We start from the raw sequence: 230,686 nt of genomic DNA, 5'->3' as shown, positions 1-230,686 counted from the left end.
TTGATTATCAATATTGTTATTTAACATAACAACCCTCCTTGCAATTCACTTTATTATAAGTAAATTTATGAATTTATACAAATTGAACTAATTGAACTAAAAACGTTAAAATAGTTTACTTATTCTTAGGTGTATGTTATTCTCTTGTTACATTATCTTTTCGAAAGAAGGCGTACTTATGAAAATGAGGAAACTAGGTTTACAAGGTTTAGAAGTGGCGGAAATGGGATTAGGTTGTATGGGAATGTCTGAATTTTATGGTCAAACAGATGAGATAGAGGCGATAAAAACAATTCATCGCGCTTTTGAACTTGGAATAACAATGTTCGATACAGCGGATATTTATGGATATGATGAAGATGGAATGGGAACAAATGAAAAGCTAGTAGGGAAAGCGTTACAGGGATTTCGGCATGATGTGAAAATTGCAACGAAGTTCGGAGCGCTGCGAAATGCCACAAAAGCATTAGGGTATAACGGATCACCTCAATATGTGAAGGAAGCATGCGAAGCAAGTTTAAGAAGATTAGGAACAGACTACATCGACTTATATTATTTACATCGCGTTGATCCGAATACACCAATTGAAGAAACTGTAGGTGCAATGGCAGAGTTAGTGCAAGAAGGAAAAGTACGTTATATCGGGCTGTCTGAAGTAACAGGTGAGCAATTAAAAAGAGCTCATGCAATTCATCCAATTTCAGCTGTTCAAACAGAATATTCTCTTTGGTCACGCGATCCAGAGAAAGATATTTTACAAATTTGTCGTGAATTAGGCGTTGGATTTGTTCCATATAGTCCACTTGGCCGCGGATTTTTAACGGGAAATTTAACAAGTCGTGATCAATTAACACCTAATGATTGGAGATACTATAATCCGCGTTTTTCAGAAGAAGCATTTACTTCGAATATGAAAATTGTTGAAGGGATTAAACAGCTTGCGATAGAGAAAGAATGTACAGCTGCACAATTAGCGCTTGCTTGGGTCGTTGCACAAGGTGAAGGAATCATACCAATTCCAGGTACAAAGCGAGTGAAGTATTTGGAGCAAAACGTAGCAGCTCTTGAAATAACTTTAACAAAGAAAGAGTTAGCGTATTTAAATATGATTGCACCTATTGGAGATACGTTTGGTAATCGATATTAAGATTAATAATCATATAAAAAATCAATTGAAAAGGTAAAGGATGGGATTATGTGCATACAGAAAGCAATCATTTGATAAATGAATCATTTGCTAGAACGTTAATGAAATCATTACTAGGAGAACGCGGACATATTCCAATTAAAGATGCAATTACAGATATAGATTGGGAACTATCAGGAAAACAAGTAGAAAACATTCCGTATTCCATCTACCAACTTGTAATGCATATGAAATATTGGCAAGATTTCCTTTTACGTGGTTTACATGGAGAAAAATTACAACTGCCAGCGGACATAAAAGAGAGTTGGCCAGTTGAAAATATGGCGGAAAATCAAGAAGAATGGGCGGAGATTATAAAAGGATTTCTAGCGGGAATTGATATTGCTTGTACAATTGCTCAAACTACAAATCTTGATGAGCCTTTAGCACAGTATCCAGATGTAACGCGAGCCGATACGTTACGTAATATTGCTTCACATAATAGTTATCATTTAGGAGAGATTGTATTGCTTCGTCGTTTATTTGAGGCATGGCCTCCACTTGGTGGAGGTTATCCAGTTTAATAAAATAACTTCTCATATTAAGTTATAGTTAAAGGAAATGGATTATGATTGTTAGCGTAGAATGAAAACAAGAGGCTTCTTCATGTTGAAAGAAGTCTCTTGTTTTTTCAACTATTTCCTCTAGTGTTTATTATATGCAAAACTCCATCATCTCAAAGTCATGAAAAAAGGTTTATAAGAGCACATCCAATAGACAGTGGGATAGAGCGGTAATATTGTTCAATGTTCTATTCTATCCTAAAACAATAAGTTCTCTATTCGCATGTGTAATTACTTCATGCCCAGTTTTTGTCACGACAATATCATCTTCAATTCTGCAGCCGCCCCAATTTGGGATATAAATACCTGGCTCTACAGTGACAACCATTCCTTCTTTCAGTGTGTCTGTACTGTCTTTTGATAATCGAAGAGGTTCATGAAGTTCTAACCCTAGTCCATGGCCTGTCGAATGACCGAAATATTCATCGTATCCATGCTCAGTAATGTAATTTCTTGTAATGTCATCGATTGTTTTTGCTGATTCACCTGGACGAATTGCTTCGGTGCCTCGTTTTAAAGCTTCAAGTATTATGTTGTATATTTTTACGAATTCTTCGGAACAGCTACCGATTGCAACAGTACGTGTTAAATCAGAGCAATACCCGTTATAAAGTGCACCAAAATCTAATGTAACAATGTCCCCGTCTTCAATGATTTTACTTGTGGCTACTCCGTGTGGAAGAGAAGAGCGAGTACCGGACGCTATGATAATGTCAAATGATGAAGAGGAAGCACCTTGTTTTCGCATGAAAAATTCTAATTCATCTCTTACATCGCGTTCGGATACGCCAGGTTTTAGGAAAGTTGTAATATGCTCAAAAGCATCATCTGCGATGCGAGCGGCAATCCTAATCATTTCGATTTCGAAGTCTTCTTTTATAGTACGAATTGTCTCAATTATTTCATTTACATGAACCAATTCGATATTTGTATATTTTTTTAACGCTGTGTATTGTTTCAGCGTCATATTATTTTCTTCTATGCCTAGTTTTTTAATTTGTAATCTGTCTACTTGGGCTGCAATTTCTTGTTCGATGTTTCCTTTATGCATCATAATTTCTGCTTCGTGTATTTGTGCTTTCGCTTGATCTGTATAACGGAAATCTGTAATAAATACGGCATTTGTAGGAGAGATTAAGACAACTCCAGCAGTACCTGTAAATCCAGTAGCGTACCTACGGTTTTCTTTTTTTGTAATAAGTAATCCGTCTATTCCAAATTGATGTAGCTGTTCTTGAATTTTTTTTATTCTTGAATTCATTTTAATTCCTCCCTTTCATCTCCTTATTCTAAAGCAAGAATAATGCCAACATTTTGCATAAGGAGAAAAATTGTTTATTCAGCATGGATTGGGAGTAAAGATCTGCTGTGAAAAGAGTTTCGTTATATCCCTGTCAAATAATATAGACACACGAGATGAATTTGTGTCTATATTATTTGACAGAAAAATGATTGTGTAAAAAAGGAAAGAGATGATTACCCGATTGTAATCATCTCTTTCCTTTAAGCTTTTAATTTCATCACTGTGTCTGTATCCGGTGTTACATATATTGTTTGCTGATTATCGTATGTCACAAATCCAAGCTTTGCTCCGCTCGGCTTTTTCACATGACGAATTTTTGTATAATCGACTGGAACTGAACTCGATTCTTTTGCTTTACTAAAGTAGGCAGCAAGCTTTGCTGCTTCAATTAATGTCTCTTCGCTTGGCTCTAATGAACGAATGACTACGTGTGATCCTGGAATGTCTTTCGTATGAAGCCAAATTTCATCCCGGCGTGCAAGTTTATTTGTTAAATAATCATTTTGTTTGTTATTTTTCCCGACTAAAATCTCTGTTCCGTCACTTGCGATATATTTGTCTAATATAGGTTTCGTAGGTTTCTTCTTTACATTTTTTGCCTTGCGATTTCGCATATATCCTTCTTCAGCTAGTTCTTCGCGAATTTCTTCAATATCTTTAGAAGAAGCAGCTTCCATTTGTTGGAGCAAACTGTCAAAGTAAAAGATTTCTTCGTTTGTTTTTTCGATTTGTTCTTCAACGATTGCGATAGAATTTTTTGCTTTTTGATATTTTTGGAAATAACGCTGTGCATTTTCTGATGGTGTGCGTAGCGGATCTAAAGTAATTTTTACAGTGCCGCTATATTCATCATAGTAATTGATAACTTCAATTTCTTTGTCGCCTTTTTTCATGGCGTACATATTAGCTGTAAGCAATTCACCAAATAGTTGATATTTATCTGCTTTGCCCGCGTCTTCTAACGTTTTTTGTAATTTAATTACTTTCTTTACATTTTTCGCTTTTTCATTTTGCATAAACCGTTCTAAATCATGGGCCTGTTGCTTTACACGGTCACGCTCCGCTTTTCCAAAGAAGAATCGATCTAGTAATTCACTTATAGATGAGAATGTCTTTTCTTCACCTTTTAAGTGTGAAAGTGGGAATAAATAAAAGAATTCTTTCCCATTTGCTACAATCATCGAAGGCGTATACTGATGTTGTAAGAGCGGTTTTTGCAATGTGAAAAATGCTTCAGATAATGCATGCTCATTCACCATGCCAGCCTTTGCAACTACTTCTTTTGCAAATAATGGAGAGATTCCTGTAAAAGCTCCTACGAGTTGTTTATCCATATTTCCTGATAAAAAGTCGAGCGGCCTGATAAATTCTTCTTGCGTTTCAATTTGCAAGGGATTGATTTTCTGTTGTGTTGGCGGTGCAATATATTCAGACCCGGCATATACAGTGCGGTGCCGGTTTACCGCTAAAGAAACGTGTTTTAAGCTGTCCAAAATTATATTTGTTTTGGAGTCTACCAAAATGATATTGCTATGACGTCCCATGATTTCAATGATTAATGTTTTGAATGATTCATCACCAATTTCATTGCGGCTACGAATTTTAATTTGAACCATTCGTTCTAAATCAATTTGTTCAATCTTTTCAATGAATCCACCTTCTAAATGTTTGCGAAGAAGCATACAAAACATTGGCGGTAATGCCGGGGAGTCATAATTTTGTGCCGTTAGATGCATCCGTGCATATGTTGGGTGAGCGGAAAGAAGTAATTTTTGATTTTTTCCGTTTGCCCGAATATGTAATAAAATTTCATATTTTGATGGTTGATATATTTTTGAAATTCTTCCTGTTTGAAGAGAGTTTGCAATTTCATGTGTGATTGCTCTTGTAAATAATCCATCGAATGCCACGTTGAACACTCCTTTCTCACTAAAAGTTAATTATAGCATTTTTTCGGACGAGGCTGAATAAGCTTTCATTAGAGCATGTCTGCAATCAGGAGGTAGGTGGCGAGATGAATTGGTATGAACTGCGTGCACATGAAGTAGAAGAGCGAACGAATACAAATGTAAAAACAGGATTAACGGAGCAAGAAGTGGACATTCGGCTGAAAAAACTTGGCCCAAACGAGTTACAAGAAGCAAAACGGCCTTCTGCATTTGTTGTGTTCTTGGCGCAATTTAAAGATTTTATGGTACTTGTTTTATTTGGTGCAACGATTATTTCTGCTTTTTTAGGGGAATATGTGGACGCAATTGCGATTGTGGCAATTGTTATTATCAATGGTATTCTCGGTTTTTTTCAAGAGAGAAAAGCAGAAAAATCACTGGAAGCATTAAAAGAGCTGGCCGCCCCACAAGTAACTGTACTTCGGAATGGGAAATGGATGAAAATTCCTTCGAAAGGCCTTGTACTTGGAGATGTTATTAAATTTTCAAGCGGGGATCGTATCGGTGCAGATATACGGCTCGTTGAAGCTTCAAGTCTATATATTGAAGAATCAGCGTTAACAGGAGAATCAGTGCCGGTCCAAAAGAAAATTGATGTTCTGCATGGTGTTGATGTTTCAATTGGTGACCAAACAAATATGGCATTCATGGGAACGATGATTACGAGAGGATCCGGTATTGGAGTTGTTATTGGAACAGGAATGAATACAGCAATGGGACAAATTGCAAATATGCTGCAAAATGCACAGCAAAATGAAACACCGCTGCAGAGAAGACTTGAGCAGCTTGGAAAAATTTTAATTATTGTTGCATTAATTTTAACGGCGCTCGTTGTATTGGTTGGTGTTTATCAAGGGAATGAAACATATCATATGTTTTTAGCAGGTGTTTCACTTGCTGTTGCTGCGATTCCTGAAGGATTGCCAGCCATTGTGACAGTAGCACTCTCACTTGGTGTTCAACGGATGATTAAGAAAAAAGCAATTGTAAGAAAGCTGCCTGCAGTTGAAACATTAGGGTGCGCATCTGTTATTTGTTCAGACAAAACAGGGACAATGACGCAAAATAAAATGATGGTCACACATGTATGGTCGAGTGGCGAAACGTGGAATGTAACGGGGCAAGGCTATGAACCAAAAGGCGAATTTATGAAAAGTGATAAGAAAATAAATCCGACAGCGGCTCGCTCTTTATATCAGCTACTTACATTTGGGTGCCTATGTAACAACGCAAATATTGTGAGAAAGAAAAAATCATATGTATTAGATGGTGATCCGACAGAAGGTGCACTCGTTGTAGCAGCGATGAAGGCTGGTATTTCAAGAGAAGGGATAAAGGATCAATTTGAGGTTATTCACGAGTTTCCGTTTGATTCAACGCGGAAAATGATGAGTGTCATTGTTCGTGATAAGGCAGGAAAAAGATTTGTAGTAACAAAGGGAGCGCCTGACGTTTTATTACAAATGAGCCAAACCATTTTATGGGGAAATAAACAGCAGCCATTAACAGAATTGTATCGAAATGAAGTGCAAACGGCAATTCATCATTTAGGAAGTCAAGCACTTCGTACAATTGCAATTGCTTTTAAGCCATTAAAAACAACAGAGCAATTGCAAAGTGAACGAGAAGCAGAACAAGATTTAATGTTTATTGGATTGCAAGGAATGATTGATCCGCCAAGACCGGAAGTAAAACAAGCAGTGCAAGAGTGTAAAGAGGCGGGAATTAAAACAATTATGATTACAGGAGACCATAAAGTAACAGCGATGGCAATTGCAGAGCAACTTGGGATTTTACCACCTGGTGGCCGCGTTGTGGAAGGAATCGAACTTGCAAACATGTCGATTGAAGAGTTAGAAGGTATTGTAGATGAAACTTATGTTTTTGCACGTGTTTCTCCAGAACATAAATTAAAAATTGTGAAGGCGCTGCAAAATAAAGATCATATTGTGGCAATGACCGGCGACGGCGTGAATGATGCGCCTGCTATAAAAGCAGCTGATATTGGTGTGGCGATGGGAGTTACAGGGACGGATGTTGCAAAAGAAGCATCATCTCTTGTGTTATTAGATGACAATTTTGCTACCATAAAAGCGGCAATTAAAGAAGGAAGAAATATTTACGAAAACATTCGTAAGTTTATTCGTTATTTATTAGCGTCTAATGTTGGCGAAATTTTAGTTATGCTATTTGCAATGATATTAGCATTGCCATTGCCGCTCGTACCCATTCAAATCTTATGGGTGAATTTAGTAACAGATGGTTTGCCAGCGATGGCGCTCGGACTTGATGCTGCAGAGGGTGATGTGATGCGAAGAAAACCACGTCATCCAAAAGAAGGGGTATTTGCGAGAGGGCTTGCATGGAAAATTGTAAGCCGAGGCTTTTTAATCGGTGCGATGACACTCTTAGCATTTATCATTGCATACAATCAACATCCAAATGAATTAAAGTATGCGCAAACAGTTGCCTTTGCAACACTTGTGTTAGCTCAGCTTATTCATGTGTTTGATTGCCGTAGTGAGCATTCTGTCTTTCACCGTAATCCATTTGGAAATATATACTTAGTAGGAGCAGTTATTATCTCGATTTTACTCATGCTAGTAGTGATATATTATCCGCCGTTGCAACCGATTTTTAGTACGATGCCAATTCAAGCGAGAGATTGGCTCTTAATTGTTGGGCTTTCTTCTATTCCAACATTTTTATTAGTAGGGTCTTTACTAACTGGGAAGTCCGAAAAGAAGAAAACAATTGTATATAAAAGAGGGATAAACTTGAAATAGTAAATGACATAAAAGTGTGCTATAATCTGAAAAGGTAGTAGAGTAGAGTCTCTATTACCTTTTTCATTGAGTAAGATCATGGCTTGGATGTGATAAAATGATTTCGAGTATGACAGGTTTTGGACGCGCAAAAGTAGAAAGTGATGCGTTTCAAATTACAGTAGAAATGAAGTCGGTCAACCATCGTTTTTTAGAGATGAATATTCGTCTTCCAAAGCAAATGATGGTGTTCGAGGATAAAATCCGCAAATTAATTGCAGAACAAGTGGGCCGCGGACGTATTGAAGTATCGATTATTGTTGAAGGGGAAGGACTCGTTGAACGGAAATTACGCGTGGATTGGTCCCTTTTAGAGCAATATAAGCTCATTATGGAAGAAGCGAAGGGGAAATTTCAATTACAGGATTCGATTACATTACAGCAGCTTATTGCTATGCCGGAAGTGACAGCAATTGAAGAAGTTGAAAATGTAAATGAAGCGTTTGAACATAATTTGTATGAAGCAGTTCACCGCGCTGCTAGTATGTTGAAAACGATGCGTGATGGTGAAGGAGAACGACTGCATAAGGATTTGGAGCATCGTTTACAAGGGATTTACACGTGTGTGCGTTCCATTGTTCCGTATGCACCGTCAGTTATTCAAAAATATCGTGAGCGCTTAGAAAACCGATTGAAAGAATTACATAATCAAGAATTAGAAGAACAACGATTACTTACAGAGATAGCGGTGTTTGCAGACCGCTGTGATATTCATGAAGAATTAGTTCGTTTGCAAAGTCATTTAGAACAATTTCAAGAGGCGCTGCAAAGTAAAGAACCAGTTGGAAGGAAATTGGATTTTATCGTGCAAGAAATGCATCGTGAAATTAATACAATTGGTTCAAAAGCAAATGACTTAACAATTTCGAAATATGTTGTTGAAATGAAAAATAACCTTGAAAAAATTCGTGAACAAGTACAAAATATTGAGTAGCTGTCAAATGTATACAAAGTTATACGAGAGAGAGAAATCGGATAGACTTACTAGGAGGCGCAAATTATGGCCATGCGGTTTTTAAATATTGGATATGGAAATATCGTATCTGCACATCGAATTATTTCCATTGTAAGTCCGGAATCAGCACCGATTAAAAGGTTAGTCCAGGAAGCTCGCGAACAAAATGTGCTACTTGATGCTACCTATGGTCGAAAAACACGAGCTGTAATTGTTATGGATGATGGACATATTGTATTAAGCCCGATACAACCGGAAACAATTGCACATCGGTTAAACAATAAAGAAGATTTAAGTGACGAAGGGTAGGTTTAATATATATATGAGAAGTAGAAGAGGGTTGCTCATTGTTCTTTCAGGGCCTTCTGGTGTTGGAAAAGGAACGGTTCGAAAGGAATTGTTCGGTCAAGAAGATACAAATTTACAATATTCTATTTCTGTAACAACGCGTAAACCGCGTGAAGGAGAAGTAGACGGTGTTGATTATTTCTTTAAAACGAGAGAAGAGTTTGAAGAGATGATTCAAAATAATAAACTGCTTGAATGGGCGGAGTTTGTTGGAAACTATTACGGAACACCAATTGATTATGTTGAGCAAACATTACAACAAGGGAAAGATGTTTTCTTAGAAATCGAAGTGCAAGGTGCAATTCAAGTAAAGAAAGCTTTTCCAGAAGGAGTATTTGTCTTTTTAGCTCCTCCAAGTTTATCGGAACTAAAAAACCGAATTGTGGGCCGTGGTACCGAAACAGAAGAGGTAATTCAAAATCGTTTAACAGTAGCAAAAGAAGAAATCGAAATGATGGATGCTTATGACTACGTAGTAGAAAACGATGAAGTAGAACTTGCTTGCGAACGTATTAATGCAATTGTGATAGGTGAACATTGTCGCCGTGAGCGAGTAGCAAAATATTATAAAGAGATGACGGAGGAAATATAATATGTTAAACCCATCTATTGATTCATTGTTACAAAAAATCGATTCTAAATATACGCTAGTAACAGTAGCGGCAAAGCGCGCTCGTGAAATGCAAGAGCATGACGATTGTGGTGTTGAGCAACCGGTATCTCATAAATTTGTAGGGAAAGCATTAGAAGAAATTAATGCACAATTATTAAACTACGAACCAAGTGAAGATAACAACCATAAGTAAAGCTTTCTTTTCGACAAATAGAGGCATAGATACTATACTTTTCTATGTAACAGTAACAACCTATTTACAAGTAGGTTGTTATTTTTTTACGATGTAGATAAAGTGAAACTTTAATCAGTGGGGGGCTTCATCCCTCGCTGATTATCAGCCCTCACCAATCGGGCGCATGCCAGCAGTTTATCTCCCACCTAACTTCTTAAGAAAAGCGGAAGTGGCTCGTTCAGAATGTGAGGGGGAGTATTACTGCCCGCAAATAGCGGGATAAATTAAAAAACGACATAAAAGCTTTCTTTTAGGTGGACGAGAGCAGCTGACCATGCATAGAAGCGGGTCAGGGCCTACTTCGCCACATACGAAGTTCAGACAGAGGAAGAAAGCAAGTGCGGACTTCTTATTTCTGTAAAGTAGCATTGGATATGTCGAAAGATCAAAAAGGATTTATATAGGATAAAGGGAAGCGACAGCTTCTATTTGTATGTAATGAGTATGAATGGTTTGAAGTTCGAAAAAGACTCAGTGTCATGAAAGAAAGAGGACGAGACGTATGCTAAAAGGAAAAAAAATACTTTTATGTGTCACAGGAGGCATTGCTGTATTTAAAGCAGCTGCGCTAACAAGTAAATTAACACAGGCAGGTGTGCTAGTAAAAGTAATAATGAGCGAGTCGGCAATGAAGTTTGTTACACCGCTTACATTTCAAGCACTTTCTCGCCATGATGTATACACAGATACATTTGATGAAAAAGATTCAGCGGTCATTGCTCATATTGATTTAGCAGACTGGGCTGATATTGTACTTGTTGCACCGGCGACAGCAAATATCATTGGTAAATTTGTAAATGGTCTTGCAGATGATATGATTTCAACGACACTTCTTGCAGCAACAGCTCCAGTGTGGATTGCACCTGCAATGAATGTTCATATGTACGAAAATCCAGTTGTCCAAAAAAATATGCAAACGCTAAAACAGTTAGGATATACATTTATTGAGCCTGGAGAAGGCTTTTTAGCTTGTGGATATGTTGCCAAAGGCCGGTTAGAAGAACCAGAAAACATTGTAGCAATGTTAGAAAAGCATTTTTCAGAAGAGAAGCCGCTGCAAGGCAAACGAATATTGGTGACGGCGGGACCGACACGTGAAAAAATTGACCCAGTTCGTTTTATGACGAATTTTTCTTCAGGGAAAATGGGATATGCACTTGCGGAAGTTGCGGCAAATCTTGGTGCGGAAGTCATTCTTATTTCTGGTCCGACGGCGCTAGCACCGCCTTCAAATGTAACGACAATACAAGTGGAATCAGCACAAGATATGTTAGAAGCAGTTTTACATCATTATGCCAATATGGATGTTGTAATCAAAACAGCGGCAGTAGCGGATTACCGTCCAAAGGTTGTATACGATGAGAAGATGAAAAAGAAAAGCGGCGATACAGTTATTGAATTAGAAAGAACGACAGATATTTTGAAAGCATTAGGTGAGAAAAAGGAACATCAATTACTCATTGGCTTTGCGGCAGAAACAACAAACGTTGAAGAGTATGCAATGAAAAAATTACGCGAAAAAAATGCTGACATGATTGTTGCGAATGATGTAAAAGCAGAAGGAGCAGGATTTGGTACGGACACAAATATTGTGACAATGTATAAACGAAATGGCTCCGTGGTTGAATTGCCACTACTAACAAAGCAGGAAGTAGCGCGAGAAATTTTACTACATGTTGAAAAAATGCTGGAAGAGGATCCAGCATGAAATTTGCAAGTGTAATTGTCGATGTTCCAGCAAGGCAAACGGATAGGCCATTCGATTATATTATTCCTAAACGTTGGGAAGATTTTGTTCAAACGGGTATGCGAGTTGTTGTTCCTTTTGGACCGCGAAAATTACAAGGATTTGTCATTGGGATAAAGGATACAGTAGATGTAGATGTAAATAAGTTGAAAACATTACATGAATTATTAGATGTAACACCTGTATTAAATGAGGAATTACTACAGCTTGGAAATTGGCTTACAGAAGAAACACTTTGTTTTACAATTTCAGCGTTCCAAGTTATGTTGCCAACAGCAATTAAAGCGACATATAAAAAACAGCTACGTCTTCATCGGCCCGAAGACGTAGCGATCAATGTGAAGCAGCTCTTTCAAGGAAAAGAAAGTATCGATTGGAATGTACTTGATGAATGGCCGCAGTTGTATCGTGCAGTGCAAACAGAAATTGCAAAAGGGACTGTTGAAGTTGTTTATGAAGTAAAAGATAAGGCGCAAAAGAAAAAACAAAAAATGATTCAACCTGTTTTGCCTTTTGAAGAATTAGAGGAAACGGCTTTTCATCTAAAGAGTAAAAAGCAGCAGGATGTATTGTATTATTTCATGGAACACTATCAGCCTGTACCGTTAAAAATAGTAATGGAAGAATTGCAAATGACGGATGCTCCCATTAAATCACTTGTGAAAAAAGGTTTGTTAGCTGAAAAATATGTGGAAGTATATCGAAATCCTTATGATGATGATGCTTTCGAACGCACAAAGCCATTCCCGCTTACAGAAGAGCAACGACAAGTAATTGCACCAATCTTAACCACCATTACTGAAGAGCAGCATGAGACGTTTTTACTGTACGGTGTCACAGGGAGCGGAAAAACAGAAGTTTATTTACAGTCAATTGAAGAAGTACTTAGCAGAGGAAAAGAAGCCATAGTACTTGTGCCTGAAATTTCGTTAACGCCGCAAATGGTGGATCGTTTTAAAGGGCGTTTTGGCTCGCAAGTGGCAGTTCTTCATAGTGCATTGTCTGTTGGTGAAAAATATGATGAATGGCGTAAGATTTTACGGAAAGAAGTCAAAGTAGTTGTAGGGGCGCGTTCAGCAATTTTTGCACCATTTGAGAATTTAGGAATTATAATTATTGATGAAGAACATGAATCGAGTTACAAACAGGAGGATAATCCACGCTACCATGCACGTTCTGTTGCGATTCGGCGGGGAGAATATCACAATTGTCCTGTTGTGTTAGGAAGTGCTACGCCTACACTAGAATCGTTTGCTCGCTCTCAAAAAGGTGTATATAAACTGCTTACAATGGCGAAGCGGATGAATGAAAAGGATTTGCCTGCAGTTGAGATTATTGATATGAGAGAAGAGCTTCGTGATGGTAATCGTTCTATGTTTTCTCAGCTTCTTCATGAGAAGATAGCGGATCGATTAGAGAAAAAAGAACAAATGGTGCTTTTTTTAAATCGAAGAGGGCATTCGACATTTGTTATGTGTCGTGATTGCGGATATGTCGTACAATGTCCACACTGTGATATTTCGCTTACATATCACAGAATGAATAACCGTTTGAAATGTCATTACTGTAGTTATGAGGAACATTTACCGAATGCTTGTCCTGCTTGTAATAGCTCCCATATCCGCTTCTTTGGGACGGGGACACAAAAGGTTGAAGAAGAAATTACAAAATTGTTTCCAGAAGCACGCGTTATTCGAATGGATGTGGATACGACAAGTCGTAAAGGGATGCATGAAAAGCTCCTGAAGTCATTTGGGGCAGGAGAAGCTGATATTTTACTTGGGACGCAAATGATTGCGAAAGGTCTTGATTTTCCAAATGTGACGCTTGTAGGTGTATTAACAGCAGATACAATGTTGCATTTGCCGGATTTCCGGGCAAGTGAAAAAACATATCAGCTTTTAACGCAAGTAAGTGGCCGAGCTGGACGTCACGAGCTTCCAGGAGAAGTAGTCATTCAAACGTATACACCTGAACATTATAGTATAGAATTAGCAAAAAAGCAGAAGTATGATTTGTTTTTTGAGCGTGAGATGTATATGAGGAAAATGCGGCAATATCCACCATATTATTATGTTACGTTAGTTACAGTATCTCACCCGGAATTATTAAAGGCAGTGCAGGTAACAGAAAAAATTGTTGATTTTTTACGACAACATTGCTCACAGCAAACGATGATCTTAGGTCCAGTTGCTTCGGCAATTCCTCGTATAAAAGATAGATATCGATACCAATGCATGATAAAATACAAACGGGAACCAAACTTAAAGTACGTGCTTAAAATGGTAAATGAACATTATCAGGCAGAAATGCAAAAAGACTTGCAAATCTCAATTGATTTTAATCCAACTATGTTGATGTAGTAGAGCTGAATTTAGAGGCAAATGGATAAAATAAAGTGGAACATTTACACGTAGGGAGACTAATCATCAGTGGGGGCCTCATTGATGGGAGTTTCACTTTATTTCAATCTGATTTTATGTTGAAAAGGAGAGCAGTATGGCAACATTAGAGATAGTAAAACATCCAAATGAAGTATTAGAAACGCCGTGTGAACGTGTAATAAATTTTGATAAAAAGTTAGTAAAGCTTTTAAAAGATATGCACGAAACAATGTTAATTGCGGATGGTGTTGGATTAGCAGCACCGCAAGTTGGTGTAAGTCTGCAAGTTGCTGTTGTGGACATTGATGATGATAACGGGAAAATTGAATTAATTAATCCTGTTATTTTAGAACAACGTGGTGAACAAGTGGGTCCCGAAGGCTGCTTAAGTTTTCCGGGGCTTTTTGGTGATGTAACACGTGCTGAGTATATTAAAGTACGTGCCCAAAATCGCCGCGGGAAAGTATTTTTATTAGAAGCAGACGGCTTTTTGGCCCGTGCAATCCAACATGAAATCGATCATTTACATGGTGTGTTATTTACATCTAAAGTAACGCGATATTATGAGGAAAATGAATTAGAAGAGATGTAAAAGGAGAGTTTTTTAAATGGTGAAAGTTGTATTTATGGGAACACCGGACTTTTCAGTGCCGGTGCTTCGTCGTCTTATTGAAGATGGATATGATGTGATTGGTGTCGTGACGCAGCCAGATCGTCCAGTAGGTAGAAAAAAGGTGTTAACTCCAACACCTGTTAAAGTTGAAGCAGAAAAACATGGTATTCCGGTGTTACAACCGTTAAAAATTCGTGAAAAAGAGGAATATGAACAGGTGTTGGCATTAGAGCCGGATTTGATTGTGACAGCTGCATTTGGACAAATTGTACCAAATGAAATTTTAGAAGCACCGAAATATGGATGTATTAATGTTCATGCTTCATTACTTCCAGAACTTCGCGGCGGTGCACCTATTCATTATTCTATTATGCAAGGAAAAGAAAAAACAGGCATTACGATTATGTATATGGTTGAAAAGTTAGATGCTGGTGATATTTTAACGCAAGTAGAAGTAGAAATTACAGAATGTGAAACAACCGGCTCGTTATTTGATAAATTAAGCGTGGCTGGAGCTCATTTATTATCCCAAACAGTTCCGCTGTTAATACAAGGAAAATTAGAACCAATTAAACAAAATGAGCAAGAGGCGACATTTGCTTATAATATTAAACGTGAGCAAGAAAAGATTGACTGGACGAAAACAGGAGAAGAGATTTACAATCACATTCGTGGTTTAAATCCGTGGCCAGTTGCTTATACGACGTTAGCAGGACAAGTTGTAAAAGTATGGTGGGGAGAAAAAGTTCCTGTAACAGAGAAAGCTGAAGCGGGAACAGTTGTTGCAATTGAAGAAAATGGTTTCGTTGTGGCAACAGGAAATGAAACAGCAATTAAAATTACTGAGTTGCAACCATCTGGTAAAAAACGCATGGATTGTTCACAATTTTTACGTGGAACAAAACCTGAAATAGGTACGAAGTTAGGAGAAGACGCATGAAACAAAACGTTCGTGAATTAGCTCTTGACGGTTTAATGCAAGTAGAAAAAAGCGGCGCATATAGCAATTTGCTTTTAAACAACCTTATTGAAAAAAATAGTATTGATAAAAAAGATGTTGGATTGTTAACTGAAATTGTATACGGAACAATTCAACGATGTGATACACTTGATTATTATTTACAGCCGTTTTTAAGAAAAAAGATTGAACTGTGGGTAAAAGTATTGCTTCGCCTCTCTTTATATCAAATGTTGTACTTAGATCGTGTTCCGGAGCGGGCGGCTATTCATGAAGCAGTTGAAATTGCGAAGCGTCGTGGACATAAAGGAATCGCCGGACTTGTGAATGGAGTACTTCGTTCGATTCAGCGTGAAGGTGTTCCATCGCTAGATGAGATTAAAAATCCGGAAAAGCGTCTTGCTATTGCAACAAGTCATCCAGAATGGCTTGTAAAAGAATGGATAAAAGCATATGGAATTGAAACGGCAAGGCAAATGTGTGAAGTAAACTTACTCCCACCAGTTCCGACAGCCAGGGTTAACATAGCAAAAGGGTCTGTAGAAGCTGCACTCAAAATGTTAGAAATAGAAGGAATTCAGGCAAAGCATGGCGATTTATCGGAAGACGCAATTCAAATTGAAAAAGGGAATGTAGCTCATACAGAAGCATTTCAAGAAGGAATGTTATCTATTCAAGATGAAAGTTCAATGCTTGTAGCTCGTGCGCTTGATCCAGAGGCAGGAGATATAGTTCTGGATAGTTGCGCTGCCCCTGGTGGGAAAACGACGCATATCGCAGAACGTTTGGGAGGAACGGGAAAAGTTATTTCTCTTGATCTACACCCACATAAAGTGCGTTTAATTCAGCAGCAAGCAAAGCGCCTTGAACTAGAAAATGTAGAAGCGAAAGCTCTTGATGCACGGAAAGTGCAAGAGCATTTTGAACAAGAGAGCTTTGATAAAGTATTAGTAGATGCGCCGTGTTCTGGATTTGGGGTAATTCGCCGTAAACCAGATATTAAAATGGGGAAACAAAAAGAAGATAGTGAAAGACTTGCCAATATTCAACTATCTATTTTAGAAAAGGTGGCTCCTTTGTTGAAAAAGGGAGGACGTCTTGTTTATAGTACGTGTACAATTGAGAAAGTAGAAAATGAACAAGTAATAGAGCAGTTTTTACAATCACATTCTGAATTTGAATGGGATGTAACAATGAAAGACCGATTGCCAAAAGCTGTACATCCTTATGTAGTAAAAGGTGGAGTGCAAATTTTGCCGCATTATTTTGCAACAGATGGATTTTATATTGCTTGTTTAAGAAAGAAGGTGTAGCATCATGGAAACTACTGTGAAAAAACAAATAAAAGAATTGAAAGAAAAAAAGCCATCCATTTATTCCTTGCAGCTTCATGATATGGAACAATGGTTAAAAGAACAAGGGGAACCTAAATTCCGTGCCGGTCAAGTTTTTGATTGGCTATACAAAAAAAGAGTAACGACTTTTGAGGATATGTCAAACCTTTCTAAAGGATTGCGTGAAAAATTGTCGAATTCCTTTGATATTACAACTTTAAAAACATTAGTAAAACAAACGTCTTCAGATGGTACAATTAAATTTTTATTTCAACTGCATGATGGTTATTCTATTGAAACAGTATTAATGCGCCATGAATACGGAAATTCAATTTGTGTGACAACACAAGTCGGCTGCCGAATTGGCTGTACGTTTTGTGCATCAACACTTGGGGGTCTAAAACGTAATTTAGAAGCTGGTGAGATTGTTGCACAAGTTGTCGAAGTACAACGTGAGTTAGATGCTACAGACGAGCGTGTCAGCTCTCTTGTTGTGATGGGAATCGGAGAACCATTTGATAATTATGATAGTTTAATGGCGTTTTTACGCATCGTGAATCATGAAAAAGGACTTCACATTGGAGCGCGTCATATGACGGTATCAACAAGTGGAATTATTCCGAAAATTTATAAGTTTGCTGAAGAAAATATACAAATTAACTTTGCGGTTTCTTTACATGCCCCAAATACAGAGCTGCGCTCAAAATTAATGCCAATTAACCGTGCGTACAAGTTACCAGATTTAATGGAAGCTATCAAATACTACATTGAAAAAACAGGACGCCGCGTTACATTTGAATATGGCTTATTTGGAGGGGAAAACGACCAAGTCGAACATGCTGAAGAGTTAGCTCAGCTGTTAAAAGGTGTAAAATGTCATGTTAACTTAATTCCAGTCAACTATGTACCAGAACGCGATTATGTGAGAACGCCGCGTGAACAAATTTTCTTGTTTGAAAAAACATTAAAAGATCGTGGTGTTAACGTAACAATTCGTCGCGAACAAGGTCATGATATTGATGCAGCCTGCGGTCAATTGCGTGCAAAGGAGCGCAAAGAAGAGACGAGGTGAGATGATGAAAACCGTGTTTCTATCAGATAAAGGAAAAGTTCGTCAACATAATGAAGATAGTGCAGGAGTATTTTGTAATTTAGATGGAGATATTTTAGCGGTTGTAGCAGATGGAATGGGAGGTCATCGAGCAGGCGATGTTGCTAGCTCGATGGCGATCCAATTGTTCCATGACTACTGGAAACAAACGTATAATATGGATACTCCTAAAAAAGCAGAACAGTGGTTACATAATCATGCACAAATTATTAATGAACGAGTATACAAATATTCTGGAGAACATCCAGAGTGTAGTGGAATGGGAACAACAATCGTTGCTGCTATATGTACGGATACTTTTGTGACGATTGGTCACATAGGAGATAGTCGCTGTTATATGTTATCAGATGATTATATGTCACTTGTTACAGAAGATCATTCCCTCGTAAATGAACTCGTTCGGCATGGGGAAATCTCCAAAGAAGATGCTGAGTATCATCCAAGAAAAAATGTTTTACTTAGAGCGCTTGGAACGGAAGAAACCGTTATATTAGATGTGAAAACCTTAGTATTAGAAGAGGGAGACCAGTTGTTACTCTGTTCAGATGGATTATCTAATAAAATTGCAATGAGTAATATGCAAGAAATTTTACAGTCTGCTGAGCCTTTGCAAACAAAAAGTCAACAGCTTGTGCAGCTTGCAAATGATTTTGGAGGAGAAGACAATATTACTCTTGTCATTATTGATTATGCGGACTTGGCGAACGAAAGTAGGTGAATGACAACGTGATGATTGGAAGACGCCTAAATGACCGTTACAAGCTACTTAAAATGATTGGCGGCGGGGGAATGGCCAATGTATATTTGGCGCATGATGATATACTCGATCGCGATGTAGCTGTAAAAATGTTGCGGCTTGATTATTCAAATAATGAGGAATTTATTAAGCGTTTCCATCGAGAAGCACAGTCGGTTACAACGTTATCGCACCCTAATATTGTGAATATGTATGATGTTGGAGAAGAAGATGGAATCTATTATCTTGTTATGGAATATGTACCAGGTCAAACGTTAAAACAATACATACAACAGCGAGGCATTCTTCCTGTAGAAGAAGCGATTGATATTATGGAACAATTAACTGCAGCAATGGCTCATGCGCATCATTTTGAAATTGTCCACCGTGATATTAAGCCTCACAATATTTTAATTCGAGATGATGGTGTTGTAAAGGTTACAGATTTTGGAATTGCAACCGCGACAAGTGCAACCACTATAACACATACAAATTCTGTTCTTGGTTCTGTTCATTATTTATCTCCTGAACAGGCAAGAGGTGGTGTTGCAAATAAGCAATCCGACATTTATTCTCTTGGAATTGTAATGTTTGAACTATTAACTGGAAGGCCGCCATTTTCCGGAGAATCTGCTGTTTCAATTGCACTTAAACACTTACAAAATGAAACACCATCTCCCAAAAGGTGGAATCCTGATATTCCGCAAAGTGTAGAAAACATTATTTTAAAAGCAACAGCGAAAGATCCGTTTCATCGTTATCAGTCTGTAAATGCAATGAAACGTGACATTGAAACGGCGTTATATCCAGAGCGAATAAATGAACAACCTTTTCGTATACCAGAAGATATGGAAGCCACAAAAGCAATTCCTATTATTCAGCAGGAACAGTTAATAAATACAAATACTGAAGAAACAATTATTTTACCTGGAAAGTTAAAAGAAGAAAAGCAGCAGGACAAACCAGAAGAAGAACAAAAAAAGAAAAAGAACAATCGTTGGCTTAAAATTTTGTTGACGACATTCCTATTTTTAGTTGTTTGTGGAATATTGGCAGTGACGGTGATTCCGGGTTTCTTTATTCCAAAGGAAGTCAAAGTGCCAGATGTGTCTGGAATGACATATGAAAAAGCAGTGAATACACTTAAAGGATTCGATTTGACGTCACCTCAAGTTATATATACAAATGAAGTGGAAGAAGGTAAGGTTATTAAAACAAGTCCAGCGGCAGGACGAGTTGTACGAGAAGGTACAAAAATTACGATTTTCAAATCAGGTGGAAAGCAAAAGAAAAAAATGCCTAATTTGATAGGGAAAGATTATGAAAAGATTAAGGATGAATTGACTCCATATAAAGGGGTTGTTCCTGATTATATTGAAAGTGAAAAGCCGCAAGGTGAAATTGTGTTACAAAGTCCAGAAGCAGGACAATCTATTATAGAAGAAGAGCAAGAGGTAAAAGTGTGGATTAGTAAAGGGCCAAAACAAATCCAACTCGTTGATTTTTCTGGTTGGGCAGAAAATAGCGTAAATAGCTATTTAAATGAAAAAAAACTTGTTCCGGAAATAAAGAGAGAATATTCCGATACAGTGGATAAAGGGCTTGTTATTTCACAATCACCAAAGCCAGATACGAATTTAAAAGAAGGGGCAAAAGTAACGATTACTGTCTCTGAAGGACAGAAAGAAAAACCAACAAAAATTGTAAAAATTGACAATGTTCCAATTCAGTATCAAGGGCCAGTAACTGGAGAAAAAACGCCGCAAAAGATTGAAATATATAAAGAAGATATGCAAAACACTATGGATAAACCGTTTGAAACGAGAACAATAACGGAGTCAACGACAGTCTCTCTTGAGTTTATTATTCAAGAAGGAAAAAAAGGGCGTTACAAAATTGTTCGTGATGGAACGACCTTAATTGAAAAAGAAGTTTTGTACCCGACGCAATAAAGTGAAACTCCTATTAAAAATAATTATAAATGGTGAGTTGAGCGAATCTCGTTCTAAATTGTATTATGAATAGCTATTTTTATGTCTTTTAGAACAAGGTAAAAAAAGGAGAGAATGTATGCCAGAAGGGAAAATTATAAAAGCTTTAAGTGGGTTCTACTATGTGCAGCATGAAGAAGGGATAACACAGTGCCGAGGACGTGGTGTATTTCGTAAACATAAGATTACACCGCTTGTTGGTGATCAAGTTGTATTTCAAGCTGAGAATCCGAGTGAAGGATATGTTCTAGAAATATTAGAACGAAAAAATGAGCTTGTGCGTCCACCGATTGCGAATATCGATCAAGCACTTCTTGTGTTTTCAGCTGTAGAGCCAGAATTCAATCCATTACTATTAGATCGGTTTTTAGTTTTAATTGAGTTTCATAATATTAAGCCAATTATTTGTATTAGTAAAATGGATTTAGTGGATGTGAAAACACGTGAAAAGATTGAAGCATATGCAAAGGATTACAGGGGAATTGGATATGATGTTATATTCACTTCAACGACAACATCAGAAAGTATAGAAGTGTTAAAGCCATTTTTAGAAGGATGCGTTTCCGTTGTAGCTGGGCAATCTGGTGTAGGGAAATCTTCGCTTTTAAATGTATTACGTCCAGATTTGGCGCTAAAAACGAGTGGGATTTCAGCTCATTTAGGGCGAGGTAAGCATACGACAAGACATGTAGAGTTAATTGAAGTAGGGAGTGGGCTTGTTGCGGATACACCTGGATTTAGTTCACTCGATTTCATCGATATAGAAGTAGAAGATCTCACATATTGTTTTCCAGAGTTGAAAGAACAGAGTCAATACTGTAAATTTAGAGGTTGTACACATCTTTCTGAACCGAAGTGTGCGGTGAAAGAAGCGGTAGAAGAAGGGAATATTACAAACTATCGTTATGAGCACTATGTGCAATTTATTGAAGAAATTAGAGAGAGAAAGCCGAGGTATTAATTATGATTAAAATTGCACCATCGATTTTATCAGCAGATTTTTCAAGATTGGGAGAAGAAATTAAAGATGTAGAAAAAGGCGGAGCAGATTATATACATGTCGATGTAATGGACGGACATTTTGTTCCCAACATTACAATTGGACCGTTAATTGTGGAAGCTATTCGCCCGATTACTTCTTTACCATTAGATGTTCATCTTATGATTGAAAATCCGGATCAGTATATTGAGGCTTTTGCTAAAGCAGGTGCGGACATTATTACGGTACATGTAGAAGCTTGCCCGCATTTACATCGGACGATTCAATTAATTAAATCACAAGGCATTAAAGCAGGTGTTGTTTTAAATCCACATACACCAGTTTCCATGATTGAACACGTATTAGAAGATATCGATATGGTTCTGCTTATGACTGTAAATCCAGGATTTGGTGGACAAAAATTCATTCATTCTGTATTGCCAAAAGTTAAACAAGTTGCTGATATGATTCGTGAACGTAATTTGGAAGTAGAGATTGAAATTGATGGCGGCGTGAATGTAGAAACAGCAAAACTATGTGTAGAAGCAGGAGCGAATGTTCTTGTTGCTGGATCTGCCGTATATAATGAAAAAGATCGCGGAGCAGCAATTGCTGCGATTCGCGGATAAGAATAAAGCGGTAGATAGTAATTTATTTAAAAGAAAAGGTAATCTAGCTATTAGCAGATTGCCTTTTTTCTATAGGAGGAGAGAGAACATGATTATTCATATTTTAGCTGGAGGTCCAGTAGAGTGCTGGGCAGATTTTTCTAAATATGAGAGTGAAGACGTTGTATGGGCAGCTGTTGATCGCGGAGTATACCATTTGTTGCAGTTTGGAATTATGCCAAAAGTAGCGTTTGGTGATTATGATTCTGTTACAAAAGAGGAACTAGAGTGGATGCAAAAGCAGAAACATGATTTGCATATTGTACCGAAAGAAAAGGATCAAACTGATTTAGAGATTGCGATTAACTGGGCCTTAGAGCAAGAACCAGAACAAATTCGTATTTTTGGTGCAACAGGTGGAAGGTTGGATCATAGTTTAGCAAACATTCAAATGTTAATAAAAGGTTTGCAATCCAATACCAATATAAGCATTGTAGATTATAAAAATGAAATTTCAGTTAGAGAATCGGGTACATATATAATTGAAAAAAATCCATCATTTCCTTATATATCTTTTGTTCCAGTGACAGAAATAGTAACGGGAATTACACTTCGAGGCTTTAAATATCTTCTTACTGATAAAACGATAAAATGGGGATCGACACTTTGTATTAGTAATGAACTCGTTGCGGAAAAAGGTACTTTTTCATTTACTTCTGGCATATTAATGGTGATAAGAAGCACTGATTGAAGAAATGCTTTTGTTGCGACGTCTATAGTAAACAAGTGGAGTAATGGGGATTAGGAGGGAAACCATGAGATTTTATACAATTAAGTTACCGAAATTTCTTGGTGGAATTGTTCGCGCGGTATTGAATACCTTTAAAAAAGGATAAAAAGCACCTATTACCGGTGCTTTTTTCATGAGCATAATAAAAAAAGAGCCAACGGGCTCTCTTTTTTATTATTAAACACGTTCGATTTTGCCAGATTTTAATGCTCTAGCAGAAACGTAAACACGTTGAACTTTACCGTCAATGCGTACGCGAACTTTTTGAAGGTTAGCGCCCCATTTACGTTTTGTAGCGTTCATTGCGTGAGAACGAGAGTTACCAGAACGAGCTTTTCTTCCAGTAATAGCACAAACACGAGCCATCTATATTTCCCTCCCTTATCTACCGTAACCTACGTAATTTTCAATGTTAGTCTTTTATGCGATGCTAAAAACACTACTATAATTTAACACAACTAAAAAGAGAATGCAACACTGTATAAAAAAGAAATCAAGAAAAATTACTTGACACTATATGTAAGAAATCAAAAGCTGAAATCAAGAAAAATCACTTGACATATTGTAGTGGTATATGTTGTATAATAACAATGGACTATTTTGCTCACCATAAAAAAGTGCTATTTTATTATATAAATGTGAGAGCGAAAAGAAAGAACGATGGAATTTTCTTTGAAAAGATTATATGATAGTAAATAGAGTAGTCTAGCTCACTTTCACCATTTCAGAAGGGGGAAACGAGATGTCAATTGAAATTAAGACAAAGTACGGTCAAATTGATATTAGTACAGATGTAATTGCAACAATTGCTGGAGGCGCTGCAGTAGACTGTTACGGCATCGTCGGTATGGCTTCTAAAAACCAATTAAAAGATGGGTTAACAGAAATTTTACGAAAAGAAAACTTCACTAGAGGCGTTATTGTTCGTAAAGACGAAGATGAAGTACATATTGATATGTATATTATCGTTAGCTATGGTACAAAAATTTCAGAGGTAGCACATAACGTCCAAACGAAAGTGAAATATACACTAGATCAAACGGTAGGACTAGCAGTAGATTCTGTAAACATCTACGTACAAGGAGTTAAAGTTATAAACTTGTAAAGTGCATTAAGGAGGAAGAACTGTGTCAATTCAAAAAATTGATGGAAAACGTTTGTCACAAATGATCATACAAGGAGCAAATAATTTAACAAACAATGTTCAACTTGTTGATGCTTTAAACGTTTTTCCAGTTCCAGATGGCGATACCGGTACAAATATGAACTTATCGATGACTTCAGGTGCGCGCGAGGTGAAAGGAAATCTTTCACAACACGCTGGTAAAGTCGGAGTAAGTTTAGCCAAAGGATTATTAATGGGAGCGCGTGGTAACTCAGGTGTTATTTTATCTCAGTTGTTCCGTGGCTTTTCGAAATCCATTGAACAAAAAGAAGAATTAACAACAACTGATTTTGCCGATGCGTTAGAAGCGGGTGTAGAAACGGCATATAAAGCAGTTATGAAGCCGATTGAAGGAACAATTTTAACTGTTGCAAGGGAAACGAGTAAACATGCAGTCACAGTTGCGAAAAAACAGCGCGACTTCGTTTTGTTTATGGAAGAAGTTGTGAAAGAAGCGAATGCATCATTAAATCGTACACCTGATTTATTACCTGTATTAAAACAAGTTGGTGTTGTAGATAGCGGTGGGAAAGGTCTTGTTGTTGTATATGAAGGATTTCTAGCAGACTTAAAAGGTGAAACAATCGCCTCTAATGAGCCAACACAACCATCTATGAATGAAATGGTACGTGCAGAGCATCACCGTAGTGTACAAAGCCAATTAAGTACAGAGGATATTAAATACGGTTACTGCACAGAATTTATGGTTAAGTTAGACGAAGAGAAAATGCAAGAACATAATTTCTCTGAGCAAAAATTCCGTGAAGAGATTAGTGTGTATGGTGATTCATTGCTTGTTGTATCTGATGATGAAATCGTAAAAGTTCATATTCATGCAGAGCATCCCGGAGATGCGATGAATTATGGACAACGTTATGGAAGTTTAATCAAGATTAAAGTAGAGAATATGCGTGAACAACATACTGCTTTATTAGATGAGCCTGCGGCGATGCATGTAGAAGTAAAACGACCTGCAGAAAAACAGCCTTATGGAATTGTAACAGTGGCAATGGGTTCTGGTATTAAAGAATTGTTTGAAAGCATCGGTGCGACGGTTGTTATTGAAGGCGGTCAAACGATGAATCCAAGTACAGAAGATATTGTAAAAGCGATTGAAGAAGCGAATGCAGAAAAAGTTATTATATTACCGAACAATGGTAATATTGTAATGGCTGCAGAGCAAGCGGCTTCTGTAGTGGATCAAGAAGTAATTGTTGTTCGATCAAAAACAGTTCCTCAAGGTATGGCAGCTATGCTTGCATTCAATCCAGCAGGAACTCTTGAAGAAAACGAAGCGCAAATGAACGAAGCGCTTGCTCATGTAAAAACAGGCCAAATCACGTATGCGGTTCGTGATACAGAAATTGATGGTGTAACAATTAATAAAGATGACTTCATGTGCATTGCGGATGGGAAAATTGTATCAACAGATGCAGAAAAAATTTCAGCTGCGAAAAAATTGTTAGAAAATATGCTTGATGAAGATGCGGAAATTTTAACAATTCTACAAGGTGAAGATGCATCGGAAGAAGAAGTGGATGCATTAGTAACATTTGTAGAAGAAAAATTTGAAGATGTAGAAGTGGAAGTTCATAATGGAAACCAACCCCTATATTCATTCATTTTTTCTGTTGAATAAAGTGAACACTTTATTATGAAGTTTTATTTCTGGTTAAAATGTGATTACTCTATAATGAGATGAACTAATATAAATGATGAGAGGGCCTTGCTAGCAAAAGTAGTGAGGCTCTCTTTTTTTGGGGTAATAAAGTAAAACTTCCATCAGTAGGGTTTTCTTCATCCCTGGCATAGAAACGGTTCGTCTTTTTCACATGCAAAGTTTAAAGCAAAAAGAGAAAGCGAGTATAGATTTATAGTAGAACTTACGTGTCGGAAAATTCAAATGAATACATATAAGATTAGGAAAGCTGAAATGACTACTATGCTTTCTTGATGCTATGGTAGAATAGGAGAGGTAGCGATTGTGTATTCAACGTGAAAACGGAAATACGTAATCCATTGTTGAGATATAACCTACAAGTAAAGAAGATCTGTGTTATATATGAAGGGTTAGGAATAAGATTTGACGGGGCGTGAAGATCTTGAATGAAGTGGTGCAAATTCCAATTACGGATGTGAAAGGGATTGGAGAAGAAACAGCTGTATTACTAAATGAGATGGGGATTTTTACGGTTTCTGATTTACTAGAGCATTTTCCGTATCGTTATGAAGACTATGCGATGAAAGATTTGGCTGAAGTTAAACATGAAGAACGAGTAACTGTAGAAGGGAAAGTACATAGCGCACCTCTTTTACAATATTATGGAAAAAAGAAATCTCGTCTTACTGTACGTGTTCTCGTGGGTCGTTATTTAATTACAGCTGTATGCTTTAACAGACCCTACTATAAGCAGAAATTAAATATTGATGAAACGGTAACGATATCTGGGAAATGGGATCAACATCGTCAAATGATTTCGGTATCTGAACTTCACTTTGGGCCGGTTGTTCGTCAGCAAGAAGTGGAACCGGTATATTCAGTTAAAGGGAAATTGACGGTAAAACAAATGCGTCGTTTTATTGCGGGGGCGTTTAAAGAGTATGGTTCTTATGTGAAAGAAGTATTGCCAGAAGGATTGTTGTCGCGTTACAAGTTATTATCCCGTTATGAAGCACTGCATGCCTTGCATTTTCCTAGTGGACAAGAAGATATGAAACAGGCGCGTCGCCGCTTCGTATATGAAGAATTTTTCTTGTTCCAATTGAAGATGCAAGCACTTCGGAAAATGGAGCGGGAAAGTTCGAAGGGAATAAAAAAAGATATATCTCTTGAACAATTAGAAGAGTTTATAAGTAATCTTCCTTTTCCGTTAACAAATGCGCAGCAGCGTGTTGTTACAGAAATTATGAAAGATTTGCAGTCCCCATATCGAATGAATCGTTTACTACAAGGTGATGTAGGTTCTGGGAAAACGGTAGTGGCTGCAATTGCTTTGTATGCTGCGAAATTAGCTGGATATCAAGGGGCATTAATGGTACCGACAGAAATTTTAGCGGAGCAGCACTATCAATCTTTAGTATCTACATTTTCTCATTTTAATATGAATATTGAATTATTAACAAGTTCTGTAAAGGGAGCGCGTCGTCGCGAGATACTAGCAAGGCTAGAACAAGGGGAAATTGATATTCTCGTTGGAACACATGCTTTAATTCAAAATGAAGTCATATTTCACAGGCTTGGGCTTGTAATTACGGATGAACAACATCGCTTTGGTGTAGCGCAGCGTCGTGTGTTAAGGGAAAAAGGAGAAAATCCAGATGTTTTATTTATGACAGCAACACCAATTCCTCGTACATTAGCAATTACTGCGTTTGGTGAAATGGATGTATCCATTATTGATGAGATGCCGGCAGGTCGTAAAGTCATTGAAACGTACTGGGCGAAACATGATATGTTTGAACGTGTTCTTGGATTTGTAGAGAAAGAAGTGAAAAAAGGACGACAAGCATATGTAATTTGTCCATTAATTGAAGAATCAGAGAAACTGGATGTGCAAAACGCAATTGATTTGCATAGTATGCTAACTCATCATTATCAAGGTAAATTTCAAGTTGGTCTGATGCATGGTCGTCTTTCTTCTCAGGAGAAAGATGAAGTAATGCATCAATTTAGTGAAAATAAAGTGCAAATTCTCATTTCAACAACGGTTGTAGAAGTTGGTGTGAACGTACCGAATGCAACAACGATGGTTATTTATGATGCAGAACGTTTTGGTTTATCACAACTTCATCAACTTCGTGGTCGTGTGGGACGTGGAAGTGAACAATCTTATTGTATTTTAATTGCTGATCCGAAATCGGAAACAGGAAAAGAACGCATGCGTATTATGACAGAGACAAATGATGGATTTGTTCTATCAGAAAAAGATTTGGAATTACGTGGTCCTGGAGATTTCTTTGGGAGCAAGCAAAGTGGTTTACCTGAATTTAAATTAGCTGATATGGTACATGATTATCGAGCATTGGAAACAGCAAGGCAAGATGCTGCGTTACTTGTTGAATCGACTGCTTTTTGGCAAAGCGAACAGTATGAAATGCTGCGAAGATATTTAGAGAAATCAGGTGTTTTTCAAGGAGAAAAACTGGATTAAAGCGCAAGAAGTAAAAAAATGTTGCATTCTGTATTTAATGCTTATATACTACTATTAGTACCTAGTCATAAAATGGATGGTGCGGAATGAAAAAGAGAAGAAAAAAAGAAAGACAAGAGTTGTTACAACAAACAATAGAAGCAAATCCGTTTATTACGGATGAAGAATTAGCTGAACAATTTCAAGTGAGTATTCAAACAATTCGTCTTGATCGAATGGAACTTTCGATTCCGGAATTACGAGAACGAATAAAACATGTGGCAACGAAACAACATGAAGAAGATGTAAAATCTTTACCGCTTGATGAAGTGGTAGGAGAAATTATTGATATAGAATTAGATAGACATGCGATTTCTATTTTTGAAGTGAAAGTAGAACATGTCTTTAAACGTAATCAAATTGCTCGTGGACATCATTTATTTGCGCAAGCAAACTCATTAGCTGTTGCGGTTATTGATGAAGAATTAGCTTTAACTGCGAAGTCTACCATTCGATATATTCGTCCTGTAAAATTAGGAGAGCGTGTTGTTGCAAAAGCGCGTGTTGAAGATGTAGAGAATGATAAAGGACGGACGGTTGTCAAAGTGCAAAGTTTTGTTGGAGATGAACTTGTTTTTGCTGGCACTTTTGAAATGTATCGATCTAGTAACTATAGTGAGGAAGGTAACAACCTATGAGAATCGCAATTGATGCAATGGGCGGCGATCATGCTCCGAAATCTGTCGTACTCGGAGCAATGAAAGCAATTAAGCAATATTCAGATTTACATATTATTTTAGTCGGAAAAGAAGATGAAATTCGCAAATATTTAACAAGCGAAGAGCGTATTACAGTGCTGCACACAGATGAAGTAATTGAAGGGACAGATGAGCCGGTGCGAGCAGTACGCCGGAAAAAACAAGCTTCTATGGTACTTGCTGCGCAGCAAGTAAAAGAAGGTGCAGCTGATGCTTGTATTTCAGCTGGGAATACAGGGGCTCTTATGGCAGCTGGATTATTTGTAATAGGACGTATAGAAGGGATAGAGCGCCCTGCTCTTTCTCCTACGATGCCAACAGTAGATGGAAAAGGCTTTGTTATGCTGGATGTTGGTGCAAATGTCGATGCGAAAGCAATTCATTTGTATCAATATGCTGTAATGGGATCTGTATATGCAGAGAAAGTAAGAGGAATTTCTAATCCTCGTGTAGGGCTTTTGAATGTTGGAACTGAGGATGGAAAAGGAAACGAGCTTTCTAAACAAGTCTTTGCAATGCTAAAAGATGCACCACTTAACTTTGTTGGAAATGTAGAATCACGAGATTTGTTACAAGGTGTAGCGGATGTAGTTGTTTGTGACGGATTTACTGGAAATGTGGCTCTTAAAACGTTAGAGGGAACTGCAATATCTTTATTCTCGATGCTGAAAGAGCAATTAATGAGTTCATTTACAAGCAAACTAGCGGCAGCGGTATTAAAACCAAAATTAATGGTATTAAAAGATAAAATGGATTATTCAGAGTATGGAGGAGCAGCTTTATTTGGATTGAAAGCTCCTGTCATCAAAGCACATGGTTCTTCAAATGATCAATCAATTTTGAGCGCGATTCGTCAAACACGGGAAATGGTAGCGAAGGAAGTTATTCCTACTATTAAGAGTGTAATGGAGGAAGAACCGCTTCAATAATGAGGAGGGTTTGAAATGGGAAAACTGGCATTTCTTTTTCCAGGACAAGGTTCACAAGCAGTTGGAATGGGAAGACAATTAGCAGAAAGTTATGAAGAGGCTACAAAAGTATTTCGTCAGGCTGATGAAATTTTAAAGGATTCTCTTTCATCGCTTATTTTTGAAGGACCTCAAGAAGCATTGACGTTAACGACCAATGCACAACCAGCATTGGTAACGACAAGTATTGCAATTTTAAAGGTATTGGAGCAGTACGATATTACACCTGATTATGTTGCAGGACATAGTTTAGGTGAGTATAGTGCACTAGTAGCAGCAGGTGCTCTATCATTTGAAGATGGTGTATATGCTGTTAGAAAACGTGGTGAATACATGGAAGAGGCTGTGCCAAATGGCGAAGGTGCCATGGCAGCTATTTTGGGAGCAGATCCTGATATGTTAAAGCAGGTAACTGAGGAAGTGACGAATGAAGGTTATCCTGTTCAAATTGCGAATATGAATAGCACAAAGCAAATTGTAATTTCTGGTACAAAGCAAGGTGTAGAATTGGCTTCAGAAAAAGCGAAAGAAAACGGCGCAAAGCGTGCGGTTCCGCTACGAGTTAGCGGTCCGTTTCATTCATCACTTATGAAACCGGCGGCTGAGAGGTTTCGAGACGTGCTAAATGAAATTGAGATTGAAGATGCAAAAATTCCGGTAATTGCAAATGTAACAGCAGATTGTACTTCGCGTAAAGAAGACATTCAAGAAAAATTAATTGAACAACTCTATTCCCCTGTACTATGGTACCCATCAATTGAACGTATGGTAGAACTAGGTGTAGATACATTTATTGAAATTGGACCTGGAAAAGTCTTAGCTGGTCTTATGAAATCAATTGCTCCGTCTGCGAAAGTATATGCGATATACGATGAGGAGACAATGAAAGATACCATTTCGAAACTGAGAGGAGAAGGCTAATGTTATTAAAAGACAAAGTTGCGTTAGTAACGGGAGCATCTCGCGGAATTGGCCGTGCAATTGCATTAGATTTAGCAAAACAAGGTGCAAAAGTAGTTGTAAACTACGCAGGAAACGAATTGAAAGCAAATGAAGTTGTTGATGAGATTAAAAATTTAGGTTCAGAAGCAATTGCAGTAAAAGCAAATGTTGCAAGTGGCGAAGAAGTCGCTGACATGGTAAAACAAACTGTAGATACATTTGGTCAAATCGACATTCTTGTAAATAACGCTGGCATTACGAAAGATAATTTGTTAATGCGTATGAAAGAGGAAGAATGGGATGCGGTTATTAATACAAATTTAAAAGGTGTCTTTTTATGTACAAAGGCTGTATCTCGTTATATGATGCGCCAACGTCATGGACGCATTATTAATATCGCTTCTGTTGTCGGTGTTACTGGAAATCCAGGACAAGCAAACTACGTTGCAGCAAAAGCTGGTGTAATTGGATTAACAAAGACTTCAGCAAAAGAGTTAGCAAGTCGTAATATTACAGTGAATGCGATTGCTCCTGGATTTATCGTAACAGATATGACAGGTGTATTAGCGGAAGATGTGAAGAACGAAATGCTAAAATTAATTCCAATTGCAAAATTTGGAGAAGCTGAAGATATTTCAAATGCAGTTGCCTTTTTAGCATCAGATGCAAGTCGTTATATTACTGGACAAACACTTCATGTTGATGGCGGCATGGTGATGTAAGCAAGAAACTATAGAAATAGGTTGATTTCATTTCGTTTTTCTGTACAATATTAAATATGATGTCTTGAGGAGAGCGAATGAATTAAAAACAGTAATGGTTTGTCTATACTTTTTAAAGGAGGTGAATGAATATGGCAGACGTTTTAGAGCGTGTAACGAAAATCATCGTAGATCGTCTAGGAGTAGACGAAACAGAGGTAACACCAGCTGCGAACTTTAAAGAAGATTTAGGTGCTGATTCCTTAGATGTAGTAGAACTTGTGATGCAATTAGAAGATGAGTTTGAAATGGAAATTTCTGATGAGGAAGCAGAAAAGATTGCTACTGTTGGCGATGCTGTGACTTACATAGAGAGTCATCTATAATGCTTGATAAAGTCCCGTTTATATACGGGGCTTTCTCAGCATATATACCTGGAGGGACCTATGCCGTACAGAAAGTATAGAGATAAGAAGCATGAAACTAAATATCGAGAGGCTTTTAAAAAGTTTCAAGAGAAAATAGGGATTACATTTACAAATGAAAAGTTGTTGATTCAAGCATTTACGCATTCATCGTATGTGAATGAGCATCGCAAAAAGCCACATGAAGATAACGAGCGTCTTGAATTTCTTGGAGATGCGGTATTAGAACTGACAGTTTCGCAATACTTGTTTCAAAAATATCCGACAATGAGTGAGGGCGAATTAACAAAACTTCGCGCTGCTATTGTATGTGAACCTTCTCTCGTTCGTTTTGCAAATGAGCTATCATTTGGAAATCTTGTCCTTTTAGGAAAGGGAGAGGAAATGACAGGTGGGCGTGAACGTCCAGCATTATTAGCGGATGTCTTTGAAGCGTTTGTTGGCGCACTTTACCTCGACCAAGGTTTGGAAAAGGTATGGGGATTTTTAAAAACAGTTGTTTATCCAAAAATAAATGAAGGTGCTTTTTCTCATGTGATGGATTTTAAAAGTCAACTACAAGAGTTAATTCAGCGTGATGGTAGCGGGAACATAGAATATCAAATTCTACAAGAAAAAGGACCGGCTCATAATCGAGAATTTGTATCGCGCGTTACATTAAACGGCGAATCATTAGGTCTTGGAAGTGGGAAGTCTAAGAAAGAGGCAGAACAACATGCTGCCCAAGAAGCGTTGGAAAAATTAAAAGAGCACTTATAGCGAATCCCCCTTATACTTAGGGGGATTCCTTGTGCATAAAGGGGGAAGGCCTTTCGTGTTTTTAAAACGATTAGAAATAGTAGGATTTAAATCCTTTGCAGAACGTGTGTCGATCGACTTTGTGCCAGGTGTAACGTCTGTCGTAGGACCAAACGGAAGTGGGAAAAGTAATATTACAGATGCAATACGTTGGGTGCTTGGTGAACAATCTGTAAAATCGCTTCGTGGTGCGAAAATGGAAGACATTATTTTTTCAGGCAGTGATACACGTAAAGCATTAAATATTGCTGAAGTCACATTAACATTAAATAATGAGGATCAGCGTCTACCAATTGAATATAACGAAGTAAGTGTAACGAGACGAGTATATCGTTCAGGAGACAGTGATTTTCTTATTAATAAACAGTCTTGTCGCTTAAAAGATATCGTTGATTTATTCATGGACTCAGGTATGGGGCGTGAAGCGTTTTCGATTATTAGTCAAGGTAAAGTGGAAGAAATTTTAAGCAGCAAAGCAGAAGATCGCCGCAGTGTTTTTGAAGAAGCGGCTGGTGTGTTGAAATATAAAATTCGCAAGAAGAAAGCGGAAGGAAAATTAGCGGAGACGCAAGAAAATTTAAATCGTGTAGAAGATATTATTCATGAATTAAGTGCACAAATTGAGCCTCTTGAAAGACAAGCTTCTATCGCAAAAGATTATCTTGAGAAAAAAGATGAACTAGAAAAAGTTGAAGCGGCATTAATTGTGTATGAAATTGAAGAATTACATGAAAAATGGGAAGCGCTTCGTCAGCAATTTAAGCATAACAAAGATGAAGAAGTGAATGTTTCGACGCATCTTCAAAAGAATGAAGCGGATTTAGAAGAGATACGCGGAAATGTACAAGCTATTGATGAGTCTATTCAATCTTTACAAGAAGTTCTTCTTCTTTCTAGTAAAGAACTTGAAAAATTAGAAGGGCAACGTGAACTGTTGAAAGAAAGAAAGCACAACGCAACAACACATTGTGCGCAGTTAGAAGCATCCATCCATGAATTAACAGAAAAAGTTTCTGTATATGAAGGAAGTGTCCTGCAAGGAACAGAAGAATTGATGAAATTAGCAAGTCATGTGAAAGAGTTAGAGCAGAAACTGCATGATAGCGAACAATTGTTGTCTACATATGAACGAAATTTAGATGGAAAAATCGAACATTTAAAAGGGGATTATATTGAACTTTTAAATCAGCAAGCAAGCTATCGAAATGAACTTTCTATGTTAGAGGAACAATTTAAACAGCGAGATTTCAAAAATCAGCGCCTTGACGAAGAAAATGAAAAATATGTACAGATGCGGATAGGTATTGCGCAGAAAAAATCAACCTTCGTTGAAAAATATGAACATATAAAAGAACAAGTCACAAATCTGTTGTCAAGCATGCAACAAACGGAAACTGCGCTTGGAAAATGTAAAGAACAATATAGTGAAAATGAAACCAAGTTGTATCAAGCATATCAGTATGTTCAGCAAGCTCGTTCTCGTAAAGAAATGCTTGAAGAAATGCAAGAAGATTATTCAGGGTTTTATCAAGGTGTTCGTGAAGTGTTAAAAGCCCGCGACAGCCAGTTACATGGTATTGAAGGTGCAGTTGCAGAGCTTCTTACTGTACCGAAAAAATATGAAGTAGCGATGGAAATCGCACTTGGGGCAGCAATGCAACATGTGGTTGTACAAACAGAAGAACATGCACGCAGAGCTATTGCATTCTTAAAGCAAAACCGCCATGGTCGTGCGACATTTTTACCACAAAGTGTCATAAAGGGCAGAGCGCTTAATATAGAGCAACTTCGCATGATAAGCCAGAATCCGGCATTTATAGGGATAGCTGCAGAGCTTGTACAGTACGATAATAAATATGAAAAAGTAATTACAAATTTATTAGGTACAGTAATAGTTGCTCATGATTTAAAAGGTGCAAATGAATTAGCGAAGCAACTGCAGTATCGTTATCGGATTGTTACATTAGAAGGGGATCTTGTGAATCCTGGTGGTTCAATGACAGGTGGTGCGGTGAAGCAAACAAATTCTTCTTTATTAGGACGTCAACGGGAATTGGAAGAGTGGAATGAAAAGTTGACAGATATGGAAGGAAAGACTGAGAAGCTAGAGAACTTTGTTAAAGCACTAAAACAAGAAATACAAGAAAAAGAAGTAAAGTTGAAGGAACTGCGACAAAACATTGATGAAAAGCGTGTAGACGAACAAAAGTACAAAGAAGAAATAAATCAGTTAGAGTTAGAAGAACATCGCATTAATGAGCGCTTATCTATTTATGATTTAGAGCTAGAAGGATTTTTGCAAGATCAAGCGAAGATACAAGGGCGAAAAACTGAGCTAGAAGAAACGCTTACTGAGCTGCAAGGAAAAATTACGGAACTCGATATGACGATTACAGAGTTAACAAAACAAAAGAACGAGCAGCATTCCTCGAAGGAAAAGGTTCAGAAAGAGATTACCGAGCTAAAAGTACAAGGGGCTGAAAAGCATCAACGATTATCAAACCAAAAAGAAACAGTAGAACGCTTAACAAAAGAACGAGATGAAACGAAAAAGAATCTTATAAAGACAAAAGAAGACTTATCATTCTTAAAACAAGAAATGACATCGAATTCTAGTGGCGAAGAGCAAATTACAAGTATGATTGAAAAGAAAACGCATGATAGAAATCAAACTGTGGAATTAATTAGCTCACGCCGTGAACAACGTCTTGGTTTACAAGGGCGGTTAGAACATCTAGAGTTAGAAGTGAAAGAAGCGAAACGTCAATATAAATACTTGCTAGATGTATTAAAAGATCAAGAAGTGAAAATAAATCGTTTGGACGTGGAGTTAGAAAATCGCTTGCAACACTTACGGGAAACATATACTATTTCTTTTGAATCGGCGAAACAAAAATATACGATGACAATGTCTAGCGAGGAAGCTCGTAAAAAAGTGAAATTAATTAAACTATCCATTGAAGAACTCGGCACAGTAAATATAGGTGCTATTGATGAGTTTGAGCGCGTATCTGAGCGTCATACGTTCTTGTTAGAGCAACGTGATGATTTACAAGAGGCAAAAACAACAATGCATCAAGTAATTGACGAGATGGATGAAGAAATGAAAAAGCGTTTTTCTTATACGTTTCAAGCAATTCGTACAGAATTCCAGCTAGTATTTAGTGAATTATTTGGCGGTGGGCGTGCAGACTTGGTTATGACTAACCCGAAAGATTTATTAAATACAGGGATTGATATTGTTGCGCAACCACCAGGGAAAAAGTTGCAAAACTTAGGTCTTCTTTCTGGAGGAGAACGAGCATTGACGGCTATTGCGTTGTTATTTGGTATTTTAAAAGTTCGTCCTGTACCGTTTTGTGTGCTAGATGAAGTTGAAGCTGCGTTAGATGAAGCGAACGTTGCTCGGTTTGCGCAGTATTTGAGAAGATTTAGTAATGAAACGCAGTTTATCGTTATTACGCACCGAAAAGGTACGATGGAAGAATCTGATGTATTATATGGTGTGACGATGCAAGAGTCTGGTGTGTCCAAGCTTGTTTCCGTGCGTTTAGATGATGGGGAAGAGCTTGTTACGAGCAAATAGAAAGGATGGGAAAGAATGAGTTTTTTTAAAAAATTAAAAGAAAAAATTTCGAAGCAAACAGATACGGTAACAGAGAAGTTTAAACAAGGTTTAGAGAAAACGAGAAACTCTTTTTCAGAAAAAGTAAATGATTTAGTATATCGTTATCGTAAAGTTGATGAAGAGTTCTTCGAAGAGTTAGAGGAAATTTTAATTGGTGCTGATGTGGGTGTATCCACAGTAATGGAGTTAATTGACCAATTAAGAGATGAAGTGAAACGTCGTAATATTCAAGATCCAAAAGAAGTGCAGGATGTTATTTCTGAAAAATTAATTGAGATTTATAAAGGTAACGGTAATTTTAATAATGAATTAAATATCCAAGATAACGCATTGACAGTTATTTTATTTGTTGGGGTAAACGGTGTTGGAAAAACAACAACGATTGGAAAAATGGCACATAAATTTAAAGCGGACGGGAAATCTGTATTATTAGCAGCTGGCGACACATTCCGTGCTGGTGCAATTGAGCAGTTAGAAGTGTGGGGAGAACGTGTTGATGTAGAGGTAATTAAACAAGGATCAGGTTCTGACCCAGCGGCTGTTATGTACGATGCAATTCAGGCTGCAAAATCGCGAAAAGTTGATGTTTTGTTATGTGATACGGCAGGTCGTTTGCAAAATAAAGTCAACTTGATGAAAGAGCTAGAGAAAGTAAAACGTGTAATCGAACGTGAAGTTCCTGGAGCTCCTCATGAAGTATTACTTGTCATTGATGCAACAACAGGTCAAAATGGTTTAAGCCAAGCGAAGACATTCCGCGAGGCGACAAATGTAACGGGAATTGTCTTAACGAAATTGGACGGAACTGCCAAAGGTGGAATTGTATTAGCAATTCGTAATGAAATGGATGTACCGGTGAAATTTGTTGGTCTAGGAGAACAAATGGATGACTTGCAAGCATTTGATCCAGAACAATATGTATATGGATTATTTGGGGACCTTGTAGAAAAGGAAGCAGAGTAAAGTGAAACTTCCAACAGTGGGGGCTTACTGTCCGTTAATATGGGATAAAGTTAAGGTTTAATTCGTGATAGTTTATATATAAATAAATATAAGTTGAAAACTAACACAAAAATCATTTTCGTTTTAAGTGTGCGAAAGCATCCGAATCATAGGAGCGGTGTTTACCGCTTCTTCTTTTTGGATTTAAATTAAGATGTTAAGAAAAAAACTTGACACACATTTCCTCTCCATGTAAACTAATTCATGTAAAGGTAATTCACTTAACAAAGGGTGATTCAACATGCTCGAAAAAACAACGCGAATGAATTATTTATTTGATTTTTATCAATCGTTGTTAACGCCAAAACAAAGAAGTTATATGTCACTTTACTATCTTGATGATCTATCGCTTGGTGAAATTGCCGAAGAATTTGAAGTAAGTCGCCAAGCAGTGTATGATAACATTAAACGGACAGAAGCGATGCTTGAAGAATATGAAGAAAAGTTATTATTACTTCAAAAGTTTCAAGAAAGGCAGCAACTTGTTGCAAAGTTAAAGCAGCTAATCAGCGAAGAAGAGCATGTAGATGAACAAGTTAAACAAGTTGTTGAAGCTATCGAAAATTTAGATTAGGAGGGCGGCAATATGGCATTTGAAGGATTAGCCGACCGACTTCAACAGACAATGCAAAAAATTCGCGGCAAAGGGAAAGTATCCGAAGCCGACGTAAAAGAAATGATGAGAGAAGTTCGTCTTGCACTTTTAGAAGCAGACGTTAACTTTAAAGTAGTAAAAGATTTTGTAAAGCGTGTGTCTGAACGTGCTGTCGGACAAGATGTAATGAAAAGTTTAACACCTGGACAGCAAGTTATTAAAGTAGTACAGGAAGAACTTACAGAATTAATGGGTGGGGAACAGAGTAAAATTGCTGTCTCTAACCGTCCGCCAACTGTTATTATGATGGTAGGCTTGCAAGGTGCGGGGAAAACGACGACAACAGGGAAGCTTGCGAATTTACTTCGTAAAAAGCATAATCGGAAACCAATGCTTGTTGCAGCTGATATTTATCGTCCAGCGGCAATTAAGCAGCTTGAAACACTCGGTAAGCAATTGGATATGCCGGTTTTCTCATTAGGAGACAAAGTAAGTCCTGTTGAAATCGCAAAACAAGCAATTGCAAAAGCGAAAGAAGATCACCATGATTATGTTCTTATCGATACAGCAGGTCGTCTGCATATTGATGAAGAGCTTATGGATGAATTAGCACAAGTTAAAGAAGTAGCGAAACCGGATGAAATTTTCCTTGTTGTTGATGCAATGACAGGACAAGATGCGGTTAACGTTGCGCAAAGTTTCCATGAACAGCTTGGTTTAACAGGTGTGGTATTAACGAAATTAGATGGTGATACGCGCGGAGGTGCAGCACTATCTATTAAAGCTGTTACAAACACACCAATTAAATTTGCTGGTATGGGTGAGAAATTAGATGCACTAGAGGCATTCCATCCAGAACGCATGGCATCGCGTATTCTAGGTATGGGTGATGTTCTAACGTTAATTGAAAAGGCGCAGGCGACAGTTGATGAAGAAAAAGCAAGAGAACTTGAGCAAAAAATGCGCACACTTTCCTTTACGTTGGATGATTTTCTAGAGCAACTAGGACAAGTGCGTCAATTAGGACCACTTGATGAGCTACTAAATATGCTTCCTGGTGCTGGGAAAATTAAAGGATTAAAAAATGTCCAAGTTGATGAAAAGCAAATTGGACACATTGAAGCGATAATTCGCTCAATGACGAAATTAGAGCGTGAGCAACCGGAAATGATTAACGCTAGTCGTAAGAAACGTATTGCTAAAGGTAGCGGTACAACTGTACAAGAGATCAATCGTCTTTTGAAGCAATTTGAAGATATGAAAAAGATGATGAAAACGATGTCTGGTATGCAAAAAGGTAAGAAAAAAGGACTAGGTGGTTTGAAGTTTCCATTTATGTAAGGAAAAAAAGATGGCTCTGTTAAGAAATTATACTTTACAAAGGGTCACTCTTTTTGCTAATATTATTATCTGTGTGAAATATATTCGGAGGTGCTTTATAAATGGCAGTTAAAATTCGTTTAAAACGTATGGGAGCTAAAAAATCTCCTTTCTATCGTGTAGTTGTTGCAGATTCTCGTTCTCCTCGTGACGGACGTTTCATCGAGGAAATCGGAACTTATAACCCAGTTGCTCAGCCAGCTGAAGTTAAAATCAACGAAGAAGCAGCATTAAAATGGTTAGGAAACGGTGCGAAACCATCTGATACAGTTCGCAACCTTTTCTCTAAGCAAGGCATCATGGAGAAATTCCATTTAGCTAAACAAGGTAAGTAATTGAAGCAATGGCTATGTCAGGGTTAATCGAAACAATTGTTAAACCCCTTGTGGATCATCCTGAAGATGTAAAGGTTACACAGGAACTGTACAACGGAGAGATGAAGTATCGATTAACCGTACATCCTGAGGATGTGGGTAAAGTCATTGGGAAACAAGGGCGAGTTGCAAAAGCAATTCGAACGATCTTATATGCAGCGGGACATCATCAAAATGAAAAAGTTACGCTGGAAATTCAATAAGTACAAAAAGGGCGAGGATCTGTTCCTCACCCTTTTTTAACATTTTAAGATATATCGCATCTTCAGCAAAGAGAATGGAGATGCTAATGACATATAACGAACAGGGGTGACGTGCTGTTTATGACGAAATGGTTTAATGTAGGGAAAATTGTAAATACTCACGGTGTTAGAGGAGAAATACGTGTAGTTTCACGTACAGATTTTCCGGAAGAGCGTTATAAAGTAGGAAACACATTATACATATGGCAAGAGAAAGCTACTGCGCCATTATCTGTAAAGATTACTTCTCATCGTCAGCATAAGTCTTTTGATTTATTGACATTCGAAGGCTATAACAATGTAAATGAAGTAGAACAATTGAAAGGTTCTTTATTAAAAGTCCCAGAGGACCAGCTTGGAGAATTGGCTGAAGGGGAGTATTATTATCACGAAATTATTGGTTGTACCGTTGTAACGGAAGACGGAGAGACAATTGGTACAATTAAAGAAATTCTTTCTCCTGGCGCAAATGACGTTTGGGTCATCAAACAACCAAAAGGTCAAGATGTTTTAATCCCATATATTGAGGAAGTTGTCTTACAAGTAAACATTAACGAACAGCTTGTAATCATTCACGTGATGGAAGGATTACTGTAATGAAAATTGATATTTTGACATTGTTTCCAGAAATGTTTACAGGTGTCTTTGGTTCTTCTATATTAAAAAAAGCACAAGAAAAAGAAGCAGTGCAGCTAAGAGTTGTTAATTTTCGTGATTATTCAACTAATAAGCATAATAGTGTGGATGATTACCCATACGGCGGAGGAGCTGGAATGGTATTAACACCACAGCCTATTTTTGATGCTGTAGAAGAGTTAACGAAGGAAACGGAGCGTAAACCACGCGTTGTGTTAATGTGTCCGCAAGGAGAACGTTTTACACAAAAGAAAGCTGAAGAATTAGCTGAAGAAGAACATATAATTTTCATTTGTGGCCATTATGAGGGGTATGATGAGCGTGTACGTGAACATCTTGTAACCGATGAAATTTCAATAGGTGATTATGTATTAACAGGCGGAGAATTGGCATCTATGGTTATTACAGATAGTGTTGTCCGCTTATTACCTGATGTTTTAGGAAATCAACAATCACAAATAGAAGATTCGTTTAGTACAGGCTTACTAGAACATCCACATTATACAAGACCAGCGGATTTTCGTGGAATGAAAGTACCAGATATACTTCTGTCCGGAAATCATAAATATATTGAAGAATGGCGCCATAAAGAATCATTGCGCCGTACCTTCATGCGCCGCCCTGATTTATTAGGGGAACGTAGTTTATCTAAACAAGAGGAAAAATGGTTAACAGAATTTAAAGAAGAGAAGTAAAAAAATGCTATTGCAACAAACTGAGCAATATGCTATTATAACACTTGTGCTACTTATAGAGAGTAGCCGTTAACAACGGTGTTCCGCTGTAATTTACGATATGACTTTGCATGAGCATCTGTTTGGAAGGAGAGAATTGAATATGCAACAATTAATCGCAGAAATTACAAAAAGCCAATTAAAAGCTGATTTACCTTCATTCCGTCCTGGTGATACTTTACGTGTACACGTAAAAGTAGTAGAGGGTACTCGTGAGAGAATTCAGATTTTTGAAGGTGTTGTAATTAAACGTCGTGGTGGCGGAATTAGCGAAACATTCACAGTTCGTAAGATTTCTTACGGTGTAGGTGTTGAACGTACATTCCCAGTTCACACGCCAAGAATCGCGAAAATCGAAGTACTTCGCCGTGGTAAAGTACGTCGTGCTAAGTTATACTACTTACGCAACCTTCGCGGTAAAAAAGCACGTATTAAAGAAATTCGATAAGACATGTATGGGAGCTTGTATTTGCAAGCTCCCTTTTTCCAATCTAGCTGTGTCTTTACTTACATACTAACAGCTTACATAATCGTGGAGGGGAATCGCATGACAAAACAAAAAAGTACGCTTTGGGAATGGACAAAAGCTATTTTGATTGCTGTTGTCTTAGCTTGGATTATTAGACAGTTTTTCTTTGCGCCAATTCTTGTAGATGGTGTATCTATGTCACCGACTCTTCATGATCGTGATCGTATGATTGTCAATAAAATAGGTTATCACATTGGAGATCCAAAACGCTTTGATATCATTGTGTTTCAAGCGACAGAAGATAAAGATTACATTAAACGTATCATTGGTTTGCCAGGTGATCAGATAGAATATCGAAACGATACACTCTATATTAATGGAAAACCGTATGAGGAGCCGTATTTAGATAAACAGAAAAAGCAGCTTGCTGATGGTCCGTTAACATATGATTTTAAGCTTGAAGAAATTACAGGGAAGACAACAGTTCCAAAAGGAGAGCTATTTGTATTAGGAGATAATCGCCGTTTTAGTAAGGATAGTCGTACGATTGGAACGATTTCAATAGACCAAGTAATTGGAAAAGCTAATATATTGTATTGGCCGTTCAAAGATGCGCAAATTGTAAAATGAATGTAGAAAAGAAGGTGTAAGTATGGTAATTCAATGGTTTCCTGGTCATATGGCCAAAGCAAGGCGCCAAGTAACAGAGAAATTAAAATTAATCGATGTGGTAATTGAACTTGTTGATGCAAGGTTGCCATTATCATCACGAAATCCAATGATTGATGAAATTATTACGCATAAGCCAAGACTTGTTGTTTTAAATAAAGCGGATATGGCAGATGATCGTGTAACAAAAGAATGGATTGCTTATTTTGGAGAAAAAGGCCATAAAGCAATTTCTATCAATGCTCAGGCAGGACAAGGTATGAAAGAAATTACAGCAGCTTGTAAAGATCTTGTTAAAGAAAAATTTGATAAAATGATTGCAAAAGGTATTAAACCAAGAGCGATTCGCGCTTTAATTGTCGGCATTCCAAATGTTGGGAAATCGACATTAATTAATAAATTAGCGAAGAAAAATATTGCGAAAACGGGCGATCGACCAGGTGTAACGACAGCGCAGCAATGGATTAAAGTTGGGAAAGAAATGGAACTATTAGATACGCCTGGTATTTTATGGCCGAAGTTTGAGGATGAAATGGTTGGACTTCGTCTCGCGACAACTGGAGCGATTAAAGATTCTATCTTAAATTTGCAAGATGTGGCTGTGTATGCACTTCGCTTTATGGAGAAACAGTATCCAGAACGTTTGGAAGAGCGTTATAAGTTAAATGAGATTCCAGAAGATATTGTAGAGTTATTTGATGCGATTGGGAAAAATAGAGGCTGTTTAATGGGTGGAGGACTTGTTGATTATGATAAAACGTCAGAACTTGTTCTTCGTGAGCTTCGCGGTGGTAAACTTGGGAAAATGACATTTGAAACACCAGAAGAAATAGCAGAAGAAGCATAGAGAGACACTTCTATTTAGTTCGTTTCATTCGATGAATTTTTTTGCCTGGCGTCTTTCATTTTTTCAGATGCAAAGATAAGGCATGTTATTGTTAAATGGGAGAGAAGAGGCACGCTATTGCGCGCCTTTTCTTACTTGTAGGAGGAACTACGTATGTCTAAAAAACAAACAATTCAAGAAATCGAAACTTTATTGCAGGAAATTGAACGAGAAGACGACGAGCGTTTTAGTATGTTATTAGAAGATGAACGAAAAGGCGTGCAGAGACTTATTTTAAAATGGAAAAAGCAGCAAGAGGATAAAGAAAAAGAAAGACGAAAATTCACTGAGATGTCAATATATGAGAATGCACTTCGTCAAAAGGGAATTGAATCTATTGTTGGTATTGATGAAGTCGGAAGAGGGCCATTAGCAGGACCTGTTGTTGCGGCTGCTGTAGTGCTTCCAGAAGAATTCTATATGCCTGGTTTGAATGATTCAAAAAAACTGAGTGAGGCAAAGCGTGAGCAGTTTTATGATGGAATTAAAGAGCAGGCGTTAGCAATTGGGATTGGAATTATTCCATCTCACGTTATTGATGAGATAAATATTTATCAAGCAACGAAACAAGCGATGTTAGAGGCTGTAAGCAATTTATCATGTGAACCAGAACATTTGCTAATTGATGCAATGGAACTTCCGATTTCTACTCCGCAAACGTCTATTATTAAGGGAGATGCGAAAAGTATTTCGATTTCAGCTGCATCTATCATCGCGAAAGTCACGAGAGATCGCATGATGAAGGAACTTGGAAAACGGTATCCCCAGTATGGATTTGAGCAACATATGGGTTATGGAACAAAACAACATTTACAAGCGATTGAAATTTATGGTGTGTTAGATGAACATCGAAAAACATTTGCTCCAATTAAAGATATGATTGAACAATAAGTTGTGAATTCGCAACTTATTTTTTTATTTTTGTATATTAACATTATTATTTTTAAAAAAGAATAAAGCGATTTCAGTTTTCAGACACTTTATTGTAGACAGCATCGCAATCATTTTATACAATGACAATGTAGTGTTTAAAAACATTAAAAAACTTTTCGAGAAAAACAGGAAAATAGGGGAGGATGGGACCATGAATATCCACGAGTATCAGGGTAAAGAAGTCCTTAGAAACTATGGGGTAAGCGTTCCGAACGGGAAGGTTGCCTTTACAGTAGAAGAAGCTGTAGAAGCAGCGAAAGAATTAGGAACAAGCGTATGTGTAGTAAAAGCGCAAATTCATGCTGGCGGACGCGGCAAAGCTGGCGGTGTAAAAGTAGCAAAGAACTTAGATGAAGTTCGTACATATGCAGAAGAAATTCTAGGGAAAACACTTGTAACCCATCAAACGGGTCCTGAAGGTAAAGAAGTAAAGCGCTTACTTATCGAAGAAGGATGCGACATTAAAAAAGAGTATTATGTTGGTCTTGTATTAGATCGAGCGACTTCTCAGGTTGTGTTAATGGCGTCTGAAGAAGGCGGAACAGAAATTGAGGAAGTAGCAGAGAAAACACCAGAAAAAATCTTTAAAGAATATATTGATCCTGCTGTAGGCCTACAAGGCTTCCAAGCGCGTCGTATTGCGTTTAATATCAATATTCCAAATGAGCTTGTTGGACAAGCTGTAAAGTTTATGATGGGCTTATATCGTGCGTTTATTGAAAAAGACTGTTCTATCGCAGAAATTAACCCGCTTGTTACAACAGGTGACGGAAAAGTAATGGCGTTAGATGCGAAATTAAACTTTGATTCTAATGCTTTATATCGCCATAAAGATATTTTAGAGCTTCGTGATCTTGATGAAGAAGATCCGAAAGAAGTAGAAGCTTCTAAATATGACTTGAACTATATTTCATTAGACGGAAATATTGGTTGTATGGTAAATGGTGCAGGACTTGCAATGGCAACGATGGATATTATTAAACATTATAACGGTGATCCAGCTAACTTCTTAGATGTTGGTGGCGGTGCTACAGCTGAAAAAGTTACTGAAGCCTTCAAAATTATTCTTTCTGACAAAAATGTAAAAGGTATTTTCGTTAACATTTTTGGCGGTATTATGAAATGTGATGTAATTGCAGAAGGTGTTATCGAAGCGACAAAACAAGTAGGTCTTGAATTACCGCTTGTTGTTCGTTTAGAAGGTACAAATGTAGAGCTAGGAAAGAAAATTTTAAATGAATCTGGCTTAAATATTGTTGCAGCAGAATCTATGGCAGACGGTGCACAAAAAATTGTTTCACTAGTAGGCTAATAGAAAGCGGGGGAGAAAAAATGAGCGTATTAGTTAATAAAGATACAAAAGTTATTGTACAAGGTATTACAGGTTCTCAAGGTTTATTTCATACAAAACAAATGATTGAATACGGTACGAAAATTGTCGGTGGTGTAACGCCTGGTAAAGGTGGTACTGAAATCGAAGGTGTACCAGTATTTAATACAGTAGAAGACGCTGTAAAAGCGACAGGTGCAAATGCTTCTGTTGTATACGTTCCACCTGCTTTTGCTGCGGATGCAATTATGGAAGCTGTTGATGCAGAACTTGATCTAGTAGTCTGTATTACAGAAGGTATCCCTGTATTAGATATGGTAAATGTTAAGAAATATATGGATGGCAAAAAGACACGTCTTCTTGGACCGAACTGTCCAGGTGTTATTACGCCAGATGAGTGTAAGATTGGTATTATGCCAGGATACATTCATAAAAAAGGTCATGTTGGTATCGTATCTCGTTCAGGTACGTTAACTTATGAAGCTGTACATCAATTAACACAAGAAGGAATCGGTCAATCAACTGCAGTTGGTATCGGCGGAGACCCTGTTAATGGTACAAACTTCATCGATGCTTTAAAAGCATTCAATGAAGACGAAGAGACACATGCTGTTATTATGATTGGTGAAATCGGTGGAACGGCAGAAGAAGAAGCTGCTGAATGGGTAAAAGTAAACATGACAAAACCTGTTGTTGGCTTTATTGGTGGCCAAACAGCACCTCCTGGAAAACGTATGGGCCATGCTGGTGCGATTATTTCTGGTGGTAAAGGTACAGCTGCTGAAAAGATTAAAACAATGGAAGCATGCGGTATTAAAGTTGCTGAAACACCAGCTGTTATGGGCGAAACTTTAATTTCTGTTTTAAAAGAAAAAGGCTTATTTGAAACTTGTAAAAATTATTAATTATTAAGAAAGACACCTTCTGTAAAAGAGGGTGTCTTTTATCCCTTTTGTAGTTAACATAATATTAATTATGGGTAAGGAGAATGAGTATGAAACGTGAAAGATTATTACATCTTCACTACTTCTTGGCAGATCAGTGGAAAGTACTGAGACGCTTATTGGCTATTGATCCTCAGTTAACAGAAATTTATTCCTTTCAAGCTCCTCAAATTGAAAAACACCTTGGGTTATCTATCCAAAAAGCTGCTACACTTGTTTCTTACCTGCAAAAAACAACGCCTTCTTTCTACATTCAACAATTACAAGATGAACACGTTTTTTACATGACGATATGGGATGACGATTATCCGAGTTTATTACGAGAAATCCCTGATCCACCATATGTTTTATATGGAAAGGGGAAGAAAGATTTATTGCAATGGTCAAAAAAATTAGCTGTTGTTGGAACGCGAAATCCGTCTTTATACGGAAAAGGAAGCATACAATCTATTTTACAACCGCTTATGAATAATCAATGGCTAATCGTGAGTGGTCTAGCAAATGGAATTGATACAATTGCGCATGAAATTGCAGTAGAACACTCCTTTGCGACAATTGCAGTATTAGGACATGGTTTACAATATATGTATCCAAAGAGAAATCAAGGTTTTCATGAGAAATGGAAAGATCAAGTTTTGCTTGTAACGGAGTATCCTCCGCATTATGCGCCACAAAAATGGTATTTTCCGAGACGAAACCGTATTATAAGTGGACTTTGCCAAGGTGTTCTCGTAGTAGAGGCGAAAGCGCGGAGTGGTTCTCTTATAACAGCGGATTGCGCCTTAGAGCAAAATAGAGAGGTGTTTGCCATGCCGGGGCCTAATTATATTGAGAGTGCGGTTGGAACGAATCAGCTCATCCAACAAGGAGCAAAATTAGTTCAATATGCCGAAGATGTGATACAAGAACTTTCAAATTATAAAATGAATCCATTTTAATTTATTGACATATAGATTACTTCTATACAGAAAAAAAGGAGTATGCACCCGTTTTCTTCTTTTGTTTTCACTTCGCGTGTGGCAGAAAAAGGCCCCAATCGCTTCTATGCACGGCCGGATGCTCTCGCCTGTCTAAAAAGAAAGGGCTTTAAGTCGTTTTTAAACTTGAATTTATATAGTATATTTCATGTTTTTTATTAAACAATTATTGACAAATAGTAGATAGTCACTGTATGTTATATTCATTGTTGATTGACAAAAGCGAGAGAAATCAATAATATTAGTCAATAATCCGTCCAAAAAGTTTTAGAAACTTTGAGGAAGGAGCTTTTGTGTGAATAAAGATGAAGACTTGAATCCACCTCTTAAGGAGGCACTAGCATGTCAGATTACCTTGTAATCGTGGAGTCGCCTTCTAAGGCGAAAACCATTGAAAAATATTTAGGAAAAAAATACAAAGTAGTCGCGTCAATGGGCCATGTTCGCGATTTACCTAAAAGCCAAACGGGGATAGATGTGAAAAATAATTTTACCCCGAAGTATATTACCATTCGTGGTAAAGGGCCTGTTTTAAAAGATTTGAAAACAGCGGCAAAAAAAGTAAAAAAAGTGTATCTTGCAGCCGATCCAGATCGCGAAGGAGAAGCGATTGCTTGGCATTTAGCAAATACGCTGAACGTAGATGTGGAGTCGGATTGCCGAGTTGTATTTAATGAAATTACCAAAGATGCTATTAAAGAATCTTTTAAACATCCTCGTGCAATTAATATGGATTTAGTGGATGCACAGCAAGCAAGACGCGTACTTGATAGACTTGTTGGTTATAATATTAGTCCTTTATTATGGAAGAAAGTAAAAAAAGGATTAAGTGCAGGTCGTGTGCAGTCTGTTGCAGTTCGCTTAATTATAGAACGCGAAAAAGAAATTCAAGCGTTTATACCAGAAGAATTCTGGACAATTAAAACTGAATTTGTAAAAGGGAAAGAGACGTTTGAAGCGGCCTTTTATGGAATAAACGGGGAAAAAGTTGAATTAACAAATGAACAACAAGTAAATGAAATCATTGAAAAAATGCGAGAAAACGCGTTTTCAGTTGAAAATGTAACGAAAAAAGAGCGTAAACGTAATTCGGCATTACCGTTTACGACATCTTCTCTGCAACAAGAAGCTGCAAGAAAGTTAAATATGCGAGCAAAGAAAACGATGATGCTTGCACAGCAGCTTTATGAAGGTATTGATATTGGAAAGCAAGGAACAGTTGGATTAATTACTTATATGAGAACGGATTCAACGAGAATTTCAGAAACGGCACAGCAAGAAGCACGTTCTTATATTGAAGAAGCATTTGGTGCAGACTACATAGGAGCACAAAAAAAGAAAGAATCGAAAAAAGCAAAAGCACAAGATGCGCATGAAGCAATTCGTCCGTCATCTGTTTTGCGTAAGCCTGATGAACTAAAAAGTTACTTGAGCCGTGACCAATATCGTTTATATAAACTGATTTGGGAGCGATTTGTTGCAAGTCAAATGGCATCAGCTATAATGGATACCGTTACAGCTACACTGATAAACAATTCTGTTCAATTTCGTGCACATGGATCTGTTGTGAAGTTCCCAGGATTTATGAAGGTATACGTGGAATCGAAAGATGACGGGACAGAAGAGAAGGATAAAATGTTACCACATCTAGATATAGGAGAAACGGTCTTCTCTAAAGATGTCGAACCGAAACAGCACTTCACACAGCCGCCACCGCGTTATACAGAGGCACGTTTAGTAAAAACATTAGAGGAACTTGGAATTGGTAGGCCGTCTACATATGTACCGACGCTAGAAACAATTCAAAAACGTGGGTATGTAGGATTAGACAATAAGCGATTTGTTCCGACTGAACTTGGCGAAATTGTAACCGAACTTATTTTAGAGTTTTTCCCTGAAATTATTAACATTGAGTTTACAGCTAATATGGAGAAAAATCTTGATGAAGTGGAAGAGGGAAACGCAAATTGGGTACAAATTGTCGATGATTTCTACCAAGAGTTTGAGCCGCGTTTGGAAAAAGCGGAGAAAGAAATGCGCGAAGTAGAAATTAAAGATGAACCTGCTGGGGAAGACTGTGAACTGTGTGGTCACCCAATGGTCTTCAAAATGGGTAAATTCGGAAAGTTCATGGCTTGTTCTAATTTCCCAGATTGCCGAAATACAAAACCGATTGTAAAAGAAATCGGTGTTACATGTCCAAAATGTAATGAAGGACAAATTATTGAACGACGAAGCAACAAAAAGAAACGTCTTTTTTACGGCTGTGGTACATACCCAGAGTGTGACTTTGTTTCTTGGGATAAACCGATTGGTCGAAAATGTCCAAAGTGCGAAGGTATGCTTGTTGAGAAGAAGTTGAAAAAGGGCGTTCAAGTACAGTGTATTTCTTGTGATTATGAAGAAGAACAACAAATGTGAGCCTACCAGCTCACATTTTTTTCGGGAAATGCAAAAAGAAAGGTGAGATACATGACAACACAAGTAGTAAACGTAATTGGCGCAGGTCTTGCGGGAAGTGAAGCAGCTTATCAAATTGCAAAGCGCGGGGTTCAAGTAAGGCTATATGAAATGCGACCAGTAAAACAAACACCAGCTCATCATACAGATAAATTTGCCGAGCTTGTATGCAGTAACTCGCTTCGTGCAAATACATTAACAAACGCGGTCGGCGTAATTAAAGAAGAAATGCGCCGTATGGATTCTGTTATTATTCGCGCGGCAGACGAATGTTCTGTGCCAGCAGGCGGTGCGCTAGCTGTAGACCGTCATGAATTTGCGTCCAAGGTAACGGAATATGTGAAAAATCACCCGAACGTGACGGTAATGAATGAAGAAATTACAGAAATTCCAGAAGGACCTACTGTAATTGCGACGGGCCCTCTTACTTCAGCAAATCTAGCGGCGCAACTGAAAGAGCTAACAGGTGAGGATTATTTTTACTTCTATGATGCGGCAGCGCCAATTTTAGAAAAAGATAGCATTGATATGGAGAAAGTATATTTAAAATCCCGTTATGACAAGGGGGAAGCGGCATATTTAAACTGTCCGATGACAGAGGAAGAATTTAATCGTTTTTACGATGCGTTAATTGCCGCAGAAACAGTGCCATTAAAAGAATTTGAGAAGGAAATTTTCTTTGAAGGGTGTATGCCGGTAGAAGTCATGGCAAGCCGTGGTAGACAAACGTTATTATTTGGACCGATGAAACCAGTCGGATTAGAAGATCCGAAAACAGGGAAAACACCGTATGCTGTTGTTCAATTGCGTCAAGACGATGCAGCAGGAACGTTGTACAATATTGTTGGCTTCCAAACACACTTGAAGTGGGGACCACAAAAAGAAGTGTTACAATTGATTCCTGGATTAGAAAATGCAGAAATCGTACGTTATGGTGTGATGCATCGTAATACATTTATTAATTCACCGAAATTACTTCGTCCAACGTACCAATATAAAAATCGCGATGATTTATTCTTTGCAGGACAAATGACTGGGGTAGAGGGATACGTAGAATCAGCTGCTTCGGGCTTATTAGCAGGTGTAAATGCAGCGCGGCTTGTGAAAGGTGAAGAACCGATTGTTTTACCAGCAGTAACAGCAATGGGGAGCATGGCGAATTATATTACAACGACGAATGTGAAAAACTTCCAACCGATGAACGCGAATTTTGGGCTATTTGCACCGCTAGAAAAGAAAATAAAAAAGAAGCAAGAACGTAATGAAGCATATGCGAATCGTGCATTAGAAACAATTCGAAATTTTGTAAATATTTAGTCAAATTTCTTGCAAAGGCTACTAAATTGTGATACGATTTAGTAGCCTTTATTGAGGTGAAGAGAATGAATGAAGATGTGAATAAAATGTTACAATTATTCGTCGGATATTTACAAATTGAAAGAAATTATTCAAAATATACAATTGCAAGTTATCAAAATGATGTAGAACATTTTATACAATTTATGAAGCGGGAAGGTATTTTGACTTTTGAGGATGTTACGTATACTGATGTTCGTTTATATTTAACAACTTTGCATACTGAAAAGTTAGCAAGGAAGTCTGTATCGCGAAAAATCTCGAGTTTGCGTAGTTTGTATCGCTTCTTGATGCGTGAAGGATATCGGGAAGATAATCCATTTGCACTTGCCGCGCTTCCGAAAAAAGAATGGTCAATTCCAAAATTTTTGTACGATGAAGAGTTAGAAAAGTTATTTGAAGTTTCGGATACTTCTGAACCACTAGGGCAAAGAGATCAAGCTCTATTGGAACTTATGTATGCGACAGGTATTCGTGTAAGCGAATTCGTGAATATGCAGCTTGCGGATATTGACTTTTCAACAGGTACGATTTTGGTGACAGGGAAAGGAAAGAAACAACGTTATGTTCCCTTCGGTAGTTATGCACAAGATGCTTTACTAACTTACATAGAAAACGGGAGGAAACAATTGGAGAAAAAATCGCAAGAACACTCTCAAATGGTGTTTTTAAATGCGAAAGGTACGCCGCTAACTGATCGAGGTGTTCGATATATTTTAAATGAACTAATAAAAAGAACATCCCTTACAATGCATATAAGTCCGCATATGTTAAGACATACATTTGCAACCCATATGTTAAATGAAGGGGCAGATTTAAGAGCTATACAAGAATTATTAGGACATGAAAATTTATCGGCGACACAAATTTATACGCACGTCTCAAAAGAAAGATTACGCTCGGTTTACATGATGCACCATCCTCGCGCATAAATTGCTTTTAAAAGTTATAAAGTGAAACTACTACCAGTGAAGGAGAATCTTCTTCTTTCTCACTAATAGTTAGTTGTACCAATCGAGCGCTTGCGGGTAGTTAACTCCCAAGTATCTTTTTTGATTTATCAGAATTTTGAAGTTGGAGTCTAAGTGCCTGTTAGCAGCAGGATAAAAACAAATAAAGGAGTTTTTTTATGGGAAACTTCCATGCTACAACGATATTTGCGATTCACCATAATGGAGAATGTGCAATGGCTGGTGACGGGCAAGTTACGCTTGGAAATGCTGTTGTTATGAAGCATACAGCTCGTAAAGTTCGAAAATTATTTCATGGTAAAGTGTTAGCTGGTTTTGCGGGTTCTGTTGCAGATGCTTTTACACTATTTGAGATGTTCGAAGGAAAGCTTGAGGAATACAATGGCAATTTACAACGAGCTGCGGTAGAAATGGCAAAGCAGTGGCGGGGAGATAAGATGCTTCGCCAATTAGAGGCAATGTTAATTGTTATGGATAAAAATACGCTGTTGCTTGTTTCAGGAACTGGTGAAGTGATTGAACCTGATGATGGCATTTTAGCAATTGGTTCTGGTGGGCATTACGCACTTGCGGCAGGACGCGCTTTAAAACAACATGCAGGTTCCCATTTTACAGCAAGAGAAATTGCGAAGGCGAGTTTAGAAATCGCTAGCAATATTTGTGTATATACAAACGAAAATATTATTGTGGAAGAACTGTAGAACTGTAGAACTGTAGAACTGTAGAACTGTAGAACTGTAGAACTGTAGAACTGTAGAACTGTAAGGGAGGCATTTTATATGCATTTACATTTTACTCCGCGACAAATTGTAGAAAAATTAGATCAATATATTATTGGTCAAAAAGATGCGAAAAAAGCAGTGGCAGTGGCACTTAGAAATCGTTATCGCCGCAGTAAATTGGCAGAAGGACTTCGCGATGAAATTGCACCCAAAAACATTTTAATGATTGGACCGACAGGGGTCGGAAAAACAGAGGTAGCGCGTCGTATTGCAAAGCTTGTTGGTGCTCCCTTTATTAAAGTAGAGGCAACAAAGTTTACGGAAGTAGGCTATGTTGGTCGTGATGTTGAATCTATGGTTCGTGATCTTGTGGAAACGTCTGTTCGGATTGTAAAAGAAGAAAAAATGATTCATGTTAAAGACAAAGCGGAAGAGCAAGCTAATCAACGAATTGTAGAAATTTTAGTACCGCATAAACAAAAAGAATCAGGGTTTAAAAATCCGTTAGAAATGTTATTTGGCGGATATCAGAACCAAAACACCGCTCCGACATCGGAAAAGCAGGATGAGAGAGAAGTGGAGCAAAAACGAAAAGAAGTAGAAAAGCAACTCGCTTCTGGTTTACTCGAAGATGAAATGATTACAATTGAAGTGACAGAACAGCAATCATCTATGTTCGATATGTTTCAAGGTACAGGAATGGAACAGATGGGCATGAATTTTCAAGATGCACTTGGAAGTTTTATGCCGAAAAAAACGAAAAAACGTAAACTTTCTGTAAAAGAAGCAAGAAAAGTCTTGACAAACGAAGAGGCACAGCGCTTAATTGATATGGATGAAGTTACACAAGAAGCCGTTTATCGTGCTGAACAACTTGGGATTATTTTTATTGATGAGATTGACAAAATTGCTGGTAAACAATCGAATAGCGTTGATGTATCACGTGAAGGCGTGCAGCGAGACATCTTACCCATTGTGGAAGGATCGACTGTTGTGACGAAATATGGACCGATAAGAACGGATTATGTTTTATTCATTGCAGCAGGCGCTTTTCATATGTCAAAGCCGTCAGATTTAATTCCAGAATTGCAAGGAAGATTCCCGATTCGCGTAGAGTTGACGAAATTGACAGCGGACGATTTTGTGAAAATCCTTGTTGAGCCAGATAATGCTTTAGCAAAACAATATATAGCATTATTGGAAACTGAAGGTATAGAAATTGAATTTTCTGACGAAGCTATTCGTAAGATTGCCGAGATTGCCTATCAAGTCAATCAAGACACAGATAATATTGGAGCAAGAAGGCTCCATACCATTATGGAAAAACTTCTTGAAGATTTATCGTTTGAAGCATCTGAAATTACGTTAGAAAAGGTAACGATAACACCTCAGTATGTAGAGGAAAAATTAGCGACGATTGCTAAAAATAAAGATGTGAGCCAGTTTATTTTGTAATAGTATCATCAGGTGACTCGCCCTAGTTTCCAAGTGATTAAAACTATGTGAATAATGTGTAGGAGGAAATTTAGAAATGGAATTATTAGCAAAAACAAGAAAATTAAATGCGTTATTACAGAGCGCAGCAGGAAAACCAGTAAACTTTAGAGAAATGGCTGACACAATGTGTGAAGTAATCGAGGCGAACGTGTTTATTGTAAGTCGTCGTGGGAAATTATTGGGATATGCAATTCACCAACAAATTGAAAACGAACGCATGAAACAAATGCTTGCTGAGCGTCAGTTCCCAGAAGAATATACAAAGAACTTATTCAATGTAACTGAAACATCTCCAAACTTAGAAGTAAACAGTGAGTATACAGCGTTCCCTGTAGAAAACAGAGAGCTATTTGGTCAAGGTTTAACAACTATCGTGCCAATCGTTGGTGGTGGTGAGCGTCTAGGTACATTAGTATTAGCGCGTCTTGGTCAAGAATTTTTAGATGATGATTTAATTCTTGCTGAATATAGTTCTACTGTAGTAGGTATGGAGATTCTACGTGAAAAAGCAGAGGAAATTGAAGAAGAAGCACGTAGTAAAGCCGTTGTACAAATGGCGATTAGCTCATTATCATACAGTGAACTAGAAGCAATTGAACATATTTTTGAAGAGTTAAATGGAACAGAAGGTTTACTTGTTGCAAGTAAAATTGCTGATCGTGTAGGTATTACACGTTCTGTAATTGTAAACGCACTTCGTAAGTTAGAAAGTGCTGGTGTAATTGAATCTCGTTCTTTAGGTATGAAAGGAACTTACATCAAAGTATTAAATGACAAGTTTTTACATGAGCTTGCGAAATTAAAAACAAACTAATTTTTATAAATGAAGAACTCTTCTGTATGTTGCAGAAGGGTTCTTTTTTGTTGGTAACAGAAAAGAAGAGTTTGTTATTGGAAGTTTCACTGTATCATTAAATAGCTTAAAAATAGTAAGGAATGGTAATACTATATATAAGTTAAATAACAACATAAAACCCCTTTTTTAGGAGAGATTGTGTATAGAAGCGGTCAAGGCCCTTTCCTGCCACATGCGAGATTTAAACAAAAGGGAGCATGTAAGTATAGATCATGTTGTATTCTGCATAGCAGCCACTTATAAGTCGAAAAATGAAAATGGATTTATAGATAAAGAGTGTGCACATCATTTAGTAATTAAAAATAGAGAAACGAAAAAGAAAGTTTGACAATGTATGTATTTTCGACTTGATTGTGATATTTTGTTGTGATATAGTTGTCAGTGGTGTCAGTACAAAGTACACACGTTCATTGATTTAAGTGTTGGTGCTACGCTTGTAGTTTCGCTTAAAGATGAAGTGAACGGAGGATATCAAAAACCATTTAGGAGGAACTAAATTATGTCAGTAATTTCTATGAAGCAATTGCTTGAAGCTGGTGTTCACTTCGGACATCAAACTCGTCGTTGGAACCCAAAAATGAAACGTTACATTTTCACAGAGCGTAACGGTATCTACATCATCGACTTACAAAAAACTGTGAAAAAAGTTGAAGAAGCATTCAACGTAATGAGAGACATCGCTGCTAACGGCGGTAACGTATTATTCGTAGGTACAAAAAAACAAGCACAAGATGCTATTAAAGAAGAAGCAACTCGCGCTGGTATGTACTTTGTTAACCAACGTTGGTTAGGTGGTACGTTAACAAACTTCCAAACAATTCAAAAGCGTATTAAACGCCTTAAAGACATCGAAAGAATGCAAGAAGATGGCACTTTCGAAGTACTTCCTAAGAAAGAAGTTGTACAACTTAAGAAAGAATTAGAGCGTCTTGAAAAATTCTTAGGCGGCATTAAAGATATGAAAGGTCTTCCAGATGCATTATTCGTAGTAGACCCTCGTAAAGAGCGTATCGCTGTTGCTGAAGCACGCAAATTAAACATTCCAATCATCGGTATCGTTGATACAAACTGTGATCCAGATGAAATCGATCATGTAATCCCAGCAAACGATGATGCTATTCGTGCTGTAAAACTTCTTACATCTAAAATGGCAGACGCGATCCTTGAAGCAAAACAAGGTGAAGAAACTGTTACTGCGTAACAAATTTAGAAAGGTGATAAGGGGGTAGGCCTTTTATCACCTTTTTTAAGGTATATACATATTCTAGGAGGATGAAAAGCATGGCAATTACTGCACAAATGGTAAAAGAACTTCGTGAAAAAACTGGCGCAGGTATGATGGACTGCAAAAAAGCGTTAACAGAAACTAACGGTGACATGGAGAAAGCAATTGACTTCCTACGTGAGAAAGGTATTGCGAAAGCTGCGAAAAAAGCAGACCGCATTGCTGCTGAAGGTTTAACTTACATCGAAACAAACGGTAACGACGCTGTAATCTTAGAATTAAACTCTGAAACTGATTTCGTTGCGAAAAACGAAGGTTTTCAAACATTAATTAAAGAATTAGCTGCTCACTTATTAGCTAGCAAACCTGCTAACGTTGAAGAAGCTATGGCTCAAACAATTGCAAACGGCAAAACAGTAGAAGAGCACATCAACGAAGCAATCGCTAAAATTGGTGAAAAACTTACACTTCGTCGTTTCGAAATCGTATCAAAAACTGATGCAGATGCATTCGGTGCTTACCTACACATGGGTGGACGCATTGGTGCATTAACAGTTCTTGAAGGTTCTACAGATGAAGCAGCTGCTAAAGATGTAGCAATGCACATTGCAGCAGTTAATCCTAAATACATCGACCGCGATGCTGTAACAGCTGAAGAAGTTGAGCATGAGCGTCAAGTATTAACACAACAAGCTTTAAACGAAGGCAAGCCAGAAAAAATCGTTGCAAAAATGGTTGAAGGTCGTCTTGGCAAATTCTTCGAAGAGATTTGCTTACTTGACCAAGCATTCGTTAAAAACCCTGATATGAAAGTTCGTCAGTTCGTTGAGTCTAAAGGCGGAACATTAAAAGGATTAGTTCGCTACGCTGTTGGTGAAGGAATCGAAAAACGCGAAGACAACTTTGCTGAAGAAGTAATGAACCAAGTAAAAGGTAACAACTAATAAAGATTGGGGAACACATTGTGTTCCCTTTTTTAAAATAAAGATGCAAGTACTGGAGGTTCATTATGAGTAAGCCAAAATATAATCGTGTTGTATTAAAGCTAAGCGGTGAAGCTTTAGCTGGAGATAAAGGGTTTGGAATTAACCCATCTGTTATTAAATCTGTTGCACAGCAAGTAAAAGAAATTGCTGAGCTTGATGTAGAAGTTGCAGTCGTTGTTGGTGGCGGTAACATTTGGCGTGGAAAAATCGGGAGCGAGATGGGAATGGACCGTGCAACAGCTGACTATATGGGCATGTTAGCAACAGTAATGAATTCTTTAGCTCTTCAAGATAGCTTGGAGAATTTAGGAGTTCAAACACGTGTGCAAACTTCTATTGAAATGCGCCAAGTAGCAGAGCCTTACATTCGTCGTAAAGCAAATCGTCACTTAGAGAAGAAGCGTGTTGTAATTTTTGCAGCAGGTACAGGTAACCCTTACTTCTCCACTGATACCACAGCGGCATTACGCGCAGCTGAGATTGAGGCAGATGTTATTTTAATGGCCAAAAATAATGTAGATGGCGTATATAGTGCAGATCCAACTGTTGATGAAACAGCGACAAAGTATGAGACACTTACATATTTAGATGTCTTAAAAGAAGGTTTAGGTGTAATGGATTCTACAGCTTCTTCTTTATGTATGGACAATGATATTCCACTAATTGTATTCTCAATTATGGAAGAAGGAAATATTAAGCGTGCCGTTCTCGGCGAAAATATTGGAACAATTGTAAGGGGGAAATAAAATGGCACAACAAGTAGTGAATAATGCAAAAGAAAAAATGGAAAAAGCAGTTGCGGCATATTCTCGTGAACTTTCAACAGTTCGTGCAGGTCGTGCAAGCGCTTCTGTATTAGATAAAGTACAAGTAGATTACTACGGTGCACCGACGCCGGTTGTACAATTAGCAAATATCACAGTGCCAGAGGCACGTTTACTAGTTATTCAACCGTATGATAAGACATCTATCGGTGATATTGAGAAGGCGATTTTAAAAGCTGATTTAGGGTTAAATCCTTCTAATGATGGTACTGTTATTCGTATCGCATTCCCTGCGCTAACAGAAGAACGTCGTCGTGAACTTGTTAAAGTTGTGAAGAAATATTCTGAAGATGCAAAAGTAGCTGTTCGTAACGTACGCCGCGATGCAAATGATGATTTAAAAAAACTTGAGAAGAACGGCGACATTACAGAAGATGACTTAAGAGGATATACAGAAGATATCCAAAAAGAAACAGATAAGTATATCGTAAAAGTTGACGAAGTTACAAAAAACAAAGAAAAAGAAATTATGGAAGTGTAATCGCGAAACTTTCGCAAATATGACCCTCTTCTTAAGGGGGTCTTTTTACACTTTTAGGCATATGTCTGCTCGTTGGAGGGTTTGAATGATGTTTAGAAAACTTCCTTTTTTTAAAGGCAATAAGATTGCGTCGTTTGATCATCTCGTAGAAGAAGCAAAAAAAGGAGAAATTCCAGCACATATTGCAATCATTATGGATGGCAATGGAAGATGGGCGAAAAGGAGAGCGATGCCTCGTATTGCAGGTCATCATGAAGGGATGCAAGTCGTAAAGAAAATTACGAAGTTTGCCAGTAAGCTCGGTGTCAAAGTGTTGACTCTTTATGCCTTCTCTACAGAGAACTGGAAAAGACCAAAATTAGAAGTGGATTATTTAATGAAACTTCCTGAAGAGTTTCTAGGTACATTTTTACCAGAGCTTGTTGAAGAAAATGTACAAGTACGTGTGATAGGACAAAAGGATCGCCTGCCAACTCATACGCGAAGAGCGATGGAAAAAGCAATTGAAGATACAAAAGATAACACGGGGTTAATTTTAAATTTTGCGTTAAACTATGGAAGTCGTGATGAAATTGTGACTGCTGTACAAAATATGGTGAAGGATAGTGAGGAAGGAAAACTTCATTCTGAAGACATAACAGAAGAAACGATTTCTTCGTATTTAATGACAAGAACATTGCCTGATCCTGATTTGCTAATCCGAACAAGTGGTGAGCTTCGTATAAGTAATTTTATGTTGTGGCAAATTGCTTATACAGAGTTTTGTTTTACTGATGTATTTTGGCCAGATTTTACAGAAGAACATTTATTACAGTCTATTACTGACTTCCAAAATAGAGGCCGCAGATTTGGAGGCGTGTAGAAAGAGAGGGTTTGGTAGTGAAACAGAGAATAATTACTGGAGTGATTGCTGCCGCGCTATTCATCCCCATCGTATTTTACGGTGGCGTGCCTTTTGCAATTTTAGTGTATGCATTAGCTTCTGTTGGATTATATGAATTAATTCGAATGAATAAACTTACGATTATTTCTGTACCAACAATTTTAGCAGCATTATTGTTATGGGTTAGTTTAGTTCCAAGTAATGTATCTGACGTATTTGAAACAATAGGTTTATCAAAAGGAGAAATTACATTTGTAATTGTCCTATTACTTTTATCATATACGGTCCTTTCTAAGAATACATTTACTTTTGACAATGCTGCATTTTTATTAATGGCAACAACGTATGTTGCAATGGGTTTCTTTTATTTAAATGAAACGCGTATTGCTGGAATTCAATTTGTGTTTTATGCACTATTTGTTGTATGGGCAACAGATTCAGGAGCATATTTCATCGGAAAAGCGATGGGAAAAAGAAAACTATGGCCTGAAATTAGTCCAAATAAAACGATTGAAGGATCTCTTGGCGGTATTGTATGCGGTATTGTAGTAGCTGTTGTGTACAATATATTTTTTCCAGTCGAGGAAAATATCGTTGTGCTAATTGGAGTAACAATTGCAATTTCTGTATTTGGACAAATTGGAGACTTAGTAGAGTCAGCGTTTAAGCGTCATTACGGTGTGAAAGATTCGGGGACAATTTTGCCAGGACATGGCGGTATACTCGATCGCACTGATAGTTGGCTATTTGTATTACCGCTATTACATTTCTTACATTTCATTTAATGAATGGACGAGGAGTAGAAGTAATGAAAACCATTAGTTTATTAGGTGCAAGCGGCTCAATTGGAACGCAAACATTAGATGTATTGCGCACGCACCAAGACCAATTCCGTCTCGTTGCTTTTTCTGTTGGAAGAAATATTGAGTTTGCTCAGCAGATGATTCAAGAATTTTCTCCTGAGATTGTTTCTGTACAAGAAAAAGAAGATGCTTTGAAATTACAAACGGTTTGTGGAAATACGAAAGTTGTATATGGAGAGGAAGGGTTGCTTGCAGTTGCACTTCATCCAGATGCAGAAATAGTTGTAAACGCAGTTGTTGGGAGTGTCGGATTATTACCGACATTGCGAGCGATTGAAGCGAAAAAAACGATTGCAATTGCAAATAAAGAAACATTAGTAACAGCAGGACATTTAGTTATGGAAGCTGCAAAGAAACATAACGTACCTTTGCTTCCGGTAGATAGTGAACATTCTGCTATTTTCCAATGTTTGAATGGGGAAAATGAGAAGCGCATTTCTAGATTGATTTTAACGGCATCAGGTGGAAGTTTTCGAGATAAAACGAGGGATGAGCTTAAACATGTAACAGTGGAAGATGCACTTCGTCATCCAAACTGGTCTATGGGTTCGAAAATTACTATTGATTCTGCTACAATGATGAATAAGGGATTAGAGGTTATTGAAGCGCATTGGCTTTTTAATATTCCTTATGAGCAAATCGATGTTGTATTACATAAAGAAAGTATCATTCACTCTATGGTTGAGTTTGAAGATCGCAGTGTAATGGCGCAGCTTGGTACACCTGATATGCGTGTTCCAATTCAATATGCACTTACTTACCCTGATCGTTTTTCACTTCCAAACGCTAAACAGCTGAATTTATGGGAAATTGGGACGTTACATTTTGAAACGATGGATATGGAGCGTTTCCGCTGTCTTCAATTTGCATATGAAGCTGGAAAAATAGGGGGAAGTATGCCAACTGTGATGAATGCAGCTAATGAGGCTGCTGTAGAAGCTTTTCTGCAAAAGAAAATCAGTTTCTTAACAGTGGAAGAACTCATTGAAAAAGCAATGCACCATCACAATGTCATTGCGCGTCCAAGCTTAGAAGAAATTCAGGAAATTGATGCTGCCACAAGACGGTTTGTGATGGAACAAATTTAGCAAAGGTGGTTATGAGAATTGAATACAGCGATTGCCTTTATTTTAATTTTCGGTGCACTTGTATTTTTCCATGAACTTGGACATTTGTACTTTGCCAAACGTGCTGGCATTTTGTGTCGTGAATTTGCCATCGGTTTTGGTCCGAAATTGTACTCATTTGAAAAAAATGAAACAGTTTATACAATTCGTTTACTTCCGCTTGGCGGCTATGTACGAATGGCTGGAGAGGATCCAGAAACAGTTGAACTAAAACCTGGGACAAAAGTGGGTCTTGTTCTAAATGAAAAAGAAGAGGTTACGAAAATTGTTTTGGATAATCGTGAAAAATATCCAAATGTTCGTGTCGTTGAAGTAGAACAAGCTGACTTGGAACATAAGCTGACCATATCTGGCTATGAAGAGTACGAAGAAGAGTTACAAACATTTCGAGTACATGAGAAAGCTCACTGCATTTCCGCAGGAGAAGAGACACAAATTGCTCCGTTTAACCGACAATTTGGTTCGAAAACACTAGGGCAACGAGCGCTTGCTATTTTTGCTGGTCCTGCTATGAACTTTGTACTTGCCTTTGTTATCTTTGTTATCATTGGTTTTGTACAAGGGATTCCAGTAGATAAGTCGATGATTGGAAAAGTAGTATCTGGCAGCGTGGCAGAGAAAGCAGGCTTACATGAAGATGATATTATTACGTCAATTAATAATAAGCCGACAAATAGTTGGAAAGATGTTACGAGTATTGTCCGTGAAAATCCAGGAAAAGAAATTACAATGGGTGTAACACGTGATAGTAAAAAAGTAACAATTCAAGTTACTCCAGCTGCTGAAAAAGAGGGCGAGGTTACAGTTGGTAGACTCGGTGTACAATCGCCTGTTGAAAAATCAGTATTAGGTTCAATCAAATTGGGTTTTGAAGAAACATACAGATGGACAAAGCTCATATTTGTCTCACTTATTCAGCTCGTTACAGGACATTTTTCTATTAATGATTTATCTGGTCCAGTAGGAATTTATAATTTAACAGACCAAGTTGTAGAGTATGGCACGATTCGTGTCATGAGCTTAGCAGCTGTTTTAAGTATAAATCTTGGTTTATTTAACTTATTACCTGTTCCTGCACTTGATGGCGGACGTCTTTTCTTCTTCTTAATTGAAGCGCTTCGCGGGAAGCCGATTGACCGTCAAAAAGAAGGAATGGTTCACTTTATTGGTTTTGCTTTATTAATGTTACTGATGTTAGTTGTAACATGGAATGATATACGGAAGTTTTTCTTATAAAAGAGGTGCTATAGAATGAAACAAAGTATGATATTTAGTCCTACACTGCGTGAAGTGCCAGCTGATGCGGAAATAAAAAGTCATCAGCTTCTATTGCGCGCAGGATTTATGCGTCAAAACGCTTCAGGCATATATAGTTTTTTACCGCTTGGTCTGAAAGTGCTGCATAAAGTAGAACGTATTGTTCGTGAAGAAATGGAGAAAGCTGGTGCTGTAGAATTGCTAATGCCAGCTCTTCAAGCAGCTGAATTATGGCAAGAATCTGGACGCTGGTACTCATATGGTTCAGAATTAATGCGTATGAATGATCGTAATAATCGTGAGTTTGCTTTAGGAGCAACGCATGAAGAGGTGATTACGGATCTTGTCCGCGACGAAATTAAGTCATATAAGAAGTTACCTTTGACACTTTATCAAATTCAAACAAAATTCCGCGATGAGCAAAGACCTCGTTTTGGTTTGTTGCGCGGAAGAGAATTTTTAATGAAGGATGCATATTCTTTCCACGCAACGCAAGAGAGTTTAGATGAAGTATATAACCGTCTGTTCCAAGCGTACTCTAATATTTTCACACGTTGCGGCTTAAATTTCCGTGCTGTTATCGCAGATTCTGGAGCGATGGGCGGAAAAGATACACATGAATTTATGGTATTATCAGATGTAGGAGAAGATACAATTGCATATTCTGATACATCTGACTATGCTGCAAATATTGAGATGGCACCTGTTCTTTCTACTTATGAGAAGAGTGAGAAGCAAGAAAAGTCGCTTGAAAAAGTAGCTACGCCAAATCAAAAAGCAATTGAAGAAGTATGTGCGTTCTTAAATATTGAAGCAACAAATTGTATTAAGTCTATGGTCTTTAAAGTAGACGAGAAGTTTATTGTTGCTCTTGTTCGCGGAGATCATGAAGTAAACGATATTAAGTTGAAAAATTTATACGGTGCTTCTGTTGTTGAACTTGCAACACATGAAGAAGTAAAAGAATTGTTAAACTGTGAAGTAGGTTCTTTAGGCCCAATTGGCACAGCAGAAGTGGAAATCATTGCTGATCATGCAGTGCAAGCTATCGTAAATGGATGCTGCGGAGCAAATGAAGAAGGATTTCATTATGTGAATGTTAATCCAGAACGTGACTTTAAAGTAAGCCAATATACAGATTTACGTTTTATCCAAGAAGGGGACCTTTCTCCAGACGGCGAGGGAACAATTCGTTTTGCTCGTGGTATTGAAGTGGGACATGTATTTAAGCTTGGCACTCGTTATAGTGAATCAATGAATGCAACGTTCTTAGATGAAAACGGTAAAACACAGCCAATCATTATGGGCTGCTACGGAATTGGTGTATCTCGTACAGTTGCGGCTATTGCTGAGCAATTTAATGATGAGAATGGTTTAGTATGGCCAAAAGCAGTTGCACCATTCCATGTACACGTGATTCCAGTAAATATGAAATCAGATGCACAGCGTGAAGTGGGCGAAAATATATACAGTTCGTTAAAAGAGCACGGATATGAAGTGTTATTAGATGATCGTGCAGAGCGTGCCGGTGTAAAATTTGCTGATGCAGATCTATTTGGTCTTCCAGTCCGAGTAACAGTTGGTAAAAAAGCAGATGAAGGTATTGTTGAAGTAAAAGTACGTGCAACAAATGAATCTGCAGAAGTGAAAGTCGAAGAACTTCACACATACATTGCAAATATTTTAAAATAAGAAGAGGTACCTCGTGATGAGGTACCTTCTCTTTCTTTGTGGAACGTTTCAATTTATAATAGCAGATGGAAGGAGGTTGCTTATGTCATTAACAAACGAACAACAAGAGCGATTTCAAATTTTGCTTGAGCAGTTACAAATGCCTGAAGACCTTATCAATCAATATTTACAAGGTGGTGGCATTCAAAGGTTAGTTGTTGATAAAGCAAATAAGAGTTGGCATTTTGATTTACAAGTACCACGTATTTTACCAACAGAATTATATGAATTGCTTGAAACACAGCTTAAGCAGTCATTTTCTCATATTGCAAAAACATCATTTTCACTAGAAACAGAGAATAAGCAATTTACGGAAGAAGAGGTCAAGGCGTATTGGCCGCTCTGTACAGATCGAATTACTTTCTCACCTATGTTTGCATATTTAAAAAAGCAACTTCCGCATGTAAACGGAGTGAAGTTGTTACTTGATGTGAATAATGATTTAGAATCTACTGCGCTAAAGAAAAATCTTGCGAAGCCAGTCGGAGATCAATATGAAGTTTTTGGATTTCCTCGTTTTCAGCTAGAAACAAATATAAAACAAAATGAAGAGGAAGTTCAGAAGTTTCGTGAACAAACACAGCAAGAGGATCGTCAGCGCGTTATACAAGCCATGGAAGAAATGGCCAAGAAACAAGCGGAAGAAAGTGATGTTGTACACGAAGGGCCGATTGTACTTGGTTATCTTATTAAGCCTGATGAGGAGATTACACCACTTCGTGAAATTCAAGATGAAGAAAGAAGAAAAACTGTTCAAGGTTATGTCTTCCATGTGGAAACAAAAGAACTTCGTAGTGGACGTACATTATTGACATTAAAAATAACGGATTACACCGATTCCATTATGATTAAAATGTTTTCACGCGATAAAGAGGATATTCCGCTCTTACAATCATTGAAAAAAGGAATGTGGGTGAAAGCACGCGGATCCGTTCAAAATGACACGTTCGTTCGAGACTTGGTTATGATTGCAAATGATATTAATGAAATAACAGGCCCGTCCCGAAAAGATAAAGCACCAGAAGGAGAAAAAAGGGTAGAGCTTCATATGCATACACCGATGAGCCAAATGGATGCTGTAACTTCTGTATCTACACTTGTGAGCCAAGCGGCAAAATGGGGACATGAAGCGGTAGCAGTAACAGATCATGCTGTTGCACAGGCTTTTCCTGAAGCGTATTCTGCAGGAAAAAAAGCAGGAATTAAAGTGATTTTTGGCGTAGAAGCAAACCTTGTGAATGACGGTGTGCCAATTGCTTATAATGAGGAGCATCGATTACTTGCAGACGAAACATATGTTGTATTTGACGTTGAGACAACTGGATTATCAGCTGTATATGATACAGTTATCGAGCTTGCTGCAGTAAAAGTAAAAGGTGGAGAAATTATCGATCGTTTTGAATCGTTTGCAAATCCACATCAGCCATTATCAGCAACAATCATTGAATTAACAGGTATTACAGATGATATGCTAACGGATGCCCCAGAGGTAGAAGAAGTATTTAAAAAGTTTGAACATTGGATGGGTAATCATACACTTGTCGCCCATAATGCAAGCTTTGATATGGGATTTTTAAACGTTGGATTTAAGAAAAGCGGATTAGAAAAAACGAAAAATCCAGTTATTGATACGTTAGAATTGGCTCGTTTTTTATTTCCAGAGATGAAAAACCATCGTTTAAATACGTTATGTAAAAAGCTTGATATCGAATTAACACAACATCACCGTGCGATTTATGATACAGAAGCAACAGGCTATTTGCTTGTGAAAATGCTCAAGAATGTGATTGAAAAAGGCTATGAATATCATGATCAGTTAAATGACAGTATGGGACAAGGAGATGCGTATAAACGTGGACGTCCAAGTCATGTGACACTTCTTGCAACGTCAGATGAAGGATTGAAAAATTTATATAAACTTGTTTCTTACGCGCATCTTCAATATTTTTATCGTGTCCCGCGTATTCCGCGTTCTTTATTAAAGAAGTATCGCGAAGGTATTTTAGTTGGTACGGCTTGCGATAAAGGTGAAGTATTTGAAGCGATGATGCAAAAGGCACCAGAAGAAGTGGAGGAAATTGCTCAGTTTTATGATTACATTGAGGTAATGCCTCCAGAAGTGTTACGACATTTGGTAGAGCTTGAGCTTGTTCGTGATGAAGGTCAATTAAAAACAATTATTTCTAACTTAGTAAAGTTAGGTGAAACGTTAGATAAGCCTGTTGTAGGAACTGGAAATGTTCATTATTTAAATCCAGAAGATGCAATGTATAGAAAAATTTTAGTGAGTTCGCAAGGCGGAGCGAATCCATTGAATCGTCATTCATTGCCGCCTGTGTATTTCCGAACAACAGATGAAATGTTAGAATGCTTCTCTTTCCTAGGTGAAGAGAAAGCAAAAGAAATTGTTGTAACAAATACACAAAAAGTCGCATCGATGATTGGGGAAGTAAAGCCTGTAAAAGATGATCTTTACACGCCAAAAATTGAAGGTGCAGATGATGAAACGCGGGATATGAGTTACGTAATGGCTCGGAGTATTTACGGAGATGAACTTCCAGAAATTGTAGAAGCCCGCTTGGAAAAAGAATTGAAAAGTATTATTGGACATGGATTTGCTGTTATTTACTTGATTTCTCATAAACTTGTAAAAAAATCACTTATCGATGGCTATCTTGTTGGTTCACGTGGTTCAGTTGGTTCATCATTTGTTGCGACAATGATGGAAATTACAGAGGTAAACCCTTTACCGCCGCATTATGTTTGTCCAAATTGTAAGCAATCGCAGTTCTTTAATGATGGCTCGGTCGGTTCTGGATTTGATTTACCTGATAAAGATTGTCCAAGTTGTGGAACTGCATATAAAAAAGATGGTCATGATATTCCGTTCGAAACGTTTCTTGGTTTTAAAGGAGATAAAGTTCCGGATATTGATTTGAACTTCTCAGGAGAATACCAACCACGTGCCCATAACTATACGAAAGTACTGTTCGGTGAAGATAATGTATATCGTGCTGGAACAATAGGTACTGTTGCCGAAAAGACTGCGTATGGATATGTGAAAGGCTATGCTTCAGACCATAATTTAACGATACGAGGGGCAGAGGTAGATCGTCTTGTATCAGGATGTACTGGTGTTAAGAGAACGACAGGGCAACATCCAGGTGGTATTATCGTAGTGCCGGATTACATGGATGTCTTTGATTTTACACCGATTCAATATCCAGCAGATTCTTTAGAGGCAGAATGGCGAACGACACATTTTGATTTCCATTCTATTCATGATAACTTATTAAAACTTGATATACTTGGACACGATGATCCGACAGTGATTCGTATGCTTCAAGATTTAAGTGGAGTTGATCCGAAGACGATTCCAACAGATGATCCAGAAGTAATGAAAATTTTCTCAGGTACAGAATCACTTGGCGTAACAGAAGAACAAATTAACTGTAAAACAGGTACACTTGGTATCCCGGAATTTGGTACAAAATTCGTTCGCCAAATGTTAGAGGAAACGAAGCCGACGACATTCTCAGAGCTTGTCCAAATTTCTGGACTATCTCACGGTACAGATGTATGGCTTGGAAATGCAAATGAACTCATTTATGATGGCACATGTACACTGAGTGAAGTAATCGGTTGTCGTGATGACATTATGGTGTATTTAATTTACCAAGGTTTAGAACCATCTTTAGCGTTTAAAATTATGGAATCTGTACGTAAAGGGAAAGGTGTACCTCTAGAGTGGGAAGAGGAGATGCGTAATAATAATGTGCCGGGATGGTATATTGATTCATGTAAAAAGATTAAGTATATGTTCCCAAAGGCGCATGCAGCAGCATATGTACTCATGGCAGTGCGCATTGCCTATTTTAAAGTGCATTTTGCGCTTTTATTCTACGCAGCATACTTTACTGTTCGTGCCGATGATTTTGATGTAGATGCGATGGTAAAAGGCTCAGCAACTATTCGTACTAAAATTGATGAAATTACGCAAAAGGGATTAGATGCTTCGCCAAAAGAAAAAAGTTTACTAACAGTATTAGAAATGACACTCGAAATGTGTGAACGTGGTTATTCATTCCAAAAAGTTGATTTATATCGCTCTAGTGCAACAGATTTCATTATTGATGGGAATACATTGATTCCACCGTTTAATGCAATACCTGGTCTTGGTACAAATGCTGCATTAAACATTGTAGCAGCACGTGAAAATGGCGAGTTTTTATCAAAAGAAGATTTACAACAGCGCAGTAAGATTTCCAAAACAATTATTGAGTATTTAGATAGCCAGGGCTGTCTAGGAGATCTACCAGATCAAAACCAGTTATCGTTGTTCTAATAGGCAGGAAAAGTCTTTGCAAAACAATGGTTACTATGCTATACTTGATAGCGAGATAACCATGTCGTGTATATTTTGTGGAAAAAAGAGTGGGGAAACCCACTCTTTCGTTTTACTATCTACGTTTCTGCGTCTAAAATTTACGTAGACGTTTCTGTCGTATATACATATTTTGTTACAAGTTTTACTTCTTAAATTTGGTAATACTAAGACAGATATTCCCTGCTTATTAGCAGGGGCTTTTGTTAGCTAACGAGAAAGAATATACAAACTGCATTGGTTAAAAGTACGCAGGATGAAGTCTTTCAACTGTTACATGGCGGCAGAAAGGAGGCTGTTTATGGATAAGAAAGTTACAGAAGCTGTTGAAGCACTTGCGCAGCCAATTGTCGAAGAGCTTGGTCTTGAGCTTGTAGATGTAGAGTATGTGAAAGAAGGAAAAGATTGGTTTTTACGCGTAGCCATTGACTCTGATACAGGAGTAGATATTGAGGAATGTGGTGCGGTAAGTGAGCGGTTAAGTGAAGCTTTAGATAAAGAGGATCCAATTCCTCATCTTTACTTTTTAGATGTATCCTCTCCAGGAGCGGAGCGTCCATTAAAGAAAGAAAAAGATTTCCACCAAGCAGTAGACAAACAAGTCGCAATTAAAACATACGAGCCAATTGATGGTGAGAAAATGTTTGAAGGCAAACTACTTGCATATGATGGAACAACAATCACATTACTATTAACAATTAAAACACGTAAAAAAGAAATCCAAATTCCAATGGATAAAGTTGCCAATGCGCGACTTGCAGTTACGTTTTAGTAAGAAGGGGGATCTTCATGAGCACTGAGTTGTTAGATGCTTTGCTCGTATTAGAACAAGAAAAAGGTATTAGCAAAGATATTATTATTGATGCTATTGAAGCAGCTTTAATTTCTGCTTACAAACGAAATTTCAACCAAGCGCAAAATGTTCGCGTTAGCTTCAATCCTGAAGTTGGTACTATTCAAGTATTAGCACGTAAGGATGTAGTGGAAAGTGTATTTGACCCACGTCTTGAAATTTCTGTTGAAAAGGCAAGACATATTAATCCAAACTACCAAGAGGGCGATGTATTAGAGATTGAAGTAACGCCAAAAGATTTCGGCCGTATTGCAGCGCAAACAGCAAAACAAGTTGTAACGCAGCGAGTACGTGAAGCTGAACGTGGCGTGATTTATTCTGAGTTCAGCGACCGTGAAGAAGACATTATGGTTGGTATTGTACAACGCCAAGATGCTCGCTTTATTTATGTAAGTTTAGGGAAAGTAGAAGCACTTTTACCAGTAAGCGAGCAAATGCCAAATGAACAGTACAAACCTCATGATCGCATCCGTGTTTTCATTACAAAAGTAGAGAAAACAACAAAAGGACCGCAAATTTATGTATCACGTACGCATCCAGGTCTTTTAAAGCGTTTGTTTGAAATTGAAGTACCAGAAATTTATGATGGAACTGTAGAAATTCGTTCTGTAGCACGTGAAGCAGGAGATCGCTCAAAAATCTCTGTCTACTCTGAAAATGTAGATGTAGATCCAGTAGGTTCTTGTGTAGGACCGAAAGGACAACGTGTACAACGCATCGTAGATGAACTAAAGGGTGAAAAGATTGATATTGTTCGTTGGTCAGATGATCCTGTTGAATATGTAGCAAATGCACTGAGTCCATCACAAGTTGTAAAAGTGCTTGTAAACGAAGAAGAAAAAGCAACTACTGTAATTGTTCCAGATCATCAGCTTTCCTTAGCAATTGGTAAACGTGGACAAAATGCGCGACTTGCAGCAAAATTAACAAATTGGAAAATTGATATTAAAAGCGAGTCTGATGCGAAACAACTAGGACTTTTAACAGAAGAAGATATGATGATCGCATTCGATTCTGCTGAAGATGAAATCGAATAGAGGTGATGAACATGAGCAATCGAAAAGTTCCGTTACGAAAATGTGTGGTAACACAAGAGATGAAATCAAAACGCGAGCTCATTCGCATTGTTCGTTCCAAAGAGGGAGTCGTGTCAATTGATTTAACAGGTAAACAATCAGGACGCGGTGCATATTTGTCAAAAGATAAAGAATGCATTTCTCAAGCGAAAAAGAAAAATGTTTTGGAACATCACCTAAAAGCGAAAATTGATGACTCTCTTTATGAAGAGCTAATCGAGCTTGTTGAGAAGGAGTCGAAGTAAGTGTCCAATTGGAAATCGTTTTTAGGGCTGGCTAATCGGGCCCGAAAGATTATATCGGGTGAAGAACTTGTTTTAAAAGAAGTTCGAAGTGGTAAAGCAAAGCTCGTATTGCTTTCTGAAGATGCGTCAGCAAATACAACAAAGCGCATTACGGACAAAACAACGTTCTACAACGTACCAATGAGAAAGGTCGAAAATCGACAAGAATTAGGGCATGCGATTGGGAGAGAAGAACGAGTCGTTGTAGCGGTGTTAGATGACGGCTTTGCTAAGAAGCTGCTTAGCATGCTCGATACAACTTACCGGGGGTGAAGGTATGAGTAAAATTCGAGTATATGAATATGCAAAAAAACGCAATATCTCAAGTAAGGATATTATTACAAAACTAAAAGAAATGAATATAGAGGTTTCTAATCATATGGCGATGTTAGATGATGAAGTAGTAAACAAGTTAGATAATCAATATAATGATGGAACAGAAAAACCTTCTGTTGCAGATGAGTTTGAAGTAGAGGAAAAAGTTGTTCGCAGCAAAAAGAACAGCAATAAGAATAAGAAAAAAGGCAAAGGAAATCAAGACAAACGTCAAGAAAACTTTGCTGGAAGACAACAAACGCAAGTAGTAGAAACACCAGACAAAATTACTTTCTCTGGCACGCTTTCAGTAAGTGAACTTGCGAAAAAATTAGGCAAAGAGCCGTCTGAAATTATTAAAAAGCTCTTTATGCTTGGAATCATGGCAACAATTAACCAAGATTTAGATAAAGATACAATTGAGCTAATTGCTAGTGATTACGGTATTGAAGTGGAAGAAGAAGTAATTGTTAGTGAAACAGAATTTGAAACGTTTATGGACGAGCAAGACGATGAAGAAAACTTAAAAGAACGTCCAGCTGTCGTTACAATTATGGGACACGTTGACCATGGTAAAACAACATTACTTGACTCTATTCGTAATTCAAAAGTAACTGCTGGTGAAGCGGGCGGAATTACGCAGCATATCGGTGCATACCAAGTCGAAGTAAATGACAAAAAAATTACATTCCTAGATACACCAGGTCACGCAGCATTTACAACAATGCGTGCACGCGGTGCGCAAGTTACGGATATTACAATTCTAGTTGTAGCAGCTGATGACGGTGTTATGCCACAAACAGTTGAAGCAATTAACCATGCGAAAGCAGCTGGAGTACCAATTATCGTTGCTGTGAATAAAATGGATAAACCATCAGCAAATCCAGACCGTGTAATGCAAGAGTTAACTGAGTACGAATTAGTTCCAGAAGCTTGGGGCGGCGATACAATTTTCGTACCAATCGCAGCTATTAAAGGTGAAGGAATTGACAACTTGTTAGAAATGATTCTTCTTGTAAGTGAAGTAGAAGAATATAAGGCAAATCCAAATCGCTATGCAACTGGTACAGTAATCGAAGCACAGCTTGATAAAGGTAAAGGAACAATTGCGACATTACTTGTTCAAAACGGTACACTTCGAGTAGGAGACCCAATCGTTGTTGGTACATCATTCGGCCGTGTTCGAGCGATGGTAAACGATATTGGTCGTCGTGTAAAAGTTGCTGGTCCATCTACTCCTGTTGAGATTACAGGTTTAAATGAAGTACCACAAGCAGGAGACCGCTTCATGGCATTTGCCGATGAGAAGAAAGCGCGTCAAATCGGTGAAGAACGTGCACAACAAGCATTGCTTGCACAGCGCGGTGAAAAATCTAAATTAAGCCTTGAAGATTTATTCCAACAAATTAAAGAAGGCGATGTAAAAGAAATTAACTTGATTGTGAAAGCAGACGTACAAGGTTCTGTGGAAGCAATGGCAGCATCACTTCGTAAAATTGATGTTGAAGGCGTAAAAGTAAAAATCATCCATACTGGCGTAGGTGCAATTACAGAATCTGATATTATTTTAGCTTCTGCATCTAATGCAATTGTAATCGGATTTAACGTACGTCCTGATGTCAATGCGAAGCGTACAGCTGAATTAGAAAACGTTGATATTCGTTTACACCGTATTATTTATAAAGTAATTGAAGAGATCGAAGCAGCAATGCAAGGTATGCTAGATCCTGAATTTGTAGAAAAAGTAATCGGTCAAGCGGAAGTTCGTCAAACATTCAAAGTAACGAAAGTTGGAACAATTGCAGGCTGTTATGTAACTGATGGTAAAATCACACGTGATAGCGGCGTACGTATCATTCGTGATGGCGTAGTTATTTTCGAAGGCCAACTTGATACGTTAAAACGTTTCAAAGATGACGTAAAAGAAGTTGCCCAAAACTATGAGTGTGGTATTACAATTGAAAGATATAATGATCTTAAAGAAGGGGACATCATTGAGGCGTACATTATGGAAGAAGTGAAGCGATGATTATCGCTTCACTCTCATTCGAATGTATAGTCTATGATGTGCATTCTTTAAAAGAGAAACGAGCAATTTTACAGCGTGTTTTAACTCGTGTGAAACAGCGCTATAATGTATCTGTTTCAGAAGTTGGGCATCAAGATGTATGGCAACGTACAGAAATTGCGATTGTTTCCGTATCCTCAAATCGTGTTATCTGCGAAAAAGAAATGAATCGTGTACTTGCCTACATTGATTCATTTCCTGAAATTGAACGTACGATAACACAATTGGAATGGTATTGAATGAGGTGATTAGTTATGAAGCTACGTGCAAATCGCGTGGGCGAGCAAATGAAGAAAGAATTAGGCGAAATTATCAGTCGCAAAATTAAAGATCCACGTATCGGTTTTGTGACGGTAACAGATGTGCAAGTAAGTGGGGATTTACAGATTGCCAAAGTATATATTTCTGTTTTAGGAGACGAAGAACAGAAAGAAAATACATTAAAAGGTTTAGCGAAGGCAAAAGGCTTTATTCGTTCCGAAATTGGACAACGTATTCGTCTTCGGAAAACACCTGAAATCTCCTTTGAATTTGATGAGTCGATTGGATACGGTCATCGAATTGATACACTTTTACATGAAATTAATAAAGACGGTAAACGTGAAGAATAATGGATAGACATTTGTCTATCCATTTTTTCAATCTGAAGTAAGTTCGGCGTACAAAAGTATAACGATGAGGTGAATATATGGAAGGTGTAGTATTATTACATAAACCAAAAGGGCTGACATCACATGATTGTGTATTTAAATTAAGAAAAATATTAAGAGAGAAACGTATAGGGCACACAGGGACTTTAGATCCAGATGTGACAGGGGTATTACCAATTTGTGTAGGACGTGCTACGAAAATTGCACAATTTTTAACGAGTGAAACAAAAACGTACGAAGGGGAAGTTACGCTAGGATTTTCAACCACTACAGAAGATGCTTCAGGAGAAGTGGTTGAAAAGCAAGATGTCAATTGTGTTATTACGCGTGAGGAAGTAGAATCTGTATTAGCAGGCTTAACGGGAACAATTGAACAAGTACCACCAATGTATTCAGCTGTAAAAGTAAATGGAAAGAAGCTGTACGAATATGCGAGGGCGGGAATAGAAGTAGAGCGTCCTGTTCGTACAATTACCATTCATGAAATTATTTTACTTGATAACCGTGAATTATTTGAAGGAGAGACAATTTCCTTCCGTTTTCGTGTGACTTGTAGTAAAGGAACATACGTAAGAACATTAGCTGTGATGATTGGGGAAAAACTTGGATTTCCGGCCCATATGTCCGATCTTGTAAGAACAGCATCAGGAGAGTTTAAATTAGAAGATTGCATATCATTTGAAGAGATTGAACAAAACGTGCAAAATGGAACAGTGGAATCTATCTTCATTTCGATTGATGAAGCATTATGTAAGTTTCCAAAAATGATTGTAAGTAGGGAACAAGCAGAAAAAGTGAAGAATGGTATGTTTTTACCGAATAAAGAACAAATAACAGCACCGTTCATTACAGTTTTTGATAAAAATGAACACTGTTTAGCAATATATGAACATCACCCAAAACATCAAGGTATGTTGAAACCGATGAAAGTACTTGTGAATAATCAAGAGTTACAGCTATAATTAATAATTGGAAGGATTATTACAGAAAAAGGTGAATTCAAGCGTGAAACTCATTCATTTAACTCATCCACACGAACAAAATAAAATAGAATTACCATCTACTGTAATGGCATTAGGATTTTTTGATGGTATTCATTTAGGGCATCAACGTGTGATTCGAACAGCAAAAAAAATAGCGGATGAAAGAGGATATAAAAGTGCTGTCATAACATTTCATCCACACCCATCTGTTGTGTTAGGGAAAAAAGAAGCGCATGTTGAGTATATTACACCGTTATCTATTAAAGAAAAAGTAATTGCAGATTTAGGGATTGATATGTTATATGTGGTGAAATTCGATAAATCATTTGCTGGATTACTGCCACAACAGTTTGTAGATGAATATATTATTGGGCTAAATGTAAAGCATGTAGTAGCAGGTTTTGACTATTCATATGGACGTTTAGGAAAAGGGACGATGGAAACTTTACCATTTCATGCAAGAGGGGAGTTTACACAGACCGTGATCGAAAAAGTTGAATTTCAAGAAGAAAAAGTAAGTTCCACGGCATTACGAAAACTGATTCGAAATGGAGAAATGGAACAAATTCCATCTATTTTAGGTAGAGCTTATACAGTAGAAGGAACGGTTGTGCACGGAGATAAACGTGGACGTCAAATTGGCTTTCCAACAGCTAATGTGGCTTTAAGTGATGAATATCTTTTGCCGCCTGTTGGTGTATATGCTGTTAGAATGAACGTGAATGATGAGTGGCATGAAGGTGTATGTAATATCGGATATAAACCTACTTTTAAGGAAAATGAAAAGCAGCTTTCTATTGAAGTGCATCTTTTTGAATTTCAGCGCGATATATATGATGAGTCTGTTGTTGTAGAGTGGCATATACGCATTCGTGAGGAAAAAAGGTTTAACGGAATTGATGAATTAGTTGCACAAATTGCAAAAGATAAGAGAACGGCAGAAGATTATTTTAGCCATACAAATAATATACTTGCTTTTTCTAATGAAAAGTAGTATTCTATCTTATGTACTTTACAATAACCATTGCTTGGCATTACGACTCACCGACGTTTGCTAGGTAACTGGGGATATATTACTTAGGAGGTGAAATAGGATGGCTTTAACACAAGAGCGTAAAAATGAAATCATTGCACAATTTAGAACTCATGAGACTGATACTGGTTCTCCAGAAGTTCAAGTTGCTGTCCTAACGGAGCAAATTAACACTCTAAATGAGCACTTACGTACTCACAAGAAAGATCATCATTCACGTCGCGGTCTTTTAAAGATGGTTGGTAAACGTCGTAACTTACTTACTTACCTTCGTAACAAAGACATCACTCGCTACCGTGAACTAATCACAAAGCTTGGATTACGTCGATAGTCAAAAAAAGCGGGAATATTCCCGCTTTTTTGTTAGGTAAAAATATATCTTCTACTCTTGATAGCCTACTGTATTTTCGGTAATACTAGAGGAAGAATATTGTGATATATTATCCATTTACATAGAAGAATTGAATATTTTAAATTGAGAGGGGCACTTAAATGAGTCAGGAAAAGCAAGTCTTCTCGATAGATTTGGCTGGTCGCCAGCTAACAATTGAAACAGGTCAGCTTGCAAAACAAGCAAACGGAGCAGTTTTAGTAAGATATGGCGACACAGCGGTTCTATCTACAGCAACTGCATCAAAAGAGGCAAAAAGTGTAGATTTCTTCCCACTAACAGTAAACTATGAAGAACGTTTATATGCAGTAGGGAAAATTCCAGGTGGCTTTATTAAACGTGAAGGTCGTCCAAGTGAGAAGGCGATTTTAGCGAGTCGTTTAATCGATCGTCCAATTCGTCCACTTTTTGCTGATGGTTTCCGTAATGAAGTACAAGTTGTCAGCATTGTTATGAGTGTAGACCAAGATTGTTCTTCAGAAATGGCAGCTATGCTTGGTTCTTCATTAGCATTATCGATTTCGGATATTCCATTTGAAGGTCCGATTGCTGGTGCGACAGTTGGTCGTATTGATGGTGAATTTATTATTAATCCAACAGTTGAACAACAAGAGAAGAGTGATATTCACCTTGTTGTTGCTGGAACAAAAGATGCGATTAACATGGTAGAAGCTGGTGCAGACCAAGTGCCTGAAGAGACAATGTTAGAAGCGATTATGTTTGGTCATGAAGAGATTATACGTTTGATCGCATTCCAAGAAGAGATTGTACAAGCAGTTGGAAAAGAAAAAACAGAAGTTCAATTATATGAAGTGAACGCTGAGCTTGATCAAGCTGTACGTGAAATGGCAGAGCAAGATATGCATGCAGCGATTCAAGTGCATGAAAAACATGCGCGTGAAGATGCAATTAATGCAGTGAAAAAACGTGTTATCCAGTACTATGAGGCGCAAGAAGCTGATACTGAAACATTAGGACAAGTAAATGAAATCTTATATAAAATTGTAAAAGAAGAAGTACGTCGTCTTATTACAGTTGAAAAAATCCGCCCAGATGGACGTAAAAGCGATGAAATTCGTCCTTTAGCATCAGAAGTAGGGATTTTATCTCGTACGCATGGTTCTGGTTTGTTTACACGTGGACAAACACAAGCATTAAGTATTTGTACATTAGGTGCATTAGGCGATGTGCAAATTTTAGATGGTCTTGGTGTAGAAGAGTCAAAACGCTTCATGCATCATTATAATTTCCCATCCTTTAGTGTTGGTGAAACAAGACCAATGCGTGGACCAGGACGTCGTGAAATTGGTCACGGTGCATTAGGTGAACGTGCTCTTGAACCTGTTATCCCATCTGAAAAAGATTTTCCATATACAGTTCGTCTTGTATCGGAAGTATTAGAATCAAATGGTTCTACTTCTCAAGCAAGTATTTGCGGTAGCACTTTAGCGATGATGGATGCAGGTGTTCCGCTTAAAGCACCAGTTGCTGGTATTGCAATGGGACTTGTGAAGTCTGGTGAACACTATACAATTTTAACAGACATTCAAGGTATGGAAGATCACTTAGGTGATATGGACTTTAAAGTAGCTGGTACAGCTAAAGGTGTAACAGCACTTCAAATGGATATTAAAATTGAAGGTTTATCTCGTGAAATTTTAGAAGAGGCATTGCAACAAGCTAAGCTTGGTCGCATGCACATCTTAGATCATATGTTATCTGTTATTGCTGAACCTCGTAAAGAGTTATCCAAATATGCTCCAAAGATTGTTACAATGACAATCAATCCGGACAAAATCCGTGATGTGATTGGGCCAAGTGGAAAGCAAATTAACAAGATTATCGAAGAAACAGGCGTGAAAATTGATATTGAACAAGATGGTACAGTCTTTATTTCATCTATTGATCAAGAGATGAACGAAAAAGCGAAGAAAATTATCGAAGATATCGTTCGTGAAGTGCAAGTAGGTGAAATTTACTTAGGAAAAGTAAAACGAATTGAAAAATTTGGTGCTTTCGTTGAATTATTCAGTGGTAAAGACGGTCTTGTTCATATTTCTGAACTAGCACTTGAACGTGTAGGGAAAGTAGAAGATGTTGTGAAAATCGGTGATGAGATTTCAGTAAAAGTTATCGAAATCGATAAACAAGGTCGTGTAAACTTATCTCGAAAAGTATTGCTTAAAGAAGAGCAGGAAAAAGAAGCTGCAAAACAAGAGCAAGAGCAAGAGCAAGAGCAAAAACAAGAGCAAGAATAAGAATAAGAATAAGCAAAAGCTAAGGGATTCCCTTAGCTTTTTTATTATGTAAAAAACCTTGGGATATATCTCAAGGTTTTTTTGTATATAACAGAGTATAGTTTTAATGAGAACGTTTAAATTAACAATGATAAGGAAAGAAACTGTTGACTATTTTAGTTTAACGAGGTGTACATCAAAAGAATAGAAGGGAAATCAGACTAACTATTAGTCAGCGAATGAAAGGTCCTTGACTGATGGGAGTTTTACTTTACTGGAGGTTGCTTTATGAAAATTCGCATTATTTTACTTATAGTTATATTATGGTTCTCCGCTATGCATGTTTCAAATATATCATATGCAAAAGACCGTTTGTATGAGGAAATTGAAGAAAAAGCAAAAGTGTATGCGATTCCAGCGCAAGATGCATGTATTGATAAAGTGTGGAAAGCGACGCCAGGGTATAATGGGAAAGAAGTGGATATACGAACTTCTTATGAGAACATGAAGAAGCGGGGACGTTTTGATGAGAAACAATTGGTATATCGAGAAGTATCACCAAAAGTACATTTAAGAGATCTATCACCTGCACCTATTTATAGGGGGAATCCGAGCAAAAAAATGATTGCACTTACCATTAATGTTGCTTGGGGGAATGAATATCTTTCACGAATGTTAGAAGTACTGCAAAAGCATAATGTGAAAGCAACTTTTTTTCTAGAGGGAAGATGGGTTAAAGAAAATTTACGTTTTGCAAAAATGATCGCAGATGCTGACCAGGAAGTGGGAAATCATTCGTATACGCATCCTGATATGAAAACTTTGTCGGTATCTGCAATTCATGAACAATTACAAAAAACGAATCAAGTTATTGAAGCAGCAACAAATCAAAAAGTGCGTTGGTTTGCACCACCAAGTGGTAGTTTTCGTGACGATGTTGTTCATGCTGCTGCAAAATTGCGCATGGGGACAATTATGTGGACAGTGGATACAATTGATTGGAAGCATCCAGAACCGCACGTATTACTACAGAGAGTGTTAAATAAAGTACATCCCGGTGCCATTATTTTGATGCATCCAACTTCTTCTTCGGCAGAATCGCTTGATGCATTGATTTCAAAGCTAAAAGAAAAAGGATATACTGTAGGCAACGTATCTGCTTTAGTAGATGAAAAGCGTATTGATTAAACACATTTGCATGACATTCGTCTTTAAACTTGTTATGATTATATAATAGAATCTTTTAACAGAAAAATTGTTAATAGGAGGAAGGCTTTTGATCAAAAAATATACGTGTAAAAATGGAGTAAGAATCGTAATGGAACATATTCCAACAGTACGTTCTGTTGCAATTGGAGTATGGATTCATGCGGGATCACGAAATGAAAACGAAAAAAATAATGGGATTTCTCACTTTTTAGAACACATGTTTTTTAAGGGGACGAAAACACGTAGTGCTAGAGAAATTGCAGAATCCTTCGACAGCATTGGCGGGCAAGTTAATGCGTTTACATCAAAGGAATATACATGTTACTATGCGAAAGTGTTAGATGAGCATGCGAAATACGCACTTGATATTTTAGCGGATATGTTCTTTAATTCAACGTTTGTTGAAGAAGAATTGAAAAAAGAAAAAAATGTTGTGTTTGAAGAAATTAAAATGTATGAAGATACGCCAGATGATATTGTACATGATATGTTAACAAAAGCAACGTATGAGACGCACCCGCTCGCATATCCTATTTTAGGAACAGAGCAAACGCTTGAAAAGTTTACAGGCGATACACTTCGTGAATATATGAAGGATCATTATACGCCAGAAAATGTCGTTGTTTCCATTGCTGGTAACATTGATGAATCATTCGTTCAAATCGTTGAACAATATTTTGGAAGTTATGAAGGAACGACAAATCGTGAACAAGTACATAACCCTATATTTCATCCAAATAAAGTAGCACGCAAAAAAGAAACAGAACAAGCTCATTTATGTTTAGGATTTAAAGGATTGCAGATGGGCGATGAAAGTATTTATAATCTGATTGTATTGAATAATATTCTAGGCGGCAGTATGAGTAGTCGTTTGTTCCAAGAAGTGCGTGAGCAACGCGGGTTAGCATACTCTGTATTTTCGTATCATTCTTCTTATGAAGATTCAGGTATGTTAACAATTTACGGAGGAACGGGCAATCAGCAACTAGATATGTTGTACGAAACAATTCAGCAAACACTTGATACATTAAAAAATACAGGTATTACAGAAAAAGAATTACTTAACAGTAAAGAGCAACTAAAAGGAAATCTTATGTTAAGTTTAGAAAGTACAAATAGCCGAATGAGCCGCAATGGTAAAAATGAATTACTTCTAAAAAAACACCGTTCTTTAGATGAAATTATCGAAAGTGTAAACAGTGTTACAAAAGCAGATGTAGACACATTGATTCGTAATATGTTCACAGATGAGTTTTCTGCGGCGCTGATTAGTCCAAATGGAGAGCTTCCAAAAGGGATAAAAAAATAAAGTGAAACTTCCATCAGTGGGGATTTTACTGCCCGTTAGTGCGGGATAAATATCTATAAAAAGCCGTTTCTTCATAATAAGAAACGGCTTTTTAATTTGCATTTATATATCCATTTTAATCTCTCGGCATATAAGTCGCTGCTATGGAGAACTCAACATGGTCGCTACGGGCTTTCTTCTTTTGTGTTAAACCTTGCATCTGACCGTTTCTATGCACGACCAGATGCTCTCGTTCCTTTGAAAAGAAAAGAGGTTATTAACTTTTATATAGGTATTTTTTTCTGAAGTCTAGAATAGGTACTTAATATAAAAGATATCTTCTAATTAAAGTGTTATGTAAGGAGAGGATGGAATGCGATTAAGTGAACTAAGCGGAAAAGAAATTGTTGATCTACAGCGTGCGGAACGAATGGGAGTACTAGGGCATGCCGACTTAGAGATTGACGAGAAAGACGGAAAGATTCAAGCGCTCATTATTCCAGTTGGAAAATGGGGTGGATTTAAACGAGGTCAACAAGAGGTTAGGGTAGAGTGGAGTAGAATTAAAAAAGTGGGGCAAGATATGATCATTTTTGATCTTGCTAATTATTCTGATTTTAATTAAAAGATGACCATTACGGTCGTCTTTTTTATTATGGAAATCTATAGATATAAGTCATTCTTACTTTATTGTTTTCAATCACCTTATACTCGTACATTACATATGATGTGGAGGAAAACGAAAAAGTAGGCACTTTTCTTATATTGAGAGAAAAAGAAGGTGAAGAAAAGAATGTTGACTGATACTCATATCGCTGTCATAGGAGGAGATGCAAGGCAGCTTGAAGTCATTCGTAAGCTAGTTGAGCTTGATGCAAAACTCTCATTAGTAGGCTTTGATCAGTTGGATCATGGGTTTACAGGATCAGCAAAAGAGAGTATGCAAAATCTCGATTTTACTTCTTTAGACGCCATTATTTTGCCGGTAGCTGGAACTGATGCAAACGGAAAGATTGATACAATTTTTTCTAATGCAAAAGTTATGATTACAAAAGAGCAGATTGAAAATACACCAGCACATTTTACGATATATTCAGGTATTAGCAACACTTACTTAGATACAATTGCTTCTTCAACGAATCGAAAACTTGTCAAATTGTTTGATCGTGATGATGTAGCGATTTATAACTCAATACCAACTGTTGAAGGGACTATAATGATGGTTATTCAACATACCGATTATACAATTCATGGGTCTACGGTAATGGTATTAGGTTTTGGGAGAACTGGAATGAGTGTAGCAAGAGCATTTCAGTCACTAGGAGCGAAAGTGAAAGTAGGTGCTCGGCGATCTGAACATATTGCTCGTATTACAGAGATGACATTTACGCCATTTCAAATGCGAGATATAGAGCAAGAAGTACAGGATGTTGACATTGTTATTAATACAATTCCCCATCTTGTTGTAACGGCAAGTGCCATTTCAAAAATGCCTGCTCATACATTAATTATTGATTTAGCCTCTAAACCGGGAGGGACAGACTTCCGCTATGCAGAAAAGCGAGGAATTAAGGCTTTGTTAGCGCCTGGACTTCCAGGGATTGTTGCACCAAAAACAGCAGGACAAATACTTGCAAATGTCCTTTCTAATTTATTAATGGCAGATGTAGACGTAAGAAAGGAGAATAAAAAATGAGTGTAAAAGGTAAACGAATTGGTTTTGGATTAACAGGATCACATTGTACCTATGCAGAAGTCATGCCACACTTAGAAAAACTTGTTGCGGATGGAGCGGAAGTACGCCCTGTTGTATCGTATACATTACAAACGACAAACACAAGATTTGGTGAAGGTGCAGAGTGGATTGAAAAGATAGAAGCTATTACAGGTTATAAAGTAATTGATTCTATTGTGAAGGCAGAGCCGCTTGGTCCGAAAATTCCATTGGATTGTATGGTTATAGCACCATTAACAGGAAATACAATGAGTAAATTTGCGAATGCTATGACAGATTCACCTGTATTAATGGCTGCTAAAGCCACCCTGCGAAATGGTAAACCTGTTGTATTAGCTGTTTCAACGAACGATGCTCTTGGATTAAATGGCGTGAACCTAATTACACCAACAAGGTGACGACAAAGAGGGAACCCTTATTTGTCGCCATCTTGAGGGAGCTTAGGGTAAAGCACAAGTTCGAAATCATCGAGTCTTTGCCACTTTTCCTTCTTGTAAACAGCCTTTTCTAAAACCGACTTTAGGAGGCTGTTTTTCTTTTTCGGATTATCTGTTTTGAAGTATAGATCAAGAACATGCTCTACTTGAGGGATTGTATCTTTCTTCACTTTTTCCTTTTTTATTTCAGTTTTAATTTCCTTCTTTAAGTTTTCCATCGTGGAAGTAATTTCATTGATACGATCAGAAACAACATTCGAACGTTCTAAAAACATATCAACAGTATAAACGCCACGCTCTAATAAGTCGTGTAAATTACTTTTTTGTTTTTGGACATCCACTAATTCTTTTTCAAGTTTTCGTAATGCAATTTCATTCATTTGAATAATTTGCGTTTCTTTCAATTTATCATCTTGCTTATGTTTTTCGAAATCAGCTTTATAATTGATGTACCATTCTTTTAATGCCTCTAACAAACGCTTCTCAATCAACTCTGTATAACTTGATTTATTTTCACAACCACGATGTTTACAATCCATTGTATGTTTTCGATTCTTTGGATACCGTTGTACCATACTGTATCCGCATTTTCCGCATCGAATAATCCCAGCTAGTGGATTCGTTAATCCATGTGTATTATAAGGAATATGATATCTGGTATTTAATTTCTCCTGTACCTTTTCAAATAAGCTTTCTGAGATGATAGGCTCATGTTTTCCATCAGCAATAATCCACTCTGATTTATCTTGCCTTGTATTACTACGTTTTACAGTATCAGGGCGTTTTACTTCTTTTCGTTTTTGCCATGTGACCTTGCCAATATAAATATGATTTTTTAACATATCCAATATACTGTACGGGTTCCAATCATTACCTAACTTGCTTTTGTAGCCAAGCTCATTTAATTTACGCATAATTGCATTTGCACCCATATCTTCATTGGCATACCACTCAAATATCATTCTTACGACAGATGCTTCTTCTGAATTGATTACTAACGTGCGTTCACGTTTATTTAAGCGATGGATATCATATCCGTAAGGTGCATGTGTACCGAGATAATTACCAGCCTCCACACTTGCGACACGTCCTCGTTGCATACGGCGTGTAATAATCTTTAATTCTTTACGTGCCATAAACGCCTCAAATTCGCTGTATTCTTCGTCCCACTCATCATTAAGGTCATAAGTCTTCCTTGGCGTCATAATCTTCGTATTCGAGCGTTTAAACGTCTCTAAAATGATTCCTTGTTCTTTCATGCCACCGCGACCTAAACGGTCCATATCCATACAAAGAACAACATCATACTTGTTATCTTCAATTTCTTCAAGCAGAGCTAACATTTCAGGGCGTTTCACTAAGCTCTCGCCGGAAATAATTTCTTCACGGACAGATAAAACATTTAAGTTCATTTCCTTGGCAATTTTCAGCAGGGTAGTCCGGTGCTTAGCTAACGTTTCACCTTCGCCTCGCGCTTCGGCTTCGAGATCGGCACGGGATTTTCTTAGGTAGATTGCGGTTTTCATGGTTAGACCTCCTTGTTATTAGTTTATTATACGAAAAGTAAATAAATAGAAGAAGTAAAAAGAAAAGCTCCTAAGAAGGAGCTAGGGGATTCTTATCATTTATGGTGCGGACGTTTTTTTATCTTTTCATATTTTAGATATACTTCAGACGAGAAGTTAAACACATAAAATACGTTCTCCTTTGATTCATCATCAAAGGAACATACGGTTCTGTTTTCATCGAGTGTATACTTATGTATAATTTTTCGATTCTGTAAATCTTCATCTGATAGAATAGTGATCACAAATTTAGGTTGATTGAAACTTCTATATTGAAACAAAGTTATAACATAAAAAGCACTCACCAGCAAAGGTATACATATAGTTAACAAGATTTGCTCAATGCTATTCCACTCAATAAGTTTCTTAAATAAAATACTATAAAAAGGAATACTAAAAATGATATGTGAAAAAATAAGCCATTTAATAATACGGAAACGTTTGTTACTTTTGGTACTTTTAATAAAATAAATGATTGGAACCATTAAAAAAAACCATAAAAGACCACTTATTAATTTGAATATTGAAAATTCATTTGGGGTAAGATTAATAAACAAATTAGATATAAAATCAAAAATAAAAATAGATGGCCATATAAATGCAACACAATAAATTAAAATTGTTCCTAGGATAAAATCGAAAATATTTAGAACAGCCCGTGAAACTTTAGTAAAGAAGAGTTTATCAAAATCACTTGTAGTGGTGAGAATAATAAAGTTTTTTAATATTATTCCCACGGCGGATACTATAGTTACGATAGCAGCAACGTTTTTTAATATACCGTCATTTATTAAATTTGAAAGCACTAAGCTTCTCTCCTTTGATAGTTACTATCCCCCACATATCTTTAAAGTCCCATCTTACCCTACTTTCGGTAAAGATTAATTTTTGTAATACCCTTGAGTGGGAGCGTACGTTTTTAGACGTGCAAATCCTTCTGGAACTCCATGAATTTCCGCAACTTCTTGAATAGACAAACGAGTATTTTCATAGGCAGAAACCATTTCATCCGTTAGTAACAACTCCACAGCAAATGTATTTGCCTCAATTTCCAGTCGTTCTATAGAAAAAAAGGTTTGGTTACGTAAGAATGGAGTATTCGCTTTTGGATGAAGCAAAGCGTGTCCTAATTCATGAGCACACACAAAGCGTTGAGTAACTTCATCGATTTTATTATTAATATGAATGAATTTAAATCGTTTATATGTGTTGTAAAAACCAAGAGTATTCCCAAGGTCTTCAAACAACACTATAATATTTTTTCGTCTAGCAATTTCAAATGGGTTTGTTGTTTCATGCTTTTCTGCGATTTTGAGTGCATATTCTTTAATTTCCATTTCTCGCTCCGTTCAATCTTTTTTATACTTGTTTGGAGTGAATTTTTGTTTTGCTAATTGTTTTGCCATGCGCATGGAGTTTTCGAGAGAGATGCGAATCATTTCTTTTGTGTGTTCGTCTATAGGCTCTCCATCAAACATCAATGCGTCCTCACTATTTTCTAATTCCTCAAGTGTTTTTTCTAAATCACGCGCAATATCACGCTCTTCTTTTTTTGTAAGTGAAGATAAGCTTTTGAGCCTTCCTAATAATTCATCTGTAGACACTTCGTATAAATCAGCTAATTTTCCTAAAGTTGTTGTATCTGGATCACGATAGTCACGTTCATAATTTGAAAGGACCGTATTTGTGATGCCTATTTTTTCAGCAACATACTTTTGAGACCAGTTTCGTTTGTCTCTTTCTTTTTTTAATCTATATCCTAGAGTCATAATTTACCCTCCCATCCTTCGATTTAACTTTTCGTTAATTATTTTATCAACATTTCACGTTATGTGAAACTTTATTCACTAAAAGTTGAACAAATCATTGACTTCCACGTAACGTGGAATTATTATTAGTACATAAGGTTCACGTAACGTGGAATGAGGTGGTGTTAAATTGGAAATTAATCAAAAAATACGTGAGTTAAGAATTGCTAAAGGGATTTTGCAAGTTTTTATTGCTAAAGAGCTAAATATTTCTGTATCAGCTTATAACATGAAAGAGACAGGAAAACGTTCGTTTAAAGCGCAAGAATTAAAATGTGTAGCAAAGGCATTAAATGAACAACCATCAATTTTTTTTGAGTGAAAAATCCACGTAAAGTGGAATTGGTGAGCGCAATAGTGCTACATAGAAAAAGAAGGTGAGCAAATGTCAACAATTCAAATGGCCGTACCAACAGATCAGCAGCATACAAATATAAAAAGCACTTCAAGAGGTGACACCATGAGCCAACAGGAGGAATATGCAGCGACTTATGAATTTGGAAAAACGAAAGTCCATGTCGTGGCTCCTGAACCTAAATCACAAAAGGATATTGATAAAATCCTTCAAGCATATTACAAGGCTGGTTGGGCCATCATCAAAGAAATGCAAGTGAAAGAAAATACTGAGGAATAGCTCCTCTCTTTTTACATAAAAAATAGACAAGTTACGTATGTATTAAATTCATTGTAACCATTTGAAAACTAAATAGGGAGGCGAACAAATATGGGAACAAGCATATACTGCAATTCAGCAATAGGGGAATTGTTACAGAATGCTAGAGAATGTTGTGACAATGTCCATCTAAAAACTAAGAAAGGCCTATCTAAGTACCTTGGCATTACACATGAACGATTGACTCGTATTGAATCTGGACTTTCTAAACCAGAATTCGAGCTTGCGATGGATTGGTGCCACGCAACAGGGGCAAAGTTGAATCAACAAGCAATTAAACATATTTATGGTGTTGGTTTACCACCTACAGATCCACGTTTAACTCAAGATGTGAATTTACAATTGATGAACTATATCAAACAAGCTGAGGAAGGCATTACAGCAGCCAAAGAAATTATGAGCTTGCAAGTTACAACAAGATCATGGCAGCTCGATGAAAAGAAGAAACATGAATACGTAGTTCATGCAAAAGAAATCTTCGATACAATCCAAGCTACTCAATGTGTAGTACAAGCTTTGGAACAAGTACATTTTGGCATTATGGAACAAATACAAAGAAGCTGGTTGCAAAAGGCTATGACAGAAAACGTTATTATTCAATCGGTGGATAGCTTAATGACTTTAACAAAAGTGTTGTAAAGGAGGAAGAAAAATGACAGTAGATTATAAGAAACCAAGTTTAAGAGAATATAAGGAATTAATTCGCTATGATGCAAAACTAACTGGTGAAATCAAAATAGCGAAAACATTTGGTGATGATGCAAAATCAGTTGAATTAAAGCAAGTGAAGAAGTTAGTGGGGATTCGAATCAAAATCATCGAAGCATCATTCATTTTAAAACATAAATGGGCAAAAGAAAAAGCTACCGCCTAGGAAACAGTAGCTCTGAAACAATTTGATAAAGCAATTATAGCATTCTATTAATCATTTGGACAAGCACTGTGCTTGTCGTTATGACCAGAAAGGGTTGTTACCCCATCCCCTTACCTTAAAAATGATTCTCCTTTCTGGTTGTAACGATGCGTACAGCATCAAATTTAAATAGAGAAGATGTGTGAATTATGACAACTAAATATGATCGTCTACATGATCTTGTTCTCCCGGGAGATTTTTCGTTTGCGAATAAGCTCCATGATTGTATGATTGCGAGCATTCATAACATGTTTAACGCCAAATCAGTTGAAGAATCAAATCGTTGGGAAGAAGAATTAGATCGATGTGTAAAAGAGTTTAAAATGCTTCGTGATGCGAAAGAAGAACATGAAGAATTCAAAAGTTACCGTGTGGTAATTAAAGGGCTTCAAGCGAATGGAGTTAATGCTTCTTTAGTGAAGAGAAAGAAATAAAAAATCTACCGCTTTGCAGAGCGATAGATAAATAGCTTTCAAAAATTAAGTTAGGGTAATTATACCAAATTAAAGGCTGGATAACAATGGAGGGTGTTGCATGCTTTTAGACAAGAAAATACATAGAGTGTTGCTGAATCCTACGATATTTCAGCAATCGACATCAAAGCAACATCTCATTCATTTAGTACAGCAGTATCTCGCAAAAGGATATAAGAATTATCGCTTATTACGTATAGAAGATGGATTTGCGATATGTAAACAGGAGGATGAATAACATGGCAGTTTATAGACAAGTACAAGTTTCATTTTGGCAGGATGCAAAGGTTATTGAGGAAATGACTCCAGAAGATAAGTTGTTTAATCTGTATCTTCTTACAAATCCACGTACTACACAAATTGGCGTATACCAAATTACGAAAAAGCAAATGGCTTTTGATTTAGGATACTCCATGGAAAGTATTAATTCACTCTTAGATCGTTTTGAAAAGCATCATAAATTAGTTAAGTATAATCCAGAAACACGAGAATTAGCGATTATCAACTGGGGAAAATACAACCTTAATAGAGGTGGTAAACCGATTGAGGATTGTATCCGTAAAGAATTAGATGGAGTATCAGATGTCAGTCTGGTCGGTTTAGTTGCACAAAAAGTTAAAAACGAAAAAATTCGTTCCATTTTCGAAGAATTTCTTGTTGCTAACGATACGTCCGACGATACGTCAACGACAGGTGGGCAAGAAGAAAAAGAAAAAGAAGAAGAAAAAGAACAACAACAAGAAGAACGCGCGAGCGCGGAAGAAGTTGTTGAAGTTAATCCAATTTCTTTTTACGAACAAAACTTCGGATTTATTACACCTTTTATCGCAGAAGGTATTCATGCTTGGATAGATGACCTTAATGCAGAGCTTGTTGTTAAGGCAATGGAAATCGCTTTAGAGAAAAATACTAGAAATATGTCTTACGTAAATACAATTTTACGAGATTGGCACCTTAAAGGTCTAAAGACAGTAGCTGATGTCGAGGCGGCCGATAAAGCATTTCGCGCTAAGAAAACAGCACCAGTGAAGCAACAACCAAATTATCAACAAAAAGGTTTATCTGAATCAACTAAGCAAGTATTGCAACAACAAGAGTCTTGGCAACAAAATGCACCTACCGATGAAGAACTTGCAGCGCTTAATCAACAGAATGGATGGATGATGCAATGAGTAACGAAATCATTCGCAATATAGAAGCCGAACAAAGTGTTTTAGGTAGCATCCTTCTTGAAGGTGATTTAATTAAAGATTGTCAGTTAAGAGAAAAACAATTTTCACATCCAGCACATCAAATTGTTTTTAAAGCTATGAAGGAATTAGATGATGCTGAGAGCCCAATAGATCTTGTATCAATAATTGCTAAATTTGATGAAACCTTTATCCAACAAATTGGCGGTGTAGAGTTTTTTGTTAATTTAACTGAGGTAGTTTCAACAACAAAGAATTTTTCTTATCACGAAGGTCTAGTTATCGAAGCTTGGAAAATGAGGCACGCTCAAGAAGTAGTTGTCAATTTATATAACAATCTTAAAAATGACAAGGATATTAGCGCGATTAGTAACACAATTGATGAGTTGAATGCCATTGAGGAGACAGGATATGCAGGTGAATTTGATTTAAGAGGAACTCTTGTAGAGTTATATCAAAAAATGCAGATTGATGTTGGTGATTTAACAGGTATAAATACTGGTTACAATGACTTGAATAGAATGACCTCTGGATTACAGGAAGGTGATTTAATCATTGTTGGCGGACGTCCATCCATGGGGAAAACCGCATTTGTGTTAAACATCGCGTATAATGCAGCAAGTTCAGATACAGCGACAGGAATATTTTCACTAGAGATGGGAGAAGAACAATTACTTAAGCGTATGATCTCAAGCGCTGGAAACGTTGATGCAACAAAAATGAAGAACCCTAAAAAACTATGTAACATCAAGGACTGGGAAAAGATTAGTCAAGCGATGGGACTAATTAATAACTTGCCGCTAGAAATATATGATAAGCCAAATGTAACAATGCAAGAAATTTATGCAAAGACAAGAAAATTAAAACGTAAATATCCAAATAAAAAGGTATTAATAGCAATCGATTATCTACAACTTATCATGGGTGATCCAAAACATAAAGGAAGCCGTATGCAAGAAATTGGTGAGATTAGCCGCAAGTTGAAATTGATGGCCAGGGAATTAAAAGTTTGTGTAATTGCATTATCACAGTTAAGTCGTGCTGTTGAAAATAGACAAGATAAGCGGCCGTTGTTATCTGATTTACGTGAGACTGGACAAATCGAGCAAGACGCGGATTTGATCGCATTCCTATACCGTGAAGATTATTACGATGCAGAAACAGTTAATAAAAATGTAACTGAAATTATTCTAGCTAAACAGAGAAACGGCCCTGTAGGCGTTGTAGAACTGGCTTCTATTAAAGAGTTTAGTAAGTTTATCAATCTTGAACGTAGATTTGATAACGAATCTAGGCAGGAGGCACAGTGATGCTGTGATGATGAGAAGGGAAAAGGGTGGGACATATGCCAAAGCAGTTAACAATCTTTGATGTCGAACGAGTATCTGAATTTAATATCAAGAGAGCTAAAGTTCAATATTCAAGCTCTCAAGTGCGTTATGTAGATGTAATTGTTCAAGTTCCACGTAGAGTTAAGGCAACTGATGAGTTGAAACAAACAACCACATATGACGAAAAGTACGAACTGTTTGAGGATTATACAATTGGAATTTGGCGATATAAGCGGGCGGAAGATCAGCGCTTTGGTTGGGAGAAAGCTGAAGAATTATGTAAGCAAGCAAGGGATAATAAACAACCGATTCCAATACGGCTTTACTTGTCAGTGGAACAAACATTTATTCCAGAAGATGTTGTGCAGTATTTATGAGATTACACAAAATAAAAAAAGCCGAGATTGCTCCCGACTTACTCCGTTAAAGTAATTATAGCATACGGGAGTGGTTTCGGTGGGGATTATTAAAGAAAATATTGCAGAAATGAAAGCTGAAATAGATTTAAAAGAAAACAAGATTTATGTAGTGAAAGATGGACAAATTCATGAGATAGATCCACCGAATAGCGGACACGGTGAACAATCATTTGTATATAAAAATGGAAAAGTAACTCGCGTTGATGAGCGGAAAACACAGTTACTTTGATACCAAATTTGAATAAAAAACAATAATAAAGGGAGAGAAAAGATATGAATTTAGAAAATAGCATTAAAGATGTGATTAGTAAGAAATTAGAGGATGGTACGGTTGAGAAGTTAATTGAGGAACAGTTAGAAAGAGGTATACAGAACGCATTGGAAAATCTATTCCGTTCATATGGAGATGTTACAAAAATCATTGAAGAAAAAGTGAAATCTGTTATGGTGCCATATCTAGAAAACTATGATTACTCCGAATATATTACCAAACTAGATAGCGTGTTAGTCGATGTTCTAAAAAGTTCAGCATTAGAAAACAAAAAGATAGTAAGTAACTTCAAGGAATTAATTATACCTGTATCAGAGAAATCAATTAAAGTAAGTGACCTATTTGAAAAGTGGAAGGAATACGTTGCTGAAAATGTGGAAACAGATGGATTAGAAATTGATTATGATGACGAACCTACCTATGAGTATGTAGAAGTGAGTTTTGATACGAACAGGGACGATGATAGAAGTTGGAGTTCATTTGAGTATGCTACTTTGGTGTTTGAATGTGAGCATGACGAAGATATGAACTTTGCCATTCGGTTATCGAAATATAACGGAAGAAAAGATGAAGGTTGGGATATTCGATATGATCAAACACCTGATTTGAAATCTTTAAGACACTTGAATAATTTTGAGATTTTATTAATGAATTTGACTCAAAATGGCACAACTTTAATTCTTGATGAAGAATACGGCAATGATGAAGTACAACCAGAAAAACGACCAGAAGCAATGTTTGAGTGAAGATGGCATAGATGCAGAAATGCAAAACTGAACAAAAACGCTATTTGTAAAAAAAAAATAGGGCCTGAGGTGCGCTACAGGTCCTATTAAAAAATATGTAAAACGTTAGGGTTACCTTTATATTACCAAAAATGGTAAATATATTCCATGTTTTGATTGTTGATAAATAAGGTTAGAAGGTATTAATAAATATTCTATAAGGAGAATGGATATGAAACGAATTGAAGCTAATGATTTTAATATCGTATCTTGGCTGATTGAAGAAGTAAAGCGTAAATCTGAATAAAAACTTTATTAGTATGAATCATTAACTTCTTTTATATTCGTGGAAGAGGCATCTAATAGAAGAAAAATCGCTGCTATAATATGCAAAACAATTTCTATGTAAGGAAAGAATGCAACTAGAGCTGTAAGAATGCCTATATAATTAGCATAGGTTTTCATACCTTCTTTTTTTGCTAATAAGATTGTAATGATATGCAAGGTGATTATTACAAGTAGTGGTATCCCGTGTAGGTAAGTAAGTCCCTGAAGCAAATAGCAAGAGATTAATAAAAGATGAGAGATACCTGTAGTCCATTTTAAAGCTTTTACGACTGCTTTCAAAACGAAACCTCCTAAAATAATTTATATACATATATTACCAAATGCATATAAGTTACGATAGATATTTTAACAAATTAACAGATATCACAAATTACTTAACTATTGTTCTGTTACGGGAAGATGTTTAAAGATAGCGGAAATTAACAAAAATTTCATTTTGTAGTACTTTTTCGATTCAAGTTTGAAATTTTTATGAATGTTCTTGATACACTGAAGATAAATAAAGGGGGCATTTTCATGAACAATTTTAGTAACACAATTAAAAAATTGGATAATGTGATTTACAAACCTAATAATTTACTAATCACGGACCTAAAAGAAGAAAAACAAAATTCGGAATATGCAGGAGGAATATTTCGGTTAAATAATAAAACCATACGTTTTAGGCTATCAAAAATTACTCCTAATAAGATTGGACAATTTGTTTCTTTTTGGGAGAAAAATAAAAATATGAAAAATCAGGCATTCTCTTATGAGGCGGCTCCTGACCTGTTAGTTATTACTTGTATTGATGATAATAAGTTAGGACAATTTATTTTTCCGAAAGAGGCTCTTCTAAAAGAAAAAATATTAAAAACTCAAAAGCAAAAAGGAAAGATGGCTATGAGAGTTTATCCTATTTGGGATAAACCTGTTAGTAATCAGGCTAAGAAGAGTCAAATGTGGCAACTTCATTATTTTATTGATTTAAGTGATACTGAAAATCTATTTATAGATAAATTATTAAATTTATATTCATAGGTAAATACATAATAAGAAATTTATCTTTTTTAAATCTGAATGGCTTGTATACGTAAATGTATAGGAAACTCAACAAAATAATCCTTCGAAACAAAAGGAAATAGCATTTTGACAGCTATTTAGTGTAAGTGGTATTCAACATTTGTTATTCTGAATGGTATAATAATGAAAAATTAAATATTTAGTCCTACTGGAAGAACCAGCGGACATCAAACTATAAAGAGCAGCAATCATGCTCTTTGGTTTGGTGTCCGCTTTTTTGTTTGTTATCAAATAGACAAGGAGTTTTTTATATATGGAACAATTAACATTCTTACCGAAAATTGATCGTAAAGCTACACAAGATCGCATAGAAGCAGTTCTTGAAAGTATTCGGATTTATAGACAATTTGGCATGATTAGAAATGAAATGAAAGTGACAGCTTCTTGTGAAGTGAGATATTACGGGCCAACAAATGTGGTGAGTAATCCAGCTGAAGATGTTGCTCTTGAAAATGTAGAATTGAGTAAGCGAGAAGAGAGGTTGCAGCGCCTATCTTTTCAAGTGGATAAGACATTAAGTCGTTTTAGTAAGAATCAACGGGACATAATTGTAAAACGTTACTTGGAAGATGAAGAAATCTTTGATTATATGGTTTATAACGAGATTGGAATGAGTGAACGGACATATAGACGAAATAAATCTAATGCTTTTTATAAACTTGCTTTTGCTCTTAGGTTAGAAGTTTACGAGCAAGAGGAACAGGCAGGTGGTGAGTAATGAACTTTGTTCAGCCTATCCGTGATTCAGAGAAAATACAGCAAATAAAGGATCACCTAAAAGAAAAGAGTGAAAGGAATTATATTCTGTTTGTAATGGGCATTAATACGGGTTTACGTATCAGTGATATTTTGAAACTGAAAGTTGGCGACTTAAAAGGAAGTCATATCTCAATGCGAGAAATGAAAACAGGTAAGCAGAAACGTATTCAAATTACTGCAGCATTAAGAAGAGAGTTGAAATGGTTCATTAAAGAAAGAGAGGACCATGAGTATTTGATTAAAAGCAGACAAGGTAGTAACAGGCCTATTGGGCGCAGCATGGCATATAAGATACTTAGAAATACAGCAGCAGAGTTTGGCTTAGATGAGATTGGTACACATACATTACGGAAGACATTCGGATACCATATGTACATGCAGACAAAGAATATAGCGTTGCTAATGGAGATATTCAATCATTCATCGGAAAGGGTAACGTTAAGATATATAGGTGTAAACCAAGATGCAATGGATAGAGCGATGACTAAGTTTAAGATTTAGTAATTCGCTTTTTATTTATGTAGATGGGCAGGTACAACATAAAAAGTATCGAATAAATACATTCAATAGTATTGTTTGCTTTTGATATGAATATTAGTTAAAGATACGTTAATTACATTCCAGTTAGTAACCAAAAAGGCGATTAAATAACAGAGGAGCAACTTACATGGAAAATATATTAAAAGTATCATCAAAATCAAATCCCAATTCAGTTGCAGGCGCAATTGCAGGCGTAGTAAGAGAAAGTGGTAGTGCAGAAATTCAAGGGATTGGAGCTGGCGCTATAAATCAAGCGATTAAAGCCATTGCTATTGCAAGAGGATTCGTAGCTCCTAGTGGTATTGACTTGGTTCTTATTCCAGCGTTTCAAGAGGTTTCAATCGATAATCAAGAAAAAACAGCAATCAAACTAATTGTAGGTCCTAGAAAATCTAGGTCTTAGAAGAGAGCAACAATATAAGAATATTTGAAAAGACCGATAGAAGTCGGTCTTTTTCTTTTTTTTACTTATAGTTAACCATTTTTATTGTGTTGTGTAACTCAAAATAGAAAGTCTTATAAAGTTACTGATAGCAAGTGGTTCAGCGTTTGGCTTAGTTACACAAAATATAAGATATGGGTAAGTGAAAGGGAGTAGAGTTTTAATTATATTTCATTAAAAAGTTATAAGAATTCCTTGGAGAGTATAGTGTTTTTATAAAAAAGTATCTCCGCAAGAAAGATGTAAAAAATGAAGGGATATGAATATTTTTAGGCGAATGTATAGTTGGATTTTATAAAAAAAGGGGGAATTTAATTGGATTTTAACGGAATTATGGGGAATCTTGTTGCAAGTGCAATTTATACTTTACTATGCTTTCTTGTAGCATGGATTTTTCAAACACGTCAAAAAAAGAATGAAGTAGCTGCTACCATAGTTAATCATACTCAGCATATTCAAATTATTAATTTTCCGCCACAAAAAACTACACATATAAGAACAAGTAGTAATGGAACATCTAGTGAATGGGTGATTCTTCCTATAATAGCTTTCATGCTTTTAACCTACTTATCGTTGGTTTATAAAAGCCAAATAATAAATTTTGGTTATATAACATTCTCCTTCGGTGTTATAATATCAATCTTAATAATTTACGGGGTACAAAAGGTAGTAGAAATATCTGAATTACCTATAAAAGATAAAATAGGATTGTGTTTTCCAGTTGTTTATTGGTGTATTTTCCTTGTTATTAATATTAATTTAGGCTCTCCGATAATAAATGATTCTAATATTAAAAATGTAGAACAGATTATTGTAACTGGAGGATGGAGCGGATTAGGTATTAGATTTTTTAATATTCCCAGTACTGCTAATAAAGAATTTCTGACAATCATTCTTAAGGTTTCTGGACTTGGATTACTCTATATAAGTTGGATATACATGATTAGGTTTCAATTGTCTTTTATATTAAATTGGGTTGTTAATATAAAAAATAGAGGACAAGCTAACAGTTTTATAATGGGGTTTTATAGAAGAACGTTTATTTACAATGTTAATGGATATACTTTTCTAATTATTTGTACATTATTGCTTTCTTTTGTTTTTGTAAATGGATTTATATATTTGATATTACCGAATATGCAGGAATTTAAACCGTGATAGTTTAGAAGAGCTTATACAATGGCAGATTCGTGACCGCTTTTTGACCGCAAATGTGCCGGTTGTTTTGGATTTATCATGTTATATTTGTATTGTGAGAAGTGGCGGAAATAACATGACTCGCAAGGATACTTTTATAATTTAAACGGCCTTTTTGTATTATGGTTAAGTTCTTGATTTCCGATAGCTTCGATGTTGCAGATTGAATAAACATTGAAGTATTGAAGAGCTTTTGCTCTTCTTTCAGTCGCTAACACCGAGATCACATGGTATGTACTAACAGGGAAACGCATATGCAGTGGCGATTGAAAGAGGTGTAAAACCTCCTTAACTAAAAAATATGGAGCACACATGACTTGTCTATTTATTTAAAACTGTTATCCGATTGGGTAGCAGTTTTTTACTTTCTTTGATTGATAGTAAAACTTCATTTACCGTATTTATAGTAGAGCAGCTAATTCATGTTGCTCCTTTTTATTATGCCAAAAAGGATGGTTACAAAATTGTTAAATCAAGTTCTTAATATGGATTGTCTAGAAGGAATGAAAATGATAGAGGATAAATCAATTGATATGATTTTATGTGATTTACCTTATGGAACTACATCTTGTAAATGGGACAGCATCATTCCGTTTGATCTGTTATGGGAACAATATGAAAGGGTTATAAAGGATAATGGCGCGATTGTGTTAACAGCAAGCCAACCGTTCACAACAAAGTTAATTGCTTCTAATATAAAGTTATTTCGTTATGAATGGATATGGAAGAAGGGAAATCATGTAACTGGATTCCCAAATGCAAATAGAATGCCATTAAAGAATCATGAAAATGTATTAGTATTCTATAAAAAGCTACCCAAATATTACCCACAGGATTTAATTTTGTTAGATAGGCCGATCAAAAAGAAAAGAATAGCTAACATTGGGGTATTTGGTAAAAGAAATAATGAATCCTTAAATAAGGTACATGTAAAGAAATATACTAACTATCCAAAGTCAGTTATTGATTTCCCAAGGGAAAGTAAAACATTTCATCCAACTCAGAAGCCAGTAGCATTATTTGAATATCTAATTAAGACTTATACAAAAGAAGGTGAAACGGTATTAGATAATTGTATGGGTAGTTTTACAACTGCTATTGCATGTATTAATACTAATCGAAATTATATCGGCTTTGAGATGGACGAAGAGTATTGGAGATTAGGAAATGAACGTGTTCAAGAGCAATTGAAGGATAAGTGAGAAAGCATCCAATTGTTTGCTTTTTTATTTGTAGAATTTAGTAGGATTTAGTAGTTTTTTGTCGAATGAAATGATTAAGAGTGTGAAAAATATAGGAAATGAGGAATGATATCATGACATGGTTAAGTTTCTTTATCGGATATATTGTAGGTACAATTATTTGTTTAATCATTATGATTCAATTTCTTAAAGCAAAAGAAGTAGACAAACGGGATACAAGATTTTAGATTATTGCCTTATTTTTGAATAAATTAAAGCATCTAATACGTTTGCTTTTTTCACACTTTGAGAAGGACGAGCATATACTGCTTGTACACCGTTTAACTTTTGTTAAAAGGAATCTCGTAATCCCAATTCTTGCCCATACCCAAAGAGGAGCGCTTGCGGAAACAGGTGCTCTTCTTTTTATTATGTGAAAATTACATAGTTATAGAGAAGGAATGGTATAAATGATATGGTTAAGCTTCTTCATTGGCTATGGTGTAGGTACACTTATTTGTTTAATTATTATGATTCAATTCATCAAAGCAAAGGAAGTTAAGGAATTAGATTGATAAGGGGTGATGGTAATGCGTGAGCATAAGTATCAAGTGTTGGATAGTGAGACTACTTCCTTTTATTCTGACACTAAACATTTTGGAATGGATATATCTGCTACTTTCTATTGTGAGAAGTGCCTTGATATTCAACAGCGTGAGAAGCGGATTGATACAGGTGTGAGTGAAGTCAATGATTAGACATTACTTAATCAACACATTAGTCAATTGGCATAAGAGCATCGAAAGATTCCATGTGAATTACTCTTTACAACTCTTGAAAGAACAATTGTAAATGAGTGATGAGGAAGCATTGAAAACTTATCAAGAAGAAGTCGTACCGCTATTATCAGTTGGTTATAACTGGTATGAATATAAACATCCAAAGTTACGTGAATTATTAGGAGAATGGTAAGGAGTGAGAAAAGATGCAATTAACTAAACTTGAGAAAGCAATTGTAATTGGCGCATTCGTTCAAGGACTAGGTGAGGAAGTACTTAAGAACAACACAGATAATCATTTATTAAAACAATTGGATGAAGAACTAGAAAAGATAATTAATAATTCAACGCCAAACCAAATGATAGAAGCTAGTGCAAGTGTGATAGAGAAATTCATTTGTGGTTTATTTGAAGATAAAGAACAATGAACGAATATAAAACCAAACAACAGAAGCGTAAGTTCTATGACAGTGGTGAATGGAAACAACTACGTGAAGAAGTAAAGAAGCGTGATAACTACGAATGCCAAGAGTGTAAACGCAATGGTCGTGTTCGTATTGATATGAATGAATACAGTGAAAGTGCCAAGCGTAAGAAGATACAGTTAGTTGTCCATCATATAAAAGAACTCGAACATCATCCAACACTTGCATTAGATATAGATAATCTAGAAACAATCTGTGTGGATTGTCATAACAAAGAACATGGAAGAACGTTTAAAAAGAAACAGAATAAATGGGAACACGATGAAAAGTGGTAAAACAATTTGAAAGTAATCCCCCCCTTAAAACATTTCACTCTTTTTTCGTCTAAGGGGCACCGGAGGAGGGGGTTAACTGTCAGGTTTTTTTCGAATTTACACGCGTAAGGGGGGTGGGTAGATGGCCGTTAGTATTACAAAGTTGAAAGAACAGTTAATGAACAGTATTGATACTACGGATTTGGTCGAGGTCGAAAAGGTAGAAAGATATATTGATCTAGTTAAAGCATTTAGAAAAATTAATAAAACGATTACTAAGGAAGGTGAGTCCGTAACAATTAAAAACGGATCGCAAGTTTTTGTTAAGGCCCACCCTCTTATCAGTGAGAGGAATAAAATTAACAGTTCTTTAATTGCTTTAGGAAGGGATATAAAGTTTGTTCCTAAAGCGGGTGTTCCTAATTCGGGATATAGTACAAGTGATTTAATATGATTAGGAAAAAGTACGTTGATGAATACATTGAACTTTATCGAAGTGGAAAAGTAAAGTTCAACAAAGAAAGAGAACTGTTAATTGAATATCTAGAAAAATATGTTTTGAACAGAGACGATTTGTATTTTGATGATGAAATGATTGAGAAGTGTATCCGCTTTGGTGAGAAGTGGTACTTCCAATTGCAATCATTTCAGAAATTCTTAATAGCATTCGTCTTTTTATTTTATAAAAAAAATGGACGTGTATTTTATCGTAAATTCTTATGGATGCTTGGGCGTGGTGGTGGTAAAAACGGTTTAATATCTGTCATCATTCACTTTTTAATTAGTGAAATGCATGGTATTCCGGAGTATAACATTTCCGTTGTTGCAAACAGTGAAGAACAGGCGAAAACAAGTCCTGATGAAGTTCATAAATGCGTTAAACGAAACGAAATATTACAGCGAGCATTTAAAACAACATTAACTCAAACTGTTTCTAAAGCTACAGGAAGTGTATTGAAGTTTAGGACATCAAACGGAGATACAAAAGACGGTTTGCGAGATGGCGCTGTTGTATTCGATGAAATACATCAATATGAAAGTAATAAAGATGTTCGCGTCCACATCAGCGGCTTAGGGAAAAAGAAAAATCCACGCGAATTTTACATTGGTACAGATGGATATGTACGGGACGGATTTTTAGATAAGCAAAAAGAAAAAGCGATGAAAGTTTTAAATGGTGAAGCCCGTCCGAATGCTATCTTTCCATTCATTTGTAAATTAAATGATGAAAAAGAAGTCGATGATATCGATAATTGGGAAATGGCGAATCCAATGTTATCTCAGCCGTTAAGTGAGTATGCTGAAGGCTTACTTGAAACGATAAAAGAAGAGTATGAGGATTTAGAGGACGATCCAAGTAACCGAGAAGAGTTCATGACAAAGCGAATGAACTTACCTGTTACAAATTTAGAACGATCTGTTGCAAAATGGTCAGAAATCCTTGCTACAAATCGCCCGTTTCCTGATTTATATGGTCAAGAATGTATTGGAGCGTTAGACTTTGCGAGTATGCGAGACTTTGCTGCATGTGGACTTTTGTTTAGAAAAAATGGCGATTATATTTTTAAAACACATTCATTTGTACGTAAGGAATTTGTTGATATTTACTATGGTTATTCAAAAAAAGCTGGTGAATATAAAAAACAAAAATTCGCACCAATTAAAGAATGGGAAGAACAAGGGCTGCTAACAGTTGTGGATGAACCAACTATTAATCCGCAACACATTGTTGATTGGTTTGTAGAAATGCGGGAGAGTTATGGGCTTAAAAAGATTATAGGAGATAATTTCAGATTAGAAGCTATAAAACCATTATTAATAGCAGAAGGTTTTGAAGTGGAAATCATAAGAAATCCTAAAGCAATTCACAGTTTACTAGCACCACGTATTGAAATGGCCTTTGCGAATAAACAAATTATTTTTGATGATAATCCTCTTATGCGTTGGTATACCCAAAACGTATTGGTTGTTATCAAGGGTGATGGTAATAAAGTGTATGAAAAGAAAGAACCAGTACGTAGAAAAACTGATGGATTCCAATGTTTTGTACATGCTCTTTATAGAGCTGATGAGATACGAGAATCAACAGAGTTCCTAATAGGAGATATTAAATTCTAATAAAGGGGGTGATGACAATTGGATGGATCAGCGATGTATTAAACAAAAATAAAGAAATAGCATTTATGTTTGATGTAGATATGTTCATCGATACAGCGAACAGAGTTCACATGAAGCGACTTGCGATTGATACATGTATATCTTTTTTAGGAAGAACAATTAGTCAATCAGAATTTAGAGTTAAAAATGGTGAAGCATTTGAAAAAAATGAACTTTACTATCGATTAAATGTTAGACCTAATAAAAATATGACAGCAAGTACCTTTTGGGAAAAGTATATTCACAAGCTTATTTATGATAATGAAGCTTTAATTATACAAGCTGATGACGGTGATCTACTTATTGCGGATGACTTTCAACATAATGAATATGCTGTTTTTGAAGATACTTTTACGAATGTTATGGTAAAAGATTATGAATTTAAGAGAAGTTTTAAACAGAGTGAAGTTATCCATTTGAAATATCGAAATGATAAATTATCACCACTTATTGATGGACTTTTCACTGATTATGGCGACTTATTCGGACGGATATTAAATTCTCAAAAGCGTAAAAATCAAGTTCGTGGCACAGTTGATATGGACATGATTGGCGCCAAATCGCAAGAACAGATAGAAAAGTTACAAAAGTTTATAGATGACATGTATCAGGCAATTGGTAAGAAAGATATTGCTATTGTCCCACAACAAAAAGGGATTGAGTACAAAGAAGTTTATAACGGTTCTGCTAATGGTCCTAGTGTGGAAGAAATAAATAAAGTAACAAATGGTTTTTTAAATCAAGTAGCTATGGCAATGGGTATACCTACGGCTTTGATATATGGTGAAATGGCTGATGTAGAAAAACAAACGAAAAATTACATGCTATTTACAGTAAATCCGTTACTCAAGAAACTTTCAGATGAAGTGAACATGAAATTCTTTGAAATGAATGAATATCTTGAGGGGCAAAAGATTGAAATTAAAGCTGTTGCTTATCAAAGTATATTTGATCTTGCAACAAGTATCGATAAACTTATTTCTTCAAGTGCATTTACAGGAAATGAGATTCGATTAGAAGTAGGATATGAAGTTTCTGATGATCCTAACTTAAATACACATCATATCACTAAAAACTATACGAAATTAACAGAATCTGAAGGAGGTGGGAAAGTAAATGACAGTGAAACTTGATATTAAAGGACCAATCATTTCTAGTGATGAAGCTTGGATTTATGAATGGTTTGAAATGGATGCAACAAGCCCAGGTATGGTTGCAAAAGAACTTACTAATGCCAATGGTGAGGATTTAATTGTTTCAATTAATAGTCCGGGTGGTTATGTACATGAAGGATCAGAGATTTATACAGCATTAAAAAATTATTCTGGTCATGTGGAAGTTCAAATTGTTGGTTTAGCTGCAAGCGCGGCTTCTTTCATTGCAATGGCTGGTGATACAGTTCGAATTTCTCCAACAGCACAAATTATGATTCATAACGCTTCTATGTGGAATGGTGGCGATCATAGAGGAATGGAAAAGGCTGCTGAAATGTTGAGAACTACGGATAGAGCCATTGTGAATGCTTATGTCATTAAAAGTGGTAAATCTGAAGAAGAATTGCTAAATATGATGGCAGAAGAAACATGGATGGGAGCGCAACAGGCACTAGAAAATAATTTTGTGGATGAAATCATGTTTATGGAGAATCCAGTTAAAATGACAGCTTCAAGTGCTGTTTCTGCCATGATTCCACAGAAAGTAATCGATGGTTTTAGAAATGGAACACTTAATAAAGGTAAAACTGAAGGGATTACAAAAGAAGATTTAAACACTGCATTATTAGGGCTGAAAAACGAAATTTTGAATGATTTACAAATAAATACAGAATTACAACCAAAGGAGCCAAATCCTAAACCTGTAAAAAACAGTGGGATTAAAGGGCTTCTTTTAAATTTATAAAAATTGGGGGAAACACATAATGGTCATTAAATTTAATAAATCTGAAGCATTTAATAAAGCGAAAGCAAAATTAACAGATGCTTTAACCAATGCAGAAAGCACAGAACAAGAACAAACGGCAGCCTTTGAAAATTTCTTTGATGCAATGCAAACAGATGTGATTAATACAGTTCGTAATCAAGTAAATGATGAAATGTTAGATCGTTCTATTCTTCAACAACGAGGTCAAAACGTATTAACGGCAGCAGAAACAAAATTCTTTAATGCTGTTGTACAAGAAGGAGGATTTAAAGACGGTTCAATTCTTCCAGTAACTACGCAAGAACGTGTATTTGAAGACTTAGTTAAAGAACATCCATTGCTTGATGCTTTAGGACTACAAGATTTAGGGGCAGTTACAAAGTTCATTTATTCTGATGCAACAAAAGCGTATGCATGGGGCGAATTGTTCGGTGAAATTAGAGGACAAGTTAACGCAGCGTTTAGAGAAGAGAAAATTGGTCAACTTAAATTAACTGCATTCGCAGCTATTCCAAACGATATGTTAGAACTTGGGCCAGAGTGGGTTGAACGTTATGTTCGAACTTTATTAGTGGAGTCTTATTCTGTTGGTTTAGAGTTTGGTTTTGTAAATGGTGGCGGATCAGTAGCGCATCAACCTGTAGGTTTAATGAAGGATGTAAATCCGTCAACGGGCGCAGTTACTGATAAAAAATCATCCGGTACATTAACATTTGCTCCTTCTGAACATGGTGAAGTAATTGCTGGGGAGCTTTATGAAGTGGTAAAAGCTTTATCTGTTGATGGAAAAGGAAAATCTCGCAAAGTGTTAAATAAAATTGTGATGGTTGTCAATCCTGTGGATGCTATTGGAGTACAAGCACGAAATACAATTCAAACTGCAAATGGTCAATGGGTGATGGCATTACCTTATAACATTCAAACCGTAGAATCAGAAGAGGTTCCAGTAGGAAAGGCGCTATTTTTTGTACAAGGTCAATACCTTGCAGCAATTGCAGGCGGATACAAACTTAAAAAGTTTGATCAGACATTAGCAATTGAAGATGCAACGCTTTATACAATCAAACAGTTTGCTAATGGTAAACCGAAAGATAATAAAGCGGCTCTTGTATATGATTTAAAGATTTCATTTACACCACCAGCAACTAAATAAGGAATGATGTGAATGAATACAGTAATTTCAAATGAAATATTACAGCAATTCAAAGATAGGATGCACTTAGGTGATGAGGAAGATGATAACCTAAAGCGCATCCTTTCTACGTCTAACAAGGCATTACTTAGGGTTTGTGGTGATTATGATTTAAACGCTAACGAGGAGTTCAAGGAATTAGTCTTTGAACGCTCTCGTTATGTTTATAATGATGCACTTGAGTATTTTGATAATAACTTTTTAAGTCAAATTAATAGTCTTAGTATCGAAAAAGCATTAGAAGAAATTAAAGTGGACGGTGAATGATATGCGTCCTTTTCAATATAAACAGCCATTAAATACAGGAGATTTCAGAAATAAAATTATTATTGAACAGCCTGTAACAATAAAAGATGATCTCGGTCAGGTTATTGAAATAGATTGGAAAGAATTAAAAAAAGCTTGGGCCATGATAAAAACATTAAAAGGATCAGAATATATTGCCGCTTCGTCTTCACAAGTAACACTAATTTATAGGTTCATTATCCCCTATACTTTGGGAATTACAGAAGAGATGCGGATTAATTTAAAGGGGCGTATCTTTGACATTATTGAACCACCGATAAATGATAATGAAGAGAATAAAACATTAACCATCATAGCTATGGAAAAGATGGGGTGAAGTATTATGGTTAGTGTTAATGACTTAGCTAATGAAATCGCTAGACAAGTAGAGCTATATACAAGAGAAGTAGAAGAAAAAGTAGAACAGGCAGCTGATGATGTAACGAAAGAATCTGTAAATAATTTAAAAACAGCAGGTGGCTTTGATGATAAATCTGGTGATTACCGCAAGGGATGGACACGTAAGAAAGTAAATGGTGTATGGGTTGTTTATAACAAAAAACATCAACTTACACATTTACTCGAGCGTGGACATGTAATTGCTGGTGGTACTGGCCGATCGCGGACATTTCCGCATATTGGACCAGAAGAACAGAAAGCCATCTCTGAATTTACAGATCGCGTTGAAAGGGCGATACAGGAATGACATTAGCAGAACTATTAAACATTTTGAAAGCTACAGGTTATCCTGTGGCTTATTCGCATTTCACAACAGCACAAATGCCCCCGTATATTTGTATTCTTGTGGATGGTTCAGCCAATTTAATGGCTGACAATAAGGTTTATCACAAAATAAATGATATCAATATTGAGCTTTACACAATAAAAAAAGATTTGGCCGCAGAAACAAAGCTTGAAAGTGTCTTAGATGAACATGAGATTCCTTATGATTCCCCATTTGAGACATTTATTGAATCAGAGAAATTATTTCAAAAATTTTATGAAGTGAGGTTGATATAAATGAATGAAAACAAAGTAGCTTTTGGTCTGAAAAATGTCCACTATGCACTCTATGAAATTAAAGATGGTGTAGTTACATTCAGTACACCGATTCGATTACCAGGTGCGGTTGAATTAACGTTTGATCCACGAGGGGATTTAATTGAATTCTACGCGGATGACATGCTTTATTATGCTGCAAGTAATAACCAAGGTTATGATGGAACGCTATCCATTGCGACTATTCCGGAACAATTTGCAATCGATACATTAGGGGAGGAATTAGACGAAGAAGATGGTGTATTAAACGAATTAGCTGATGCAAAAGGAAAACCATTTGCATTATTATTTGAATTTGATGGCGATGTACGAGCAACGCGCCACGTTATGTTTAACTGTTCAGCAAGTCGTCCAACACTTGCATCTAAAACGAAAACAAATTCAGCGGAGCCGAATACAAATGAACTTAAATTTGTATCAAGCCCTATTGATATTAATGGAAAACGTATGGTTAAAACGAAAACTACAACTAAATCAAAACAAGAAATTTATGATAATTGGTACAAAAAAGTGTATACAAAAGTACCTGCATTACAAAAAGGAGCGTAATTAGATGGAAAAAACGATTGTAGTAGACGGTAAGCAAGTTCGATTGAAAAGCACAGGTGGAACTCCTAAGCGATATAAAGCGCAATTTGGAAAGGACTACTTTTCAGAACTAATGAAACTATATCCGCTAATGAATGTAGATATGAATGATTTAGATAATATGGATTTCAGTTTATTGGATATGGATGTTTTTTATAACTTTACTTATGTTTTGGCGAAAACAGCAGATCCGACAATTCCAGATCCAATAACTTGGTTAGATACATTTGATGAGTTCCCAATTTATGAAATCATTCCAGAAATTCAAGATATGTTAATGGCTTCTATGCAATCTAAAAAAAAGATGTAAGCAATGAGCAAGGGACTGATGATGGTGAGGGATTTACCACTGAGACATTCCTTGCATTGTGTTATAAATGTAAGCTTACAAGTTCAGATTTAGACGAAATGACAATTGGTATGTGCCTGGATTACATTAGTGAATATATTGAATTGAAGAATCCGCAAAAAGAAAAAGTGAGAAGAGCGAATCAAAAAGATTACGATTCATTCTAAAGATGACTACCTATACAAAATGGTGGTCATTTTTATTTTTTATAAAAAGGTGGTGAATGTGTGGATAAATCAATAAAAGGGATTACGATACAACTTGGTGCAGATACAACTAAATTAGGTAATGCTCTTAAAGATGTTACAAAGCAATCTGTGGCTTTATCTCAAGAACTTAAACAAGTTGAACGAGGATTAAAATTTAATCCTGGAAACACTGAATTACTAGCTCAGAAACAACAATTACTAGCTGAACAAGTAACGGTAACAACTGAAAAGCTAAATAAGCTGAAAGAAGCACAAACACAGATCAATCAGAAGTTCGCGGAAGGCAAGATATCGCCAGAACAATATAGGGCGTTTAACCGTGAAGTAATCGCAACTGAAAATCACCTAAAAAGCTTACAAAACTCTATGAAAGAGATGGAAGCTGAAGAAGGGCGTATAGCTACTTCCACAAAACAACTAGAAACATTATTTCAAGCCACAGGAACAAGTGTAGACAACTTTGCTAGTGTTTTAGGCGGTAGGCTTGTCAATGCAATTAAAAGTGGAACAGCATCATCTAAACAACTTGACGATGCCATTAATAAAATCGGTGTGGAGGCATTAGGAACGAGAACTGACTTAGAAAAAATGAAGCAGATTCTTGCAACTATTGATGATGGTAATTCTGTAGAGAATGTAAGAAAAGAATTATCCAAGTTATCACAAGAAGCAGAACAAACAGGTAAAAAGTTTAAAGAACTTGATATCGATTTAGAAAATATGTTAGGTGCAGCAGTCGCTGGCGGTGGAATTGATAAAGCTATTGAAACAGCATTAGATTCATCAAAATTAAAAACGAAAATCGATATATCTTTTGATGTACCTGAATCATCTAAGAAGTCGATTGAACAAGCCGTAAGAGGTATTGAAGCGTATGGACTTGATGGGGAAGAGGCACTGGAGGGCGTTCGTAGACAATGGGCGTTGAATAAAGATGCTTCTGACGAAACGAATGCAGCTATTATTAAAGGCGCAGCGACTATCGCTTCAAATTATGCTGGTATTGATTTTAACGAGCTGATACAGGAAACAAATGAGATTGGTACAACATTAGGCATAACTAACGAAGAAGCACTAGGTCTAGTTAATCACCTTTTAAAAGTTGGATTCCCTCCCGAACAATTAGATATCATTTCTGAATACGGAGACCAAATGATTCAAGCGGGTTTTTCAGCTGAAGAGGTCCAAGCTATTATGGAAGCTGGCATTGATACTAAAACTTGGAATATTGATAACCTATTGGATAAAAAATTGTCCCTATGAGTGGCGACATTTATAGAAAACTCCTTTAATTCAGTGGAACTCTCAAAAAGAGACAATACTGAGCGAAGCCTTTAATAAAGGAACGTGCAACGACTAGTTGAAAAACGTAGGGTGTAAGCCAATGACATCCGAAATGGGGAGCATCTTATATAAAGATGATGATATAGTCTGGTCTGTATAGTGATATACAGAAGTTCATAAGAGAACTGGTAGGATGTTGCGAATCCTGTTGAACATATCGGGTGTTAAAGAAGGTCGTATCAAAATGGCTGAGTTTGGTCAAGGTGTCGACAAAGCTATGCAAGCAGTTTTAGATAAAACAAATATCTCAGCAGATCAGTTCGAAAAATGGGGTCAGGCCATTGCTGGCGGTGGTGAAAATGGACAAAAAGCGATGCTTGAAGCAACCAAAGCACTTGCTGGTGTTGAAGATGCAACCGTAAGGAATCAACTTGGAACGAAGATGTTCGGTACAATGTGGGAAGACCAAGGGAAGAAAATCATTGATACCATTCTAAAGGCAGAAGGTAAACAAGTTGATTTAAAAAAGGGAGTAGAAGATCTACACGGTTCTACTTCTAAATTAGATGCTTCACCAGCTGTGAAGATGGGAAAGGCGTTTGGAGATTTAAAAATGGCTCTTGAACCTGTATTAGGTGTTATTGCAAATGTAATTAGTAAATTTGCAGAATGGATATCTGAAAATCCTAAATTAGCAGCAACATTAGCTGCTATTGCTACAGTAATTGGTATTATATCTGGGGCCATATTAGCATTAGCACCAATATTTATAACGTTGTCTAGTATAGTCGGTGTGCTTGCTGGTGCATTTGGTGTTGCCACTGGCGTAATGTGGGGGATAGTTGCAATTGTTCCAATTATTATTGCAGCAGTTGTAGCACTGGTTGTTACAATCGTTAAAAACTGGGATTCTATTAAACAAAAGACAATTGATATATGGAATTCAATTATTGAATTTCTTTCTAACTTGTGGAAGGGGATTGTGGATACAGCTTCGGATATTTGGGGTAAAGTCGTAGAAGTCACGATGAATGTTTGGAATGGAATCAAGGATTTCTTTACTGAACTTTGGAATGGCATTGTAGAAATATTTACATCTGCTGTAAATGGAATTCGCGACTTCTTTATTCAAGCATGGACAACCATATCAGAATTCTTTATGAGCATATGGAATGGTATTGTTGAGTTCTTAACACCAATTCTTCAAGGTATAGCTGATTTCTTTTCAATGATTTGGAACGGAATTTCAACTGTTATACAAACTGTTTGGAATTTCATCGCACAGTATTTACAAGCGATTTGGACGGCTATTTTATATTTTGCTACTCCTATTTTTGAAAGTGTAAAACAGTTTATTGTTGATACTTGGAATACAATCAGTTCTACTACAAGTGCAGTATGGCAAGCAATAACAGATTTCTTATCATCGGTTTGGAATGGACTTGTTAGTTTTGTTACACCAATATTTGAATCTATAAAGAATTTCATCCTATCAGCATGGAACACAATTAGTTCAACAACAAGTGCAGTGTGGAATGAAATCATTAGTTTCTTAACTGGATTATGGAATGGGATTGTTTCAACTGCAACAAGCATTTTCAATGGAATTAAAGATGTTGTTGTAAATGTGTGGAATTGGATTAGTAGTACAAGCAGTAGTATTTGGAATGGAATTAGCTCCGTATTATCAAACGTTTGGGGTGGCATTAAATCAACAGCATCATCCACTTGGGAAGGCCTAAAAGAAGCAATTATGGGTCCCGTTCGTTGGGTTACTGGTGCGGTCGAAAGTGCATTCGAGGGAATGAAGTCAGTCGTACTTGGCGTATGGGATGGTGTTAAAAGTGGAATTAAGTCTGCAATAAATGGAATTATTAACATGATTAATGTATTTATTGATGGCTTTAATACACCAGCCAATTTATTAAATAAAATACCTGGTGTAGATGCACCAACTATTCCACATGTTCCGATGTTGGCTACAGGTGGTCATGTTCTTGGAGATGGTCAATTCATAGCGGGTGAAGCTGGCCCAGAGTTATTCACTAAGAAGGGAAACAAGGTATCTGTTACGCCATTATCATCAAGAGAGAAATCGCTTGGTATCACAGGTACAATTAAAGAATTAGTTGCGAATATGAACCGTACTATGGCTAGTAACATACAATCACTAAGTGAAAATGCAATGCCTGTAACGAATGTTTCATATGCAGGAATGCCTGGTATAGATTCAACTCCAAAAGACACGGTTATACAACTTACTGTAGATCAGCCTATTATTGTGGATGGTCGTACAGTGCAGCGAGTTGTACGAAAAGAAACTATTCGTGAGGATAATATAAACTTTCTAAAAAGGGGGCAATAGTAAATGCCAGATACAATAATTTTATTTAAGAATGGACAAACTTGCTCCCTTAAAAAAGATTACAATGTAGAAACTTTAGAATTAACAGTAGATCCACCTCAAAAAGAATCAGACAAGATGAAAATAAAAGGACAGTTTGGTGTTCGTCATTACAATAAAAGCTATACAGAGCGAGGGTGTCAATTAAGGGTTCTTGTGGATACAGGAGATATTGAGGGAGTATATGAAAAAAGAAATGAACTATATGCTTTATTTGGTAGGTTAGAAGATTTTTATATTATATATTCAAGAGAACCAGGAATACGAAGACGTGTTGAGTATGAAAATATGAAAATTAACCGTCCACCTGGTTCTTTATTATTTGAAATTATTGTTGAGTTTTCTATATCTGATGGTTTTGGTGAAAGTATCTTTAGGTCATTAGATGCGAAGGAATGGGATATGAATAAATTCGCTTGGGGCATGGGATTAGAATGGGATGATAAGTACGATTACACATTCAAGGAGAAAATATTTTATTTTAAAAACATCGGTTCCATGGAAATTAACCCAGCCCAACATGATATAACATGGCGTATTAAATGTGATCCACGCTATTTAAAGATTACTAATTTCACTACTAATGACTCATTAACAATTTATAATCCTAGTGCTGTATCACAAGGAATCATTGTTATAAAAGGTCTTCATATAGAAGATGAATATGGTCGTAATTTGGTACGCCATGCTGATGCAGGTGAAATACATCTTGTTTCTGGCATAAACCAAATAAAAATTGAATCGTCTACATTCCATTGGTGTGAAGTAAATACGAGATTCTATTATTTATAGAAAGGAGCGAATGCCATGAGTCTATCAAGAAAATATTATATAAATACTCTTATATCTGCCGATGAACGGAAAGAATTAAATTTAGAAATAGATAACGTATATGTAGAGCTTGTGAACAACAACAAATTTATTACTACAGTTCAACAAGCTCTTTTAAATTTGACAGAAAAAGAAGCTATGGATGTTACCAATTTACAAGCTTCAATAACGAATGGTGATACAAATACTTTAAACGTAGTTAAAAAACTGATCTCTGATTTTTTAGCCGCAAATCCATCAAATTTTGATGAGGTAGTGGCAGCCAGATTAGGCGAAAAGACTTTATATGATTTTAATCAGAAGATAAAAACCAAACTTGATAATACAGATATCTTTCAACAAGTTAAGGTAACTGACAATACAGGTCTTGCTTTATCGGTGACAGATACCAATGAATTAATAGGTAAATCAGGATTTTTTAGATATGCAGCAGGAGCGAAAGGGATGCCAACGGGAAGTACTGACGGAGTTGGTTTTTTTGTTTCTAATAGTAAAACGGACGTTTCAGCTCTTGCAGTAGATAAGACAACGAAACGTTTATTCTTACGTTTAGGAACAGAGTGGAAGTCATTAGCTTTTGAAGGTGCTTATGATGATATTAAACAAGAAGTATTGAATGTGAAAAGTACTCACTCTTCGTTAGATGTAGCAATCAGAGCGATGATTCCGTATAACAGTGTCAATTATTACGGAAACGATAATGCAGCCTTCCAAAAAGCTTTAAATGAATCAGCCGGAAAAACGTTAGATGTGCCAGCAGGAACATACACAATTGGAGATTTAGAAATTCCAAGTAACATTAGCATTCGCGCAGATCCGAATGCTGTTTTTAATTTAAAGGCAGGAAGTACAACGTTCTTTACAAACAAAGATACAGTAAATATCGGCGGATATGATAAAACAAGAAGTATCGTATTTAAAGGTGGCGTATTTGATTTTAAAAAGACAAAAGATGTAAAAGCATTTGTGTTATCTCATTGCCAAGATATAAAAGTAGATACAAAAATTATAAATGGCGGAGAATCACAGGCATACTTTTCTTTGAATGCTGTAAAAGATTCAGAAATAGACATAGAAGCCGTGGATTGTACTGCCACAACATCGACGGGTGCAACAGTAGGTATTTATGTATTCAATGATAAAAACACGCTTATGAACCAAAATACAAAGCCTTATGATATGACACCATGCGACAATGTAACTGTGATTCTTAAATTAAAGAATGTGAAAAAAGGTTTAGTAGAAATTGGTCCCGTTGACAAAGTGATTCATAAGAATATCACTTATAACGTTCAGGGTGAAAATGTATTAGAAGAACTTGGATTGTTCAATAATATGTCTTATTTCAAAACAGAAAAGGTAATTGGTAATGATATTGGTCATGGGTTAGTATTTCAAATATTTAATGATACTTGTGGGGATTTCACAATTGAAGGCGTAAATATTCGCAATGGTAAAAGTAAAGAAACATCGCGTGGCATTTGGTTCAAATCAAAAGAAGGAGATAATGCACCACAATATCAGAATGTCAGAATTTCAAATCCTGTTATTAGATCATTTTCGAAAGGAATTGCAACAGATTATGGTTTTGGTGTTAAAATCAACAATCCAGACATTCAAGAATGCTGGGAAGATGGTGTATGGAATTACTTCACTTTAGACTGGGCCTTAATTGGTGGAATGGTCAAATATAACAATAAAAATGGCTGGGATTCACGTGCTGATGTCCATATAGGAGAATTAGCTATTTCCAGTGGTAATAAAAAAGTATTTAGATCAATCCTTGCAAATGTACAGGCTAGAACCGTACGAGTAGAAAATTTACAAGATAGCATTATTAATAATGTAATCATTAAAGTTGGGGCCTTCTCTCAAGTTGGTTCTAATCACAATAATCAAATCAATGTTTTAGAAGTGGGTTGGTAGTATGAAGCGAGTGGAAAGACCTAAGATTGAACAGTTATCAACGGGTGAACAATTTCATTTAGTTGATATGAAACTTTTTGAGGTGATAGAGGGCAAGAACGAACCGTCCTCTATTCGCTTTGAGGTTCCAGATACTGATAAGAATAAGCGTGTTTATCCGTATGTAGAGGATAGGAATCTACTTATCTTTGAAGGACAGTACTACATTATTCTAGTCAACCAACAAGATGAACTTGGATTTAAGGACTGTGATGCAATTCAAATTGGTGCTGAATTATCTTTACAAACACAAGAAAAAAAGGTAACTGGATATTTCTCTATAGAAGAAGCGTTATCACATACCTTTCAAGGTAGTAACTTCAAATACATCAATCATTGCTCGAAAAAAATACAATTACAGTTCGATAACTTCGGTGGCGAATCTCGAATGAAAATGATCCGTAAAGTACTAGAACGGTTTGATATTGAATGTATTTTCGATAATATGACCGTTATCTTTGCGGATCGCATTGGCAAAACGACAGACAAGCTATATAAGTTTGGTTATAACGTGAATGCCATTAAGAAAACAACAGATGATAGAAATTGTTCTTTCTCTGTTTGGTTATTAGGACATACTCCTTCAGAAGAGGAAGGTGGTGGTCCACAATTTACGTATTATTATGAATCGCCATTGAAATATAAAATGCCGGAACTAATTCGATACAGACAAGCTGAAAACATTGAAGATGACAAAATTAAAGATAAAGAAACAGCGAAGAAACGTTGTGAAGAGGCTGTAAATGATATTCCGGTTGTTTCTATTACTGTGGACCACAAAGAAGCTAATTTCGATGATTCTAATGAACCTAAGGTTGGAGATAAAGCAATCCTTCAACATCATAAGTACAATATGGATTTTGATGTGCGCGTTGTAAAACGTACCCGTTATCCATATGAACAGACACCAAATAATTATGAGTTTAGTAACAAACGAGATGAACTTGTGGACCGTACTGAAGAACAAAAGAAATGGACGGCTGATATTCTTTCTGTAGTAAGAGAATTGGATCAAAGGTTATTAGAGGAATCCAATAACTATACAGACCGTATCAATGCTATGACAGATAAAAAAGCAGAAGAAGCCAAGCAAGAAAGTGAAGCAGCAAAGAAACTTGCGGAGCTTGTGAAAGAAAACCAAAAGAACTTTCAAACTACTATTATTGAGAGTAATACGGAACCAACAACTAATCTTGAACCAGGTAAAACGCTATGGCTGGATACCTCGAAAGGGAAACCAGGGATTCTGAAAAAATGGAACGGTATAACGTGGGATATAATCGTTCCAGACGTTGATGGTGCAATCAAGGCTTCTGAGGAAAAAACAAACAAGGAAATACAACAAATTTTATCTGATATGCAAGACCTAGCTGATAAAGAGTGGCTTGATAGTCAATTAAAAGACAAAGCTGATAAAAGTGGTGTTTATACAAAAGAGGAAAGTGATAAAAAGCTTGAAGGTTTTGTGAGTAAACAAATATACGAAACAGATAAGAATGGAAACATTAAGAAGTTTGATGACATTAGCACTAAGTTTACACAGACAGATACAGCTATCAGTCAAATGGCAACAAAGCAAAGTGTTACTGATTTTGGTAATAATGTATCACAAGTCAGTAAAACAGCTAATGAAGCAAAACAAACAGCAGAAGGAAATACCCGTACTATCTCAGATATAAAAGCAACTGTGGATGAACAAAAAACAACCGTTGGAAATCTGTCTAAAAAAACAACCGAGATTGAAGAAAAGGCTGGGCAAATTACTGAGAAATTAACGAGCGTTGAACAAAAACAAGGTCAATTCGAACAGAAAACAGCTGAATTAACCCGTACAACGGATTCTATTAAACAGAGTGTAGAAAGTATTTCTAAAACACAAACAACGCAAGGTGAACAAATCAAACAGGCGCAATCCACACTTGAGACACAAGCTGAAGCTATCAAAGCAAAAGTGTCTATTACCGAAGTTGGTAACTATGTTAGCAGCATAGGAATGGATAACTTGATCAAAAATTCATTGTTGAGAAAAGATGCAAGCCATTGGACATTGGGAACTAGTGTTACACGAGATACAGTTACGACTTACAATGGTTGTTATAGTATTTTGTCTAATCAAAGTAATTTAGCTGCAGATTCCTGGCGAGGTGCAACAAGTGAAAATGTTCCTGCATCAGAAGGTGAAAATTTTGTTATGTCTGGTTGGTTTATGACTGATGATAAAAGTAAATTTGATAAAGGCGCAATCATTTGTATTAATTTCTATGATGCTACAGGAAAAAGAATATTTTTTCCAGGTTCCAATATCGCTTTAGAAAACAACGTTTGGAAACAATCGTTTTTAACTGCTAAAGCACCAGCAGGAACCGCAGCTGTAAATGCGATGTTCTTTGTATCAAGAAATGGTAAGTTGTGGGCGTCTAAAATGATGTTACAACGTGGAACAAAACCATCTGAGTTTACTGAAAATGCAATGGATGTAGTTGGTAGAGATGAGTTACTCGGACAAATTGCTGAAAAAGTAGCGACTGCCGACTATAACAAGAAAACAGAGCAAATCGACCGGGATATTTCTGCAACAAAAGAAGGAATTAGCCTTGCAGCTAAAAAGACCGAAGTATATACACGGGTAGAATCCGATGGTAAATATGCTACAGGTGCTTATGTGAAAGAAATGGAAGCACGTATCAGTGTTACTGAAAAAGATATTCTAAGTACAGTTAGAGTCGGTAATGTAGTTTCGAGTATTAACCAAACAGCTGAAGCAATTAAAATAGAAGCGAAGCGTATAAATTTAATTGGTGCAGTAACAGCAGAATCAATTGCAGGTAAGTTTTTAGAAGGTATCACTATTAGAGCAAAAGATCCAAACGATGGAAACAACTTTTCAGAGATGTCCAATGGTAAAGTTTTTACACAAGGTTTTGTAACTCCAAGTGAGTCTAACACATGGGCGAAGAAAATTGTTACGGGTTTGGAAAAAGGGCTTTTCTATAGTAGAGGATATAAAGAAGATGGTGGATTAGCAAACTCCGTAGAAATTGGATCATGGGGAATGAAGTTTAACAATGGCAATGATGGTGGATCATATAATGGTAGAATGTTTGTTTTAAATGATGCTGGTCAAAATAAAAATATTACTGCTCAAACATATGACTCAGGTATGGGATGGAGACCAACGATTACACTTAGTAATCCTGAAAAAAGCGAATCTTCATTGTTATCAACGCACGGAATCATTTTCCGGAATTTTAGTAACGGTACAAATTATAAGAATGAGTGGATTGCCGAAAGTGGCGGTTCACATTTAACTATGTATAAGTCAATGTTATGTTGCGATGATGGGTGGGATGGAGATTTTCAAGTTAAAAATGCAAGTGGTTCTGGTCCAAAAGGTATAGCAGCAGCTGCATTCCGAAACTCTTCACAAAGAAAACTAAAAACAGGAATTAAAGATTTACAATTTAGTGCCTTAGACGTTGTTATGCAAGCCGAAATAAAAGAATATTACTATAAATCTGATATGGAAGAACTTTATAAAAGACGTGCAGAACGTAAAGAAGATGATGAACTATTAACTATAAATGATATCAATATTCACTATGGTGTTATAGCTGATGATGCTCCATCGCAATTGACAGATAAAAATCGAACTGGTGTTGATGTATATGGAATGGGCTCCATTAACATGGCTGCATTAAAAGAACATGTAATTGAAGATAAAGAATACAGAACAAAAACGGAAGATAGATTAACTAAAATTGAAGAAATATTAAACAAAATAGAAAAGGTGATTAACAGTGAAAATAACAGCTAGTGCAGAAATGTACGCAAAAGTCGTGGAAGAACAACTAAGTGCGGTTACGCACGACAAAAACATTTATCTGGCTCGCGTAATCGAACTAGAAGCACAAAATCAAAAGTTAATAGAAGAAAATGAGAAGTTGAAACCAAAGTCTGCTAATAAGTAAGGCTTTTTTATTTTTTAAAACAAAATACGGCTTTAGTGTAAAATAATTGGAACACATTCACCATGAAAAGACTTGTCTCATAATATATAGGGATTATATTATTTGAAGTATTTTAAGGGTGTGAATGCATGGAGAACTTAGAAGACTTAAAAAAAGAATTAGAAAATTTAAGATTAGAAAACAAAGAAGTCATGAGGGATATTCGTAATATAGAAACTCGTGTAACCATTAGCGAAAAAGATATCACTACAATCAATAAGCAATTAGAGAAAATTAGCACAAATACAACTTGGATTTTAAGAATCATAGTTAGCTCTATTATCATGGGAATATTAGGATTGTTAATGAAGGGCGTATTGTAAGATATTGATTGTACTTAAAAGAGGGACAAACGTCTCTCTTTTTATTTGAAAGGTGGTGATGACTTGGAACAACCAAAACATGATGAATTCAGAGAACTACTAGTTGGATTAACAAGGGTAGAAACAAAACTTGATTTACTCGGAAACGTGAAAGATATTGCAATTGAGGCGCAACAGTCAGCAAAAAGCGCACATTTGCGTGTAGATAAACTGGACAAGCTTGTATTTTGGATTGGTACAACAGTTATTGGAGCTATTATCACTGGTGGGATAATGGCTCTTTTTAAATTTGCAGGAAAGTAGGAGATATTATGAACAAAGAAAATATTAAAAAGCGTTTGCGCAACTGGAAAACATGGGTTGCGCTTTTTTCATGCCTTGGATTAATGCTACCTGTTTTTGGTGTTAAAGGTTTTGAAGGCGATTTAGAAAAGGTACAGCAAGCTGTTTACTTATTCGGCATTGCTTTAGGTATTTGGTCAGATCATGAAGAAGTTCAAAAAGGAGAGAATAAATAATGACAAAAAATATTATCGATATTTCAAAATACAATGACTCTATTAATTGGGACGTAGCTGCTCAAAATCTTGATTTAGCAATCTGCCGTGTACAATATGGTTCAAATAAAGCTGATTATTTATACAAACAACACGTTGAAAATTTAGAAGAACGAGGCATTCCACACGCTGCTTATGCATATGGCTGCTATGTATCTGTGGAAGATGCAATTGTTGAAGCAAGAGACTTTATGGCTCGTGTTAGTCCTAACGCTAAATTTTTAGTACTAGACGTTGAAGACGACACTCTATCAAGCTGTGGAGGTACTAATCTAGCAAAAGCTTCACAAGCGTTTATAGACACGTTAAAAGCAGAAGGATGGAAAGTAGGTTTCTATGTATCTCATCATATGTACGACTCTTATGGATTACAAAATGTACAAGCTGATTTCTTGTGGATTCCTCGCTATGGAGCAAAGCCTGCATATGCATGCGATATTTGGCAGTATGCTGATAATGCAACTGGTGGGTATGTGGAAGGTATCGGCAACTGTGATGTAAATAAACTTATTGGTGATAAGTCACTAGAATGGTTTATAGGAAATGATTCTCAACTTGCTCCTCCACAAGAGGAAGTTTTAGGGTACCTTACAACGACTGCTGATGTAGCTAATATTCGTAAAGAACCTAATGTAAATGCACCTATTATGCGACAAACTACAAAAGGACAAGGGCATACGTATTATGAGTGGTCATACGATGGATCTCATTTTTGGTACAAAGTAAATTCTGATAATTGGATGAGAGATGATGTTTGTAAAATCAATAAGGACGGAAAAAGTAAAGGTGTCGTGTGGGTTAATGCAACTGATGTTAACCTTAGAAAAGGTGCGAGTACTGGTGATGTTGTTATCAATAAAATTACAAAGCGTTCCGCTTATGACGTTCATTATCGTTACGAAAATTGGATTTATGTAACTGGTGAAGGTGTAGAAGGTTGGATGTATTTTGATGAGCCTTATGTAAATTGGCTTAGATAAGACGAGAGCCGGCTCTTATGAGTCGGCTTTGTTTAGTGTAATTTTATTCTTTATCTTTTATAGATTCCTTTAGTATTTCAAGGGTCTGCTGTAACCATTCTATAGCTGTTAAGTTTAATGCAGGGAAATAAATATAAGTTTTATATGTAATAAATTCCTCTTTTTCACTATCAGTTAAATTACCGTTTAAAAATGAAAGTATATCATTTATAGTATTTTCGATACAGGTTTTATTAACTTCCATTATAAATTCACTAAGAGCTTCCTCAGGTGATTCCATGTCTTGGTGAAATGTTCCTGCAAAAAAATCACCTAATTCTTTATAAGGGCTATATTTACTTTCCATATAAATTCTCTCCTCTACTTTTCTGGATATCCTGTAATAATAAAACTTTCTTGGTTATCTTTTTTTCAAAACAATCACAGCATTTTCCAGTAGGGTGTTGTTATTTTATCTTGTTTAATTAAACGTTGGAATACATAACTACAATAACAAACGAATTAAAGCTAAACTAAAAGACATGAACTCGGTACAATACCGAGCCCATGCCAAAGAAATAGCTTAATATGAATTTCTTCATAGAAACTAATTTTTTTAGTTGTTATCTTTATAAACTTTTTGTGCTTGTCCCCAAACTTCAATTAATTTTCTTAATTCGATTGTTTCTATTTTACATATATTAGGATCGTGGATAGAATATAAATCGACAATTATGGTCTCATCTTTTTTTACTTGAACTGCACATAATATACCTTTAAATTCATTATATTCTTTTAAGTTATTTAATACTTCATCAATCTCTTGCAACCACCATTTAATTGGAATACCTTGTATATCGTTTTCTAAAAATGTTGCCACAATTTCTAGTCCTTTTGGTAATTCTATTTTTAAAGAATCTAGATCTTCATTTTTTGTTATAGTATAGTTATATTTCATTTTTTGGTACCTCACATTCTTCAATACATTGGATAAACAGTTATGATTTTATCATTAATAAGAACCAACCTAATTTCCATTCCTGCTGATGTTCTACCTGAATATAAATTACCATTTATACGTCTTTTATTGTTATAAGCCTCGTGAATTGCTTCTAGTACTTGTGTTCTATCCCAATGTTTTGGAAAAAAGGTAGATGGTGAGCTTTTCGGAACTCCACTAACTTCGATTTCAGCAGTATATACACCAAAACGATTAGGTGTTGATTCAGTACCAGGTTTTATTTTTCCTTCACCCATCATACTTTCATGATGGTATCCACCAGCTTCTCTATATCTATTAAAGTTCCCATGAAAAAGGTGTTCGACAGATTTATTGTTCAAAAAAATAGAATTTGGATGAGACTTATATTTATCGAAGAATAAAAAAGTATCCTTAGCTTCATTAAACATAGGATTATCGAAAGATTTTAAGTTTAGTCCATTAGTATCGGCAAAAGCAAGTCGATTTTCTATGCTTAAATTATCAACCCAATTTGTAACAGTTTGTTGTATACGTGGTACTTTGACGTCCTTTACTCTTGCATATCTGGCTCCTTTTAACACTGTTGCGATTGTACCAATACCTTTATCAAAAAGTGCACCTATTGCGAATTGTGTTGCCCCATAACTGAACCATATTACAGCATCTTCAAAATCACCATTTTTTACATTCTTAATATATGAATCTGAAAGGACATTGTACATGGTTCTAAGGGTATTAAAAGGGTGCGATGCAGCATACACCATATCTTCCCACGTTTCCTTGTCACTCAATGCTTTAAGACCTTCGATTTCGTCTCCAACAGCTCGTCCAGAACCGATTTGCCATCCTTCTTTAAATTGATCTAATGTAGTCTTGTCATTCTTCATGAAATCAGATTGACCAAATTCTTCAACACCTTGACTGGAAAACCATTCTGCTTCACGTTTTGCTATAATTTCTTGAATAGGAGCTGCCCAATCCATATTTAGTTCTTGTGTACTAAATGTCCCTGATGCGAAACTAAAACCTTTCCCGCTTTGAACTTCCGCAAGCCCTCGTGCAATGCTGGCAGCAAGTTGGATTGCTGTATCATAGTTACTACTAGAAGTATAATTAAATCGATGTAGATGGTCTAGTTTTTCCTGTAGTTTTCGCTTCATAGCATCAAACATGTCTACCATAACTTTCATACTTGGAAGGGTACTACTGATTCCTTCAATACCTGCTTTTGTTTGCTCAATCCCTCGAATTTGTTCCTTTATTTCTTCTTCGATGACATCTGTTGTAGCGACTTGTGACTGGAAATCGTTCGGGAAGGCATTATTCTCGCGAATTAATTCTTCACATAAGTAAATAATTCCTTGCGCTAAAGGACGGAATATTAGGTTTTCTTCCTTTGTCCCTACAGTTTTTCCAGCATCAATTATTACTGAATAACTTTGTTTTCCCATTTTAGTTAATCCATTATCCGCTACTGACTGGACCGTTCCATTGTTCATTGCATCTTTCAATATTTATTCAGGAGCCTCTTTAGAATCCCCTAAAAATCTTGCTCCATTATCTTCAGTTGTAGATAGATGATTTGACTTGTCATATGAGGAAGGAAGAAATAACGGCATTTTCATATCCAAAAAAGCTAGTTTTAGACAAGATAGAAGCAAGTTTAGAGGGAATGATAGTATAAACGTAAAATAAAACCGCCTATGAAGGCGGCTTTTCTAATATTTTCATATGTTTCTTTAAGGATGTCTAAGTTACACAGTGTCCATATTTTTTATCTCAGTAAAGAACACCAGCAATAAATTTAAAAATATGATGGAGAAATTCACAAAAGAAACAGTTCACAACGTTTCACCAATTACAATCATTAGAGCTAGTTTTGCCCGCCTTTAGAATATATACAAAAATCCATACTGTTGTATCTTCAATAGCATCAGTTTCAATGTATATACCTTTATTTCAATACCTAGATTGAAGCTGTTACAGCTGCTATTATACTTTGCGAAATAGGTGGTATAGCCCGATTTAAGAACACATCAGGCTTAAAAATTATTAGGAATTTTATTGGCTGTATGCATTTAAATATTGTTTTTTATATGATTCAAAAACCATATAATTTTATCATCACTTTTCATATTTCTCATTCCATATTTTTTTATAAAACCTCTGATGAATTCTATATTATCTACTGATAATACTATGCTAATTTCTTCTTTCAAATCTTTAATGTATTCAGCATTTTCAATATCTTTATATTCCTTAATAAGCGTATCTAATTCTGAATAATCAGCACTTACATTAAAATAACATTCGAGAAAATATCTTAATTTGCTTAATTGTTTTTCATGAATCATTCTAATCTCTCCTTATTTTACGGCAAAGGAAATGATGTTAATATTCTAAATCCTACTTCCGATGAGCTATCCCTTATTAAAACTACTCTTGATTTATTTAAGTTATACATAACCTGTTTTTTATCTTCTAATACACCTTTCCCTATACTATATTTATGCTCAACATCAAAAACTTTTCTTCCACCTTTTTCTTCATTTAGCCATTTAGAAATTTCATCAGCATTCTTTCTTAAATTTTCTTGTACCGCTTTTGTTGCAGTATTTTTATTAGTATAACTTGTTGCATCCACATCTTCTTGTATGGCTCTTTTTATTAAATCTTCATTTGATTTAGAAACATGTTTTTCTAATGTATGCCCACCATTACTTTCCATTACATCTAGAATATCATCTCCTACATTGCGTATTGCATTAGGGTTGGTTGCCCCCTTAGATCCACCAGAAGACGAAGAAGACTGGATTTTTTGAATAGTATCCTTACCATTTTGAATTGTATTATACCAGACAAATCCACCATGGCCAGCAGCAGTAGCTCCAGCTACTGTAAGAACGCCATTAACCGGGACAGCAATTGGGGTTGCTCCCCCAACAGTCACTAATTCCGCTGCTAGAGTTAAAAAATTAGAGCCTCCTATGAGGGTAAGACCAGCAAACATTTCTACAATAGACCACGCCCCAGATAAAACATGTCCCGTAAGCTTTCCAGCTTGATAGCTTGTACTGTTTTCTAATTCATCACTTACAGGTGGTGTTAATCCAAAAACGTTTTCGACAATTGCAATGTCAAAACCTTGAGAAAATCCGGGAATACCTTGTAGAAATTCCAAAGCAGCGGTACCTGTTTTTTGATACCATGGTATATTGGCTTCTTGTTCTTCTAAGGCCATTTCTTCTTCAAGTTCTTTTTCAATTTCAGCTTCACGCGCTTTTTCCTCTGTAATCGTTTGAATAGGCCCCGTCCACTCCATATTCAATCCTTGCGTACTAAATGTTCCTGATGCGGGACTAAAACCTTTTCCGCTTTGAACTTCCGCAAGCCCTCGCGCAATGCTCGCAGCTAGTTGGAGTGCTGTATCATAATTACTACTAGAAGTAGAATTGAATTCACGTAGATGTTCTAGCTTTTCTTGCAGCTTTTGTTTCATCAAATCAAAAATCCCCATCATAGCTTGCATAGCTGGAAGGACATTACTAATTCCTTCCATACCTGCTTTCGTTTGATCAATCCCTCGCATTTGTTCTAGTATTTCTTGTTCGATGACATCTGTTGAAGCTACTTTGGATTGAAAATCGTTTGGGAAGGCATCATTTTGACGAATCAATTCTTCACACAAGTAAATGATTCCTTGTGCTAAAGGGCGGAAGGTTTGTGCAAAGTATGCTTTTGCACTGTCATACGTTTGCCCTTGCAAAACAGCATCGAATACAAAAGCATCAATCGAATTGATGACTTGTTCCATTCCTTGAATCGTTGCAGTGCACATAGCATTCATACTTTGTGTTTGAGATTGCACTTCTCCTAGATACATGTTTAGACTCATGACTTCACCTCCAGTGCTAATTTTTGGCGCTGATGGTAAAGATCATTTTCTAGGTTACTTAGGTTTTGTTTTTCCTTTAGCAATGCTTCTTTTTGGTCTTCCAATTCGTGGGTAAGTTTTCGTTCAATTTGCCCTGCATCTTGACGCAAATTAAGAAAGAATTGTCCTAGTTCTCTATCATTATGCCAAGTTTCTAATATACGGTCAAACAAGCGATAGCTTCGCCCTTTCCATTGATAAAAATCTGCTTCCGCTTGTTCTTGCCTTTGAATCGCGCGTTGATTTTGATATTGTTCTTCAGACAGACTTCTTACTTTTTCGTTCAGTTGACTCATTTGTTTTTGGATATCTTGACTCATTTTTTCACTCCTACTTTTCTATGTTCGTGTAGGTTGCTATATCACTTGAAAATTCTTTGAAGTTCGTTATCCATACGCTCAAAGTCCTGGGCCACAGAATGAATGTTGTTAACAGCTTGTTGAAAAGCACTATAAAATCGTTTTGTTAATTCCAATGCTTGTTGATTCGCTTCTTGTGCTTTGGAGTTGATGGATAACGTTGTACGTGACGATTTGGTTATGGATCTACTTGTGGCACTTTGGATTGTGTCAGCAGCGTTTCCCATTTGCGTCGCGATTTGCTGTGCCGTTTGAAAATTACTTTGGAATTGTCCCATCGCTTGAATCCTTTCCATACTTAATGAAATATGAAAATTATACCATATTAGTATATATTTTTGTATTGACAGAAATAGAGTATCTTTATTTTGAAGATGTTTTTTAAGTCTGAAAGTCAATTTAATTATAAAAATAGTGCATCATTAACTTTTAATATTAATGGAAAACTTATACTGAATTTACACTTCGTTAATATTCTGTTGTTAAAATTTTACATGTAATAACAATAAAGGGGATGATTTTAGTGGAATTGACAGTAATCGATGAACAAAGGATAACAGCGTACTTAGTGCAAGTATCGCAGCCAAATAAAAATTTCTTGTTTCACATTCGGGAAATCGATGACAACATAGATATTAATTTTATTGATGAAAATAATAATTTTTTAACACCTGTTCCTGTTGAACTGTTTCTTAGTAAACTTCTGAGCGAGGAAGGTAAAGTGGATTTTAGAAGGGTATATAGAAATATGTCGGGATTGGTATTATTAGAACCAGTGACACGTGAGGAATCAATTTATGTAAGAGAAATGACAAAAGAAGAGGCTGTTGCATATAGATATTTAGAAGATACTTATTCACGAGACTTAATGAATAAAGAAACAAGCCCTCTCATGTGAGAAGGGCTTTTATTCTTTTGTATTTATTTTTTTTCATCACACTGTTTCATGTATAATAGAAGGAAGTAAAAAAATATATATTGTTATTACCATGTTGGTGTAAACCTAATGCGCCTAATGGCAACAAAAAATATCTATTTTGTGCCATTTGGGCAAGATTCACCGCACAATAAGCCCAATTCTATGGTAGCGCGTATGGAATTACTGCAAGATACAATTGTTGAATCGCTGGAAGGGAAACAACTCCAACCTGTAGTTGTAGAAAAATTCAAGTATATGAATTAACAATCAAAAAACAGACAATTTTTTTCATGAAACCATCATTCTTATCGCAGAATATGATAAAATTAATTCTATTAAGAATGAGAAGGAGTATTTGTTACTCCTTTTTATTCTAAGTATAGAAGGATTGGTACCTAGAAAGGGGCATAGTGATGGAAAAGAAAAAATCTTTTCATGTCGCTGTAGTTGGAGCAACCGGCGCAGTTGGTGAACAAATGTTAAATACTTTAGAGAAACGTAATTTTCCTATTGGAAAGTTATCGTTACTTTCATCTAAACGTTCTGCAGGTAAAACGCTTTTATTTAAAGGAGAAGAAGTAACTGTACAAGAGGCTACTCCTGAAAGTTTTGAAGGAGTGGATATTGCACTCTTCAGTGCGGGTGGATCTGTATCAAAACAATTAGCACCAGAAGCAGCAAAACGCGGTGCAATCGTTGTCGATAATACGAGTGCGTTTCGCATGACAGAAAATGTCCCGCTTGTTGTACCAGAAGTAAACGAAAAAGATTTATTAGAGCATAATGGAATTATTGCAAATCCAAATTGTTCTACCATTCAAATGGTAGTTGCTCTTGAACCAGTTCGTCAAAACTTTGGTTTAAAACGAGTAATCGTTTCCACATATCAAGCTGTATCAGGAGCAGGAGCGGCTGCAATTGAAGAGCTACATGAACAATCACAAGCCATTTTAAACGGTGAAGAAGCAAAAGCAAATGTTTTACCAGTAAAAGGTGATGAAAAGCATTATCAAATTGCATTTAATGCGATTCCGCAAATTGATAAGTTTGAAGATAATGGCTTTACATTTGAAGAAATGAAAATGATTAATGAAACAAAGAAAATTATGCATATGCCAGAACTTGAAGTAGCGGCAACGTGTGTTCGCTTGCCAGTTGTATCAGGTCATTCTGAATCTGTGTATATTGAAGTGGAAAAAGAAGGTGTGACAGTAGAAGAGCTGCGTACCCTGTTAGCGAATGCAGAAGGAGTTGTACTGCAAGATAATCCAGCAGAACAAGTATACCCAATGCCAGCAACTGCAGTTGGTAAAAATGAAGTATTTGTTGGTCGCATTCGTAAAGATCTAAACAATGATAAAGGATTCCATCTTTGGGTCGTATCTGATAACTTATTAAAAGGTGCTGCATGGAACTCTGTTCAAATTGCAGAACGATTAGTGAAATTACAATTAGTGTAAACGGCTAAAAGAAGGTGCAAAAATGAAAATTATTGTCCAAAAATTTGGTGGTACATCTGTACGTGATGAAAATGGTCGAAAACACGCCCTTCACCACATTAAAAGATCGTTGAAAGAAGGCTATAAAATTGTAGTTGTTGTATCTGCGATGGGGCGCAAAGGTGAGCCATACGCGACTGATACATTATTAGGCCTTGTAAATGAAAAACAATCGTTTATTTCAAAACGTGAACAAGATTTATTGTTGTCTTGTGGTGAGCTGATTTCGGCAATTGTGTTTTCCAATATGTTAAATGAAAATGAAATTAAATCGGCAGCATTCAATGGTGCGCAAGCAGGCTTTATTACAAATGATGATTTTACAAACGCTAAAATTATTGAAATGGACTGTGAACGTATCCGAAAAGAGTTAGAAGAAGTAGATGTAATTGTCGTAACAGGATTCCAAGGACAAACAAAAGAAGGCGATACGACAACACTTGGTCGCGGTGGAAGTGATACATCAGCGTCAGCATTAGGTGTTGCGCTTCATGCCGAATATATTGATATCTTTACAGATGTAGAAGGTGTGATGACAGCTGATCCACGTATCGTAAAAGATGCGCGTCATCTTGAAAATGTAACATATAATGAAATCTGTAATATGGCATATCAAGGTGCAAAGGTTGTTCATCCGCGTGCGATTGAAATTGCGATGCATGCTAAAGTACCATTGCGTGTACGTTCTACGTATTCTGACAGCGAGGGAACTTTAATTGCAGCGTATGATGGGGCACGCGACGTACAAGAGCGTCCTGTAACTGGTATTGCTCATTCTTCAAGTGTCACGCAAATTAAAGTGTTGGCCAAGGACGGAGCATACGATCTACAAACAGAAGTGTTCAAAGAAATGGCAAAAGAAAAGATTAGCGTAGATTTAATCAATATTTCTCCTACGGGAGTAGCATACACAGTTAGTGATGATGTTGCAGATCGAGCGGTTGAAGTACTTCATAAACTTGGATATAATCCACTTGTAACAGAGCACTGTGCAAAAGTATCTATTGTTGGAGCTGGTATCGCAGGTGTTCCAGGTGTTACTGCAAAAATTGTGACAGCGTTAGCTGAAAATGGAGTTCAAATATTGCAATCAGCAGATAGTCATACAACAATATGGGTACTTGTAAAAGAAGAGAAACTTGTAGATGCTGTAAATGCACTTCATCGTGCATTTGAGCTTTCAAAAGAAAAGCAACTGGAATTATAAGGAGTGAGACCATGAGAGATTTTGGGACAATTGCAACTGCGATGGTCACACCGTTTGATAAAAATGGGAACATCGATTTTGCAAAGACAACAAAATTGGTAAACTATTTGATTGATAACGGGACAACATCAATTGTTGTAGGAGGAACAACAGGTGAATCTCCTACATTAACATCTGAAGAAAAAGTAGCGTTATATCATCATGTCGTATCTGTTGTCGATAAAAGGGTGCCCGTGATAGCTGGAACTGGTAGCAACAATACACATGCTTCTGTGGAGCTTACGAAAAAAGCGGAAGAAGTAGGCGTAGACGCGATTATGTTAGTTGCACCATATTATAATAAACCGAGTCAGGAAGGTATGTATCAGCACTTTAAAATGATTGCTGAAAGTACAAAACTTCCAATTATGCTATATAACGTTCCAGGTCGATCTATTGTACAGATTTCTGTTGATACAGTTGTTCGTTTATCGCAAATTCCAAACATTGTTGCAATCAAGGATGCGGGCGGCGACGTATTAACGATGACAGAAATCATAGAAAAAACAGATGATGATTTTGCTGTATACAGTGGTGATGACGGATTAACATTGCCAGCGATGGCAATTGGAGCAAAAGGGATTGTATCTGTTGCTTCTCATGTTATTGGTAATGAAATGCAAGACATGATTGTAGCATTCCAAACTGGTGATATGAAAACAGCACAAACGCTTCATCAATTGTTAGTAAGAGTGACAAATGCATTATTTATGGCGCCGAGTCCAACTCCTGTGAAGACGGCATTGCAAATCGTAGGATTAGACGTTGGTTCTGTTCGTTTACCTCTTCTACCATTAACTGAAGCAGAACGAACGCAATTACTTGAAGTTATACAATCTATTCCTCGCTAAAAGGAAAGTGACTTAGTGGTATGTGCTAAGTCACTTTTTGTATTTTATCCCGCAATTCGCAGGCAGTCATATTCCCACCTCAAAATTCGGCGAAAGCACTGTCGAGTTCCAGTGGCTAGAGTGTTCGGTCCTACGAGATAAAAAGCGCTTCTACGTCAGAAGCTCCATCCCCTTCACATTCTGGACGAGCTGCTTTCGCTTTTCTTAAGAAGTTAGGTGGAAGATAAACTGCTGGCATGCGCCTGATTGGTGAGGGCTGATAATTAGTGGGGTCCACTGATTAAAGTTTCACTTTGCTTCTTAAATGAAGTAGTGAAATAAATCCAGTTCATCCTCTTATACATATTCTTCTCTTTTCTTTCTTATAATTTAACTTGTGTTCTATTTCTTATATCAGTTATAATATGGCTAAGTAGCTTAGTACGGGTATGCTTAGCAAAAATGGAAAAACTTTACGGGTTATCGGATTTTGTATGAATTTACATAAAATATTTGATTTATATAATGAAAGAGAGGTGGAACCTGGTTTAAAAACAAAAAACGTGATAAGACCTTCGTTTTAGATGTTGAAAATGATGGTGGAGTTTCCCCTGGTTTCTCTACAATGTTAGTGGGGTCAGTTTTTATACTATTTTTAAACCAGGCAACAACATGAAGAAGAAAGAGATAGATACAGTAAAAGTATTCGCTCTCGGCGGAGTGGGCGAAATTGGAAAGAATATGTACTGCGTAGAAATTGATTCTGAAATTTTTATTGTGGATGCAGGACTTATGTTTCCAGAAGAAGAGATGTTTGGAATAGATATTGTTATTCCTGATATCACATATTTAGTGGGAAATAAAGAGCGCGTAAAAGGACTATTTTTAACGCATGGTCATGAAGATCATATTGGTGGTATTGTTTATGTGCTAAGAAAATTGGATATTCCAGTTTATGGAACTAAATTAACGAATGGTCTTGTGAAAGAAAAATTAGGAGAAGCGGGCATGTTAGGCCGTGTTGATTTAAAAACAATCGATTCTAATGCTACTGTAGAATTCGATACAACAACGGTTTCTTTCTTTAAAACAACACATAGTATTCCAGATGCAGTGGGTGTTTGTTTCCAAACTTCACAAGGTGCAATTGTATATACTGGTGATTTTAAATTTGATCAAACTCCTATTGGGAATAATGGTGCGGATATTGGAAAAATGGCACAAATCGGCAATGAAGGTGTACTTTGCTTACTATCTGATAGTACAAATGCAGAGCGACCTGGATATACAGGATCTGAGAGAGAAGTCGGTGTAGAGATTTCTAAAGTATTTTATAACTCAGAAGGTCGTATTATTGTAGCTTCATTTGCGTCTAATGTTCATCGTATTCAACAAGTTTTCGATGCGGCTTATGAAACTGGTCGTAAGGTAGCGGTAGTTGGCCGAAGTATGGTAAAGGTAGTTGATATTGCATATAATCTTGGCTATTTGAATATTCCAGACGGTATGTTAATTTCACTGCAGGATGTTGATAACTATCCTGAGAAAAAGGTGGCAATTTTAACGACTGGAAGCCAAGGTGAGCCAATGGCTGCCCTTTCTAGAATGGCAAGACAAGCTCATAAACAAATTACAATTCGTAAAGGTGATACAGTCATTATTGCAGCATCCCCAATTCCAGGGAATGAAACATCTGTCTCAAGAACAATTGATTTATTATTTAGAGCAGGTGCGGATGTAGTATATTATGGGGAAAAGAAAGTTCATGTTTCGGGGCACGGTAGTCAAGAAGAATTGAAGTTAATGTTGAATTTAATGAAACCGAAATATTTCTTGCCTGTACATGGTGAATTTCGTATGCAAAAGGCGCACGCCCGTTTAGCTCAAGATGTTGGAATCCAGTCGGATCGTATTTTTATCACAGAAAAAGGTGAAGTAATCTCCTTTATAAATGGTGAAGCGAAACCGGCAGGGAAGGTTCCAGCTGGAAATGTATTGATTGATGGATTAGGCGTTGGTGATGTTGGGAATATTGTGTTACGTGATCGGAAAATGTTATCGCAAGACGGTATTCTGGTCGTTGTTGTGACGCTTGGAAAAGATGAGAAAAAAATTATTTCTGGACCAGAAATAATTTCGCGAGGCTTTGTTTATGTTCGTGAATCTGAAGCATTGATTGAAAAATCAACGGATATCGTACGTACAATTGTAGAACAATCTATTAAAGAATATTCTATTGAATGGTCAACGTTAAAACTAAATATTCGTGAGTTACTTGGACAATTTTTATTTGAAAAAACGAAGAGAAAACCGATGATTTTACCAATTATCATGGAAGTATAAGAGATGGCTGCCTATTTATAGGCAGCTTTTTCTTTTATCCTCTGTCGAATGAAATTTATAACTTAAGAAATAATAGTTGTATACGAGCGAAAGGGGATACGATATGGTAGAACGTGATGAAATAAAAAATGAAGAAAAAAAGACCGAGACAAAAGAAGAAATAAAAGAAGGTTCTGTGCTAGAGAAAATTCAGCAGCTTGGACAGACGAATGTCCCGCAATTAAATGAATCACGTATTCATTGTTTAACAATTGTAGGGCAAATTGAAGGTCATGTGCAATTGCCACCACAAAATAAAACGACGAAATATGAGCATGTTATTCCGCAAATTGTAGCAATTGAACAAAATCCTAAAATTGAAGGATTATTAATTTTGTTAAATACAGTTGGTGGGGATGTGGAAGCTGGGCTTGCGCTTTCTGAAATGATTGCTTCGCTTTCGAAACCGACTGTATCGATTGTTCTTGGCGGAGGACATTCTATTGGTGTGCCGATTGCAGTATCAACAGATTATTCATTCATTGCAGAAACAGCAACAATGACAATTCACCCTATTCGTCTTACAGGTCTTGTAATTGGTGTTCCGCAAACATTTGAGTATTTAGATAAAATGCAAGAGCGTGTCATTCGTTTTGTAACAAAGCATTCCAAAGTAACAGAAGATCGTTTTAAGGAATTAATGTTTGCAAAAGGGAATTTAACACGAGATATTGGTACAAATGTTGTAGGTATGGACGCGGTGAAATATGGTTTAATTGATGATGTTGGAGGGATTGGCCAAGCAATCAAAAAATTAAATGAATTAATTGATGCGAATACATCAGCTGAACAAGGCGGGGCGTTGTTGCAATGATTTTATATACGATTATGCCAGAACAACTTGTGTATCCGATAGATCATACAGAATTTGCGAAACAGAAAATTGTACATGTAGATGGTATTGAGATGGTTGTGGATATGGGAAATGAAAATAATTATTCTGTTGTACGTGTATTAAGTACAAACCCCCAACATTTTTTACAATATGAACCTGGACAGAAAATATCCTTTTCGTAAAAGAAGGATTTTGTTTATGAGCTATGGTATAATATAAAAAACAAGAGGGTGAAGCAGCCGTGTGTATAGGCTGCTTTCTTCAGTTTATTCTGTAAAACCCTGTTTGCGTGGGACTATATTGGTTCTGCGAAAGTTCTATTTTTGAATGAGAATTTGAGGTGAAGAAATGGCAAAACAAAAGCAAAGAGGGACGAAAACAAAAGCAAGACGTACCATAAAGCCAACTTTGTACTACGAAATCGTCGGTTTGACTCTTTTTGCGCTCTCCATCATTACAATTATGCAACTAGGTGTTGTCGGAAAAGCATTCGTGCTATTTTTTCGCTTTTTCTTTGGAGAATGGTACATACTTGGAGTACTTGGAGTTATTGCACTTTCTATAGCGTTTGTTATAAAACGAGAGTGGCCGAATTTAGTAAACAAACGATTGATAGGTTTATATTTAATCGTATTAGCTATATTGATGTTTAGTCACATTACATTAGTCAACCTTTTAACAAAAGATGGAGCAGTACAAAGTACATCTGTTATTGTAACGACAAAAGATTTGTTCTTTCATGAAATGAAAAAAGGAGTCGACTCGGTACATTTAGGCGGAGGAATGTTTGGGGCCATTATGTTTGCGACATGCTACTTTTTATTTGATGAGGTTGGCGCGTACATAATTGGAATGATTCTCATTTTGCTTGGTGTATTATGTATTACAAATAAACATATAGGAGAAGTGCTTGCGCCAATTGGGCGTATACTTAGACGGCAATTTCAAGTGATGCAAGGTGATTATAAAGATTGGCAAACGAAACGGGCTGCTGAAAAAACTGAAAAGAAAAAGACTGCTCGTACGCGAAGTGAACGTCATGAGCCAGAAGCGCCGGAGTTAGTAGAGTATATTGAAGAAGTGGATGTGGCGCCGCCGATTATATCAAACTTTACTGAAAACTATACAACGCCGGATTCAATCAGTGAAGAACCTCCTAAAGCAATTCAAGAAGAGCCTTTGCCGATGCAAGAAGAACAGTCGAAGCGGAATAAAGGTGAAAAAATTGTTGAATCACTTTCCGGAGAGACGACAGCACCGCCAATGCATTTTTCCGATGTTGAAAATAAAGACTATAAGTTGCCGTCTTTAGAGCTATTAAAGTTTCCGAACAATAAGCAAGTGACAAATGAGAATGAAACGATTTATGAAAATGCTCGTAAGTTGGAACGAACATTCCAAAGCTTCGGTGTGAAAGCAAAAGTAACAAAGGTTCATAGAGGACCAGCAGTTACAAAATATGAAGTGTATCCTGATATGGGAGTTAAGGTTAGTAAAATTGTTAGTTTAAGCGACGATTTAGCACTAGCTTTAGCGGCGAAAGATATTCGAATTGAAGCGCCGATCCCAGGGAAATCAGCTGTTGGTATTGAAGTGCCCAATTCAGAAGTTGCCGTGGTTACGCTAAGAGAAGTATTGGATTCGAAAGCAAATAATCATCCGGAAGAAAAGTTATTAATTGGACTTGGACGCGACATTACTGGTGAAGCTGTATTAGCACGTCTAAATAAAATGCCTCACTTACTCGTAGCGGGGGCAACTGGTAGCGGAAAGAGTGTATGTATAAATGGGATTATTACAAGTATTTTAATGCGTGCTAAACCGCATGAAGTGAAACTCATGATGATTGATCCGAAAATGGTAGAATTAAATGTATACAATGGTGTTCCGCATTTATTAACACCTGTTGTGACAGACCCGAAAAAAGCGTCACAGGCATTAAAAAAGGTTGTCAATGAAATGGAACGGCGTTATGAATTGTTTGCACATAGTGGAACGCGGAATATTGAAGGATATAATGAATATATTAAACAGAATAATGAACAATCCGAAGCGAAGCAACCAGAACTTCCGTATATTGTTGTTATTGTGGACGAGTTAGCAGATTTAATGATGGTTGCTTCTTCTGATGTAGAGGATGCGATTATGCGTTTGGCACAAATGGCACGCGCAGCTGGCATTCATTTAATTATCGCAACGCAGCGTCCATCTGTAGATGTAATTACTGGTGTTATTAAAGCGAATATTCCATCGCGAATAGCTTTTGCAGTTTCCTCTCAAACTGACTCAAGAACGATTCTTGATTCAGGTGGAGCAGAGAAATTGTTAGGACGTGGTGATATGCTGTTTGTACCAATTGGTGCTTCTAAGCCAGTTCGTGTACAAGGTGCATTTTTATCAGATGATGAAGTAGAGAAAGTAGTAGAATATGTTGTTGCACAGCAAAAAGCGCAATATCAAGAGGATATGATTCCGCAAGATGTACAAGAAACGAGGCAGGAGGTAGAGGATAATTTATATGATGAAGCTGTGCAGCTCATTGTAGAAATGCAAACTGCCTCAGTCTCTATGTTACAGCGCAGGTTTCGTATCGGATATACACGCGCAGCTCGATTGATTGATGCAATGGAAATGAACGGTGTTGTCGGTCCATATGAAGGAAGCAAGCCTCGTGAAGTGCTAGTAAAAGATATTCAAGAGAAAAGTTCGTGATAAAGTGAAACTTTAATCAGTGGGGCTATTACTACCCACGAATAGTGGGATAAAGAAGCCGACTAGGAAGGATTCTAGTTGGTTTCTTTATTAAATAAAAATGATAGCGCTTACTATCGGTGTGTTTTAATGAGAATACGAATGGTTGTATTTTTTTTTTATTTCAACGTTCGATTTTTTTGTTTGATTGTATTGACAGTAATCATTTCAAGTGGTACGATTACTTCGAAATCAAAATAAACCTCATATAATCTTGGTAATAAGGTCCATAAGTTTCTACCTAGCAACCATAAATTTGCTAGACTATGAGGAAAAAGTGTCAATACAAGGTGTATAGCAACTTTGTTCCTAACTTTTTCATCATATGAGAAATGTAAGGTGCAAAGTTTTTTTTATGGATTAAAGAAAGAAAATTTCATTTAACGAAATTATTAGCACTTATTCGACAAATTGCAACTTTCTTATTTTTATTTAGGGGAATTCATGTTATATTAATTGTGGAAAAAAGAGAAAAGAGGTCTTACATCAGAGGTCGAATAAGTGAAGTGCGAGGGGAGTCTTATGTCAGTAAAGTCCGATAGTCGACACTTGTATTTACGAGTGATTGACCACATTAAAGGAAAGATTAAAAGCGGGGTATATAAAGAGAAGCAAAAGCTACCGTCCGAATTCGATCTAGCAAAAGAGTTGGGCGTTAGTAGAGCGACTTTGCGAGAAGCACTTCGAATTTTAGAAGAAGAAAGCGTTGTCATTCGTCGGCATGGTGTAGGAACGTTTGTAAATGCAAAGCCATTGTTTTCTTCAGGGATTGAACAATTATCTAGTATTACAGATATGATTACTAGTGCAGGCAAAAAGCCAGGTACAGTATTTCTATCATCAGCAGTAGGAAGCTTAACGGAAGAAGAAAAAGAAAAATTTAATAGTGAAGATGGTTTTGAAACACTTATGATTGAACGCGTTCGTACAGCAGATGGGGAACCTGTTGTTTATTGCGTTGATAAGTTACCGAAAGAAGTTCTTCCTGATTTGTCAGAATACAAAGAGGAATCATTACTTACGGTTATACATAGAAATACACATAAACGCATTACATACGCTGTTGCTCATATCGAACCACTTGGTTATCACTCTAAAATATCACCAATTTTAGAATGTGGACCGGAAACAGCATTACTTGTGTTAAAGCAAATGCACTATGATCAAAACGATGAACCGATCTTATATTCTATTAATTATTTTCGAGCAGACAAATTTAGCTTCCATGTATTAAGAAAACGTATGTAGATTGTGCCCATTTTAGGGAGGTGACAGCAAGAAAATAGGGACATGGTTTTGTAAGGAACTAGATACATATTTTAGGAGGGGTTTTTAGTATGAAGAAAAAAGCGGGAATTTTATTATCATTAACGTTAGCAGCAAGCACAATTTTAGGAGCTTGTGGAAACACTGATAAGTCAAGCGAGAAAAAAGAGGGAAAAGACAGCAAAAACTTTAAAGTTGGTATGGTTACAGACGTTGGTGGAGTAGATGATAAATCATTTAACCAATCTGCTTGGGAAGGTTTAAAAAAGTTTGGTAAAGATAACAAATTAAAAGAAAATGAAGGATATCGCTACCTTGAATCTGCTAAGGATGCAGACTATATTCCGAACTTAGCAAAATTTGTAGACACTAACTACAATTTAACATTTGGAATCGGTTATAAAATGCAAGAGGCTATCCAAGAAACAGCAGTAAAAAATCCGAAAAAACAATTTGCACTTGTTGATGCAGTAGTTGATAAGCCGAATGTAACAAGTATTACATTTAAAGACCATGAAGGCTCTTTCCTTGTAGGTGCGGTTGCGGCAATGACAACAAAATCAAATAAAGTAGGATTTATTGGAGGGATTAAAAGTCCTCTAATTGAAAAATTTGAATCTGGTTTCAAGGCTGGTGCGAAATTTGTAAATCCGAATATTGAAGTTGTATCTCAATATGCAGAAGCATTTGATAAACCAGAAAAAGGTTCTGTATTAGCTTCAGCTATGTACGGTGGAGGCGTTGACGTAATTTATCATGCATCTGGTGCAACTGGTAACGGTGTATTTACAGAAGCGAAAAACCGCAAGAAAAAAGGTGAAAATGTTTGGGTAATCGGGGTTGACCGTGACCAAAACCAAGAAGGTATGCCAGAAAATGTAACATTAACTTCAATGGTAAAACGTGTTGACGTTGCAGTAGAAAAAGTTTCACAAAAAGCAAAAGACGGTAAACTTGAAGGCGGTAAAACAGAAGCGTTCGGTTTAGAAGATGATGGTGTTGGAATTGCAAAAACAACTGATAACGTGAAAAAAGTAAATCCAGAAATCTTAACAAAAGTAGAAGAATTGAAAAAGAAAATTGTAAGTGGTGAAATTAAAGTACCTTCTACTCCAAATGAGTACAAAACATTTGAAGCTTCTCTTAAAAAATAATGGTAGATCAATAGCAAAGGTTAGTTCTAAGAACTAACCTTTGCATATATAAAGAACTTTATCCTGTTAGGAGGATTAATATGGAATACGTAATTGAGATGAATAATATTACAAAAGTATTCCCAGGAATTGTGGCGAATGATGATATTACGCTGCAAGTGAAACAGGGAGAAATTCATGCTTTACTTGGAGAAAATGGTGCTGGGAAATCCACACTTATGAATGTTTTGTTTGGGTTGTATCAACCAGAACAAGGTGAAATTAAAATAAAAGGAGAATCTGTAAAAATTACCAATCCTAATGTAGCGAATGATCTTGGAATTGGCATGGTACATCAGCACTTTATGCTAGTACATAATTTTACAGTTACAGAAAATATTATTCTCGGAAATGAACCGAAGAAAAGCGGGAAAATTGCAATTGACGAAGCTGCTAAAGAAATTAAAGCATTATCTGAGCAATACGGATTGTCGGTAGATCCATATGCGAAAATAGAAGATATTTCTGTTGGAATGCAGCAACGTGTAGAAATTTTGAAAACGCTCTACCGCGGAGCGGAAATTTTAATTTTTGACGAACCGACAGCTGTTTTAACGCCGCAGGAGATTCAAGAACTTATTCATATTATGAAAAAGCTTGTGCAAGAAGGGAAATCTATTATTCTTATCACACATAAGTTGAAAGAAATTATGGAAGTATGTGATCGTTGTACAATTATTCGTAAAGGAAAGGGAATTGGAACGGTAGACGTTGCAAATACAGATGAAAACAAGCTTGCAGAATTAATGGTCGGACGTCAAGTGAATTTTAAAACAGAAAAGTCAGACGCCAAACCACGTGAAAATGTACTTGAAATTTCCAATCTTGTTGTGCACGATGCACGTCATTTACCTACCGTAAAAGGACTTGACTTAACTGTTCGTGCAGGAGAAATTGTTGGTATTGCAGGAATCGATGGGAATGGACAAAGTGAATTAATAGAAGCGATTACTGGTTTACGAAAAGTTGAGTCAGGCTCTATTACGTTAAGAGAGAAAGACGTAACAAATTGGCCAGTTAGACGGATTACAGAGGAAGGTGTTGGACACATTCCTGAAGATCGTCATAAGCACGGGCTTGTTCTTGATTTTTCTATCGGAGATAACATGGTACTGCAAACGTACTATAAAAATCCATATTCTAAAAAAGGTATTTTAAATTTTACAAAGGTTTATGAAAAAGCAAAATCGTTAATTCAACAGTTCGATGTTCGTACACCGAGTGAGCATACGCCAGCACGAGCATTATCTGGAGGAAATCAGCAAAAGGCAATTATTGCTCGTGAAGTAGATCGTGATCCGGATTTATTAATTGCTGCGCAGCCAACACGCGGTTTAGATGTTGGGGCCATTGAGTTTATTCATAAAAAATTAATTGAACAGCGTGATAAAGGAAAGGCAGTTCTGTTACTTTCGCTAGAGCTTGACGAAATTATAAATGTAAGCGACCGCGTCGCTGTCATTTATGAAGGGAAAATTGTTGATATTGTAAATGCAAAAGAAACAAATGAGCAACAGCTAGGTCTGTTAATGGCTGGGGGAAAGAAGAAAGAGAAGGTGAACACAAATGGCTAAAAAATTTTTAACGGAGCGAACAATTAACATTTTAGTACCTGTATTATCCGTTATTTTTGGTTTACTTGTTGGAGCCATTGTCATGATTACGAGTGGATACGATCCAATAGTCGGCTATGCCGCATTATGGGATGGTATGGTCGGGAATCCACGTGCAATAGGTGAAACACTCCGTACGATGATTCCGCTTGTTCTTGCTGGTTTATCAGTAGCGTTTGCCTTCCGTACAGGCTTGTTTAATATCGGGGTAGAAGGACAATTGTTAGTAGGGTGGCTTGCTGCTGTTTGGTTCGGTTATGCTGTTTCTTTACCAGCTTTCCTCCATGTTCCGTTATCGATATTATTTGCAGCGCTTGTTGGTGGACTGTGGGGATTTATTCCTGGATATTTAAAAGGGAAGTTTAAGGTAAATGAAGTTATCGTCACAATTATGATGAACTATATCGCGCTTTATGTAACTTATTACATCATTAGGAATTTTCTACATGAAGCAAATGAAAAATCGTATGATATAAAAGCGAGTGCGTCTTTAGCTTCTTCTTGGTTATCCTCTTTAACAGATGGCTCTCGCCTGCACTGGGGAATCGTTGTCGCGATTGTTGTAGCACTTATTATGTGGTTTATATTAGATCGTACAACATTAGGTTACGAGCTCAAATCGGTTGGATTTAATGAGCACGCTTCTAAATATGCTGGAATGAAAGTGTCACGTAATGTTGTATTATCAATGACAATAGCTGGTGCATTTGCTGGAATTGGTGGTGCAATGGAGGGACTTGGAACATTCCAAAGTATGACAGCGATGTCTTCTTTTACAGGAATAGGATTTGATGGTATTGCCGTGGCCCTTCTTGGTGCAAATAATGCATTTGGTATTTTGCTATCAGCACTATTATTTGGCGGATTGAAAAGTGCTGCACCGCAAATGAACTTTGAAGCGAATGTTCCATCTGAACTCATTAATGTTATTATTGCATGTATTATTTTCTTTGTAGCTTGTAGTTACATTTTACGATGGGCACTTTCTCGTTTTAGCAAGGAGGGGAAATAAATGAGTTTCCTAGATATTGTAGCCATTCTTGTCACAGGTACATTATATACCTCAGCACCGCTTATTTTTACAGCACTTGGGGGCGTGTTTAGTGAACGTTCTGGTGTTGTTAACATTGCATTAGAAGGTTTAATGTTGTTTGGTGCATTTATTGGTGTTGTTACAACTCTATTAATGGGAGATACATGGGGAGCGATGACACCGTGGATTGCGCTTATTTTTGCAGCGATTGGCGGAGGATTATTTGCACTTCTTCATGCGGTTGCATCTATTACATTCCGTGCTGATCAAGTTGTCAGCGGAGTAGCGATTAACTTTTTAGCATTAGGGTTATCAGTGTTTGCGATTAAAAAGATTTTTGGAAAAGGTCAAACTGATTTTATCCAATATCGTATTGAAAAAATTGATATTCCGGGCCTTTCTGATATTCCTGTTATTGGAAAAGTGTTTTTCTCTGATGTACCATTAACTTCTTATATTGCAATTATTTTAGCATTCGTAGTTTGGTATGTGATTTATAAAACACCATTTGGTTTACGATTACGTGCTGTTGGGGAACATCCGATGGCAGCTGATACAATGGGTATTAATGTTTATAAAATGCGCTATATCGCAGTTTGTTTATCGGGTATGTTTGCTGGTGTTGGCGGTGCTGTATTTTCAACGTCTATCTCAAATAACTTTTCTGGGGCTACAATTACAGGGCAAGGATTTTTAGCGTTAGCAGCAATGATTTTTGGGAAATGGCATCCAATTGGAGCTCTAGGTGCAGCGTTATTTTTTGGATTTGCACAGTCACTTGGTGTTACAGGTGGTACAATTCCTGTTATAGATCAAATTCCAAGTATCTTTTTAACGATATTACCATATGTATTAACAATTTTTGCACTTGTCGGTTTTGTTGGACGTTCCGAAGCTCCGAAAGCGCTTGGAACACCATATGAAAAAGGAAAACGATAAAAGCTAAAAAGCTCGCACATTAGTGCGAGTTTTTTTACATACAATAACGTTAATACATGAGAAAATTTGCATTTTCTTTTGTGAAAACTGTATATTGAAGAAGAAAATTCCTTTTTAGAGGAGGGTTACAAATGGATCTTATAAAACAAGAAACACATGAATTAGGTGGATTACGTGTACATATGATTCCAACAGAAAAATATAAAACGAATACATTTGTGTTACGGTTAAAGTCACCGTTATGTGAAGAAACAGTAACAGAACGCGCTTTGCTGCCTTATGTATTACAAAGTGCTACAGAAACACACCCGTCTGTCATTCGAATTCGTCAATATTTAGAGGAGTTATATGGTTCGTCATTAGCTGTTGATGTAAGCAAAAAAGGTGAGGATCATGTTATTTCTATCTATATAGACATTGCCAATGAAACATATTTACAAGAAGCACCGCCTCTCTTTGAAAAAGCAATTACTATGCTTGCTGATATTTTATTAAGACCAGCAACAGAAGGAAATGGTTTTTTACAAACGGTTGTAGAAAGTGAAAAACGTGCACTGGTGCAGCGTATTGAATCTACGTTTGATGATAAAATGCGCTATGCAAACGAACGTCTCATCGAAGAAATGTGTAAAGTAGAACCGTACCGTTTAAGTGCAAATGGTCAAAAAGAGCGTGTTTCTAAGATTACAAACGAAACGTTGTATCAATATTATAAAAAAGTATTAAATGAAGATGAAATGGATTTATATATTATAGGTGATATTGAAGAAGGTGCTCTTGAACTTGTGAAACGATACTTTTCTGTTTCTAAACGTGAACCGAAAGAAAGAAGTGTATTGCTTCATAAGAAAAATGAAGAAGAACAAGAGGTTGTAGAAAAACAAGAACTAAAGCAAAGTAAATTAAATATTGGATATCGCACATATATTACGTATCGCGACGAAGATTATTTTGCTTTGCAGTTATTTAATGGTTTGTTTGGTGGTTTTTCGCATTCGAAATTATTTGTGAATGTACGTGAAAAAAACAGCTTGGCATATTATGCTGCCTCTCGTTATGAAAGTCATAAAGGACTTCTGTTCGTAATGTCTGGAATTGAGGGGAAAAATTATGAAAAAGCTGTAACGATTATTAAAGAACAAATGATAGCAATGCAAAATGGTGATTTTACGGATGAGGAAATTGTACAAACAAAAAGTGTGATTAAGAATCAAGTTTTAGAGACAATTGATACGCCGCGCGGTCTTGTAGAACTTTTGTACCATGAAGTGATTGCAAATTATGGCCGTCCTGTAGAAGAATGGTTAACAGAGATTGAACGAGTAACGAAAGAGGAAATCGTCAAAGTAGCTAATAATATTCAGCTAGATACAATTTACTTCTTACATGGGACGGAGGGAGTTTAAGATGGAAAAAATCGTTTATGAACAATTAAAAGAAACGCTGTATTACGAAAAACTGCCCAATGGTCTAGAAGTATACATTCTCCCAAAACAAGGTTTTAATAAAACGTATGCAACATTTACGACAAAGTATGGTTCTATTGATAATACGTTTGTGCCACTTGGAAAAAATGAGATGCTTCGTGTACCAGATGGAATTGCACATTTTCTAGAGCATAAATTGTTTGAAAAAGAGGATCACGATGCGTTCCAATTATTTAGTAAGCAGGGAGCTTCTTCAAACGCATTCACATCGTTTACAAGAACTGCATATTTATTTTCTTGCACATCAAACGTTGAAAAGAATTTAGAAACATTGTTAGATTTCGTGCAAGATCCATACTTTTCTGAACAAACGGTCGAGAAAGAGAAGGGGATTATTGGGCAAGAAATTCAAATGTATCAAGATAATGCCGATTGGCGTTTATATTTTGGATTAATTGACAGTTTATATAGGGAACATCCTGTAAAGATTGATATCGCAGGAACAATTGATTCAATCAGTAAAATTACGAAAGATTTGTTGTATGAGTGTTATCATACATTTTATCACCCAAGTAATATGTTACTATTTGTTGTTGGTTCGATTGATCCAGAGAAAACGATGGATTTAGTGTGTCAAAATCAAGCGAAAAAAAATTATACTGCTCAATCTGAAATAGCTAGGTCTTTTGCTGAAGAACCAGAACAAGTAAATGAGAAAAAAATGGTGATTACAATGCCGGTACAAACACCGAAATGTTTAGTGGGTGTAAAAACGCAAGACTTGAAGCGACAAGGAAAAGACTTGTTAAAGCAAGAAATTGCTTTAACTCTTATGTTAGATTATTTATTTGGAAAAAGTTCTACCCATTATGAAACATTGTATAATGAAGGTTTAATTGATGATACGTTTTCGTACGATTATACAGAAGAAAGCAGTTTTGGTTTTGCGATGATTGGTGGAGATACGAAACATCCAGATGAATTAGCAAAGCGAATAACGGATATTTTACTACAAACGAATTATGATGAGTTATGCGCGGAAACGTTAGAACGTGTGAAAAAGAAGAAAATAGGTGGTTTTTTACGTTCGCTAAATTCCCCAGAATATATTGCAAATCAATTCACACGATATGCATTTAACGGTTCTAGTTTGTTTGACGCATTATCTGTATTGGAAAGTTTATCAATTCAAGATTTACAAACAGTTGTGAAGAACTTTTTAAAAGAAGAACGAGTAAGTATTTGCCAGATACTTCCGAAGAAATAATGAAGTAGAGAGAGGAAAAAGATGAAGAAGTTTGCATTAGTTACCGGGGGAAGTGGGGGAATTGGCTCTGCCATTGTAAGACGGTTAGTAAAAGATGGCTACGCGGTGTATGTTCATTATAATCAAGGTGAAAAGAGAGTTCAGCAATTAGAACAAGAACTTAAAGATATTATTCCCGTTCAGGCTAACTTATCAGAAATAGATGGTGCTTCGCAATTATGGTCGCAAATTCAGCATCCAATTGAGGCGATTGTATATGCGGCTGGGCAGAGTGTTTTTGGATTGACGACAGATGTTACAGATGAACAATTAAATGAGATGGTGGAGTTGCAAGTGAAAAATGTATATAAACTTGTTTCATTTGCACTTCCCTCCATGGTTCGAAATCGAAGTGGGAATATCGTTGTGATTTCTTCCATTTGGGGACAAATAGGTGCTTCATGTGAAGTGTTGTATTCAATGGTGAAGGGAGCGCAAAATTCATACGTAAAAGCATTGGCGAAAGAGGTTGCATTAAGCGGTGTACGGGTGAATGCGATTGCTCCAGGTGCAATTGAAACAGAAATGCTGCGTGTATTTTCGAATGAAGAAAAGCAAGAGATTGCAGAAGAAATTCCGCTTGGCCGATTAGGGATGGCAGAGGAAGTTGCAAATACAGTTGCATTTGTAGTTTCTTCTCAAGCATCTTATATAACAGGTCAAATCATTGGAGTAAATGGGGGCTGGCATTGTTAATCGCTTAAAGTAAGGAGTAGTGTGTTTTACTCATACATAAAAAAGAGCATAGTGGCAAATAGTAAATATGACTCCATTACTTTATAGTGAGGTGCATAACGATGTCAGTATTAGATAACTTTGAACAATGGAAAGGCTTTTTAGGAGAACGTTTAGACCAAGCGCAAGGAAAAGGTTTAGACGGCGGTGCAATTTCTGATATGGCTTATCGTATTGGGGATTATTTAGCAAATGAAGTAGAAGCGCGTAATGACCAAGAAAAATTATTGGCGGAGCTATGGAAAGTTGCAGATGAACAAGAGCAACATACAATTGCAAATTTAATGGTAAAAATGGTCAATCATAAGTAATGAAAAGAGAGGAAGAATCCTCTCTTTTTTTGTCGATTTTGAGAATCATTCAATTAAATCGAGTTTTCGATTGTACATTTCACTTTCCTATTAGGGGAAAATCATATAATATAGTACGTAGGTGTAGAGTAAGCAAGGGGGGGCATCAAATGATTGAATGGTATTTTGAGTATGAAATACATAAAAACCGACCTGGCTTGCTTGGTGATGTTTCTTCGTTAATCGGTATGCTTGGTATTAATATTGTAACAATTAATGGGGTAGACAATGCTAGGCGCGGACTATTATTAATGTGTGAAAATCAAGAACAAATTTCTAGACTTGAATCAATTTTAAATACGATGGATAATATAACTGTAACGAAATATCGTCCACCGAAGCTTCGCGATCGATTAGCAGTTCGTCACGGAAGATATATACAGCGAGATGCGGATGATAAGAAAACATTTCGTTTCGTTCGTGATGAATTAGGTTTACTTGTCGATTTTATGGCGGAACTGATGAAAAAAGATGGCCATAAATTAATTGGAATTCGTGGAATGCCGCGCGTTGGAAAAACTGAATCCATCGTTGCTGCAAGTGTTTGTGCAAATAAACGTTGGCTTTTTGTATCGTCGACTCTTATTAAACAGACGGTACGCAGTCAGTTAATTGAAGATGAATATAATGATAATAATATCTTTATTTTAGATGGAATTGTTTCAACGAAGCGCGCAAATGAACGACACTGGCAGCTTGTTCGCGAAATTATGAGATTGCCAGCAACAAAGGTTGTAGAGCATCCAGATGTATTTGTGAGTCAGTCAGAATATACACTTGATGATTTTGATTACATTATTGAGTTGAGAAATGATTACGATGAAGAAATTCAATACAGTCTAGTAGATGAAATTGAACAAGGAAATCAAAATAATTTTTCTATGTTCGACTTTTAAAGAAATATTGAGGTGTTAGCATTGACAGAATTAGGACAAAAGCTGAAAGAAGCACGAGAATTGAAAGGTTTTTCCATCGATCAGCTGCAGGAAATTACGAAAATTCAAAAACGTTATTTGATTAGTATTGAAGAAGGAAATTATAGTATATTGCCTGGAGATTTTTACGCGCGTGCCTTTATAAAACAATATGCAGAAGCAGTTGGGTTAAATGGAGAGGCACTACTTGAAGAATATCGACACGAAATACCGCAGTCGATTTCTCAGGATGTCCCGCAATTTTCCACAGGACAAAAGGCGCAGGAAACTGTGCAAAAAGCAGCGTCATCACAAATTGCAGACCATATGCCTAAAATTTTAATTACATTGCTTGTTATTGCTGTTGGTGTTGCAATTTGGTTCGTGTTTCAGTTTGTTTTAGGTAAAAATGACGATAGTCAAGTAAAACAAACGAAAAATGCACAAACAGAAGTGGAAAAAGCAGAAAATTCGCCTCTTGATCAAAAGAAAGAAGAGAAAAAACAAGAGAAGAAACAAGAAGTACCTCAACAACCTGGGCAGCAACAAAATCCAGCTCAACAAGAGATTAAAGTTGTTGAAAAGAACGGGAAAGAATCTACATTGGAACTTCGTCATAATAAAGAATTGAAAGTAGAAATAACTGCAAAAGGTACAAGTTATGTAGATATTAAAAACGAAGATGGTAAAGAACTTTATACAGGTACTTTAAATAAGGATCAAACACAACAACAAGATTTATCGCCAGAACATGTTGTGCGTTTAAACATTGGTAGTGCGCCAAATGTTGAAATTAAAATTAACGGTCAACCTGTTGAATTCCCACAAAATACAGAAGAAATGCGTCATCAAATTTTGGTGATTAAAAACTTAGGGGAACAACCTGCACAATAATAGTCATCGTTCCGATGACTTTTTTCAATGCATAAACTGTTTTTGACATGATGGAGGAATAGCTGTGAATTTACCAAATAAAATTACTGTATCAAGAATTTGCTTAATTCCTATATTTTTAATTATTATGCTCGCTCCATTTGATTGGGGAGTGTATACAATTGGAGATGTAGAATTGCCAGTTCAGCACTTAGCTGGAGCGCTTGTTTTTATTATTGCTTCTGCGACAGATTGGATTGATGGCCATTATGCAAGAAAACACAATCTTGTAACGAATCTAGGGAAATTTTTGGATCCTTTGGCGGATAAGTTATTGGTATCTGCGGCATTAATTACGCTTGTAGATTTACATTATGTAGCGACTTGGATGGCTGTTGTTATTATTAGCCGAGAATTTGCCGTTACAGGCTTGCGTCTTGTATTAGCTGGTACAGGAGAAGTGGCTGCTGCGAAAATGCCTGGGAAAATTAAAATGTGGATGCAAGTTATTGCAATTTCTGCCTACTTACTTCACGATGTTCCGTTTAATTTAATTAATGTCCCAATTGCAGATATTTCAATATGGGTTGCACTTATTTTCACGATTATTTCAGGATGGGATTATTTCTGGAAAAATAGAGGAGTATTTGTTGATTCGAAATAACGGCTTATGGGGGAATGGAAGATGAATGCAGAGATTATCGCGGTTGGTACAGAGCTATTGCTTGGACAAATTGCGAATACGAATGCCAAGTTTATATCAGAAAAACTAGCATCCATCGGAATCGATGTATATTATCACACTGTTGTAGGAGATAACAATAATCGCTTACGTCAAGCAATTGAAATTGCTCAAAAACGTGCAGATATATTGATTTTCACAGGTGGTTTAGGGCCAACAAAAGACGATTTAACGAAAGAAACAATTGCTTCCTCCTTACAGGAAGAACTTGTATATGATGAAGTAGCGCTTAATTCCATTGCTGATTATTATAAAAGAACGGGAAGAGAGTTTACTGAAAATAATAAAAAACAAGCTCTTGTTTTAAGGGGAGCAACTGTGTTTGCAAATGATCATGGTATGGCTCCGGGTATGGGATTATGTAAAGATAACAAGGTGTATATTTTACTTCCAGGACCACCTAAAGAAATGAATCCAATGTATACAAGTTATGTAGAGAATTGGCTTCTTCCTTTTACATCTGGTGAGAATCTATATTCTCGTACTCTTCGATTTTTTGGAATTGGAGAATCACAATTAGAGGCAACGATTCAAGATTTAATAGATGCTCAAACGAATCCGACCATTGCTCCTCTTGCTTCTGAAGGAGAAGTAACGCTTCGCTTGACAGCAAAGCACCATGATGCAAAAGAAGCTGAATCTTTAATAAATCATGTAGAAGAATTGATTTTACAAAGAGTAGGGCAATTTTTTTATGGATATAATCAAGATCTTCTTCATAAAAAAGCAATTACTTTGCTTAAACAAAAGTGTTTAACGATTGCATGTGCTGAAAGTTTAACGGGTGGCTTATTTGGTGATCGTATTACTGAAGTTGCCGGTGTATCTTCTCTGTTTAAAGGTGGCGTAATTTGTTATAGCAATGATGTAAAACAACATGTACTAGATGTGCCAGAAAAGACTTTACAAACAGATGGAGCTGTTAGTGAAGATTGTGCCCGTTATCTTGCTGAAAGTGTGAAAAAACTAATGCAAACGAATGTCGGAATTAGCTTCACTGGAGTAGCAGGGCCGGATGCATCTGAAGGAAAAGAACCTGGAACAGTGTTTATTGGCTTAGCAATAGATGAACAACCGACAGTAGTTATTCCCCTTGCATTAAGTGGAAGTCGTCAACAAATTCGTGAACGAACTGTCAAATACGGATTTTATCATCTGTATAAGAAGCTAGAAGAGATATAAATCTCTTCTAGCTTTTGTTATTTTATATAGAAAAATAGAGTTTTTCCTCTACTGGAAAATAAAAAAACGAATAAACGTTCGATTTTTGTTGGCATAATGGGAAGAAAATATGTATAATAAGATTAGCATTTAAGTTAAGGAGGAATTTTTGAATGAGTGATCGTCAAGCGGCATTAGATATGGCGTTAAAACAAATAGAAAAACAATTCGGTAAAGGCTCTATTATGAAACTAGGAGAGCAAGCGGAACGTAAGATTTCAACTATACCAAGTGGTTCATTGGCACTTGATGTAGCCCTTGGAGTTGGCGGTTATCCACGAGGTCGTATTATTGAAATTTATGGACCTGAAAGTTCAGGTAAAACAACGGTTTCCTTACATGCGATTGCAGAGGTACAGCGTCAAGGCGGACAAGCGGCGTTTATTGATGCAGAACATGCAATGGATCCTGTATATGCACAAAAACTAGGTGTTAACATTGATGAATTATTATTATCTCAACCAGATACAGGAGAACAAGGATTAGAAATTGCTGAAGCATTAGTACGAAGCGGTGCAATTGATATTATTGTTATTGACTCGGTAGCGGCACTTGTTCCAAAAGCAGAGATTGAAGGAGAAATGGGTGACTCTCACGTCGGTTTACAAGCACGTTTAATGTCACAAGCTCTTCGTAAATTATCTGGTGCAATTAACAAGTCAAAAACAATCGCAATTTTCATTAACCAAATTCGTGAAAAAGTTGGGGTAATGTTTGGAAATCAACAAATGGTTGCTTAATCTTTATAGATTAAGGAGTTTACTATGGGTTTCCCTTGCTAGTGATAGCAAGTTCAAAAAACCTTGTGAACCTTATTGCCTAAGGGTGTAGCTATATAGCTGCTAACGGTGAAGCCCTCCAAATAATAGGGTAATACCGTGCCAAGCTTCAGACTGATTTGAAGAAGGTGTAGAGACTACCGAAAAGGACTTTTAAAGTTAACTGAGTAGGGTACGGCAGAAGATAGGCTCCTGCTGGAAGTGCAAGGCTCTCTGTAAAGAGATGAAGAGATAGTCCGCGCTATAGAGATGGAAAATCTATAGAATTTTGCCAGAAACAACTCCAGGTGGACGTGCGTTGAAATTCTATTCAACTGTACGTTTAGAAGTACGTCGTGCTGAGCAGTTAAAGCAAGGTAACGATATTGTTGGTAATAAAACAAAAGTGAAGGTAGTAAAAAATAAAGTAGCGCCTCCTTTCCGCGTTGCAGAGGTTGATATTATGTACGGAGAAGGGATCTCGAGAGAAGGCGAAATTTTAGATATGGCTTCTGAACTTGATATCGTTCAAAAGAGCGGAGCTTGGTATTCTTATAATGAAGAACGCTTAGGACAAGGGCGTGAAAATGCGAAGCAATTCTTAAAAGAAAATCCAGAGATTACAGACGAAATAGCATTCTTTATTCGTGAGCATCATGGTATTGGTGAAGAGGGTGCATCTGGAAGCGGAGAAGATATGACTCTTCTTGAAGATTAAAAGACACGGTTTCGTGTCTTTTATTTTTTAGCCTGCTATTTATGAACGGTATTAAACTATTTTAAATGGGTTTGTTTTGTTCAACTAATAATCGGCAAGAGGTAAAGAAACCTCACTAATGGAAGTTTCACTTGACTGTAGGTAAAGAAAGTAAAGGTAGACAATGCTTGACAATGAAAATAGCGGTAGATACAATGATAATGTATATTTTTTCTTATATTATATACGACACACTCTTCTCAAGAAGAGAAGTAACATTCGGAGAGGACGTATACTTTCCGAAATAAGCATATGTCTAGTTTAATTGTGAATTGAAGAAAGTCCCTTAAAAAGGCGGGACGACGGTCATCGCTGTACGTTGTAGGTGCAAACAATGTACATCCATGCAGTCTTTTTTCATTCATAGCAAGAGGAGGTGAAATAATGGGTAATGAATTTTGGATACTCATCTCCATTTTGCTGGCCATCGTCAGTGCAGTTGTTGGGTTTTTTGTTCGAAAGTCCATTGCGGAAGCGAAGATTAACGGTGCGACCAATGAAGCGAAGCGCATTGTAGAAGATGCAAATCGTCAAGCAGAAGCACTGAAAAAGGAAGCCCTATTAGAAGCAAAGGATGAAATTCATACACTTCGTACAGAAGCGGAATTAGAAATTCGTGACCGAAGAAGCGAGTTGCAAAAACAAGAAAATCGTTTAATGCAAAAAGAAGAGAACCTTGATCGAAAAGATGAATCGCTTGAGAAAAGTCAGCAATTATTAGAAAAGAAAGAGGAATCTCTTGTAGCAAGACAACAGCAGATTGAAGATTTGGAAAGCAAAGTGGGAGAGTTAGTACAAAAACAGCAAGATGAATTAGAGCGTATTTCTAACCTAACACGTGAGCAAGCAAGAGCTATTATCTTAGAAAAAGTTGAAAATGAAATTTCGCATGAAATCGCTGTTATGGTAAAAGAAACTGAAGTACGTGCAAAAGAAGAAGCGGATAAGAAAGCGAAAGAGATTTTATCTTTAGCTATGCAAAGATGTGCTGCTGATCACGTTGCTGAAACAACGGTTTCAGTTGTAAATCTTCCAAATGACGAAATGAAGGGTCGTATTATCGGGCGTGAAGGACGAAATATTCGTACGTTAGAAACATTAACGGGTATTGATCTAATTATTGATGATACACCAGAAGCAGTAATATTATCAGGTTTTGACCCAATTCGTCGTGAAACTGCTCGTATTGCTTTGGATAAACTTGTACAAGACGGACGTATTCACCCAGCCCGTATTGAAGAAATGGTTGAAAAATCAAGACGTGAAGTGGATGAGTATATTCGTGAAGTTGGAGAACAAACGACATTTGAAGTAGGTGTACATGGATTACACCCAGACTTAATTAAGATTTTAGGTCGTTTGAAATTTAGAACAAGCTACGGTCAAAACGTCCTAAAACACTCTATGGAGGTTGCTTACTTAGCTGGACTAATGGCAGCAGAACTTGGTGAGGACGAAAAACTGGCTCGTCGTGCTGGTTTATTGCATGACATCGGAAAGGCAATTGACCATGAAGTTGAAGGTAGCCACGTTGAAATTGGCGTCGAGCTTGCGACAAAATATAAAGAGCATCCAGTTGTTATCAATAGTATTGCATCTCATCATGGGGATACAGAACCTACTTCTATTATCGCAGTTCTTGTGGCCGCGGCAGATGCACTGTCAGCAGCAAGACCTGGAGCGCGAAGTGAGACACTTGAAAATTATATTCGTCGTCTTGAGAAGCTTGAAGAGATTTCTGAGTCTTATGATGGTGTTGAGAAATCCTATGCAATTCAAGCTGGACGTGAAGTTCGTATCTTAGTGAAACCAGATACAATTGATGACTTAGAGGCTCATCGTTTAGCACGTGATATTCGAAAACGTATTGAAAATGAACTGGATTATCCAGGACATATTAAAGTTACCGTTATTCGGGAAACTCGTGCAGTTGAATATGCAAAATAAAGTGGTGGTGTTGCACCACTTTATTTTTTTGTGCTGAGAATGGACACAATATAGGAAAGCTTGTAGAATCGGAAATGACTCATGAAATAGGATAATGTGAGCAAATCCGTATTTTCATAAGTGAAGGTTGTAATTTATCCCGCTATTCGTGGGCAGTAATACTCCTACCTTACAATTCGGCGAAAGTAATGTCTAGCTCTAGCGGCTAGAATCTCCGGTCGTTTCGCCTTCTCGGACGAGGCAAAAAGCGCCTCTTTATCGGGGGCTCCAACGTTCTGCGACTCTGAGTGAGCCGCTTCCGCTTTTTTGAAGAAGCTAGGTGGCAGATAAACTGCCGGCATGCGCCCAATTGGTGAGGGATGATTAAAGTTTCACTTAATGAGAATAAACTACGAAGAATGTATAGATGGAAAGGGTAAGAACAATGAGAATTTTATTTGTTGGGGATGTAGTAGGCTCGCCAGGAAGAAAGATGATTCAAGATTACGTGCCTGCGTTAAAGAAAAAATATACACCTACAGTTACGATTATTAACGGAGAAAATGCTGCAGGTGGACGTGGTATTACAGAGAAAATTTATCGTAATTTTTTAGAGTGCGGTGCACAAGCAGTTACACTTGGAAACCATGCATGGGATAACCGTGAAATTTTTGAATTTATTGATGATGCAAAGTACCTTGCAAGACCAGCAAATTTCCCAGAAGGAACGCCAGGAAAAGGACTTATTTTTGTAAATTGTAATGGCGTAGAAGTAGCGGTAATTAATTTACAAGGTCGTACATTTTTACCACCAATTGATTGTCCGTTCCGAAAAGTGGACGAATTGATTAAGATCGCAAAAAAACGTACGAACATTATTTTTATTGACTTTCATGCGGAAACAACGAGTGAAAAGCAAGCGCTAGGATGGTATGTAGATGGACGTGCTACAGCAGTTGTTGGTACGCACACACACGTTCCAACAGCGGATAATCGTATTTTACCAGATGGAACAGCTTATATTACAGATGTTGGGATGACAGGTCCATATGATGGAATTTTAGGAATGGATCGTGAAGCAGTGCTGAAGAAATTTTTAACAAACCTTCCAGTACGATTTGAAGTAACCAATGGAAGAACGCAGTTAAGTGCCGTGTTAATTGATGTAGATCCTAATACAGGGAAAGCTAAAAAAATTGATCGTATTTTAATTAATGATGATCAACCATTTTTTGAATAAAACACAAAAAGTTGGAAAAGAAAATATATTTTAATTTTTTAGAAAAATTACGAATTTTTAGCAGGAATATGAATCATTGCTCGTGAATATAAGTTAAAAGTGAACTCAATCGCTAATATTTTTTAAAGAAACGAGGAGGAAACGAGCAATGGAAATATTAAAAGTTAAAGCAACTTCAGTACCTAACTCTGTAGCTGGTGCACTTGCTGGAGTCATTCGTGAGCGTGGCTCAGCAGAAATGCAAGCAATTGGTGCAGGTGCATTGAATCAAGCCGTAAAGGCAGTAGCAATTGCGAGAGGATTTGTGGCGCCGAGTGGTGTGGATTTGATATGTATCCCAGCTTTCACAGATATTATGATTGATGGTGAAGAACGTACAGCAATTAAATTAATTGTAGAGCCTCGTTAAATTGGATGACCTGTTTGCATTTGCAAACAGGTCATTTTTATCCATCTATTTGTGGACAGTCATAAGGGGCAAGCTTATCGTTAATGGAATGATCATTGCAAGAAGATTTTGGTTGCCAGCTGTAACAATACAATAAAACATAAGAATATTTCAGGAAGAAAGGATGAAGAGCATTGAAAATTTTTGATGCGCACTGTGATGTATTGTGGCAGTTATGGATGGGGAAAGGAAAGCGAACTTTTCAAAATGATTCTTCTTTACATATTACATATGATCAGTTAACACAAAAGGGTGGTAGTATTCAATGTTTTGCAATTTATGTACCGGAAGAAGTTTCGTATGAACAACGATTTGCAGTTGCATTAGAGATGGCAAATATATTTCATGAACAAATTTTGACTCTTCCGAATATAAAATGGATTCGGACAAAAGAAGATATTCTGCAATTGGAAACGAATGATATAGGAGCGCTTTTAACTTTAGAAGGATGCGATGCAATTGGAAAAGAATTAACGAAGCTAAAAACGTTGTATTATCTTGGTGTTCGTTCTGTTGGCCTTACTTGGAACTATGCGAACTTAGTTGCTGATGGAGCGTTAGAGTCTCGAGATGGCGGTTTAACACTGTTTGGCGAAAAAGTAGTGGATGATTTAAATCGCTACAAGATATGGACAGATGTTTCTCATCTGTCAGAGAAAGGGTTTTGGGATGTGATGGAACTTGCCGATTATCCAATTGCATCGCATTCAAATAGTTATGAGTTATGTTCGCATCCAAGAAATGTAACGAATGAACAAATAAGAGCATTAATTCAAAAAAACGGAATGATTGGGATAACATTCGTCCCAATGTTTTTAGCTGCAAACAAGTCTGTTTGTACTGATGATATATTAAGGCACGTAGAGCATGTGTGTATGCTTGGCGGCGAGAGGAATGTAGGATTCGGATCAGATTTTGATGGGATTACGGAAACAGTCGTAAATGTGGAAAGGTATGAGCACTATGACTATGTCATAAATGAACTATTAAAACGCTATAAAGAAGAGCAAGTCAATAATTTCATATATCGTAATTTTATACATCATATTCCATTTTAGAACATGGCTATAAAAGTGTTTGTGGAAAAGTTAGAAAATTTAAAAAATAAGCGATAAAATTATATCAAATTGTTGCATTTTTACTGTTGTAGAGCTAGAATTGTAAACGAATTAAGATTATGAGAAACATTCGCTGAAATCAGAAGAGGTATAATTTGTGTCCATTGTAGTTTCTTGTCTTAAAAAGTGCTAAACTAGTACTGTAAAAAAATACACTACAATGTATGCAGTTAAAGGGGTGTAGGAAATGATTAGTCAACTTTCATGGAAAGTTGGAGGCCAACAAGGTGAAGGAATTGAAAGTACAGGAGAAATCTTCTGTATTGCATTAAACCGACTAGGTTATTATTTATATGGTTATCGCCATTTTTCATCACGAATTAAAGGTGGTCATACAAACAATAAAATTCGCGTAAGTACAACAGAGGTACGTGCGATATCAGATGATTTAGATATTTTAATTGCATTTGATCAAGAAACGATTGATTTTAACTTCCACGAACTACGTCCTGGTGGAATTGTTGTTGCAGATGCAAAATTTAATCCAAGCATTCCTGAAGGAACAGATGTAACTTTATATGCAATTCCATTTACGGATATTGCTTCTGAGCTAGGTACATCTTTAATGAAAAACATGGTTGCAGTTGGAGCGTCTAGTGCGGTATTAGGGCTGGATGAAAAAGTGTATTTAGAAGTTGTAGATGAAATTTTCGGTCGTAAAGGAGAGCAAGTTGTTCAGAAGAACATGGACGCAATTCAGCGCGGCTCTCAATATATGAAAGAATTGCTTGGCGAAAAAGTAAATATGATGCAACTTGAAAAAGCAGATGGAAAAAAACGTATGTTTATGATTGGGAACGATGCAATCGCATTTGGTGCAGTAGCTGGCGGTGCACGTTTTATGTCTGCTTATCCAATTACACCTGCTTCTGAGATTATGGAATACTTAATTAAGAAGCTTCCAAAAGTAGGAGGAACGGTTATTCAAACTGAGGATGAAATCGCTGCTTGTACGATGGCAATTGGTGCAAACTATGCTGGTGTACGTACATTAACAGCTTCAGCAGGTCCTGGTTTATCTCTCATGATGGAAGCGATTGGATTAGCTGGGATTACAGAAACACCTCTTGTAATCATTGATACACAGCGTGGTGGACCAAGTACGGGGTTACCAACAAAACAAGAACAATCTGATTTAATGGCAATGATTTATGGTACGCATGGTGAGATTCCGAAAATCGTTATGGCACCAAGTACTGTTGAAGAGGCATTCTATGATATTGTAGAAGCATTTAACTTAGCTGAAGAATATCAAGTTCCTGTTATCTTTTTAACAGATTTACAACTTTCTTTAGGGAAACAAACAGTAGAACCACTTCAATTAGAAAAAGTTGAAATTCGCCGTGGTAAACTGGATTTACATGCTGAGTTACCAGAGCGTGAAAATAAAGCATACTTCAAACGATATGCAGTAACAGAAGATGGTATTTCCCCACGTGTTGTACCTGGTATGAAAAATGGTATTCATCATGTAACAGGCGTAGAGCACGATGAAACAGGGAAACCATCTGAATCAGCACTGAACCGCAGTGCACAAATGGACAAACGTTTCCGTAAAATGGAGAATATTAAGTTTAAAACCCCAGTATACAAAAATGCCAAAAATGCTGACGCTGATATATTATTAGTAGGCTTTAACTCAACTCGTGGTGCAATTGAAGAAGCGATGGAACGTTTAGAGCAAGAAGGATTAAAAGTAAATCATGCTCATGTTCGCTTAATTCATCCATTCCCAACGGCTGAAATGTTGCCGCTTGTGAAAGAAGCAAAACGTGTTGTCGTTGTAGAAAATAATGCAACTGGACAGCTTGCTAATATTATGAGGATGAATCTTGGCTATGGTGAGAAAATTTCTAGTCTGCTGAAATATGACGGAAACCCATTCTTGCCAAAAGAAATTTACAACGAATGCAAAAAAGGGGCTGTTTTAAATGGCAACATTTAAGGACTTTCGTAATAGTGTAAAACCAAACTGGTGTCCAGGTTGCGGTGACTTCTCAGTACAAGCAGCAATTCAACGTGCTGCTGCAAATGTAGGTTTAAATCCTGATGAATTAGCGGTTATTTCTGGTATCGGTTGCTCTGGTCGTATCTCTGGTTACATTAACTCTTACGGTGTTCATAGTATTCATGGACGTGCCCTTCCAATTGCACAAGGTGTAAAAATGGCAAATCGTGATTTAACAGTTATTGCATCAGGTGGTGACGGTGACGGTTTTGCAATCGGTATGGGACATACGATTCATTCTATTCGTCGTAATATTGATATTACGTACATTGTTATGGATAACCAAATTTATGGTTTAACGAAAGGTCAAACTTCACCACGTAGTGAAGCGGGCTTTAAAACGAAAAGTACGCCGCAAGGATCGATTGAGCCAGCGCTATCTGTAATGGAGATGGCATTAACTGCTGGAGCAACGTTCGTAGCTCAAAGTTTCTCTAGTGATTTAAAAGAATTAACACAGCTAATTGAAGCTGGTATTCAACATAAAGGCTTCTCTCTCATCAACGTATTTAGTCCATGTGTAACATATAACAAGGTAAACACCTACGATTGGTTTAAAGAGAATTTAACAAGACTTAGCGAAGTAGAAGGATATGATCCATCTAATCGTATGATTGCTATGCAAACATTAATGGAAAACAAAGGTCTAGTAACAGGTTTAATTTATCAAAATAAAGAACAACCTTCTTACCAAGAGCTTGTAAAAGGTTATAGTGAAGAACCATTAGTTCATGCTGATCTGCAAATGGACCAAAAAATGTTTGATGAGCTTGTAGCAGAGTTCATGTAATAGATGAAAGGCTATCGAAAATTCGGTAGCCTTTTCTGATACAAAATTATGATCAAATCATTTCATAATAATTAGTATTTTGTTTACTGGGAAAATTCAGAATGATAAAATAATAAACAAGAGTCATATTATATGAGTTTCTCTTATCCTCTTTAGTATCAAGTGAAATCGTTCATGAATCCAAGCTATCTCTATTGTTTAATTTGACTGAACGCTTTATACTATAATAATGTGTATAGGAATGAAGCGACATGCTTTTTTATAAAAACAACTTAAACAACAACTAACAGTTAAAACTTTGTATATGTAAGGGTGAAAGGAGATTAATCATGAACGAAGAGCAACGATTAGCAGGTCAACAAGCAACTTCAACTACTAAAAAGGCAGAAAAAGATTATAGTAAATATTTTGAAAGTGTATATCAGCCACCGTCTTTAAAAGATGCGAAAAAACGTGGAAAAGAAGAAGTTAAAATTGAACGTGATTTTGGCTTACCAGAAGAGTTCCGTAATTTTGGTGCTGGAAGAAAGTTTTATATCCGTACTTATGGATGTCAAATGAATGAGCATGATACAGAAGTAATGGCTGGTATTTTTACAACTCTCGGATACGAACCAACATTCTCTACAGAAGATGCAGATGTGGTTCTATTAAATACATGTGCCATTCGTGAAAATGCTGAAAATAAAGTATTCGGAGAACTTGGTCATTTAAAATCCTTAAAACAAAGAAATCCTGATCTTTTAATTGGTGTATGTGGTTGTATGTCACAAGAGGAATCTGTGGTGAACAAAATTATGAAAACATACCAGCAAGTAGATATGGTGTTTGGTACGCATAATATTCACCGCCTTCCATACATTTTAAAAGATGCTATGTTCTCGAAAGCGACTGTTGTTGAAGTATGGTCAAAAGAAGGGGATGTAATTGAAAACCTTCCGAAAGTACGTCGCGGAGATATTAAGGCGTGGGTAAACATTATGTACGGATGTGACAAATTCTGTACGTACTGCATCGTACCGTATACACGTGGTAAAGAGCGTAGCCGCCGTCCTGAAGATATTATTAAAGAAGTACGTCATTTAGCTGCAAATGGTTATAAAGAAATTACGCTACTTGGTCAAAACGTAAACGCATACGGAAAAGACTTTGAAGATATGAAATATGGTTTAGGAGATCTTATGGATGAACTTCGTAAGGTTGACGTAGCACGTATTCGTTTTACTACAAGCCATCCGCGCGACTTTGATGATCATTTAATTGAAGTACTTGCAAAAGGCGGCAATTTAGTTGAACACATTCACTTACCGGTGCAATCTGGAAGTACAGATATGTTGAAAATTATGGCACGTAAATACTCACGTGAGCATTATTTAGAACTTGTACGTAAAATTAAAGAAGCGATTCAAAATGCAGTATTAACGACAGATATTATCGTTGGTTTCCCAAATGAAACAGAAGAACAATTTGAAGAAACGATGTCGTTATATCGTGAAGTAGGCTTTGATAGTGCATATACATTTATTTATTCACCACGTGAAGGTACACCAGCTGCAAAAATGCAAGATAATGTACCGATGGAAGTGAAAAAAGAACGTTTGCAACGTTTAAATACATTAGTAAATGAATTTTCTGCGAACAAGAATAAAGCGTATGAAGGGCAAATCGTTGAAGTGCTTGTTGATGGAGAAAGTAAAAATAATCCTGATGTACTTGCAGGTTATACACGTGCCAATAAACTTGTAAACTTCGTAGCTCCAAAATCTGTAATCGGACAGCTTGTTAAAGTGAAAGTTACTGAAACGAAAACTTGGTATCTAAACGGGGAATTGGTTGAGGAGCCGATTGAGGTGAAATAGATGAAAATCTTTACAAAAGATGAAATTGTAGAGCAAGCGAAAGAATTAGCAAAAATGATTTCTGAAACAGAAGAAGTGGATTTCTTTAAACGTGCAGAAGCGCAAATTCATAAAAATGAAAATGTAAAACGTACAATTGATGAAATTAAAGTTTTGCAAAAACAAGCAGTAAATTTACAGCATTATGGGAAATGGGAAGCGTTAAAAAAGGTAGAATCGGATATTGATGCGTTGCAAGATAAACTAGATGAAATTCCGGTTGTCCAACAGTTTAAATCTTCTCAAACATATGTAAATGATTTATTGCAGCTTGTTGCAAGTACAATTTCAAACACAGTCACAGATGAAATTTTAATTACAACTGGCGGCGATGTATTAAAAGGAGAAACAGGTGCTGAAATAGCAAATAAGAAAGGCACGTGTGGTTGCTAAAAAGATGTCGAACTCGACATCTTTTTTTGTTTCGTTTCGAATAGGTGATGGTCCAGTTTGTGTTTGTAGCAGTGTCAATGATTGTTTTTAACTTCTAAAAATCAGAAGTTTTTTATAACAAAATGAACGGTGCATAATAGCATTTTCAAAAAGAATAACACATTCCGCATTTATCCCGCATATAATGAATTGAACATTCATTGAGGAGGGTTTCGTATGTCCGAATTTAGAGAGATTATTACGAAAGCAGTTGTGGGAAAAGGGCGTAAGTATATGAAAACAACTCACACTGTTGCACCGAATCATACGCCGACAAGTATTCTAGGATGCTGGGTTATTAACCATGCATACGAAGCAAAACAGAATGGAAAGTATGTAGAAATCGAAGGGTATTATGACATTAACACATGGTATTCACATGATGAAAACACGAAAACTGAAGTTGTAACAGAGCGTGTACATTACTCAGATGATGTGAAAGTTGGTTATCGTGATAACAATTTTTCTGGGGAAGATATTGAAGTTATTGCACGTGTCGTTCAACATCCAAATTGTTTAGAAGCTGTAATTTCACCAAATGGAAATAAAATGGTTGTTACAGTAGAACGTGAATTTGTCACAGAGGTAGTTGGAGAAACAAAAATTTGTGTAAGTGTAAATCCAGATGGATGTCAAGAAGATGATCAGCAATTTGAAGTGGATGATGATGAGTTTGAAGAACTTGATCCGAACTTTATTGTAGAAGCTGAAGAAGAGTAAGTTGAAGCTAGGAAGATCCTCTTCCTAGCTTTTTTGTATATGTTTCAGATGATGGATCAAAATCATTCGTGTATAATTGTGTTATAATATATTTTTAAAGTGAAAAAGAGAGATGTATGGAGGAGCAAAATGGCACAGTACACGCCGATGATGCAGCAATATTTAAAGATCAAGGCAGATTATCAAGATGCCTTTTTATTTTTTAGATTAGGCGATTTTTATGAAATGTTTTTTGAAGATGCTGTAAAAGCAGCACATGAACTTGAAATTACATTAACGAGTCGTGATGGGGGCGGAAGCGAACGGATTCCGATGTGTGGTGTACCGTATCACGCTGCAAAAAACTACATTGAACAATTGATTGAAAAAGGATATAAAGTAGCAATTTGTGAACAGGTTGAAGATCCTAAAACAGCAAAAGGTGTAGTGCGTCGTGAAGTTGTTCAATTAATTACACCAGGGACGATGATGGAAGGGCGTACGATAGATGAAAAGGAAAATAATTTCCTTGCAGCACTAACACAGTTTGAAGATGGTTCCATTGCATTAGCTTGTAATGACTTAACGACAGGTCAAAATACAGTAACATTATTAACGGGAACACTTGAAGATGTATTACTAGAAGTATATGCAACGGGTGCGAAAGAAATTGTCGTATCTTCTACGTTCTCTAAGGAAGAATTGGATAAGCTGTTAGCGACATTAAAAATGACAGTTTCATATGAGGAAGAAGCAAAAATCCCAGAGAGCCTTACGCATCTCGTTCAAAATGTGACGCAAACAAAACTACTTGCAGCGGTTGGACGTTTATTTAGCTATGTCTTACGAACGCAAAAACGTTCCCTAGACCACCTGCAACCTGTTGAAATTTATTATACAAATCAATTTATGAAGATTGATGTTCATTCTAAACGTAATTTAGAACTAACAGAAACCATTCGAACAAAAGAAAAAACAGGTTCGTTATTGTGGTTGCTAGATAAAACGAAAACAGCGATGGGGGGACGGATGTTAAAGCAGTGGATGGAACGCCCACTCATCCAAAAAGAAAAAATTGAAGAACGTTTAGAAATGGTTGAAACGTTTGTGAACGATTATTTCTTCCGTGAAGATTTGAAAGAAAAACTAAAAGAAGTATACGACTTAGAGCGGTTAGCAGGTAAAGTTTCATATGGTAGTGTCAATGCGCGAGATTTACTGCAATTAAAGCGGTCCTTACTGCAAGTACCAGCCATTCTAGAAGCGGTTAGTCTTTTAGATAATGCTTATACTACAAAGCTAATTCAAGGCGCTGATCCGTGTGAAAGCTTAACAACGTTATTAGAGAGAAGTATTCAAGAAAACCCGCCGCTTTCAATAAAAGATGGTGACATTATTAAAGATGGTTACAGTGAGAAATTAGATCAGTATCGTTATGTAAGCAAAAACGGGAAAACGTGGATTGCAGAGCTTGAAAAACGTGAGCGTGATATAACCGGAATTAAATCATTAAAGATTGGTTATAATCGTATTTTTGGTTACTATATTGAAGTCACAAAAGCAAATCTATCTGCACTTCCAGAAGGACGTTATGAGCGGAAACAAACACTTGCGAATGCAGAACGCTTTATTACAGATGAGTTAAAAGAAAAAGAGACATTAATTTTAGAAGCAGAAGAAAAAATCGTTCAGTTAGAATATGACTTATTCACAGCTCTTCGCGAAGAAGTAAAAGTATTTATCCCGAAATTGCAGCAATTAGCAAAAATTATTAGTGAACTAGATGTTCTTCAAAGCTTTGCAACTGTAAGTGAAGAAGAACAATTTGTAAAACCAACATTAACGAGTAAACGAGAAATTTTTATTAAAGATGGTCGTCATCCTGTCGTTGAAAAAGTATTAAACGGCAAATTGTATGTTCCAAATGATTGTATTATGCCTGAAAATATGGATGTCTTTTTGATTACTGGTCCAAACATGTCCGGTAAAAGTACGTATATGCGTCAATTAGCACTGATTACCGTTATGTCACAAATCGGTTGTTTTGTACCAGCGGCAGAGGCTGTACTCCCTGTGTTTGACCAAATCTTTACGAGAATTGGCGCAGCAGATGATTTAATATCAGGTCAAAGTACGTTTATGGTTGAAATGTTAGAAGCGAAAAATGCAATTGCGAATGCATCGGAAAGAAGTTTAATTTTATTTGATGAAATTGGACGAGGTACATCTACGTATGACGGTATGGCGCTAGCGCAAGCAATTATCGAGCATATTCATGATCAAATTGGTGCGAAAACGTTATTTTCAACACATTATCATGAATTAACAGTTCTAGAAGAAAGTTTAGATAAGTTAAAAAATGTACATGTTTCCGCAATTGAAGAAAACGGAAAAGTTGTCTTCTTGCATAAAATTCAAGAAGGGGCAGCAGATAAGAGCTATGGTATTCATGTTGCTCAGCTTGCAGAGCTTCCAGATAGCTTAATCGCTCGTGCTAAAGAAGTATTAGCGCAGCTTGAAGGTCAAGAGGAAGTAATTATTTCGAAACGAACGGAAGTTAAAGCTTTAGAAGAAATCGTACAAGAACTAGTAGTTGTAAAAGAAGAAGTATTGTCGCAAGAAGAAGTGGAAGAAGAATCTCAGCTATCCTTCTTTGCAGCAGAACAATCAGTGAAAACAGAAGACAAGTCTGTACTTAACTCAAAAGAAACAACGGTAGTAACGCTAATTAAAAAAATGGACTTACTTGATATGACACCGTTAGAAGCGTTAAATGAATTATACCGTTTACAGAAAAAGTTGAAGAAAGGATGAGTAAGTAGATGGGGAAAATTCGCAAACTCGATGATCAGCTTTCTAACTTAATTGCGGCAGGGGAAGTAGTAGAACGTCCTGCTTCGGTTGTAAAAGAACTTGTCGAAAATTCCATCGATGCGAATAGTACATCTATTGAAATCCACTTAGAAGAAGCTGGATTATCGAAAATTCGCATTATCGATAATGGAGATGGCATTGCTGAAGAAGACTGTATCGTCGCTTTTGAGAGACATGCAACAAGTAAAATAAAAGATGAAAATGATTTGTTTCGTATTCGAACGCTCGGCTTTCGAGGCGAAGCATTACCGAGTATCGCATCTGTCAGTGAATTAGAGTTAATTACAAGTACAGGGGATGCACCGGGAACACACCTTGTCATAAAAGGCGGGGAAATTTTAAAACAAGAAAAAACAGCGAGCCGTAAAGGGACAGATATTACGGTTCAAAACCTGTTTTTTAATACACCAGCGCGCTTAAAATATATGAAGACGATTCATACAGAGCTTGGAAATGTTACTGACATTGTATATCGCATTGCACTGTCGCATCCAGAAGTCTCTTTGCGTTTGCTTCATAATGAGAAGAAACTACTTCATACATCAGGAAATGGTGATGTAAGACAAGTTCTTGCGGCAATTTACGGTATTCAAGTTGCAAAAAAATTAATTCCAATTGAGGCAGAATCGTTAGACTTTACAATTCGTGGTTATGTGACGTTGCCAGAAGTAACGCGTGCATCCCGTAACTATATGTCAACAATTGTAAATGGTCGTTACGTTCGAAATTATGTCTTAATGAAAGCAGTGCAACAAGGCTATCATACGTTGTTACCTGTTGGACGTTATCCAATTGGTTTCTTATCTGTTGAAATGGATCCAATGCTAGTTGATGTGAACGTTCATCCTGCAAAACTAGAGGTTCGCTTTAGTAAAGAACAGGAGTTATTGCAGCTTATTGAAAAAGCATTACAAGATGCATTTAAAAAGATTCAACTTATTCCTGATGCCGGCTCTGCGACAAAGAAAAAAGAAAAAGATGAAAGTGTTCAAGAACAGTTTCAGTTTGAGCACGCAAAACCGAAAGAGCTGCCAACTATTGTTCTGCCAAGTGGAATGGATGAACAAGAGGAAAAGCAGAAGCCACAGCCACCGCTTTGGAATCCACCAAAACAGGAATGGCAGCCGCCACAATCTCTTGTAAAAGAAGAAAACAATTGGCAACCATCTAAGCCAATTGTAGAAGAACCGTTTTCACAAGAAAATGATTGGGAAGGCCATGAAGAAGGTTTTGAATTAGATGAACTTGAAGAAGTGCAAGAAATCGAAATGAACGGAAACGATTTACCGCCGTTGTATCCAATTGGTCAAATGCACGGAACATATATTTTCGCTCAAAATGATAAAGGATTATATATGATTGACCAGCATGCCGCTCAGGAGCGCATTAATTATGAATATTTTCGTGATAAAGTAGGACAAGTGGCACCAGAGGTACAAGAATTACTCGTTCCGTACCGAATTGATTTATCGCTTAATGAATTTCTACGCATCGAAGAACAACTAGAGGAACTGAAAAAAGTAGGAATCTTTCTAGAGCAATTCGGACATCAATCATTCATTGTTCGCTCACATCCAACATGGTTCCCGAAAGGACAAGAGATGGAAATTATCGATGAAATGATGCAGCAAGTGTTGAAATTGAAAAAAGTCGATATTAAAAAACTGCGCGAAGAAGCAGCTATTATGATGAGCTGTAAAGCATCGATTAAAGCAAATCAATATTTAACCAACGATCAAATTTTTGCTTTACTTGAAGAACTGCGAACCACAACAAACCCATATACTTGTCCGCACGGCAGACCTATACTTGTGCATCATTCGACTTATGAATTGGAGAAGATGTTTAAGCGGGTGATGTGATTGTTTTGTGTTGAGGGGAATTTAGTTAGACTAGAGAAAAATCAAAAGGAAATAAAAAGTTTTTTGTTATTATTTTGATAAAATATTGAGTTAAGAAAAAGAAGCGATAGGAACCAATCGCTTCTTTTTTAATTAAGTTTTGGTTTCGGTTACTTTTGCATAACACATTTGTATTAGTTATAAATACTTCTCTAAAAAAGTACGTTTAACGCCTTACTTTAGCTCAGCACAATGGATAACCGGTTTAATTAAAGGGAATTATCAAAAAGGGTACTATAAAACAGAACAAGCCTAAGAAATGGATAAGGAGTGAGCAAACGATGGACAACATGATAAATGCGGACAGCTTTGATTTGCAAAGCGGAACTGCTCAAAAAACGGTTGGCCAGTATTTGTTCGATTGCCTGAAACTGGAGGGCATTACCGAAATTTTTGGCGTCGCAGGAGACTATAATTTTACTCTTCTTGATACTTTGGAGTGTTATAACGGTATCCGTTTTATAGAAGGACGGAACGAACTAAACTCGGGTTATGCCGCAGATGGCTATGCAAGACTCAAAGGGATATCTGCTCTTATTACGACCTTTGGGGTTGGGGAGCTCAGCGCCTGCAATGCGATAGCGGGAGCTAACAGCGAGCATGTGCCAATAATACACATTGTGGGCGCGCCTCCTGAGAAGGATCAAAAAGAGCATAAGCTGATGCACCACACCCTAATGAATGGGAATTTTGATGTCTTCCGCAAGGTGTATGAGCAGATTACAGATTATACCGCGGTGCTTACGCCGGAAAACGCCAAGATTGAAATTCCGGCTGCGATTCGCATTGCTAAGGAAAAGAAAAAACCGGTATACCTGGTGGTGGCCGATGATTTAGTGAACAAGCCGATTAAGATCCGGGAAGAGCCGATAACACCACGTCCAACGTCCAACCTGAAAACCCTTCAGGCTGCAGTGAATCATGTCCGTCGGCTGCTGGAGCGTGCAAAGCGTCCAGTTATATTGGTGGATGTGAAAACCATACGTTTCGACCTTCAGACAGCAGTTCGGCAACTGGCCGATGCCATGAACGTGCCTGTTGTAACGATGATGTACGGGAAGGGGGGATTCGACGAGAGCCATCCAAATTATATCGGAATGTACCTGGGCTCTTTCGGAGATTCTGAAGTCCAAAGTACGGTGGAAAATGCAGATTGTATCATTGCGATCGGTATGGTATGGGCAGACACCAACACCGCGAATTTTACCGCAAAGCTGAACCCGCTGGTGACTGTCAATATTCAACCAGATATGGTTAAAATCGCCGAGGCGGAATATCCGAATGTTCTTGCAGCCGACATGCTACTTGCCGTGCAGAAAATAGGTTATACGGGCAAAGGTTTAGCAGGAAAATTGTCATTCCCTCATGATCAATTCACAACTAACGCCGACGCTACTCTAATGGCTTCCAACTATTATCCCCGTTTTCAGCGCATGCTGAAAGATGGGGATATTGTAATCGTCGAGACCGGGACGTTTTATAATGGAATGGCGGAAGTGAGACTGCCGGGCAATGTAACGTATATTGGGCAGGGAGGATGGCAGTCCATCGGTTATGCAACCCCCTCGGCGTTCGGTGCTATTATGGCCGCGCCGGAACGTCGAGTGTTACTTTTTACAGGTGACGGTGCCTTGCAGTTAACAGCACAGGAAATCAGTTCTATGCTCTATTACGGCTGTAAGCCTATCATCTTCATTTTGAACAACGATGGTTATACGATTGAGAAATATTTGAATGTCAAAACAGAGGGGCAAAAGTACAACCAAATCCCTCAATGGTCATACACCAGGCTGGCCGAAGTTTTTGGAGGAAACGCGTTTACCGTTACGGTCCGAACCTATGGAGAACTTGATCAAGCTATAATCCAAGCTGGAAAGGAAAGTGCCGAAAGACTCTGTATCATTGAAATGATTGCCGGCAATCCGATGGATGCACCTAAGTATATGCGACGGATGCGAGGTTATATGGAGAAGCAAGAAATGCAGCGCAGCCAGAAATAGTCCCAAATAACAAGAATAATTCCTATTCTACGGCGTAAAAAAAGATCCATTTTGAAAAATCTTTTAATCAAAATGGATCTTTTTTTGAATGGATTTTTCATTTTATAAAAAAGTTTGATAATTTATGTGACGCTTGTTCAATTAAAGCACTTGATTATAGTGGACAAGTCTTTGTTACTTTAAATATTTCAATAAACACATAGAACTTACCAAAAACGGACCAACATTAAAAGGAAATCCCCCCGAGTCCCTGGTCCTATTTTGATACTAATAGTACGGTTCTAATCATATTCTTATAATGGAAAACAATAAAAAGGGATGTAAAGTTAGTTGATAAAAGTAAAGGTTAGTTTACGACCCATTGTAAGTAAGATAAATTTACCCACTGTTTTGAAAACAACTATACTTCCAGGTGACTCGATTGAAAGATTATTTATTGCAACCCAGGTAGGAGAGATCTTTTACATAGGAAACGGAGCTATTAGGAATTTTTTAGATATTCGCTCGCGGATTATAAAATTAGGTAGTTCTGAACAAGGTGTTTCAGGTAGTGGATATGATGAACGGGGATTACTAGGGCTAGCGTTTCATCCAAAATTTTATTTTAACGGTTTGTTTTATCTTCATTATTCAGTAGTTGGAACACAAGGTCCAGGGGCCCTTTCTGAACATTTTAAGCCTAACCCGTGTGATTCCAGTACTTTAAACCTAAAATGGGTAAATAGAGAAACTCAATATGATCATATTGATACGGTTGAAGAATGGATTTTACAATCGAACGGTCAGCCACAAAAACGACGGACAATACTTAACATAAGAAGACCGTTTTTTAATCATAATGGTGTGAATAGCTTAAACTTTTCACCTGAAACCGGAAAACTTATGTTAACAACTGGAGATGGTGGAGCAGGCTATGATCCATTTAATTTAAGCCAGGATGATATGGAAATAGCAGGTAAAATAATTGAAATTGATGTAGATAAGAATACATTTATCTATAATCCACCTGTAGTCACACGTTTTAATGAACTTCCCTCATCTATTCAGGAAACGCTTACGGTAATTGCCAAAGGGGTTCGTAATATAACCGGCGTATCATTTCAAAAGTTTTATAATCAGTATATCAAATATGTGGGGATTGTCGGACAGGACCTGGTAGAGTCGATTTTTTCATTCGTTCATTATAAACCAATACCTGTTACTCAGCTTATTCAAGCTTCTTTAATGAGATCTGAACTTGACCAAGAAGGATTTATTAACTTTGGCTGGCGGGGGTGGGAAGGTGCTTTTCCTACTTCGTTTATAAGGGGCTGTTCTGCGAATCGGACTTTGGATGAAAAAACAATTGCTTATTACAATGAAGCAGTAAAAACTTTAGTAGGGCGTCTTCAGCCTTTAACTAGTTATTTTCATAAAGATCCCCGACCCGATAAATTTGGGGGAACTGCACTTACAGGAGTCCAGCCATATATGGGGAATGGAATCCCAAATTTAACGGGAAGCGTTGTGTTCACCGATTTTGCCCAGAAAGAAGAAGCTCGACCTCCGATTAGAGGGGGGTTAGCTTATACCAGAGTAAGGACAGACTGTAAACTAAATGATTTTAGTGTTATTGAAACCGATTATAATTTTGGGTCTCAATCAGCTTATTATGTTAGTTTGGGAACAAATCTGGATCAAACCAGACTATATTTAGGGGTTTATGGCTCTATGAAAGTGACTAACTTTAACCAAGGTACTGTTTGTGAAATTGTTCCGTGATTGATAACTATAAAATTTGTTGGCTGTAGTATTTGTCATACATGTACTATATTTATGGCGATAAAGTTAAAGAAGGAGAAAATTTCAAAATAGGACTAATTGTAGCTTGAAATAAGGGTTGTTCAACAATACCTCGCAAACGCTTCGACTTTATATCCTGATGAAACTAAAATATCTACTTGTTAAATAATTCTTTTAATTGTATCAGTACGATGCAATCTCCATTGGAAAAAACCTCTATTTTTAATTATTCATAGAGGAGAGTCTTCATTTCAATTGATCGAAAGGAATGACTAATAGGTCATACTGCATAAAATATAAGACGATGAACTGTATAGGAAGTGGAAAAAGGGATGTTTTTGGCAGGGGGATTATGCCGGGGATAGGCTATTTGGTTAGTCCTCTAGTGACATTACCTATTTTTTAGCTGCTTGCTTATCTATCCGTAAAGGAATTTTTTCTTATATTCTTACGATCTTCCACTTATTTAATAACTATTGACTATTATATTAGAAAAGGGGAAATCCGTAGTTGAATTATAACCTTTTTTTCAATTTTGAATGAAGTAAACTGGATAAAGAACATGAGATAGCAGCTTTGAGCAAAAGCAAGATAATAGAATTGAAATCATAGAAGCGGAAATACATATAAAAAAGGAGTGGTTTATGGTGGGAGATTTGCAGAAATGGATTGAAGTTGATGCATATATTACAAAGCAGTTATTACCTTCAGATGAAATCCTTGAGAATGTATTGGAGGAAAATTCTAAAGCAGGATTACCTGCAATAGATGTTGCTCCGAATCAGGCAAAATTCCTTCACTTACTAGCTCTAATAAAAGGAGCGAAAAGAATTTTAGAGATTGGGACATTAGGGGGATATAGTACAATTTGGCTTGCTCGGGCTTTACCAGCAGACGGGCGTTTAATTACTCTTGAATTGGAGGGACACCATGCTGAAATTGCCAAATCAAATGTAGCAAGTGCGGGGTTATCCGATTTAGTGGAAGTACGAATTGGACCTGCTCTCGAATCATTGGCGAAGTTAAATGATGAAGGAGTCGGCCCGTTTGACTTCATTTTTATAGATGCAGATAAACAAAACAACTCAAAATATTTAAAGTGGGCACTCAAATTATCGCGAAAAGGTACAGTAATTGTAGCGGACAATGTGGTTCGTAAGGGAGAGATAGTGAACGCTGGTAGCACTGATACTAATGTTCAGGGAATTCGTCGTTTTTTTAATACTCTTGCATCTGAACCACAACTATCTTCAACGGCAATACAGACTGTCGGAAGTAAAGGATATGATGGATTTGCGATCGGAGTAGTAATGAAATAAGAATTGTGGTTCACAGAATGGTGAAGATGGGGCATAATAAATTGCTCTTCTTTCAGGCTGTTTTCTTGAGCATGTAGCTAAACAAGTTACTTTGCTTCATCGTAGGAGATTGAACGAAGGTTTTATATAATGATTTATAAAGTATGGCAGTATTAGCCCTACAAGTTGAATTTGTGAACTTGCAGGGCTAATAATTTTGAGAATGAAAAGGAAATAGAACGTTAGTGTAGAAAAGGAATCATTAGAGTGTGAGCTTTAGTGAAGCAGGAAGGACAAAATAAATGTCATCGTGAATTTTTCTTATATGGAGTAAAAGTTTAATTTAGTTATTCAATAAATACGGATTTATAATAAAGAGCAACTTTTTGAAGTGTTTACATATAATTATATTAGACCGACAGTCGGTCTAGTAAAAAGGAGTTTATTCATGAGAATTGTAAAGGAACATGAAGAACGGAGAAATGAAATTTTAGATACTGCAGAAAAACTGTTTACTTCTAAAGGATATATGAAAACGACGGTAAACGATATTCTGCAGGAAATTGGTATCGCGAAAGGAACGTTCTATCATTATTTCAAATCAAAAGAGGAAGTAATGGATGCGATTATTATGCGAATTGTACATGCAGATGTAGCGGCAGCAAAAAAGATTGCTTCAGATCCTAATATCCCTGTACTTGATAAATTATTTCATATTTTAATGGCGCAAGCACCAAAAACTGGGGGGAACAAAGAAAAAATGATTGAGCAATTTCACCAACCAAGTAATGCGGAAATGCACCAGAGAAGCTTAGTTCAGTCCATTTTACATCTAACACCTGTTTTGACGGAGGTGATTAAGCAAGGAATCAATGAAAAGGTTTTTATGACAGATTATCCACAAGAAACGATAGAATTTTTGCTTGCTTCTGCACAAGTAATATTCGATGAAGGATTGTTTCAGTGGCAGCCTTATGAAGCGATGCAAAGAGCAAAAGCGTTTATCAACATAACGGAGACTACTCTTGGAGCTAAAAAAGGAAGTTTGGATTCCATTTTAGGTATTTTGATGAGACAGTCTGGAAATGACGAATAAGATTAACGACATAAAAAAACTTTTTTCGGGAGGAGACGAGAGCATCTGGCCGCACATAGAAACGGTCAGGGCCATTTCCTTTCACATGCGAGGTTTAAGAGATCATGTTGTATTCACATAGCAGCGACTTATGTGCCGGGAAATTTAAGGGTAGTATTTTATACAAAAATATAGACCGGCAGTCGGTCTAATATCTTTATGGAAGGTGTGCATATTATGCAAAATAATAGCAATATAAAGCCTTTTCCTAAAGCATTTCACTTAATGGTAGTCGGACAGATTATATCAATATTAGGTTCTTCTCTCCTTCGTTTTACCTTATCTCTCTATGTGTTGGACATAACGGGCCGGGTAGATATATATGCAACTTTGTATGCTGTATCAAATGTGCCACTTTTGTTATCACCTGTTGGCGGGGCTATAGCTGACAGATTCAACCGCCGCAACTTAATGGTAATTTTTGATTTTGCAAGTAGTGCCATTGTATTTTATTTTATTTTGTTTTTAGCAGCGGGTAATACTTCTGTGATCTTTATAGGTGTTGTCATGGTTTTGCTAGCGATGATTGGCGCCATGTATTCACCAGTTGTCATGGCATGTGTTCCTTTGTTAGTTGCGGAAAATAAACTGGAGCAGGCAAACGGTATTGTAAACGGTGTTCAAGCGCTATCAAGCGTAGCAGCTCCTGTTTTAGGCGGAGTATTATATGGTATTGTAGGATTAAAAGTATTGGTTGTGATGAGTTGTATCGCTTTTTTCTTAGCAGCAGTATTAGCAATTTTTATTAACATCCCGTTTGTAGAAAGAGAACGAGATGGACATATCATATCGACTATCATAAACGACTTAAAAGTTGGGTTTATTTACGTAATTAAGCAACCTTTTATTTTGAAATGCATAATCCTTGCAGCTTTACTCAATTTAATTCTCACACCGTTATTTGTTATTGGTGCTCCCATCATTTTACGGGTAGTCATGCAAAGTAGTGACGCAATGTATGGTATTGGAATGGGACTCATAGAATTTGCTACAATTTTAGGGGCATTGTCCATCGGCTTCTTTTCAAAAAAGATGCAAATGAAAAAACTGTATCATTGGTTTCTCGTAATTGCTTTATTGATTGTACCGATGGCTTTATCAATTACGCCCCTTATGCTTGGGCTAGGATCCTATCCGTCATTCATACTCTTTATCTTATGTGCAGTTCTTATTGCAATAGCGATGACTATAATCTCTATTTTTGTCATTACCGCTGTACAAAAGAAAACACCAAATGAAAATTTAGGGAAAGTTATGGCGATTATTATGGCGGTTGCACAATGCATGGCACCTATGGGGCAGGTCATATATGGTGTCATCTTTGAAGCTTTTAGTATAAAGGTATATCTTCCTACACTGTTTGTAAGTATTGCGATGATTGTAATGACAGTTGCAGTAAAAAAAGCATTAAGAAATGAAGGGGGAAAAACACCTTCTAAAGGAAACAAAGATATACAAAGTGGTATTTGAATTGCATTTTTAGGTTACGGATATCATTAGAGGTTATAAAAAATAAACGTGTATAAAATCCATTAAGGATTTTATACACGTCTAACTGTTTCTAAATGATTATTTATTAGGTTCTATATGCTTGTGTCGCATTGCATAGTAAATTGGAAGTCCTAAAGCTGTTAAGCCGATACCGCATAGTGCAAGCAGTGTTTGTGTGAAAAGAGTATTAATAACGATAAATGATCCACCTACAATGGAAATTAACGGTATAATAGGATAAAGTGGTACTTTGTAAGGACGCACAAGATCTGGTTCTCTTTTACGTAAAATGAATACTGCTACGAAAGTCATTGTATAGAATATCCAGATAACAAACACTAACATATCTGTTAATGTGTTGAATCCACCGATAACCATCATGATAACCGAAACGCATAACATAAAGATTCCAGAATTATAAGGAACGTGGCCATTTTTAGATAATGTTGCAAACCATTTACTAAACGGTAGTTTATTTTCTAATGCCATTGCATAAGGGATACGCATTCCTGTCATAATGTATCCATTGATTGTTCCAAATACGGAAATTAAAATACCGATTGTAACTAATTTTCCTCCCATTGCTCCAAATAAAATTGTCGCTACTTGAGATGCAGGTGTATCAGTTCCTGCAAGTGCTGATGCAGACATAACCATAAGGAATGCAATATTAATAAGTAAGTACACAACCATTACAGTAGATAATCCGATTACAATTGCTTTAGGTAAGTCTTTTTTAGGATTTTTCATTTCTCCAGCGATATTTCCTACATGAATCCATCCATCATAAGCAAACATTGTTGCAAGTAAACCAGATCCAAGTGCAGATATAAATGATTTACCTGGTCCTGCTTCTACTGGAAACAGTTGTAGAGTTACGTCGCCTTTATGCAATAATCCAAAAATAATAAGTAATGCTAAAGGAACTAATTTACAAATAGTCGATACCATTTGAATTCCACCAGCTGCTTTCGCCCCTAAGGAGTTCATAAAGGTTACGAATGCTGCGGTAATAACAGCAACTCCAATAATCATCAATTTATGTTCATTCGCATTTAATCCAAATAAACTAACTGCTTGTGTACCGAAAATAATTGCAAGTGCTGCAATATTGGCAGGGAAGTAGATAACAGTTTGTGCCCACCCTAGTAGGAAAGCAGTTAAGTTTCCATAAGTACGCTTTAAATATGCCATCATTCCACCTGTTTCAGGAATAGCTGCTGAAAGTTCAGCTGCAGTTAAACCTGAGCAAACAGTTAAGATTCCTCCAATTACCCATGCAAGTAATCCTAAACTTGCTGATCCAGTTACGCCGTATAGTGCAGTAGGCTTAAAAAATACACCTGCACCAATAACAGTACCAATAACTGTTGTTAATGCTGCAAAGAAGCCAATTTCTTTTTTAAGTTGTGCTTGTGACATAATAATCACTCCTGTTAGTAAAAATACATATAACATCTGATGAATTCATTTTTGCTTCAGCTTTCATAGTATATCCCTTCATTTTATTAAATAGTGCGTTAATATTGAAAAAATTAAATTTCATTTGTGATATAATGCACAAATTCATAGAAATATAAGGGTATTTCTATGTTGTTTAATGTGAAAAAGTTCACAAATGTGAATAAAAAAATAAAATTGCATTTCATGTGAATTCATAAGAGATGTTATTCGAGACAAAGTCTATCATACTTAAAAAGTGGTTTCAATCCTTCTCTTTAAGAAAAAAATTATTTTAAAATAAAAAAAACATTTTGTGAACTATTTCACAAAATGTTGACTCATCATTTTTCTAAGTGTATCTTGTAGGTGTGAACAGCGATTCAGACAAACGAGGAAATATAAGAATGTTTGATTATATTCCATGAATTTATTTGGATCGTATAAAAATAATGTAATAGTGTATATTACATTTTAAAAGTAAAAGGATGTGGCAACATGAAAATTGGCGTAGTGAAAGAAATTAAAAAAGGTGAAGCACGTGTTGGGATGACACCAGAAAATGCTCGAAAATTAATTGAGGCTGGACATGAAGTCTTAGTAGAAAAAGATGCTGGTCTAGGATCAGGTTATACAAATGAAGAGTATACAAATGCAGGTGCTACTTTAGTTACTCAAGAGCAAGCTTGGGATGTTGATATGCTAGTAAAGGTAAAAGAACCTTTAGTAGAAGAATATAAATATTTTAAGAAGGATTTAATTGTTTGGGGATTTTTACATTTAGCAGCTTCAAAAGAGTGTGTTGAAGCGATGAGAAAAGCGGGAACAACAGCTATTGCTGGAGAAACAATAAGTGAAAATGGAGTTTTAACATTATTAAAACCGATGAGTGCAATTGCTGGGCGTCGTGCAGTGTTTATGGGAGCTTATTATTTAGAAAAACAACATGAAGGAGAAGGTATTTTATTATCAGGAATAGAAGGTATTCCAGCTGGTAATGTTGTAATTTTAGGCGGAGGTAACGCTGCAATTAATGCTTGTGATATGGCAGTTGGAATCGGTTGCCACGTAACGATTTTAGAGTTAAATCAAAAACAAATTGCTTATTTAAAAGAAAAATATGCAAATGATCAAGTTGAAGTTATCGAATCTACTACTGAAAACTTAGAAAAAGCTATTAAAACGGCAGATTTATTTATTTCAACAATTTTAATTCCGGGTGCTAGACCACCAAAAATTGTGAAAGAGTACATGATTCAGTCTATGAAGCCGGGCAGTGTTGTTGTTGATATTTCAATCGATCAGGGTGGAACGATTGAAACAATTGATCACTATACAACACATAATGATCCTGTATTTATTAAGCACGATGTCATTCATTATGCTGTACCAAATATGCCAGGGGCAACTCCACGTACTTCTACTATGGCATTAGCGAATGGAAATATCGATTATTTATTAGCAATTGCTAACGATGGTTTAGAAGCGACTATTCAAAACAAACCTTCATTAGTACATGGTATCAATATTTATAAAGGAACAATCACTTATGAAAATCTAGGTACAACGTTAGGGTTAGATTATAAACAATTGAAAGAAGTGTTATAATATGATTACTAAAACTTTGCCACTAAATATTGATGATATTAAAAATGCCAAACAAATTCTTGATAGAAACGCTCGTAAAACACCACTTGTTAAATCCTTTTATTTAACAAGTAAAACAGGCGGGGAAATCTATTTAAAATTAGAAAATATGCAATTAACAGGATCATTTAAATTTCGCGGGGCCTTCAATAAAATTTCTACTTTAACAGATGAAGAAAAAGCTCGTGGAGTTATTGCTTGTTCGGCTGGTAACCATGCCCAAGGTGTTGCGTTATCTTCACATTTACTTGGCATTAAAAGTAAAATTGTAATGCCAACTTCTGCTCCAAAAGCGAAAGTTGAAGCAACGAGAGGATACGGCTCAGAAGTCATTTTATATGGTGATACGTTTGATGATGCAAAAGCAAAATGTGAAGAAATTATAAAAGAAACTGGAGAAACATATTTACATCCATATGATGATGTACAAGTTATGGCAGGTCAGGGAACAATTGGCCTCGACATTCTTGATGATATGTGGGATGTTGATACTGTAATTGTACCTATTGGCGGGGGCGGAATTATTTCTGGAATCGCGGTAGCACTTAAAACTTTTAATCCTTCAATTAATATAATTGGTGTTCAAGCTGATAATGTTCATGGAATGAAAGCTTCGTATGTTAAAGGTGAAATTGTAGAGCATTATGAAGCACCAACTATTGCTGATGGTTGCGCTGTAAAAATTCCAGGAACCTTAACTTTTGAAATCGTAGAAGAATTAGTAGATGATATTGTAACTGTATCAGAAGATGAGTTAGAAGTAGCTATGAAAGATTTATTACAACGCGGAAAAGCTGTTGTAGAAGGCGCAGGAGCATTAGCGACAGCTGCTCTTCTTGCAGGTAAAGTTGATTCCTATATTAAAGGGAAAAAAGTAGTAGCGATTATTTCTGGCGGAAATGTTGATTTAACTCGTATTTCTAGCGTATGTGAGCATTTCTTTGCGAATGAAGTAAAGTAATGAACTGAAAATTGCTAAATAAAAAATGAGACTAGATAGGTTTATAGAACACAAGAAGAGCTAAGAGAGATCCTCTTAGCTTTTCTTAATAAAAGGGGGTAAGGATTATAGTTAATTTATTTAAAAAGAAATCTGTTACCCAATTGTTAAGAGAAAGTCAAAGTAAGACTTTAACGAAAACATTGGGCGCGTTTGATCTAACAATGTTAGGTATTGGTGCGATAATCGGGACTGGCGTTCTTGTGCTCACTGGATTAGTTGCGGCAAGAGATGCTGGTCCAGCGGTTATTTTTTCATTTATGATTGCAGCAATTGTTTGTGGATTTGCAGCGTTATGTTATGCCGAAGTTGCTTCTACACTTCCAGTATCAGGTAGTGTATACACATATTCATATGCAACAATTGGGGAGTTTGTAGCGCATTTAATGGGATGGACGTTACTGTCTGTATACGTCGTAACAACAGCAGCAGTAGCTGGTGGATGGACGGGGTATTTTCACAACTTAATAAGTGGATTTGGATTAGAGATACCGAAAAAGTTGTTAACAATCCCATCACAGGGCGGTATTGTAAATTTGCCAGCAGTCATGATTACACTTGTATTAACATGGTTATTATCACGTGGGACGAAAGAAAGTAAACGTATAAACAATGCAATGGTGTTAATTAAAATTAGTATAGTTGTATTATTTATTGCAGTTGGTGTGTTTTATGTAAAACCATCAAACTGGGTTCCATTCGCACCGTATGGCTTAAGCGGCGTTTTTGCAGGAGGAGCGGCTGTATTTTTTGCTTTCTTAGGATTTGATGCGCTGGCAACTTCAGCAGAAGAAGTAAAAAATCCGCAGCGCGACCTGCCGATTGGTATTATTGCATCACTCGCTATTTGTACAATCATTTATATTGCAGTTTGCCTTGTTATGACAGGAATGGTTTCGTACAAAGAATTAAATGTACCGGAAGCAATGGCTTATGTTTTAGAAGTTGTTGGACAAGATAAAGTGGCTGGTGTTATTGCAATTGGAGCGGTAATTGGTATTATGGCTGTAATTTTTGCATATATCTATGCGACAACACGTGTATTTTTCGCGATGAGCCGTGATGGTTTACTTCCAAAGTCATTTGCGAAAATTAATAAAAAAACTGAAGCACCAGTATTTACAACATGGTTAACAGGAATCGGAAGTGCTTTAATTGCTGGATTTATCGATTTAAAAGAGTTGTCAAACTTAGCGAATATTGGGGCACTATTAACATTTGCGATGGTTAGTGTATCTGTAATTATTCTTCGTAAAACGCACCCGAAACTACAGCGTGGATTTATGGTTCCGCTTGTGCCAGTTTTGCCGATTATTTCAATTGTATGTTGCGTATTTCTAATGATTAATCTACCATTCACAACGTGGTTGTATTTTGGGATTTGGTTAGTAATCGGAGCATTTGTATACTTCGCCTATTCAAAAAAACATAGCCATATAAGTGAAGAGAACATTTCAGAAAATAGATTTGAAGAAATGAGTTGAAGAGAAGAATTGTTGATATAATTTATATGATTTCATACAGAATTGATAGTTTGAATATATTACTATTTTTAAAAGGATGTTTAAGGTTTGCTGTATGAAAATATGTCATAATAATTTAAAAATTGAACTATCGTTTGAAACTTTTTTAAAAGTTTAATGGAGTTGGTAGTATACATCAATATATAAATCCATTTTAATCTTTCAGCATATGAGTTGCTGCTAGGGAGAAAAAAGTGTCTTACACTCGTTTTCTCCCTTTGTTTTAACCATTGCTTGTGGCAGGAAAAGGTCCTGTGACAGATACTATACATGACCAGACGCTCCTGGCCATTAAAAAAGATGCATGTTTATATGTGGTTTTTCAACTTGTGTATATAAATAAGAATGGCCTATCTTTCTTTGATTATTAAACTTGTAATAAGGTATAATACAATATAGTGAATAAATGTGACATCTTCAATTTTTCTTTTTTGTTAACAATATGAAATATAATGAAAAATTGTTGAAGAAACAGCATGATTTATATTACTATTTTTATGTAGATTCAAAGTTGAAAGAGAGTGGAACAAGAATGGGACGTAAGTGGAATAATATTAAAGACAAAAAAGCGTCAAAAGATGCAAATACGAGTCGTATCTATGCAAAGTTTGGACGAGAAATTTATGTAGCAGCAAAACAGGGTGAACCAGATCCAGAATCTAACCAGACTTTAAGAGTTGTACTTGAACGTGCAAAAACGTACAATGTACCGAAAACAATCATTGACCGTGCGATTGAAAAAGCAAAAGGTGGGTCAGAAGAAAGCTATGACGAACTTCGTTATGAAGGATTCGGACCAAATGGATCAATGGTAATCGTAGATACATTAACAAATAACGTGAACCGTACTGCAGCAGATGTACGTGCAGCATTTAGCAAAAATGCTGGTAACATGGGAGTAAACGGATCAGTAGCGTATATGTTTGATGCAACGGCTGTTATTGGCCTTGAAGGTAAAACAGCAGATGAAGCACTTGAAATCTTAATGGAAGCAGATGTAGACGTTCGCGATATCTTGGAAGAAGAGGAAGCGGTTATCGTTTATGCGGAACCGGATCAATTCCATGCAGTGCAAGAGGCATTTAAAAATGCTGGTGTAATTGAATTTACAGTTGCAGAATTAACAATGCTTGCACAAAGCGAAGTAACACTTCCAGAAGATGCACAAGTGAAATTTGAAAAAATGATTGATGCATTAGAAGATTTAGAAGATGTTCAACAAGTGTACCACAATGTTGATTTAGGTGAGTAATAGGAAAGCAGCTCTTTGTTTTAGAACAAAGGGCTGCTTTTTGATTGTTCATTGAAATTTAAAAGATAAAGTCAAAAGAAATAAAAAAACGTGTAACAAAGGTTTATAATAAATAAAGATAGACAAAAAGGAGTGAAGTAGCATGAAATCAGAAATTATCGAACGTTTTACAAGATATGTGAAGGTGGATACACAATCTGATGCAGAAAGTCATACTGTTCCAACAACGCCTGGCCAAATCGAATTTGCAAAGCAATTAGTAGAAGAGTTGAAAGAGATTGGATTATCAGAAGTAACGATGGATGAGAATGGCTACGTGATGGCGACGCTTCCTGCAAATACAGACAAGCATGTTCCTGTAATTGGTTTTTTAGCTCATTTAGATACAGCTACAGATTTTACAGGGAAAAATGTTAAACCGCAAATTCATGAAAATTTTGATGGGAAGGCAATTACGTTAAATAAAGAGCTAGGTGTTATATTAACTCCAGAATTATTTCCAGAGCTCCCATCTTATCAAGGTCATACATTAATCACAACTGATGGAACAACACTCCTTGGTGCAGATGATAAAGCAGGCATTACAGAAATTATGACGGCAATGAATTATTTATTACATAACCCACAAATAAAACATGGGAAAATTAGAGTAGCATTCACACCTGATGAAGAAATCGGCCGCGGTCCAGCTCACTTTGATGTAGAAGCTTTTGGAGCTTCATTTGCATATACAATGGACGGTGGTCCGCTAGGTGGATTAGAATATGAAAGCTTTAACGCTGCTGGTGCTAAGGTTACCTTTAAAGGAAATAGTACGCATCCTGGAACAGCTAAAAATAAAATGGTAAATGCCAGTAAGCTCGCAATGGAATTTCATGGGCAACTCCCAGCAGAAGAAGCACCAGAATATACAGAGGGGTACGAAGGATTTTACCACCTTATTTCTATAAATGGTGATGTTGAGCGAAGTCAATCTACTTACATTATTCGTGATTTTGATCGCGAACATTTTAATACTAGAAAAGAGAACATAGCAACCATTACAAAACAGATGCAAGAGAAGTATGGTACAGAAAATATTATTCTTGAGATGAATGATCAATATTACAATATGCTGGAAAAGATTGAACCGGTGAAGGGGATTGTTGACATTGCATATGAAGCAATGAAAAATCTTGATATCGAGCCGAATATTCAACCAATTCGCGGGGGAACTGACGGTTCGCAGTTATCGTATATGGGTTTACCGACACCAAATATTTTTACGGGCGGAGAAAACTACCACGGCAAATTTGAATATGTATCTGTAGATAATATGGAAAAAGCCGTTCAAGTTATTATTGAAATCGCACGATTGTTTGAAGAAAAAGCATAATAAAAGATAAAACCTCGAATAGCGATGTGCTATTCGAGGTTTTATCTTTTGTAGAACTCATTATTAAGTGAAACTTCCTTTTTTCTTACCTCATTTGTTAACCTCATTGTTTCCAGATTATTGTAGATGTGACAAATTTACGACGACAAAGAGAAGAACTATTATTTTCTATTTTTTGTTAAATTTTTAAAAATTATTATTGAAATAATTTAAATCTAATCATATAATCAATAATGATAATCATTATCGGTAATTGATAGAGAAAAGATACTATGATTAATAGGGGAAGTGAAAAAAGTGAGTTTTAATATTAGCTAATTGCTCCGTAATACATAAATAAGAACCATATTTCGTTAGGTAGACAAGGTGATGAATTAATAGTTTTGAAAGGAGTATTTTTAAATATGAATAAAAAGTTATTTACATTAGGAATGGTTACAGTATTAAGTTTAGGTCTTGCTGCATGCAATAGTACAGAAAAAAGCTCAAGTGAGAAGAAAACAGAGAGTGCAGAAACTACAGCGAAGAAAGAAAAACAAAAAATTACGTACCTTGGTAAGGAATATACAGTGCCTACAAAAATAACAAAAATTGCAACAGCTAGTTTAGAATCAATGGAAGATGCAGCTGTACTTGGAGTGAAACCAGTAGCTGCAATTACAGTAGGTGGGAAAATACCTGACTATTTAGCCAAAGATTTAAAAGGTACAGAATCTATCGGTGAAAAAATGCAACCAAATTTTGAAACGCTGCTGAAATTAAAGCCAGATGTTATTACATCAAGTTCTAAATTCCCAGCAGAGACAGCTGAAAAATTTACAAAAGTAGCACCAACATTCCCAGTTTCTCATATTTCAACACATTGGGAAGATAACCTAAAATTAATGGGTGAGCTAACTGGTAAAAAAGATAAAGCGGAAAAAATTATAAAAGATTATAAAGCGGATGCTGCGAAAACGAAAGAAAAAGTAGCAGATAAATTAAAAGAGAAAAAAGTTGTTGTAATAAGACTGAGAGAAGGCAGCATTAATCTGTATCCAGAAGATGTTTATTTCAATCCAGTAATTTATAAGGATTTAGGATTAACGGCTCCTGAAGCGATTAAAGCAGTTAAAAAGCAAGAAAAAATTTCTTTAGAAAAGTTTGCAGAAATGAATCCAGATTATATCTTTGTTCAATTTGAAGGAAGCGAAAATAAAGATAATCCGAAAGCACTAGAAGATTTACAAAACAATCCAATTTGGCAAAGTATTAACGCTGTAAAAGAGAAAAAAGTATTTGTAAACGCTGTTGATCCGATGGCGCAAGGCGGTACAGCTTGGAGTAAAATAGCTTTCTTAAAAGCTGCAGAAAAAAACTTATCTAAATAGATAGTAAGGTGCGTTGAATGATATGCGGAAAATGAATGCAGTACCAATGATGATTTTATGTTTGGCACCTGTGTTAATTTTACTAACGATTATGTTATCCATATTGTATGGAGCGAAAAATATTACTTTTGAAACAGCTTGGAATGCGTTATTTCATTTTGATTCAGGAAATGTAAATCATAATATTATTATTATATCTCGTTTACCGAGAGCCATTGGTGCGTTATTAGTAGGAGCATTTTTGGCCATATCAGGAGCACTTATGCAGGGGATGACAAGAAACTATCTTGCATCCCCTTCTATTATGGGTGTGACAGAGGGGTCAGTGTTTGTTATTACGATTTGCATGGTATTTATTCCAGGGATGTCTTCAGTGAATATGATACTATATTCTATGCTTGGTTCGGCATTAGGAGCGGGAATTGTTTTTGGATTTGGTTCATTGTTTCGAAATGGATTATCGCCGGTTCGTTTAGCTATTATAGGAACTGTTATAGGAACATTTTTAAATAGTATGGCAATAGCAATTGCATCTTACTTCCAACTTTCTCAAAATGTTAGTTTTTGGTACAATGCGAAATTGGACCAAATCGATCCGAAGATATTAAAATTATCTATTCCATTTGGTGTTACTGGTATTGTTTTGGCACTTGTGATTTCAAAATCTATTACAATTCTCTCATTAGGAGAAGAGGTTTCGATTAATTTGGGCCAACGTACAAAACTTGTGAAAGCTGCTGCAATCCTATCTGTTGTGTGTTTAACGGGTACTGCTGTAGCCGTAGTTGGAAAGGTGGGTTTTGTAGGATTAATCATTCCTCATATTACTCGTTTTTTAATTGGAGTAGACTATAGGTGGATTATACCGTGTGCTGGTGTAATAGGCGGAGTCTTTCTCGCTTTATGTGATGTATTGAGTAGATTTATAAATTATCCATTTGAAACACCGATAGGGGTCGTTACTTCATTGATTGGAGTTCCTTTCTTCCTTTATTTAATTCGAACAAGAGGAGGAGAGAAGCATGCATAGAGATTCATGGCGGTGTTATATGGTCACTAGTGTAATCCTGTTTTTAGTTATAGTTGCCATTTATATTAGTTTAACGAATGGTACATTTGATATGACAGTTGTGGATATAATTCGGACGATATTTCGAATAAATTCTGTGCCTGAACATGATTTAGTTATATTTGATTTTAGGCTTCCCAGAATAGTAATTGCAGCATTAGTAGGGTTTGGTCTTGGCGTTGCGGGGGCTGCTATTCAGGGAGTTACGCGAAACGGATTGGCAGATCCAGGTATTTTAGGAATTAATGCGGGTGCAGGGGCAGCTATTGTTGTCTTTATGTTTTTCTTTCAAGGACAAATCAAGAGTACAGACTGGTTTTCTATTATGCTTCTGCCGTTATTTGGTTTGGCCGGGGGGCTTGGTTCTGCAATCTTAATTTATATGTTTTCTTGGAAAGGCGGAAGATTAGATTCACAGCGCCTATTATTAACAGGAATAGCAATTGGTTACGGTCTTAGTTCTTTCTCTGTATATTTATCTTTGAAAATGAAAGCTACTGATTTTGAAATGGCAGCAGTTTGGGTTTCAGGGAGCATATATAATGCAAATTGGAAATATATTATTGCGATGTTACCATGGTTAATTATTTTAGTGCCTATTATACAAAGGAAAGCATATTTACTTGATATGTTTCAACTAGAAGAGGCGAGTATAAAAAGTCTCGGAATTTCAGTCGAAAAAGAGAAATCCATTTTATTATTAAGCGGTATTGGGATAGTGAGTGCTTGCGTTTCTGTTTCTGGAAGTATTGGATTTGTTGGGCTGATGGCACCGCATATTGCAAAACGTCTCGTTGGAATTCATCATAATCAAGTTATTCCAATATGTGGTGTGATTGGTATGTTACTTGTTATTGTTTCTGACTTTATTGCAAAGACTGTTTTCGCGCCAATAGAGTTACCGGTTGGAATTGTCGTTTCTATCATTGGTGTACCGTATTTTCTATATTTGTTATTTAAAGCGAAAGCGTAAAAGGAGTGAAGATGAGTGAGTGTTTTAAGCACAGAAAATTTAGAAACGAGCTATGAAAAGCTTACGGTATTTCGTGATTTAAATGTAGAAATACAAGAAGGAAGAGTGACGACGATTATTGGGCCAAATGGATGCGGGAAATCTACGCTACTAAAAACAATGGGGCGAATTTTAAAGCAGAAAAGTGGAAAGGTGTACTTGCAAGGACAAAATTTACATACAATTTCAACAAAACAAATTGCGAAGCAACTTTCGTTATTACCACAAAATCCAATTGCTCCATCAGAATTAAAAGTAGAAGAGCTTATTTCTTACGGACGATATCCGCATCGTAATAATGTGAATAAATTATCATCTAAAGATAAAGAAATGATTGAATGGGCAATGGAAATTACAAATACCACTCCTTTTCGCAACCGTCAAATTGGAAATTTATCAGGAGGACAAAGACAAAAAGTATGGTTAGCAATGGCTTTAGCACAAGAAACAGAAGTTTTACTATTAGATGAACCAACAACTTATCTTGATATGGCTCATCAGCTAGAAGTACTGCAAATTGTTGAACGATTGAACCAAGAACATAAATGTACAGTTGTTATGGTTTTACATGATATTAATCATGCAGCACGTTTTTCACATGAAATCATTACGATGAAAGCAGGGGAAATCATTAAGATTGGGAGCCCATTAGAAATCATTACAAATGAAGTATTGAAACGTGTGTTTCATATTGATGCAAGGGTAATGATAGATCCTTATAATGGTGCTCCTGTGTGCTTTGGGTATGATAGTGCATTACAAGAAGGACGTGCAAAAGTTTATGTAACAAATTAAACATGTAAGAGGAGGGCGACAATGCAGTCTGTACCAGAGACACAGAATGTCGTAATTTCTAACACAGAGAAATGGACCATGTACTCAAAAAGAGAAAATCGTCAGTATCAAATTTATATAGCAAAGCCGAAACAGCCTGAACCACCTTCAGGTTATCCGATTATATATGTATTAGATGGGAATGCTTTTTTTCAAACGTTTGAAGAAGCTGTGCGCATCCAAGCAGTTAGATCTGAAAAAACAGGAATTGTACCAGCTATCATTGTGGGAATTGGCTATCAAATAGAAGAAAGTTTTTCTTCAACATATCGGTTTTATGATTTCACTCCTCCAGCAGCATCTCTTATTTTGCCGCCAAAACCCGATGGTAAACCGTGGCCCGTAACAGGGGGAGCGAATTGCTTTTTAGAGTTTATTCAAGAGGAGCTAAAACCAGAGCTTTTTAAGCATTTTCCAATTGATGTAAAGAGACAAACGTTATTTGGCCATTCGTTAGGCGGATTATTTGCTTTACATGTCTTATTTACAAATATACATACCTTTCAAACATATTTTATAAGCAGTCCTTCTATTTGGTGGAATAATCAATCCATTCTTGAAAAAGAATTTAACTTTATAAATGAATTAAATAAAACAGATTCTGAAATTGGTGTTTTTCTTACAGTGGGATCATTAGAAAAAGCTCATATGATCCAGGAGATAAATGCATTATCTGATCGGTTATACAATATACAGCATAGCAAACTACGGTTCTCGTTTCATGAAGCAGAGGGAGAAAATCATGGATCGGTAGTACCGACTGTGTTAAGTCGAGCGCTTCGTTTTATATTTCAATCATAAATGATAGGGATAGTGTTTATTATTCAAGTCTGGTTTTAATCTAGGAGGAAAATATGGTCATAGTGTATAAAATACGCTGACCATATTTTTATGAGATGAGTTGTGTTGTTTGAATTATTTTGGATAGGGATGGAAAAAACTCTAGGTAACGTGACTGGGACTAAAATATTCTTGAGTTTTTTGGATGTGGTGGATTTAAATGACAGTAATAGGTCCATATGAAGATTGGTTAATCAAGGGATTCCATTATATGTATTACCTATTGCCACAGTGTATATAAAATATTTTTCTTGACTTTTTATACGAATATTAGGAAAATAGTAAAAAAGAAAGGAGGGGTAACGTTGGAGGAATATGTGCTAGATATATATAATTTTTTGTATACCACTGATTGGGAAGATATCATGTCAATTGTAAGCATTTTATTATGTATTCAATTCTTATTTTTATATGGGAAAATGAATAGTGCTGATTTTTCTTTAACGTCCCCATCCGACGGACAAGGAGAAATATCACTAAGCAAACCAAACTTAAAGCATGTATATTTCCCTATAATTATGATGCTCTTTATTCGTTATATTACAGCTGTAGTAAAGAAAAAAGAGGGAGACGACCACTATCATCCGATTTGTCATCTGAATTTTAAATGAATGATACAAGGAGGAGATTTGTATGTGGATTCGTTTCGTATTAATTGGTTTCTTTTCATTAACGGCAATGTCTTTGATTGGTTTTCAATTAACTGAGATTTTTCAAGCATATAGCGACATGCTTTTTAATAAAAACTAAAACAGAAGCTGTGGTTTGAAATTTGTAGTGTGAAACGATACAATCCTTCTTAAGAAGTCAAAGGCTTAAGAAGGATTGTTTCTTTTTGCTATTTGTGAGTGAAAAGATTAGCAACGCTGGAAGCTTCACCTTACATGATTATTTCAAATATTTGTCACATTTATACTGTGAATAATATGTTAAAATAATGAAGCTACTATATATTTTATGAAGAATGAGGGAGTGAACAATTTGACTGATCGTTCTGTGAAACAGAAGAGCTATGCTCCTGTTGTAATAACGCTTTCTGTGATCGTTAATGCGATTATTTTATTTTTGTTTTTTGGACCGGTTGGATACAAAGGAGAAGTACATTTTGATGTAACAATTTTGCCACTTGTCAATGCGATTTGTAATAGTTTTACATTCGTGTTTTTACTAGCAGCGTTGTTCTCAATCATTAAAAAGAATGTGAAGCTACATAGAGGATTTATTCTTGCCGCATTTACAACAACATTAATATTTTGTGTTTCGTATTTGACGTACCATTATTTAGCGCCAGCAACGCATTTTGGCGGAGAGGGAATCATTAAATATGTATATTTCTTTATTTTAATTACACATATTTTCCTTGCAGCTATTATTGTGCCGCTTGCATTATTTTCTTTAGTGTACGGATTTACAAACCAATTGACTCGCCATCGTAAAATTGTACGTTGGACAATGCCAATCTGGTTATATGTAAGCCTTTCTGGCGTTATCGTATACTTAATGATTTCACCTTATTATTAAAAGAGTCTCAGTTTTTAGCTGAGACTCTTTTTTGTATAAGCAGATTTTTTTGTAAAAAGCTAAATATATGATATACAAAAGTATAGTTACTTTTATCTAGAAAGGATGAAGTGTATGCAAAACTTTGTGTTTCGTAATCCAACAAAGCTTATTTTTGGAAAAGGTCAATTAGAACAATTGAAATTAGAAATACCTCAATACGGGAAAAAGGTGTTACTCGTATATGGTGGTGGGAGTATTAAACAAAATGAGATTTATGATAACGTGATATCTATGTTAAAAGAAATAGATGCAGAAATTTTTGAGTTAAGTGGTGTGGAACCCAATCCTCGTTTATCAACAGTAAATAAAGGGATTCAAATTTGTAAAGAAAATGATGTCGAGTTTATTTTAGCTGTGGGTGGTGGAAGTGTAATAGACTGCACAAAAGCTATTGCGGCTGGCAGCAAGTATGATGGAAATGCGTGGGATCTTGTTACGAAAAAGGTTTTTGCAAAAGAAGCATTACCTTTTGGAACAGTGCTAACTTTAGCGGCAACAGGCTCTGAAATGAATGCGGGTTCAGTTATTACAAATTGGGAAACAAATGAAAAGTATGGCTGGGGGAGTCCAGTCACATTTCCGCAATTTTCTATTTTAGATCCGAACCATACGATATCTGTACCACGAAACCAAACAATTTACGGTATTGTTGACATTATGTCGCATGTACTCGAGCAATATTTTCATCAAGGTACAAATACAGCATTGCAGGATCGCTACTGTGAATCTATTTTACAAACGGTCATTGAGGCAGCTCCGAAGCTGCTACACGATTTAGAAAGTTATGAGCATCGTGAAACGATTTTATATTGCGGTACAATGGCGTTAAATGGTATTTTGGCAATGGGCATACGTGGAGACTGGGCAACGCATAACATTGAACATGCTGTTTCAGCGGTGTACGATATTCCGCATGGCGGTGGTTTAGCGATTTTATTCCCGAACTGGATGAAACATGTTTTACATGAAAATGTTGATCGTTTTAAACAATTTGCGATTCGAGTATTTCATGTTCAAACTGAAGATAAAACTGATGTTGACATAGCGTTAGAAGGAATTGAAGCATTGCGTCAATTTTGGACATCTATTGGGGCGCCGTCTCGTTTAGCGGATTATAAAATTGATGAAGAACAAATTGATGTTATGGCAGAAAAAACCATGGCATATGGTGAGTTCGGACAGTTTAAAAAATTAAATAAACAAGACGTTGTAAAGATTTATCAAGCATCGTTATAAAAAAACAAAAACACTTCTTCTTTAGAGAGGTGTTTTTTTATTTGTTTATATTCCTGTCACATAATATTTGCAGAAGTGGTGAGAGAACTAGCTCCTACAGTAGCAGTAAGTGTAATATACGGGTATACAGAGTTTAAGATTTGATGATATCTCTCTTTTCTTCGTTTCTGTTTGGAAACATTAATATTACTTAGATATGTTTGCGTTAGGTAACATAGGATTTTTGATAAAGTGGAACTTCCATCAGTGGGGGCCTTACTGTCTGTTAATGCGGAATAAACTTTTGGATACTGTTGAATGAATCTAAAAGTTTATAAAAATTTTACATATACATGTTATTTGTAGGCTGCGGTGCATATTTATATATATATATGGATTACTCCCGCTTATCAAGAGATTTTAGCTGGAATTGAAAAATTGTCTTCACTGTTATAAACGTATGTGATGTAAAAAATTTGAATATTTAAAAGGATAAATCGGGAGGGATTTCATTGTTATAGTACATTGATGATTAGCGGTTCTTTGGCTATAAAATAATTGGAAAAAATTATGAGGATTTGGGTACTCAGCAAGTAGAAGAGTGATTAATTTATGATTATTCTGTCTTGTGCTCCTTATCATTGAGAGAACGTATCGAAAATCGTTGCATGTATTACTGGTGCCGTTTGCTAAAAATATTTCTGTAATCCATATTAAATAGCGGTTTTTCGAAAAATGGATAAAGAAGGTGATATAGGTGGCAGGTAAAAAGGAATCATCGAATAAGAGTAATGGAGAGAAAGGGAAAAAGAAGATTTTTTCACCGTTTACAGCTCAAAAGAAAAATAAACCTATTTTACCTCCTCCATTACAATCTGGAACGATGACAAAACAGATAGCATTACGAGAAGAAAGTGCAGAGAGCCAAAGAAATGGGATGCGAGATGAAGGAGTAGAAGAACAAATCTTATTTTTATATGGAATAACAGAGAATGACGAAGTAAGACCGTTAAGAGTGGACGATGAAGGATTTATATTAACAAAGGAATATCGTGTAAAAAGTGAAGAAGAAGGGAAATTAAAAGAGGATAAATATGGAAGGAAGAGTAAGCTGTATGAAAAATATAAGCACTTGGGCTCCATGAATTGCTTTTCACCTTTAGCTGTTGATGGGCAAATAATGAGAAAAATGTTTTTCAATCGAGAAGTTATTTTACACATTCATCAAGAAGATGGGGACTTTGTAATATTTGATGTTTCAGAGTTAAATGGTTATTCTTTTGCGGTTATTAATAATACAAATGATGCTATTGAAACGTATGTACAAATTAGCCCGGACTCTGTTCATTACTTCACAGATACGATTCCATTTAAGATTGAGCCTCTTCAAATGGAAACAATTTCTCCAGTTCGTTTTCTTAAATATGCAAAAGTTGTTGTAAAGGGGAAAGGAACTGGAGAGGTCACTGTTTACTTGCAAGGGCAAACGCTAGGGTAATATTTAGATATAACTAATAGTTCATTATTATGAAATGAAAAAATGATGATGAGACGAGAATTAGTGAAGAGAAGTATATTATAATATAAATTATGTATATGAAGTGGCAAAAGGGAACGTGATGAACCTAAAAGCCACTTTGAAACATTCATGGACAAGCCCATTAAACAATTAGATATAGTGAGGAGATTATTTAGAATGGATATATCGTTTGTCCTGTTAAGATGTTATATGCAGCGCAAAACTGTGATTGTGTATATTCGTTAGTTTTTATATTTGTTTCTTCATTTGTAAGTAACGTATGGAATGAACGCAGAATACAATTTAGCGCAAAGTATAACTCTTCCTGAGAGCAGTTCTTTTCTTTTGTTGCGGTTGCTAAAATTAACTCTTCTGACAACGAGCGAAAATCAAAAGTAGCTTGTCCAATTCTCATCATATCATCTCCATTTTGGTTTTTATCATGTATATGAAGTGAGTGAACAAAACATGCAAAATAGATTGTATTTTTAACAAAAATATATAATTTCAATTACTGTAATAAGATTACTTGCATTTTAACTATTAAAATTGGTAAGATTGGATATAATAATCAGATGTATAACTATACATAAAGAGAGTTGGAGTATATGGGAGAAGAAAAGCAGGATAAAGTTGTTGTTATTATTGGACCAACTGCAGTTGGAAAAACGAAGCTTAGCATTGAATTGGCAAAAGCGTTAAATGGAGAGATTATAAGCGGCGATTCCATGCAAATCTATCGTAGTATGAATATAGGTACGGCGAAAGTTACAGAAGAAGAGATGGACGGAATTCCGCATTATATGATTGATATAAAAAATCCAGAAGATGCATTTTCCGTTGCTGAGTTTCAAGAGCTTGTACGCGGTCATATAGCAGATATTGCAAAGCGTGGTAAATTACCTATAATTGTTGGTGGAACAGGTTTATATATACAGTCTGTGTTATATGATTACCAGTTTTCTGATGAACCAGGAGATCATGCGTACCGTAAACAGTTAGAACAATTAGCAGAGGAACATGGTGTAGAGTTTATACATGGAAAGCTAGAAGAAGTTGATCCGATAAGTGCAAAGCGCATTCATCCAAATAATGTGAGGCGTGTCATTCGTGCTTTAGAAATTTTTCATACAACAGGGCAGAAGATGAGTGATCAATTAGAGCAACAAGAAAATGAATTGTTATATGACGTTGCTTTAATTGGCTTAACAATGGATCGAGATTTATTATATAGTCGCATTAATTTACGTGTAGACATTATGATGGAGCAAGGTTTATTAGCGGAAGTTAAGCACCTGTACGAAGAAGGAATTCGAGTTTGTCAATCCATTCAAGCGATTGGTTATAAAGAGCTATATGAATACTTTGATGGAAAAATCTCATTAGAAGAAGCGATAACCGCTTTGAAAATGAATTCCCGCCGCTACGCAAAACGACAATTAACTTGGTTCCGTAATAAAATGGATGTTGAGTGGTTTGACGTTACAAGTGGTGAAAAAAATCAAGAAATTTTACAGTATACAGAAGGAAAGCTAAAACTTAAGGCGAATAATAAGTAATAGAGAAAAAGAGGAGGATTCGACATGAAGCAATCAATCAATATTCAAGATCAATTTTTAAACCAACTCCGTAAAGAGAATACGTTTGTCACGCTGTACTTATTAAATGGCTTCCAACTTCGTGGTTTAATTAAAGGATTCGATAATTTTACTGTATTGTTGGAAACAGAAGGTAAGCAACAGCTTATTTATAAACATGCGATTTCTACATTTGTTCCACAAAAGAACGTTTCAATCGAATTAGAATAGTAAAAGAATTGTACATAGTAAAAAGAGCGAATGATTCGCTCTTTTTTTATTTCTAAAAAATACATCGAAATCTAGTTAGGAGATAGAGAATTTAGATGTTTTGTTATGTGTCTAAGGAATGAAAGTGCGAAAATAGCAAGGATGATTTATAAAATGATGTTGAAAGTCAAAAAATATATCCCTTTCAATAACTAGAAATGTAATTTATTTACTGGAAACTTATGTTGGAAAAGATGTTAGGGTGAACATTTTTAGTCAACTTTACGGCTTGTGAAGGTGTGGATATTATTACACAGGTAAATGTAGGGAGATTAGCTCTTCCTTATTCTCTTGAAGTTGCTTTTCTTGATGTTCCTGTTCATCTAAAAGTTCCAGTTCATTTTGTGAGCAGTGTTCATCTAAAAGTTCCAGTTCATTTTGTGAGCAGTGTTCATCTAAAAGTTCCAGTTCATTTTGTGGGCAATGCGCATCTAAAAGTTCCAGTTCATTTTGTGGGCAGTGCGCATCTAAAAGTTCCAGTTCATTTTGCGGGCAATGCGCATCTAAAAGTTCCAGTTCATTTTGCGGGCAATGCGCATCTAAAAGTTCCAGTTCATTTTGTGGGCAATGCTCATCTAGAAACTCAAATTCCTCTTGTGTATGGTATTCGTCTTTATACTCTTGCTCATCTTGAAGCTGATCATTCATTCCGATTGGCATAGTTTGTAGTAAATTTATTTGTAATTTTTTTGTTTGCTCAAGGATATTTTTGGATACATAACGGTTCATCTTAAATGATTTTGTGATAGACAGCGAAAAGTTGAGTAAATTTTGCAATTCAACATATACTGAATTCGTTAAAAATGGTTGGCTATTCAAAATAGTAATTAAACTACTAGTAATGCTAATGCCGCTTTTCTGCTGTGTTGGTGCTATGTTTAAATGTTTTAGGTTTCCTTTTATTGCGTCTAATATGTTTATAAGTTTCTTTATGTTATGTTGTGATGGGTTTGAAAATATTGATGGAATCATACGGGTTAAGTCGCTAAGTGTTTTTTGAAAACGGTTGACGTATGGCTCAGAAGCGTGAGCGTAATAAACGGCTGGAATTCGGTGGGGGTGTATTGGGAAATAAGGAACTGAAAAATTTTTCTCATTATCAATAAAATAAGGCATGGAAAATCTCCTTCCTAATTGTCAGGGTGAAAAACTCTATCTTAGTAGATGCAAGTAATGTATAAAAAGGAATAAGGAGACGGGTTATTGCTATAAAAAATAATAAAAACGCCTATTACGAGGCGTTTTCTTTTTGCTTTGCATAGTTATAATATCTCTTTAATGAAATTTTTGATTTAAAACCAATTCGTTTTATAATTTCTTGTTCCGGAACATGTTTTTGGATGAGGCGTAATATAAATGTATTGCGTAAATGCTGACCAGAGATACCTTTACGTAACCCTGCACGCGCTACTTCAAGTCGAATCATTTTTTGGACTGAAATTTCTGTTAATCCCTTTGGAGCGTCATTTTCATACACCCAACGGAATGTATTTCGGTTAAAATCAAAGGCTACAAATAGTGGATCTGTGCTATGGTATTTTGGGCGTACTGGCTCGGGGATGTTTTTATAGTAATGATATAGCTTTTTTTTATCTTCCTCTGTCAATGTAATAACTCGTTCTATTCCAGATACAGCGGGAATAGATAATGTATTGTTTTCAAAATGAACGTGATGCATATGCAAGGAGATGAGTTCTTGTAATGATAAACCGTAATCGAGCAGCAGCATTATAATACATACGTTTCGATCCATAAGTAATGGACGTACAGGGCGTTGTTTATCTGACAGCCCCTCTAAAGAAGTTAATATATATTTCAAACTCTGTTCTTCTTGTGACGAAATGAAATCTTCATCTCGCAATGTACGATCTGGTTGTATAACAAGTTCCATATCTTTTAGTGGACTAGGTAAGTTTAAAAAATGATACAGTCGATTTAATACAATAAACACACGGTGCATTGTTTTTTCAGAGTAATGACGTTTTATTTTTAAGTCTGAAAAATAATCTTCATAGTCTTTTGGACAAAGAGTCTCCCATATATTATTAGAAGAAATTTTTTTGTTCTTTTGTAACCAATGAACAAAATCTTCGATGTCGTAGACATATCGTTTAATGGTCGAAGGTTTTCGTCCCTTGATTAATAAATAAGCGGAGAAAGCCTGTACTGTATCAGTAAGTTCTTTTGTTGACATAGTCCCACCTCCCTAGTTTTCTTACATTATAACAAAAATTTTCAGAAAATGTTTATTTCTTGGGAAAGCGCAAATGTTGACAATATTCGTCAGTGAGATGATAAAAAATGAGGTGATTGAATGGAACAGTCGATGCGAAAGAAGAATAATAACCAAATTAACATTGTGCTAAATCACCGAAAGAAAATTTCTGTTTCTTCTCCAGAACAAAAGCAAAATCTTTCAGATGAAACTGTTACAAAACATGAAATGTTACAGCGAATTGAAGAAGAAATGAGCAAGCTTGTGGGAATGCAGGAAATCAAAAAAATTATAAAAGAAATTTATGCATGGATTTATGTAAATAAAAAACGGCAAGAAATGGGGTTGAAATCAGAAAAACAAGTCCTTCATATGTTATTTAAAGGAAATCCGGGGACGGGAAAAACAACTGTTGCTAGAATGATTGGGAAATTATTATTTGAAATGAATGTGTTATCGAAAGGACATTTAGTAGAAGCGGAACGGGCAGATTTAGTTGGTGAATATATAGGGCATACGGCACAAAAAACGCGTGATCTCATTCGAAAAGCAATGGGGGGGATTTTGTTTATTGATGAGGCGTATTCGCTTGCGCGTGGGGGGGAAAAAGATTTTGGAAAAGAAGCAATTGATACGCTCGTAAAACATATGGAAGATAAACAGCATGCTTTTGTACTCATTTTAGCAGGGTACTCACGTGAGATGAACCATTTTCTTTCACTCAACCCGGGGTTACAATCTCGCTTTCCTTTCATTATTGAGTTTTCAGATTACACAGTCAATCAACTATTAGAAATAGGAAAGCGAATGTACGAAGAAAGAGAGTACCAATTATCAAAAGAGGCGGAGTGGAATCTTCGTGATCATTTAAATGCCGTAAAATATTCATCGCATATTACTTCTTTTAGCAATGGGCGTTACGTTCGTAATATTGTGGAAAAGTCCATTCGTACACAAGCGATGAGGCTACTTCAGGAAGAAGCGTACGATAAATATGATTTAATAACCATCTCTAGTAGTGATTTAACCCTTGAAGAAGAAGTGCACGGTTCATAAATTATTTATTATAAAAACACGAAGCGTTACGCTTCGTGTTTTATTTCGTATTTTTTGTTTTTGCACGCTGTTCTAATTGGCTTTTTGGACTTTGATCTGCTACATCTGAAGCGAGTCCTTGAGGATTAACGCTACTACTTTGTCCGCGATTACGTTTGTTGTTTCCTTTTGCCATATTATCTCACTCCTGTTCTTCTTTTGCTTTTTGTTGATATGCTTTGTGATAACGTTCCATTTTTTTGCTTTTTTCGTATGAAGAATTTAGATCATGTCCAAATTGATCTACGGAACTTTTTTGTGCGCCTTTATTTACATGCTTTGTCATTTGTTTCACCTCTCTTTAAGAAATAGTATGTGCGGATATGTACAAAAAACATGCAATAAAATAATACTTTCATGAGTGGTATTTTTCGTTTCTAATGATGATAAGGAGGATTAAGTGGAAGGTTTTTTTGATTGGGATAGGGGAAAATAGAAAAACCCTTTACAAAAAAAGTAAAGGGTTCATTTGTTATCTCTCAGTGAAATGTTCGATCTTTTCTACACTACGATGTGGTAGGTGCCATTTGTAATAGAGAGAAATCATACGGAAACATACGATAAGAACGAATAATACATACAATGCCCAGTCGCTCACAATAATGTTAGCCCCAATTAAAAATCCAGCTAAAATTGTCCAAAGTGCGTAAACTTCTGCCCGTAGTACAAGTGGCTTTCGACGGGCTAATAAATCACGGATAATACCGCCGCCGATTCCTGTTAAGACGGATGCTACAATTGTTGCGCTAATTGGTAAATTTAGTTTTTGTGCATATAGTGCACCTTGAATTGCAAATGCGGATAAACCAATTGCATCGGTAATATTTTCCCAACGCTTCCAATGTTTAATAAGTTTGTTCGGAAATAAAAAGATAATAGTTATTGATAATAGTGCAATTTGAAATAACATATCTTGTTTCCAAAACGCAACAATTGGATAGCCGATTAATAAATTTCGCAGTGCGCCTCCCCCAAACGCGGTTGCCATCCCTAAAATATAAACCCCGAAAATATCGTATTCCTCTTCCATCGCGATGATTGCTCCGCTTAATGCGAATGCAATTGTACCAATGATGCTAAATAAATCCCATGCCATGAAATTCTCCCTCACTAACTAGATGAAATGTTCTTACTCTGCTATTATATTAGAAGGTTTAATTTTCGAAAAGGATGAGTGAGGATATTTGTTAGAAAAAAAAGAAAAAGTGATACTAGTTGGCTGTCAATTACCTGAAGATGATGAAGAACGTTTTGAACATTCGATGGAAGAATTAGCATCATTAGCAAAAACAGCACAAGCAGAAGTGTTAGTTATGGCGGTCCAAAAACGTACTAAGTTTCATTCAGCGACGTATATTGGAAAAGGGAAATTAGAAGAACTTTCTCTACTTGCAGAAGAATTAGAGCCAGATGTTATCATTTTTAATAATGAATTAACACCAAGTCAAATTCGAAATTTATCGGCACAGTTAGATGCAAGAGTTATTGATCGTACACAGCTTATACTAGATATTTTTGCTCAGCGCGCGAAGTCCAGAGAGGGTAAATTGCAAGTGGAACTCGCTCAGCTTCAATATGCATTGCCTCGTCTTGTAGGACAGGGACAAGCGTTATCTCGTCTTGGTGGTGGGATTGGAACAAGAGGTCCGGGAGAAACGAAATTAGAAACGGATCGCCGTCATATTCGCTCTCGTATCGATGAAATAAAAAGACAACTTTCTGGTGTGGTAGAGCACCGTAAGAGATATCGTGAGCGGCGTAAAGAAAATCAAGTTTTTCAGGTTTCTTTAGTTGGATACACAAATGCGGGGAAATCTACGCTATTTAACAGATTAACAGCTGCTGATACGTTTGAAGAAGATTTATTGTTTGCAACACTTGACCCGACAACGCGTAAAATGCAATTGCCGTGTGGCTATACGGTGTTATTAACAGATACAGTTGGATTCATTCAAGATTTACCGACGTCTTTAGTTGCAGCGTTTCGTTCTACGTTAGAAGAAGTAAATGAAGCAGATGTTATTTTGCATGTGATTGATTCGGCTGATCCGAATTATATAGGGCATGAAGAGACTGTGGGAAAATTATTGCAAGATCTTGAACTTGATCACATTCCGATTATTACTGTGTACAATAAAAAAGATAAGTTACATCCCAACTTTATTCCGTTTCCGAAGAATGATTTTATTATGACGAGTGCGTTTAATTCGGTAGATTTAGAAAAATTAAAAGAAGTTGTAGAAATAGAAATGATGAGACGGATGGATTCGTATGAATTAATAATTCCGGCGCACGAAGGCAGATTGTTGACACTTTTAAAAACGGAAACAGTATTAACAGCTATGACGTTTCAAGAAGAGGAGCAAGCATTCGAATGTACAGGGTATATTTTTGCTCATTCTCCGCTAAACGGCCAAATATATAAATATTCAACGAGAAAAGGAGAAGAGAAAGAAGATGTTTAATCGATTGAAGAATGGGGAAAAGATTGCCCCAATTGTAAAAGAAGTAGAAATGCAAATTGCAGATATACATAAACATATTGAGGAAGTAATTGAAAGTAATCAATTTCGTGTGCTAGAAAGTTTTCGTAATCATAAAATTAGTGACGCGCATTTTATTCCAACAACAGGATATGGCTATGATGATATCGGCCGTGATACGTTAGAGAAAGTGTATGCTGATGTATTTGGAGCGGAAGCAGGCCTTGTACGTCCACAAATTATTTCTGGAACTCACGCAATCTCTACAGCGTTATTTGGGATTTTACGCCCTGGTGATGAATTGTTATATATAACTGGGAAGCCATATGACACGTTAGAAGAAATTGTTGGTGTTCGCGGAAAAGGTGTTGGCTCATTTAAAGAGTATAATATTGGTTATCAGGCAGTTGCTTTAACGGAAGAGGGGCGTGTTGATTTTGCTGCAGTACAAGCGGCAATCCATGAAAATACAAAAATGATTGGAATTCAACGTTCAAAGGGCTATGCAACTCGCCCATCATTTACAATTGCTGAAATTAAAGAAATGATTGCATTTGTAAAAGAAATTAAACCGGATGTTGTTGTGTTTGTAGATAACTGCTACGGAGAATTTATCGAAGAGCTAGAACCTTGTCATGTTGGTGCAGATTTAATGGCTGGTTCACTAATTAAAAACCCGGGTGGCGGTATCGTGAAAACGGGAGGTTACATCGTTGGGAAAGAGCAATATGTAGAAGCGTGCGCATATCGTTTAACGTCTCCAGGTATCGGAGCGGAAGCTGGTGCATCTTTATATAGTTTACAAGAGATGTATCAAGGTTTTTTCTTAGCGCCTCATGTTGCTGGTCAAGCATTAAAAGGTGCGATTTTTACAGCAGCTTTTTTAGAGAAGCTTGGTATGAATACATCACCAACTTGGGATGCGCCGCGAACAGATTTAATACAATCGGTTCAATTTGATGATAAAGAACGTATGATTGCATTTTGCCAAGCGATTCAATATGCATCACCTATTAATTCGCATTTTACACCGTATCCGAATTATATGCCGGGGTATGAAGATGATGTAATTATGGCTGCGGGTACATTTATTCAAGGTGCGAGTATTGAATTATCAGCAGATGGTCCAATTCGTCCGCCTTATGTTGCTTATGTGCAAGGTGGTTTAACGTATTCGCATGTGAAGATTGCGATTTGTTCTGCTATTGATATGCTAATTGAAAAAAATCTATTAGTAATTTCATAAACGAAAGCTGCCAATTTTGGCAGCTTTTTTGTATATAAGTAAGGAATTGAGACATTTTAATAGAAGTGAAAAAAATAATAAAAAATCATGTTAGAAAAGCTAACATATGTTGACACGAAACATAACATGATATAAAATGAGAATCAAGTTAAGGCGAAGGAGGAACTGAAGTGACACAACAGGATCGACGTTCTGCTCCGCTGTTTCCGATAAGTATAGTTATGGATTTAACACAGTTATCTGCGCGTCAAATTCGTTACTATGAAGAACATAAATTGATTTCCCCAACCCGTACAAAAGGAAATCGTAGATTATTTTCATTTAACGACGTAGATAAATTGTTAGAGATTAAAGACTTGTTAGATCAAGGTTTAAACATGGCTGGTATTAAGCAAGTACTATTAATGAAGGAAAATCAATCAGAAGTGATACAAGTAAGAGAAGAAGTAAAGGAAATTTCGAAAACTGAGCTTCGTAAAATTCTTCGAGATGAGCTGCAACATACAGGTAGATTTAATCGAACATCTTTACGACAAGGTGATATTTCAAGATTTTTTCATTAATGATTGATAATTTTGAAAATGTTTAGAGGGACTAAGGAGGAATTGAAAATGGCAAAGTACACAAAAGAAGATATTTTCCGTTTAGCGAAAGAAGAGAATGTAAAGTATATCCGTTTACAATTTACGGATCTTTTAGGAAGTATTAAAAACGTAGAAATTCCAGTTAGTCAGTTAACAAAAGCTCTAGATAACAAAATGATGTTTGACGGATCTTCTATTGAAGGATTTGTGCGCATCGAAGAATCTGACATGTACTTATATCCAGACCTAGATACATGGGTAGTCTTCCCATGGACTGCTGAAAAAGGAAAAGTAGCGAGATTAATTTGTGATATTTACAATGCAGACGGTACGCCGTTTGATGGTGATCCACGTAACAACTTAAAACGTATGTTAAAAGAAATGGAAGAACTAGGCTTCACTGATTTCAATCTTGGGCCAGAGCCGGAGTTTTTCTTATTTAAAGTAGATGAAAAAGGAAATCCAACATTAGAATTAAATGATAATGGCGGATATTTCGACCTTGCTCCAATGGATTTAGGAGAAAACTGCCGTCGTGATATCGTTCTTGAACTTGAAGAAATGGGTTTTGAAATTGAAGCATCTCACCATGAAGTTGCACCAGGACAACATGAAATTGACTTCAAATATGCAAGTGCAATTAAAGCGTGTGATGACATCCAAACGTTTAAACTTGTTGTAAAAACAATCGCGCGTAAACACGGTTTACACGCAACATTTATGCCAAAACCGTTATTTGGTGTAAACGGTTCTGGTATGCACTGTAACTTATCACTATTCAAAAATGGTGAGAATGTATTCTATGATCAAAATGGTGATTTACAATTAAGTGATGATGCTCGTTATTTCATCGCAGGTATTTTAAAACATGCACCAAGCTTTACAGCTGTAACAAACCCAACTGTAAACTCTTATAAACGTTTAGTACCTGGATATGAAGCGCCTTGTTACGTAGCATGGTCTGCGCAAAACCGTAGCCCATTAATCCGTATCCCTGCATCTCGCGGTGTAAGTACACGTGTAGAAGTACGTAGCGTTGATCCAGCTGCAAACCCATATTTAGCAATGGCTGTATTACTAGCAGCAGGTCTTGATGGAATTAAAAATAAACTTGCGGTACCACCTGCAGTAGATCGCAATATTTATGTAATGACTCCAGAAGAACGTGAAAAAGCAGGCATTATTGATTTACCAGCTACATTAGCACAAGCACTAAATGAATTAAAATCGAACGAAATCGTTTGCGGTGCATTAGGAGAACACTTACTTGAGCACTTTATCGAAGCGAAAGAAATTGAGTGGGATATGTTCCGTACGCAAGTTCACCAATGGGAACGCGATCAATATATGACTCTTTACTAAGAGTGGGAGGCCTTGATACTACTGGTATCGGGGCTTTTTTCTTTCGGGCAATTTTATTGAGCGGTTGTTTATTAAATAAACTGCCCGATAATTGCCCGGTTTTATTTTAAAAAAATTATTCAAGGACATTTCTCATATATTCCTCGAATTTATTCATTGCTTCCTTATCTAGCTTTTTACTAATGTGTGAATAAACATCAGATGTAATTTGCATACTACCATGACCAAGACGTTCTTGTAAATATTTCATGCTAACGCCATCTTCAAGTTGTAATATTGCATGTGACTTATGGCGATATGCTGACAACGCAACAGATGGATATGTAGAAGGTATCGGCAACTGTGATGTTAATAAACCTATTGGCGATAAGTCACTAGAATGGTTTATAGGATATGATTCTCAACTTGCTCCTCCGCAACAAGAAGTTTTAGGATACCTTACAACAACGGCAGACGTTGCGAATATCAGAAGAGAACCTGATGTGAATTCAGATATTATGCGTCAAGCTATTAAAGGTCAAGGGCATACTTACTATGAATGGCTTTATGATGGTGCTCATTTTTGGTGTAAAGTAAATCTTGATAATTGGATGAGAGATGATGTTTGTAAAACCAATAAGGACGGAAAAAGTAAAGGTGTCGTGTGGGTTAATGCTACTGATGTTAACCTTAGAAAAGGTGCATCCACAGGAGACCCAGTAATTAATAAAATTACAAAGCGTTCCGCTTATGACGTTCATTATCGTTATGAAAATTGGATTTATGTAACAGGTGAAGGCGTTGAAGGTTGGATGTATTTTGATGAGTCATATGTACATTGGATTAGATAAAATAAACGCCGGCTCTTAATTGAGTCGGCTTTTTTACTATGTATTAAACTTTAGCATTCATAAGTAACCCTTTTAATTCTTCTGCAGATAATTTGCTTTCTAACGCTTTACTTAAGTCAAGTATAGAAGTTTTATAATCTACTGCTACTTTTAAACTATCAGTCTTTGATACTTCTTTACTGCTTTCCTCTGACACTTTTATACTATCAGTTTTCTTTTCTTCTGCTTTGTCTGTTCCGCATCCCCCTAATAACATGATTGGTAATGCTAATGTAACCAGTTTCTTTGCTTTCATATTCATATACCCCTTTATGTGATTATTTGACGTTTAATTCTTTCTTTTTATCCCCTATCTTCGTTGTTACCTCTTTTAAGTGTTTGCCTGCTTCAGATATCATGTCTAAAGACTGTTGCATCTTTTCTTGATTTTTCTCATCTACTGACTCTAACTGCATTTTATACGATTCTTGATAAGTCTCTATTACTTTGACTAGTTGTTTTTGCTCTTCAACAAACTCGTCCGGTGGGTTAATTGCTTTTACTTTTTCATAGGGGGACGCCCCTTCTCCTTTTGTTGAAGAGCGTCAATCCCTTGTGTTTCAAATAAATGTTTCCACTTCCACACATTGCTAGAAGTAGGAATATTAAATATTGCGGTGGCTTCTGCGATGGACGATCTCATCTCGTTTATAAATTTAAGTACGTCCATTTTAAACTCAACAGAATAATTTGTATGTGTCTTTTGAAGACCTGCCAATCCATGTCTTTTAAACTTAGCTACCCATTTTTTAACATCGTCATATCTACACAATGCTTTTGAGCTATATCTTTAAAGGATTCTACGCTATTAAGATAAGTGGTAACAGTCGATAACTTGGTTTCTAAAGAGTATTTCGTCATAAAAAAACTGCACCCCAATTGTTAGACACCGTCTAACAATTGGGGTGCAGTTCATTTATAAGTGCCCTTTTTTAAGGAATGTGCATGAAAAAATAAGGTGTGAAAAGAAATGCATTTAGTGAAAGCATAATGTAATTTATGTTTTTCTTATTTAAATGTACGTGAAAACTAAAAAAAGTCGTCCAAATTAAAAAAGGAGCAGCTAGCAAAAGCTAACTGCTTTCTAAAAAGGGTTAAGAGAAAGAAAACTGGACTAGGCTGCTAAAACAGCTTATCTGTAGTATGTGGGGATGGTGAAATATTATACGAAAAAAGCTAACCGCCCACCATTAGAGAATGGACTTAAGGGGTAGCCTTTATGTGATATCTGATATGTATTAGACATTTTGTGAATTATTTTTTTTATGATGATCTTTGTCCTCAATATCAGTTTCAGGCATTCCATATAGTCCGTTCATAGCCTGTTCATCTAAATCGAGACCAAGCACATTATTATTTGTTACATTATGTTTTTCTTTTTTAGAGTTATTCATATATATCACCTCCTATTTTTAGGATGTCTAAAAGTGATATAAACATTCAACGTTTGTTTTATGATAAAAAATTCATTTTGTAGAAAAGGGGAATAAAGGAACATTAGATGATGTATTAATCAGTTTAAAGCGAATGAAAAGAGACGAAGAATTAAAAAAGAGTAGCTAGCGTTCGCTAACTACTTGCTCATGAGGGACTTAGAACGTTTACATCTCATCAAAATGAAAGGAGTTTTACTACCAATTTGTAGTATGTGCAGATGGTGAAATATTATACGAAAAAAGGCAGTCAGCAAAAGCTAACTGCTCACCCTTGGAGAGGGAAAGGTAGGCCAGTTACAAGTACATGGAATAGCCTAACTGTAGCATATGCATATTTTGAAAAGTTATACATAATGTGAGTCAAAGAATTAGTCAATGCTATTGTAATTGTTTATCGACAGTATTCGACACTGAAATAACTGTCAGAAACATAGTAAGTTGGCGTTATTTTTCTTTCTCAATGCAATTTTTGGTCTTGTGGATGGCAAACTGTCTTAAAACGGAAAAAACAAATTTAACGAGGTTGTGGTTTTTGAGTGAAAAGTGAGGTTGAAAGAATGACATATTTGCAACAAATAAATGAAATTGCATCACAATTACCTTTACCAGTTCTGCAAGATATCAATCAACGTGTAGGAGATTGGCTTGCAAGTGGTAGTAATGAAAATGATGAATATATAGGTCAACAATTGAGATATGCTCAGCAAGTTGTGGAAGCTGGTATTTTGAAATAAGTGAGGTGGACCATACAATGCTAGATTGGTTAAAGGATTATCGAGAATTAGAAGATAAAATTATTTACCTAGAAAATAAATTGGAGCGAAGTAAGAAAGAGTTAAAGCGTTGGGTATGGAGAGATTTACAAAATGTACATTTAACCGCCGAATGGGAAAGTGCGAAATTAGAAGATCGTATTGAAGTAATTGAATACGAATTAGCACATAAAATAAATGATATGTATGATTTAAAAGAAATGATTAGTAAATTCAAAGGATTAGATAATAAAATCATTCAAATGAAATATATTGAGGGAATGACATTAGAACAAATAGCATTAGATTTGGATTATAGTCCATATTATATAAAACGTAAGCACGCTGAAATTAGAAAGATAATAAACTTTGTTAATGCATTATAAGTTTACCTTTTGGTAGGTAACCTTTAAGTAATGTACTATCTTTCTTTCTAAGTGGTGGCATCCAAACATCAATTAAAATAGAATATTCGTCTTGTTCTAGTTCTAATTTATTAATTAGTGTTGGTTCGGAAATAGGGTCATTTTTCTTTTCCATTTCAGATAAGTGAAGACCTAAAGCTTCTCTTCCTTGTTGTAAAGCATCTTCTTGTGTATTTGCATGAGAAACACAGCCAGGAAGGTCTGGGAAGTAAATGCCGTATCCATCTGATGCTTTTTCTAAACAGCGGGATAAACATAATAATCTTTTTTTCATAATTTGTTTTTGTAACGATTTTTAATTATACTAGGGAAGTGAGGGGTGGTTTATAACCAACCCACTTGCTTATAGATTGAGCGAAGTGTACCTTTTGGAATATTCTTGCACGGATGTTTCACAGTCACTTTGTCAACCTTGGAAGGATGTTTGAACTGATGGTGGTTGCCTTTAATGTTCGTTAGAAACCATCCCTCCTTTTTTAACTTTTTAATTACTTCCCTACTAGAAATCGTTACTACCTCCTTTGAACTTTCTATAATTATCATAACGCGCATTGGGATGTGTATCAGGAAAAGGATGCTAATTCCTATGCTTTTTTATATATTTTTTTAATAAAATCCAAACTTTAAAGGGTTATATCAAAGCATCTAATACGGGTGCTTTTTTCACATTTTGCAAAGGACGAGCATATACTGCTTGTACACCGTTTAACTTTTGTTAAAAGGAATCTCGTAATCCCGTCTTGCCCAAGGAAGAGCGCTTGCGGAAACAGGTGCTCTTCTTTTTATTATGTGAAAATTACATAGTTATAGAGAAAAGATGGTATAAATGACATGGTTAAGCTTCTTTGTTGGTTATGGTGTAGGTACACTTATTTGTTTAATCATTATGATTCAGTTTCTTAAAGCGAAAGAAGTAGATAAACAGGATACAAGTTTTTAGATTATTGCCTTATTGAATAAATTAAAGCATTCAATAAGGGTGCTTTTTCACATTTTGAGAAGGACGAGCATATACTACTTGTACCTCTTAACTTTCGTTAAAAGGAATCTCGTAATCCAAATTTTCACCCTTGTCCAAAGAAGAGTGCCTGGGGAAACAGGTGCTCTTCTTTTTATTATGCACAAATTACATAGGTGGTGTAGATGATATATATTGAGTTTACAATTCCTGAAGGGTTACTTTGGTTAATTGGATTACCTTGTGGGATAACTGTTGATGTAGCTAATACTCGTAAAGAACCTAATGTAAATGCATCTATCATGCGTCAAGCCACAAAAGGACAAGGGCATACGTATTATGAGTGATCTTATGATGGTGCTCATTTCTGGTATCGAGTAAACACAGAAAATTGGATGCGTGATGATACAGCGAGTATCAATAAAGATAACAAATCAAAAGGTGTCGTGTGGGTAAATGAGTCTTCTAAAATGTCTATTTCATTAACTAACTGTTTGTGTTCTTCTACAAAGCTAGAAGGAGGAGTTAATTCTTTTAACTTTTTACAGTTTTCTTTTAGTAACGCTGAACGTTCCTCTGAAGTATCCTTAGGTTTACCAGACTCCTGCATGAAATGTAGGATAGTAGATACATACTCTTCTGCTTGTTTATCGTCTGCTTTTACTGATTTCGTTTCTTTTACGTCTTTATCGGCTTTTACTTTCACTGATTTATCATCTGACTTTTGTTCTACTTTCACGTTTGCTTTCTTTTCTTCGCTGTCTGCTTTGTCTGCTCCATCCCCCCTAATAACATGATTGGAAGTGCTAAACTTATTAGTTTCATTGCTTTCATATTTCTATTACCCCTTATTAGTTGAATGATTGTATGTATAATTACAAGTTACTCTATTATTTTGTATGTTTTTCCATTTTCTTATCAAGTGCTTTGGCGTAGGCATCTTTGGTTTCCTGATTTAACTTATAAATTGCTTCTCTCCACTGTTCTCCATCTACACCTGACATATGTGGAGAACTTTTTAATACAGCCTCTTGAATCTTCAGTCCATCGTCTTTATCAGCGTCTTTTATTAACTTTGTTCCTTTTCTTGCATCTGTTATCCCTTCTTGTACGAGTTTATGAATGTCTTTGTATTTATCAGGTACTATTATGTTCTCCATACGGTCTAAGGCTTCATCTATATCGTTTGCTGTTTTAAATACATCTTTATATTTCTTAGTATCTTTTGATGCTTCTCCTAGTTTTAACAATATTTCATCCTTCTTGAATTGAAACTCTACCAATTGCTCACAAATATAATATGGATACTGTTTTTCAGATATTACTGTTTTCGAAATTGCTTTACTAGTTTCCTCAGTCTTAGGGATAGAATCTTTATCACCTACCCCACAACCTACTAATAATAGAATAGGTATTGCTAATGATACGAGTTTCGTTGCTTTCATTATGCATTCTCCTTTTAGAAAGTATTGTAATTAATTTGCATATTGTACCATGATGTAAATTAAATAAATAATATGAATTTCCCTCTTACTTTTTGAATTCTAAATGTTTAGCATTTTGGTTTTTATGCTCTCATAAATTCTTTATCAAAATAGAACTTGTCCATTAAATTATTTACAATACCGTTGAAATATGCGAACATACCATTCTTCATCTTTACCCTAGCTTTCACTTTCATAACAAACTCTTTAATAGCTTGTAAGCTGATTGCAAGCTCCTGGTCTTTGCTAAATGCTGTAGCACCTGTTGTATAGTTAACAACTCTATTACACTATCTTACAACCTTCTACAGTTCTTGTATTGTTTTTGATTCATGATAAAAGAATTAGTTAAAGAAACAAAACGTTCTGGTACCCAATGAGGCACAAAATCAGCTTATTTAATATTCTCTTCAGGAGTATTGCTATCCTCATTACTATTATGTATGTTTATATCTTTTATATTTTGTTTTAAGGAAGCAGGTTTTGTTTTAATGGTCGGACACTTCTTCTACAATAGGTTGAATTACAATATCGTTTGCTGTTTGCAGCATATCAGATTTACGTTTCATTTCGGTTTGCTTGATAATGCCTAGGTCAACGAGTTTCTTCATTAAACGTTGTACAGTTTTATAAGATACGTCTAACTTGTCTGCAATCGAATTCTTGCATAGGAAACTAACACCTACATACTTGCAGCTGTGGCGTTTTAAAATTTCAAGTAATGTAATGAGTCTAGATTGTACATCGGAACGTTTAACAGACATACGGATAATGTCTCTATATGCACGAATAGTATTGTTTAGTTCTTCGATTTCTTTGAATGTAGAAAGATTGTGGAAGGATTCTTCACTTGCTATAATATCGATGCGTTTCTTCATTATATTGGCCCCTTTGTATAAATCAAAAATCAACACAGAATGTAAGCAAACCGTTGCTAGGAGCCTCTACGTACTGTAAAATAGTGCGTAAGAGTACAGCAGGTGTTTGCCTATCGTGAATAGGCGGACGGTATATAAAGTGTTGGCGCACGATATATACACACCGTGCTCTTTTATTTTTATTTGAAAAAAAGCCCGGTAATTGCTCGAAGATGCCCGGTTTCTCTTAGTGTATTTCGACTCGTTTTGAGGTATCTAATTTTCGGAGCGGTGATAAATCAATACTTTATATGTATATTGATTTATATTTATGGCTTAGAGTCTGTTCCGTACGCAAGTTCACCAATGGGAACGCGATCAATATATGACTCTTTATTAAGAGTAAGAGGCCTTGATACTACTGGTATCGGGGGCTTTTTTTGTGGATAAAACACTTTTTAATTGTAATGCACTATGAAGGGAATATAATATTTTGTAGATTAAGTCAAAAAAAGAAGCCCCGGGGTATACGGGACTTCTTAGGGTAATCTGTCAAGTAATGGCGTACTTGACTAAGTAAATTTAACATAAATTTTTGAGGAATAATATTGGTAAATGTACCCAAATATAAGTAAATAAGGGGAGCTTAGGTTTTACACAATTTGAATTTTATTAAAATTGTTGTTTGCAGAAGGAAATCAGGATGTTGTTTATCTAATGATTGGCAAAATAATAATCTTGGAAGTATTACTAACGGCTGAAAGTTGCAGATGTTCGTAAGGGTCCATCTACTAATACAAAAGTTATACTTCAAATGCATAGGGGTTCGGGTCATGTTTACCGAGATTGTCACTATGACGGATCTCACCTTTGGTACAAAATCGAGAAAAACAATTGGTTACGTGCCGATGTTTGTAAAATCAACAAAGATGGTAAATCTACGGGTGTAGTTTGGGTAAATGGTATTGACATTAACCTTAGAAAAAGGAGAAAGTATAGGTGAAGTTGTTATCAATATAATTACAAAATGCTCTGCTTATGACGTTCATTATCGTTATGCTAATTGGATTTATATCACTGGTCAATACGTTGAAGGTTGGATGTATTTCGATGAGTCATATGTAAGTTAGTTTAGATAACTAACAAAAAGCCCTGATACTCGATTTAATAGGGCATTAGGGCTTTTTGTTGCTGTTTGAAAAGATAACGGCTTTCTAATCAAACATTTGTTATGACATTACAAATACAAAAGTAGATAAAAACATTACTATATAATAATAACATAATATTAAGGTTGTATATTATGTTATTTTGCATATCGGTAATCTGATATTGTTTTTTTCAATATAGATTAATGGGTATTAATCTATTTATAGTAGATTTTAGGCGGAAAGGTGAGAAGAAGTGAAAAACTAGTTATTCTAGGAATTTGCACGGCATTGATAGGTATTAAAGTTTTTGTGGAAGTGTATTTGTCGGTTTAGATACTTAGAAGATAATTTTCCGCGAGACTTAATGAACAAAGGAAAAAGCCCTCTCATGTGAGAAGAGCTTTTGCTTTTATTTACGCATTTTATTTAATGATTTATCCATTTGTCTTTCATTTGCTAAAGTTGCTGCACTTGTTGGTTTTTCAACACCACGATAGTTATATTTTGAGTTTTGCAAGAAGTCGAATGCAAAATCCTGCATTACTTTTTCTTGTGCATTTTTCTCAACCACTTGAGATTTGAAAATATTTGTAAGCATGTACTCATGATTAGATATGTCTTTAATATAATTTTTATCTTTATATTCTTTAATAATATCATTAAAGAATTTTTCAACTTGATCGTCTGTCGGTTTATAATCATGTGCATATTTACTAATTTCATCGGATTTTTCAGTTGCGTTTTTATCACTTGAAGCAACTTCTTTAATTTTATCGTTCCAGCTAACTGTTTTAGCTGTTTCTTTTGCAGCAGTTTCTTTTGTAGTTGTTTGTTTTGATTCGGTAGATGTTTTCTCTTTTGGATTATCATTAGATCTACCTATAATTGCTGTGATAACAATGATTACAAATATTCCAATCAGAACAAAACACCCAAATTTAAAAAACTTTTTCACTATGTTATCCTCCCTTGAAGTAAATGCGTCATTTAGTATAACATATAAATAGATATATTGTGATGAAGGATTTGTGTATAAAGAAAAAAACGCACAAATGTAGTTTTTTATAGTGTAAATGTGCATTTATAAAGAATATAATTGAATAAAAAAATAGCCACAAAAAATTAGGGAAAATTTTTGAGTCAAAACATTATTCATATTTCATTTTAGTGAATCTAAATTACGTATTTTTTCCTTATTAATTGAAAACATAAACCATCTAAATTGTGGAGTAAATGGCATACTACCTTTGGTAGATAAGTCCCCTTTAACGTATCTACTATTCTACTTCTATTTTCTATCTTCAATCTTTTTAAGTCCTTAATGTATATTCGGAGCTCTTTTATGGATAAAACACTTTTAAAATGTAATGTACTTTGAGGGGGTATAATTTTTGTAAATTAAGTTAAAAAAGAAGTTCCTGGGTATACAGGACTTCTTAGGGTGATCCGTCAAGTGTTGGCGAACTTGACTAAGTAAATGTAAAATAAACTTTTGAAAAGTAATATTGGCAAATACGTCCAAATATAAGTATATAAAGGGGATTTATAAATGGTTACTTTTGGAATAGATAAAATAATTTGTTTAGAAAAATTATAATTTAATAATGAGAAAGTTAACGAGATTATGGCGCAGGATTTGAAAGAACGTTTCTTAATTTACGTGTACCGCTTATTTGGTGTGGTTGACGGCTACTCTAATGACGTAAAGGGATTAGGTCTTGAATGGGGGAAGGGAGTGCAGATTCCTTTTTTCTGCATAGCAGTAATCTATATGTCGGAAAATTAAAATGAATTTATGATAGAGGGTTATTTGGAGATTTCGTAGAAGAATTACTTATGAAAAGAGATTTTATTAATTTCAGAACAATAACATTGAATAGTAATGGAAAAGAAAAAGAATCTGTATAAGAGGAAGAAGTCTATATAGAATATTTATGTTGACTTGTTCTGTATAAAGAACTAAAATTTATTTTAAATAGAACACTTTTGTTATATTAAAGTGGTGGTTTTATGCATAATAAATTGTGCATAAAAATGATTTATGAATGAGTTTGGTTTAAAAGGTCAAATTCATTTATAAAAAATGTAGGGGGAAACCATGGAAAAGGAAATAAATCTTAAAAATTTATTTGCTGTGATAAGAAGACGGAAATGGGTAATTATTGTAGTTACACTAATGATTATGTTAGTGGGAGCAATTAATAGTATCTTCTTAAAAACTCCAGTATACACATCTTCTGCTAGAATACTTATTCAAGCAAATAATGAATCTATGAGTACACTTAAAGTATTAGTAAATGAACCTGTTGTGATGGAGAAAGTTGCTGCAGAATTGAATATTAATAGGCCAGCAAGTGCGTTAAGTGGACAAATAAGCACTGAAAATGTACAAGGTTCGCAAGTTATGAAGATTAATGTGGCTGATCCGGATCCAGTAATGGCTGCTAAAATTGCAAATGTTACAGCAGCTGTTTATAAGAAAGAGGCTGCAAGAATATTAGGTTTTAATAATATTAGCATTTTAACAGAGGCAGCAAAAAATAAATACTCTGTACCAATAAATATAAATCATAGCAAAACGATAATGACTGCCTTCGTTGTTGGTCTGGTATTAAGTATTGGTCTTGTTTTCTTATTAGATTCCTTGGACGATACGATTAAGTCAGAACGAGCTATTGAAAAATTATTAGATATTCCTACTTTAGGAAGCATTTCTAAAATGAATGAGAGAAGTATGATAGATAAATACAGTGAAAAGAAATTTATATCACTAGGGGGGGTAGGCAAGTGGTTTTCAAAAACAGAAGAAAAAGAGACGAAAGAAAGGATGAAAGCCTAGTTACTCATACTATGCCAAATTCCAAGATCGCTGAAGAATATCGTACAATTCGTACTAATCTTCAGTTTTCATCTATCAATGGTAAAGATAAAACCATAGTTATTACCTCTCCAAGATTTGGGGAAGGAAAATCAACTATTGCAGCGAATTTGGCTGTTTCCATAGCTCAACAAGGTGAAAAAGTATTAGTGATTGATGCTGATTTACGAAAGCCAACAATTCATGAAATATTCCAGCTTGAAAATACAATTGGGTTAACAAGTGTTTTGAGTGGGGAAAAAGTAATGGAGGGGGCTGTAAAGAAAACGGGAATTGGAAGACTACATGTATTAACAAGTGGTCCAGTTCCACTTAATCCTGCTGATTTGCTTGGTTCGGTGGTAATGGAGAATTTAATTCAAAAAGTTATCGATCAGTATGACATCATATTAATTGACTCTCCTCCGATTTTAGAGGTAGCAGATACAAGTATTTTAGCTGATCAATGTGACGGGACACTATTAGTAGTAAACTATAGCCGTACTATGAATGAGGATGCGATTGAAGCTAAAAGATTACTAAGTTTTACAAAAGGGAAATTAGTAGGAGCTATATTAAACAATAAGTAATAAGTTTTATATATATATAGATATGAATTAAAAAGACAAAAAATCATTCTTTTTTAGGTAGAGGAGAGTATCTGGCCATGCATTGAAGCGGTTGGGACTTTTTTCTACTACAACCTAGTGGAAATTAGAGAGAAAAGCAAGTGCAGGTCACTTTTTTGCATAGTAGAAACTTGTATATTGAAATTTCAAAATGAATTTATATAAGTTGAATGAAATACCTTTTACAAGTCATTCATCGGCAAATTCTATAAAATACAGTATCTTATAAAGGAAATTCGAATGATAATTAGTTGCTCAATTGAGAAGTGTAAAAATGAATTTCAACTAATATATAGGAGTATTCTGTAAATATAAAGATTATTTATTTAACGAGATAATAAGATTTCAAGCTAACTCGTTCTTTATAAAGTACGAAAAGATTCTTAATGAAAGATTAAATATGGTGATGTCTCCTTACCGATATCAATGGAGGTACTCGGCTATACTGTGGGTTGAGATAAACCTTAGATGCTAGTCGTCAAGAGTGTGGTGTGAGGGTGGGTTAAATGCCCAAATTTTATTAAAGGTTTTAACTATGGGTTTTTTGAAAAGATCTCATAGTTAAAAGCTTTAATTTTTTTAAAGTAATGATTAAAAAGGTGGGAAATTTATGACGTACCGGCAAAGGTTGTCGTTATTGCTTTTAATGGATTCACTTATAGTGTTGAGTGCGATTTATTTTAGTTATTTTATTGTAAATGGTAGTATTCGAGTTATTACATTAACATCTGTAATTAGTTCTATAACATTACTCTTTAGTCATCATTTTTTTGCTTTTATTTATAAGTTGTATAAAAAGGCATGGGAATATGCAAGCATAGGGGAATTATTAATTATTTTTAAAGCTATTACACTCTCTGTCGTTACTACAGCTTTGGTACAAAAAGTAGTGATACACGAAGTCTATTTTCGATTACTTGTTATAACTTGGATGATACATATTTTGTTAATTGGGGGGTCCCGTTTTACTTGGCGGATGTTCCGGGATGCGTATTTTAAAAATGATGATACGAAAAAGAAAACTTTAATTATTGGGGCTGGTTCTGCTGGGACAATGGTTGTAAGACAATTGCTACAGAACAATGATACAGAATTATTACCTGTTGCATTTATTGATGATAATGTGAAGAAGCATAATCTTGATATTTTAGGAATTCCAGTCATTGGGGGAGTAAATCAAATTGAGCGTGTTGTTCAAGAACTTAATATTGAGAGTATTATAATTGCGATTCCTTCGCTTAGAAAAAAAAGATTGAACGCTATTTTTAAAGAGTGCTCAAAAACAAAGGCAAAGACGCAAATCCTTCCTATGCTAGAAGATTTAGTAACAGGGAAAGTTTCAGTTAATGAATTCCGAGATGTTCAAGTAGAAGACTTGCTAGGACGTAGTCCGATTGAACTCGATATGAATAGTATTTCTGAATACATCACTGACAAAATCATTTTAGTGACTGGTGCTGGTGGTTCAATTGGTTCAGAGATTTGTAGACAAGTGGCGAAATTTAATCCAAAGCAGTTGGTTTTATTAGGCCATGGTGAAAATAGCATTTACTCCATTGAAATGGAGCTGAGAGAGCTATATGGAAATACGGAGATTACATTTATTCCGGAAATTGCAGATATACAAGATAGTAAGAAAATGATGTCAGTGATGAATAAATACCGTCCACATGTTGTCTATCATGCTGCTGCACATAAACATGTCCCATTAATGGAATATAATCCAGAAGAAGCTGTGAAAAATAACTTGATGGGAACGATGAATGTTGCAAAAGCAGCAAGTTGGCACGATGTCGAGACGTTTGTTATGATTTCTTCTGATAAAGCAGTAAATCCAACAAATGTTATGGGAGCAACGAAAAGGTTGGCTGAAATGATTGTTCAATATACAAATAAAATAAGTCAAACAAAGTTTGTTGCCGTTCGTTTTGGAAATGTATTGGGAAGTAGAGGGAGTGTAATTCCATTATTCAAGAAGCAAATTCAAAAAGGCGGACCAGTTACAGTTACGCATCCAGATATGGTTCGTTACTTTATGACTATTCCAGAAGCATCAAGACTAGTTATACAGGCGGGAGCATTAGCTAAGGGCGGAGAAATTTTCGTATTAGATATGGGAGAACCAGTAAAGATTGTTGATTTGGCAAAAAATTTAATTAAGTTATCAGGAAATTCTGTTGAAGAAATTGGAATAGAATTTACCGGGATGAGACCAGGAGAAAAACTTTTTGAAGAGCTATTAAAAGATGATGAGATGATTGAACAACAAATTTATCCGAGAATTTATGTAGGAAAAGAAACTAATATTTATATAGAAGAAATCGAAAAGATTATCTCTACACACTCTAATTTGGATAAAGAAGAATTACGAAACATATTATTAGACCTGGCTAATAGACATAACGCTTCGAAAGTATTAATGCCAACATTGAATTAGTGATTTGTAGAAGCTGTACTTGAGTCAAAAATATAGTTAAATGGGTGTGTGATTGAATTGCCTAAGAAAGTGTTGTTTTGTGCAACAGTAGATTACCATTTTAAAGCATTTCATTTACCATATATGAAATACTTTGCAGAGCAGGGATGGGAGGTACATGTTGCTGCAAGTGGTAATATGCACCTTCCATATGTACATAAAAAATATGATATTCCTATTCAGAGATCACCTTTTAAACTGCAAAATTTTGAGGCATATAAGGAGCTATCATCAATTATCAATAAAAATAAGTACAGTATTATTCATTGTCATACACCTATGGGAGGAGTTCTTGCCCGTTTAGCTGCAAGAAAAGCAAGAAAACAAGGAACAAAGGTGATTTACACAGCTCATGGATTTCACTTTTGTAAGGGAGCTCCTCTTATAAATTGGCTGGCATATTATCCAATTGAAAGAGGATTAGCTTCTTATACAGATTGTCTCATAACAATCAATACGGAAGATTACAATCTTGCAGTGAAACATCGATTTAAAGCAAATTGCATTGAACATGTTCATGGAATAGGTGTAGATACAGAACAATTTAAATTGGTACAAGAAGAATATAAAAAAGATTTAAAGGTCAAATTTGGTTACAAACCAAATGATTTCCTAATGTTTTATGCTGCTGAATTTAACAAAAATAAAAATCAGCAATTTTTACTTCATTCGGTAGCCTTACTAAGGGACGAAGCACCTAATGCAAAGCTTTTACTCGCGGGAAATGGTCCATTAATGGAAGATTGTAAGAGCTTGGCTATTGAGCTTGGAATTGCCGAGATGGTTCATTTTCTTGGATATCGAACAGATATTGCCTCATTATTACCAATATGTGATGTTGCTGTTGCATCTAGTCTTCGTGAAGGCTTGCCTGTTAACATTATGGAAGCTATGGCTTGCGGTCTTCCAGTTATAGCTACTGATAATAGAGGGCATAGGGAGCTTATAATGGACACAATAAATGGTTATCTTGTATCACCTACAGAGGTAGAGCTTTTTGCCTCACGAATACTAGAGTGTATTCATTCAGGGGCACTGCGTGAAAAGATTGGGATTGAAAATGTAAATAGAATAAAAAAATACTCGATCGACCAAGTAAGTACTGAATTGAATAATATTTATATACCATATATGTTGAGGGATGTAGATGAAACCAAGAATTAGTGTGATAGTTCCTATATATAATGTTGAACAATACTTAAGTAGATGTTTGGATAGTTTATTATCACAAAGTTTTAATGATATAGAAATTATAGCTGTAAATGATGGTTCAACAGACGGAAGTGCAAAAATACTTTATGAATATGCAAAAAAAGATAATCGTATTGTGACGATTGAAAAGGAAAATGGTGGAGTTTCCTCAGCTAGGAATGAGGGGATACGTGTAGCAAAAGGGGAATATATTGGTTTTGTTGATCCAGATGATTGGGTAGATAAAGATATGTATGAGTCAATGTATAAAAGCGCAGTTGATGAAAAAGCTGATATTGTTATGTGTACATATGTTCGAGAGTTTGGTAGTCATTCAAAGATAAAAGAATTTAATCTTCCTGAAAAGGTGTGTTATCACAATAAAGAAGTTCAATTAAAAGTTATGAGACGTTTGATTGGTCCTTTAAATGAAGAAATAGCAACTCCAGAACTTCTTGATGCATGGGGGACAGTGTGGTCAAAGTTATATCGCTTAGATATTCTTAAAGAAAATAATCTTGAATTTGTAGATCTTAGCAAAATAGGGACTAATGAGGATTCGCTTTTTAATATATACGCTTTTTATTATGCGAAAACTTTTGTTTTTATAAATAAACCTTATTATCATTATTGGAGGGTAAACACTACATCAGTTACATCGTCTTATAAGCCTAATTTAATGAATCAGTGGTTTAATCTTTACGGTATAATTGAAACCTTCTTAGATAAAAAAGAAATGGAAAAAGATTTTTATATAGCCTTAAATAATCGCATATGTCTTAGTACATTAGGGCTTGGCTTAAACACAATAAGCAAAGAAAATAAGGGATCTACTTTGATGAAAATCAGTAGGTTACATTCAATATTAAAGGATAAACGCATCAAACAATCCTTTAGGCAATTTGAGATTAAATATTTTTCAATTGCTTGGAGGGTATTTTATTTTTGTGCAAAATTCCGATTCACGCTAGGATTTTATTTTATTTTAGTAGTAATTGATAAACTTAGAAAATTAGTTAGATAGGGGGAGAATATTGGAACCGAATCGTATATTGCAAGTAGTGACAATCATGAATCGTGGCGGGCTTGAAACGATGTTAATGAATTATTATCGAAAGCTTGATCGTAATAAGATACAGTTTGATTTCATGGTACATAGAGATGAAAAAGGGCATTATGATGATGAGATATTGAGTCTTGGTGGAAGAATTTATCGAATGCCGCAAATAAGACCTGGTAATTATCGTTTATATTTCAAATTACTCGATAAATTCTTTCTTGCTCATCCTGAATATAAAGTAGTACATTCTCATATTAACGAAAATAGCAGTTTTGTACTTGGAGCAGCCAAACGTGCGGGTGTTCCTTGTCGTATTGCGCATAGTCATTTAAGCGATTTGGGTATAGATATAAAGCTACCTTTTCGTTTGTATGCGAGATTTTCTATGAAGGATAATCCTACCAAGTATTTTGCATGTTCAAAAAATGCAGGACAATGGTTATTTGGACGAAAGGTATGTGAATCTAAGGAAGTAACTGTTCTGAACAATGCAGTTAATGTAGAAGAGTTTAAATATAATGAAGAAATCAGGAAGCAAATTAGGCAAGAAATAGGTGCAGAAGATAAATTAGTATTAGGACATATCGGAAGATTTAATAAGCAAAAAAATCATGATTTCTTAATTGATGTGTTTAAAGCTGTGCATGATAAGAATCCTAATTCCCTGCTTGTTATGGTAGGGGATGGTCAATTACGATCATTGATAGAAAAGAAGGTGGCCGCCTTAGGTTTATCGTCTCATGTGAGATTCTTAGGGGTTAGAGGAGATATATCGCGCCTTATGCAAGGGTTCGATTTATTTTTGTTTCCTTCGCTTTTTGAAGGGTTACCTGTTGTATTGGTTGAAGCGCAGGCTGCTGGCTTAAAATGTGTTGTATCCGATTCGATAACAGATGAAACGGATGTGTCAGGTCGAATAGAATTTGTAAGCTTAAAGGAAACGCCAGAAGTGTGGGCAAAAAAAATTCTTACTTCATCATATGAACATGAAGATACATCTGATTTATTAAGTAAAAACGGATATAACACTGCTACGATGGCAAAATGGCTAACGGATTATTATTTAATTCATAGTTAAATGTTAAACAAACTTAGATTTCTGGAGGTTTTTTTGATGGGTCCTACTTTAACGGTCTTTACACCAGCATTTAATCGTGCATATACATTACATCTATGTTACGAAAGTTTGAAAAGACAAACTTCTAAAGACTTTATTTGGTTAATCATTGATGATGGATCTACAGATAACACGAAAGAACTTGTGGAAAAGTGGATTTCAGAGGACTTAGTTCCAATTCGTTATCACTATCAAGAAAATCAAGGAATGCACGGGGCTCACAATACAGCTTATGAATTAATTGACACAGAACTAAATGTTTGTATAGACTCTGATGATTATATGGCTGATGATGCTGTGGAGAAAATTCTTTCGTTTTGGGAACAAAACGGAAGTGATCGTTATGCTGGTATAGTTGGCTTGGATGCAAATCAGAATGGAAACATTATCGGAACAAAGATGCCGTCTGATTTAAGGGCATCTAAACTTTCAGACTTATATGTGAAACATAACGTAAAAGGTGATAAAAAACTTGTATATCGATCCGAACTGACACGTAATTCCCCGCCTTATCCAATATTTCCAGGGGAAAAGTATTGTCCACTTAGTTATAAGTATATTGTTATTGATCAAGAATGTCCCTTACTTATTATGAATGAAGTGTTGTGCTTTGTAGAATATTTAGATGATGGGTCAAGTATGAACATTATTAAGCAGTATAAGAAAAACCCACGTGGTTTTTCTTTTTTTAGAAAAATTGCTATGCAATATGCACCTTCATTTAAAGACAGATTTCGAGAGTGTATGCATTATGTGTCTAGTAATTTGATAATAAAAAACTATAGATTTTTAAAAGAGTCACCGTGTAAATGGACTACCTTCCTAGCAACGCCATTCGGCTTGTTACTTTATTGTTATATTATGAAAACAAATAAAGCTACTGTTTTGAAGAGTAAATAAGACAAAGAGAAGTATAAATAAAAAGAATAGGAATGTAGTAATATATGCTTACGATGTGGAAGTGATTGGTAAATGACTGTGTTATGGATGAATCTTGCTTTAGTTTATTTTTTCTCTTTCTTTGCAAGGTATTTTTCTAAACCGGCTGTTACGGTAGAATCTTTTGTCAAACCGAATAAATTTTTAGCATTTTGCGCTATGACAATTTTAATATTAGTATCTGGCCTTCGTAATAATATTGGAGATACTTTTGCCTATATGCATTCATATGCTACTTTGAATTTTAGCTGGGAAACTATTAAGTCGCAAAAGGACATTGGATTTAATATCTATCAGATGTTTTTACAAAATTTTTCCCATGATCCGCAACTTCTGATTTTTGTAACGGCGTTAATTACAAACACATTAATTGTGATTGTATTATATAAATATGCAAGAATGTTTGAGTTAAGTTTATTTGTATATATAACAGGTGGCATGTTTTTAACTTCAATGAATGGAATAAGGCAATTTTTGGCGGCTGCGATTGTATTTGCTGCAACGAAATATATACTCGAAGACAATTGGAAAAAGTATATTTTAATTATCCTGTTTACATCAACTGTACACCAGACTGCGCTTATCCTCATTCCTATTTATTTTATAGTTAGGAAAGAAGCTTGGTCAAAACAAACATATATTCTTCTCGTTTGCGCTGTATTTATCGTTATAGGGTTTAATCAATTTATGGATGCTTTATTTACGGTGATAGAAAATAGTCAATATAGTGAGTATAAAAACTTTTCTGAGGGCGGTGCAAATATACTTAGGGTTATTGTTTATGCTGCACCAATTCTTCTCGCTTACCTAGGGAAAGAAAGATTAAGAGAGTTGTTTCCCAAAAGCGATTCTATTGTAAATATGTCTATACTAGGACTTGTCTTTATGATTATTTCAACACAAAACTGGATATTTGCTAGATTTTCTATTTATTTTGGATTGTATCAATTAATATTAATTTCTTGGGTTGTAAAAGTTTTTACGAAAAAAGATCAAAAGCTTATTTATTATGCTATTTTATTATTCTATATGATGTATTACTACTATGAATGTGTAGTAAGCCTTTCAGGCGTTGGATATGGAAGTAACTTTATAAAACTTTAAAGTTATATTTGAATAAGTATAACGAATAGAGCATAAAAAAAGGGGACTTCCTACTTTAAAGAGGAGGCTTTAAAGTGAAAAAAATCGAAAAAATACCCAGAACTATACATTACTGCTGGTTTGGAGGAAATGAAAAATCTGATATTGTAAAAAGATGTATAGAGAGTTGGGAAAAGAATCTATCGGAATATGAAATAATAGAATGGAATGAAGATAATTTTGATATAAACTGTAATTCATATGTAAAAGAGGCATATAGATCTGGCAAATTTGCATTTGTAAGTGATTATGTTAGAGTACATGCTTTATATTATTATGGCGGTATTTATTTGGATACTGATGTAGAGGTATTTAAATCTTTTAATAATCTATTGCACCATGATTCATTTTGGGGATTTGAACAAGAAAATTACATAGCTACAAGCACAATAGGAGCAGCTAAAGGAAATAAGTTTATAAAAACATTTCTAGATTCATATGAAGAAAAGGACTTCATTAAAGAGGATGGCAGCTATGATGATTTGACGAATGTGGCTATTGTAACGGAGATATTAAAAAATCGAGGGTTAATAACAAATGGAGAGTATCAGGAAATAGAAGGGATAGGAACCTTCTATCCACAAACGTATTTCTCACCATATGACTATATTAATTGTAGAAAATTTATAACGGAAAATACATATGCCATGCATCATTTTCATAAGAGTTGGTTACCACCTAAAACGCGGATAAAGAGTAAAATAAAATTAATTTTAGCAAAAATTATAGGTGGGGATAATATTGCTAAGTTAAGAAAACATGTGGGGCAAAAAGAAGTTTTTAAGGAGAAAATGCATGATTAATATATTTAAAAAAATATTCCAAACGCTAGCTACAGAAAGTCGTAACAGAGGGTTATACTTTGCGGTGTTGATGAATATTTCACACTTAATCGGTGTATTAAGAGGCGCTTTCTATAAGTTAATATACTTCCGTAATATAAATTGCTCAATCTTTTCACTCCAAACAAAAAGTAGGATAGAGATTTTTAATAAGCATTCAAAAATTAATATTGGGAAATTTGTGTTTGTTCGAAAAAATGCGAGTATTCGTATTGATTTTAATGGGGTACTAAATATAGGCGAGAAAGTGTTTATTAATGATAACTGTAACATTAATTGTATAAATAAAATATCAATTGGAAGAAATACAAAGATAGCTCCTAATGTAAGTATTAATGACCATGACCATAATTATAAGAACATTGAAGATGGTCACTTAATAAAGGGTGAAGTAAAGATAGGGGAGAATGTTTGGATTGGTTCTAATGTAGTTATATTGAGAGATACGTTTATAGGTGATAATACTGTGATAGCTGCTGGAAGTGTTGTAAAAGGACATATTCCTTCAAATACACTGTTTGTAAATAAACGAGAAAACGTATGTATCAATCGCACTAGTTGAAGTGGTTCATGTGAAAGTATCGTCTATATATTTTCAGAATGTATAATGATGTCACTTATATCAAGAACAAAATATGAACGCGGGGAATTACATGAAAAAGAATATTTTAATTTCTATTTATGATATGGAAATCGGCGGTGTGGAAAGAAGCTTAATTAATATGCTAGAAACCTTTGACTATAACAAATATAACGTAGATTTACTAATATTAAATCACACAGGAGATTTCATACATTTAATTCCTAATAAAGTTAATGTGTTACCGCAAATAGGTAAATATACTGTATTTAGAAAATCCATTAGGCAATGTATACAAGAAGGCTATTTTTTAGCATCATTTATAAGAATAGTAAGCAAGTATATTGCAGGTAGGAAATCAAAACAAAGGCAATTTAAAGAAGGATCAGGATACATTCAGATGCAGCTTGTTTCAAAATATGTATCATACTTCTTGCCTAAACAGAAAAAAAAGTATGACTTTGCAATTAGTTATGCATGGCCGCACGACATTTTAGCAGATAATGTAAATGCGAATAAAAAAATAGCTTGGATCCATACAGATTATAGTACGTTAGAAATTGATAATGAAATAGATGTTACTATGTGGAATAAGTTTGATTATATTGCATCTATATCGGATGAATGTACAAAAACGTTCTTGACTGTATACCCATCACTGAGAGAGAAAATCTTGCTTATAGAAAATATTACTTCACCAGAGTTTATTCGGAAAATGGCCGCTAATGTTGTAGGTTTTGACAAGGAAGATAATGGAACTTTTAATATCGTATCAGTTGGAAGATTGTCCTATGCCAAAGGATTTGATCGTGCTATAAAAGCACTTAAAGTTTTACATGACAAAGGATTTAATAATATAAAGTGGTATGTGATAGGATATGGCTCAGATGAAGCTACTCTTAAAGAATTAATAGCAAAGAATAATTTAGAAGATAGCTTTATATTATTAGGCAAGCAAACCAATCCATATCCATATATGAAAGCATGTGATTTATACGTGCAGCCGTCTAGATACGAGGGAAAAGCAGTTACAGTTACAGAGGCTAAAATACTTGAGAGACCTATATTGATTACGAATTATCCTACTGCAGGTAGTCAGTTGGAAGATGAGGTTGAAGGTATAATATGTGATTCAAGTATTGAGGGGTTAGTTAAAGGGATTGAAACTCTATATAAAGATGATAAGCTCAGAAATACATTGATTCATCATTTAAAAAGTATGGATTATAGTAATAGCTATGAGTTAAATAAATTATATAAAATTATAGAACACTAAAACAGATTATTTAGGAGATTATATTACAAATATATCAATTATTATAATGCAGGGTATTCTGGTAGAGGCGGGATTTAGGCATGAGCATAAAAGTAAGTGTAATAATACCGGTTTATAATGCAGGGAAATATATTACACAGTGTGTGGAATCACTTTTAAATCAAACACTAGAGCAATGTGAATTTATATTTATTAATGATGGTTCGACGGACAATAGTAGAGAAATTATTGAGGGCTATAAAGAACTAGATCGTAGAATAATACTTATAAATCAAGAAAATCAGGGTGTAAGTATTGCAAGGAATAAAGGGTTGAGTGTAGCAACTGGGGAATATGTTGGATTTGTTGATGCTGATGATTACATAGAGGGAAAGATGTATGAAATATTATATAACTCTGCAAAGCAAGATGATTGTGATGTAGTTATATCAAATATTAACGGCGAAATGGAAGGACATAAGGTAGCGATAAGGTACCCATTTCCAGTAGACACTGTTCTTAAAAAAGAATATATATACCAGGAACTATTGCCTTATTTTCTTAAGACAGATCATTTAAATACCGCTGTGAATAAAATTTATAAAAATAAAATAATGAATGAAAATGATGTGAAATTTCCGGAAAAAGTTACATTAGGAGAAGACGGAATGTTTAACATTGAATTCTTTAGTAATGCAACTAGTATGAAATATATAAATTATGCTGGATACCATTATAGAGAGGTAACGGGCAGTGCCACTAGAAACATAGTAGAAAAAGATTATTTTAAGAGAGCTGTAGAAGTGTATAACATGGACTTGCCACAAATATATACTGATAAGGTCGACAAAGTAATGGTGCACCAGTTAAAATCAATAAAATTTATAAATAATGTAATGTCTTATATATATATTTATTTTACCCCATCTAAAGATGTAAGTTTTAGTATGAGGTATAAATATGTAAAAAATATGATTCAAAACAAATATGTTAGAGAAGCGTTATCTATCTATTGCAGTGAAAATTATAGTAAATTAGGAAGATATGAGAAAGCTGTGATAAACATGATAAGGAAAAAGTCAGCAATTGGACTATATTGTGCTGTTGCTTACAGTAGATTTCGAAGTAAATAGTATTGGGAGAGGTTAATATGAAAATTATGATGTTTGCCCATGGAGGCAGTTTAAATAGAGGATGCGAAGCAATAGTTCGTTCTTCTACGAGTATTATAAAAGAGAAAAAAGATGACGCAAAAGTGTACTTAGTATCAAGTAAACCAGAAACGGACAAGATTATTCCAAAGTTGGATGAAATATATGATGGTTCTAGCAGTGATATAAAGAAGTATTCCTATGATTGGTGGATGGCTGTACTTAAAGTAAAGCTTTTCAATGATGAATCTTATGCATTAGCTAAAATAGAAAATAACATCATTAAACGTATAAAAGATGTAGATGTATGCTTATCTATAGGTGGAGATAACTATTGTTACGGAGAGCAGCCTGCATTGTATGAGATAGATAGAAGAGTAAAAGCACAAGGGAAAAAATTGGTTTTATGGGGATGTTCTATCGGTGAAGAGGACATGTCTGAGAAAAAATTAGAGGACTTAAAGTTGTTTGATGCAATACTAGCTCGTGAAAGCCTTACTTATAATATGTTAAAAAGTAAGGGGCTCAATAATGTTAAATTATGTGCTGATCCGGCATTTACTATGGAAAAAGAGGAACTGGAACTGCCTAAGGGATGGCAGGAAGGTAATACAGTTGGATTAAACTTTAGCCCACTTGTATGGGAGAGAAATAAAGACTCCCAAGGTGCAGTGAGAGAATTAATAAATCATATATTAAATACTACAGATTTAACGATTGCTCTTACACCTCATGTTATAATCGATGGAAATAATGATTATGAAGTTTTATATAAATATTATGAGGAATTCAAAAATACTGGGAGAGTAATCATACTGCCAAATGACTTAAATGCAATACAATATAAGGGATATATCGCTAGAATGAGATTCTTCATAGGAGCTAGAACACATGCGACTATAGCAGCGTATTCGAATTATGTTCCGACTATGGTGTTAGGGTATAGCATAAAGTCAAAAGGAATATCGAAAGATATATTTGGAGAAGAAAAATTAGTTTTAGGGTTAGAAGAAATATCAAACAGTGAGAAACTAAAAGCTAAATTTGATGAGATGGTAAGCGAAGAAACACAATTAAGACAAACATTACAGAAATCTATCCCTAATATAAAGAAGATGTCGTATAAAGCAGTAGAATATTTAAAAGAATTGGCTAAGTAATTTGAGGTACATTATGAAAAAAAATCTACTGTTTGTTATGCCTAGTTTATCTGCTGGCGGTGGGGAAAAAAGCTTAGTAAATTTGCTATCTCAAATAGACTACAGTTTGTATAATGTGGATTTATTTCTATTCAGTAAAACAGGGATATTTATAAATTCACTACCGAAGGAAGTAACTATATTAGATCTGCCAAGTGATTATCAGGTATTTGCACGTAGCTTCCAACATTCAATAGGGAACTTTTTAAAGAATGGAAAGATTAACTTGGCGTATGCAAGATCGTTATTCGCTATTAAGAATAGAGTGATAAAGGAAGCTGCTATTTCAGAACAGTATACGTGGAAATATCAAAGCAAATCATTTGAAACTTTAGAAAAAGAGTATGATGCAGCAATAGGATATCTTGAAAAATCATCCATATATTTTGTGATTGATAAAGTGCGGGCTAAAAAGAAGATCGGATGGATTCATACAAACTATTCAGATTCAGGAATGGATTATAAATTTGATACTGCCTATTTTGAACAACTTGATCATATCATAACAGTTTCAGATGAGTGTGCAAAATCATTACAAGACAATTTTCCACATCTGACAAATAAAATTGCGGTTATACACAATATAGTAGCACCCCAGATGATACACGATTTATCTAAAAGGGCTACAAAAGATGATGACTTATTTGATAACAATTATACAAGTATTATAACTGTTGCCAGATTAAGCCGCGAAAAAGGCGTAGATTTAGCAGTAAAGTCTTGTAAGCTACTTCTTGATAAAGGGTACAGGATTAAATGGTATGTGCTAGGAGACGGGGATGACCGGGATACATTAGAAAGATTGATAGAAGACTATCACTTATCAAACCATTTTAAGCTATTAGGAGTTAAAGAAAATCCATATCCTTATATTAGAAAAGCAGATATATATGTACAACCATCTAGATATGAAGGGAAGTCTATTGCAATCGATGAAGCAAAAATACTGCATAAACCAATAGTAGTAACTAACTTTGAAACTGCAAAAGATCAAATTCATCATGGAATTAATGGAATCATTGCTCATATGTCCGAGGAAGGGATAGCAACTGAAATTGAAAATCTCATTAAAAACATAGAATTGCGAGAAAGGCTCATAAACTATTTATCTACAGAAACATTAGGGACTGAAACAGAAATAAACAAGCTCTACGGAATTCTATAAAAGGTGATTAGCATGAAAAAAGACATATTATTTGTTATTAATAATTTGAACTGCGGTGGAGCTGAGAAGTCATTAATTTCTCTATTGAATACGATTGATTACTCTCGTTATAATGTAGATTTATTTCTATTTAAGCATGAAGGTTTATTCTTTAATAAAATACCTGCTCAAGTAAATATATTAGAAGAACCTTCTGAGTACCGGTTGTTTGATATGTCCATAAAAGCAGCTATTATGCAATGCTTGCGGCAAGGAAAAATCAATATCGCTTTATCGAGGGTTTGTGCAGGCTACATATTTAGAAGTGAGAAAAACAGTGCTCGTTGCGAACAAAGGGTTTGGCGTTATTTATCTAAATCTTTGCAAACTCTTCATAAAACATATGATGTAGCAATTGGGTACTTAGAAAAGAACCCCGTTTACTTTTGTATAGATAAGGTAAAGGCAAACAAAAAAATTGGCTTTATCCATACCGACTATGACAAGTTCGGAATGGATGCTAACCTTGACATGCAGTATTTTCGTTCATTAGATCATATCGTAACAGTGTCAGAAGAATGCGCGAATGTTTTAAAACAAAGATTCCCTATATACAAGGATAAGATAGGTGTTCTTCATAACATAGTATCTCCAAGTATGATTTATAAAATGTCGCAAGAAAAAGCAGATATAAAGCATAAGGGGATAAAACTTGTTTCTGTAGGGAGATTAAGCAATGAAAAAGGATTCGATTTTGCTGTAAAGGCATGTAAAAATCTTGTTCAAAATGGATATGAAATAAAGTGGTATATCGTTGGCGAAGGCGAGGAACGGAATAAGCTAGAAACAATGATAGAAGAGAACCATCTCCAAGAGCATTTTTTTCTGCTAGGAATGAAAGAAAATCCATATCCATATATAAAAGAAGCCGATATATATGTTCAACCATCTAGATTTGAAGGGAAATCGATTGCAATAGACGAAGCAAAAATACTACATAAACCAATAGTGGTAACAAACTTCAGTACAGCTAAAGATCAAATAAAGCACGAAGAAAACGGGATTATTGTAGAGATGAACAGCAATGCAATTGCAGAAGGCATTCAAAAAATGATACATGATGAAAAGTTAAGGAATAAATTAATACAGAATTTATCAAATGAAGAGCTGGGAACCGAGTCGGAGATAGAAAAATTATACACATTATTGAAGTAGTATAGAAAGGACATAATCATATGATTATACAAGCAGTAGCTTTTACATTACTTGTTGTAATAGTAATTATCATAATGATTGATTTAGTTCCTATATGTAAAGCTTGGATAAGCAGAATAAAAATAGGAAGATATACGAATCAAAATGTATGGAATCAATCAATTACTAATATAGGTGTGAAATGGCTAAATAAAACACCAAAAATTAAAGTAACGGATAATACGAGATTAATAGCCATTGATATGCTGAAAGGGAACTATACAGAACGTGCTATACAGCACTGGCAAGAAGCAGCTTTACTACTGGGATTGGCGGAATATTTGAAGTGTAACGACGATAAAGAAGTGAAGCATGAAATTACGAAATTTTTAAATTCGAAATTCGATCGTAATGGGCAATGGATAAATAAGCCTCAATATGTAGATGGTGCAATACTTGCCTATGCTGTTATGAAGCTAAATTTTGTAGACGTAGATACATACAAACAAGCATTAGATACTGTTTGGGAAATGATCCATGACCATATAGGAGAAGACGGCACAGTACAATATAGAAAGTTCATGAAGCATTATAGATATGTAGATACTATCGGTTTCATATGCCCGTTTTTAGTTTCTTATGGTGTCCGATATAAAAAAGCTGAATGTATAAACTTAGCAGTAAAGCAGATTAAGGAATATGAACAGTACGGTATGTTGAATCAATATAATATACCGTGTCATGCTTATGATCTGAAGAGTAAAGCGCCTCTTGGATTATATGGATGGGGAAGAGGGCTTGGTTGGTTTGCTATAGGCCTTATCGATGCTTGGAATGAACTTCCGGAAAATAGTGAGCATAAATACGAGCTAGAAGAAAGCGTAAAACGATTTGCCAAAGCTGCCCAGGGTTTTCAGCAAAATAACGGGAATTGGAACTGGATGGTAACGAGGGCAGAATGTACACCAGACTCTTCTACAAC

At 35.9% G+C, this 230,686-nt stretch carries 227 protein-coding genes, 6 pseudogenes and 1 riboswitch (2 of these 234 only partly in view); of the genes and pseudogenes, 199 read left to right on the top strand and 34 right to left on the bottom strand.

Annotation, left to right across the window (positions count from 1 at the left end; all coding sequences use genetic code 11):
* Positions 1 to 27: the 5' portion of a TetR/AcrR family transcriptional regulator gene (locus tag PLX19_RS09105; RefSeq protein WP_272188195.1), read on the bottom strand. 639 nt of this gene lie to the left of the window's left edge; the window shows 27 of its 666 coding nt (coding positions 1–27); the start codon lies at positions 25 to 27; its stop codon lies off the left edge, out of view.
* A 151-nt stretch (positions 28 to 178) separates the two neighbouring features.
* Here PLX19_RS09105 and PLX19_RS09100 point away from each other — a divergent pair, with 151 nt between their 5' ends.
* A complete protein-coding gene (locus tag PLX19_RS09100; RefSeq protein WP_272188194.1) occupies positions 179 to 1,147 on the top strand; it encodes an aldo/keto reductase in 969 nt (322 codons plus the stop codon).
* A gap of 101 nt (positions 1,148 to 1,248) precedes the next feature.
* Positions 1,249 to 1,710: a DinB family protein gene (locus PLX19_RS09095; RefSeq protein ID WP_272188352.1), complete on the top strand. Its 462-nt coding sequence runs from the start codon at positions 1,249 to 1,251 to the stop codon at positions 1,708 to 1,710.
* Positions 1,711 to 1,942: 232 nt separating this feature from the next.
* Here the strand turns inward: PLX19_RS09095 and PLX19_RS09090 are convergent, their stop codons facing one another.
* Positions 1,943 to 3,010 carry a M24 family metallopeptidase gene (locus PLX19_RS09090; RefSeq protein WP_272188193.1) on the bottom strand — a complete coding sequence of 356 codons (1,068 nt, stop codon included), beginning with the start codon at positions 3,008 to 3,010 and terminating at the stop codon, positions 1,943 to 1,945.
* A 242-nt stretch (positions 3,011 to 3,252) separates the two neighbouring features.
* Positions 3,253 to 4,962: an Rqc2 family fibronectin-binding protein gene (locus tag PLX19_RS09085; RefSeq protein WP_272188192.1), complete on the bottom strand. Its 1,710-nt coding sequence runs from the start codon at positions 4,960 to 4,962 to the stop codon at positions 3,253 to 3,255.
* Between the two features lie 104 nt (positions 4,963 to 5,066).
* On the opposite strand from PLX19_RS09085, the gene PLX19_RS09080 reads away from it, so the two are divergent.
* The 17 genes from PLX19_RS09080 to spoVM all read left to right on the top strand — a co-directional run bounded on the left by PLX19_RS09080 (position 5,067) and on the right by spoVM (position 23,334).
* Positions 5,067 to 7,787 carry a calcium-translocating P-type ATPase, SERCA-type gene (locus PLX19_RS09080; RefSeq protein ID WP_272188191.1) on the top strand — a complete coding sequence of 907 codons (2,721 nt, stop codon included), beginning with the start codon at positions 5,067 to 5,069 and terminating at the stop codon, positions 7,785 to 7,787.
* Positions 7,788 to 7,884: 97 nt separating this feature from the next.
* Complete coding sequence (locus PLX19_RS09075) at positions 7,885 to 8,760, top strand: YicC/YloC family endoribonuclease (protein ID WP_272188190.1); 876 nt, start codon at positions 7,885 to 7,887, stop codon at positions 8,758 to 8,760.
* 66 nt (positions 8,761 to 8,826) lie between these two features.
* Positions 8,827 to 9,090: an extracellular matrix/biofilm regulator RemA gene (remA, locus tag PLX19_RS09070; protein WP_020059206.1), complete on the top strand. Its 264-nt coding sequence runs from the start codon at positions 8,827 to 8,829 to the stop codon at positions 9,088 to 9,090.
* A 13-nt stretch (positions 9,091 to 9,103) separates the two neighbouring features.
* The gene (gmk, locus tag PLX19_RS09065) at positions 9,104 to 9,721 is read left to right on the top strand and encodes a guanylate kinase (RefSeq protein WP_272188188.1); all 618 of its coding nucleotides are present in this window, start codon (positions 9,104 to 9,106) and stop codon (positions 9,719 to 9,721) included.
* 1 nt (position 9,722) lies between these two features.
* A complete protein-coding gene (rpoZ, locus tag PLX19_RS09060) occupies positions 9,723 to 9,935 on the top strand; it encodes a DNA-directed RNA polymerase subunit omega (protein ID WP_272188186.1) in 213 nt (70 codons plus the stop codon).
* A 544-nt stretch (positions 9,936 to 10,479) separates the two neighbouring features.
* The gene (gene coaBC, locus PLX19_RS09055; RefSeq protein ID WP_272188185.1) at positions 10,480 to 11,685 is read left to right on the top strand and encodes a bifunctional phosphopantothenoylcysteine decarboxylase/phosphopantothenate--cysteine ligase CoaBC; all 1,206 of its coding nucleotides are present in this window, start codon (positions 10,480 to 10,482) and stop codon (positions 11,683 to 11,685) included.
* Positions 11,682 to 14,087: a primosomal protein N' gene (gene priA, locus PLX19_RS09050; RefSeq protein ID WP_272188184.1), complete on the top strand. Its 2,406-nt coding sequence runs from the start codon at positions 11,682 to 11,684 to the stop codon at positions 14,085 to 14,087. Before coaBC ends, priA begins: the two co-directional genes overlap by 4 nt.
* Before the next feature lie 136 nt (positions 14,088 to 14,223).
* The gene (gene def / locus PLX19_RS09045; protein ID WP_090912690.1) at positions 14,224 to 14,700 is read left to right on the top strand and encodes a peptide deformylase; all 477 of its coding nucleotides are present in this window, start codon (positions 14,224 to 14,226) and stop codon (positions 14,698 to 14,700) included.
* 16 nt (positions 14,701 to 14,716) lie between these two features.
* Positions 14,717 to 15,661: a methionyl-tRNA formyltransferase gene (gene fmt, locus PLX19_RS09040; RefSeq protein ID WP_272188183.1), complete on the top strand. Its 945-nt coding sequence runs from the start codon at positions 14,717 to 14,719 to the stop codon at positions 15,659 to 15,661.
* On the top strand, positions 15,658 to 16,992 hold the full coding sequence (rsmB, locus tag PLX19_RS09035; protein ID WP_272188182.1) for a 16S rRNA (cytosine(967)-C(5))-methyltransferase RsmB: 1,335 nt from the start codon (positions 15,658 to 15,660) through the stop codon (positions 16,990 to 16,992). The genes fmt and rsmB overlap by 4 nt, the downstream gene beginning before the upstream one ends.
* 4 nt (positions 16,993 to 16,996) lie before the next feature.
* On the top strand, positions 16,997 to 18,085 hold the full coding sequence (gene rlmN / locus PLX19_RS09030; protein ID WP_272188181.1) for a 23S rRNA (adenine(2503)-C(2))-methyltransferase RlmN: 1,089 nt from the start codon (positions 16,997 to 16,999) through the stop codon (positions 18,083 to 18,085).
* A 4-nt stretch (positions 18,086 to 18,089) separates the two neighbouring features.
* Positions 18,090 to 18,842, top strand: coding sequence for a Stp1/IreP family PP2C-type Ser/Thr phosphatase (locus tag PLX19_RS09025; protein ID WP_272188179.1), 753 nt, complete (start codon positions 18,090 to 18,092; stop codon positions 18,840 to 18,842).
* An 8-nt stretch (positions 18,843 to 18,850) separates the two neighbouring features.
* Entirely contained in the window at positions 18,851 to 20,812 is a 1,962-nt protein-coding gene (gene pknB / locus PLX19_RS09020; RefSeq protein ID WP_272188178.1) for a Stk1 family PASTA domain-containing Ser/Thr kinase, read from the top strand.
* Between the two features lie 118 nt (positions 20,813 to 20,930).
* Positions 20,931 to 21,812 carry a ribosome small subunit-dependent GTPase A gene (gene rsgA / locus PLX19_RS09015; protein ID WP_272188177.1) on the top strand — a complete coding sequence of 294 codons (882 nt, stop codon included), beginning with the start codon at positions 20,931 to 20,933 and terminating at the stop codon, positions 21,810 to 21,812.
* Between the two features lie 2 nt (positions 21,813 to 21,814).
* Positions 21,815 to 22,459, top strand: a complete 645-nt coding sequence (gene rpe, locus PLX19_RS09010) for a ribulose-phosphate 3-epimerase (RefSeq protein ID WP_272188176.1) — start codon at positions 21,815 to 21,817, stop codon at positions 22,457 to 22,459.
* Between the two features lie 88 nt (positions 22,460 to 22,547).
* Positions 22,548 to 23,189 carry a thiamine diphosphokinase gene (locus PLX19_RS09005; RefSeq protein WP_272188175.1) on the top strand — a complete coding sequence of 214 codons (642 nt, stop codon included), beginning with the start codon at positions 22,548 to 22,550 and terminating at the stop codon, positions 23,187 to 23,189.
* Between the two features lie 64 nt (positions 23,190 to 23,253).
* A complete protein-coding gene (spoVM, locus tag PLX19_RS09000) occupies positions 23,254 to 23,334 on the top strand; it encodes a stage V sporulation protein SpoVM (RefSeq protein WP_020059192.1) in 81 nt (26 codons plus the stop codon).
* Between the two features lie 71 nt (positions 23,335 to 23,405).
* On the opposite strand, the gene rpmB is transcribed toward spoVM, so the two are convergent.
* Positions 23,406 to 23,594 carry a 50S ribosomal protein L28 gene (gene rpmB, locus PLX19_RS08995; protein WP_000124776.1) on the bottom strand — a complete coding sequence of 63 codons (189 nt, stop codon included), beginning with the start codon at positions 23,592 to 23,594 and terminating at the stop codon, positions 23,406 to 23,408.
* A 376-nt stretch (positions 23,595 to 23,970) separates the two neighbouring features.
* Here rpmB and PLX19_RS08990 point away from each other — a divergent pair, with 376 nt between their 5' ends.
* The 56 genes and pseudogenes from PLX19_RS08990 to dpaB form a co-directional block, all read left to right on the top strand.
* Positions 23,971 to 24,333: an Asp23/Gls24 family envelope stress response protein gene (locus PLX19_RS08990; protein WP_000021111.1), complete on the top strand. Its 363-nt coding sequence runs from the start codon at positions 23,971 to 23,973 to the stop codon at positions 24,331 to 24,333.
* Between the two features lie 22 nt (positions 24,334 to 24,355).
* The gene (locus PLX19_RS08985; protein ID WP_272188171.1) at positions 24,356 to 26,032 is read left to right on the top strand and encodes a DAK2 domain-containing protein; all 1,677 of its coding nucleotides are present in this window, start codon (positions 24,356 to 24,358) and stop codon (positions 26,030 to 26,032) included.
* Positions 26,033 to 26,495: 463 nt separating this feature from the next.
* Positions 26,496 to 28,544 (top strand): ATP-dependent DNA helicase RecG, encoded by a 2,049-nt coding sequence (gene recG / locus PLX19_RS08980; RefSeq protein WP_272188170.1) that lies wholly within the window; start codon positions 26,496 to 26,498, stop codon positions 28,542 to 28,544.
* Between the two features lie 86 nt (positions 28,545 to 28,630).
* The gene (gene fapR, locus PLX19_RS08975; protein ID WP_272188169.1) at positions 28,631 to 29,221 is read left to right on the top strand and encodes a transcription factor FapR; all 591 of its coding nucleotides are present in this window, start codon (positions 28,631 to 28,633) and stop codon (positions 29,219 to 29,221) included.
* Positions 29,218 to 30,210, top strand: a complete 993-nt coding sequence (gene plsX, locus PLX19_RS08970; protein ID WP_272188168.1) for a phosphate acyltransferase PlsX — start codon at positions 29,218 to 29,220, stop codon at positions 30,208 to 30,210. Before fapR ends, plsX begins: the two co-directional genes overlap by 4 nt.
* Positions 30,211 to 30,225: 15 nt before the next feature.
* A complete protein-coding gene (gene fabD / locus PLX19_RS08965) occupies positions 30,226 to 31,170 on the top strand; it encodes an ACP S-malonyltransferase (protein WP_272188167.1) in 945 nt (314 codons plus the stop codon).
* Complete coding sequence (gene fabG, locus PLX19_RS08960) at positions 31,170 to 31,913, top strand: 3-oxoacyl-[acyl-carrier-protein] reductase (RefSeq protein WP_272188166.1); 744 nt, start codon at positions 31,170 to 31,172, stop codon at positions 31,911 to 31,913. Before fabD ends, fabG begins: the two co-directional genes overlap by 1 nt.
* Before the next feature lie 131 nt (positions 31,914 to 32,044).
* The gene (acpP, locus tag PLX19_RS08955; RefSeq protein ID WP_020059185.1) at positions 32,045 to 32,278 is read left to right on the top strand and encodes an acyl carrier protein; all 234 of its coding nucleotides are present in this window, start codon (positions 32,045 to 32,047) and stop codon (positions 32,276 to 32,278) included.
* A gap of 60 nt (positions 32,279 to 32,338) precedes the next feature.
* Entirely contained in the window at positions 32,339 to 33,076 is a 738-nt protein-coding gene (gene rnc, locus PLX19_RS08950; RefSeq protein ID WP_098916233.1) for a ribonuclease III, read from the top strand.
* Positions 33,077 to 33,131: 55 nt separating this feature from the next.
* Positions 33,132 to 36,701 (top strand): chromosome segregation protein SMC, encoded by a 3,570-nt coding sequence (gene smc, locus PLX19_RS08945; protein ID WP_272188165.1) that lies wholly within the window; start codon positions 33,132 to 33,134, stop codon positions 36,699 to 36,701.
* 15 nt (positions 36,702 to 36,716) lie between these two features.
* On the top strand, positions 36,717 to 37,706 hold the full coding sequence (gene ftsY, locus PLX19_RS08940; protein WP_272188164.1) for a signal recognition particle-docking protein FtsY: 990 nt from the start codon (positions 36,717 to 36,719) through the stop codon (positions 37,704 to 37,706).
* Between the two features lie 280 nt (positions 37,707 to 37,986).
* On the top strand, positions 37,987 to 38,319 hold the full coding sequence (locus tag PLX19_RS08935; protein ID WP_020059181.1) for a putative DNA-binding protein: 333 nt from the start codon (positions 37,987 to 37,989) through the stop codon (positions 38,317 to 38,319).
* A 12-nt stretch (positions 38,320 to 38,331) separates the two neighbouring features.
* Positions 38,332 to 39,681, top strand: coding sequence for a signal recognition particle protein (gene ffh, locus PLX19_RS08930; RefSeq protein WP_272188163.1), 1,350 nt, complete (start codon positions 38,332 to 38,334; stop codon positions 39,679 to 39,681).
* Between the two features lie 101 nt (positions 39,682 to 39,782).
* Entirely contained in the window at positions 39,783 to 40,055 is a 273-nt protein-coding gene (rpsP, locus tag PLX19_RS08925; RefSeq protein WP_272188162.1) for a 30S ribosomal protein S16, read from the top strand.
* A gap of 14 nt (positions 40,056 to 40,069) precedes the next feature.
* Entirely contained in the window at positions 40,070 to 40,297 is a 228-nt protein-coding gene (locus tag PLX19_RS08920) for a KH domain-containing protein (protein WP_090913677.1), read from the top strand.
* A 120-nt stretch (positions 40,298 to 40,417) separates the two neighbouring features.
* Positions 40,418 to 40,933: a ribosome maturation factor RimM gene (gene rimM, locus PLX19_RS08915; RefSeq protein ID WP_272188161.1), complete on the top strand. Its 516-nt coding sequence runs from the start codon at positions 40,418 to 40,420 to the stop codon at positions 40,931 to 40,933.
* Positions 40,933 to 41,667: a tRNA (guanosine(37)-N1)-methyltransferase TrmD gene (gene trmD / locus PLX19_RS08910; RefSeq protein ID WP_272188160.1), complete on the top strand. Its 735-nt coding sequence runs from the start codon at positions 40,933 to 40,935 to the stop codon at positions 41,665 to 41,667. The genes rimM and trmD overlap by 1 nt, the downstream gene beginning before the upstream one ends.
* 142 nt (positions 41,668 to 41,809) lie before the next feature.
* Positions 41,810 to 42,154 (top strand): 50S ribosomal protein L19, encoded by a 345-nt coding sequence (gene rplS / locus PLX19_RS08905; protein WP_272188159.1) that lies wholly within the window; start codon positions 41,810 to 41,812, stop codon positions 42,152 to 42,154.
* A gap of 99 nt (positions 42,155 to 42,253) precedes the next feature.
* Entirely contained in the window at positions 42,254 to 42,805 is a 552-nt protein-coding gene (gene lepB, locus PLX19_RS08900) for a signal peptidase I (RefSeq protein ID WP_272188158.1), read from the top strand.
* Between the two features lie 22 nt (positions 42,806 to 42,827).
* Entirely contained in the window at positions 42,828 to 43,691 is an 864-nt protein-coding gene (ylqF, locus tag PLX19_RS08895; protein WP_272188157.1) for a ribosome biogenesis GTPase YlqF, read from the top strand.
* A gap of 153 nt (positions 43,692 to 43,844) precedes the next feature.
* Positions 43,845 to 44,621 carry a ribonuclease HII gene (locus PLX19_RS08890; protein WP_272188156.1) on the top strand — a complete coding sequence of 259 codons (777 nt, stop codon included), beginning with the start codon at positions 43,845 to 43,847 and terminating at the stop codon, positions 44,619 to 44,621.
* Positions 44,622 to 44,814: 193 nt separating this feature from the next.
* Positions 44,815 to 45,975, top strand: a complete 1,161-nt coding sequence (sucC, locus tag PLX19_RS08885) for an ADP-forming succinate--CoA ligase subunit beta (RefSeq protein ID WP_098916221.1) — start codon at positions 44,815 to 44,817, stop codon at positions 45,973 to 45,975.
* A gap of 20 nt (positions 45,976 to 45,995) precedes the next feature.
* Positions 45,996 to 46,898, top strand: coding sequence for a succinate--CoA ligase subunit alpha (gene sucD, locus PLX19_RS08880; protein WP_272188155.1), 903 nt, complete (start codon positions 45,996 to 45,998; stop codon positions 46,896 to 46,898).
* An 89-nt stretch (positions 46,899 to 46,987) separates the two neighbouring features.
* The gene (gene dprA, locus PLX19_RS08875) at positions 46,988 to 47,875 is read left to right on the top strand and encodes a DNA-processing protein DprA (protein ID WP_272188154.1); all 888 of its coding nucleotides are present in this window, start codon (positions 46,988 to 46,990) and stop codon (positions 47,873 to 47,875) included.
* Positions 47,876 to 48,256: 381 nt separating this feature from the next.
* Entirely contained in the window at positions 48,257 to 50,335 is a 2,079-nt protein-coding gene (gene topA / locus PLX19_RS08870; RefSeq protein WP_272188153.1) for a type I DNA topoisomerase, read from the top strand.
* A 51-nt stretch (positions 50,336 to 50,386) separates the two neighbouring features.
* Complete coding sequence (trmFO, locus tag PLX19_RS08865; RefSeq protein ID WP_272188152.1) at positions 50,387 to 51,691, top strand: FADH(2)-oxidizing methylenetetrahydrofolate--tRNA-(uracil(54)-C(5))-methyltransferase TrmFO; 1,305 nt, start codon at positions 50,387 to 50,389, stop codon at positions 51,689 to 51,691.
* Between the two features lie 65 nt (positions 51,692 to 51,756).
* Positions 51,757 to 52,662 carry a tyrosine recombinase XerC gene (xerC, locus tag PLX19_RS08860; protein ID WP_272188151.1) on the top strand — a complete coding sequence of 302 codons (906 nt, stop codon included), beginning with the start codon at positions 51,757 to 51,759 and terminating at the stop codon, positions 52,660 to 52,662.
* 197 nt (positions 52,663 to 52,859) lie between these two features.
* The gene (gene hslV / locus PLX19_RS08855) at positions 52,860 to 53,402 is read left to right on the top strand and encodes an ATP-dependent protease subunit HslV (RefSeq protein ID WP_098916215.1); all 543 of its coding nucleotides are present in this window, start codon (positions 52,860 to 52,862) and stop codon (positions 53,400 to 53,402) included.
* A 78-nt stretch (positions 53,403 to 53,480) separates the two neighbouring features.
* Positions 53,481 to 54,878, top strand: a complete 1,398-nt coding sequence (gene hslU, locus PLX19_RS08850; RefSeq protein WP_272188150.1) for an ATP-dependent protease ATPase subunit HslU — start codon at positions 53,481 to 53,483, stop codon at positions 54,876 to 54,878.
* 76 nt (positions 54,879 to 54,954) lie between these two features.
* Positions 54,955 to 55,734, top strand: coding sequence for a GTP-sensing pleiotropic transcriptional regulator CodY (gene codY / locus PLX19_RS08845; RefSeq protein ID WP_020059163.1), 780 nt, complete (start codon positions 54,955 to 54,957; stop codon positions 55,732 to 55,734).
* Between the two features lie 541 nt (positions 55,735 to 56,275).
* A complete protein-coding gene (gene rpsB, locus PLX19_RS08840; RefSeq protein WP_090912758.1) occupies positions 56,276 to 56,977 on the top strand; it encodes a 30S ribosomal protein S2 in 702 nt (233 codons plus the stop codon).
* Positions 56,978 to 57,057: 80 nt separating this feature from the next.
* A complete protein-coding gene (tsf, locus tag PLX19_RS08835; protein WP_272188149.1) occupies positions 57,058 to 57,945 on the top strand; it encodes a translation elongation factor Ts in 888 nt (295 codons plus the stop codon).
* A 65-nt stretch (positions 57,946 to 58,010) separates the two neighbouring features.
* Complete coding sequence (pyrH, locus tag PLX19_RS08830; protein ID WP_272188148.1) at positions 58,011 to 58,733, top strand: UMP kinase; 723 nt, start codon at positions 58,011 to 58,013, stop codon at positions 58,731 to 58,733.
* A gap of 1 nt (position 58,734) precedes the next feature.
* On the top strand, positions 58,735 to 59,292 hold the full coding sequence (gene frr / locus PLX19_RS08825; RefSeq protein WP_272188147.1) for a ribosome recycling factor: 558 nt from the start codon (positions 58,735 to 58,737) through the stop codon (positions 59,290 to 59,292).
* A gap of 85 nt (positions 59,293 to 59,377) precedes the next feature.
* Positions 59,378 to 60,154: an isoprenyl transferase gene (locus tag PLX19_RS08820; protein WP_272188146.1), complete on the top strand. Its 777-nt coding sequence runs from the start codon at positions 59,378 to 59,380 to the stop codon at positions 60,152 to 60,154.
* A 17-nt stretch (positions 60,155 to 60,171) separates the two neighbouring features.
* Complete coding sequence (locus PLX19_RS08815) at positions 60,172 to 60,960, top strand: phosphatidate cytidylyltransferase (RefSeq protein ID WP_272188145.1); 789 nt, start codon at positions 60,172 to 60,174, stop codon at positions 60,958 to 60,960.
* Between the two features lie 23 nt (positions 60,961 to 60,983).
* The gene (gene dxr, locus PLX19_RS08810) at positions 60,984 to 62,126 is read left to right on the top strand and encodes a 1-deoxy-D-xylulose-5-phosphate reductoisomerase (RefSeq protein ID WP_272188144.1); all 1,143 of its coding nucleotides are present in this window, start codon (positions 60,984 to 60,986) and stop codon (positions 62,124 to 62,126) included.
* Between the two features lie 18 nt (positions 62,127 to 62,144).
* On the top strand, positions 62,145 to 63,401 hold the full coding sequence (gene rseP / locus PLX19_RS08805; RefSeq protein ID WP_272188143.1) for an RIP metalloprotease RseP: 1,257 nt from the start codon (positions 62,145 to 62,147) through the stop codon (positions 63,399 to 63,401).
* A gap of 15 nt (positions 63,402 to 63,416) precedes the next feature.
* Positions 63,417 to 65,114 carry a proline--tRNA ligase gene (locus PLX19_RS08800; protein ID WP_272188141.1) on the top strand — a complete coding sequence of 566 codons (1,698 nt, stop codon included), beginning with the start codon at positions 63,417 to 63,419 and terminating at the stop codon, positions 65,112 to 65,114.
* Positions 65,115 to 65,196: 82 nt separating this feature from the next.
* The gene (locus PLX19_RS08795) at positions 65,197 to 69,498 is read left to right on the top strand and encodes a PolC-type DNA polymerase III (protein WP_272188140.1); all 4,302 of its coding nucleotides are present in this window, start codon (positions 65,197 to 65,199) and stop codon (positions 69,496 to 69,498) included.
* 340 nt (positions 69,499 to 69,838) lie between these two features.
* Complete coding sequence (rimP, locus tag PLX19_RS08790; protein WP_272188139.1) at positions 69,839 to 70,309, top strand: ribosome maturation factor RimP; 471 nt, start codon at positions 69,839 to 69,841, stop codon at positions 70,307 to 70,309.
* A 17-nt stretch (positions 70,310 to 70,326) separates the two neighbouring features.
* On the top strand, positions 70,327 to 71,427 hold the full coding sequence (gene nusA, locus PLX19_RS08785) for a transcription termination factor NusA (protein WP_272188138.1): 1,101 nt from the start codon (positions 70,327 to 70,329) through the stop codon (positions 71,425 to 71,427).
* Positions 71,428 to 71,438: 11 nt separating this feature from the next.
* On the top strand, positions 71,439 to 71,711 hold the full coding sequence (rnpM, locus tag PLX19_RS08780) for an RNase P modulator RnpM (RefSeq protein ID WP_020059150.1): 273 nt from the start codon (positions 71,439 to 71,441) through the stop codon (positions 71,709 to 71,711).
* Positions 71,712 to 72,023, top strand: coding sequence for a YlxQ family RNA-binding protein (locus PLX19_RS08775; RefSeq protein ID WP_272188137.1), 312 nt, complete (start codon positions 71,712 to 71,714; stop codon positions 72,021 to 72,023).
* A 4-nt stretch (positions 72,024 to 72,027) separates the two neighbouring features.
* Complete coding sequence (infB, locus tag PLX19_RS08770; protein WP_272188136.1) at positions 72,028 to 74,094, top strand: translation initiation factor IF-2; 2,067 nt, start codon at positions 72,028 to 72,030, stop codon at positions 74,092 to 74,094.
* On the top strand, positions 74,091 to 74,372 hold the full coding sequence (locus PLX19_RS08765; protein WP_242219474.1) for a DUF503 domain-containing protein: 282 nt from the start codon (positions 74,091 to 74,093) through the stop codon (positions 74,370 to 74,372). Before infB ends, PLX19_RS08765 begins: the two co-directional genes overlap by 4 nt.
* 15 nt (positions 74,373 to 74,387) lie before the next feature.
* The gene (rbfA, locus tag PLX19_RS08760) at positions 74,388 to 74,744 is read left to right on the top strand and encodes a 30S ribosome-binding factor RbfA (RefSeq protein WP_035428960.1); all 357 of its coding nucleotides are present in this window, start codon (positions 74,388 to 74,390) and stop codon (positions 74,742 to 74,744) included.
* Positions 74,745 to 74,821: 77 nt separating this feature from the next.
* Positions 74,822 to 75,745, top strand: coding sequence for a tRNA pseudouridine(55) synthase TruB (gene truB / locus PLX19_RS08755; protein ID WP_272188135.1), 924 nt, complete (start codon positions 74,822 to 74,824; stop codon positions 75,743 to 75,745).
* A gap of 43 nt (positions 75,746 to 75,788) precedes the next feature.
* Complete coding sequence (ribF, locus tag PLX19_RS08750; RefSeq protein WP_272188134.1) at positions 75,789 to 76,760, top strand: bifunctional riboflavin kinase/FAD synthetase; 972 nt, start codon at positions 75,789 to 75,791, stop codon at positions 76,758 to 76,760.
* A gap of 100 nt (positions 76,761 to 76,860) precedes the next feature.
* Complete coding sequence (gene rpsO, locus PLX19_RS08745) at positions 76,861 to 77,130, top strand: 30S ribosomal protein S15 (protein WP_035428957.1); 270 nt, start codon at positions 76,861 to 76,863, stop codon at positions 77,128 to 77,130.
* A gap of 161 nt (positions 77,131 to 77,291) precedes the next feature.
* Entirely contained in the window at positions 77,292 to 79,448 is a 2,157-nt protein-coding gene (pnp, locus tag PLX19_RS08740) for a polyribonucleotide nucleotidyltransferase (protein ID WP_272188133.1), read from the top strand.
* Between the two features lie 267 nt (positions 79,449 to 79,715).
* The gene (locus PLX19_RS08735; protein ID WP_334313759.1) at positions 79,716 to 80,615 is read left to right on the top strand and encodes a polysaccharide deacetylase family protein; all 900 of its coding nucleotides are present in this window, start codon (positions 79,716 to 79,718) and stop codon (positions 80,613 to 80,615) included.
* Positions 80,616 to 80,703: 88 nt separating this feature from the next.
* Entirely contained in the window at positions 80,704 to 81,945 is a 1,242-nt protein-coding gene (locus PLX19_RS08730; protein ID WP_272188132.1) for a M16 family metallopeptidase, read from the top strand.
* A 352-nt stretch (positions 81,946 to 82,297) separates the two neighbouring features.
* Complete coding sequence (locus PLX19_RS08725) at positions 82,298 to 82,549, top strand: YlmC/YmxH family sporulation protein (protein ID WP_272188131.1); 252 nt, start codon at positions 82,298 to 82,300, stop codon at positions 82,547 to 82,549.
* A 168-nt stretch (positions 82,550 to 82,717) separates the two neighbouring features.
* On the top strand, positions 82,718 to 83,620 hold the full coding sequence (gene dpaA, locus PLX19_RS08720) for a dipicolinic acid synthetase subunit A (RefSeq protein ID WP_272188130.1): 903 nt from the start codon (positions 82,718 to 82,720) through the stop codon (positions 83,618 to 83,620).
* Positions 83,617 to 84,042 (top strand): annotated as a pseudogene (gene dpaB / locus PLX19_RS08715) (dipicolinate synthase subunit B); the annotation flags it as partial. The gene dpaA and the pseudogene dpaB, both read left to right, overlap by 4 nt.
* Positions 84,043 to 84,074: 32 nt before the next feature.
* On the opposite strand, the gene PLX19_RS08710 reads toward dpaB, so the two are convergent.
* From PLX19_RS08710 to PLX19_RS08695, 4 genes are all read right to left on the bottom strand, one after another.
* Complete coding sequence (locus tag PLX19_RS08710) at positions 84,075 to 85,622, bottom strand: recombinase family protein (RefSeq protein ID WP_272188129.1); 1,548 nt, start codon at positions 85,620 to 85,622, stop codon at positions 84,075 to 84,077.
* Between the two features lie 95 nt (positions 85,623 to 85,717).
* Positions 85,718 to 86,467 (bottom strand): hypothetical protein, encoded by a 750-nt coding sequence (locus PLX19_RS08705; protein WP_272188128.1) that lies wholly within the window; start codon positions 86,465 to 86,467, stop codon positions 85,718 to 85,720.
* Positions 86,468 to 86,542: 75 nt separating this feature from the next.
* Complete coding sequence (locus PLX19_RS08700; RefSeq protein WP_272188127.1) at positions 86,543 to 86,998, bottom strand: ImmA/IrrE family metallo-endopeptidase; 456 nt, start codon at positions 86,996 to 86,998, stop codon at positions 86,543 to 86,545.
* Positions 86,999 to 87,010: 12 nt separating this feature from the next.
* Positions 87,011 to 87,430 (bottom strand): helix-turn-helix domain-containing protein, encoded by a 420-nt coding sequence (locus PLX19_RS08695; RefSeq protein ID WP_272188126.1) that lies wholly within the window; start codon positions 87,428 to 87,430, stop codon positions 87,011 to 87,013.
* A 169-nt stretch (positions 87,431 to 87,599) separates the two neighbouring features.
* On the opposite strand from PLX19_RS08695, the gene PLX19_RS08690 reads away from it, so the two are divergent.
* From PLX19_RS08690 to PLX19_RS08640, 11 genes are all read left to right on the top strand, one after another.
* A complete protein-coding gene (locus tag PLX19_RS08690; protein WP_272188125.1) occupies positions 87,600 to 87,791 on the top strand; it encodes a helix-turn-helix domain-containing protein in 192 nt (63 codons plus the stop codon).
* A gap of 63 nt (positions 87,792 to 87,854) precedes the next feature.
* Positions 87,855 to 88,103, top strand: a complete 249-nt coding sequence (locus tag PLX19_RS08685; protein ID WP_272188124.1) for a hypothetical protein — start codon at positions 87,855 to 87,857, stop codon at positions 88,101 to 88,103.
* A 90-nt stretch (positions 88,104 to 88,193) separates the two neighbouring features.
* Positions 88,194 to 88,781 (top strand): sporulation sigma factor-processing peptidase, encoded by a 588-nt coding sequence (locus PLX19_RS08680; protein WP_272188123.1) that lies wholly within the window; start codon positions 88,194 to 88,196, stop codon positions 88,779 to 88,781.
* Positions 88,782 to 88,794: 13 nt separating this feature from the next.
* Positions 88,795 to 89,016 carry an RNA polymerase subunit sigma gene (locus tag PLX19_RS08675; protein ID WP_272188122.1) on the top strand — a complete coding sequence of 74 codons (222 nt, stop codon included), beginning with the start codon at positions 88,795 to 88,797 and terminating at the stop codon, positions 89,014 to 89,016.
* A gap of 188 nt (positions 89,017 to 89,204) precedes the next feature.
* Complete coding sequence (locus PLX19_RS08670) at positions 89,205 to 89,489, top strand: hypothetical protein (protein ID WP_272188121.1); 285 nt, start codon at positions 89,205 to 89,207, stop codon at positions 89,487 to 89,489.
* A gap of 100 nt (positions 89,490 to 89,589) precedes the next feature.
* On the top strand, positions 89,590 to 89,766 hold the full coding sequence (locus tag PLX19_RS08665; protein WP_272188120.1) for a hypothetical protein: 177 nt from the start codon (positions 89,590 to 89,592) through the stop codon (positions 89,764 to 89,766).
* A 1-nt stretch (position 89,767) separates the two neighbouring features.
* Positions 89,768 to 90,700, top strand: a complete 933-nt coding sequence (locus PLX19_RS08660; protein ID WP_272188119.1) for a DnaD domain-containing protein — start codon at positions 89,768 to 89,770, stop codon at positions 90,698 to 90,700.
* Positions 90,697 to 92,028, top strand: a complete 1,332-nt coding sequence (gene dnaB / locus PLX19_RS08655; RefSeq protein WP_272188118.1) for a replicative DNA helicase — start codon at positions 90,697 to 90,699, stop codon at positions 92,026 to 92,028. Before PLX19_RS08660 ends, dnaB begins: the two co-directional genes overlap by 4 nt.
* 35 nt (positions 92,029 to 92,063) lie before the next feature.
* Positions 92,064 to 92,426: a cell division protein SepF gene (locus PLX19_RS08650; RefSeq protein ID WP_272188117.1), complete on the top strand. Its 363-nt coding sequence runs from the start codon at positions 92,064 to 92,066 to the stop codon at positions 92,424 to 92,426.
* Positions 92,427 to 92,505: 79 nt separating this feature from the next.
* Positions 92,506 to 92,697, top strand: a complete 192-nt coding sequence (locus tag PLX19_RS08645; protein ID WP_272188116.1) for a DUF3954 domain-containing protein — start codon at positions 92,506 to 92,508, stop codon at positions 92,695 to 92,697.
* A 44-nt stretch (positions 92,698 to 92,741) separates the two neighbouring features.
* Entirely contained in the window at positions 92,742 to 93,485 is a 744-nt protein-coding gene (locus PLX19_RS08640; protein ID WP_272188115.1) for a hypothetical protein, read from the top strand.
* Between the two features lie 294 nt (positions 93,486 to 93,779).
* Here the strand turns inward: PLX19_RS08640 and PLX19_RS08635 are convergent, their stop codons facing one another.
* Positions 93,780 to 94,091, bottom strand: a complete 312-nt coding sequence (locus PLX19_RS08635; RefSeq protein ID WP_272188114.1) for a hypothetical protein — start codon at positions 94,089 to 94,091, stop codon at positions 93,780 to 93,782.
* Between the two features lie 237 nt (positions 94,092 to 94,328).
* On the opposite strand from PLX19_RS08635, the gene PLX19_RS08630 reads away from it, so the two are divergent.
* From PLX19_RS08630 to PLX19_RS08485, 30 genes are all read left to right on the top strand, one after another.
* Complete coding sequence (locus PLX19_RS08630) at positions 94,329 to 94,832, top strand: MepB family protein (protein ID WP_272188113.1); 504 nt, start codon at positions 94,329 to 94,331, stop codon at positions 94,830 to 94,832.
* 295 nt (positions 94,833 to 95,127) lie between these two features.
* Positions 95,128 to 95,592: an ArpU family phage packaging/lysis transcriptional regulator gene (locus PLX19_RS08625; RefSeq protein WP_272188112.1), complete on the top strand. Its 465-nt coding sequence runs from the start codon at positions 95,128 to 95,130 to the stop codon at positions 95,590 to 95,592.
* Entirely contained in the window at positions 95,592 to 96,134 is a 543-nt protein-coding gene (locus tag PLX19_RS08620; protein WP_272188111.1) for a site-specific integrase, read from the top strand. Before PLX19_RS08625 ends, PLX19_RS08620 begins: the two co-directional genes overlap by 1 nt.
* Positions 96,135 to 96,300: 166 nt before the next feature.
* Positions 96,301 to 96,576 (top strand): stage V sporulation protein S, encoded by a 276-nt coding sequence (locus PLX19_RS08615; protein ID WP_272188110.1) that lies wholly within the window; start codon positions 96,301 to 96,303, stop codon positions 96,574 to 96,576.
* 354 nt (positions 96,577 to 96,930) lie between these two features.
* The gene (locus PLX19_RS08610; protein WP_272188109.1) at positions 96,931 to 97,773 is read left to right on the top strand and encodes a hypothetical protein; all 843 of its coding nucleotides are present in this window, start codon (positions 96,931 to 96,933) and stop codon (positions 97,771 to 97,773) included.
* 503 nt (positions 97,774 to 98,276) lie between these two features.
* Positions 98,277 to 99,014, top strand: coding sequence for a DNA-methyltransferase (locus PLX19_RS08605; RefSeq protein WP_272188350.1), 738 nt, complete (start codon positions 98,277 to 98,279; stop codon positions 99,012 to 99,014).
* Positions 99,015 to 99,583: 569 nt separating this feature from the next.
* Positions 99,584 to 99,751 carry a hypothetical protein gene (locus PLX19_RS08600; protein ID WP_272188108.1) on the top strand — a complete coding sequence of 56 codons (168 nt, stop codon included), beginning with the start codon at positions 99,584 to 99,586 and terminating at the stop codon, positions 99,749 to 99,751.
* A gap of 227 nt (positions 99,752 to 99,978) precedes the next feature.
* Positions 99,979 to 100,200 (top strand): hypothetical protein, encoded by a 222-nt coding sequence (locus PLX19_RS08595; protein ID WP_272188107.1) that lies wholly within the window; start codon positions 99,979 to 99,981, stop codon positions 100,198 to 100,200.
* Positions 100,197 to 100,532, top strand: a complete 336-nt coding sequence (locus PLX19_RS08590) for an HNH endonuclease (protein ID WP_272188106.1) — start codon at positions 100,197 to 100,199, stop codon at positions 100,530 to 100,532. The genes PLX19_RS08595 and PLX19_RS08590 overlap by 4 nt, the downstream gene beginning before the upstream one ends.
* A 121-nt stretch (positions 100,533 to 100,653) precedes the next feature.
* Complete coding sequence (locus tag PLX19_RS08585; RefSeq protein WP_272188105.1) at positions 100,654 to 100,965, top strand: P27 family phage terminase small subunit; 312 nt, start codon at positions 100,654 to 100,656, stop codon at positions 100,963 to 100,965.
* Positions 100,962 to 102,629, top strand: coding sequence for a terminase TerL endonuclease subunit (locus tag PLX19_RS08580; RefSeq protein ID WP_272188104.1), 1,668 nt, complete (start codon positions 100,962 to 100,964; stop codon positions 102,627 to 102,629). Before PLX19_RS08585 ends, PLX19_RS08580 begins: the two co-directional genes overlap by 4 nt.
* A gap of 11 nt (positions 102,630 to 102,640) precedes the next feature.
* On the top strand, positions 102,641 to 103,801 hold the full coding sequence (locus PLX19_RS08575) for a phage portal protein (protein ID WP_272188103.1): 1,161 nt from the start codon (positions 102,641 to 102,643) through the stop codon (positions 103,799 to 103,801).
* A complete protein-coding gene (locus PLX19_RS08570) occupies positions 103,785 to 104,567 on the top strand; it encodes a head maturation protease, ClpP-related (RefSeq protein WP_272188102.1) in 783 nt (260 codons plus the stop codon). The genes PLX19_RS08575 and PLX19_RS08570 overlap by 17 nt, the downstream gene beginning before the upstream one ends.
* Positions 104,568 to 104,586: 19 nt before the next feature.
* Positions 104,587 to 105,741, top strand: a complete 1,155-nt coding sequence (locus PLX19_RS08565) for a phage major capsid protein (RefSeq protein WP_272188101.1) — start codon at positions 104,587 to 104,589, stop codon at positions 105,739 to 105,741.
* Positions 105,742 to 105,753: 12 nt separating this feature from the next.
* Positions 105,754 to 106,047 carry a hypothetical protein gene (locus PLX19_RS08560; protein ID WP_272188100.1) on the top strand — a complete coding sequence of 98 codons (294 nt, stop codon included), beginning with the start codon at positions 105,754 to 105,756 and terminating at the stop codon, positions 106,045 to 106,047.
* Between the two features lies 1 nt (position 106,048).
* Positions 106,049 to 106,402 (top strand): phage head closure protein, encoded by a 354-nt coding sequence (locus PLX19_RS08555; RefSeq protein ID WP_090911753.1) that lies wholly within the window; start codon positions 106,049 to 106,051, stop codon positions 106,400 to 106,402.
* A gap of 6 nt (positions 106,403 to 106,408) precedes the next feature.
* Positions 106,409 to 106,771 (top strand): HK97 gp10 family phage protein, encoded by a 363-nt coding sequence (locus tag PLX19_RS08550; RefSeq protein WP_272188099.1) that lies wholly within the window; start codon positions 106,409 to 106,411, stop codon positions 106,769 to 106,771.
* Positions 106,768 to 107,085: a hypothetical protein gene (locus PLX19_RS08545; protein WP_272188098.1), complete on the top strand. Its 318-nt coding sequence runs from the start codon at positions 106,768 to 106,770 to the stop codon at positions 107,083 to 107,085. The genes PLX19_RS08550 and PLX19_RS08545 overlap by 4 nt, the downstream gene beginning before the upstream one ends.
* Positions 107,086 to 107,673: a major tail protein gene (locus PLX19_RS08540; protein ID WP_272188097.1), complete on the top strand. Its 588-nt coding sequence runs from the start codon at positions 107,086 to 107,088 to the stop codon at positions 107,671 to 107,673.
* 4 nt (positions 107,674 to 107,677) lie between these two features.
* Positions 107,678 to 108,022, top strand: coding sequence for a hypothetical protein (locus PLX19_RS08535; protein WP_035436812.1), 345 nt, complete (start codon positions 107,678 to 107,680; stop codon positions 108,020 to 108,022).
* A gap of 266 nt (positions 108,023 to 108,288) precedes the next feature.
* Complete coding sequence (locus PLX19_RS08530; protein WP_272188095.1) at positions 108,289 to 109,533, top strand: hypothetical protein; 1,245 nt, start codon at positions 108,289 to 108,291, stop codon at positions 109,531 to 109,533.
* A gap of 265 nt (positions 109,534 to 109,798) precedes the next feature.
* Positions 109,799 to 111,919: a phage tail protein gene (locus PLX19_RS08525; RefSeq protein WP_272188094.1), complete on the top strand. Its 2,121-nt coding sequence runs from the start codon at positions 109,799 to 109,801 to the stop codon at positions 111,917 to 111,919.
* A 3-nt stretch (positions 111,920 to 111,922) separates the two neighbouring features.
* Positions 111,923 to 112,750 carry a phage tail domain-containing protein gene (locus PLX19_RS08520; RefSeq protein ID WP_272188093.1) on the top strand — a complete coding sequence of 276 codons (828 nt, stop codon included), beginning with the start codon at positions 111,923 to 111,925 and terminating at the stop codon, positions 112,748 to 112,750.
* Positions 112,751 to 112,765: 15 nt separating this feature from the next.
* On the top strand, positions 112,766 to 114,715 hold the full coding sequence (locus tag PLX19_RS08515; RefSeq protein ID WP_272188092.1) for a hypothetical protein: 1,950 nt from the start codon (positions 112,766 to 112,768) through the stop codon (positions 114,713 to 114,715).
* Position 114,716: 1 nt separating this feature from the next.
* The gene (locus tag PLX19_RS08510; RefSeq protein ID WP_272188091.1) at positions 114,717 to 118,568 is read left to right on the top strand and encodes a phage tail protein; all 3,852 of its coding nucleotides are present in this window, start codon (positions 114,717 to 114,719) and stop codon (positions 118,566 to 118,568) included.
* Positions 118,552 to 118,722, top strand: coding sequence for a hypothetical protein (locus tag PLX19_RS08505; RefSeq protein WP_272188089.1), 171 nt, complete (start codon positions 118,552 to 118,554; stop codon positions 118,720 to 118,722). The genes PLX19_RS08510 and PLX19_RS08505 overlap by 17 nt, the downstream gene beginning before the upstream one ends.
* Before the next feature lie 128 nt (positions 118,723 to 118,850).
* Positions 118,851 to 119,084, top strand: coding sequence for a hypothetical protein (locus PLX19_RS08500; RefSeq protein WP_272188088.1), 234 nt, complete (start codon positions 118,851 to 118,853; stop codon positions 119,082 to 119,084).
* A 63-nt stretch (positions 119,085 to 119,147) separates the two neighbouring features.
* Positions 119,148 to 119,387, top strand: coding sequence for a hemolysin XhlA family protein (locus PLX19_RS08495; RefSeq protein ID WP_272188087.1), 240 nt, complete (start codon positions 119,148 to 119,150; stop codon positions 119,385 to 119,387).
* A gap of 8 nt (positions 119,388 to 119,395) precedes the next feature.
* Entirely contained in the window at positions 119,396 to 119,602 is a 207-nt protein-coding gene (locus PLX19_RS08490) for a hypothetical protein (RefSeq protein WP_272188086.1), read from the top strand.
* On the top strand, positions 119,602 to 120,621 hold the full coding sequence (locus tag PLX19_RS08485; protein WP_272188085.1) for a GH25 family lysozyme: 1,020 nt from the start codon (positions 119,602 to 119,604) through the stop codon (positions 120,619 to 120,621). The genes PLX19_RS08490 and PLX19_RS08485 overlap by 1 nt, the downstream gene beginning before the upstream one ends.
* A gap of 43 nt (positions 120,622 to 120,664) precedes the next feature.
* Here the strand turns inward: PLX19_RS08485 and PLX19_RS08480 are convergent, their stop codons facing one another.
* Complete coding sequence (locus PLX19_RS08480) at positions 120,665 to 120,967, bottom strand: contact-dependent growth inhibition system immunity protein (RefSeq protein WP_272188084.1); 303 nt, start codon at positions 120,965 to 120,967, stop codon at positions 120,665 to 120,667.
* Between the two features lie 130 nt (positions 120,968 to 121,097).
* Here PLX19_RS08480 and PLX19_RS26160 point away from each other — a divergent pair, with 130 nt between their 5' ends.
* The gene (locus tag PLX19_RS26160; protein ID WP_442869039.1) at positions 121,098 to 121,187 is read left to right on the top strand and encodes an IS3 family transposase; all 90 of its coding nucleotides are present in this window, start codon (positions 121,098 to 121,100) and stop codon (positions 121,185 to 121,187) included.
* A gap of 29 nt (positions 121,188 to 121,216) precedes the next feature.
* Here PLX19_RS26160 and PLX19_RS08475 read toward each other — a convergent pair whose 3' ends face one another.
* The 6 genes from PLX19_RS08475 to PLX19_RS08450 all read right to left on the bottom strand — a co-directional run bounded on the left by PLX19_RS08475 (position 121,217) and on the right by PLX19_RS08450 (position 126,153).
* Entirely contained in the window at positions 121,217 to 121,558 is a 342-nt protein-coding gene (locus PLX19_RS08475; RefSeq protein WP_272188083.1) for a hypothetical protein, read from the bottom strand.
* 20 nt (positions 121,559 to 121,578) lie between these two features.
* Positions 121,579 to 123,093, bottom strand: a complete 1,515-nt coding sequence (locus PLX19_RS08470) for an EndoU domain-containing protein (protein ID WP_272188082.1) — start codon at positions 123,091 to 123,093, stop codon at positions 121,579 to 121,581.
* Positions 123,094 to 123,660: 567 nt separating this feature from the next.
* Complete coding sequence (locus PLX19_RS08465; protein ID WP_272188081.1) at positions 123,661 to 123,936, bottom strand: hypothetical protein; 276 nt, start codon at positions 123,934 to 123,936, stop codon at positions 123,661 to 123,663.
* 17 nt (positions 123,937 to 123,953) lie between these two features.
* Positions 123,954 to 125,477: an RNase A-like domain-containing protein gene (locus PLX19_RS08460; RefSeq protein WP_272188080.1), complete on the bottom strand. Its 1,524-nt coding sequence runs from the start codon at positions 125,475 to 125,477 to the stop codon at positions 123,954 to 123,956.
* On the bottom strand, positions 125,474 to 125,836 hold the full coding sequence (locus tag PLX19_RS08455) for a DUF3958 family protein (protein ID WP_272188079.1): 363 nt from the start codon (positions 125,834 to 125,836) through the stop codon (positions 125,474 to 125,476). The genes PLX19_RS08460 and PLX19_RS08455 overlap by 4 nt, the downstream gene beginning before the upstream one ends.
* Before the next feature lie 41 nt (positions 125,837 to 125,877).
* Entirely contained in the window at positions 125,878 to 126,153 is a 276-nt protein-coding gene (locus tag PLX19_RS08450) for a TIGR04197 family type VII secretion effector (RefSeq protein ID WP_272188349.1), read from the bottom strand.
* 245 nt (positions 126,154 to 126,398) lie between these two features.
* Here PLX19_RS08450 and PLX19_RS08445 point away from each other — a divergent pair, with 245 nt between their 5' ends.
* From PLX19_RS08445 to PLX19_RS08250, 40 genes and pseudogenes are all read left to right on the top strand, one after another.
* The gene (locus PLX19_RS08445) at positions 126,399 to 126,773 is read left to right on the top strand and encodes a hypothetical protein (RefSeq protein WP_272188078.1); all 375 of its coding nucleotides are present in this window, start codon (positions 126,399 to 126,401) and stop codon (positions 126,771 to 126,773) included.
* Between the two features lie 96 nt (positions 126,774 to 126,869).
* Positions 126,870 to 127,058 (top strand): annotated as a pseudogene (spoVFB, locus tag PLX19_RS08440) (dipicolinate synthase subunit B); the annotation flags it as partial.
* Between the two features lie 149 nt (positions 127,059 to 127,207).
* Positions 127,208 to 128,254, top strand: coding sequence for an aspartate-semialdehyde dehydrogenase (asd, locus tag PLX19_RS08435; protein ID WP_272188077.1), 1,047 nt, complete (start codon positions 127,208 to 127,210; stop codon positions 128,252 to 128,254).
* Between the two features lie 22 nt (positions 128,255 to 128,276).
* On the top strand, positions 128,277 to 129,500 hold the full coding sequence (gene dapG, locus PLX19_RS08430) for an aspartate kinase (protein ID WP_272188076.1): 1,224 nt from the start codon (positions 128,277 to 128,279) through the stop codon (positions 129,498 to 129,500).
* Between the two features lie 11 nt (positions 129,501 to 129,511).
* A complete protein-coding gene (dapA, locus tag PLX19_RS08425; RefSeq protein WP_272188075.1) occupies positions 129,512 to 130,390 on the top strand; it encodes a 4-hydroxy-tetrahydrodipicolinate synthase in 879 nt (292 codons plus the stop codon).
* A gap of 651 nt (positions 130,391 to 131,041) precedes the next feature.
* The gene (locus tag PLX19_RS08420) at positions 131,042 to 132,712 is read left to right on the top strand and encodes a ribonuclease J (RefSeq protein ID WP_272188074.1); all 1,671 of its coding nucleotides are present in this window, start codon (positions 131,042 to 131,044) and stop codon (positions 132,710 to 132,712) included.
* Between the two features lie 103 nt (positions 132,713 to 132,815).
* Positions 132,816 to 133,565 carry a ClpP family protease gene (locus PLX19_RS08415; RefSeq protein WP_272188073.1) on the top strand — a complete coding sequence of 250 codons (750 nt, stop codon included), beginning with the start codon at positions 132,816 to 132,818 and terminating at the stop codon, positions 133,563 to 133,565.
* On the top strand, positions 133,562 to 133,768 hold the full coding sequence (locus PLX19_RS08410; RefSeq protein ID WP_272188072.1) for a YlzJ-like family protein: 207 nt from the start codon (positions 133,562 to 133,564) through the stop codon (positions 133,766 to 133,768). Before PLX19_RS08415 ends, PLX19_RS08410 begins: the two co-directional genes overlap by 4 nt.
* A gap of 166 nt (positions 133,769 to 133,934) precedes the next feature.
* Positions 133,935 to 136,298 carry a DNA translocase FtsK gene (locus PLX19_RS08405; protein WP_272188071.1) on the top strand — a complete coding sequence of 788 codons (2,364 nt, stop codon included), beginning with the start codon at positions 133,935 to 133,937 and terminating at the stop codon, positions 136,296 to 136,298.
* A gap of 223 nt (positions 136,299 to 136,521) precedes the next feature.
* Positions 136,522 to 136,624: riboswitch (purine riboswitch) on the top strand.
* Positions 136,625 to 136,859: 235 nt separating this feature from the next.
* On the top strand, positions 136,860 to 137,585 hold the full coding sequence (locus PLX19_RS08400; RefSeq protein ID WP_272188070.1) for a GntR family transcriptional regulator: 726 nt from the start codon (positions 136,860 to 136,862) through the stop codon (positions 137,583 to 137,585).
* 89 nt (positions 137,586 to 137,674) lie between these two features.
* Entirely contained in the window at positions 137,675 to 138,757 is a 1,083-nt protein-coding gene (locus PLX19_RS08395; RefSeq protein ID WP_272188069.1) for a BMP family lipoprotein, read from the top strand.
* Between the two features lie 80 nt (positions 138,758 to 138,837).
* Positions 138,838 to 140,370, top strand: a complete 1,533-nt coding sequence (locus tag PLX19_RS08390) for an ABC transporter ATP-binding protein (RefSeq protein ID WP_272188068.1) — start codon at positions 138,838 to 138,840, stop codon at positions 140,368 to 140,370.
* Positions 140,363 to 141,421: an ABC transporter permease gene (locus PLX19_RS08385; protein ID WP_272188067.1), complete on the top strand. Its 1,059-nt coding sequence runs from the start codon at positions 140,363 to 140,365 to the stop codon at positions 141,419 to 141,421. Before PLX19_RS08390 ends, PLX19_RS08385 begins: the two co-directional genes overlap by 8 nt.
* Entirely contained in the window at positions 141,422 to 142,381 is a 960-nt protein-coding gene (locus PLX19_RS08380; RefSeq protein ID WP_272188066.1) for an ABC transporter permease, read from the top strand.
* A gap of 131 nt (positions 142,382 to 142,512) precedes the next feature.
* On the top strand, positions 142,513 to 143,787 hold the full coding sequence (yfmF, locus tag PLX19_RS08375; RefSeq protein ID WP_272188065.1) for an EF-P 5-aminopentanol modification-associated protein YfmF: 1,275 nt from the start codon (positions 142,513 to 142,515) through the stop codon (positions 143,785 to 143,787).
* 1 nt (position 143,788) lies between these two features.
* Positions 143,789 to 145,075 carry an EF-P 5-aminopentanol modification-associated protein YfmH gene (yfmH, locus tag PLX19_RS08370; RefSeq protein ID WP_272188064.1) on the top strand — a complete coding sequence of 429 codons (1,287 nt, stop codon included), beginning with the start codon at positions 143,789 to 143,791 and terminating at the stop codon, positions 145,073 to 145,075.
* A gap of 21 nt (positions 145,076 to 145,096) precedes the next feature.
* Complete coding sequence (ymfI, locus tag PLX19_RS08365; protein ID WP_272188063.1) at positions 145,097 to 145,810, top strand: elongation factor P 5-aminopentanone reductase; 714 nt, start codon at positions 145,097 to 145,099, stop codon at positions 145,808 to 145,810.
* Between the two features lie 101 nt (positions 145,811 to 145,911).
* Positions 145,912 to 146,160, top strand: coding sequence for a DUF3243 domain-containing protein (locus PLX19_RS08360; protein ID WP_272188062.1), 249 nt, complete (start codon positions 145,912 to 145,914; stop codon positions 146,158 to 146,160).
* Between the two features lie 149 nt (positions 146,161 to 146,309).
* The gene (locus tag PLX19_RS08355; protein ID WP_098917275.1) at positions 146,310 to 147,095 is read left to right on the top strand and encodes a DUF3388 domain-containing protein; all 786 of its coding nucleotides are present in this window, start codon (positions 146,310 to 146,312) and stop codon (positions 147,093 to 147,095) included.
* A 21-nt stretch (positions 147,096 to 147,116) separates the two neighbouring features.
* Positions 147,117 to 148,007, top strand: coding sequence for a helix-turn-helix domain-containing protein (locus PLX19_RS08350; RefSeq protein WP_272188061.1), 891 nt, complete (start codon positions 147,117 to 147,119; stop codon positions 148,005 to 148,007).
* A 64-nt stretch (positions 148,008 to 148,071) separates the two neighbouring features.
* Positions 148,072 to 148,650 (top strand): CDP-diacylglycerol--glycerol-3-phosphate 3-phosphatidyltransferase, encoded by a 579-nt coding sequence (gene pgsA, locus PLX19_RS08345; protein ID WP_272188060.1) that lies wholly within the window; start codon positions 148,072 to 148,074, stop codon positions 148,648 to 148,650.
* A 21-nt stretch (positions 148,651 to 148,671) separates the two neighbouring features.
* Entirely contained in the window at positions 148,672 to 149,910 is a 1,239-nt protein-coding gene (locus tag PLX19_RS08340) for a competence/damage-inducible protein A (RefSeq protein WP_272188059.1), read from the top strand.
* A gap of 152 nt (positions 149,911 to 150,062) precedes the next feature.
* Positions 150,063 to 150,677, top strand: a pseudogene (gene recA / locus PLX19_RS08335) (recombinase RecA); the annotation flags it as partial.
* A 322-nt stretch (positions 150,678 to 150,999) separates the two neighbouring features.
* Positions 151,000 to 151,425, top strand: a pseudogene (locus PLX19_RS08330) (recombinase RecA); the annotation flags it as partial.
* Positions 151,426 to 151,848: 423 nt separating this feature from the next.
* Positions 151,849 to 153,411 (top strand): ribonuclease Y, encoded by a 1,563-nt coding sequence (gene rny / locus PLX19_RS08325; RefSeq protein ID WP_272188058.1) that lies wholly within the window; start codon positions 151,849 to 151,851, stop codon positions 153,409 to 153,411.
* 424 nt (positions 153,412 to 153,835) lie between these two features.
* Positions 153,836 to 154,630, top strand: a complete 795-nt coding sequence (locus PLX19_RS08320) for a TIGR00282 family metallophosphoesterase (protein WP_272188057.1) — start codon at positions 153,836 to 153,838, stop codon at positions 154,628 to 154,630.
* A gap of 148 nt (positions 154,631 to 154,778) precedes the next feature.
* Positions 154,779 to 155,039, top strand: a complete 261-nt coding sequence (spoVS, locus tag PLX19_RS08315; RefSeq protein WP_020059065.1) for a stage V sporulation protein SpoVS — start codon at positions 154,779 to 154,781, stop codon at positions 155,037 to 155,039.
* Between the two features lie 173 nt (positions 155,040 to 155,212).
* On the top strand, positions 155,213 to 156,136 hold the full coding sequence (locus PLX19_RS08310) for a dipeptidase (RefSeq protein WP_272188056.1): 924 nt from the start codon (positions 155,213 to 155,215) through the stop codon (positions 156,134 to 156,136).
* A 247-nt stretch (positions 156,137 to 156,383) separates the two neighbouring features.
* Entirely contained in the window at positions 156,384 to 158,141 is a 1,758-nt protein-coding gene (locus PLX19_RS08305) for a 2-oxoacid:acceptor oxidoreductase subunit alpha (protein ID WP_272188055.1), read from the top strand.
* Entirely contained in the window at positions 158,128 to 158,994 is an 867-nt protein-coding gene (locus tag PLX19_RS08300) for a 2-oxoacid:ferredoxin oxidoreductase subunit beta (RefSeq protein WP_272188054.1), read from the top strand. Before PLX19_RS08305 ends, PLX19_RS08300 begins: the two co-directional genes overlap by 14 nt.
* A 329-nt stretch (positions 158,995 to 159,323) precedes the next feature.
* Positions 159,324 to 160,853 carry a tRNA (N6-isopentenyl adenosine(37)-C2)-methylthiotransferase MiaB gene (gene miaB / locus PLX19_RS08295; RefSeq protein WP_272188053.1) on the top strand — a complete coding sequence of 510 codons (1,530 nt, stop codon included), beginning with the start codon at positions 159,324 to 159,326 and terminating at the stop codon, positions 160,851 to 160,853.
* Positions 160,854 to 161,285 (top strand): RicAFT regulatory complex protein RicA family protein, encoded by a 432-nt coding sequence (locus PLX19_RS08290; protein ID WP_272188052.1) that lies wholly within the window; start codon positions 160,854 to 160,856, stop codon positions 161,283 to 161,285.
* Positions 161,286 to 161,501: 216 nt separating this feature from the next.
* The gene (gene cotE / locus PLX19_RS08285; RefSeq protein ID WP_272188051.1) at positions 161,502 to 162,044 is read left to right on the top strand and encodes an outer spore coat protein CotE; all 543 of its coding nucleotides are present in this window, start codon (positions 161,502 to 161,504) and stop codon (positions 162,042 to 162,044) included.
* Between the two features lie 129 nt (positions 162,045 to 162,173).
* Positions 162,174 to 164,837 (top strand): DNA mismatch repair protein MutS, encoded by a 2,664-nt coding sequence (mutS, locus tag PLX19_RS08280; protein WP_272188050.1) that lies wholly within the window; start codon positions 162,174 to 162,176, stop codon positions 164,835 to 164,837.
* Between the two features lie 8 nt (positions 164,838 to 164,845).
* A complete protein-coding gene (gene mutL / locus PLX19_RS08275) occupies positions 164,846 to 166,759 on the top strand; it encodes a DNA mismatch repair endonuclease MutL (protein WP_272188049.1) in 1,914 nt (637 codons plus the stop codon).
* A 320-nt stretch (positions 166,760 to 167,079) separates the two neighbouring features.
* Positions 167,080 to 168,798 (top strand): alpha-keto acid decarboxylase family protein, encoded by a 1,719-nt coding sequence (locus tag PLX19_RS08270; protein ID WP_272188048.1) that lies wholly within the window; start codon positions 167,080 to 167,082, stop codon positions 168,796 to 168,798.
* Positions 168,799 to 169,128: 330 nt separating this feature from the next.
* A complete protein-coding gene (locus tag PLX19_RS08265) occupies positions 169,129 to 170,559 on the top strand; it encodes a PQQ-dependent sugar dehydrogenase (RefSeq protein WP_272188047.1) in 1,431 nt (476 codons plus the stop codon).
* Between the two features lie 665 nt (positions 170,560 to 171,224).
* Positions 171,225 to 171,899: an O-methyltransferase gene (locus PLX19_RS08260; protein WP_272188046.1), complete on the top strand. Its 675-nt coding sequence runs from the start codon at positions 171,225 to 171,227 to the stop codon at positions 171,897 to 171,899.
* Positions 171,900 to 172,326: 427 nt separating this feature from the next.
* A complete protein-coding gene (locus PLX19_RS08255; protein WP_272188045.1) occupies positions 172,327 to 172,974 on the top strand; it encodes a TetR/AcrR family transcriptional regulator in 648 nt (215 codons plus the stop codon).
* Positions 172,975 to 173,190: 216 nt separating this feature from the next.
* Positions 173,191 to 174,483, top strand: coding sequence for an MFS transporter (locus PLX19_RS08250; RefSeq protein ID WP_272188044.1), 1,293 nt, complete (start codon positions 173,191 to 173,193; stop codon positions 174,481 to 174,483).
* Positions 174,484 to 174,582: 99 nt separating this feature from the next.
* Here the strand turns inward: PLX19_RS08250 and PLX19_RS08245 are convergent, their stop codons facing one another.
* Positions 174,583 to 175,926: an APC family permease gene (locus PLX19_RS08245; RefSeq protein WP_272188043.1), complete on the bottom strand. Its 1,344-nt coding sequence runs from the start codon at positions 175,924 to 175,926 to the stop codon at positions 174,583 to 174,585.
* A gap of 516 nt (positions 175,927 to 176,442) precedes the next feature.
* Here PLX19_RS08245 and ald point away from each other — a divergent pair.
* From ald to PLX19_RS08175, 14 genes are all read left to right on the top strand, one after another.
* Positions 176,443 to 177,552, top strand: coding sequence for an alanine dehydrogenase (gene ald, locus PLX19_RS08240; protein ID WP_272188042.1), 1,110 nt, complete (start codon positions 176,443 to 176,445; stop codon positions 177,550 to 177,552).
* 1 nt (position 177,553) lies between these two features.
* Entirely contained in the window at positions 177,554 to 178,552 is a 999-nt protein-coding gene (tdcB, locus tag PLX19_RS08235) for a bifunctional threonine ammonia-lyase/L-serine ammonia-lyase TdcB (protein ID WP_272188041.1), read from the top strand.
* Positions 178,553 to 178,659: 107 nt separating this feature from the next.
* Positions 178,660 to 180,075, top strand: coding sequence for an amino acid permease (locus PLX19_RS08230; protein ID WP_272188348.1), 1,416 nt, complete (start codon positions 178,660 to 178,662; stop codon positions 180,073 to 180,075).
* A gap of 571 nt (positions 180,076 to 180,646) precedes the next feature.
* Positions 180,647 to 181,366 carry a YebC/PmpR family DNA-binding transcriptional regulator gene (locus PLX19_RS08225; RefSeq protein ID WP_272188347.1) on the top strand — a complete coding sequence of 240 codons (720 nt, stop codon included), beginning with the start codon at positions 180,647 to 180,649 and terminating at the stop codon, positions 181,364 to 181,366.
* Positions 181,367 to 181,508: 142 nt separating this feature from the next.
* Entirely contained in the window at positions 181,509 to 182,741 is a 1,233-nt protein-coding gene (gene pepT, locus PLX19_RS08220; RefSeq protein ID WP_272188040.1) for a peptidase T, read from the top strand.
* Positions 182,742 to 183,145: 404 nt separating this feature from the next.
* Entirely contained in the window at positions 183,146 to 184,111 is a 966-nt protein-coding gene (locus tag PLX19_RS08215) for an iron-hydroxamate ABC transporter substrate-binding protein (protein WP_272188039.1), read from the top strand.
* A gap of 22 nt (positions 184,112 to 184,133) precedes the next feature.
* Positions 184,134 to 185,141 carry a FecCD family ABC transporter permease gene (locus PLX19_RS08210; RefSeq protein ID WP_272188038.1) on the top strand — a complete coding sequence of 336 codons (1,008 nt, stop codon included), beginning with the start codon at positions 184,134 to 184,136 and terminating at the stop codon, positions 185,139 to 185,141.
* 19 nt (positions 185,142 to 185,160) lie between these two features.
* Positions 185,161 to 186,153 (top strand): FecCD family ABC transporter permease, encoded by a 993-nt coding sequence (locus PLX19_RS08205; protein WP_272188346.1) that lies wholly within the window; start codon positions 185,161 to 185,163, stop codon positions 186,151 to 186,153.
* Between the two features lie 15 nt (positions 186,154 to 186,168).
* Positions 186,169 to 186,987: an ABC transporter ATP-binding protein gene (locus PLX19_RS08200; RefSeq protein WP_272188037.1), complete on the top strand. Its 819-nt coding sequence runs from the start codon at positions 186,169 to 186,171 to the stop codon at positions 186,985 to 186,987.
* 21 nt (positions 186,988 to 187,008) lie between these two features.
* On the top strand, positions 187,009 to 187,827 hold the full coding sequence (locus tag PLX19_RS08195; protein WP_272188036.1) for an alpha/beta hydrolase: 819 nt from the start codon (positions 187,009 to 187,011) through the stop codon (positions 187,825 to 187,827).
* A gap of 344 nt (positions 187,828 to 188,171) precedes the next feature.
* On the top strand, positions 188,172 to 188,477 hold the full coding sequence (locus tag PLX19_RS08190) for a hypothetical protein (protein WP_272188035.1): 306 nt from the start codon (positions 188,172 to 188,174) through the stop codon (positions 188,475 to 188,477).
* Between the two features lie 346 nt (positions 188,478 to 188,823).
* A complete protein-coding gene (locus PLX19_RS08185; RefSeq protein ID WP_429754844.1) occupies positions 188,824 to 189,387 on the top strand; it encodes a DUF420 domain-containing protein in 564 nt (187 codons plus the stop codon).
* Positions 189,388 to 189,501: 114 nt separating this feature from the next.
* Complete coding sequence (locus PLX19_RS08180; RefSeq protein WP_272188034.1) at positions 189,502 to 190,665, top strand: iron-containing alcohol dehydrogenase; 1,164 nt, start codon at positions 189,502 to 189,504, stop codon at positions 190,663 to 190,665.
* 736 nt (positions 190,666 to 191,401) lie between these two features.
* Complete coding sequence (locus tag PLX19_RS08175) at positions 191,402 to 192,142, top strand: DUF6385 domain-containing protein (protein WP_272188033.1); 741 nt, start codon at positions 191,402 to 191,404, stop codon at positions 192,140 to 192,142.
* 193 nt (positions 192,143 to 192,335) lie between these two features.
* Here PLX19_RS08175 and PLX19_RS08170 read toward each other — a convergent pair whose 3' ends face one another.
* Positions 192,336 to 192,572: a hypothetical protein gene (locus tag PLX19_RS08170; protein WP_272188345.1), complete on the bottom strand. Its 237-nt coding sequence runs from the start codon at positions 192,570 to 192,572 to the stop codon at positions 192,336 to 192,338.
* A gap of 199 nt (positions 192,573 to 192,771) precedes the next feature.
* Here PLX19_RS08170 and miaA point away from each other — a divergent pair, with 199 nt between their 5' ends.
* Together miaA and hfq are read left to right on the top strand one after the other, a co-directional pair.
* Complete coding sequence (gene miaA, locus PLX19_RS08165; RefSeq protein WP_272188032.1) at positions 192,772 to 193,722, top strand: tRNA (adenosine(37)-N6)-dimethylallyltransferase MiaA; 951 nt, start codon at positions 192,772 to 192,774, stop codon at positions 193,720 to 193,722.
* 24 nt (positions 193,723 to 193,746) lie between these two features.
* Entirely contained in the window at positions 193,747 to 193,971 is a 225-nt protein-coding gene (hfq, locus tag PLX19_RS08160; protein WP_000813896.1) for an RNA chaperone Hfq, read from the top strand.
* Positions 193,972 to 194,259: 288 nt separating this feature from the next.
* Here hfq and PLX19_RS08155 read toward each other — a convergent pair whose 3' ends face one another.
* Both PLX19_RS08155 and PLX19_RS08150 read right to left on the bottom strand, forming a co-directional pair.
* Positions 194,260 to 195,126: a collagen-like repeat preface domain-containing protein gene (locus PLX19_RS08155; protein WP_272188031.1), complete on the bottom strand. Its 867-nt coding sequence runs from the start codon at positions 195,124 to 195,126 to the stop codon at positions 194,260 to 194,262.
* A 115-nt stretch (positions 195,127 to 195,241) separates the two neighbouring features.
* Entirely contained in the window at positions 195,242 to 196,204 is a 963-nt protein-coding gene (locus tag PLX19_RS08150; protein ID WP_272188030.1) for a tyrosine-type recombinase/integrase, read from the bottom strand.
* A gap of 120 nt (positions 196,205 to 196,324) precedes the next feature.
* Here PLX19_RS08150 and spoVK point away from each other — a divergent pair, with 120 nt between their 5' ends.
* Positions 196,325 to 197,281, top strand: coding sequence for a stage V sporulation protein K (gene spoVK / locus PLX19_RS08145; protein WP_272188029.1), 957 nt, complete (start codon positions 196,325 to 196,327; stop codon positions 197,279 to 197,281).
* Between the two features lie 40 nt (positions 197,282 to 197,321).
* Here spoVK and PLX19_RS08140 read toward each other — a convergent pair whose 3' ends face one another.
* The 3 genes from PLX19_RS08140 to PLX19_RS08130 all read right to left on the bottom strand — a co-directional run bounded on the left by PLX19_RS08140 (position 197,322) and on the right by PLX19_RS08130 (position 198,416).
* Positions 197,322 to 197,456, bottom strand: a complete 135-nt coding sequence (locus tag PLX19_RS08140; RefSeq protein WP_272188028.1) for a hypothetical protein — start codon at positions 197,454 to 197,456, stop codon at positions 197,322 to 197,324.
* Positions 197,457 to 197,462: 6 nt separating this feature from the next.
* The gene (locus tag PLX19_RS08135) at positions 197,463 to 197,606 is read right to left on the bottom strand and encodes a hypothetical protein (RefSeq protein WP_272188027.1); all 144 of its coding nucleotides are present in this window, start codon (positions 197,604 to 197,606) and stop codon (positions 197,463 to 197,465) included.
* Positions 197,607 to 197,792: 186 nt separating this feature from the next.
* A complete protein-coding gene (locus PLX19_RS08130) occupies positions 197,793 to 198,416 on the bottom strand; it encodes a trimeric intracellular cation channel family protein (protein ID WP_272188026.1) in 624 nt (207 codons plus the stop codon).
* A gap of 88 nt (positions 198,417 to 198,504) precedes the next feature.
* On the opposite strand from PLX19_RS08130, the gene hflX reads away from it, so the two are divergent.
* The 4 genes from hflX to glnA all read left to right on the top strand — a co-directional run bounded on the left by hflX (position 198,505) and on the right by glnA (position 202,995).
* Complete coding sequence (hflX, locus tag PLX19_RS08125) at positions 198,505 to 199,785, top strand: GTPase HflX (RefSeq protein ID WP_272188025.1); 1,281 nt, start codon at positions 198,505 to 198,507, stop codon at positions 199,783 to 199,785.
* Complete coding sequence (locus tag PLX19_RS08120; protein ID WP_272188023.1) at positions 199,778 to 201,049, top strand: methionine gamma-lyase family protein; 1,272 nt, start codon at positions 199,778 to 199,780, stop codon at positions 201,047 to 201,049. Before hflX ends, PLX19_RS08120 begins: the two co-directional genes overlap by 8 nt.
* 221 nt (positions 201,050 to 201,270) lie before the next feature.
* A complete protein-coding gene (locus PLX19_RS08115; RefSeq protein WP_272188344.1) occupies positions 201,271 to 201,612 on the top strand; it encodes a MerR family transcriptional regulator in 342 nt (113 codons plus the stop codon).
* A 48-nt stretch (positions 201,613 to 201,660) separates the two neighbouring features.
* Positions 201,661 to 202,995 (top strand): type I glutamate--ammonia ligase, encoded by a 1,335-nt coding sequence (glnA, locus tag PLX19_RS08110; protein ID WP_272188022.1) that lies wholly within the window; start codon positions 201,661 to 201,663, stop codon positions 202,993 to 202,995.
* A gap of 115 nt (positions 202,996 to 203,110) precedes the next feature.
* Here glnA and PLX19_RS08105 read toward each other — a convergent pair.
* Positions 203,111 to 203,281, bottom strand: a pseudogene (locus tag PLX19_RS08105) (site-specific integrase); the annotation flags it as partial.
* Between PLX19_RS08105 and PLX19_RS08100 the strand changes: the two are divergent.
* Positions 203,244 to 203,825 carry an SH3 domain-containing protein gene (locus PLX19_RS08100; RefSeq protein WP_272188020.1) on the top strand — a complete coding sequence of 194 codons (582 nt, stop codon included), beginning with the start codon at positions 203,244 to 203,246 and terminating at the stop codon, positions 203,823 to 203,825. The pseudogene PLX19_RS08105 and the gene PLX19_RS08100 sit on opposite strands and share 38 nt — an antisense overlap.
* Positions 203,826 to 203,868: 43 nt before the next feature.
* Here PLX19_RS08100 and PLX19_RS08095 read toward each other — a convergent pair whose 3' ends face one another.
* The 4 genes from PLX19_RS08095 to PLX19_RS08085 form a co-directional block, all read right to left on the bottom strand.
* On the bottom strand, positions 203,869 to 204,120 hold the full coding sequence (locus PLX19_RS08095) for a hypothetical protein (RefSeq protein WP_272188019.1): 252 nt from the start codon (positions 204,118 to 204,120) through the stop codon (positions 203,869 to 203,871).
* A 22-nt stretch (positions 204,121 to 204,142) separates the two neighbouring features.
* A complete protein-coding gene (locus tag PLX19_RS26155) occupies positions 204,143 to 204,358 on the bottom strand; it encodes a DUF7018 domain-containing (lipo)protein (protein WP_442869038.1) in 216 nt (71 codons plus the stop codon).
* Positions 204,359 to 204,363: 5 nt separating this feature from the next.
* Positions 204,364 to 204,534 (bottom strand): helix-turn-helix domain-containing protein, encoded by a 171-nt coding sequence (locus PLX19_RS26150; protein ID WP_442869037.1) that lies wholly within the window; start codon positions 204,532 to 204,534, stop codon positions 204,364 to 204,366.
* A 568-nt stretch (positions 204,535 to 205,102) separates the two neighbouring features.
* The gene (locus PLX19_RS08085; protein WP_272188017.1) at positions 205,103 to 205,258 is read right to left on the bottom strand and encodes a DUF4021 domain-containing protein; all 156 of its coding nucleotides are present in this window, start codon (positions 205,256 to 205,258) and stop codon (positions 205,103 to 205,105) included.
* Between the two features lie 599 nt (positions 205,259 to 205,857).
* On the opposite strand from PLX19_RS08085, the gene PLX19_RS08080 reads away from it, so the two are divergent.
* Both PLX19_RS08080 and PLX19_RS08075 read left to right on the top strand, forming a co-directional pair.
* Entirely contained in the window at positions 205,858 to 206,034 is a 177-nt protein-coding gene (locus PLX19_RS08080; protein ID WP_272188016.1) for a DUF6877 family protein, read from the top strand.
* Between the two features lie 17 nt (positions 206,035 to 206,051).
* The gene (locus tag PLX19_RS08075) at positions 206,052 to 206,438 is read left to right on the top strand and encodes a DUF1492 domain-containing protein (RefSeq protein WP_272188015.1); all 387 of its coding nucleotides are present in this window, start codon (positions 206,052 to 206,054) and stop codon (positions 206,436 to 206,438) included.
* On the opposite strand, the gene PLX19_RS08070 is transcribed toward PLX19_RS08075, so the two are convergent.
* Both PLX19_RS08070 and PLX19_RS08065 read right to left on the bottom strand, forming a co-directional pair.
* A complete protein-coding gene (locus PLX19_RS08070) occupies positions 206,425 to 206,751 on the bottom strand; it encodes a type II toxin-antitoxin system HicB family antitoxin (protein ID WP_272188014.1) in 327 nt (108 codons plus the stop codon). The two genes, PLX19_RS08075 and PLX19_RS08070, sit on opposite strands and share 14 nt — an antisense overlap.
* A gap of 50 nt (positions 206,752 to 206,801) precedes the next feature.
* Positions 206,802 to 207,020, bottom strand: coding sequence for a type II toxin-antitoxin system HicA family toxin (locus tag PLX19_RS08065; RefSeq protein WP_272188343.1), 219 nt, complete (start codon positions 207,018 to 207,020; stop codon positions 206,802 to 206,804).
* A 600-nt stretch (positions 207,021 to 207,620) separates the two neighbouring features.
* On the opposite strand from PLX19_RS08065, the gene PLX19_RS08060 reads away from it, so the two are divergent.
* Complete coding sequence (locus PLX19_RS08060; RefSeq protein WP_272188013.1) at positions 207,621 to 207,782, top strand: hypothetical protein; 162 nt, start codon at positions 207,621 to 207,623, stop codon at positions 207,780 to 207,782.
* Between the two features lie 14 nt (positions 207,783 to 207,796).
* Here PLX19_RS08060 and PLX19_RS08055 read toward each other — a convergent pair whose 3' ends face one another.
* From PLX19_RS08055 to PLX19_RS08045, 3 genes and pseudogenes are all read right to left on the bottom strand, one after another.
* Positions 207,797 to 208,174, bottom strand: coding sequence for a hypothetical protein (locus tag PLX19_RS08055; protein WP_272188011.1), 378 nt, complete (start codon positions 208,172 to 208,174; stop codon positions 207,797 to 207,799).
* Between the two features lie 151 nt (positions 208,175 to 208,325).
* Positions 208,326 to 208,880: a hypothetical protein gene (locus tag PLX19_RS08050; RefSeq protein WP_272188010.1), complete on the bottom strand. Its 555-nt coding sequence runs from the start codon at positions 208,878 to 208,880 to the stop codon at positions 208,326 to 208,328.
* 122 nt (positions 208,881 to 209,002) lie between these two features.
* Positions 209,003 to 209,797, bottom strand: a pseudogene (locus tag PLX19_RS08045) (helix-turn-helix domain-containing protein).
* Between the two features lie 944 nt (positions 209,798 to 210,741).
* Between PLX19_RS08045 and PLX19_RS08040 the strand changes: the two are divergent.
* Entirely contained in the window at positions 210,742 to 210,906 is a 165-nt protein-coding gene (locus PLX19_RS08040; RefSeq protein ID WP_272188009.1) for a hypothetical protein, read from the top strand.
* Between the two features lie 430 nt (positions 210,907 to 211,336).
* Here PLX19_RS08040 and PLX19_RS08035 read toward each other — a convergent pair whose 3' ends face one another.
* On the bottom strand, positions 211,337 to 211,882 hold the full coding sequence (locus PLX19_RS08035) for a hypothetical protein (RefSeq protein WP_272188008.1): 546 nt from the start codon (positions 211,880 to 211,882) through the stop codon (positions 211,337 to 211,339).
* Positions 211,883 to 213,025: 1,143 nt separating this feature from the next.
* Between PLX19_RS08035 and PLX19_RS08030 the strand changes: the two genes are divergently transcribed.
* The 16 genes from PLX19_RS08030 to PLX19_RS07955 all read left to right on the top strand — a co-directional run.
* Positions 213,026 to 213,766, top strand: a complete 741-nt coding sequence (locus PLX19_RS08030) for a YveK family protein (protein WP_272188007.1) — start codon at positions 213,026 to 213,028, stop codon at positions 213,764 to 213,766.
* Positions 213,715 to 214,374 (top strand): CpsD/CapB family tyrosine-protein kinase, encoded by a 660-nt coding sequence (locus PLX19_RS08025; RefSeq protein ID WP_272188006.1) that lies wholly within the window; start codon positions 213,715 to 213,717, stop codon positions 214,372 to 214,374. Before PLX19_RS08030 ends, PLX19_RS08025 begins: the two co-directional genes overlap by 52 nt.
* Before the next feature lie 649 nt (positions 214,375 to 215,023).
* Complete coding sequence (locus PLX19_RS08020) at positions 215,024 to 216,850, top strand: polysaccharide biosynthesis protein (RefSeq protein ID WP_272188005.1); 1,827 nt, start codon at positions 215,024 to 215,026, stop codon at positions 216,848 to 216,850.
* Positions 216,851 to 216,907: 57 nt separating this feature from the next.
* Positions 216,908 to 218,053, top strand: a complete 1,146-nt coding sequence (locus PLX19_RS08015) for a glycosyltransferase family 4 protein (protein WP_272188342.1) — start codon at positions 216,908 to 216,910, stop codon at positions 218,051 to 218,053.
* Positions 218,037 to 219,104: a glycosyltransferase family 2 protein gene (locus tag PLX19_RS08010; RefSeq protein ID WP_272188004.1), complete on the top strand. Its 1,068-nt coding sequence runs from the start codon at positions 218,037 to 218,039 to the stop codon at positions 219,102 to 219,104. Before PLX19_RS08015 ends, PLX19_RS08010 begins: the two co-directional genes overlap by 17 nt.
* 10 nt (positions 219,105 to 219,114) lie before the next feature.
* Entirely contained in the window at positions 219,115 to 220,218 is a 1,104-nt protein-coding gene (locus tag PLX19_RS08005) for a glycosyltransferase family 1 protein (protein ID WP_272188003.1), read from the top strand.
* Positions 220,219 to 220,254: 36 nt separating this feature from the next.
* On the top strand, positions 220,255 to 221,157 hold the full coding sequence (locus tag PLX19_RS08000) for a glycosyltransferase family 2 protein (RefSeq protein ID WP_272188002.1): 903 nt from the start codon (positions 220,255 to 220,257) through the stop codon (positions 221,155 to 221,157).
* A gap of 72 nt (positions 221,158 to 221,229) precedes the next feature.
* The gene (locus PLX19_RS07995; RefSeq protein WP_272188001.1) at positions 221,230 to 222,300 is read left to right on the top strand and encodes an EpsG family protein; all 1,071 of its coding nucleotides are present in this window, start codon (positions 221,230 to 221,232) and stop codon (positions 222,298 to 222,300) included.
* Between the two features lie 74 nt (positions 222,301 to 222,374).
* Positions 222,375 to 223,142, top strand: a complete 768-nt coding sequence (locus PLX19_RS07990) for a glycosyltransferase family 32 protein (protein WP_272188000.1) — start codon at positions 222,375 to 222,377, stop codon at positions 223,140 to 223,142.
* A complete protein-coding gene (locus PLX19_RS07985) occupies positions 223,135 to 223,743 on the top strand; it encodes an acyltransferase (protein WP_272187999.1) in 609 nt (202 codons plus the stop codon). Before PLX19_RS07990 ends, PLX19_RS07985 begins: the two co-directional genes overlap by 8 nt.
* Positions 223,744 to 223,834: 91 nt before the next feature.
* Positions 223,835 to 225,037, top strand: a complete 1,203-nt coding sequence (locus PLX19_RS07980; protein WP_272187998.1) for a glycosyltransferase — start codon at positions 223,835 to 223,837, stop codon at positions 225,035 to 225,037.
* A gap of 80 nt (positions 225,038 to 225,117) precedes the next feature.
* Complete coding sequence (locus PLX19_RS07975; RefSeq protein WP_272187997.1) at positions 225,118 to 226,149, top strand: glycosyltransferase; 1,032 nt, start codon at positions 225,118 to 225,120, stop codon at positions 226,147 to 226,149.
* 17 nt (positions 226,150 to 226,166) lie between these two features.
* Positions 226,167 to 227,327, top strand: coding sequence for a polysaccharide pyruvyl transferase family protein (locus PLX19_RS07970; RefSeq protein WP_272187996.1), 1,161 nt, complete (start codon positions 226,167 to 226,169; stop codon positions 227,325 to 227,327).
* 13 nt (positions 227,328 to 227,340) lie between these two features.
* Positions 227,341 to 228,531: a glycosyltransferase gene (locus tag PLX19_RS07965; protein ID WP_272187995.1), complete on the top strand. Its 1,191-nt coding sequence runs from the start codon at positions 227,341 to 227,343 to the stop codon at positions 228,529 to 228,531.
* A 12-nt stretch (positions 228,532 to 228,543) separates the two neighbouring features.
* Positions 228,544 to 229,725 carry a glycosyltransferase gene (locus tag PLX19_RS07960; protein WP_272187994.1) on the top strand — a complete coding sequence of 394 codons (1,182 nt, stop codon included), beginning with the start codon at positions 228,544 to 228,546 and terminating at the stop codon, positions 229,723 to 229,725.
* 20 nt (positions 229,726 to 229,745) lie between these two features.
* On the top strand, positions 229,746 to 230,686 hold the 5' portion of the coding sequence (locus tag PLX19_RS07955) for a glycoside hydrolase family 88 protein (RefSeq protein ID WP_272187993.1). 247 nt of this gene lie beyond the right edge of the window; the window shows 941 of its 1,188 coding nt (coding positions 1–941); the start codon lies at positions 229,746 to 229,748; its stop codon lies beyond the right edge, outside the window.

This window comes from Bacillus sp. BP-3 (genome assembly GCF_028401955.1).
Lineage (GTDB): Bacteria > Bacillota > Bacilli > Bacillales > Bacillaceae_G > Bacillus_A.
The sequence above is the reverse complement of the archived record's forward strand: the minus strand, read 5'-3'. Positions and strand labels throughout refer to the sequence as shown.

What these genes read in the sequence shown, in the direction of transcription:
- yfmH (WP_272188064.1), top strand. Translation starts at nt 143,789, where the DNA reads ATGGAAAAAATCGTTTATGAACAATTAAAAGAAACGCTGTATTACGAA.
- PLX19_RS08130 (WP_272188026.1), bottom strand. Translation starts at nt 198,416, where the DNA reads ATGGCATGGGATTTATTTAGCATCATTGGTACAATTGCATTCGCATTA.
- PLX19_RS08620 (WP_272188111.1), top strand. Translation starts at nt 95,592, where the DNA reads ATGAACTTTGTTCAGCCTATCCGTGATTCAGAGAAAATACAGCAAATA.
- PLX19_RS08300 (WP_272188054.1), top strand. Translation starts at nt 158,128, where the DNA reads ATGGCAACATTTAAGGACTTTCGTAATAGTGTAAAACCAAACTGGTGT.
- PLX19_RS08415 (WP_272188073.1), top strand. Translation starts at nt 132,816, where the DNA reads ATGGTAGAACGTGATGAAATAAAAAATGAAGAAAAAAAGACCGAGACA.
- PLX19_RS08195 (WP_272188036.1), top strand. Translation starts at nt 187,009, where the DNA reads ATGCAGTCTGTACCAGAGACACAGAATGTCGTAATTTCTAACACAGAG.
- PLX19_RS07985 (WP_272187999.1), top strand. Translation starts at nt 223,135, where the DNA reads ATGATTAATATATTTAAAAAAATATTCCAAACGCTAGCTACAGAAAGT.
- rpsB (WP_090912758.1), top strand. Translation starts at nt 56,276, where the DNA reads ATGTCAGTAATTTCTATGAAGCAATTGCTTGAAGCTGGTGTTCACTTC.
- PLX19_RS08725 (WP_272188131.1), top strand. Translation starts at nt 82,298, where the DNA reads ATGCGATTAAGTGAACTAAGCGGAAAAGAAATTGTTGATCTACAGCGT.
- PLX19_RS08215 (WP_272188039.1), top strand. Translation starts at nt 183,146, where the DNA reads ATGAATAAAAAGTTATTTACATTAGGAATGGTTACAGTATTAAGTTTA.
- PLX19_RS08765 (WP_242219474.1), top strand. Translation starts at nt 74,091, where the DNA reads ATGATTATCGCTTCACTCTCATTCGAATGTATAGTCTATGATGTGCAT.
- PLX19_RS08465 (WP_272188081.1), bottom strand. Translation starts at nt 123,936, where the DNA reads ATGATTCATGAAAAACAATTAAGCAAATTAAGATATTTTCTCGAATGT.
- ymfI (WP_272188063.1), top strand. Translation starts at nt 145,097, where the DNA reads ATGAAGAAGTTTGCATTAGTTACCGGGGGAAGTGGGGGAATTGGCTCT.
- tdcB (WP_272188041.1), top strand. Translation starts at nt 177,554, where the DNA reads ATGATTACTAAAACTTTGCCACTAAATATTGATGATATTAAAAATGCC.
- PLX19_RS08305 (WP_272188055.1), top strand. Translation starts at nt 156,384, where the DNA reads ATGATTAGTCAACTTTCATGGAAAGTTGGAGGCCAACAAGGTGAAGGA.
- PLX19_RS07960 (WP_272187994.1), top strand. Translation starts at nt 228,544, where the DNA reads ATGAAAAAAGACATATTATTTGTTATTAATAATTTGAACTGCGGTGGA.
- PLX19_RS08990 (WP_000021111.1), top strand. Translation starts at nt 23,971, where the DNA reads ATGTCAATTGAAATTAAGACAAAGTACGGTCAAATTGATATTAGTACA.
- pepT (WP_272188040.1), top strand. Translation starts at nt 181,509, where the DNA reads ATGAAATCAGAAATTATCGAACGTTTTACAAGATATGTGAAGGTGGAT.
- rpmB (WP_000124776.1), bottom strand. Translation starts at nt 23,594, where the DNA reads ATGGCTCGTGTTTGTGCTATTACTGGAAGAAAAGCTCGTTCTGGTAAC.
- PLX19_RS08490 (WP_272188086.1), top strand. Translation starts at nt 119,396, where the DNA reads ATGAACAAAGAAAATATTAAAAAGCGTTTGCGCAACTGGAAAACATGG.
- PLX19_RS08270 (WP_272188048.1), top strand. Translation starts at nt 167,080, where the DNA reads ATGGACAACATGATAAATGCGGACAGCTTTGATTTGCAAAGCGGAACT.
- PLX19_RS08700 (WP_272188127.1), bottom strand. Translation starts at nt 86,998, where the DNA reads ATGGAAATTAAAGAATATGCACTCAAAATCGCAGAAAAGCATGAAACA.
- PLX19_RS07965 (WP_272187995.1), top strand. Translation starts at nt 227,341, where the DNA reads ATGAAAAAAAATCTACTGTTTGTTATGCCTAGTTTATCTGCTGGCGGT.
- rnpM (WP_020059150.1), top strand. Translation starts at nt 71,439, where the DNA reads ATGAGCAATCGAAAAGTTCCGTTACGAAAATGTGTGGTAACACAAGAG.
- PLX19_RS08680 (WP_272188123.1), top strand. Translation starts at nt 88,194, where the DNA reads ATGGGAACAAGCATATACTGCAATTCAGCAATAGGGGAATTGTTACAG.
- rlmN (WP_272188181.1), top strand. Translation starts at nt 16,997, where the DNA reads ATGGAAACTACTGTGAAAAAACAAATAAAAGAATTGAAAGAAAAAAAG.
- fapR (WP_272188169.1), top strand. Translation starts at nt 28,631, where the DNA reads ATGAAAAAGAGAAGAAAAAAAGAAAGACAAGAGTTGTTACAACAAACA.
- sucC (WP_098916221.1), top strand. Translation starts at nt 44,815, where the DNA reads ATGAATATCCACGAGTATCAGGGTAAAGAAGTCCTTAGAAACTATGGG.
- PLX19_RS08420 (WP_272188074.1), top strand. Translation starts at nt 131,042, where the DNA reads ATGAAGAAGAAAGAGATAGATACAGTAAAAGTATTCGCTCTCGGCGGA.
- dapA (WP_272188075.1), top strand. Translation starts at nt 129,512, where the DNA reads ATGAGAGATTTTGGGACAATTGCAACTGCGATGGTCACACCGTTTGAT.
- PLX19_RS09025 (WP_272188179.1), top strand. Translation starts at nt 18,090, where the DNA reads ATGAAAACCGTGTTTCTATCAGATAAAGGAAAAGTTCGTCAACATAAT.
- frr (WP_272188147.1), top strand. Translation starts at nt 58,735, where the DNA reads ATGGCACAACAAGTAGTGAATAATGCAAAAGAAAAAATGGAAAAAGCA.
- PLX19_RS09095 (WP_272188352.1), top strand. Translation starts at nt 1,249, where the DNA reads ATGAAATCATTACTAGGAGAACGCGGACATATTCCAATTAAAGATGCA.
- PLX19_RS08935 (WP_020059181.1), top strand. Translation starts at nt 37,987, where the DNA reads ATGCTCGAAAAAACAACGCGAATGAATTATTTATTTGATTTTTATCAA.
- dnaB (WP_272188118.1), top strand. Translation starts at nt 90,697, where the DNA reads ATGAGTAACGAAATCATTCGCAATATAGAAGCCGAACAAAGTGTTTTA.
- PLX19_RS08155 (WP_272188031.1), bottom strand. Translation starts at nt 195,126, where the DNA reads ATGCCTTATTTTATTGATAATGAGAAAAATTTTTCAGTTCCTTATTTC.
- PLX19_RS08140 (WP_272188028.1), bottom strand. Translation starts at nt 197,456, where the DNA reads ATGGCAAAAGGAAACAACAAACGTAATCGCGGACAAAGTAGTAGCGTT.
- PLX19_RS08340 (WP_272188059.1), top strand. Translation starts at nt 148,672, where the DNA reads ATGAATGCAGAGATTATCGCGGTTGGTACAGAGCTATTGCTTGGACAA.
- PLX19_RS08070 (WP_272188014.1), bottom strand. Translation starts at nt 206,751, where the DNA reads ATGAAAAAAAGATTATTATGTTTATCCCGCTGTTTAGAAAAAGCATCA.
- PLX19_RS08685 (WP_272188124.1), top strand. Translation starts at nt 87,855, where the DNA reads ATGTCAACAATTCAAATGGCCGTACCAACAGATCAGCAGCATACAAAT.
- ald (WP_272188042.1), top strand. Translation starts at nt 176,443, where the DNA reads ATGAAAATTGGCGTAGTGAAAGAAATTAAAAAAGGTGAAGCACGTGTT.
- PLX19_RS08625 (WP_272188112.1), top strand. Translation starts at nt 95,128, where the DNA reads ATGGAACAATTAACATTCTTACCGAAAATTGATCGTAAAGCTACACAA.
- PLX19_RS08400 (WP_272188070.1), top strand. Translation starts at nt 136,860, where the DNA reads ATGTCAGTAAAGTCCGATAGTCGACACTTGTATTTACGAGTGATTGAC.
- PLX19_RS08290 (WP_272188052.1), top strand. Translation starts at nt 160,854, where the DNA reads ATGAAAATCTTTACAAAAGATGAAATTGTAGAGCAAGCGAAAGAATTA.
- PLX19_RS08010 (WP_272188004.1), top strand. Translation starts at nt 218,037, where the DNA reads ATGAAACCAAGAATTAGTGTGATAGTTCCTATATATAATGTTGAACAA.
- rbfA (WP_035428960.1), top strand. Translation starts at nt 74,388, where the DNA reads ATGAAGCTACGTGCAAATCGCGTGGGCGAGCAAATGAAGAAAGAATTA.
- topA (WP_272188153.1), top strand. Translation starts at nt 48,257, where the DNA reads ATGTCAGATTACCTTGTAATCGTGGAGTCGCCTTCTAAGGCGAAAACC.
- PLX19_RS08735 (WP_334313759.1), top strand. Translation starts at nt 79,716, where the DNA reads ATGAAAATTCGCATTATTTTACTTATAGTTATATTATGGTTCTCCGCT.
- xerC (WP_272188151.1), top strand. Translation starts at nt 51,757, where the DNA reads ATGAATGAAGATGTGAATAAAATGTTACAATTATTCGTCGGATATTTA.
- PLX19_RS08570 (WP_272188102.1), top strand. Translation starts at nt 103,785, where the DNA reads ATGACAGTGAAACTTGATATTAAAGGACCAATCATTTCTAGTGATGAA.
- PLX19_RS08695 (WP_272188126.1), bottom strand. Translation starts at nt 87,430, where the DNA reads ATGACTCTAGGATATAGATTAAAAAAAGAAAGAGACAAACGAAACTGG.
- PLX19_RS08205 (WP_272188346.1), top strand. Translation starts at nt 185,161, where the DNA reads ATGGTCACTAGTGTAATCCTGTTTTTAGTTATAGTTGCCATTTATATT.
- PLX19_RS08675 (WP_272188122.1), top strand. Translation starts at nt 88,795, where the DNA reads ATGACAGTAGATTATAAGAAACCAAGTTTAAGAGAATATAAGGAATTA.
- fmt (WP_272188183.1), top strand. Translation starts at nt 14,717, where the DNA reads ATGGTGAAAGTTGTATTTATGGGAACACCGGACTTTTCAGTGCCGGTG.
- PLX19_RS08380 (WP_272188066.1), top strand. Translation starts at nt 141,422, where the DNA reads ATGAGTTTCCTAGATATTGTAGCCATTCTTGTCACAGGTACATTATAT.
- trmD (WP_272188160.1), top strand. Translation starts at nt 40,933, where the DNA reads ATGAAAATTGATATTTTGACATTGTTTCCAGAAATGTTTACAGGTGTC.
- PLX19_RS07980 (WP_272187998.1), top strand. Translation starts at nt 223,835, where the DNA reads ATGAAAAAGAATATTTTAATTTCTATTTATGATATGGAAATCGGCGGT.
- PLX19_RS08320 (WP_272188057.1), top strand. Translation starts at nt 153,836, where the DNA reads ATGAGAATTTTATTTGTTGGGGATGTAGTAGGCTCGCCAGGAAGAAAG.
- PLX19_RS08515 (WP_272188092.1), top strand. Translation starts at nt 112,766, where the DNA reads ATGAGTCTATCAAGAAAATATTATATAAATACTCTTATATCTGCCGAT.
- PLX19_RS08660 (WP_272188119.1), top strand. Translation starts at nt 89,768, where the DNA reads ATGGCAGTTTATAGACAAGTACAAGTTTCATTTTGGCAGGATGCAAAG.
- fabG (WP_272188166.1), top strand. Translation starts at nt 31,170, where the DNA reads ATGTTATTAAAAGACAAAGTTGCGTTAGTAACGGGAGCATCTCGCGGA.
- PLX19_RS08100 (WP_272188020.1), top strand. Translation starts at nt 203,244, where the DNA reads ATGCTAACGCCATCTTCAAGTTGTAATATTGCATGTGACTTATGGCGA.
- PLX19_RS09080 (WP_272188191.1), top strand. Translation starts at nt 5,067, where the DNA reads ATGAATTGGTATGAACTGCGTGCACATGAAGTAGAAGAGCGAACGAAT.
- nusA (WP_272188138.1), top strand. Translation starts at nt 70,327, where the DNA reads ATGAGCACTGAGTTGTTAGATGCTTTGCTCGTATTAGAACAAGAAAAA.
- PLX19_RS08800 (WP_272188141.1), top strand. Translation starts at nt 63,417, where the DNA reads ATGAAACAAAGTATGATATTTAGTCCTACACTGCGTGAAGTGCCAGCT.
- PLX19_RS08710 (WP_272188129.1), bottom strand. Translation starts at nt 85,622, where the DNA reads ATGAAAACCGCAATCTACCTAAGAAAATCCCGTGCCGATCTCGAAGCC.
- PLX19_RS07995 (WP_272188001.1), top strand. Translation starts at nt 221,230, where the DNA reads ATGACTGTGTTATGGATGAATCTTGCTTTAGTTTATTTTTTCTCTTTC.
- PLX19_RS08120 (WP_272188023.1), top strand. Translation starts at nt 199,778, where the DNA reads ATGTTTAATCGATTGAAGAATGGGGAAAAGATTGCCCCAATTGTAAAA.
- sucD (WP_272188155.1), top strand. Translation starts at nt 45,996, where the DNA reads ATGAGCGTATTAGTTAATAAAGATACAAAAGTTATTGTACAAGGTATT.
- PLX19_RS08150 (WP_272188030.1), bottom strand. Translation starts at nt 196,204, where the DNA reads ATGTCAACAAAAGAACTTACTGATACAGTACAGGCTTTCTCCGCTTAT.
- PLX19_RS08500 (WP_272188088.1), top strand. Translation starts at nt 118,851, where the DNA reads ATGGAGAACTTAGAAGACTTAAAAAAAGAATTAGAAAATTTAAGATTA.
- remA (WP_020059206.1), top strand. Translation starts at nt 8,827, where the DNA reads ATGGCCATGCGGTTTTTAAATATTGGATATGGAAATATCGTATCTGCA.
- PLX19_RS08600 (WP_272188108.1), top strand. Translation starts at nt 99,584, where the DNA reads ATGCGTGAGCATAAGTATCAAGTGTTGGATAGTGAGACTACTTCCTTT.
- PLX19_RS08180 (WP_272188034.1), top strand. Translation starts at nt 189,502, where the DNA reads ATGCAAAACTTTGTGTTTCGTAATCCAACAAAGCTTATTTTTGGAAAA.
- PLX19_RS08485 (WP_272188085.1), top strand. Translation starts at nt 119,602, where the DNA reads ATGACAAAAAATATTATCGATATTTCAAAATACAATGACTCTATTAAT.
- hslV (WP_098916215.1), top strand. Translation starts at nt 52,860, where the DNA reads ATGGGAAACTTCCATGCTACAACGATATTTGCGATTCACCATAATGGA.
- dpaA (WP_272188130.1), top strand. Translation starts at nt 82,718, where the DNA reads ATGTTGACTGATACTCATATCGCTGTCATAGGAGGAGATGCAAGGCAG.
- ylqF (WP_272188157.1), top strand. Translation starts at nt 42,828, where the DNA reads ATGGTAATTCAATGGTTTCCTGGTCATATGGCCAAAGCAAGGCGCCAA.
- gmk (WP_272188188.1), top strand. Translation starts at nt 9,104, where the DNA reads ATGAGAAGTAGAAGAGGGTTGCTCATTGTTCTTTCAGGGCCTTCTGGT.
- def (WP_090912690.1), top strand. Translation starts at nt 14,224, where the DNA reads ATGGCAACATTAGAGATAGTAAAACATCCAAATGAAGTATTAGAAACG.
- PLX19_RS09090 (WP_272188193.1), bottom strand. Translation starts at nt 3,010, where the DNA reads ATGAATTCAAGAATAAAAAAAATTCAAGAACAGCTACATCAATTTGGA.
- PLX19_RS08650 (WP_272188117.1), top strand. Translation starts at nt 92,064, where the DNA reads ATGCCAAAGCAGTTAACAATCTTTGATGTCGAACGAGTATCTGAATTT.
- PLX19_RS08510 (WP_272188091.1), top strand. Translation starts at nt 114,717, where the DNA reads ATGAAGCGAGTGGAAAGACCTAAGATTGAACAGTTATCAACGGGTGAA.
- PLX19_RS08115 (WP_272188344.1), top strand. Translation starts at nt 201,271, where the DNA reads ATGGATTTAACACAGTTATCTGCGCGTCAAATTCGTTACTATGAAGAA.
- PLX19_RS08255 (WP_272188045.1), top strand. Translation starts at nt 172,327, where the DNA reads ATGAGAATTGTAAAGGAACATGAAGAACGGAGAAATGAAATTTTAGAT.
- miaB (WP_272188053.1), top strand. Translation starts at nt 159,324, where the DNA reads ATGAACGAAGAGCAACGATTAGCAGGTCAACAAGCAACTTCAACTACT.
- PLX19_RS08585 (WP_272188105.1), top strand. Translation starts at nt 100,654, where the DNA reads ATGGCCGTTAGTATTACAAAGTTGAAAGAACAGTTAATGAACAGTATT.
- PLX19_RS08460 (WP_272188080.1), bottom strand. Translation starts at nt 125,477, where the DNA reads ATGAGTCTAAACATGTATCTAGGAGAAGTGCAATCTCAAACACAAAGT.
- PLX19_RS08185 (WP_429754844.1), top strand. Translation starts at nt 188,824, where the DNA reads ATGAAGAATGAGGGAGTGAACAATTTGACTGATCGTTCTGTGAAACAG.
- coaBC (WP_272188185.1), top strand. Translation starts at nt 10,480, where the DNA reads ATGCTAAAAGGAAAAAAAATACTTTTATGTGTCACAGGAGGCATTGCT.
- dxr (WP_272188144.1), top strand. Translation starts at nt 60,984, where the DNA reads ATGAAAACCATTAGTTTATTAGGTGCAAGCGGCTCAATTGGAACGCAA.
- PLX19_RS08050 (WP_272188010.1), bottom strand. Translation starts at nt 208,880, where the DNA reads ATGAAAGCAACGAAACTCGTATCATTAGCAATACCTATTCTATTATTA.
- PLX19_RS08390 (WP_272188068.1), top strand. Translation starts at nt 138,838, where the DNA reads ATGGAATACGTAATTGAGATGAATAATATTACAAAAGTATTCCCAGGA.
- PLX19_RS08385 (WP_272188067.1), top strand. Translation starts at nt 140,363, where the DNA reads ATGGCTAAAAAATTTTTAACGGAGCGAACAATTAACATTTTAGTACCT.
- PLX19_RS09075 (WP_272188190.1), top strand. Translation starts at nt 7,885, where the DNA reads ATGATTTCGAGTATGACAGGTTTTGGACGCGCAAAAGTAGAAAGTGAT.
- PLX19_RS08890 (WP_272188156.1), top strand. Translation starts at nt 43,845, where the DNA reads ATGTCTAAAAAACAAACAATTCAAGAAATCGAAACTTTATTGCAGGAA.
- rsmB (WP_272188182.1), top strand. Translation starts at nt 15,658, where the DNA reads ATGAAACAAAACGTTCGTGAATTAGCTCTTGACGGTTTAATGCAAGTA.
- infB (WP_272188136.1), top strand. Translation starts at nt 72,028, where the DNA reads ATGAGTAAAATTCGAGTATATGAATATGCAAAAAAACGCAATATCTCA.
- PLX19_RS08395 (WP_272188069.1), top strand. Translation starts at nt 137,675, where the DNA reads ATGAAGAAAAAAGCGGGAATTTTATTATCATTAACGTTAGCAGCAAGC.
- dapG (WP_272188076.1), top strand. Translation starts at nt 128,277, where the DNA reads ATGAAAATTATTGTCCAAAAATTTGGTGGTACATCTGTACGTGATGAA.
- PLX19_RS08565 (WP_272188101.1), top strand. Translation starts at nt 104,587, where the DNA reads ATGGTCATTAAATTTAATAAATCTGAAGCATTTAATAAAGCGAAAGCA.
- ffh (WP_272188163.1), top strand. Translation starts at nt 38,332, where the DNA reads ATGGCATTTGAAGGATTAGCCGACCGACTTCAACAGACAATGCAAAAA.
- mutL (WP_272188049.1), top strand. Translation starts at nt 164,846, where the DNA reads ATGGGGAAAATTCGCAAACTCGATGATCAGCTTTCTAACTTAATTGCG.
- PLX19_RS08580 (WP_272188104.1), top strand. Translation starts at nt 100,962, where the DNA reads ATGATTAGGAAAAAGTACGTTGATGAATACATTGAACTTTATCGAAGT.
- PLX19_RS08665 (WP_272188120.1), top strand. Translation starts at nt 89,590, where the DNA reads ATGCTTTTAGACAAGAAAATACATAGAGTGTTGCTGAATCCTACGATA.
- spoVS (WP_020059065.1), top strand. Translation starts at nt 154,779, where the DNA reads ATGGAAATATTAAAAGTTAAAGCAACTTCAGTACCTAACTCTGTAGCT.
- PLX19_RS07970 (WP_272187996.1), top strand. Translation starts at nt 226,167, where the DNA reads ATGAAAATTATGATGTTTGCCCATGGAGGCAGTTTAAATAGAGGATGC.
- glnA (WP_272188022.1), top strand. Translation starts at nt 201,661, where the DNA reads ATGGCAAAGTACACAAAAGAAGATATTTTCCGTTTAGCGAAAGAAGAG.
- PLX19_RS08405 (WP_272188071.1), top strand. Translation starts at nt 133,935, where the DNA reads ATGGCAAAACAAAAGCAAAGAGGGACGAAAACAAAAGCAAGACGTACC.
- PLX19_RS08575 (WP_272188103.1), top strand. Translation starts at nt 102,641, where the DNA reads ATGACAATTGGATGGATCAGCGATGTATTAAACAAAAATAAAGAAATA.
- PLX19_RS08210 (WP_272188038.1), top strand. Translation starts at nt 184,134, where the DNA reads ATGCGGAAAATGAATGCAGTACCAATGATGATTTTATGTTTGGCACCT.
- PLX19_RS08360 (WP_272188062.1), top strand. Translation starts at nt 145,912, where the DNA reads ATGTCAGTATTAGATAACTTTGAACAATGGAAAGGCTTTTTAGGAGAA.
- acpP (WP_020059185.1), top strand. Translation starts at nt 32,045, where the DNA reads ATGGCAGACGTTTTAGAGCGTGTAACGAAAATCATCGTAGATCGTCTA.
- rimM (WP_272188161.1), top strand. Translation starts at nt 40,418, where the DNA reads ATGACGAAATGGTTTAATGTAGGGAAAATTGTAAATACTCACGGTGTT.
- PLX19_RS08535 (WP_035436812.1), top strand. Translation starts at nt 107,678, where the DNA reads ATGGAAAAAACGATTGTAGTAGACGGTAAGCAAGTTCGATTGAAAAGC.
- hfq (WP_000813896.1), top strand. Translation starts at nt 193,747, where the DNA reads ATGAAGCAATCAATCAATATTCAAGATCAATTTTTAAACCAACTCCGT.
- ftsY (WP_272188164.1), top strand. Translation starts at nt 36,717, where the DNA reads ATGAGTTTTTTTAAAAAATTAAAAGAAAAAATTTCGAAGCAAACAGAT.
- PLX19_RS08135 (WP_272188027.1), bottom strand. Translation starts at nt 197,606, where the DNA reads ATGACAAAGCATGTAAATAAAGGCGCACAAAAAAGTTCCGTAGATCAA.
- PLX19_RS08555 (WP_090911753.1), top strand. Translation starts at nt 106,049, where the DNA reads ATGCGTCCTTTTCAATATAAACAGCCATTAAATACAGGAGATTTCAGA.
- PLX19_RS08450 (WP_272188349.1), bottom strand. Translation starts at nt 126,153, where the DNA reads ATGGGACAATTCCAAAGTAATTTTCAAACGGCACAGCAAATCGCGACG.
- asd (WP_272188077.1), top strand. Translation starts at nt 127,208, where the DNA reads ATGGAAAAGAAAAAATCTTTTCATGTCGCTGTAGTTGGAGCAACCGGC.
- PLX19_RS08540 (WP_272188097.1), top strand. Translation starts at nt 107,086, where the DNA reads ATGAATGAAAACAAAGTAGCTTTTGGTCTGAAAAATGTCCACTATGCA.
- PLX19_RS08030 (WP_272188007.1), top strand. Translation starts at nt 213,026, where the DNA reads ATGGAAAAGGAAATAAATCTTAAAAATTTATTTGCTGTGATAAGAAGA.
- PLX19_RS08225 (WP_272188347.1), top strand. Translation starts at nt 180,647, where the DNA reads ATGGGACGTAAGTGGAATAATATTAAAGACAAAAAAGCGTCAAAAGAT.
- spoVK (WP_272188029.1), top strand. Translation starts at nt 196,325, where the DNA reads ATGGAACAGTCGATGCGAAAGAAGAATAATAACCAAATTAACATTGTG.
- PLX19_RS08630 (WP_272188113.1), top strand. Translation starts at nt 94,329, where the DNA reads ATGAACAATTTTAGTAACACAATTAAAAAATTGGATAATGTGATTTAC.
- PLX19_RS08560 (WP_272188100.1), top strand. Translation starts at nt 105,754, where the DNA reads ATGAATACAGTAATTTCAAATGAAATATTACAGCAATTCAAAGATAGG.
- PLX19_RS09005 (WP_272188175.1), top strand. Translation starts at nt 22,548, where the DNA reads ATGATTATTCATATTTTAGCTGGAGGTCCAGTAGAGTGCTGGGCAGAT.
- rplS (WP_272188159.1), top strand. Translation starts at nt 41,810, where the DNA reads ATGCAACAATTAATCGCAGAAATTACAAAAAGCCAATTAAAAGCTGAT.
- pyrH (WP_272188148.1), top strand. Translation starts at nt 58,011, where the DNA reads ATGAGTAAGCCAAAATATAATCGTGTTGTATTAAAGCTAAGCGGTGAA.
- rpsP (WP_272188162.1), top strand. Translation starts at nt 39,783, where the DNA reads ATGGCAGTTAAAATTCGTTTAAAACGTATGGGAGCTAAAAAATCTCCT.
- PLX19_RS08075 (WP_272188015.1), top strand. Translation starts at nt 206,052, where the DNA reads ATGCTAGATTGGTTAAAGGATTATCGAGAATTAGAAGATAAAATTATT.
- PLX19_RS08410 (WP_272188072.1), top strand. Translation starts at nt 133,562, where the DNA reads ATGATTTTATATACGATTATGCCAGAACAACTTGTGTATCCGATAGAT.
- PLX19_RS08920 (WP_090913677.1), top strand. Translation starts at nt 40,070, where the DNA reads ATGTCAGGGTTAATCGAAACAATTGTTAAACCCCTTGTGGATCATCCT.
- PLX19_RS08670 (WP_272188121.1), top strand. Translation starts at nt 89,205, where the DNA reads ATGACAACTAAATATGATCGTCTACATGATCTTGTTCTCCCGGGAGAT.
- PLX19_RS08355 (WP_098917275.1), top strand. Translation starts at nt 146,310, where the DNA reads ATGATTGAATGGTATTTTGAGTATGAAATACATAAAAACCGACCTGGC.
- PLX19_RS08595 (WP_272188107.1), top strand. Translation starts at nt 99,979, where the DNA reads ATGCAATTAACTAAACTTGAGAAAGCAATTGTAATTGGCGCATTCGTT.
- PLX19_RS26150 (WP_442869037.1), bottom strand. Translation starts at nt 204,534, where the DNA reads ATGGACGTACTTAAATTTATAAACGAGATGAGATCGTCCATCGCAGAA.
- PLX19_RS08640 (WP_272188115.1), top strand. Translation starts at nt 92,742, where the DNA reads ATGAATTTAGAAAATAGCATTAAAGATGTGATTAGTAAGAAATTAGAG.
- rsgA (WP_272188177.1), top strand. Translation starts at nt 20,931, where the DNA reads ATGCCAGAAGGGAAAATTATAAAAGCTTTAAGTGGGTTCTACTATGTG.
- PLX19_RS08545 (WP_272188098.1), top strand. Translation starts at nt 106,768, where the DNA reads ATGACATTAGCAGAACTATTAAACATTTTGAAAGCTACAGGTTATCCT.
- yfmF (WP_272188065.1), top strand. Translation starts at nt 142,513, where the DNA reads ATGGATCTTATAAAACAAGAAACACATGAATTAGGTGGATTACGTGTA.
- dprA (WP_272188154.1), top strand. Translation starts at nt 46,988, where the DNA reads ATGAAACGTGAAAGATTATTACATCTTCACTACTTCTTGGCAGATCAG.
- truB (WP_272188135.1), top strand. Translation starts at nt 74,822, where the DNA reads ATGGAAGGTGTAGTATTATTACATAAACCAAAAGGGCTGACATCACAT.
- rny (WP_272188058.1), top strand. Translation starts at nt 151,849, where the DNA reads ATGGGTAATGAATTTTGGATACTCATCTCCATTTTGCTGGCCATCGTC.
- rimP (WP_272188139.1), top strand. Translation starts at nt 69,839, where the DNA reads ATGGATAAGAAAGTTACAGAAGCTGTTGAAGCACTTGCGCAGCCAATT.
- PLX19_RS08520 (WP_272188093.1), top strand. Translation starts at nt 111,923, where the DNA reads ATGCCAGATACAATAATTTTATTTAAGAATGGACAAACTTGCTCCCTT.
- PLX19_RS08065 (WP_272188343.1), bottom strand. Translation starts at nt 207,020, where the DNA reads ATGATAATTATAGAAAGTTCAAAGGAGGTAGTAACGATTTCTAGTAGG.
- PLX19_RS08455 (WP_272188079.1), bottom strand. Translation starts at nt 125,836, where the DNA reads ATGAGTCAAGATATCCAAAAACAAATGAGTCAACTGAACGAAAAAGTA.
- rpe (WP_272188176.1), top strand. Translation starts at nt 21,815, where the DNA reads ATGATTAAAATTGCACCATCGATTTTATCAGCAGATTTTTCAAGATTG.
- priA (WP_272188184.1), top strand. Translation starts at nt 11,682, where the DNA reads ATGAAATTTGCAAGTGTAATTGTCGATGTTCCAGCAAGGCAAACGGAT.
- PLX19_RS08475 (WP_272188083.1), bottom strand. Translation starts at nt 121,558, where the DNA reads ATGAAATATAACTATACTATAACAAAAAATGAAGATCTAGATTCTTTA.
- PLX19_RS08020 (WP_272188005.1), top strand. Translation starts at nt 215,024, where the DNA reads ATGACGTACCGGCAAAGGTTGTCGTTATTGCTTTTAATGGATTCACTT.
- PLX19_RS08260 (WP_272188046.1), top strand. Translation starts at nt 171,225, where the DNA reads ATGGTGGGAGATTTGCAGAAATGGATTGAAGTTGATGCATATATTACA.
- rpoZ (WP_272188186.1), top strand. Translation starts at nt 9,723, where the DNA reads ATGTTAAACCCATCTATTGATTCATTGTTACAAAAAATCGATTCTAAA.
- spoVM (WP_020059192.1), top strand. Translation starts at nt 23,254, where the DNA reads ATGAGATTTTATACAATTAAGTTACCGAAATTTCTTGGTGGAATTGTT.
- PLX19_RS08820 (WP_272188146.1), top strand. Translation starts at nt 59,378, where the DNA reads ATGATGTTTAGAAAACTTCCTTTTTTTAAAGGCAATAAGATTGCGTCG.
- rnc (WP_098916233.1), top strand. Translation starts at nt 32,339, where the DNA reads ATGCCGTACAGAAAGTATAGAGATAAGAAGCATGAAACTAAATATCGA.
- codY (WP_020059163.1), top strand. Translation starts at nt 54,955, where the DNA reads ATGGAATTATTAGCAAAAACAAGAAAATTAAATGCGTTATTACAGAGC.
- PLX19_RS08550 (WP_272188099.1), top strand. Translation starts at nt 106,409, where the DNA reads ATGGTTAGTGTTAATGACTTAGCTAATGAAATCGCTAGACAAGTAGAG.
- PLX19_RS08480 (WP_272188084.1), bottom strand. Translation starts at nt 120,967, where the DNA reads ATGGAAAGTAAATATAGCCCTTATAAAGAATTAGGTGATTTTTTTGCA.
- trmFO (WP_272188152.1), top strand. Translation starts at nt 50,387, where the DNA reads ATGACAACACAAGTAGTAAACGTAATTGGCGCAGGTCTTGCGGGAAGT.
- PLX19_RS07975 (WP_272187997.1), top strand. Translation starts at nt 225,118, where the DNA reads ATGAGCATAAAAGTAAGTGTAATAATACCGGTTTATAATGCAGGGAAA.
- rpsO (WP_035428957.1), top strand. Translation starts at nt 76,861, where the DNA reads ATGGCTTTAACACAAGAGCGTAAAAATGAAATCATTGCACAATTTAGA.
- mutS (WP_272188050.1), top strand. Translation starts at nt 162,174, where the DNA reads ATGGCACAGTACACGCCGATGATGCAGCAATATTTAAAGATCAAGGCA.
- tsf (WP_272188149.1), top strand. Translation starts at nt 57,058, where the DNA reads ATGGCAATTACTGCACAAATGGTAAAAGAACTTCGTGAAAAAACTGGC.
- cotE (WP_272188051.1), top strand. Translation starts at nt 161,502, where the DNA reads ATGTCCGAATTTAGAGAGATTATTACGAAAGCAGTTGTGGGAAAAGGG.
- PLX19_RS08085 (WP_272188017.1), bottom strand. Translation starts at nt 205,258, where the DNA reads ATGAATAACTCTAAAAAAGAAAAACATAATGTAACAAATAATAATGTG.
- lepB (WP_272188158.1), top strand. Translation starts at nt 42,254, where the DNA reads ATGACAAAACAAAAAAGTACGCTTTGGGAATGGACAAAAGCTATTTTG.
- PLX19_RS08245 (WP_272188043.1), bottom strand. Translation starts at nt 175,926, where the DNA reads ATGTCACAAGCACAACTTAAAAAAGAAATTGGCTTCTTTGCAGCATTA.
- PLX19_RS08250 (WP_272188044.1), top strand. Translation starts at nt 173,191, where the DNA reads ATGCAAAATAATAGCAATATAAAGCCTTTTCCTAAAGCATTTCACTTA.
- hslU (WP_272188150.1), top strand. Translation starts at nt 53,481, where the DNA reads ATGCATTTACATTTTACTCCGCGACAAATTGTAGAAAAATTAGATCAA.
- plsX (WP_272188168.1), top strand. Translation starts at nt 29,218, where the DNA reads ATGAGAATCGCAATTGATGCAATGGGCGGCGATCATGCTCCGAAATCT.
- PLX19_RS08095 (WP_272188019.1), bottom strand. Translation starts at nt 204,120, where the DNA reads ATGAAAGCAAAGAAACTGGTTACATTAGCATTACCAATCATGTTATTA.
- miaA (WP_272188032.1), top strand. Translation starts at nt 192,772, where the DNA reads ATGGGAGAAGAAAAGCAGGATAAAGTTGTTGTTATTATTGGACCAACT.
- PLX19_RS08080 (WP_272188016.1), top strand. Translation starts at nt 205,858, where the DNA reads ATGACATATTTGCAACAAATAAATGAAATTGCATCACAATTACCTTTA.
- PLX19_RS08615 (WP_272188110.1), top strand. Translation starts at nt 96,301, where the DNA reads ATGGAAAATATATTAAAAGTATCATCAAAATCAAATCCCAATTCAGTT.
- PLX19_RS08000 (WP_272188002.1), top strand. Translation starts at nt 220,255, where the DNA reads ATGGGTCCTACTTTAACGGTCTTTACACCAGCATTTAATCGTGCATAT.
- PLX19_RS09100 (WP_272188194.1), top strand. Translation starts at nt 179, where the DNA reads ATGAAAATGAGGAAACTAGGTTTACAAGGTTTAGAAGTGGCGGAAATG.
- pnp (WP_272188133.1), top strand. Translation starts at nt 77,292, where the DNA reads ATGAGTCAGGAAAAGCAAGTCTTCTCGATAGATTTGGCTGGTCGCCAG.
- PLX19_RS08795 (WP_272188140.1), top strand. Translation starts at nt 65,197, where the DNA reads ATGTCATTAACAAACGAACAACAAGAGCGATTTCAAATTTTGCTTGAG.
- PLX19_RS08525 (WP_272188094.1), top strand. Translation starts at nt 109,799, where the DNA reads ATGGCTGAGTTTGGTCAAGGTGTCGACAAAGCTATGCAAGCAGTTTTA.
- fabD (WP_272188167.1), top strand. Translation starts at nt 30,226, where the DNA reads ATGGGAAAACTGGCATTTCTTTTTCCAGGACAAGGTTCACAAGCAGTT.
- PLX19_RS08590 (WP_272188106.1), top strand. Translation starts at nt 100,197, where the DNA reads ATGAACGAATATAAAACCAAACAACAGAAGCGTAAGTTCTATGACAGT.
- PLX19_RS08060 (WP_272188013.1), top strand. Translation starts at nt 207,621, where the DNA reads ATGATATATATTGAGTTTACAATTCCTGAAGGGTTACTTTGGTTAATT.